Origin of the sequence: Novosphingobium kunmingense (assembly GCF_002813245.1) — a bacterium.
In the GTDB taxonomy this organism is placed as follows: domain Bacteria; phylum Pseudomonadota; class Alphaproteobacteria; order Sphingomonadales; family Sphingomonadaceae; genus Novosphingobium; species Novosphingobium kunmingense.
In genome coordinates, this window is record NZ_PHUF01000005.1 from 222,000 (window position 1) to 401,477 (window position 179,478).

A 179,478-nucleotide genomic window follows, 5' to 3' on the forward strand; every position below is an offset into this window, starting at 1 on the left:
CGGCGGCTCGATCCGCGACGACGAAGTCATCGCCGCTGCAGATGCCGCGGGCCTTGCCATGGTCTTCACCGGGATGCGTCATTTCCGCCACTGACGTCACGGTTCGTCGTGCCTGACTTTCGCTTCGCCGCGCCGGCGGGCAGGACAGGTCGCTATTCACTCGACGGTAAGGCCGCGACCTGCATTGGGGCCGTCAAGCGAATCACGCGAAATCGAAAGTCGTCGTACCATGGGCCTGTTCAAAGCCGATCTGTACCGTTCCTTTGCCATCGGCTTCGTGCTGGGGGCGGCGGCACTCGTCGCGGGCACCAGCGCCTTTGCAGACGAACCGCAGGGCGGCATCGTGGCCGCGGCCCAAGCCGCCCCGGTCGTGGTCGACCACACCCGCTGATCGCCGCTTCCGGCGCATTGCCCCGTGCGGGCCTGCGCTCTATATCCGCTGCATGGCGGGACACCATCACCATCACGAACACAGCGGCGACAGCCTGATCGAAGCCGCGCGGGCCGAACTGGTCGACGCCGGCGAACAATGGACCGACATGCGCGGCGAAGTCTTCCAGGCGCTGATGGATCAGTCACGCCCGGCATCGGCCTATGACATCGCCGAAGACGTGTCCAAGGCGCGCGGCAAGCGGGTCGCCGCAAATTCGGTCTACCGGATTCTCGACCTGTTCGTGAAGACCAACCTCGCGCGCCGGGTCGAAAGCGCCAACGCCTATGTCGCCAACCCGCACCCGGGATGCCGCCACGACTGCATCTTCCTGATCTGCGACAGCTGCGGCAAGGCCACCCACATCGACGACGACCGTCTGACCGGTGCGCTGGTCAACGCCGCGCGCGAGGCGGGATTTGCCGATATCCGCCCGGTGGTCGAACTGCGCGGCCTGTGCGCCGAGTGCTCGGAAGATAGTTGAGTGTCGCGCTCAGACCGGATGGCCCGACCGCACTAACCGAACTGCGTCAGGCTCAGCAGGTTGCCGTCGGGATCGGTGAACCAGGCCACCGCCGCGCCGCCCTGGGGCGAGCGCCAGATCCCGTCCGGACCCTGGCCGAAGCCTTCGTAGATCTTGAACTCGACGCCCTTGGCCTTGAGCGCGGCGACGGTGGCGGCGATGTCCGACACGTGCCAGCCGAGCACCGTATGGCCGTGCGAGCGGTATCCTTCCACGGTGGTCAGCCGCATGGGGGTGCGGTTGCCGAGGTCGAAGGTCACCGCGTGCTCGTCCTCACCGAGCACGCGCAGACCCAGCACATGGGCGTAGAACGGCTTCGAGCGCGTCCGATCGGCGGTGATCACGAAGCCGAGCGGCTGGGCGGTGGCGGGAAGCGACATGGACAATCTCCGAAAAGGGTTCGCGGGGCACACTTCCCCACGGTGCAATCGACACCCGTGTAGCAAGCGTGTAAGGCACTGGCCATGAGCCAATCTTCGGCAACGCCGCTTCTCGACACGGTCGATACCCCTACCGATCTGCGCCGCCTCAAGCCTGCCCAGCTGCGCCAGCTGGCCGATGAACTGCGCGCCGACATGCTCTCCGCGGTCGGCCAGACCGGTGGCCATCTCGGCTCGGGTCTGGGCGTGGTCGAACTGACCGTCGCGATCCACTACGTGTTCAACACGCCCGACGACCGGCTTATCTGGGACGTCGGCCACCAGGCCTATCCGCACAAGATCCTGACCGGACGGCGCAGCCGGATGACCACGCTGCGCCAGGGCGGGGGCCTGTCGGGCTTCACCAAGCGCAGCGAAAGCGAATACGACCCCTTCGGCGCGGCGCACAGCTCGACCTCGATCTCGGCGGCGCTGGGCTTTGCCGTTGCCAACAAGCTGTCCGACCGCCCGGGGCGCGGCATTGCCGTGATCGGCGACGGCGCGATGAGCGCGGGGATGGCCTACGAGGCGATGAACAACGCCGAGCAGGCCGGCAACCGCCTGGTCGTGATCCTCAACGACAACGACATGTCGATCGCGCCGCCGGTCGGCGGGCTGTCGGCCTACCTCGCCAAGCTGGTTTCCTCGCGCCCGTTTCTGTCGCTGCGCGAAATGGCGCGCCGGTTTTCGCGGCACCTCCCCGAACCGCTGCACAAGGCAGCGAGGAAGACCGACGAGTTCGCGCGCGGCATGGCCATGGGCGGCACCCTGTTCGAGGAACTGGGCTTCTACTATGTTGGCCCGATCGACGGTCACAACCTCGACCAGCTGATCCCGATCCTGGAAAACGTCCGCGATGCCGAGGTGGGGCCGTGTCTGGTCCATGTCGTCACGCAGAAGGGCAAGGGTTATGCCCCGGCCGAAGCGGCGGCCGACAAGTACCACGGCGTCCAGAAGTTCGACGTGATCACCGGCCAGCAGGTCAAGGCCGCGCCCGGCGCGCCGGCCTACCAGAACGTTTTCGGCGAGACCCTGGCCAAGCTGGCCGACAGCGATCCCACGATCTGCGCGATCACCGCCGCGATGCCGAGCGGCACCGGGGTGGACAAGTTCGCCAAGGCGCACCCCGACCGGTCGTTCGACGTCGGCATCGCCGAACAGCATGCGGTGACCTTTGCCGCCGGTCTGGCCGCGCAGGGCATGCGCCCGTTCTGCGCGATCTATTCGACCTTCCTCCAGCGCGCCTACGACCAGGTGGTCCACGATGTCGCGATCCAGAACCTGCCGGTCCGCTTCGCGATCGATCGCGCGGGCCTGGTCGGTGCGGACGGAGCGACACACGCCGGGTCGTTCGACATCACCTATCTCGCCAGCCTGCCCAACATGGTGGTCATGGCTGCGGCGGACGAGGCGGAACTGGTCCACATGACCTACACCGCCGCGCTTCACGACAGCGGTCCGATCGCCTTCCGCTATCCGCGCGGCAACGGCACCGGCGTCGCCTTGCCGGACGTTCCGGAGCGACTGGAAATCGGCAAGGGCCGCGTGGTTCGCCACGGCAGCAAGGTCGCCATCCTCTCGCTCGGCACCCGCCTCGCCGAAGCGATGAAGGCGGCCGACCAGCTCGAGGCGAAGGGACTGTCGACGACGGTTGCCGACCTGCGCTTTGCCAAGCCGCTCGACACCGCCCTGATCCGCCAGTTGATGGCGACGCACGAGGTCGTCCTTACGGTCGAGGAAGGGAGCATCGGCGGGCTCGGCGCGCACGTCCTCACCATGGCGAGCGACGAGGGGCTGACCGATGCCGGCCTCAAGATCCGCACCCTGCGCCTGCCGGATAGCTTCCAGGACCACGATTCCCCCGACAAGCAATACGACGCCGCCGGCCTCAACGCCCCGCAGATCGTCGATGCGGTGCTGAAGGCCCTGCGCCACAACAGCGCGGGCGTGGAAGAGGCGCGGGCCTAGCTCAGCCGATCCACCGCCAGACCCCGGCCGGCAGGCCGATCAGCCAGCCGTGGGCCCAGGTGGCGGCGAGCCACAGCGCGGTGCCGGCGAGCCACGGCACGGCGCCGGCCTTCGCCAGCCCGCCGAGGCGCGGGGCGTAGCTGGTGCGGCTTTCCCAGCCCTGCCAGGCGGCGCCCATCAGCACGGCCTTCTTGCCGTCCTGCAGCCGCGAGCCGATCAGGGCGAGTGCGGCCATGGCAAGGCTCAGCACGATGACGCGCGGGGTGGGGCTGACCAGCACGTGGGCCGCGCTCCACAGCGCGAAGGACCACATCATCGGGTGGCGGGTAACATGGAACACGCCGTGCGGGCCGCGCCGTGCAAGGTCGTCCGCACCGGGTGCGGGAAGCGCCGGATTGCCGGCGAAGGACCCGGCCAGCAGAACCGAAGCGACCAACATGATCACGCTCGCAAGTATCCAGGGCGCGTCGCCTTGGCCGTTCCAAAGCGCGCCGCCCGGATCGGCGGCGCGGAAGGCCACGATCACCCAGGCGAAGGTCGCCAGCGCGACGAGCGAATAGAGTGCCTGAAAGCCGGTCGGTCCGGCCGCCTTGACCAGCGGTGCGCGCAGCGGATGCGACAGGGCGAAATGCGTGCCGACAAAGGCCAGGTTGGCCCCGATCAGCGCGGCCAGCGATTGGTCCACGGTCCGTCTCCCCATGTTAACGTCGTTAACAAGGCGAGACCTATCACATCCGGTCGCGCTGGCAAGACCTACCAGTCGTAGGCCTTGGGCAGCGATCCTTCCTGCGGCGTCAGATAGCGGTCGCGCAGGCGGCTCTGGTGGGTCTGCAGCGGCTGTTCGACCCCGTCGATGAACACCTTGACCACTCCGCTCGTCACCTCGAGCGGGTCGCCGCTCCAGATCACCACGTCACCGGCGCGGCCTGCGCGCAGCGATCCGATCCTGTCGCCCAGGCCCAGCGCCTCGGCCGGGCCCGAACTGATCGCGGCAAAGGCCTTGTCCCAGGTCAGACCGATCGCGCGCGGCACCCGCGTCAGCGCGACGAGGTTGCCGCCGTATTGCGCCAGCGTCGGCGAATTGCCGTCGAGCTTGCCGACCGCGACCCGGACCCCGGCGGCGGCCATGCGGCCCATGTTCGACTGCGTAGCGCCCAGGGTCTCGAACTGGTCAGGAAGATCGTTGAGCGGGTCGGCGAAAACGGGCACCCCGGCCGCGGCGAGGTCGGCGCTGGCCAGCCATCCCTCGGCCGCGCCGACGATGCCCAGCTTCAGGGCGGGGAAATCCGTCTTGAGCGACAGGATCGCCCGGATGTCGGCGGCTCGCTCGGCGTGGACCAGCAGCGTCTGGCGCCCGGTGACGACCGGCACCAGCGCGGCGGCATCGCGGCGGGTCAGCAGCACGTCGTCGCGCCGCGGTCCGGTGGGGGCGAGCGCGATCTCGCGCGCTTCGTCGAGCGCGTTGCGCAGCACCGAATAGGTCGAGCTGCGGCTGCCACCGGCAAGGCGGGCGCCGGCTTCGCCCATCTCGACATACTGGAAGGCGCGCGCCGCGGTGATCGGCCGCGGATCGCTGCCCAGATCGATGACCGCGCCCTGGCCGCCGAAGATCGCATCGGTGCCGAGCGGCGCGACGAAGGCGCGGGTCACGCCGTTGGCGCGGGCCACGGCGATCGGCTGGGCCGCCGGGTTGATCGCCGCCGAAATGTCGAGCGCGGCGTTGAACGGCGATTTCGCCGCGCCGCTGTCGTTGCTGGCATCGACCGCGCCGACGTCGACCAGGCCGAGATCGGTGATCGCCAGCACCAGTCCGGGGGTCACCCACTTGCCGCCCGCATCGACGACCTTGACGCCCGGCGGCACGGCGACGCCGGCCCCGGCGGCGACGACCTTGCCCGCGCGGACGACGACGGTTCCGCCGTCGATCGGCGCGGTGCCGTCACCGATGACCAGCCGCGCGTTGGTGATCGCCATATCCTGCGCCTGCGCGGCAGTGCCGGCGAGCAGTGCGGCGGCAAGGCTCAAGCCCAGACGGCGGATCATTTCACGTCTCCTTCACCGACCTGGCCCAGTTCGAAGTCGGCCACCGGACGGCGCTTGGAGTCCATCGCGTCGAACAGCAATGCGCCGTCGACCCAGACCTTCTCGGGGCGGCTGTAGCTCGACAGCGGATTGCCGTTCCACAGCACCATGTCGCCCATCTTGCCGGGCTCGAGGCTGCCGGTAAGCTTTTCGACGCCTATCGCCTTGGCCGGGTTCAGCGTGAACCAGCGCACCACTTCCTCGTCGGAAATCGCGATCCCGGCGCGCGCGGCCGAGCCTTGCGCCTTGGCCGCCTCCTGGTTGAGGCGCTGGATGCCGTTCTTGTCGTCCGAATGGATCACCACGCAGGCCCCGGCCTTGTAGAGGATGCCCGCGTTTTCCGGCACCGCGTCGTAGCTTTCCATCTTGAAGCCCCACCAGTCGGCCCAGATCGCGCTGCACACGTCGTTGGCCTTGAGCAGGTCGCCGATCTTGTAGGCCTCGACCGCGTGGTGGAAGGCGGCGACCTTGTAGCCGGCCTCCTTGGCCATATCGAGGACGAGCGCCATCTCGTCGGCGCGGTAGCAGTGGTTCTGGACGAGGATCTCGCCGTCGAGCACGCCGGCCAGCGTTTCCATCGCGATGTCGCGGGTCTCGAGCTTTCCGGCCTCACGCTTGGCGCGGTATTCCTTGGCCTTGATCCACATCGCGCGGTTGGCGGCCATGTTGCCCATCCGCGTCGAGGGGAGCTGGCCCTTGCCGCCATAGACCCGCTTGGGGTTCTCGCCGCAGGCCATCTTCATGCTGTAGGGCGCGCCGGGGAACTTCATCCCCTGCGGCGTGCGGGCATAGACGTTCTTCAGCGTCACCGAGCGTCCACCGACGAGATTGGCGGAACCGGGCAGGATCTGCAGGCTGGTCACCCCGCCGTTCGCCAGCGCACGGGCAAAACCGGGGTCCTGCGGCCAGACCGAATGCTCGGCCCAGACCTGCGGCGTGGCCGGCGCGGTCGCCTCGTTGCCGTCGGAATGCGAATCGACCGCCGGGCTGGGATAGACGCCCAGATGGCTGTGCGCGTCGATCACGCCGGGGGTGACGAACTTGCCGCGGCCGTCGATCCGCACCGCATCGGCCGGCACGTCGAGATCGGCCAGCGCGCCGCCGACGCCCGCGACCTTGCCATCGCGCAACAGCACGACGCCATTGTCGATCCGCTTGCCCGTGCCGTCAAACACGGTGGCGCCGGTGATCAGGGTCGTGTGACCGGGATAGGGCCGGTAGGTGCTGGGGAAGGGGTTCTTGTCGAAATCGCGCGCGGCGCTTGCTGCGGCGTTTTCGTCCTTGTCCTTCTTGTCCCTGGCGCCGGCGGGCGCAAGGGCGATAGCCAGGCTGAGCGCCACGAAGGCGCCCAGCCGGTCCGGCCGAACCGATGTCATGTCAGATGCTCCCCGTTATGCGTTCGTAGCGGTCAGTTGCGCGGCAAGGATCCGGTCGTCGCCTCGCCCTCGCCGCCGCCATAGACGCGGGCCTGTTCGTCCGGTGTCACGCGGTCGTCGAGCGTGTCGAGGTGCATCCAGCGCTTCACGAAGGGCGAGACCAACAGCACCACGACGCTGACCCCGATCGCGATCCAGCCGATCTTGGCGTAGATCTCGAGCACCAGTTCCTTGCTCATCTCGCCGCCTTCGCCGCCGGTCGCCTCGCCGATCTTGCCGGCCACGAAGTTGCCGACCGCGGTCATGTAGAACCAGGCACCCATGACGAAGCTGGCAAGGTGCAGCGGGGCCAGGCGCGCCATGGCCGACAGCCCGACCGGCGAAAGGCAGAGTTCGCCCGTGGTCTGCAGCAGATAGATCAGGAAGACGAAGATCACCGGGGTGAGCACCTCGGGGCCGACGCTGTTGGCGCCCCAGACGAAAACCAGGAACGACAGCCCGACCTGGGTCAGGGCAAGGCCGAACTTGGCCGGGGCCGACGGTTCGAGCCCCTTGCGGCCCAGCCATTGCCATAGCGCGGCGAACAGCGGCGCGAGCAGCACGATGTAGATCGGGTTGATCGACTGGAACAGGCTGGTCGGCACCCCGCCCTTGTCGACGTAGCGGTCGGTATAGAGGTTGAGGCTGCCGCCGGCCTGCTCGAACAGGCCCCAGAACAGCGGGTTCAGCGCGATCAGGAACAGCATGGCGAAAATACGCTCGCGCCCTTCCTTGGGCAGCTTGAAGGCCTCCAGCAGGGTGTAGCCGAGCATGGCCAGGCCCGAGACGATCAGCAGGTTCTGGATGACGCTCTGATACTGGATCAGGCCCCAGCACACCGCGACCGCGCCCACGCCGATGGCATAGAGCGAGAACTCGCGGCTCCTGGCCAGCGCTGCCGGCGGCTCGCCACGCCCCTTCAGGGCCGGCTTGCCGATCACGAAGATGATCAGGCCGATGATCATGCCGATGCCGGCCATGCCGAAGCCATAGGCCCAGCCGATCGTTTCGCCGAGGTAGCCCACCAGGATCGTGCCCAGCGCAGCGCCCACGTTCACGCCCATGTAGAAGATCGTATAAGCGGCGTCGCGGCGGGTGTCCTTCATGCCATAGAGCTGGCCGACGATCACCGAGATGTTCGCCTTGAGGAAGCCCGAGCCGACGATGATGAAGGCCAGCGCGGCCCAGAACACGTTGATCGCCGGGTTGTTCTGGCCCAGCGCGGGATTGCCCTCGACCGCCATCAGGCCGTGGCCGATCGCCAGCAGCACGCCGCCGAAGAACACCGCCTTGCGCTGCCCCAGGTAGCGGTCGGCGAGGATTCCGCCGAGCACCGGCGTGATGTAGACCAGGGCGCCGTAGGCGCCGTAGATCAGGTTGGCCTTGCCGTCGTCGAACAGCCAGTGCTTGGTCAGGTAGAGCACCAGCAGCGCACGCATGCCGTAATAGGAGAAGCGCTCCCACATTTCGGCGTAAAACAGCACGAACAGGCCGCGCGGATGGGCGGCGAACTCGTCGCTCTTGCGGGCTGCGATCATCCCGCCCACTGCCAGTACGGCAAAGAGGCAGACCGCGGCGATGGCTGCAATCCAGTCGCCTTCGGTCCAGGTGGCCATATCCTTCATCAATGCGATCCCTTGTCCCTGGGCTGCGGCCTGTCTGAGGCCTGCAATCATGGCGCGGGAGACTAGCCACGATTTTGCGGCTGTGAAGGGAAATTCGCCGCGAGTTTACGATTATTGCTATTCCTTGTGACAAGTGCATGACGCTTGCCTGCCGCGCTGTATTATGGCAGTCAGTCACCATGGCACCCAGCGGCAGACCCGTTTACCTCAAGCTGCGCGACATTATCGCCGCGGCAATCATCGACGGGACTTACCCTGAAGGCGCGATGCTGCCGTCGGTCCGCAGCTTTGCCGCCGACCAGGGCGCCAACCCGTTGACCGTGGCCAAGGCCTATCAGCAGTTCCAGCTCGACGGGCTGGTCGAAGTGCAGCGCGGGGTCGGCATGTACGTCGCGCGCGGAGCAGCCGAACGGCTGCGCAACAGCGAACGCGATCTCTTCCTGGCGGAGGAATGGCCGGCGCTGCGCCGGCGGATCGGCCGGCTGGGCCTTTCGGTGGACGATCTGCTAAAAGAAAACGTCTAGGAATCGATAGTTACGCATTGCGCACTTTGACACGGTCTGTCATTGTCCGTCGTGCAGTGCCGCTTTATCCGGGTCGGGGGTAGCGCCGCAAATACTGCAGACGCATTTTGCGTACGGGCATCATCTCCCGGGGAGGGCGTGCGATGATCAGATCCGAATTGCTGGCCGAGCTGGCCAGGGAAAACCCCGGCCTGAAGGCCGACGAAATCGAAAAGGTCGTGAACGTCTTCTTTGACGAGATCGCGGGCCGGCTGGCCAAGGGCGGCCGGGTGGAACTGCGCGGCTTCGGCTCGTTCTCGACGCGGGAGCGCGACGCCCGCAAGGGGCGCAATCCGCGCACCGGCGAAAGCGTCGACGTGCCGGGCAAGCACGTGCCCTATTTCAAGCCCGGCAAGGAAATGCGCGCGCGGCTCAACACCGATTGACGCGATCCTAGGGCACTCTGCCTAGGTCCGGCTAACCAACCGGTCAACGTGGTCGATTTAGTCTTCGGTTCCAGCGGCTTGCCTGCCGCGACTGGAGAATGAACCATGCATGCCCTAGCCGACCTCGCCGACCAGGCCGAGCACGACGAACGCCTGCCCGGCGAATCCCGTACCGGACCGCGCGTCTCCCTTCTGCTGCGGGCCGCCAAGCTTGTCAGTCCGACGGCCGAATTCCTCTGCATCCTGCGGGACGTGTCGACCAGGGGGCTCAAGGCGCGGCTGTTCCACCGCCTTCCCGACGAGCGCCCGCTCAAGCTCGAGCTAGGCAACGGCCAGCGTTTCAGCGTCGAACCGGTGTGGGAAAAGGACAGCCATGCCGGCTTCCGTTTCCTCCACGATAACGTCGCCGTGAGCGAACTGGTTCGCGAATCGACGCCGTTCCCGCGCCGTTCGCTGCGGCTCAAGCTCGACCGCGATGTCGTGGTTCACGACGGCGAGCGCCAACACGCCGCGCGTCTCTGCGACATCTCGCTGCTCGGCGTGCTGATCGAGACCGCCGCCACGCTGCCGCTGCGCAAGGAAGTCACGATCGACCACGGTCGCATCGCCCTAGGCGCCGCGCGGGTGCGCTGGCGGAGGGGCCGGCTGCATGGCCTGGTGCTGCAGCGAAGCCTGACGATCGAGCAGCTAGCCATGCTGATCGCCCACGTCCACCAGGTCGGCGACGATGGCGCCCTGGCCCCGCTGGCGCTCGACTGACGCACCCGCTCTGGACAAGGCGGGCCCCTTTCGTCACAGCCGACAGCCTTCGCTGCGGGCGTGGCGGAATGGTAGACGCCGGGGACTTAAAATCCCCTGAGCCTTGCTCGTGTGGGTTCGAGTCCCACCGCCCGCACCAGCTTGACCCCGAGCGTCGCGTTTAAGCGCGCCTGTTAACCGCTCATTAGCCAATTTCCTTCACTCCTGCCCATGACTGCAATCGGGGGCACACGGGTGAGCAATTCCTTTTCGAACAGCGGCGCCGCTGCGCCGCAGGTTGATGTGGCAATCATCGGCGCCGGCCCGGCCGGGCTCACGGCCGGCTATCTGCTGACCAAGGCGGGCCTGTCGGTCGCGATAATCGAGAAGGACGAGACCTACGTCGGCGGGATCAGCCGCACGGTCGAACACGAAGGTTACCGCTTCGACATCGGCGGGCACCGGTTCTTTTCCAAAAGCCAGCAGGTCGTCGATCTGTGGAACGAGATCCTGCCCGACGACTTCATCCAGCGCCCGCGGATGAGCCGCATCTATTACGAGGGCAAGTTCTATTCCTATCCGCTGCGGGCCTTCGAGGCGCTGTGGAATCTCGGGATCTGGCGCTCGACCCTGTGCATGGCGAGCTTCGCCAAGGCGCAGGTGTTTCCGAACAGGCAGGTGAAAAGCTTCGAGGACTGGACCGTCAACCAGTTCGGCTGGAAGCTCTATTCGATCTTCTTCAAGACCTATACCGAGAAGGTCTGGGGCATGCCCTGCGACGAGATGAGCGCCGACTGGGCGGCCCAGCGGATCAAGGGGCTGTCGCTGTGGGGCGCGGTGGTCGACGGGCTCAAGCGCTCGCTCGGCCTCAACAAGCGGCCCAACGACGGGCAGGAAGTGAAGACCCTGCTCGAAACCTTCCGCTATCCGCGCCAGGGCCCCGGCATGATGTGGGACGCGGCGCGCGACAAGATCCTGGCCTCCGGCAAGGGCGAAGTGCTGATGGGCCACGCATTGAAGCAGCTCGCGGGCGACGGCCAGGGCGGCTGGCGCATGACCGCGACCGGCCCCGATGGCGAAGCCGTGATCGCCGCACGCCACGTCATCAGCTCGGCGCCGATGCGCGAACTGGCGGCGCGCCTGCACCCGCTGCCCGACACCAGCCTCAACGCCCAGGAACTGCGCTACCGCGACTTCCTCACCGTGGCGCTCAAGATCCGGGCCGACGACCTGTTCCCCGACAACTGGATCTACATCCACGACAGCAAGGTGAAGGTCGGACGCATCCAGAACTTCCGTTCGTGGTCGCCGGAAATGGTGCCCGATGAAACGGTCGCCTGTGTGGGCCTCGAATACTTCTGCTTCGAAGGCGACGGGCTGTGGTCGATGGCGGACGACGATCTCGTCGCGCTCGCCACTCGCGAACTGGTCCAGCTCGGCCTCGTTTCGGCCAGCAACGTCATCGGCGGCGCGGTCGTGCGCCAGGAAAAGGCCTATCCGGTCTATGACGCGGACTATGCCAGCCACGTCGCGGCGATGCGCCACGAACTCGAGGCGCTGTACCCGACGCTGCACCTTGTCGGACGCAACGGCATGCACCGCTACAACAACCAGGACCATGCGATGATGACCGCCATGCTGACGGTCGAGAACATCAAGGCCGGTGAACGGGTCTACGACACCTGGTGCGTCAACGAGGATGCCGAATACCACGAGGCCGGCGACGAGGGTGCGACAAGTGTCCTGCCCGCCTCCCCGCGCCGCGAGGTCAGCGACGACCAGGCCGCCGCTCTGGCATCGGTGCGCGAGGTTCCCGAACGCATCGCTCCGGCCAAGCGGCGCGACGCGGCCTGACCCGGACGCCCGCCGTGCTGCGCCGTGCCGCCGATCTGGTCCTGCTGCGGTATCTCCTTGCCAGCGTGCTGGCACTGGGGGTGGACGTCGGCACGTTCGTGACCCTGCTTCATGGCGGCGTTTCGCCGACCCTCGCCGCGACGGCCGGCTATTCGCTGGGCATCGTCGCGCACTGGCTCCTGTCGAGCCGAGCCGTCTTTACCGAGGGCGTCGCCGAGCGCGGTCCCCGCCGCACCCGCCAGAAGGCGCTGTTCGTGCTCTCCGCGCTGGCCGGGCTGGGCGTCACGACGCTGATCGTCGGGGGCGCCAGCACGGCCGGCCTCGACCCACGGCTCGCCAAGATTTTCGCGATCGGCGTCAGTTTCACCCTGACCTGGCTGCTGCGCAAGGCGGTGATCTTCCGCGCCGTCGCCCCGGCATGATCGCCGGCGATCCGGCTGCCACCGGCCGGCCCGGCCTGCTGGGCTCGGTCTGGCCCTTCTGGGTGCTGTTCAGCGCGATCTACCTGATGCTGCGCTGGCCCTTCGTGGCGACCGGGCGGTTCATCGATCCCGACGACGAACTGCGCCTGGTCCAGATGCGCGACCTGCTGGCCGGACAATCGTGGTTCGATCTGCACCAGTACCGGATCGATCCACCGGGCGGCGTGGTAATGCACTGGTCGCGGCTCGTCGATGCGCCGCTGGCCGCCGTGCAACTGCTGCTGCGGCCGCTTCTCGGCCCGGCCCTGGCCGAACAGATCGCGACGGTTATCGTGCCGCTCGGTACCTTTGCCGTCATCCTCTTTCTCCTTTCCCGCCTCGCCGCGCGCCTCGTCGACCGGGATCTGGCCGGCTATTGCGCCGTGATCGCGGGCGTTTCCTTCCCGCTTGCCAGCCAGGTCCTGCCGACGCGGATCGACCATCACGGCTGGCAGATCGCCGCCGCTCTCGCCGCGCTGCTCGGTTTGGTCGATCGTGCGCCGCGGCGCGGCGGCGCTCTGGCAGGCCTTTCCATTGCCGTCGGCATGGCGATCAGCCTCGAACTGCTGCCGATCGCAGCGCTGTTCGGCGCCGTCCTGTTGCTGCAGGCCCTGCGCGGCGCCGAGGGGCGCGAGCGGATCGGGGCGTTCCTGCTCGCGGTCTGGGCCGGGTCGGTCACCGCCTTCGCCCTTACGCGCGGCACCGATCTGACCAACTATTGCGATGCCGTGTCGCCGGTCTATCTCGCCGCCATGACGATCGTCTGCGCGGCAGGCAGCAGCACCGCGGTTTTCCCGCGCCTGACGATGCCGGCCTATCTTTTGATCCTTGCGGCATCGGGCGGCCTTGCGCTGGCCGCGATCGCCGCAATCAACCCGCAGTGCCTTGCCGGGCCGTTCAGCAGCCTCGACCCGCTGCTCGGAACGCTGTGGTACGACCGCGTCGCCGAAGGCCGCCCGCTGTTCACCATGAATGGTGTGCTGGTCACCCAGTGGCTGGTCCCGCCGCTGATGGGTCTTGGCGCCGCGCTGGTCCTGTGGCGCCGCGCGAGCGGTGCCGACCGCGCGCTGTGGCTGGATTACGCGCTGGTTCTTGCCGGAACGGTCCTGCTAGGCGTGGTGGTGACCCGGTCGATGGCGCTCGCCGCCGCCTTCGCGGCGGTCCCGGTCGCCTGGCTGGTGCGCGACGCGGCGCAGAACCTGCCGAAGCGGCGCGGCATCGGTCAATGGGCCATGTCACTTGCCGTGCCGGTCCTGGCGATCATGCCGGCCCTTCCCGCCCAGTTCGCGCTGACCGGCGTGGAAGCGCTGTCCGCCGCTCCGGCCAAGGCCACGGCCGGCGCCCAGCCCAGGGCCGGGAACGCGCCGCTCCAGGCCCAGGACCTCGCCGCGATCGGCAACCTGCCGCGCGCCACGATCTTCGCCACCTTCGACATCGGGCCGACCCTGCTGCGCACCACGCACCACAGCGTCGTCGCCACCGGCCATCACCGCGGCGCTGTGCCGATGCGCGATGTAATGGTGGCCTTCATCGCCGATCCGGCGGCCGCGCGACACATCGTCGTCCGGCACAAGGCGCGCTACGTGATCCTGGCCCCGGACCTTCCGGAGATATCGAACTACCGCGAGTTCGCGCCCCGCGGTCTGGCCGTGCGGCTGGCGGACGGTGAGATACCCGACTGGCTGGTCCCGGTTCCGTCGGCGACCACCGCGCGGGTCAAGACCTTCGCGGTGCGCTACTAGGCGTCAGAACTTCTCGATCGTGGTTTCCAGCTTGCGGAAGCCGTGGACGAAGTTGGCTCGCACCCGTTCCACCTGGCCGGTGACGTGCACGCGCATCCGGCGCTTGTGCATTTCCTCCAGCAGGATCTTGAGCTGCAATTCGGCCAGCCGCGCGCCGACGCAGCGGTGGATGCCGTAGCCGAAGGACAAGTGCCGCCTCGCGTTCTCGCGCGTGAGGATCAGCTTGTCCGGGTTCTCGAACACCGTCTCGTCACGGTTGGCCGAGAGGTACCACATGATGAGCTTGTCGCCCTTCTTGATCTCGTTCCCGAACAGGTCGGCGTCGGCCGTGGCGGTGCGGCGCATGTGCGCCAGCGGCGTGACGTAACGGATGCATTCCTGCACCCCGTTGGGAATGACCGAGGGGTCCTTCTCGAACAGGTCGCGCTGGTCGGGGAACTTGTCGAGTGCGTGGACGATGCCAGACATCGTGTTGCGTGTGGTGTCGTTGCCGCCGACGATCAGCAGCACCAGGTTGCCCATGAACTCCTGCGGACTCATGTGGTTCATTGCGTCGGAATGGATCATCATCGAGATGAGGTCGCGGCTCGGGGCCGCGCTCGCCCGTTCCATCCACAGCCGCTGGAAGTAGTGCGCCATTTCGAGCAGGATCTCGTGGCGAACGTCGATCAGCTCGCGTGCCAGGCCCAGTTCGACGTCGCCCGCCCAGTCCGACCAGTAGGTCAGCAGGCGGCGATCCTCCCACGGGAAGCCGAACAGGATCGCCAGCATGCCGGTGGTCAGTTCGATCGAGACCTTGTCGACCCAGTCGAACTGCTCGCCAAAGGGCAGCGTGTCGAGCGTGGCGGCGGTGCGGGCGCGGACCTCCTCCTCGAGGAAGGCAATCTCGCCGGGGGTAAAGGCCGGGGCAACGGTGCGGCGCTGGCCGGTGTGCTCGGGCCGGTCCATCGCGATGAACATCGGCAGGCGCCGTTCCTCGAGCCGTTCGGGAGTGATGTCCTCGGGCGGATCGCCGATGGTGATCCCGCCGTAGAGGTAGGACGAGGAATAGAGTTCGGGCAGCGATTCCACGTGCTGGATCGTCTTGACCGTGGTCACGTTCCAGAATGCGCCATAGGGGCTTTCGTGGACCTTGTTGACCGGCGCCTTGGCCCGCATCTCGGCAAAGATCGGCTGCCAGCGATCCTCGAGATAGATGTCGCTGCGGCTGACGTCCCACTTTTCCGTGTGATGCGGCAGTTCCTGGCCGTGCTCCTTCAGCCAGGCGTCGAAGGCCTCCATCGCGCTGGGCGAACGGCGATAGGTGATCGGCGGAAGCGGGGCAGTCGCTTGGGTGGCCATGGGATGTCCTCTCGTGATCGTCGATCGCGCGATCCGTTTCTGTAAAGGACTTATCCCGCCGAACTTACCCGTGAGTCAATAGGCCCGCAGGACCAAGGCGATCAGCCCACCGGCTGCATCGCGCGGTCAGCCCGGCGGCCGAACCAGCGGCGCTTGCGAACGCCTGCTGGGCCGCTTTTCATCACCCATCTGCGGAAGAGTTTCGCGCCCAGGCGGACCAGCAGCGCGACGCAGAACACCTGCCATGCAATGCCCAGCGCGTGCGGCCACAGGGCCGGATCCTGCGCCGCGCGGGCGATCATCGTGAAGGGCGAGGAGAAGGGGATGACCACCCCGGCGATCTCGGCCGCGCTGCCCGGTTTCGACATGGCCCAACTGGCGAAGAAGAAGTTGAGCAGCTGGAGCATCGACACTGGCATCGACAGGGTCTGCACCTCGCGCACCGTGGTCGCGAGCGAACCGATTGCAAGGAACAGCGATCCCAGAAGCAGGTAGGCGAGCGAGAAATAGGCGACGGCCAGCGCGAAGAAGGCCGGCCAGCCGACCGCTGGAGCGGGCACGGAACCCAGCCCCTGGCCGGCGCCCGAAAAGATCGCCGCCAGCATCAGGCCCCAGACCGACAGCCCGACCCACGACACCGCCAGCATGGCGAACAGCTTGCCCAGGAACACGGCGTCCATGGGGATGGCCGCGGCCAGAACCTCGATGATCTTGTTGCCCTTTTCCTCGACCAGGTTGGACAGGACCATGCCCGCCAGCAGCATGGTCAGCAGGAACAGCACGACCTGGCCCATCTGCGCCGTGATCACCCGGCTGCGGTTGGTGTCAGCCTTGCTGCCGGTCAGCTTGCCCAGCGTGACCGTCGGATAGGTTTTCGGACCAAGGCCCGCGGCTTCGGCGGCGATCAGTTCGATCTCGCCCTTCCAGTGCTCGACCCGGTCGACCGGGCCGGTCAGCACCGGGGCCTGGGGCGATCCAGTTACGATCGCGCCGAGGTTGGCCCTGGAATCGCGCATCGCGGCGGCCGGATCGAACGCTTCGCCCGGCTCAAGGCGCTTGACCTCGACCAGGTCGGGCAGGCCATCCAGCCGCCCGGCCAGTTCGTGGCGGGCGCGGGTCATGGCGAGGATATCGAATTCGCTCATCGCAATGCCGAGCTTAGCCGGCTCCACGTTCTGCTGGACCCTGGCGCCGATTCCCCCGGCAAGGCCGCCGACCAGCAGCGGGAACAGCGGCCCGAGCAGGAAGAAGATGAAGCTGCGCGAAAACAGGATCGCCACGAAATCGCGCCGCGCCACGACATAGGCTGCGGCAAGGGTCGACAGGCGTCCGCCCTGGGTGCGGCTCATCGGGCGGTCTCCTCGGGCTTGTCCTCGTCGAGCGCGCGGGCCGCCGCCTCGCCGGCGATGGCGACGAAGGCGTCGTGCAGGCCGGCGCGTTCGATCGACAAGGACTGGATGCCGGCCTCGCCCTCGATCAGCGCGCGCAGCAGGGGCTCGATCCCGCTATCGGGCAGCGAGAACAGCCACAGCGATCCTTCGCGCCGGGCGTCGGCGGGAATCGCCGCGCGCCATGGCCCGTCCTGGCTGCGCGTTTCGAGACGGACCTGGGGACGGATGCGGTCGCGCGCCGCATCGACCTTGCCGGCAAAGGGCACCTTGCCCCCGGCGATGATCGCCACTTCGTCGCACAACCGTTCGGCATGGGCGATGACGTGGGTGGAAAAGATCACGGTGGTGCCTCTCGCGGCGAGTCCGCGGATCATCTTTTCGAGCTTGCCCTGGTTGAGCGCGTCCAGGCCCGAGAACGGCTCGTCGAACACGACCAGCCGCGGGTCGTGCACCAGCGTGCCGAGCAACTGGACCTGCTGGGCCATGCCCTTGGACAACTGGCGGATCTGGCGGTCGATCGCATAGCCCAGGCCATGTTCCTCGAGCAGCGCCTTGCCGCGCCGGCGCCCCTCGGCCAGCGGAAGGCCGCGCAACGAGCCGAGGAAGGCGATCGCCTCGTAAGCCTTCATCGCCGGGTAGAGGCCGCGCTCTTCGGGCAGGTAGCCGATGGCGTGGGCCACTTCGTGCGGGCGGTCGTGGCCGAGCACGCGGCGCAGCCCCTCGTCAGGATCGATGATGCCCAGAAGCATGCGCAGGGTGGTGGTCTTGCCCGCGCCGTTGGGGCCGAGGACGCCGTAGATCGAGCCCTCGGGCACCGACAGGTCGACCCCGCCGACCGCAGTGAAGCCGTCAAACCGCTTGACCAGGCCGCGCGCCTCGATCGCCAGCGGGCGCCCGAGTCCGTCCAGCGGGCTCTCGGCCTGCGCGTTGCCCGCGATCGGTCCTTCCCCTAGTTTCATCATCGTTCCGCCTTATGGAGGGGGCGTGAACAGGAGCAACAGGAACTTTGGTTAATTCGGTGCAAACCCAATCGCTCAAGCACGATCTCGCGCAGGAGGCGCGGCGGCTGGGTTTCGTCGCTTGCGGGGTGACCGCGGGGACCGAGGATCCCTCGCGTGCGGCGCGGCTCGAACAGTGGCTGGGCGAGGGGATGCACGGCGCGATGGAGTGGATGGAAACACGCGCCCACCACCGCCGCAGCCCCGAAGGCCTGTGGCCCAAGGCCAGAAGCGTCATCGCCCTGGGCATGAGCTACGCCCCGGCGCACGATCCGCTGGCGCTCGAAGCCGAGCCGTCCCGCGCGCGCATTTCGGTCTATGCACAGGGGCGCGACTACCACGACACGGTCAAGAAGGCGCTCAAGGCCCTGGCGCGCTGGCTGGTCGACGAGGCCAAAGCGCGCGGCCTCGGCACCGTCGGGGTCAAGGTCTTCGTCGATACCGCGCCGGTGATGGAAAAGCCGCTCGGCCAGGCGGCAGGCCTAGGCTGGCAGGGCAAGCACAGCAACCTTGTCAGCCGGCAGCACGGTTCGTGGCTGTTCCTCGGGGCAATCTATACTACGCTTGAGCTTTCGCCCGACGGGGCCGAGGACGACCGCTGCGGGTCGTGCACTGCGTGCCAGGCGGCCTGTCCGACCGATGCCTTTCCGCGCCCCTACGTGGTCGATGCGCGGCGCTGCATTTCCTACCTGACGATCGAGCTGAAGGAGGCCGTGCCGGTCGAATTTCGCAAGGCGCTGGGCAACCGGATCTACGGCTGCGACGATTGTCTGGCGGTCTGCCCGTGGAACAAGTTCGCCGATACGGCGCACCGGATGCAGGCCTTCCTGCCGCGCGCCGAACTGGTTGCACCGAGGTTGGCGGACCTGCTCGCGCTCGACGACGCGGGCTTTCGCGCGCTGTTTTCCGGCTCGCCGATCAAGCGGATCGGGCGCGCCCGGTTTGTGCGCAATTGCCTCTATGCGGCCGGCAACAGCGGCGACGCGGCGCTGCGCGCGCCGGTGGCTGCGCTGACTGCCGATCCGGACCCGGTCGTTGCCGATGCCGCGCGCTGGGCGCTGGCGGAGCTTTCCGTCTAGCGCCCGAGCAGGTTGCGGGCCTGGCTCGCGATCTGCGCCAGCATGGCGGGTGCCACGGGCGCCGCCTGCTGGGCGCGGGCCACCACGGTGCGGAACTGCCGGACCGCCTGGGCCTGCGCTTCGGTCCACTTGGCGACGGCCCCGGCGGGGTCGCCCTTGCGGCCCATGGCGCGGCGCAGGAAATCCAGGCGCATCTGCTGGAAATCGCGCGCGAGGCCATTGACCAGCAAGCGCTCCCACGGATCGGAGGGGCTCATCCGCGCGGCCGTCACCTGTGCCCAGTCGAGACCGAGCTCGGCACCGAGCCGGGTGAAGGCCTGGGTGATCGCGCGCGCCGGAACTCCGCAATCCTTGGCCAGCTTCGCAAGGCCGATCGTCCCGTCGAGGTCGAACAGCTTGGCGACCATCGCGGCGACCTTTTCGGGCGCGCCGGCGGCGGCCAGATCCGCACGCATACGCGCCGACTGGCTCTTCGCCTCGCTCGCCAGCAGGGCATCGGTATCGTGGGTCAGGGTTTTCACCCCGGCTGCGAAATCGTGGACCAGCTTCGAGGGTGCGGTCGATCCACCGCCAGCGCGCAACAGGTCGGCCATGTGATCGGTCATCGCGGCGGCGGCGCGATCGAACAGCAGGATGCGCGCGGCTTCGGGCATCGGTGTCGTCTCGATCGCCTCCCACACCGACGCCATGCCGAGCAGGTCCTCGACCGCGACGAAAGCGGCGGTTACCTGGGCCAGCGTGGCCCCTTCCTCGTCGACCAGCTCGAACGGGTGGATCAGGCCGAGACGGTTGACCAGCCTGTTGGCCAGCCGCGTCGCTATGATCTCGCGGCGCAGGCGGTGGTGCAGGATGTCGGTCTTGAACCTGGTGCGCATCGGCACCGGGAACTTGGCGATCACCTCGTCCGACAAGCCGGGGTCGTCGACGACCGCCGAATCTTCCAGCGCGTCCTGCAGGGCCAGCTTGGCGCAGGACAGCAGCACGGCCAGTTCGGGCCGGGTCAGGCCGCGCCCGTCCATCGCGCGGCGCAGGAGCACATCGCTTTCGGCGAGGCCCTCGGTCTTGCGGTCGAGCTGGCCGGCCGCTTCCAGCGCCTCGACCAGCCGCAGGTGCGATCCCGTCGAAGCTGCGCCGCCCGCCTGGGCGATCGACAGGGCAAGCGCCTGGAGCCGGTTGTCCTCGAGCACGATGTCCGAGACCTCGTCGGTCATGCTTTCGAGGAGTCGCACGCGGGCCGGCTCGCTCAGCCGCCCGGCGCGCTTGGCACTGGCCAGCGCGATCTTGATGTTGACCTCGTTGTCCGAACAATCGACCCCGGCCGAATTGTCGATGAAGTCGGTGTTGATGCGCCCGCCGTTCAGCGCGAACTCGATGCGGCCGGCCTGGGTGCAGCCAAGGTTGGCGCCTTCGCCGATGACCTTGCAGCGCAGGTCCTGGCCGTCGATGCGCAGCGCGTCGTTGGCCGGATCGCCGACCTGGACGTTGTTTTCGCTCGCCGCCTTCACATAGGTGCCGATCCCGCCGAACCAGATCAGGTCGATCTCGGCCTTGAGGATCGCAGTGATCAGGCCATCGGGGTCGATGCTGGCCTGGTCAAGGCCGAGCATGGCCTTGACCTCGGCCGACAAGGGAATCTCCTTCAGCGTGCGGGCAAAGACGCCGCCGCCCCTGGAGATGAGCCTGGCGTTGTAATCCTCCCAGCTCGACCGCGGCAGCGCGAACATCCGCGCACGCTCCTTCCAGCTCCGGGCCGGGTCGGGATCGGGGTCGAGGAAGATGTGGCGGTGATCGAAGGCGGCGACCAGCTTGATTGCCTTCGACAGCAGCATGCCGTTGCCGAACACGTCGCCGCTCATGTCTCCGCAGCCGGCCACGCGCACGGGCTCTGCCTGCACGTCGACGCCCATTTCCAGGAAATGCCGCTGGACCGACAGCCACGCACCCTTGGCGGTGATGCCCATCGCCTTGTGGTCGTACCCCTTCGAACCGCCGCTGGCGAAAGCATCGTCGAGCCAGAAGTCGTGGTCTTCGGCGATCGCGTTGGCGGTATCGGAATAGGTCGCCGTGCCCTTGTCGGCGGCGACCACGAAATAGGGATCCTCGCCGTCGCGGATTACAACGGCCTTGGGATGGACCACCTTGGTACCGACGATGTTGTCGGTGATCGACAAGAGGGTGCGGATGAAGACCTTGTAGCTTTCCTTGCCCTCGGTCAGCCATGCGTCGCGGTCGGTGCGGGGATCGGGAAGCTGCTTGGGATAGAACCCGCCCTTGGCGCCCGACGGCACGATCACCGCGTTCTTGACCCGCTGCGCCTTCATCAGGCCGAGGATTTCGGTGCGGAAGTCGTCGCGCCGGTCGGACCAGCGCAGCCCGCCGCGCGCAACCGGGCCGGAGCGCAGGTGGATGCCCTCGACCCGCCGCGAATAGACGAAGATCTCGCGCCAGGGCAGCGGCTTGGGCAGCCCGGGAACGAGCGCCGAATCGAGCTTGAAGGCCAGCGCCTCGGCTCCTGCGGGGGCATAGGCGTTGGTCCGCAGCACAGCTTCGACCACGCTGCGGAACTGGCGGAGCAGGCGGTCGTCGTTGATCGCGGAAACCTGCGACAGGCCGGTGCGGATCTGGCCCTGCGCGTGGCTCTCGCCCTTGGCGCGGTCGCCGCGAAAGGCGGGGTCATGGCGGCAGGCGAACAGCTCGACCAGCGCGCGGGTAACGATGGGCGCATGGTTCAGCGCATCGACCGCGGTTTGAATCGAGAAATTGTTCCCGGCCTGGCGCAGGTAGCGGTACCAGGCGCGCAGCCAGTTCGCCTCGTGCGCGTGGAGCGACACGGCGGTGATCAGGCGGTTGAAGGGATCGTCTTCGGCAAGGCCGTTGAGTACGTCCGACACCGCCGCTTCGATCGCGTCAGAGCGCTTGAGCAGGTGGCCTGCGTCCATACCGGCGGGAAGGGCCAGGAGGAAATCGTGGATCGTGCCCAGGCGCCCATCGTCAAGGTCGGTCGGCACGTCCTCGATCACCCGGAAGCCGAAGTTCTCCAGCGCCGGGACCACGTCCGACAGCGCGAGCGAGCCGTGCCGCTGGTAAAGCTTGAGTCGCGCCATGCCGGACCCGTCGCCGGCCATGACGTGAAGCCGCGTGGCGCGGCGCGGGCCGGGTTCGCCATCGGCGGCAACGCGGCGGAGGCGCGCGATATCGAGCGCGGCTTCGGCGGCGCCGTATTCGCTGCGGTAGGCGAGCGGGAAGGCCTCCGCGTGGCGCATTGCAATGGCGGCGGCGCGGCTCGGCTCCTCGCTGGCGGCGATTTCGCTTTCGACCGCCTCGGTCCAGCCGCGCAGCATGCCTTGCAGTTCGGCATCGAGCCCGGCCTCGACGGGAATTTTCGCCACTTCGGGCAGGTCGAGGACCGAGCGCAGCAGCGCCAGATTGCCCTCGATCTCGGTACTCCAGTCGAGCACGGGCGCATCGCAGGCCTCGACCAGGCGGGCCTGGACGCGCAGGCGCGTCGCGGTCGACATGGCGTCGCGTGGCAACCATACGAAGGTGAACAGGTGCCGCATCAGCGGTGCGGGCACGATCACCAGCTTGGGACGCGGCCGGTCGGTCAGGCTCATCGCCGCGGCGGCGACGCGTTCGACCTCGGCATCGCTGAAGCTGATCATCAGGTCGTGAGGCAGCCGCGTCATGGCATGGACCAGCGCCTTGTCGGCGTGGCCCTGCGCCGAAAAGCCGAGGCGCTTCGACAGGCTGGCAAGCTGCTTGCGCAGGCGCGGCACCTCCTGCGGCGGGGCCGCCAGCGCGGCGCTGGTCCAGATCCCGGCGTGGACCGACAGGGCGGCTACCTTGCCGTCCTCGATCACCGGCAGGATGAACAGGTCGAGCGGAGTGCGGCGGTGGACCGTGCTGATCCGGTTGGACTTCACCACCAGCGGCTGGTGGGTGGATCTCTTGGCCTTGTCGAACCAGGCGAAGGCGCGATCATAGGACAGGTCGCCAAGGAGGGTCTTCGCGCTCTTGCGGCAAATCCCCAGCGCGCCGGTCTGGCTGCCGTCGCGGCGACGAGTGATGTGGCCAAGCTGGGTCAACGCGCCACCGGCGAACCAGCGCAGCAGTTCGGCTCCCTCGGCATCTTGGCAGTTCGCGGCGTCGAGGGTCATCGCTGCCTGCAGCCTGGGCCAGTCGTTCACCGCGGCGCGGACGTCGGCCAGCGTGGCCGAAAGGCTCTGTTCCAGTTTGCGGCGCAGTCGCGCGTCGCCGCGCTGCACTTCCATGTAGACCATCGATTCGGCGTGGGCGTCCGGTGTGCCGGGCTCGGCGATGGCGCTCAGCTTGCCGGCCGCGCTGCGGGTGACGGTAACGACCGGATGGAGCAGGCGATCGATCGCCAGGCCCTCGGCCGCGATCGTCGCGGCGATCGAATCAACCAGGAACGGCATGTCGGCGTTGATGACCGCGACCCGCATGAAGCGTTCGCTGGCAGTGCCTGAAACCGATTCGATGACGATGATCGGCTCGGTGCCGCTGCGGGTCCTGGCGGCGGCCAGCACGAAGGCGGCGGCATGGTCCAGCCCGCCCCTGGCAAACGGCGGGTCGCCCGGCAGCATGGCTGAGGTAAGGCGCGCGGCCATCGCCTGTTCGAGGCTGGCCTTCGCGCCGCTGCGGGCGGTTTTCAACGTCATGGCATGGCTCCTCAGGCGGCCGCGACCGCTCCACTCCTGCGTGTTACATTATTGCTGTCTCATGCAGCACTATTTCGTCTCTTTAGAACCATGCCGATGCCGCCGCAACCCGGTTTGCCCGCGAATCGTGCCGATTTCAGGCCAGTGCCTTCATCGTCAGGTCGAGCGAGTGGCGCCGTGCCGCCGGATCGAAGGTCGAGCCCGACACGATCAGCTCGTCGGCGCCGGTCCGCTCGACCACGCGGGCCACGGCATCGGCGACTGTGGCAGGTGATCCGATCGCGCTGACTTGCCGCATGTGTTCGAGCATGGCGAGCGCGGTTGGCGGCAAGGTCTGGCGGTAACCCTGCACCGGCGGTTTCAGCCTGCCGGGATTGCCCGTGCGCAGCGCAACGAAGCTCTGGTCCATCGAGGTGCAGAGGAGGGCCGCCTCCTCGTCGCTGTCGGCGGCGATGACGTTCATCGCGACCATGACATGGGGGTGTTCCAGCGCAGGGGTCGGGCGGAACTGGCGGCGATAGACCTCGAGCGCCTGGTCGAGCAGGTCGGGCGCGAAATGCGAGGCAAAGGCGAAGGGCAGCCCCAGTGCGGCGGCCAGTTGCGCGCCGAACAGGCTCGAGCCGAGCATCCACATCTCGACCCTGGCGCCGAGGCCGGGCGTCGCCCTTATCCCGATGTCGGGTTCGCCGGTCAGCAGCGCGCGCAGTTCGAGGACGTCCTGTGGGAATTGCTCCGAAACCCGCGCCAGATCGCGGCGCAGGGCTTGCGAAATGCGCATGTCCGCCCCTGGTGCGCGGCCGAGGCCCAGGTCGACGCGGCCCGGGAACAGCGCGTCGAGGGTGCCGAACTGTTCGGCGATCACGAAAGGGTTGTGGTTGGGCAGCATGATCCCGCCCGAGCCGATGCGGATCCTGGCCGTTGCGTTGCCGATATGGGCGAGGACGACCGAGGTCGCGCCCCCGGCGATGCCTTCCATCGCGTGGTGTTCGGCCACCCAGAAGCGCTTGTAGCCCGCCGCTTCGGCGGCTTTGGCGAGAAGCGCCGCTTCGGCAAGGGCTTCGGCGGGGCCCGATCCTTCGCGGACGGGGACGAGGTCTAGGACGGAAAGGGGGATCATCGCCCTTCGGATGTAGGGCCGGGATCCAGTTGATCAAGGTAGCCCTTTGCAACCTTTGCCTGGTCGCTGCCGGGCGCGGTGGCGATGACCGAGCGCCAGGACTTGCGCGCCGCATCATCGCGCGCGGCCAGCACGGCGATAACCCCGGCTTCCAGCCCGATATCGGGATCCTGCGGCGCGATGGCCGATGCCTTTTCGATGAAGGCCTGCGCTTCGCCCAGCTTGCCTGCGCGGCGCGACAGGGTGGCAGACAGCAGCCAGGCAAGGCCGTTGCCCGGTGCGTCTGCGCGCGCTTCGGCCAGCACGGCTGCCGCTTCGGCATCGCGCTTCATGGCTACGAGGGCGCGGGCGCGGTCGATCCCGACTTCGGCAGCCAGAACCTTGTCGGCGGCGCTGCGGGCATCGGCCTGTGCGGCGGCCAGCATGCCCAGAGCGCGGTCGGCACCGCCAGCGGCCATGGCGGCGTTGGCGGCCATTGTGCCGAGCCGCGCCTTGTCCGCCGAATCGCTGGACGACACATCGGCGCGGGCGCCCAGGAACGCCGCTTCTGCCCCGGCGAAATCGCCCTGCTCGCTCAGCGCCAGGCCCAGGCAATGGCCGGCGGGTACGCGGGCCGAACCCACGGCACCGTCGCGCCAGGCGATGGCGCTGGTGACGGCCGCGGCGGCATCGGTCTGGGTCAGGTCAAGGCATTCGCGCAGGCGCTGCACCACCGGATTTGCCGTGACCGGAGCCGGCGGCCCGCTGACCGCAGCCTTCTTGCGCGGAAGATCGAGCGGTGCCTGCATCTGGGTGCCGGTCGGCCCAATCTGGGCGAGAAGGGGAAGCAGGGCGGCAAGGGTCAGGGACATCGGGGTCTTTCCGTTCAGGCCAGCGCGGCAAGCGTGCGCAGCAGCAGGGCGATGTCGCCGTCACGCGACAAGCGGTGGTCGCCGTCCTTGATCAGGATCACCTGCACATCGTCTGAACGCAGCTGCGCCGACAGCCGCAGCGACAGTTCCCACGGCACGTCGGGATCGGCCTGGCCGTGGATCAGCCGCACCGGGCAGGTCAACGCGATCGCGCTTTCGAGCAAGCGCTGCGCCTGCCCGTCGGTCCAGAACAGCGGATGGGTCGGTGTCGGCTCGGGGCCATAGGGGTTGTCCTCGAACACCGTGCGGCCGGCGGCCAGGTCGGCCTTCTGTCCAGGTGTGGTGCCCCATTCGGTGAAGTCCGGCGCGGCGGCGATGCCGACCAGTCCGGCCAGCCGATCGCCCAGAGCCAGCCCCAGCAGCAGCATCAGCCACCCGCCCATCGACGATCCGACAAGCACCACCGGACCAGCACAGTGCGCATCGATCAAGGCCAGCACCTCCTCGCGCCAGCGGCTCAGCGTGCCATCGGCGAAGTCGCCGTCCGAAAGGCCGCAACCCGAATAGTCGAGCAGCAGGCATTCGCGGCCCTCGGCCATCGCCCAGTCGAACACCGCGGTCGCCTTGCCGCCTGCCATGTCGGACATGTAGCCGGGCAGGAACACGATGGCCGGCCCGCTGCCGGGGGTGTGACGATAGGCAATGCGGCGGCCATCGGGCAGGGCGTGGAAGCGTGGATCGGTCATGCGCGGCCTTGTGGCAGGACCGGCGCGGGGAGGGAACCGGCAAGCGATGCGTCCTCGCCGCCACTGTCATTGCCCTGTCCGAAAGCGGCGCTAGTCTCGTATCTCGAACAGGGAGAGTAGCGTGCCGCCAGAATGTCCACCCCTTGCCGCCAGTCTGGCGACCCGCCGCAGCGCCCTCAAGCTTGCCGGACTGGGCCTGATCGGCCTTGGCGCGCCGCTCGGTGCTGTCGTGCCGGTGTCCGGCTTCACCCACGGGGTGGCGAGCGGCGAGCCGGCAGGCGACCGGGTCCTGCTGTGGACGCGCTATGCGGCTGCCGGCAATGCGGAGCTGCGTTGGGAAGTATCGGACAGCCTCGATTTCTCGCGCATCGCCGCTGGCGGCACGGTCATCGCTTCGCCCGCATCGGATGGCTGCACCAAGGTCACGGCGACCGGCCTGAGGCCGGACAGCTGGTACTACTACCGCTTCGTCGGCCCTGACGGCGCGGTGTCCGATGTGGGGCGGACGCGGACCCTGCCGGTGGATGCCGCAAGTCGCTTTCGCGTCGCCGTGTTTTCCTGTGCCAACTTCGGCTTCGGCTTTTTCAATGCCTATGCCCACGCGGCCGAGGCGGGGGATTTCGACCTGGTCGTGCACACCGGCGATTACCTCTACGAATACCCGCGCGGCGAGTACCCGAGCGCCAGGGACGTCCTTCCCGGCCGCGAGGCTCCGCCCGAAGAGATGGTCACGCTGGCGCAGTACCGCGCGCGCTTTGCCCAGTACCGCAGCGATCCGGATCTGCAGCGCATTCACCAGCTCTACCCGATGGTGGCGATGTGGGACGATCACGAAACCGCCAACGATACCTGGGCCGGCGGAGCCCAAAATCATCAAGCGAATGAAGGCGACTGGCAAACCCGCAAGCGCATATCCGAACAGGTCTACCGTGAATGGATGCCGGTGTCCGACGCGCCCTATGCCGCTTACGAGATCGGCGACCTCGCCTCGCTCTACCGGCTCGAAAGCCGCCACCTGGCGCGCAGCCAGCCGCTCGATCTGCTGGGCGTGGCCAAGGCTGCCACCGCGGCAGAAGCGGACGCGAGGCTTGCCGGCTTTCGTGATGGAGCCTGGGCAGATCCCGCCCGCACGCTTCTTGGAACGGCGCAGGAAAGCTGGCTGGCCACTTCGCTGAGGGCCTCCACACGGGCGCGCAAGCCGTGGCAGGTGCTGGGCCAGCAGATCGTGATGGGATCGCTGGTCCTGCCCGATTCGGTGACGGCGAGCCTGCCCGCCAAGGCGCCGGACTGGCTGCGCGACCGGTTGATCGCCTACCAGCGCGCCGGGCGGGACGGACTGCCCTTCAACATGGACGCGTGGGACGGCTACCCCGCCGCGCGCGACCGGCTCTACCGCGCCGCGCTGGACGCCGATGCCAACCTGATCGTCCTGTCGGGCGACAGCCACAACGCCTGGGCCTTCGACCTCGACCGCAAGGGCGCCCGCGTCGGCGTGGAAATGGCCGGGCACAGCGTGACCAGCCCCGGCGCGGAAGGCAGCCTGGCCTGGATCAAGCCCGATGCCCTTGCCCGCGACGTGGTGGCACGCAATCCGCAGCTGAAATGGTGCGACACCGCGCGGCGCGGCTACCTGGCGGTGGACCTGACCCCGCACAGCGCAACCGGCGAATGGCGCTTCCTCTCCTCCGTACGCCAGCGCGGAACGGCGTTGGCAGACGTGCAGAGGATGGTCGTTCTGGCCGGGCAGCGCCGCTTTTCGGCGTAGTTGAGCCTGAACCAGTCCCGTGCTAGAGGCGCAGGCGATGATGCAGCGGAACGCCTTTGCACCGACTACCACCACCCCGGTCTTCCCGGGGCGGGGCGTGGTCGCTTAAGCCGTCCGCGCACCGCCGCCCGGGTTCGGGCGGCTGGCGTCACCTCCCGAACTCGCTGAAAACCGGCGCCGCCCCTTCCGGTGCGCCGTGCCTTGTGCCAAAGCGCGCCAAACTTGCGTGAGAGTGTCTGCATGTCCGAAGTCCTCAAGATCAGCTTGCCCGATGGTTCCGTCCGCGAGATGCCGGCGGGATCGACTCCGGCCGATGTCGCGGCCGCGATCGGCCCGGGCCTCGCCAAGGCGGCGATCGCCGCGCGGATCGACGGCGATCTGGTCGACCTCAGCCGGCCCTTCACCAAGGACGCGGCCCTGGCTCTGGTGACCAACCGCGACGAGGCCGACGCTCTCGAACTGGCGCGGCATGACTTTGCCCACGTGCTGGCCGAAGCAGTCCAGGCGCTGTGGCCCGGCACGCAGATCACCTTCGGCCCCGCGACGGACGACGGGTTCTATTACGACGTGATGGCTCCCGCGAGCCGCGCCCCCTTTGGCATGGAGGACCTGCCGGCGATCGAGGACCGGATGCGCGCGATCATCAAGGCCGACAAGCCGCTGACGCGCGAGGTGTGGAGCCGCCAGCAGCTGATCGACAAGTGGCGGGCCGATGGCGAGACCTTCAAGGCCGAATGGGCCGCTGAACTGCCCGAGGGCGAAGAGCTCACCGTCTATCGCAGCGGCACCGACTGGCTCGACATGTGCCGCGGGCCGCACCTGCCCTCGACCGGCAAGCTCGATCCCCAGGCGTTTAAGCTGATGCGCGTGGCCGGCGCCTACTGGCGCGGCGACCAGAACAACGCGCAGCTGACGCGCATCTACGGCACCGGCTGGCTCAACAAGAAGCAGCTCGACGCGCACCTGATGCGGCTGGAAGAAGCCGCCAAGCGCGACCACCGCAAGCTGGGCCAGGAAATGGACCTGTTCCATTTGCAGGCCGAAGCGCACGGATCGGTGTTCTGGCACCCCCAGGGCTATGTCATCTACCGCGAGCTGGAAGATTACATCCGCCGCGCGGTGCAGGGCGCGGGCTGCAAGGAAGTGAAGACGCCGCAGGTGATGGACGCCCGCCAGTGGGAACAGTCAGGTCACTGGGGCAAGTACCGCGCCAATATGTTCGTCATCCCCGACGAGGTTCCGAACACCGAGGATGACGGTCCCGTCATCTCGGGCGATGCCGACTGGATGGCGCTGAAGCCGATGAACTGCCCGGCCCACGTCCTCATCTTCCGCCAGGGGATCAAGTCGTACCGCGACCTGCCGCTGCGCATCGTCGAGAACGGCTGCTGCCACCGCAACGAACCGCACGGCGCGCTGCACGGGCTTATGCGCGTGCGCCAGTTCACGCAGGACGATGGGCACATCTTCTGCCGCGAGGACCAGATCGTCGAGGAAGTGCGCTCGTTCTGCGAGCTGGCCGACCGGGTCTATCGCGACTTCGGCTTCACCTATGCGGTCAAGCTGGCGCTGCGCCCCGAACAGCGCTTCGGCAGCGATGCCGACTGGGACAAGGCCGAACAGGAACTGCGCCAGGCGGTGATCGACGCAGGGCTCGCGACCGAGAAATACGGCTGGGAAGAACTGCCCGGCGAAGGCGCGTTCTATGCGCCCAAGCTGGAATGGCACCTGACCGACGCGATTGGGCGCACCTGGCAGGTCGGCACGATCCAGTCCGACCGCGTGCTGCCCGAACGGCTTGACGCCAGCTACGTCGGCGAGGACGGCGAAAAGCACCGCCCGGTCATGCTGCACCGCGCGATCTTCGGCTCCTACGAACGCTTCATCGGCATCCTTATCGAACACTACGCCGGCAAGCTGCCGGTGTGGCTGGCTCCGACCCAGGCGGTGATTGCGACGATCGTGTCCGACGCCGACGGCTATGCCGCCGAAGTGACCGCGCAGCTTGCCGCGGCCGGAATCCGCGTCGAAACCGACACCCGCAACGAGAAGATCAACTACAAGGTCCGCGACCATTCCCTGAAGAAGGTCCCGCATCTGCTGGTCGTGGGCAAGCGCGAGGCCGAGGAAGGCACCGTGGCCCTTCGGACACTAGGCGCCGAGCACCAGAAGGTTATGCCGCTGTCCGAGGCGATCGCCATGCTAAAGGCTGACGCGACACCGCCGGACCTGCGCCCGGTCTAGCGCAGGAGGACGTTGGCGGAGGGGGGACGAATGGTTACGCTGATCAAGGCATCGTTGCTGCTCAATGTCGCGGTCCTGATTCCGGTCTGCGCCAGCATCGCCCTTCACGCCGGCTGGACAGACGCGGCCTATGGGCCGCCGGGCCCGGCGCGCGGAATCCTGCTGTCGATCTATCTGGCCATCATGGCGGTTTCGGCCGGGCTGCTGTTCCGGCCGGTGCCGGCAATGGTCGCGGCGCTTCTGGCCGTGCAGGTCCTCTACAAGATCACGACCCCGGTCACGGTCGGAACGCTCGGCAATCCGGTCGTGCTCAGCAACCTTGCGATCGCGGCATTCCACATCGTCACCTTGCGGGCGATTGCCCTGAAGACTTGGTTCTGATCGTGCCGAACTGGCCAGCGGCCATGCTGGCCGGCCTGACCCCGGGGCAGATCGCGGTCATGATCGCGGCGACGCTGGCTGCGGCCTTCGTGCGCGGGCTGGCGGGCTTTGGCATGGCGATCCTGCTGGTGCCGGTGCTCGGCCTGGCGATCCCGCCGCGCGAGGCGGTGGTGGTGGCCAACTGGCTGGGGCTGCTGATCGGCCTGGTGGGCGTGAAGCGGATCGCCGGGCAGAGCGAGCGCAGCGCCTTCATCATTTCCGCGCTGGCCGTGATGGCAACGCCGCTCGGCGTCTGGTTGCTGGCGGTTACCGATCCGGCGCTGGCCCGCCTGCTGATCGCGCTGATCGCGCTGGGTTCCTTCGTGCTGGTGCTGTTACCCAAGCGCCCGGCGCACCATCTCCCCGGCGTGCTGGAGACGGGCGGGACCGGGCTCGTTTCGGGTGTGCTGACGGGCTTTGCCGGGATGCCCGGGCCGCCGGTCGTGCCCTATTACCTGCGCCGCGCGATCCCGCCGCAACTGGCGCGAGCCTCGATGATGACGATCTTCCTCGCGACCTCGATCGCCGGGGTGGTGGCGGCACTGGCGCTCGGCGTCGCGACATGGCGCGAGCCTCTGCTGGCCGCGCTGCTGTTTCCGGCCGTGCTGCTGGGCAACTGGCTCGGTACACACGCATTCGGCAGGGTCGGCGAGGCGGCCTGGCGGATCTTTACCGGAACGGTGCTGGGGCTTGCGGCAATGGCGGCGCTGTGGCGCCTGCTGCAGGCCTAGGCGAACGAGGCGGCGAAGGCCTTGTCGGCGAGGCAGACAGTGCTGGCCGCCGCAGCCGGCGCCAGGTAGCTCGCGCCGATCATTGCCAGTGCGCAGGTATAGACCATAACGCGGCGCGCCGCGTCGGGGGAAAGCCGGATCGCCTGGTGGGCGACGAGGGTCAGGGCCTGGGTCATGGCAGGGGTTCTGCGCCCGCGTCCCTTACCAAGCCGTAAACAAAATGGCCCGCCACGCGAAAGGGGCGCGTGACGGGCCAAACTTCCTCCCCAGGAAGTGCGTGTGCGGATGTTTCGCCGCGATCTGGTTCGCCCGCAGCCGGTCAGGCCGCGAACTGGTTCATCGTGTTGGCTGCGCCGCCCGCCTTGAGGGCCGCTTCGCCGGCAAAGTATTCCTTGTGATCGTCGCCGATGTCCGACCCGCTCATGTTCTGGTGCTTCACGCAGGCGATGCCCTGACGGATTTCCTCGCGCTGGACGTTCTTGACGTAGCCCAGCATCCCGGCGTCGCCGAAGTATTCCCTGGCGAGGTTGTCGGTGCTGAGCGCCGCGGTGTGATAGGTCGGCAGCGTGATCAGGTGGTGGAAGATGCCTGCCTCGCGAGCCGCGTCCTTCTGGAAGGTGCGGATGCGCTCGTCGGCTTCGGCGGCAAGCGCCGAACCGTCGTAGTCCACGCTCATCAAGCGTGCCCGGTCATAGGCCGAGACATCCTCTCCCAAGGCCTGCCAGGCGTCGAACACCTGCTGGCGGAAATTGAGAGTCCAGTTGAAGCTGGGGCTGTTGTTGTAGACCAGCTTGGCGTTGGGGATGACCTCGCGGATGCGCGAAACCATGCCGCCGATCTGGCCGATGTGCGGCTTTTCGGTTTCGATCCACAGCAGGTCGGCGCCGTTCTGCAGGCTGGTGATGCAGTCGAGCACGCAGCGGTCCTCGCCCGTCCCGGCGCGGAACTGGAACAGGTTCGAAGGCAGGCGCTTGGGCTTCAGGAGCTTGCCGTCGCGGCTGATAAGCACGTCGCCGTGGCCCAGGTTACCGCCATCGACTTCTTCGCAGTCGAGGAAGCTGTTGTACTGGTCGCCGATGTCGCCGGCTTCGCGGGTGAAGGCGATCTGCTTGGTCAGGCCGGCACCAAGCGAGTCGGTGCGGGCAACGATCACCCCGTCGGGAACGCCCAGTTCCATGAAGGCATAGCGAACCGCGCGGATCTTCGCGAGGAAGTCCTCGTGCGGCACGGTGACCTTGCCGTCCTGGTGGCCGCACTGCTTTTCGTCCGAGACCTGGTTTTCGATCTGGATGCAGCAGGCCCCGGCCTCGATCATCTTCTTCGACAGAAGATAAGTCGCCTCGGCGTTGCCGAAGCCGGCGTCGATGTCGGCCACGATCGGAACGATATGGGTATCGTGGTTGTCGATCGCGGTCTGGACTGCCTTGGCCTTGACCTCGTCGCCGGCGGCGCGCGCCGCATCGAGATCGCGGAACAGCATGCCCAGTTCGCGGGCGTCGGCCTGGCGCAGGAAGGTGTAGAGTTCCTCGATCAGCATCGGCACGCTGGTCTTTTCATGCATCGACTGATCGGGCAGCGGACCGAATTCGCTGCGCAGCGCGGCGACCATCCAGCCCGACAGGTACAGGTAACGGCCCTTGGTGGTGCCGAAGTGCTTCTTGATCGAAATCATCTTCTGTTGGCCGATGAAGCCGTGCCAGCAGCCGAGCGACTGGGTGTAGGCGGCCGGATCGGCGTCATAGGCGGCCATGTCGCGGCGCATGATGCCGGCGGTGTAGCGCGCGATGTCGAGCCCGGTCTTGAAGCGGTTCTGCAGCTGCATGCGCGCGACGCTCTCGGCGTCGATTCCGCTCCAGGTCTGGGCGAAAGGCGCGATCTGCGTGTCCGCGTCGGCGATGGTCTGCTGGTAGGTCATGGTGTTCGTCCCTTTTGGACCACCCTGCGGGCGGCGTGTGAGAAGCGCATGACGCGAAGCATGCGGTCCTTGAAGGGTCGTCGGAGTGCGCTTGTAAATGTTTACAACTATTCCTTGTAATGTTGTACGGCCATGACAAGATGCTGGGATGAGCGAATCCCGTCCCCTATATCTAGGCCCGCGCTTGCGCCGCTTGCGCCGCGAACTCGGACTGACCCAGCAAGCGATGGCCGCCGATCTCGGCGTTTCGCCAAGCTATATCGCGCTGCTCGAACGCAACCAGCGCCCGATGACTGCCGACCTGCTGCTGCGCCTTGCGCGCGGCTATCGGCTCGACGTCAGCGATTTCGCCGGCGACGACGCACAGGACTATGCCCGCCGCGTCGGCCAAGTTCTGCGCGATCCGCTGTTCGCCGACATCGAACTGCCGGCATTGGAAGTGGCCGACCTTGCCACCAGTTTCCCCGCCATCAGCGAAGCCCTGCTGCGGCTTCACGGCGCCTACACCCGCGAACAGCGCGAACTGGCGCAGCAGCGCGAAGCGCCGGGCGGGCTCGAATCCGATCCGGTGACCGAGGCGCGCCGCTTCGTGGCCGACAACCGCAATTACTTCCACGCGATCGATACGAAGGCGGAGGAGGTCGCCGCCGCCGTGGCCAAGGCGGGATCGACCGCCGAATGGCTGCGCGCCGGACTGGGCTTGCGCCTGCGCTACCTACCGCCCGATGTGATGATGGATGCGCTGCGCAGGCATGACCGGCACAACAGCCAACTGCTGATCGACGATACGCTCGATGGCGCCAGCCGGGCCTTTCAGGTGGCGAGCCACATCGCCTACGTTTCGCTCAAGCGCGAGATCGCGTCCACTCTCGCCAAGGCGCAGTTCGCGAGCGCGACTGCCGAAGGCCTCGTCCGACGCTCGCTCGCCGCCTATGGCGCGGCGGCAATCCTCATGCCCTACGACCGGTTCGCCCGCGCGGTCGAGGCGCGGGCCTATGACATCGAAGCGCTGAGCCGCCAGTTCTCGTGCAGCTTCGAACAGGTTGCGCACCGCCTGACCACGCTCAACAAGCCGGGTCTTCAGCGCATCCCGTTCTTCTTCATCCGGGTCGATCCCGCCGGAAACGTATCGAAGCGGCTTGACGGAGCGGGCTTTCCCTTCGCCGCGCACGGCGGCGGTTGTCCGCTCTGGTCGGTCCATTCGGTGTTCCGCACCCCCGGTGAAATCGTCACCCAGTTCCTCGAGCTTCCGGACGGCCAGCGTTTCTTTTCCATCGCCCGCACGGTCAAGTCGGGCGGAGGCAGCTGGGACCGGCCGGCGGTGACCCGTGCCATTGCGCTGGCCTGTTCCGCCGAACACGCGCCGCAGCTGGTCTATGCGCAGGGCACCGATCCGAAAGCGCTGGCTACGCCGATCGGGGTGACCTGCCGCCTGTGCAACCGCCCGGCCTGTGCGGCGCGCGCCGTGCCGCCGGTGGGGCGCGAGATCCTGCCCGACGACACCCGCCGCACCGTCGCGCCCTTCGCCTTCGACGAGGGGTAGAGCGAGCCGGCGTTTCGTGGCATCGCCGTGGCCATGCCCGGAATCGACAGCTCGCTTACCTTCCACCCGCTCGGCATGGCCGTGCTGACCATTTCCGATACGCGCACGACCGAAACCGACACCTCGGGCGCGCTGCTGTGCGAGCGGCTGACCGGCGCGGGACACGTGCTCCACGCTCGCGCCATCGTCCGCGACGATATCGCCGCCATCCAGGCGCAGCTTCGCGAATGGATCGCGAATCCGGCGATCGAGATCGTCCTGACCACCGGCGGCACCGGATTTTCCCCGCGCGACAACACGCCCGAAGCGGTCAAGCCGCTGCTGCGACGCGAGATGGACGGCTTTGCCATCGCCTTCCAGACCAAGAGCCTGCAGACCGTTGGCGTGGCCGCCATGCAGTCGCGCGCCTTTGCAGGCCAAGCGGGGGACAGCTTCATATTCTGCGTGCCCGGATCGACCGGGGCCTGCCGCGATGCGTGGGACGGGCTGCTCGAACTGGAACTCGACAGCCGGCACAAGCCCTGCTCGATCGCAGGGGCCCTGCCGCGCCTGCGCGACGTCTGCGCGTGATTTCCTTCGACGAGGCGCAGGCCCTGCTGGCTGGCGCAGTCCGGCCGCTCGGGACTGAGGTGTTGCCGCTTGGGGCAGTCGCGGGTCGCGTACTGGCCCGGCCGGTTCGCGCCGCGCTTGCCAGCCCGCGCCGCGATGTTTCGGCGATGGACGGCTATGCGCTGCGCAGCGTCGATGCCGCGGTGGGCGCGCGCCTGGCGCTGGTCGGGCAGAGCGCCGCGGGCGGAATGCCGCCACCGCCGGTCGGCCCCGGACAGACAGTGCGCGTGTTTACCGGCGCCGCCGTGCCCGAGGGCGCCGACCTGGTCGTCATCCAGGAGAACTGCGAGACCGAGGACGGCGCCGTGATCATCGCGCGGTTGTTTGGTACAGGCACCCACATCCGCCTCCAGGGTAGCGACTTCGCGGCGGGCGCCGAACTGCTCCCGGCGGGGCGACGGCTCGATCCGCTGGCCATGGTCACCCTTGCCGCATCGGACAGCGCCGAGGCGACGGTCTTTTGCCGTCCGCGCGTGGCGCTGATCGCAACGGGCGACGAGCTTGCCGCCCCGGGCACGGCGCGCGCCAATCCGCAGGCCATTCCCGAATCGGTCAGCTTCGGGGTTGCCGCGATGATTGCCGAACAGGGCGGCGACCTGGTCTATCGCCGCAGCGGCAGCGACGATCTGGCGACGCTGACGGCCCTTGCCGGCGAAGCGCTCGACGCCGCCGACGTGGTCGTGATCACCGGCGGCGCTTCGGTCGGCGACCGCGACTTCGCCAAGCCGATGTTCGCTGCCCACGGGCTCGAGCCGCTGTTCGCCAAGGTGGCGATCAAGCCGGGCAAACCGGTTTGGCTGGGACAGGCGCGGGGCCGGTGGGTGCTGGGCCTGCCCGGCAATCCGACCTCCGCTATGGTCACCGCGCGGCTGTTCCTGACGGCGCTGCTCGCTGCGCTGCAGGGTCGCGATCCTGCTGCGCTGCTTGACTGGACCGAACTGCCGCTCGCCGCGTCGATGCCGCCGGCCGGCGACCGCGAGACCTTTGCCCGAATGATCTGGACTGCGACCGGGCTCCAGCCGATCGGCAACCAGGATTCGGGTGTCCAGGGCCGGCTGTCGGCGACCACCTGGCTCGCCCGAAGGTTGAAAGATGCGCCGGCCGCGTCTGTCGGCGAACGTGTCTCCGCGCTGCGCTTCGGCTGAGGCTTCCCGCAAATACGAATGCGCCGGCCTGCATGGGCGCAATTGCTGTTGCCGCCGCGCCGATCCTGCGCCTAGGCTGTACGCCAGGGGATGCAGGAACAGGCCTTGTGCAACGCGGTCCCGGCCCACGCGCCGGCGGCCTGCCCCATGGGTGGAGATGCAGCAGTGGCCCTTTCCGACGCCCCGACCCCGACCCCGACCGAACTCGACCAGGCGATCCTTGAATCGCTGCGATACCGCGTCGGCAAGAATGAAGCCGCGGCCAAGCCGCACGACTGGTTCAACGCCGCGGTCAAGGCGCTGCGCGACAAGGTCGTCGACGCCTGGATGGATTCGACCACGCGAACCTACGCAAGTGGTGGCAAGCGGGTCTATTACCTGAGCCTCGAATTCCTGATCGGGCGCCTCTTGCGCGACGCGCTGTCGAACCTGGGCCTTACCGCAGAGATGGAGGCCGCGCTCAAGTCGCACGGGCTCGACCTGACCGAGATCGAGGAACTGGAACCCGATGCGGCGCTGGGTAACGGCGGGCTCGGGCGGCTGGCAGCCTGCTTCATGGAAAGCCTCGCCACGCTTGATATCCCGGCCTACGGCTATGGGATCCGCTATGTGAACGGGATGTTCCGCCAGCGGATCAAGGACGGCTGGCAGATCGAACTGCCCGAAACCTGGCTGGCCCACGGCAACCCGTGGGAGTTCGAGCGCCGCGAAAGCAACTATTTCATCGGCTTCGGCGGCGAGGTCGTGGCCGAAGGCGATCGCGCGGTCTGGCACCCGGCCGAACAGGTCGAGGCAACGGCAGTCGATACCCCGGTCGTCGGCTGGCGCGGCAAGCGGGTCAACACGCTGCGGCTGTGGACGGCGAGCGCGCTCGACCCGATCCGCCTCGATGCGTTCAACGCGGGCGACCACATGGGTGCCCTCTCCGCCCAGGTGCGCGCCGATTCGCTGGTGCGCGTGCTCTATCCTGCCGACAGCAACGAGGCCGGGCAGGAGCTGCGCCTGCGGCAGGAGTACTTCTTCACCTCCGCCTCGATCCAGGACATCGTGCGCCGTCACGTCCAGTACCAGGAGGACGTGCGCACCCTGCCCGAAGAAGCCGCGATCCAGCTCAACGACACCCACCCGGCGGTGGCCGTAGCCGAACTTATGCGGCTCTTGATCGACGATCACGGGATCGAGTTCGACGAGGCGCTGGCGATCACGCGCGGGACGATTGCCTATACCAACCATACCCTGCTGCCCGAGGCGCTGGAAACCTGGCCGCTGCCGCTGTTCGAACGGCTGCTGCCGCGCCACATGCAGATCATCTATGCGATCAACAGCCGCGTGCTGAAGGAAGCGCACAAGGCGGGCCTCGAAGAATCTGCCGTCGCGGCGATCAGCCTGATCGCCGAAGGGGGCGAACGCCGGGTGCGGATGGCGAACCTCGCTTTCACCGGGGCGCACAGCGTCAACGGGGTGGCGGCGCTGCACACCGACCTGATGAAGTCGACCGTCTTTGCCGACCTGCACCGGCTTTACCCAGACCGGATCAACAACAAGACCAACGGGGTGACGCCGCGGCGCTGGCTGCAGCAGTGCAATCCCGGTCTGACCAGCCTCTTGTGCGAGGCGATCGGTCCCGGCTTCCTCGACGATACGACTCAGCTCGAAAAGCTCGACGCGTTGGCCGACGATGCGGCGCTACAGGAGCGCGCGCACCTGGTTAAGCGGCAGAACAAGGTCGCACTGGCCGCGCATATCACCGACCTCACCGGCGTGCGGCTGGATCCCGATGCGCTGTTCGACGTCCAGATCAAGCGCATCCACGAATACAAGCGTCAGCTGCTCAATCTGGTCGAGACTGTGGCGCTCTACGACCAGATCCGCAGCCATCCCGAACGCGACTGGGTGCCGCGGGTCAAGATCTTCGGCGGCAAGGCGGCGGCGAGCTACCACAACGCCAAGCTGGTCATCAAGTTGGCCGGCGACATCGCCCGCCGGGTCAATGCCGATCCGTCGGTCGGCGGGCTGCTCAAGGTGGTGTTCGTGCCCAACTACAATGTCAGCCTGGCCGAACGGATCATCCCCGCTGCCGACCTGTCGGAGCAGATCAGCACGGCCGGCATGGAGGCCAGCGGCACGGGCAACATGAAGTTCGCGCTGAACGGCGCGCTGACCATCGGCACACTCGACGGCGCGAACATCGAGATCAAGGACCGGGTCGGCAATGCCAACATCCAGATCTTCGGGCTGACCGCCGACGAGGTCGCCGAAAAGCGCAGCGGCGGCTACACCCCGCGCGAGGTAATCGAAGGCAACCGCGAGTTGAGCCAAGCGGTCAACTCGATCGCCTCGGGCGTGTTTTCGCCCGACGATCCGGGCCGCTACGCCGACCTGATGGGCGGGCTCTACGACCACGACTGGTTCATGGTCGCCGCCGATTTCGAAAGCTACAGCGAGGCGCAGCGCGCGATCGACCGGCGCTGGCTCGATCAGGCCGGCTGGCGCGCCTCGGCGCTGCGCAACGTGGCCCATGTCGGGTGGTTCTCGTCCGACCGGACGATCGGCGAATACGCCCGCGACATCTGGGGCGTCATGTGAAGCCGCCGGCCGCCGCGATAGGGGCCCTGCTCGAAGGGCGGCACGCCGATCCCTTCGCGCTGCTGGGCCTTCACGCGGGGCCGGAAGGAACCTTTGCCCGGGCCGTTCTGCCCGGCGCGGAGGAGGTGGCGGCCTATTCGCTGAAGGGCGCGGCGTTGGGCAAGCTGGCCCGCGTCGACGATCGCGGGCTGTTCGAAGGCAGGGTCAGGGGGCGGCCCCGCCCGGTCAAGTACCGCTGCCGCGCCAGAGGAAGCGAGTGGTGGGTGACCGACCCCTACAGCTTCGGTCCCGTGCTCGGCCCGACCGACGATTTCCTGATCGCCGAAGGCACCCACCAGCGCTTGTTCGACAAGCTCGGCGCGCACTGCATCCATCACGAGGGCGCCGACGGCGTCCATTTCGCGGTATGGGCGCCGAATGCCCGCAACGTCAGCCTGGTCGGCGATTTCAACGATTGGGACGGCGCGCGAATGCCGATGCGCCGGCGCAGCGACATCGGGGTATGGGAAATCTTCGTTCCCGAAATCGCTGAAGGGCGGGCCTACAAGTACCGGATCGTCGGCCCGGACGGCACGGTCCAGCCGCTCAAGGCCGATCCCTTCGCCTTCGCCTCGGAATTGCGGCCCAGGACCGCCTCGGTCACCACGCGCAGCGGCAAGCCCGACTGGGGCGACCAGGCGCACCGCGATCACTGGGCAAGGGTCGATCCGCGACGCGAGGCGATCGCGATCTACGAGGTCCATCCCGGATCGTGGCAAAGGAACGAGAACGGCTGGTTCCTGACCTGGGACGAAATGGCCGCGCGGCTGATCCCCTATGTGGTCGAGATGGGCTTCACCCACATCGAGTTCCTGCCGGTAAGCGAACACCCCTACGATCCGTCGTGGGGCTATCAGACGACGGGTCTATATGCGCCCAGCGCGCGGTTCGGGGATGCCGCCGGCTTCGCCCGCTTCGTCGACGGCGCGCACCGGGCCGGGATCGGGGTGCTGATCGACTGGGTGCCTGCCCATTTCCCGGTCGACGAACACGGCCTCGCCCGGTTCGACGGCACCGCGCTTTACGAGCACGAGGATCCGCGGCTGGGATTTCATCCCGACTGGAACACCGCGATCTACAATTTCGGCCGGCGCGAGGTGAAGAGCTTCCTGGTCAACAACGCGCTGTTCTGGGCCGAACGCTATCACGTCGACGGATTCCGCGTCGATGCCGTCGCCTCGATGCTGTACCGCGACTATTCGCGCGCCTCCGGCGAATGGATTCCCAACGCCGACGGTGGGCGCGAGAACTGGGAGGCGGTCGAATTCCTGCGCGCCGCCAACAAGGCGCTCTACGCGCTGCACCCCGGAATCCTGACCATCGCCGAGGAAAGCACTGCCTGGCCGGGGGTGTCGCTTCCCGCCTACGACGAAGGCCCGCGCACCGCGCTCGGGTTCGGCTTCAAGTGGAACATGGGCTTCATGCACGACACGCTGCAATACATGCAGCGCGATCCGGTGCACCGCCGGTTCCACCACAACGAGATCACCTTTGGCCTGACCTATGCCTTCTCGGAAAACTTCGTCCTGCCGCTGAGCCATGACGAGGTGGTCCACGGCAAGGGCAGCCTGCTGAACAAGATGAGCGGCGACGACTGGCAGAAGTTCGCCAATCTGCGCGCCTACTACGCCTTGATGTGGGGCTATCCGGGCAAGAAGCTGCTGTTCATGGGGCAGGAGTTCGCCCAGCGCCGCGAATGGAGCGAGGAGCGCGCGCTCGACTGGGAGCTGTGCGAGGCGCCCGCCCACGCCGGGGTGCGCGCGCTGCTGCGCGATCTCAATCGTGCCTACCGCGCCCATCCCGCGCTTCACGCCCGCGACTGCGAAGGCGACGGCTTCGAATGGCTGGTGGTCGACGATGCCGCCGCCTCGGTCTTCGCCTGGCTGCGCAAGGCGCCGGGCGCGCCGCCGGTTGCGGTGATCAGCAACCTGACGCCGCTGGTGCACGGCTCCTACCGCGTGCCCCTGCCGCGCGACGGACGCTGGCGCGAGGTTATCAACTCCGATGCCGCGACCTATGGCGGCAGCGGGCAGGGCAACGGCGGGCTGGTCCTGGCGGATAACGGCGCGGCCACCGTCATCCTGCCGCCGCTCGCCACGCTGATACTGGTCTACGACGAATAAGGATTCGCGCAGGAAGAATGGGAAGGATGCCATGACCAAGCAGAGGTTGAATGCCCCACTGGCGCGCGATGCCATGGCCTATGTCCTGGCGGGCGGGCGCGGCAGCCGGCTGATGGAACTGACCGACCGGCGCGCCAAGCCGGCGGTCTATTTCGGCGGGATGAGCCGGATCATCGACTTTGCGCTGTCGAACGCTATCAATTCGGGCATCCGCCGCATCGGCGTTGCCACCCAGTACAAGGCGCACTCGCTGATCCGCCACATGCAGCGCGCCTGGAACTTCCTGCGCCCCGAACGCAACGAAAGCTTCGACATTCTCCCCGCCAGCCAGCGCATCGACGAACTGCACTGGTACGAAGGCACGGCGGATGCGGTGTTCCAGAACATCGACATCATCGAAAGCCACGCGCCCAAATACATGGTCATCCTGGCGGGCGATCACATCTACAAGATGGACTACGAACTGATGCTCCAGCAGCACGTCAATTCAGGCGCCGACGTGACCGTGGGCTGCCTGGTGGTGCCGCGCAAGGACGCCAGCGGCTTCGGGATCATGGCGGTCGACGATCAGGGCGTGATCACCGCTTTCGTCGAAAAGCCCAAGGATCCGCCCGCCATGCCCGGCAATCCAGACATGGCATTGGCCAGCATGGGAATCTACGTGTTCGACACCGAGTTCCTGTTCGAACAGTTGCGCCGCGACGCCGACGATCCCGACAGCAAGCGCGACTTCGGCGGCGACATCATCCCCTACATCGTCAAGCACGGGAAGGCGGTGGCGCACAAGTTCACCGACAGCTGCATCCGCGCGGCCGAGGAGATCGAGGAGTACTGGCGCGACGTCGGCACCCTCGACGCCTATTTCGAAGCCAACCTCGATCTGACCGACGTGGTGCCCAAGCTCAACATGTACGATCGCGACTGGCGCATCTGGACCGACCAGGTTGTCTCGAGCCCCGCCAAGTTCGTCCACGACGAGGAAGGCCGCCGCGGCCAGGCCATCGCCAGCCTGATCAGCCAGGACTGCATCGTCTCGGGCGCGACCGCGCACCGCAGCCTGCTGTTCACCGGGGTCAAGATGGGCAGTTTCTCGAGCGTGAGCGAAGGGGTGATCCTGCCCTATTGCAACATCGGGCGGGGCGCGCGCCTGTCGCGCGTCATCGTCGATTCGGGCGTGCGCATCCCCGAAGGCCTGGTGGTCGGAGAAGATCCCGAAGTCGATGCGCGCCGCTTCCGCCGCAGCGAGGGCGGGGTCTGCCTGATCACCAAGTCGATGATCGATCGACTGGGATGACCCTGCGCGTCCTTTCCGTAGCCTCGGAAGCCGTGCCTCTGGTCAAGACCGGGGGGCTGGCCGACGTCGTCGGCGCGCTGCCGGCGGCGCTCGCCCCGCACGGTGCCGAGCTGACGACGATCCTGCCCGGTTATCCCGGGGTGCTGAAGGGGCTGAAGCGCGCCAGGACGCTGCACCACTGGCCCGACCTGCTGGGCGAGGAGGCGCGGCTGGTGGCGGGCAGGATCGGCGGTCATGCGCTGCTGGTGCTCGACGCAGCGCACCTGTTCCAGCGCGACGGGGCCCTCTATACCGACGCGGCGGGGCGCGACTGGGAAGACAACTGGCGCCGCTTTGCCGCTTTCGGGCGGGCTGCCGCCGATGTCGCGGCAGGCGCCGGGCAGGGCAAGGCCGGCGCCTTCGACCTGATCCATGCGCACGACTGGCAGGGCGGCATGGCGCTGGCCTACAACCGCTTCGCGCCGGCCGGGCCGGCCCCGCTTCCCTCGGTCATGACGATCCACAACATGGCGTTCCAGGGCTATTTCGACGCGCGCATCTTTCGCAGCCTGGGCCTGCCCAAGGCGGCCTGGGCGATGGACGGGGTCGAAAGCTATGGCGGGGTGGGCTTCCTCAAGGCCGGGCTGCAATCGGCCGATGCGATCACCACGGTCAGCCCCAGCTACGCCGCCGAGATCCGCCTGCCCGAATTCGGCATGGGGCTGGAAGGTCTGATCGCCAGTCGCGGTTCGGCCGTTAGCGGCATACTCAACGGGATCGACACCGCCGAATGGAACCCCGCGACCGACCCTCATCTGGCAAGCCTCTGCACCGCCAGGACGCTGTCTGGGCGCAAGGCCAACAAGCGCGCGCTCGAAGCCGAATTCGGCCTGTCCCGCGACGAGGGACCGCTGTTTGTCGTCATCAGTCGCCTGACCTGGCAGAAGGGGATGGACGTGCTGCCCGAGGTGATCGACCACCTCGTCGGGCTGGGCGGACGGCTTGCGCTGCTGGGCGCAGGCGACGCGGCGATCGAGCACGAATTGCACAGCGCTGCCGAGCGGCACCCTGGCCGCATCGGCATCCGCATCGGTTATGACGAGGCGCTTGCCCACCGCATGCAGGGCGGCGGCGATGCGATCCTGGTGCCCAGCCGCTTCGAACCCTGTGGCCTGACGCAGCTATACGGCCTCGCCTACGGCTGCGTACCGATCGTGGCGCGCACTGGCGGCTTGGCCGACACGGTAATCGACGCCAACGTTGCTGCCCTGGCGAAGGGCGTGGCGACCGGCGTGCAGTTCGTCGGGGTCAACTATCATGCCCTGGCCGAGGCGATCTCGCGCACCTTCGCGCTCTACGCCGATCGCGCGCAGTGGAAGCGCATCCAGGCGAACGGCATGGCGGCCGACTTCTCGTGGACAGCCAGCGGCAAGGCCTATGCCGCGCTCTACCGCCGCCTTACCGGAACCAAGGCATGACCATCCTGACCCATCCGACTACGCCCTATCTGGACCAGAAGCCCGGCACGTCGGGCCTACGCAAGAAGGTGCGCCACTTCCAGCAGCCCAACTACGCCGAAAACTTCATCCAGGCGGTGTTCGATGTGGTCGCGGCGCCGGCCGGTTCGACCCTGGTGGTGGGCGGCGACGGGCGCTTCCACAACCGCACGGTCATCCAGCAGGCGATCCGCATGGCCGCTGCCAACGGCTATGGCCGGGTGCTGGTCGGGCAGGGCGGGATCCTGTCCACGCCGGCGGCCAGCGCGGTCATCCGCAAGTACGGCGCCAACGGCGGGCTGATCCTTTCGGCCAGCCACAACCCCGGCGGTCCGGACGAAGACTTCGGGATCAAATACAACGGCGCCAATGGCGGCCCCGCGCCCGAAAACGTGACCGAAGCGGTATTCGCGCGGACGAAAGCGATCGACCGCTGGCTTGCGGTCGATGCGGCAGACCTCGATCTCGATGCGCCGGGAGACAGCGTGGTCGGCGCGATGACCGTCTCGGTGATCGATCCCGTGGCCGACTGGGCTGACCTGATGGAAAGCCTGTTCGACTTCGCGCTGATCCGCCGGGCGGTGGCGGACGGCCTCACCATGGCCTTCGACGCGATGCACGCGGTGACCGGCCCCTATGCCCACGAAGTGCTCGAACGGCGGCTGGGCTTTGCCGCCGGCACCGTGCGCAACGGCGTGCCGCTGGAGGATTTTGGCGGGCACCATCCAGATCCCAACCTGGTCCATGCGCGCGTGCTCCATGATCTGATGATGGACCCCGAAATGGCCCCGGCCTTCGGTGCCGCGTCCGATGGCGACGGCGACCGCAACCTGATCATCGGCAAGGGGATCTTCGTCACTCCGTCGGATTCGCTCGCCATGCTGGCCGCCAACGCGCACCTCGCGCCTGGCTATGCGAATGGCCTTGCCGGCGTCGCCCGCTCGATGCCGACCAGCGCCGCGGTCGACCGCGTGGCGCAAGGCCTTGGCATCGCCTGCTTCGAAACGCCGACCGGGTGGAAGTTCTTCGGAAACCTGCTCGATGCCGGCAAGGCCACGCTTTGCGGCGAGGAAAGCGCCGGCACCGGCAGCGATCACGTGCGCGAGAAGGACGGGCTCTGGGCCGTGCTGCTGTGGCTTAACGTGATCGCCGCGCGCGGGGCTTCGGTGGCCGAGATCGCGCGCGGGCACTGGGCGCGGTACGGGCGCAACTATTACGCGCGCCACGATTACGAAGCGATCGAAAGCGCCCGCGCCGACGCGCTGATGGCCGAACTGGCGGCCGCCTTGCCGGCTCTCCCCGGCCGAGCTTTCGGCCCGCTGAGCGTCGCTGCGGCCGACAGCTTTTCGTACGACGATCCGGTCGACGGGTCGACCAGCACCAACCAGGGCCTGCGCGTGCAGTTCGAGGGCGGTTCGCGCGTGGTCTTTCGCCTGTCGGGCACCGGCACCGAAGGGGCGACCCTGCGCGTCTATCTCGAACGCTACGAGCCGCCTTCGGGCAACCTCGCGGCGGAAACCCCGGACATGCTGGCCGATCTCGTCGCCGCGGCCGAAGCGATTGCCGGGATCGCGCGCCATACCGGCCGAACCGCGCCCGACGTGATCACCTGATGCAGCAGCCGGGCGCCGTCGCCGGCGCGGACAATACCACGTTCACCGTCCGCGCGCCGCGGGCCTCGGCACTGTGGCTCTGCCTGTTCGACGGCGAGGTCGAATGCCGCCACGCCATGGTCCGGAACGGCGATGCCTGGACGCTGACCCTGCCCGGCAATCGCAGCGGCGCGCGCTATGGCTACCGCGCCGACGGTCCGTGGCGACCGGGGGCGAACCTGTGGTTCGATGCGTCGAAGCTGCTTGTCGACCCTTACGCCGTCGAACTCGATCGCCGCTTCGTCCAGGCGCCCGATCTGGCGCAGCACGGTGCCGATACCGCCGCCTTCGTGCCCCGAGCCATCGTGCCGGGCGCGCTGGCCGATGTGCCGCTGCACCCGCCGCAGTTTGCGCGCGGTGGGCTGATCTACGAAGTCAACGTCCGCGCCTTTACCCTGCTCCACCCCGATGTGCCGCCGGCGCTGCGCGGTACAGTGGCCGCGCTGGCCCATCCGGCGGTGATCGCGCACTTCAGGAAGCTTTCGGTCGGCGCGCTCGAACTGATGCCGATCGTCGCTTGGATCGACGAACGCCACCTGCCGCCGCTCGGCCTGACCAACGCCTGGGGTTACAACCCGGTGGCTATGATGGCGCTCGATCCCGGGCTGTGCCCCGGCGGCGTTGGCGAACTGCGGGATACGGTGGCTGCACTTCACGCCGCGGGGATCGGCGTTCTGCTCGACCTGGTGCTCAACCACAGCGGCGAAAGCGACGCTTTGGGCGGAGTCCTGTCGCTGCGCGGTCTCGACGCCGATGCCTATGCCCGCGACGGCGAGGGGCGGCTGATCAACGATACGGGCTGCGGCAACACTCTGGATTTCGCGGCTGACCGGGTGCGCGACCTGGCGCGCGGTACGCTGCGCCATTTCGTGCGGCACTGCGGGGTCGACGGCTTCCGCTTCGACCTTGCCCCGGTGCTCGCGCGCGGGCCGGGGTTCGATCCCGCCGCACCGTTCTTTGCCGAGATCGATTCCGATCCCTGGCTGGCGGACCGCGTGCTGATCGCCGAACCGTGGGACATCGGCCCGGGCGGATACCAGCTTGGCCGCTTTCCCGACACCTGGCTCGAATGGAATGACCGCTTCCGCGACGACGTGCGCCGCTTCTGGCGCGGCGACGGTGGGCTGGGCGACCTTGCGACGCGGCTGGCGGGGTCGTCGGACCTGTTCGGCAGCGACTGCCGTAGCGTCAATTTCCTTGCCGCGCACGACGGGTTCACCCTGGCCGACCTCGTCACCTTCGAGAACCGCCACAACCTTGCCAATGGCGAACAGGGCCGCGACGGCCACGGCGAAAACTTCAGCTGGAACAACGGGGTCGAGGGGCCGAGCGAGGATCCCGCCGTCTTCGCCGCGCGCCGCGCCGACCTGCGCGCGCTGCTCGCCACGCTGTTCGCCTCGACCGGCACGATCATGCTGACCGCCGGCGACGAGTTCGGTCGCAGCCAGCAGGGCAACAACAACGCCTATTGCCAGGACAACCCGATCGGCTGGATCGACTGGCAAGCGCGCGACATCGAACTGGAGGATTTCGTTGCTGCCCTGTCGGCGCGGCGCAGCGCGCATCTGGCCGGCATGTCGACCTTTCCCGAAGGCGGCGCGTGGCTGCGCCCTGATGGCGCACCGATGCGTGTGGCGGACTGGGAAGATCCGTCGGGCGACGGGTTCGACTGGCATCCGCCGGCCGGTTCGGCCGCGCCTGCCCGCCGGGTGCGGCGCGGCATCAGGCACGCCGGATTTCTCTAGAGCAGTTCGAGCGCCTTGAGCACCGCCGCCTGGTCGTAATAGGGCCGCTCGCACACGATCCTGTCACCGCCCTTGGCGAACTCGAAGCTGGCCGCCATGCGGATGCGGAAGGTGCGGCCGGTCGGTTCGATGGTCCGGCCCATCAGCGTCAGCGGACCAAGGTGCGTGCCGGTCAGCCAGAATTCTACCAGCACCGTGTCGGTATTCTCGTCGGCAGCGATGGCAATGATCGTGTTGCCCTGGTCGGGGAACGGGATGCGCGACAGGGTGAAATACTTGCGCACTTCCGCTTCGCCATCGAACACCGCGCCAGGGCCAAGCAGTTCATATCGCGGATGTTCGAAGGTCGCGATGACCCCGTCCCAGTCGCGCGTCACCTCCAGCGCCATATGGCGCCGCACGGTGTCGATGCGGCGTTGCCGAAGGTCGTCCATAGCGCATGATACCGGGGCGGGCATGCCGCTGGCAAGCCTGCCAGTGACCGGCCTTTCGCTGGGACTACTTGGCCTGCGGAGCCGCTTCGGCCGCGTTGACCGGCAAGCCGCCCAACTGCGTCACCATCTTGGTATAGGCGTCGAGGTAGGCAAGCACGATGATCTGGCCGATCTCGGTGTTCTGGTAGCCGCCGGCTCCGGCCGCGCCGAAGGCGCCGCCGCCGAACAGGCCGCCGCCGGCGCCCCAGCCAAGATCCGACTTGCGGTAATAGCCCTCGGTCAGGGCGACTTCCTCGGTCGTGCGGGCGTTGACCGTCGACAGCGTCACGTTGGCCTCGCCCTTCTTGACGCTGATGCCGCCGAGGACTGCGCCGGCGCCGCGTCCGAACAGGCCGCCGCCGATCCCGCCGAGGATCCCGCCGATCGCGTTGCCGCCCGAATTCCTGTTGGTCGAAACGATGTCCGGTTCGATGAAGTAGTCGGCCGCCTTGACCTGGCCCTTGCCCAGGTTCGATCCGGCCTGCAGCTCGCCGTTGTCGGCCATGGCGCGCTCCATCGCGCGGCTCTGCATCGAACGCCCGCGATTGACCAGGCTGAAGCAGCCCGATTGCTGGACAAAGATCTTGAGGATCGCCTCGGGGCTGCCGAGGTTCAGTTCGCGCCACCACTGGTTGTCGGGTTCGACGATGGCAACCGTGCCGAGGTTGCGGGTGCAGCGCGGAATCTCGCGCGTGCCTTTGGCCTGGGCCTGACGACCGGACGAGCCCTTTTCGGCAGCAAGCGCCGGAGCGGCGACGGTGGAAATAAGTGCCAGCGCGGCGGCGCCGGAGACAAGCTTGCGCATTCGAGTTTCCCCTGTTCGAACCCGCGGCGTCCGGCGAGGACTACCGCTGACCTGCGCGACCCATTTCCGGTTGACCCGAGCCCTTGCTACGCCCGCGAACAGTGGCGACTTTGGCCAACGTCCTGATCGGCTTCACACCGGCTTGTTGTCGATCAGACGCGTAGCACCGATCCGCGCCGCGACAAAGAGGCGCAGCGGCTTGTCGCGGGATTCCAGCGGGATCGCGAGATCCTCGGCATGGCGAAACTCGGCGTAGTCGACCGACGCGAACCCGCCCGCCAGGAGATCGGCCTTGAGCGCGTCCTCGACAGCCATGTGCGCTTCTCCTGCGCGCAGCTTCGCGATCGCGGCGTCCATCGCCCGCGGCAGGCAAGCGGCCTCGGCGCGCTGTTCGACCGAAAGGTAGGCGTTGCGCGACGACAGGGCGAGACCGTCACGCTCGCGCACGGTCGGCACGGCATGGATCGCTGCTGCCGCGGGCGACGTCAGATCGAGGTCGAGCGCCATGCGGCGGATCACCGCAAGCTGTTGCCAGTCCTTTTCGCCGAACAGCGCCAGATCGGGCTGGACCTGGTTGAACAGCTTGAGCACGACTGTCGCCACGCCGTCGAAGTGGCCCGGCCGCGCCGCGCCGCACAGCCCCTCGCTGATGCCGCTGACCGAAACCGAGCTGGCGTAGCCGTCCGGATACATCGCCTCGGCGCCCGGCGCCCACAGCAGGCTGACCCCTTCGGCGCGCAGCAGTTCGCTGTCCTGTTCGAGCTGGCGGGGATAGCGGGCCAGGTCCTCGTTCGGGCCGAACTGGCGCGGGTTGACGAAGATCGAGACAACCACGTGACGAGCCTTCGCACGGGCCTCGCGCACCAGTGCAAGGTGGCCTTCGTGCAGCGCGCCCATGGTCGGCACCAGCGCGACCGGACCGTCCTGCCGCATAACGGCGAGTGCACGGCGTAGTGGATCAAGCGTCGTCACCGTTTGCACGGCCGAATCCCCTCCTGTAGAAAGCCCGCAAGCCTTCTGGCTCGCCGCTCCTATGCCGCATCGCGGGTCGGAGCAAGCCGTTTAATCGATCAGTTAAGAGACGCCCTTGTCCGCATTATCCGCCCCCCATCGCATCGTCTTCGCCAACGAAAAGGGCGGCACCGGCAAGTCGACCACGGCAGTCCACGTGGCCATCGCGTTGGCCTACCAGGGCGCCAAGGTCGCCGCGATCGACCTCGATCCGCGCCAGCGTACGCTGCACCGCTACCTTGAAAACCGCGCCGAAACCGCCGCGCGGCGCGCGATCGACCTGCCCTCGGCGCGCTTCGAGGTGTTCGGCGGCGACACCACCGAGGACCTCGACGAGCTGGCGCAGAGCGTGGGTGAGGGGATGGATTTCCTGATCTACGACACTCCCGGCCGGGACGATCCCTTTGCCCGTCACGCGGCGACCGGAGCCGACACGCTGGTCACCCCGCTTAACGACAGCTTCGTCGATTTCGACCTGATCGGCCAGGTCGATGCCGAAACCTTCAAGGTCCGCCGCCTGTCGTTTTATGCCGAACTGATCTGGGAAGCGCGCAAGAAGCGGGCCCTCGCTACGATCCAGGAAAAGCGCCGCGAGATGGACTGGGTGGTGGTGCGCAACCGCACCCAGCATGTCGAGGCGCGCAACATGCGCCGGCTCGACCAGGCGCTGACCGAACTGTCGAAGCGGGTCGGTTTCCGTATCGCCAGCGGCCTGTCCGAACGCGTCATCTACCGCGAGCTGTTTCCGTCGGGCCTGACCTTGCTCGACAAGGGTCATCTGGGCGAACTGGGGACGAGCCACCTCGTCGCGCGGCAGGAATTGCGCGCGCTGATCCACTCGCTCGGCCTGCCGATGCCGACGAGGGAGCAACCCGTTCCGGCCCTTGCGGCACAGGGCTGACCGCGCCCGATGGGCAAGCTTCTCACCATCCTGCTGATCGGCACCCTGGCGATCAGGATGCTGACAGGGCGCTGGCCGTGGGACCTGTGGCGCCAATCCGAGCGCGCCCAGGACGAGGCGCAGGCCCGAGCTCTGCTCGGCGTCGGCCGCAATGCCGGGCACGACGAGATCGTCGAGGCGCACCGCCGCCTGTTGGCCCGCGTCCATCCCGATCGCGGCGGCACCAGCGAACAGGTCCATGCCGCGACCCGCGCGCGCGACGTGTTGCTCGCTGGTGTCGACCGAGCGAAATGAAGGCGCACCGCTTCGATCCGACGATCCTTCGCGAATACGACATCCGGGGGCAGGTCGGCTCGCAACTGGGGGCAAACGATGCGCATGCGCTGGGACGCGGATTTGCCACGGTCGTGCGCGGGGCGGGCGGGAGCGCCGTGGCCGTGGGACGCGACGGGCGGCTGAGCTCGCCCATGCTGGAGGCCGCGCTGGTCGACGGATTGACTGCGGGCGGAGTAAACGTGGTGCGCATCGGGCTGGGGCCGACCCCGATGCTCTATTACACCGAAGCGACGCTAGATGAGGTGCAGGGCGGCATTCAGGTAACTGGCAGCCACAATCCCGCCGATCACAACGGCTTCAAGATAGTCCATGACGGAGCCCCGTTCTGCGGGGCCGAACTGCGGCGCCTGGGCGACCGGGCGAAGGCGGGCGACTGGTCGAGCGGCGCGGGCCGGGTGCGCGAACTTGCCATCGAGCAAGCCTATGTCGAGCGGCTGCTCCGGGCGCTCGACGGGCTCGACCAGGCGAAGCTGGGCGCGCTGCGGATCGGCTGGGACGCGGGCAGCGGCGCCGCCGGCCCCGCGCTCGAGCGTCTCGTTGCCCGGCTTCCCGGTCAGCATCACACGCTGTTCACCCATGTCGACGGCACCTTTCCGCATCACCATCCCGACCCGACGGTCGAGGCCAACCTTGCCGATCTGAAGGCGCTGGTCGTGACGAAGTCGCTCGACTTCGGAGTGGCTCTGGACGGCGATGGCGACCGCATCGTCGTGGTCGACGCGAAGGGCAGGGTCCTGCTGGGCGACCAGTTGCTGATGATTCTTGCGCAAGACCTTCTCCAAAGGGCCCCCGGATCGCCGATCATCGCCGATGTGAAGGCCTCGCAAAGTCTGTTCGACGCCATCGCAAGGTTTGGTGGACGCGCGGTTATGGGAAAGACCGGACACAGCCTGATCAAATCCGAAATGAAGCGGATCGGCGCGCCGCTCGGCGGGGAAATGACCGGCCACCTGATGTTCGCCGACGACTGGTACGGATTCGACGACGCGCTCTACGCCGCGCTGCGGTTGATCGCGGCCTCGCAGCGGCTTGGCCTTTCGCTCACCGCGCTGCGCGATGCCATGCCCGAACCGTTCAACACGCCTGAACTGCGCGTGCCTGTGGACGAGGCGAGCAAGTTCGCGGTCGTTGAAGAGGTCGCCCGGCGGCTGGCGCGGGACGAGGCCGATGTCGTGACTATCGACGGCGTGCGCGTCTCGACTCCCGACGGCTGGTGGCTGCTGCGCGCATCGAACACGCAAGACGTGTTGGTGCTGCGCGCCGAAAGCGATACCCGCGATGGGCTGGAGCGGCTGCTGGCCGAGGCCGACGCCCGGCTCGCCGAAGCGGGCATCGCGCGCCGCTAGATCAGGAAGGGGAGCGGTGCCGCCGCGGCCAGCACGGCGGCGACCAGCGTCAGCGCCCCGGGCCACACCGCGCGCCATCCGGCGACGCCCACGGCGGTTCCGGCCTTGAACAGAGTGTTGAGCAGCACGGGCGGCACCAGCACCAGTCCGGCGACTCGCGCGGAGAGGGTGTCTTGGGGCAGGTTGCCGAGCGTGATGATCGCCGAATCGACATCGACCACGCCAGACAGCGCCAGCACCGTCGCCAACCCGGCCTGCCCGAAACGGTCAAGGACCCAGCGCGCGGCCACGGTCAGCGCCATGGTCAGCGCCATCAGCACAAGTGCCGGCTTGAGGTCGAACGGATTCCTGGGCAGCGGGGCCGCGTCTGCTTCCTTGGCCCGCACCGATCCCCTGCCGCGCATGATCAGCACGAACCCGGCGAGGCTGATCGCCATGCCCGGCAGGGCCAGCGTCGCAAAGGTCGGCAGCGCGCGGGGCGCCAGCGCCGCGGCCAGCACCATGACGCGCAGGAACATGACCGCCGAGGCCAGCGCTATCCCGGCGTTGACGATGACCCTGTCGCCCGCAGCGTCGCGCAACTTGCCCGCCAGCGATACCGTGACCGCCGTGGACGACACCATCGATCCCGCCGCCGCCGTCGCCAGCAGCCCCCGCGTCGAGCCCAGCCAGCGCGCCCCGACGTAGCCGGCAAAGGAAAATCCCGAGACCAGTACCACGACCAGCCACAACTGGCGCGGCCGCCACGCGTCCAGGGGCCCCATCGGGGTGTCGGGCAGCAGCGGCAGGATGACCATCGCGAGCAGGGCGAAGCGCCCGATCGCCGCAATCTCGGCTTCGTCGATATGGCGCAGCACGTGGTGCAACTGGCGCCGCATGGCAAGAAGCAGGACGGTCAGACCGGTGATCGCGCTGGCCATGGCGTAGGACCCGGTCCCGGCAAGATAGCCCGCCGCCAGCGTGATCAGCCCGGCAAGACTGGCCGTTCCGCTGATCCGGTCGCGGCCAGCGGTGGCGCGCCAGTAACCGGCCACGACCAGCGTAGCGGTCGCGCCGAGCAGAATGAACGACAGCGCCGGCGCGATCGCCTGCAAGAGGCCCGCCATGCCGCCGGAAAGGCCGATCAGGCCATAGGTGCGAAAGCCGGCAAAGCGGCTACCCGCTGGATCGCCGCGTTGCGCCCAGCCGCGCTGCAGGCCGATCAACAGGCCCAGCGCCAGCGCCAGCAGGACGGCTTCGAATTGCGACCAGGACAGAGCGGCGGGGTTCATCCCGCCCGTGATGGCACCGGAAAGCCTTGCCGCAAAGGGGCGATCAACTTGGTTCGGCTGGGGCTGCGGACGTCGCGATCAGATAATCGTCGCTCGACCCGCTTGCCGACAGGCGGGCCGCAACGTCTTCGATCTCGAGAGTGCAGATGACGTATTCGCCCGAGCCGAAGTGGATCGACGTGCCGTAGAGGCCCTGGGCCAGGAAAGCGACCTGGTCCGGGTTGACCGCGGCCGTATGGCTTTCACCCTGGGTTTCGAACATGACGAGGCGCATGGCAACAGCCCTCCGTGACCGGGCCTATCCCGGCGCTGGCTGCAACCCGAACGGCGCGTTATGCGTTATCCGTGCTTATGGCCTGTTTACCATGAACCGCGCCATTGTGGCCACCCCTCGGCGCTCGGGATCGTGCCGATGACCGGGCCAGTTGCAACTATTGCCATCGATCAATGGTTTGCGCAGCGCGGCTGGCGCATCCGCCGCCACCAGCAGGAGATGCTGGCCGTCGCCGCCTCGGGGCGCCACGCGCTGCTGGTCGCCGATACCGGGGCGGGCAAGACGCTGGCGGGCTTCCTGCCGACCCTGGTCGACTTCAGCTCCGATGCCCCGGACACCGTGCTCCCGCCGGAAGGTCTGCACACGCTTTACGTATCGCCGCTGAAGGCGCTGGCGCATGATGTGCAGCGCAACCTTCTGACCCCGGTCGAGAACCTTGGCCTGCCGATCCGGATAGAGACGCGCAGCGGGGATACGCCATCCGACCGCAAGGCGCGCCAGCGCGCCCGACCGCCGCATATCCTGCTGACGACGCCCGAGTCCCTGGCGCTGCTGTTGTCCTATCCCGAGGCCGATACGCTGTTCGCGACGCTGAGGCGCATCGTCATCGACGAGGTCCACGCCTTCGCCACCGGCAAGCGCGGCGATCTCCTCGCGCTGGCGCTGTCGCGGCTCCAGGCAATTGCGCCCGGCCTGCAACGCGTCGCACTGTCGGCGACGGTGGCCGATCCCGACGACTTTCGCGCCTGGCTGGCCCCTTGGGGCGATATCGACAGCGTCGCCCTGGTCGAGGGCGAGGCCGGCGCCCGACCCGAACTCGAAGTGCTGCTGCCCGAAGACGCACGCGTGCCGTGGGGCGGCCATGCCGCGACCTGGGCCGTTCCGCAGCTCTACGAGGCGATCCGCGCCAACCGCACAACGCTCGTGTTCTGCAACACGCGCTTTCTGGCCGAACTGATCTTCCAGCAACTGTGGGAGGTGAACGACGACAACCTGCCGATCGGGATCCACCACGGCTCGCTGTCGAAAGAGGCGCGGCGCAAGGTCGAGGGCGCCATGGCGCGCGGCGAACTGCGCGCGCTGGTCGCTACGGCCAGCCTCGACCTCGGTGTCGACTGGGGCGATGTCGACCTGGTGGTGCAGATGGGCGCGCCCAAGGGTTCGTCGCGGCTGCTGCAGCGGATCGGACGCGCCAACCACCGGCTCGACCTGCCCAGCCGCGCGCTGCTGGTACCCGGCAACCGCTTCGAATACCTCGAGGCGATCGCTGCCCAACAGGCGGTCGACGAAGGCCAGCGCGACGGCGAGGAGTTCCGCCCTGGCGGGCTGGACGTGCTGGCCCAGCATGTGATGGCCCGTGCCTGCGCCGGTCCATTCGACGGGGCGGCCTTGCTGGCCGAGGTGCGCTCGGCGTTGCCCTACGCTGCGGTGGACGCGGACACCTGGCAACGGGTGCTGCATTTCGTCGCCACGGGAGGCTACGCGCTCAAGGCCTACGACCGGTTCCAGCGCATCACCCAGGACCGCGACGGGCTGTGGCGGCTGACCCATCCCGAACACGCGGCGCGATTCCGCCTCAACGCCGGGATCATCATGGATGCCGAAATGATCGAAGTGCGCTTTCGCAACGGTCGCTCGCTCGGCCGGGTCGAGGAGAACTTCGCCTCGAGCCTCGCGCCCGGTGACACGATCCGCTTTGCCGGGCTCGATCTCGAGGTCGAGGCGCTGCGCGAGACCGAAATGCTGGTCCGCGCGGCGAAGAAGCCGGGGCAGATCCCCAGCTATGGCGGCCAGCGCATGCCGCTCACCACGCATCTGTCGCAGCGTGTGCAGGCGCTCCTGGCCGATCGCGGCGGCTGGGCGCGCTTTCCGGACGACGTGCGCGAATGGCTGGAAGTGCAGGACTACCGGTCCGAGCTTCCCGCGCCGGGATCGCTTCTGGTCGAAAGCTTCCCCTACGAGAAGCGCCATTATGCGGTCATCTATTCGTTTGAAGGCTGGCCTGCCAACCAGTCGCTCGGCATGCTGGTGACGCGGCGGATGGAGGAGCAGGGCCTGGGGCCCCTTGGCTTCGTTGCCAACGACTATGCGCTCGCGGTCTGGGGGCTGCGGCCGATTACCGACCCGGCCCGGCTGCTGTCGCCCGAAATCCTGGCGGACGAGTTCGTCGCCTGGGTGGAGGGCAGCTATCTGCTGCGGCGCGCCTTCAAGGAAGTGGCGGTGATCGCCGGGCTGGTCGAACGCCAGCAACCGGGCAAGCGCAAGACCGGCAAGCAGGTCACTTTCTCGACCGACCTCATTTACGATGTGCTGCGCAAGTACGAACCCGACCACGTCCTGCTGCGCGCGGCCTGGGCCGATGCTCGGGCGCGAATGACCGATGTCGACCGGCTTGCCGGCGTGCTGGACCGCGCGCAGACCAACCTCAACCACGTCGTCCTTGAGAGGGTCAGTCCGCTCGCCGTCCCGGTCCTGGTGATGATCGGGCGCGAAGCGATGCCGCAGGGATCGGCCGACGACGAGCTGCTGATCGAGGCTGAAGGGCTGGCCGGCGCGGCGATGCGAGTCGAACCGCCAAGCGGGGATGACGATGAAGCCGCCGACGAGGCGCAACACCGCTGACCGCTCGGTGGAGGAATCGGGGATGCAAAAAAAAGGGGCGGATCGCTCCGCCCCTTCTTGGGTATTTCGAGTGGACCGGAGCCCGGAGTACGGTTTGGCCTCAGTTGGCCGCGCCGGCGCCCGGAGCCTTGGTAAACTCGGAATACTGTTCGTTGCCGACGAAGCCGAAGGCCGTCACGCCCGAACCCTTGATCACCTTCAGCACGCGGGCCGTGGTGTCGTAAGGGGCCTGGGGATCCGGCTGGAACTGCAGTTCCGGTTCCGGCTTGATGGCGAGGGTCGCTTGCAGCGCGCTGAGCAGCTGGCCTTCGTCCATCGGGGTGCCGTTCCACTGGATCGAGCTGTCCGGCATCACGACAACCTTGTTCTTGTCACGCTTGATGACCGTTTCCGGCGGCGGGGCCGACGGGTTGGGCAGGTCGATGTTGACCGCGTGCGTTGCCACCGGGATGGTGATGATGAACATGATGAGGAGCACGAGCATGACGTCGATGAGCGGCGTCGTGTTCATTTCCATCATCGGCGAGCCATCATCCTTGCCGCCTGACATTGCCATTGGGGGTTACTCCTAAATGGGGACCGCGTTCCGTCCGGCGTCAGCCGTTCGGATCGACCGGGTTCGAGATGAACCCGACGGTCGGATAGCCCGAGATCTGCACGTTGTAGATCGCGCCGGCAATGCACCGCCAGGGGGCGTTCACGTCGCCGCGGACGTGGACCTGGGGCACCAGTTCCGGGTTGGCAACGAGCGCTTCGGGGCCGCCCGCGCGCTTGACGATGCTGTCAAGCCGCTTGAACGCCATGTCGCGCAGTTCGTTCGAATCCACGGGCGTGATGTTGTTGAAATAGATGCGGCATTCACCGCCCAGCGACGCACCTTCGTAACCCGGGTCACCGGCCGAACGGCCCGCATCGTCGGTCGTGCTGACCGTGAGCAGGAGGTTTTCGACCTTGTCCTTGGATTCCTGCGATTCGATGATCGGAATCTTGAGCTTCTGGATCGTCTGGATCGCGACCGGAACCGCGATGAGGAAGATGATCAGGAGCACCAGCATCACGTCCACGAGGGGCGTGGTGTTGATTTCCGACATCGGCTTTTCATCGCCGCCGGCGCCGCCTACTGACATCGCCATAAGTGTTATCCTATTCTTGCGTTATCCGGAGAGACCAGACGCGCTGAGCGACCGCATCCCCGGTTGGGTTGGCGGGCGGCGCGGACCCGTTCGGGACCGGCGCCACCCTGCCAGCCTGGCAGCTTACGGCTTGGGCGTGGCGACCGGAGCGGCGGCAGCCTTCTGGGCCGACGCCGGGGTGGTGACCACCGCCGGACGAACCGCACCGCGCGAGTTGATGTAGGCCAGCACGTCGGTCGAGAAGCCCGAGAGCAGTTCCGCGATGCGCTTGTTGCGAGCCTGCAGGTAGTTGTAGGCAAGCACGGCCGGAACGGCCACGAGCAGACCCAGCGCGGTCATGATCAGAGCTTCACCGACCGGACCGGCGACCTTGTCGATCGAGGCCGAACCGGCGATGCCGATGGCGATCAGCGCGCGGTAGATGCCGACGACGGTACCGAACAGACCGATGAACGGTGAGGTCGCACCGACGGTGGCGAGGAACGGAAGGCCGCTGGCGAGGCGAGCGTTGATGCTCGCTTCCGAACGGGCCAGCGAACCGTGCAGCCAGTCATGGGCTTCGAGGGCGTCGGCCATCTTGCCGTGGGCTTCCTCGGCGGCGACGCCATCGTCGACGACCTGGCGCCAGGCGCTGTTCTTTTCGAGCTTCGCGGCGCCTTCCTTCAGCGAGTTGGCGCGCCAGAAGCCGCTGCGCAGTTCACGATGCTGGCGCAGGATCTTCTGCTGTTCGAACCACTTGGTGAACAGGATGAAGAACGAACCGAACGACATGATGCCGAGGATGATGACGGTCGCGTAGGCGATGAAACCGCCCTGCTCCAGCGCTTCGGCGAAACCGAACTTGTTCTGCGGTGCCGCGTTGCCTGCAGCGGCGAGAAGTTCAAAAACCATGCGATAGTCCTCTCAAGAGAAATAGATGAAAAATCAAAACCAAGGGGCAGTGGCCGGTCCGCCGTGCGGGCGGCCGCAGTGAAAATCAGTCCTTCGGGATCTGCCAGCGCACCGAGCTGGACCAGGCGCCCGCGACCGGGTTGCCATCGCCGTCGGTAGCCGCGTTGAAACGGCCGCGACGGGTGATCAGCGAGCAGGTGGTCGAATCGAGTTCGCTCGATCCGCTCGACCCGGTGACGTCGCACGAGGTCACGCGGCCATCGGCGCCGACAGTGACGCGGAAGCGGGTCACGCCTTCTTCCTCGCGGCGCAGCGGGCCCGAGGGATAGTCGTTGGCATTGGCCCACGATCCCGGATTGCCCTTTGGCGAAGCGCTCTTGGGCTGCATGCGAGGCGGCGGCGGCGGAGCCACGACCGGTGCGGGCGGCGCGATGATCGGCACGACCGGCGCCACCGGCGGCGGCGTCGTCACCGTGGTGATCGGCGGCGGCGATACGTTCACGTTGATCTTCACCGGCGGCGCCACGATCGGCGGCGGCGCAGCGGCCTTCTTGGGCGGTGGCGGAGGCTCCTTCTTCGGCTCCTCCTTCTTGATGTCGACAGTCGTCACCTTTTTCATGATCTGCTTCACGCCCTCATAGGCGAGCCCGGTTACCAGCGCATAGCCGACAACCAGGTGGATCAAGGCAACGACGACGAAGGCGACAGTGCGATTGCCGCTTTGTTCTCGGTCAGCGTAGGCCATTCAGACGGATCACTCCTAACAGTCCCACCGGGACAAACCCGGATACGACGTTCCCGGCCGCGCTAACGACCCGAAACGCCCAAAAATCAACGTCCACCCTGATGAGCAACCCGGTACGCAGCCCTCTTCCCGACAGCCGTCTGACCCAGATCGCAGGCCTTTTCTTTTGTTTGGCCCGATTTTTTGCATTCTGTAACGTCGCGGCCGCATGTGCGCAACGCTTTATCCATTAACGCGCAATTCACCTCTTGTCGTGTGAAAACGGGCGCAAACGCGTGAGTTTTCCGCCCTTTGGCTGGCAAAGCGCGCACTGTAACGATACGAGAGCACCCATGATCCACTCGTTCAAGCTGGCCGCCCTGCCGATCCTCGCCATTTGCGCTGCGGCGCCGTCCCTTGCCGTAGGGGCTGATTCGCCGGCGCCGGCGGCGCTCGCGCCCACCTATGCCGACCTCGCCGACCTGGCTGACGGCACCCCGCTGGTCGTGCGCGCTCAGGTCCGCAAGGCGGTCGCGGTCGAGCCCGAACGGGCCCGCAACGTGAAGCCTGGTTACATCCGCACCTTCGTCGAGGCGCGGACCGAGGCGCTGATCGGCGGGAACCGCGCGCTGGGCGAACAGCTGCTGTACCTGGTTGACGTCAAGGCCGACTCCAAGGGCAAGCTGCCCAGCCTCAAGAAGAAGTCGGTAATCCTGTTCGCGCGGCCCGTCGCCGGACGTCCGGCCGAACTGCAGCTCGTCTCGCCCGATGCGCAGCTCGCCTGGGATGCGGCGACCGAAGCGCGCATCAAGACGATCCTGGGCGAATTCTATGCTGCGGGCGCGCCGCCCCGGATCACCGGTGTGCGCGAGGCGCTGCACGTTTCGGGCAATCTCGCCGGCGAGAGCGAAAGCCAGATCTTTCTCGCCAGCGCCAGCGGCGAGCCGGCCGCGATCACCGTCGCGCGCCAGGCCGGGCGCGCCCCCGCAATGAACGCCTCGTTCTCGGAACTGGTTGGCGCCGGCCAAGGTCTTCCGGCGCGCGACACCCTTGCCTGGTATCGTCTTGCCTGCTTTCTGCCGCCGGCCCTGCCGGCAGGTGCCAATATCGCCGAATCGGCCGACGATCGCAGCGCCGCAGCGCGTGATTACCGTGCGGTGATCGACGCCCTGGGCTCCTGCCCGCGCACCCGCCGCTGAATCGGCTGCAACGGCAAGATAGTTACGGCAACTTTCTTCGGACGATTGCTTTCTTTCTTGCCGCCCCCTTGCGCCGACCCTAAGGGCGCGCGCTGAAAGGGGACTTCGATGTCTGACGCGCCTCAACCGCTGCGCATTGCCCTGGCCGGGCTGGGAACCGTTGGAGCTGGCGTGATCCGGCTTATCGAGGCCAATTCGGCCCTGATCGCGCGGCGCGCCGGCCGGCCGATCGCGGTGACCGTGGTGGGCGCGCGCGATCGCGGGAAGGACCGCGGAGTTGATCTGACGCGCTATGCCTGGGAAGACGACATGGTCATCATGGGCGAGCGCGCCGATGTTGACGTGGTGGTCGAGATGGTTGGTGGTTCGGATGGCCCGGCACTGGCCTGCGCGCGAACCACGATAGAGGCGGGCAAGGCACTGGTCACCGCGAACAAGGCGATGATCGCGCACCATGGGCTGGAACTTGCCGCCAAGGCAGAGGCGGCGAGGGTCGCGCTCAAGTTCGAGGCTGCCGTGGCGGGCGGAATCCCGGTCATCAAGGGGCTGCGCGAGGGCGCTGCCGCGAACGAGATCGAGCGCGTCTACGGTATCCTCAACGGTACCTGCAATTACATCCTGTCGACGATGGAGGACAGCGGGCGCGATTTTGCCGACGTCCTCGCCGAGGCCCAGGCCAAGGGCTATGCCGAGGCCGATCCGGCCTTCGACATCGAGGGCACCGATGCCGCGCACAAGCTGTCGATCCTTGCTGCTATCGCCTTCGGCTCGTCGCTCGATTTCGCTGGCGTCGAAACATCGGGCATCACCCGGCTGCGTGCTGCCGACATCGCCCAGGCCGACGCGCTGGGCTATGTCATTCGCCTGATCGGCATGGCCGACGTGATGGACGGCGCCGAGGGCAAGTGCCTGTTCCAGCGCGTCCAGCCGCATCTTGTGCCGTTCGATCACCCGCTGGCCCACGTCGACGGCGCTACCAACGCGGTCGTGGCCGAAGGCAATTTCTCGGGCCGCCTGCTGTTCCAGGGTGCCGGCGCGGGCGACGGCCCGACCGCGAGCGCCGTGGTCGCCGACCTGATCGACATCGCCCGCGGCGAGATCGGGGCGCCGTTCTCGGTTCCCGTGGCCGAACTCGAAGTGATGACCACGGCCGACGCCGGCCAGCGAACGGGGCGCGCCTATGTGCGTCTTATGGCGGCCGACCGACCGGGCGTGCTGGCCGAAATCACCGCTGCTTTCCGCGATGCAGGCGTGTCGATCGAAAGCCTGATCCAGAAGGGCCGGTCCGACGATGGCGCCGTCATGGTCGCGATGGTTACGCACGAAGGGCCAGAAAGCGCCGTCAGCGAGGCGGTGAGACTGCTGGCCGGATCGGAAAGCCTCACCGAATCGCCGCTGGTCCTCCACATCCTTGGCGACTGAGTTCAGCGGTCTGCCAGTTCGCCCTTGCCGATCCGGTCGGCATCCGAACCGGCCGGCGCTTCCGGAATGGCCTTGAGGTCGATCGCATAGACCGCGGGCGGAGTGTATCCGCCGACGATGCAGCCCGGCTGCCCCTTGCAGGACCCGCGGTCGAGCTGCGGCGGGGCCGGGATGCCGGTGCGCAGCGCGGCGCGCGATCCCGGATTGCTCTCGATTGTCGAGGGCACGCGATAGCGACGGCTGTCGGTCGCTGCGCAGACAACGATCTCGCCTTCCGATCCGCCATCGCACCGCGGCCGCGGTGGGACGGCAGTGAGCACGCTGTTCGCCTCGGCCATGATTTCGGCAACCCTCGCGTCGACCGCGTTGCTGCTCTCCTGCGCCGCAGCGGGCGGCGAGAGCAGCAACATGGCCCCGATCGAAGCGGCCAGCACTGGCCATGCTGCTTGTCTGTCCCCGCACCGCACGGTTGCGGAAAAAAGTGGCACGGCGGTGAACCCCTGCTGAATACCGCGATCTGTCGCAACCCATGGACAAGGGCCTGCCTGCTGGCTAAGCGCCGCGCGACATACGTATTCGCAATACGCCCGGCGCTATCAGAAAGGCCCGTTTCCGCATGACATCTGCCAAGACTCCGCGCAGCGACGTCCTCGACCGCGTGCTGGTGCTCGAAATGGTCCGCGTGACCGAGGCGGCAGCCATCGGCGCCTCTCGCCTGATCGGCCGCGGCGACGAAAAGGCGGCAGACGCGGCGGCAGTCGAATGCATGCGCGCGGCACTCAACGAACTGGCGATGGACGGCACGGTCGTCATCGGTGAAGGCGAGCGTGACGAGGCACCGATGCTCTACATCGGGGAAAAGGTCGGCAGCGCGCAGGGCACCGGTCCCAGGATCGACATCGCGCTCGACCCGCTCGAAGGGACCACGATCACCGCCAAGGCCGGCCCCAATGCGCTGGCAGTTCTTGCGGTGGCCGAAGAAGGCAACCTGCTCAACGCGCCCGACGTCTACATGGACAAGCTTGCAGTCGGCCCCGGCTATCCCGATGGCATCATCGACCTGGCCAAGAGCCCGACCGAGAACGTCAAGGCGGTTGCCGCGGCCAAGGGCGTCAAGCCCGACGAAATCATCGTCTGCGTGCTCGATCGTCCGCGCCATGCCGCGCTGATCGAGGAGCTGCGCGGCCTCGGCTGCGGCGTGGTGCTGATCGGCGACGGCGACGTGGCAGGGGTCATTGCGGTCACCAATCCCGAGACAACCATCGACCTCTACATGGGCCAGGGCGGCGCGCCGGAGGGCGTGCTGGCGGCTGCGGCGCTGCGCTGCGTGGGCGGGCAGTTCAACGGTCGCCTGGTGTTCCGCACCGACGACGAGCGCGCCCGCGCTCGCAAGTGGGGGATCGAAGATCTCAACAAGATCTACACCCGAGACGAACTCGCCAAGGGCGACTGCATTTTCGCCGCTACAGGGGTGACCGACGGGTCGCTGCTCAAGGGTGTAAAGCGCATGCCGGGCGGGCTGATCACCACTCAGTCGGTCGTGATGCGCGCCAGCTCGGGCACCGTGCGCTGGGTCTCGAGCGAACACCGCAAAAAGGGGTGATCGATCAAAGCTCGTCGCGCGCCATGCAGCACACCGGCCCGAACCGGTGCGCACGCCGTTGCAGATCGAGGGGCAGGTATTGGCAACGGACCACCAAACCGTCCGACCCTATCGAGCGCAGGTAACCCAGCGGATCGTCCAAGGCGAGGTCGGGTGACAAAGTGACGCTGACCACGTGCTGCGGCCGATACGTTTTCATCAATGCAAAATAGCTCAGGTCGTCAATCATGACGTTGCGTGAACGGGGGCTGTTTTCGATTTTGCAGCGCCTTGCGGCGGCCTCGACCAATGGGCGTACGTCGGCGTAATGATAGGCCGAGACCGAGACGGCCTGACCCGGAACATAGCCGCCGGCACGTGCCGCACGCAGGAGTGAACTGCCATAGGACGCGGCGATCAGTGCCGGCGCGGTAATTGCCACTGCCGAAAGAAGGACGACAAGGCGGTTTGTGATCCGACCCAAAAGTCCCGGATCCTGGGGCGGTGCTTGTGCCAAGGCAAGGAGGCCGGCCAGCAGCAGGATCGGTAGCACGAACGTGGCTTCGTAGACGTTGCGCCCGATCTGGGTGGCTGCCCAGGCCATTGCGCAGGCCATCAGCGCGGCAGAAATCATGGCCTGAGGATCGAAGCTCCGGAACTTTTGCATTCGTCCGATGCCCAGCGCCACATGCACCGCGGATAGCACGACCAAAACCCCCCAACAGAAGACGACCAGGCTGGTCCAGACGTACTGAGTCTGAAAACTGATCTGTTCCGGCTCGAGCCATTTCGTCTGGGGATAGCGAGCAGGACCCGCCAAGATGGCATAAGCGACCAGATTCACGTTGTCGGCTAGCGCCGCAACACTGCCAGCGAAATCGCCATCGCGTAACGCCTTGAAGCCAACGTTCTGCTTGGCGAAGAAGGCGGCTGTCTTCGGGTCGTCGGGGCAGGCAAAACGGCCGAGCCAGTAGGAAGCCGCAGATTTCGAAGCGGCAATCGTGGCTATCGTGCCGACCACGGGCGCAGTCCAAGACCCGGACCGTAAACCTACAGATACCAGACACAGCAGAAACACTGGCAAAAGGACGAGAGCCTTGATGTGGTAGCTCATGGCTATTGCCGCCAGAACGACCACTCCACTGCTCGCGAGAAGGCTTGTCACCGGTTGCGCCCGGAGCGGCGCGGCCGGCACCCTTTGCCTGACGGCGATGATCAGAGCTCCCGTCAGGCACAACAGGATCGGCTGCTCTGGTCGGCTCCACACTAGCAGCAGCGGCAGCATGCCAAGGGCCGGAAGGGCGAAGGCGACGAGGCGAAGCTGCCGCTGGCGCTGTTCGTCACTCGCGAGGTGCCTGGTCAAGGCGGCCAGCATGGCGATCCAGACCAAAGCGTAGAGGACACCGGACAGGCGGACGTAGAGAGGTTCGGGAAAGGCCGTGTTGAAGAATGCCGAATAGGCCCGTACCGGCATCATGAAGGCAGGGGGTACGGCCAGCGTGTTCGGCCCGCACACATCGACATAGAGTTTATCGACCCCATCGAGTGCGGCGCGGGCTTGCAGCCGCCATCCGACTTCGTCTGTATAAAGCGGGACCAGCAGGCCGATCAGGACGCAAAACACAAGGCTCGCGAGCACGATCCGCGGCCAGTACCGCGCAATGATCAGCATTATCGCCCCGGCCTCATTGTACGCTGCTGCATTGGGCCCCCATTCTAGCGCAGCGCGACAATAGCCGCGCTGTTGTCGAGAACGCCAGCATGCTTTTGCCAGCGGCGCGGTTGCAATCCGCTGGCTCGCGGCTAGAGGCGGTCCGGTGATTCAGCGGGGAAGGGCGACGCACATGAAGATTCTGGCTGGCAACTCGAACCTGCCGCTGGCGCGCGCTATCGCCGGCTATCTGGAGATGCCGCTGACCCAGGCTGACGTGCGCCGCTTTGCCGACGAAGAGGTCTTCGTCGAGATCCATGAGAATGTCCGCGGCGAGGACGTGTTCGTGGTCCAGTCGACCAGCTTTCCCGCCAACGACAACCTGATGGAACTGCTGATCTGCATCGATGCGCTTCGCCGCGCCTCGGCCAAGCGGATCACCGCGGTGCTGCCCTACTTCGGCTACGCCCGGCAGGACCGCAAGCCCGGACCGCGCACGCCGATTTCGGCCAAGCTGGTCGCGAACCTGATCACGACGGCCGGGGCCGACCGGGTGCTGGCGGTCGACCTCCACGCCGGGCAGATCCAGGGCTTTTTCGATATCCCGACCGACAACCTCTATGCCGCCCCGGTCATGGCCGCCGACATTCTCGCTCGATCGAGCGGGCAGGGCCTGATGGTCGTCTCACCCGACGTGGGCGGCGTGGTGCGCGCCCGCGCGCTGGCCAAGCGGCTCAACAACGCGCCGCTGGCGATTGTCGACAAGCGCCGAGACAAGCCTGGCTCGTCCGAGGTGATGAACATCATCGGCGACGTGTCGGGCCAGCACTGCATCCTAATCGACGACATAATCGATTCGGGCGGCACCCTGGTCAATGCGGCGCAGGCGCTGATCGACGACGGCGCAGCCAGCGTCACCGCCTACCTCTCCCACGGCGTCCTGTCGGGCAAGGCGGTCGAACGCGTGACCACTTCGGCGCTCAAGGAACTGGTCATCACCGACACGATCCAGGCGACCGAGGAAGCGCTCGCCTCGCCGCGAATTCGTGTCTTGTCGATCGCTCCGCTGATCGGCGAGGCGATCCATCGCATCGCCGAGGAAAGCTCGGTCTCCAGCCTCTTCGACTAGCCCATGGCGACAGCGAAGCTCGACGCCGAAATCGCGCTGGCCGAGCGCCTCGCCGATGCGGCGCGCGCGGCGATCCGCCCCTTCTTCCGCAGCCGGTTCGGGCATGAACGCAAGGCCGACCGCTCGCCCGTGACCGAGGCCGACCGCGCCGCCGAAGAAGCCATGCGCCGGTTGATCAAGGCCGAGTTTCCGCGCGACGGCATCCACGGCGAGGAATTCGGCGTCGAGGAGGGCACTTCGGGCCGGACCTGGGTGCTCGACCCGATCGACGGGACTACCGCGTTCATGGCCGGACGCCCGATCTTCGGCACGCTGATATCGCTGGTCCAGGATGGCTGGCCGGTGCTCGGCGTGATCGACCAGGCGATCCTGGGCGAGCGTTGGCTCGGCGCGGCCGGCCGGGCGACAACCTTTAACGGCGCACTTGTGCGCACCCGCGCCTGCCGCACCCTGGCCGATGCGACCATTGCTACCACTGGCCCGCACTACTTCGATGATCACGACGGCGCCCACTTCATGGGACTGGCCGCGAGGACCGATCACAAGCGCATGGTCATGGGCGGGGATTGCTACAACTACGCCATGCTGGCGATGGGGCAGATCGACATCGTCTGCGAAGCGAACCTCAAGCTTCATGATTACGCCGCGCTGATCCCGGTGGTCGAAGGCGCAGGCGGCACCATGGCCGACTGGAACGGCGATCCGCTCCACGCCGGCAGCGACGGCCGGGTTCTCGCGCTAGGCGATCCTGCGCGACTTGACGACGTGATCGAAGCGCTCGCCTGCAACCACTGACGGGATCAAGCTGCCAGCGCTCGCTTGACAAAGTCCGCTGCGCGCTCGCCGATCATGATCGACGGGGCATTGGTATTGCCCGAAACCAGTCGCGGCATGACGCTCGCATCGGCGACCCACAGCCCGTCGGTCCCTCGCGCCTTCAACTTGGGATCGACGACCGACGCGTCGTCCCCGCCCATGCGGCAGGTGCCTACCGGGTGATAGACCGTGTCGGCTCGCGCCCGGATCAGGCGGTCAAGCGCGGCATCGTCAGCCAGGTCGACCCGCTGGCGGGCGGCCCCGGCATAGGCGGCAAGCGGGCCGGTCTCGACGATGCGGTACATCAGCCGGACGCCCTCGCGCAGCGTGGCGATGTCGCGGGGATCGTCGAGGAAGTTGGGATCGATCGCCGGGGCGGCCGCCGGATCAACGCTGTTCAAGCGAACCGTGCCGCGGCTTTCGGGGCGCAGCACGCAGGCGTGGATCGAAAAGCCATGGCCTTTGACCTTCTCGCGCCCATGATCCTCCAGCACGGCGGGAACGAAGTGGTACTGGATGTCGGGCGCGGGAAGGTCGGAACGCGAACGCCAGAACCCGCCGGCTTCGGCAAAGGGCGTCGTCATCACGCCAGTGCGCTTCAGCCGATGCTCGATCACGGCCTTTGCCATGCGCAAGGTGCCGGGAAGGCTGCTGCCGAAGAAATCGCGCGAGGCGGTTTCCCATCCGCCGACATAGTCGATGTGGTCCTGCAGGTCGTTGCCCACTGCATCGCGGTCGCTGACGACGGTGATGCCGTGCTCGGCCAGATGCAGTGCCGGTCCGATGCCCGACAGCATCAGCACCTGCGGGCTGCCGAAAGCACCGGCTGACAGCACGACCCCGGCACTGGCCCCGATCACCTCGCGGCCCTTGGCTGTGCGGATCGCAACGCCGGTCGCGCGGCCTTCGGTGATCACGATCCGCTCGACCAGGGCGTCGGTGCGGATCGACAGGTTTGCGCGCGGGCGCAGATAGGCGCGGGCCGCGGACCAGCGTTCGCCTGCTTTCTGCGTCACCTGATAGAGTCCGAATCCGTCCTGGCGCGCGCCGTTGAAGTCCTCGTTCCCGGGCAACTGGAGCTGGGTCGCGCTGGCGACGAAGGCGCGGCTGCCGGGGTTGGGCCAGCGCTGGTCCATGACGTTCAGCGGGCCGTCATCGCCGTGCCAGGCATCGCCGCCGCGCTCGTTGCCCTCGGACCGCTTGAAGTAGGGCAAGACGTCGTCATGGCTCCATCCGGTGCAGCCCAGCGCCGCCCATTGGTCGTAGTCGAAGTGGTTGCCGCGGATATAGACCATGGCGTTGATCGCGCTCGAGCCGCCCAGTCCGCGTCCACGCGGCTGGTAGCCGGTGCGACCGTCGAGTCCCTTCTGCGGCACGGTTTCGAAGCGCCAGTTCGACGCCTCGGGGATGAAGGGCATGAAACCGGGCGTCTTGATGCGGACCGTGTCGTTGGTGCCGCCAGCCTCGATCAGACAGACCCGCCGCGTGCCGTCCTGGCTCAGCCTTCCGGCCGCTGCACTGCCTGCGCTGCCGCCGCCGATAACGATGATGTCGAACTGGTCCATCTGTTGCCCTCTCCGTCCTTTCCGCACGGCTTAAGTGCTCGCTTAAGAGGGTGCAACGCTAACTGTCGACGCCGGGCCCCTGCATGGCCTGCCAGCGGGCGCGGATCGTATCGGAGGTATCGCGGCTGTTGTCATGGGTCCAGCCGGGCTCGCGGACAAGATAGCCCAGCTTGGCCCGCCACGGCGCTCGGCGGACGTCGCTCGCCATGGCGATCCACTCGTGAAACGCGGTGTGGAACAGGTTGAAGCTGCCCAGCTGGCGGATGATGCCGTAATGGATCCGCACGCCGTCGATCTCGGGCTGGAACGAGCCGAACAGCCTGTCCCAGACGATGAAGACCCCGGCGTAGTTGCGGTCGAGGTAGACGGGGTTGACCGCGTGATGGACCCGGTGGTGCGACGGCGTGTTCATCACCGCTTCGAACCAGCGCGGCATGCGGCGTACCGCCTCGGTATGGATCCAGAACTGGTAGACCAGGTTGACCGCGCCGACCGTGGCGATCATCCCCGGATGGAACCCGATCAGCACCGGCCAGATCCGGAACAGGAACGACAGCGCGGGAAAGCCGGTCCAGGTCTGCCGCAACGCGGTCGACAGGTTGTAGTGCTGGCTTGAATGATGATTGACGTGGCTCGCCCAGAACCAGCGCACCCGGTGCCCGGTGCGGTGCGCCCAGTAGTAGTTGAAATCGTCGAGCACGAAGCAGGCGATCCATGCCCACCAGGCCCAGCCGATATCGACGAGACGGAACTGGTAGAGCGTAAAGGCCGCAGCCGTGATCAGGCCGGCTGCCAAGGCGCCAGCCACCGTGCTGCCAAGGCCCATGGCGAGCGAAGACAGCGTGTCGCGCGCTTCGTAGGACGCGGGCGCGCGGCGCCTGGCCCAGGCCACCTCGATCAGGATCAGCAGGATGAAGAAGGGCACGGCATAGTCGACCGGGGTCAGCTGCGGCATCGGCTCAGCTCCCAAGCCGGCGCAAGCTGCTGGCCCACAGCTGCGCCTCGGTGCCAAGGTCGAGCGTGACGTCGCCGAAGCGTCGGTCGTCGGTGCCGACCGTCAGGAACGTCCGGTCGAGCCGCGCGAAGGCATGCGAATCGAGCAGGCGTGCGGCGAACTGCGATCCGTGGCGGCGCAGCAGCAGCACACGGCCCCGCGCATCACGGGCCAGGGCGCCGATCCCGGCCCGGTCGATCGCGATGGCCTCGGCCTCGAAATCGCACAGGGCGGCGCGGGCCAGCTCGCGCACCTCGTCCGCGTCCCTGAGGCGCACGTCGCCGCCCAGCCCTTGCCGTGCCACCCACCACGCGACGCCCAGGATCGCCGCAAGCGACAGCGCGAGCTTCAGACCTTCGAAGGCAAGCGCCTGGTCAGAGGGCATTGGCGGACAACATGTCCATCATCGCCCGCACCGGCGTCAGGTCATAGCCGGCCTGGGCGGCGGCGGCGCTCAACGCGTGGGGGCTCTTGCCGCGGCTGCTTTCGGCCAGCGCCCAGAGCAGCGTCGAACGCGTGCCCGACCGGCAATAGGCCAGGACCGGCTTGTCGGTGGACGCGAGAGCCGCGGCCATGGCCTTGACCTGGCCTTCGGAAAATCCGGCATGGGTCACCGGAATGGCGACATAGTCGATCCCCGCCGCGCGGGCCGCGGCCTCGATCGCGTCACCGGGGGTCTGGTCGGCACTTTCGTCCTCGGGACGGTTGTTGATGATCAGGCCCACCCCTTGCGCCGCGGCGTCGCGAACATCGTCAGGTGTGATCTGCGGGCTGGCGGAAATGCGATCGGTCAGGGCACGAAACATGGCAGGGTCATCCCGGATGCAAGGCGGGGGCACGATGCTCGTCTCCGCTGCTGACGGCTCTGTGCCAAGACGGGCCGCACGACGCAAGCGCAAGGCCGCTCATCGTGCCTGCCTTGCAGAAATGTCACACCGCACCCGAAAACAGGAATCGATTCGCCAATCAGCGGTTTATTCGCTATCAGTGACCATGCGGAGGAGAGGGCCTGGTGCCCGCTTGCTGCTTGGCCGGGGCGATTCGTCCGCGTTCCGGCCCTTGTTTCGTGGGGCGATGCGAAGGTTTGTTCGGTTCTATGGGTTTTGATCGAGGACGTCGCGGCCGTGGTCGCGACAAGCGGGACGGTTTCGGCGAAGACAGCTTTGATCCGTTTGCCGGCGGTGGTGGAGACCGCTTCGGCGGCGGCGACCGTTTTGGTGGCGGCGACCGCTTTGGCGGCGGTGGACGCGGCGGTTTCGGCGGCGGTGATCGCGGCGGTTTCGGCGGCGGCGATCGGGGCGGCTTCGGCGGTCCGCGCGGCGGTGGTGGTGGTGGTGGCGGCTTCGGCGGCCCGCGCGGCGGCGGCATGCCGGCCCAGGTCGTTGGCGAAGGCACCGGCACCGTCAAGTTCTTCAACGCGGGCAAGGGCTTCGGCTTCATCCAGCGCGATGGCGGCGGTGAAGACGTGTTCGTCCACATCAGCGCGGTCGAACGTGCTGGCCTCGAAGGCCTTGCCGAAGGGCAGCAGCTCAAGTTCCAGCTCGTCGATCGCGGTGGCAAGGTTTCGGCCAGCGACCTCGAAGTGGTCGGCGATGTGATCGCAGTCGAAAAGCGCCCCGAAGCGCCGCAGCGCCAGCTGACCGGTGAACGGGCCACCGGCACGGTCAAGTTCTTCAACTCGATGAAGGGCTTTGGCTTCATCACGCGCGACGATGGACAGGCCGATGCCTTCGTCCATATCAGCGCGGTCGAACGCTCGGGCATGCAGGCGCTCAACGAGGGCGACCGGCTCGAGTTCGACATCGAAGTCGATCGACGAGGCAAGTACTCGGCGGTCAACCTGGCGCCGCGTCAGGATTGATCCCGATCGCAGCCGCCCTTGGGGTTGTCCCGGGGCCTGCCAAGTTCTAAACGCGTGCAGATGGCGGTCCTTTCGGGGCCGCCATTTGTCGTTTCGATTATCCCGATTTCATGAGAAGCGAAGGAAAAGCCATGTCGATTACCCCGCTGATGCCAGTCTATCCCCGCTGCGGCTTTCGCCCGGTGCGCGGTGAGCACTGCCACCTGATCGGGGAAGACGGTCGACGCTATCTCGACTTCGCGGCCGGCATCGCGGTCAACCTGCTTGGCCATTCGCATCCCGGCCTGATCGGCGCGATCCAGCGCCAGGCCGAAACCCTGATGCACGTCTCCAATCTCTACGGCAGCCCACAGGGTGAAAAGCTGGCCCAGCGGCTCGTCGATCTGACCTTTGCCGACACGGTGTTCTTCACCAACTCGGGCGCTGAGGCGGTCGAATGCGCCATCAAGACGGTGCGCGCCTATCACCAGCACGGCGGCGACGAGGGTCGGTTCGAGATCATCACTTTCAAGAACGCCTTCCACGGCCGGACGATGGCCACGATCAGCGCATCGAACCAGGACAAGATGCACAAGGGCTTCATGCCCCTGCTGGCCGGCTTCAAGTACGTCGATTTCGATGATCTCGAAGGCGCCAAGGCGGCGATCGGGCCCAGCACCGCCGGCTTCCTTGTCGAGCCAGTCCAGGGCGAGGGCGGCATCCGTCCCGCTTCGGACGCGTTCATGAAAGGCCTGCGCGCGCTGGCCGACGAACACGGCCTGCTGCTCGCCCTCGACGAGGTGCAGTGCGGAGTCGCCCGTTCGGGCACCTTCTACGCCTATGAACAGTATGGCATCGAACCCGATGTCCTGGCCACGGCCAAGGGCCTTGGCGGCGGCTTCCCGATCGGCGCCTGCCTCGCCACCGAAAAGGCCGCGCGCGGCATGGTGATCGGCACCCACGGCTCGACCTATGGCGGCAACCCGCTGGCCATGGCGGCGGGCGAGGCCGTGCTCGACGCGGTGGCCAACGACGAGTTCCTGGCCCATGTGCGCGTCACGAGCGAGCGCCTGCGCAGCCGCCTCGAACAGTTCATCGGAAACTACCCCGATCTGTTCGAACTGGTTCGCGGCAAGGGCCTGATGCTGGGCGTCAAGATGAAGATGGAAACGCGCGGGTTCGTGGCGCACCTGCGCGACAACCACCAGTTGCTGACCGTGGCGGCGGGTGACAACACGCTGCGCCTGGTGCCGCCGCTGGTTATCGGGGATGCCGAGATCGACGAGTTCTTCGAAAAGTTGTCTGCCGGCGCCGCGAGCTACGACGTTCCCGAGACGGTCCAGTGACCCGGCACTTCCTCGACCTGTCCGATGCGGGCGGCAACGCGATAGCCGCCATGCTGAACGACGCCCAGGACCGCAAGGCCGCGCGCCGCGCCTGGCCCAAGGGGCAGCCCGATGCGGATGCCCCGCTCGCGGGCCACGTCCTCGCCATGGTGTTCGAGAAGAACTCGACCCGCACCCGCGTCTCGTTCGACATGGCGATGCGCCAGCTCGGCGGCTCGGCGATCATACTCGAAGCGGGATCGACCCAGCTCGGCCGCGGCGAGACGATCGCCGACACCGCGCGCGTGCTGAGCCGCATGGTCGATGCGATCATGCTGCGCACGGACGATCACGCCAAGATCGAGGAGCTGGCCGCCCATGCGACCGTCCCGGTAATCAACGGCCTGACCGACGCCTCGCATCCCTGCCAGATCATGGCCGATCTCCTCACCCTGATCGAAGGCGGCAAGGCGCTCCCCGGCCTCGAAGTTGCCTGGCTTGGCGATGGCAACAACGTCCTCAACTCGATCGTCGAGGCGGCCGGGCTGATGAAGTTCAACGTCCGCATCGGCGTGCCCGAAGGCTATGACAGCGATCCCGGCTTCATCGCCGCCGCGCGAGCGAACGGCGCGACGATCACGGTCACGCGCGACCCGCGCGAAGCGGCCGCCGGCGCCGACGTGGTCGTGACCGACACCTGGGTTTCGATGGGGCAGGAGCACGTCCACAACAAGCTGGCGGCGATGGCTCCGTTCCAGGTCAACCCTGCGCTGATGGCGGCGGCAAGTCCCGGTGCCCGGTTCCTGCATTGCCTGCCCGCGCACCGCGGCGAGGAAGTGACCGACGCGGTGATCGACGGGCCGCAGTCCGATGTCTGGGACGAAGCGGAAAACCGCATCCACGCGCAGAAGTCGGTCCTGCTCTGGGCGCTCGGCAAGCTGTGAGCGCGCCCGAGCATATTCCTGCCGGCGAGACCGGATATGACCGGGTGCTCAGCTTCACGATCCCTGCGCGCAACGGCCGGGGCCGCGTCGTGCGCCTGGGACCGGTGCTCGAAACGATCCTTACCGCCCACACCTACCCCACCTCGATCAAGCATCTGCTCGCCGAAGCGCTGGTTGTCACCGCACTGATCGGAGCGCTGCTCAAGGATGACGAGGGGCAGCTGACCATGCAGGCGCAGACCGAGGCGGGGGTCGTCGACCTGCTGGTCTGCGATTACCGCGGCGGCGAACTGCGCGGCTATGTGCGTTTCGACGAAGACCGGCTGGACATGGTCGGGGCCAACCCATCGCTCTACGCGCTGTTCGGCAAGGGCTATCTGGCGATCACCTTCGACATGGCCACGACCGGCCAGCGGTACCAGGGCATCGTGCCGCTCGAAGGCGGGTCGCTTGCCGAAGCCTGCCAGAACTATTTTGCACAAAGCGAGCAGGTGCCAACGCTGATCCGCGTCGGCGTGCGATCGGACGGGCAGGGTTGCGTCGCCGGCGGCTTCCTCGTCCAGCACTTGCCCGACGGCGAGGAGGGCCGCGAGCGTCTTCACGTCCGGCTCGACCACCCCGAGTGGGAGCACCTCGCGGCGCTTGCCGGTTCGATCCGCCACGACGAACTGGTCGACGCCGATCTCTCGCTCGAAGCGCTGGTCTGGCGGATCTTCCACGAAGAGGACGAAATCCGGGTCGAGGCGGGTCATCCGCTTGGCCGCGGGTGTCGCTGCAGCGTCGAGCACTACGCAGCGGTGATCGGCAAGTTTCCCGAAGAAGACCGCGTCGACATGCGCAACGAAGCGGGGTTGATCGTGGTTGACTGTGCATTCTGTTCGCGGCTGTTCGAAATCGAGGCTTGAAGCACTCGATTCGTCGACATAATAACACGCTTTATCGCGTGTAGGCGCCGTGATACAATGGCGCCGAAGGAAATCGTGCGCACTTCACTGGCGCCCAGATTGATAGATCGATGATGCTGCGTTCGTTTATTTCCCTCCGCCGGTTCGCGGTCTTGGCCGCCGCTGTGCTCGTGTCCCTCGTTCCGGCTCATGCCGGAAGCGAGCGGCTCGGTATGCTCGACACGCTTCAGCCGGGAGCCTGGGAACTGCGTCTGCGCGAAATCGGCTCCCAGCCGCAGCGGATCTGCGTACCCAACGGCCGCACCCTGATCCAGCTTCGTCACCAGGCCGACGCCTGTTCCCGCCTGGTCATAGGCGAGAGCGCGTCGGAAGTGACTGTGCAATACACCTGCCGCGGCCGCGGTTACGGACGCACCCGAATCCGGCGCGAAACCGCGCAACTCGTCCAGATCGACAGCCAGGGGATTGCCGACGGGCTTCCGTTCGAGTTTTCCGCCGAAGCCCGCCGGGTCGGGGCTTGCGGCACCTGATCCCATTGCCTTCGGATCGGGCAGAGGCTAGCCGAAGGCATGACCGAAATGGCTGAAGAACCCCCACGGCAAGCCGTCGTCCTGCTGTCCGGCGGCCTCGATTCGATGGTGACTGCGGCCCTGGCGCGCGAGGCTGGATTTGCCGTCAACGCGTTGACGATCGACTACAACCAGCGGCACCGCATCGAACTGGATGCCGCGCGCCGCGTGGCTGCGGAAATCGGCGTCGCACGCCACGTGATCCTGCCGCTCGACCTGCGCCAGTTCGGCGGTTCTGCACTGACCGACGAGATCGCCGTGCCGAAGGATGGCGTTGGCCCCGACATTCCGGTGACCTACGTGCCGGCGCGCAATCTCGTGTTCCTGTCGCTGACGCTCGCCTGGGCCGAGGCGCTCGGCGCGCGCGACGTGTTCATCGGGGTCAACGCGCTCGACTATTCGGGCTATCCCGACTGCCGGCCGGAATTCATCGCCGGCTTTGCCGATCTGGCCCGGCTCGCCACCAAGGCCGGCGCCGAAGGCGATGCCTTTACGGTCCATGCTCCTCTGCAGTTCATGGGCAAGGCCGACATCGCACGCGAGTGTGCGCGTCTGGGACTCGATCCGGCGCTGAGCTGGTCGTGCTACGACCCCCAGCCGGGCTGCCTCGCCTGCGGCCAGTGCGACAGCTGCCGGCTGCGCCAGGAGGGCTTTGAAAAAGCTGGGATTGCCGACGAGACCCGCTACTCTGCACCCAGGTAACGGGAGAGTGACGGCGTGAATGACGGAAATATGAGCGAAACGGCTCAGCGCAAGGCCAGCGGATATTCGTGGTACGTGCTGTTCGTCCTTGTCGTCGTCTACATCATGAACTTCATCGACCGCCAGATCCTCAGCATCCTGGCGGTCGATATCAAGGCGGATCTGGGCCTCAGCGACAGCGACCTGGGCTTCCTTGGCGGTGCGGCATTTGCGGTGTTCTATGCCTTGTTCGGTGTTCCCTTGGGACGCCTCGCGGACAATTGGAACCGGGTGCGGCTGCTGTCGATCGGCCTTGCCATATGGTCGACGATGACCGCGCTATCGGGCTTTGCCCGCAACAGCATCCAGTTGTCGCTGGCCCGGATGGGTGTCGGCGTGGGCGAGGCGACGGCCAGCCCGACCGCCTATTCGCTGATCTCCGATTACTTTCCCCGGCACCAGCGCGCCACCGCACTCGCGATCTATTCGTCGGGGCTCTATATCGGCGGCGGCGTGTCGCTGCTGATCGGCGCGAAGATCGGCCAGATGTGGAACGCGGCCTATCCGGGTGGCGGGCCGCTCGACCTTGTCGGCTGGCAGGCGGCCTTTCTTGCGGTCGGCGTGCCGGGGCTGATTCTTGCGCTTTGGGTGGCGTCGCTCAAGGAGCCGGTTCGCGGCGCGATGGACGGAGCGCCCAGCACGGGATCAAGCACGCCGTTCCGCGATTTCTTCGGCGACCTGATGAGCATCGTTCCGCCTTTCACGGTAATCGGCGCGGCGCGTCGCGGCCCTGCGGCGTTGGCGGTCAACCTGGGGTTTGCGGCGCTGACCGCGCTGCTCGCCTGGTTCATGGTGCGCGTCACCGGGAACCTCCTGCAATGGCCTGCCATCGGGGTCGGCTACTACGCGGTGTTTTCGTGGGCCAGTTCCCTGAGGGCGCGTGACCCGGCGACGTTCCGCCTGATCTGGGGTACGCCCGCCTTCATCTGCACGACGCTAGGCTACAGCCTGGTTTCGCTGGTTGCCTGGGCGCTTGGCTTCTGGGCCGCGCCCTATGCAGAAAACGTGCTGCAGCTCGAGCGGCAGGAACTGGCCTTCTGGCTGGGCGCCAATGGCGCTGTCAGCGGATTTCTTGGCGTCATAATCGGCGGACGCCTGGCCGATCACCTGCGGGCGCGCAATCCGGCGGGGCGCATCCTCGTCGTCATGTTTGGCGTCCTTGCCCCGATCGTGCCGGTGTGGCTGGCCTATACCACGAGCGATTCCTTCGTGTTCTACTCGATGAGCTTCCTTGCAGGAATGTTCGGTGCGGCCGCCCTGGGCGCCGCTGCCGCGACTACGCAGGACCTTGTGCTGCCGCGGATGCGTGGGACAGCGACTGCTGCGTTCTTCCTCGGTACCACGCTCGTCGGCCTGGCCTGGGGACCGTATCTCGTCGGGCTGATCTCGGATCTCATGGGCACGGTTGTCGACGGAAAGCCGGTCGGCGACCTTCGAACCGGCATCCTCGCGCTCATCGGCGTCGCGCCCTTTGCCATGGCGCTGCTGGCCTACGCCTATCGCGCCGTCCCCACGGCCGAGGCCACGGTCGAGGAGCGCGCCGGAGAGCGCGCCTGAGCGGCAATCAGTTGCGGGTAAGGACGCCGCAGGCGATCCGCCCGCCGCTGTTGCCGGTGGGGTCGGTCTTGTAGTCGTCCGCATCGGCATGGATGACGATGGCGGTCCCGTCGGCATCGAACAAGGCGGCCTCGATCTCGGCCCGGGTGCCGCGTAGCTTCGCGCTCATCGTGCCGGTTCCGGTCGCATTGATGACCAGATTGGGCAGGTCGCCAAGGTGGCTCCCGGCCGGATTGTCGGTTCCATGCTGGTGCCCGCCGGGGTTGAGATGCCCGCCGGCGGTCGTGAAGGCAGGACCCACGCACGAGCCGACCATGTGCAGATGCGCGCCGTGCGTGCCTTGTGGCAGGCCGAAGGCGGCAACCGACAGTGTCAGACTGTCACCGCCCGCCGTCAGGAGCGCGCGACCAGCGGGCGCCCCGTTCGAGAGCTTCAGATCCGCGCCGCCGACCGAGGCTGTGGGAATGTCTCCAAGCGTCGTGCAGGCCGAGGCGAGGACGACGAGCGATGCGGCGAACAGGTTTCTCATGAACACTCCCGAAGCAGGCAATAAGGCTCAAACGAAAAAGGGGCCGGATTGCTCCGACCCCTCGTTCGTTTTTCGCCGAAGCGAGATTACATGCCCGAACCCGGACCGTAGGTGATTTCCACACGACGGTTCTGGAGTTCGCGAACGCCATCGGCGGTCGGGACACGGTTGTTGCTTTCGCCGAAGCCCTGGCTGGTGATGGCACCATCCGGGATACCGCGACCGGTGAGGTAAGCGCGGACCGAGGCGTTGCGGCGCTCCGACAGACCCTGGTTGTAGGTCGTCGAACCCGAACGGTCGGTGTAGCCCGCCAGCATGATCGGCACGTTGGCGCAGTTGGCGTAAGCCGTGACGGCGCTGTCGAGGATCGAAGCCGCTTCCGGCGTGATGTCCGACTTATCCCAGTCGAAGAACACGATGTACGGACCCTTGTTGCAGACCACCGGCGGCGGAGGCGGCGGGGGCGGCGGGGGCGGAGGCGGCGGAGGCGGCGGCGGCGGGGGCGGCGGCGGCGGAGCAACCGGCGCGCCGAAGTTGTAGCCCAGCGTCAGCATCAGCGAGTGCGAACGGAAGCGGGTCGAAACGTTGCCGCCGGTCGCCGTCACGACGTTGATGTCGTCCTGGTTGAAGAAGCGATACTTCAGACCGATGTCAGCGTTGTCGCTGATCGGAGCGCGGATGCCGGCCAGAGCCTGCCAGGCGAAGCCCGTGTCCGAATCGTTGATGTTCGGATAGGTCGGGGTTGCCATCTGGATCTTGGCACGGCTGACGCCGACGCCACCGCCGATGAAGCCCTGCAGGCTGTCGTCAGCGCCGAAGTCCAGAAGGCCGTTCAGCATGAAGCTGAGAGCGCTGGCGCCACCGTCGATCTGCGCACCTTCATAGATGCCGCGCGGGGTGTCGACGCTGTCTTCGTTGGCGCGACGATAGCTGGCTTCGGTTTCGAGGCGGAAACCACCGAAGTCGTAGCCGACGATACCGCCAAAATCGTAGCCAACCTTGGTGTCGAGGGTACCCGCACCAGGCGCGATCAGATCGGTGATATCTTCAACGATCATCCCACCGGCGTCAGCCTCGATATACCAGGAGTCGTCACGGGCGAGTGCCGGTGACGCAAGGGCAGTGGAGGCAAGCGCCATCCCAATGACCAGTTTGCGCATTATGGAATTCCCCTTTGTTCAGGATTAGAGCCACCGAGTACAATTCGTCTATCTTGATAGAGTTCCCGAGGCAAGCGCTCAAAACCTTCGACCTGTTGCATAATTGTCGCGGTCTTTTTCAAGGACCTACGGCTAGTGTCTTCAGATCGATTGAGAACAGCGTTTGCCCGGTCTCCCTGTGCTGGACGAACCGTGCGCTAAAACCTTAGTTTGACGAAAAGATCCCGACCCGCTGCAATTCTGTGATCACGCGCGCGATTGCCTGGCGCGCCTCACTATCCACGGTCGTGCCGCCGATGGCCTCGTCCGGCCTCTCGGCGGCAATCCAGCCGTTGCGAAAGACCAGTTCGCGCAAGCTGCCGCGATCAAATGCGCGCATCCCTTCGCGCGGTACGAAGTAGAGCCATTGCCCGCCCTGGCGCGCGGCGATCAGGCCGGCCCTTTCGGACCAATCCCCACTGGGCGCCGGGGCGATGATCCAGGCCTGTCCATCTGAGGGACCGTCGGGCGGCGCTGCCTGGACGGCTTCGACGGCCAGGTGAAGCAGTGCGTCGATCCGCGCCAGGGCTTCGTTCACGAAGCTTTCCTTCTGGGCCTGACCGGCGAAAAGCAGCGGCAGTTCGTGCCGCGCAGTGCGGCTGTCGAAGGGAATGTCGGTCATCGGTTCCAATCCATCTGGTCAGGTGAGGGGGAGGGCGAGCGGGAGCGAGGGCGCTCGATCGCCGCGCTGGACGATCCGGATCGTGCCTTGCGGCGCCTGGGCGAGCAGCGAGCCGGCAAGCTCGGCGCCCAGGAGCAGTTCGGGCCGGTCGGTTTCCCAGCGTGCGAACACTTGGGGCCCTTCGGCGAAGACTACGTCATAGCGCTCGGCCTGTTCGCGCGGTGGGGTGTCGATCCCATCGGCCCAGGCCCACGCCCCGCGCGCGCGCCGGACCCAGGTTATCAGGCGATCGCCATTGCCCAGCTTGTTGCAGCGGGCGTGGACCGGACTTGGCGGGCGCCATCCGATCCCGCGCAACTGCACCGCTGCGAGGACCGGAGCCGGGTCGGCAAGGCCGATCGCCGCCAGTCGCCCGGCAGGTGACAGCGCAAGTCGCGCGGCATCGACCGGCGTGCCTGCGCCGTCGAGGAGGATGAAGCGGTCGCCCTCGGCATGGCTGCCCACCGCATGTTCGGTTCCGCCGCGGCCGCGCAACAGGCCGGACAGGCGCCAACTCCCGTCCTGCAGCTTCGCTGCCGAGCCGAACTGGATTATCTCTTCGCCCAGAACCGCGCGGTTGGCGCCCGTCGCCAGCTGCTGCATCGTCGCATCGGGCAGGGTCCCGTCATCGCCCACCAGAGTGACGTCGACGAAGCCCTTTCGGTCGAACAGCAGCGGCGATGCAGGCGGCAGCGCCGTCACCGCCGTACCGATGATGGCGCGTCTGCGGCCGCTGGGTCCAAGCGGATGCAACGAACCGTCGGCCTGTTCGGCAAACAGCGCCGCCCCGGTCCAGCCGCTCTCGGACGAGGTAGCCATCGCCATGACCAACGGCACCGGGGTTGCGGCATGGCCGTCCCACGGCAGCTCGCAGGCGGCAAGCGCGGTCGGACCGAGGGGCCGATCGGGCGCGGTGACGGCACGGCCGGGATCGGCCGATGTGCTTCCCGCGCTGTCCGGTGCCAGCCGGACGAGCGTGAGGTCGACACCGTGGCTGCGCCATTCCCATTCACGCACGCGCCACAGGCCGGGATGGCCGGGCAGCGATACCGTCGCGCCGGGACGGACCGCTGGGTCGATCTGCGTCACTCGCCACGATATGGTCTGGCGCGCCCAGTGCGTGCGCTTTGCCGCGCCGTCGATCAGCCGGCGCGCGACAAGTGCCGACAGCGCGGCGGGCAGTTCGATCGAACGCGGTTGCCCCGGCGCGGGACGCCCGCCCGCGCGCTGCGCGCCGGGCTGGTAGTCGCGGTCGACGTCGTAGTACCGCAGCATCGCAACCGGCTGTTCGGCCTCTGGCGCGCGCTTGCGGGCAAAGCCGGCATTGCCGCCGAAATCGTCCCGTTCGGTAGATGTAGCCGCTTCGGGCAGTGCAATGGCCGTGGGCTGGCGGCGATCGGGACGAATCGTCAGCTGCTCGTCACAGGCGTCGCAATCGACCGGGTAGAGCGGATCGAGCGCGGCGAGACTGTCAATCAGCGCGCCGTCCATCGACAGGCCATCGACCCCGCCGAGCGGAACGGCAGCGTCGACGTTTTCGATCACCGGATCGACCAGCGCAGACAGTGTCAGCTCCCCGTCATCGGCCAGAACCTCGAAGGTAAGGGCCGGCAGGCGGTTGCCGAAGTCGGCCAGTTGCAGATCCTCGAACACGGCATAGGCAAGGCCGGTATAGGCCGGGCACCGGCCTGCCGCCTCCGCCGAAGCGAGCAGGGGATCGGGGGCCTGGTCCGCCGTGCCCGGGTGAAGGCGGAACGATCCGGCGACCTTCATGTCCCCCGCCGCGCCGCGCAGCAGCTTGCCATCGGCCCAGATGCGGCCCACGCCCATGATCGGGCGACTGGACAGGGCGACGGCAAAGGAGGCCGAATAGATGTATTGGGTCACCGACGGTTGCCCCTTGCCCCCGCCCTGGGTGTTGCGGTGCTCGACAAGGTCGGTCGCCCATATAATCTGTCCGGCTGCGCGCATCCGCCCGAAGTGGCGCGGGATCGGTATTCCGTAGCTCGAAGTGGTGACCGCCAGTTCGGCCAGCCGCGGTCCTTCGCGGCCACGGCCTCCACCAAGGATCAGCGCGTCGACCTGGCGGCCGGCAAGTGCGCCGATCGCGCCACCGACGGGGCCGCCGAGCAGGGTCCCGATCGCGGTGAAGACAAGTGTTGCCATGAAGGGTCCTCAGGCTTGACGCGGAGCGCGCCAATGATGGGTGATCGGGCCGGCGGGCAAGGCGGGGCTGCGCACCACGCGGCGCAGGCCGGCATGGGCGTGGACCCACCCGCCGTCGATGGCAGCGATCGCAAGGTGGAACTGGCCCGGCCCGGCCTTCAGCATGACCACGTCGCCCGGCAGGATGGGTGCGTCCGCCGCGGCGAAGCCGAGGCTCGCGGGCGCTGGAACCCATCCGTCGAGCGAGACCTGCCGCAACTGGTATCCGCCGGGCAGATCGGCCCGCACGCCGCAGGCGGCGAGCGCGGCAGCAAGCACGCCCACGCAATCGAGCCCGCTTGCCGGATCGCGCCCGTTGAGGCGGAACGGCGTGCCGACCAATGCTTCGGCCGCCGTGGCCAGTTCCGTCGCGTCAGGACTCATTGCGCGGGGACGGGATATCGGGTGACGAGATCATTGCCGGGCAGGAAGGGTTCGCCTTGAAAGTTGACTGCGTTGGCAAAGCGGCCTGCGCAGGTTTCGAGCGTGCGATCGCACCCTTCGCGCAGCAGCACGGCAGTGCCGCGCGCTATGGCGTGATCGACCGGCGCGTCGAGCACCAGGCCGCCAGCGCCGGCTGCGACGATGCGCGCCCGGGTCCCAGCCAGCGGCCCGTCGAGCCAGCGCAGGCTGCCACCGGCATGGTCGGCGCCAACGACCTGTCCTGCCAGTTGCACGGCATTGGCAGTCGTATCGAAAGCCTCGACCCGCGCCGCGCGCGAGAAGCGCGCCGGCGACAGGCTGCAGCCCGGGCCACAGAATTCTGCGCGGCAGGAAGGGCTGGTGCGCGGCACGGGATCGCGCCACAATTCCGCCTTGCGCGACTGGAGCGAGGCGGTGAAGGCGCCCGCCTCTTCGGCCACGGTGCCAATCGTGCCGCGATAGAGGACCAGCCGTTCGCGGGTTTCCCAATCGACCACTCCGATCTGCACCGCTGCCCCGTCATAACGGCCGAGCGCCAGGTCGCTCGCATCGATCGAATCGTGGCTCAGCGCACCCTGCACCTCGGCGCTGTCGGGTTCGAAGTCGGCCGAACGGCGGATGGCCGAGGGCACCATGCCGGGGGCCGAGCGGTGCAGCATTCCATCGAACCAGAGGTCCGCGTCGTGGGTGGTAAAGCCCAGCGTTACCCCGTCGCGCCGGGCGACGCGCCAGAATGTGGCGACGCATTCCAGCGGCTGGCTGAACCAGGTGCGGCTCATGCCGCGTCCTCGCGGATCTCGATCACCGGCACGCTGGGCGCTTCGCCCGCGGCGAAGACCGCACCGGACACTTCCAGCCGGTCTTCGGCGAAACGCACCGGGACGTCGAAGATGAATCCGGCGCGGACGGTAACGCCCTCGGCCGGTGCCGTGGAGAAGCGGACAACGCCGCCGGGATCGAGCGTCCAGCCCGTCGTTACGGCGGTTCCATCAAGGCTGACCGCGAGGCTGTCCGCCTTGGGGCGTGTAATGCGGCGCAGTTGTTCGGCGCCGTTATCGCCATAGCGTTTGACCAGGGCGAAACGCGCCGTGAGCCCGTCGCCGCTGCCAAGGACCTGGTCGACCGAAGTGGGCAGGCCGGTCATGCCGTTGGAACTGTGGTCCGACGGATCGCGCAGCCGGAACCCGCGCGCCGCGCCGCGCCGGGCGCGGAAGAAGGCAAGAAGAACGCCAAGGTCGTTTTCGGAACGGATTCCGGGCCCCACATCGAAGCGCAGTCGCGCGTTCGACCACAGGCTGTTTCGCCTTTCGAAGCCCGACGCCGTAACCGCCACGCTGGTCGAGAATTCGGGCATCACGGTCGCATCGCGGCCCAGCGCGAGCGGATAGGGAACGTCGTCGAAAGGCAGCATGTCGTCCTCGTGCACTGGAGAGGGCAGGCGGGTGAATCCGTCGCGGCAGACCTGGGGCAGGGCCCAGACCACGCATTCGTGATGGCCGCGCGCGGTCGCGTCCTCGATCCCGGCGTCGATCCGTCGCCACAGCGCGTCGGCATCCGAGGCATCGAGCACGAAGCCGGCGAGGTAATCTTGCTCGGCTGCCGGATAACCGAGGCGCTCGGTCACCGCGTCATAGGCGGCGCGGCGGCTGGCTTCGGCGCCGCCTGTCAGCCAGTCGTAGTCCTCGATCTGCAGGCGGTCGAAGGCAGGGGAAGCCCAGCCCAGCGGCAGGTTGGCGCGGGCCACCTCGGGCCGGTCGGGGTCGAGCACGCCAGGGAGGAAGGTCAGCAGCACGACTTCGGCCGGCTGCGGCGCTGCGGCGGCGCGCACCGCATCGCGCAGCGCCAGGGTCGATGCGGCAAGTAGGCCGCCCGCCTGGTCGAGCAGGTCCTTCTGCGGCGCGGTCAGCGAATCGCCGACATCGGCAATCTTGACCGGGTTGCCGCCTAGCGCGACCTTTGCCGCCGGATCGTAGAGGCAAGGCTTGCCGCCTGTCGTGATCCACCACCACGGTTCGCCGATCTGGAAGCGGACGGGAACGCCGGCTTCCTCCATCAGCGTGACGAAAGAGGAGGCCACATCGCGCAGCCAGGTCATTGCCGGCTTCGACGCGGGCGAAAGCAGCGCCGATGGCGGATCCCACCCGGTCCGCGCCGGGGTTCCATCGAAGGCGCGCTGCTGCCAGGCATCGGGGCAATGCTGGGCAAGCAGTTCGTAGGACAGCGAGGCTACAGGCGAAAATCCCGCTGCCCCGGCCGCGGCGAAGAAGGCCCGGTGCCAAGCCCTGGCCGGCGCGCACAGCGGATCGCCGCTTCCGGGAACAAGGAAAGCCCCATCCTGCGCGGCGAGCCGCATGAAGTGGCTCATCCCGACATAGTGGACCAGCGAGCCGCGATAGCCCAGGTGCAGGGCGTTGCGGACCAGGCGTTCGGGCACCTGATCGGTCGCATCGTCATAGCCGGTGGCGATGGCCAGCCCGTGCGGGGGAACGATCGCGTCGCCGATCGGCAGCATCGCCCCGCGCCCGGAACAGGCGATCCCGGTCAGCTCGGCCCAGCCCTGGGCCGGCGCAGCCAACACCTCGGTGTTGCCCGCGACATAACCCGGCGGGACCAGCGACAGGAACAGGCGGTCGATGTCGGCCGGATGGACCGGGTCGCCCTCTTCCGGCAGGACGTATCCGCCGGAAAGCTGCGAGAAGGCGATGGTGACCGCAGCGTCGGTCGGCGATCCCTGGGCATAGTTCCACAACCGCACGTACCAGGTGCGCGGGGTGCCGGCGGCATCGCGACCCTCAATCGTCAGGGTCGGCCCGTTCGGGGCATCGAGTGCGACGATCCCGCCCGAGCGCCAGCGAAAGCGCAGCGTTGTGCGCGAATAGTCGCGGTCGGTCGCGTAGGCGAGGAGCGGGTGGTCGTGCCGGTCGACGCTGTCCCAGATCACCCCGGCAAGATCGCCTTTGCGAAGGAAGGTCGCGTCGACGCGCAGCGCATCGGGCGCTGGCGCGGTCAGCGCGGCCATCATCGGGCGGGGGAAATTGACGGTCCAGAAGCGCGGGTCGAAGCGCTGGATCCAGTCGCTGTCCTGCCCTTCGCGTTTGCGGCAAAGCCAGAAGGCCATGGGGTTGATTCCTTCAGTAATCGGTCAGGGCGCGGCGCACCGCGCTGGCGACCTGGCGGCCCGATCGCTGCAACGCCTGCGGAGCGGAAGTGCCGTGCGGGGCGGCAATGGTGATCGAAACCTTCACGTCGCGGGCGGGGCCGGACAGGCCAGTCTCGATCCGCCCGGCGCTGGTCGGCACGAAAAATTCGGGGCCCCGCTCGCCAACGAGGTAACCGCGGTGCGGTGACACCGGGCCGCCGGTGGCGCGGCCAGGCAAGCCGAGGATCGAACCGAGCAGGCCGCCAAGGTTGAGCGCGCCGCCCAACAAGCCTCCGCCGGATCCGCGGCCAAGCGAGCCAAGCAGCCCGTTCAGAGCCTGCGCCGCGATCGCGTCGATGGCGTTGAAGGCGATCCGCTTGAGATCGTCGAAACCCAGGCTGCCCTTGCGGATCGCGCCGAGCAGTCCGCGTTCGAGCACCGTCCCGGCCTTGGCGAAGCCATCGACCAGCGTGCCGTCGAAGCTGCCGCGCATCGCCTGGATGTCGCTTTGGAAGCCCTGGGTGTTGGCGCGCACATCGATCAGCAGGCTGTCGACGGCATCGCCAGAGGGGCCGGTATCAGGCATGGTCGTGCTCCATCAGGCGGGTCAGGTCGGCGCGGCTGAGCGGTGCCGGCGCGTCAGCCGGCGGGGCGAGGGCGGCAGCCAGTTCAGCCGGGGTCGCCTGCCAGAATTCGGCCGGGCGCCAGCCGAGCAGCTGCGCGGCGTGGCCGCTCAACCGCAGCGCCCCGGTGCCGAAGGGTTGCGCGCTCATGCAGGGACGGGATCGGCGGCGCCCTGCAGGATCTGCCCGAGCAGGATGCGTAGCGGCTTGCTGGCTCCGGCGAGCCCCGTTGCAAGGACCGCCTCGCCCACGGCGTCGCGCGGCAGGTCGCCGCGCTCGGCCAGGCAGTGCCAGAACAGCGCGGCAATCTCGACAAGGCGCAGTTGCCCCGCTCCGGCTCGCTCGACCAGCGCAAACAGCGGGCCGAGGTCTTCCTCGGCGGCAACCAGCGCGGAAAAGCTCGGGCGGAGCAGGCGCGGCTGGCCGGCGACCACCAGCACGGCCTCGCCGCGGTGGGGATTGGCGGAAGGCGGCGCGATCATAGGTTCGACACCAGACCCGAGCTTTCGAGCTGCATCGTGTAATTGCGCTCGCCGTTGAAATCGCCGGCGTAGTCGAGCTTCTGGACCAGGAACCGACCGCGCAGTTTGTCGCCGTCCTCGAAGCTCAGTTCATAATCGTCGATCGTTCCGGCAAGCGCGTTGGCGCGGACCCGCGCTTCGGCGGATGAGCCGAGGAAGATGCCGGCCGCGCTGACCGACACCGAACGAACCCCGGCGCCGGACAGCAGTTCGCGCCAGCCGCCCGAATCCTTGCTGGTGACGACGACGGCATCGCCGTTGATCGACATCTGCGTGGTGCGCAGACCGGCGACGGTCTGGTAGACGGCGGGAATCGCGCCGTTGGTGATCTTGAGAAGGAAGGCGCTGCCTTTCTGGGCGGGCATGAGGATCTCCTTGGAAAACGGGGATGATCGGGGCGGGCGGTCAGTAGGCCATCAGGCGGAAACGGTATTCGATCAGCACGGCACGGGTGTTCGCGGCGCGCTGTTCGGCGCGGGCGCGCAAGAACGCGGTGGAGACCAGGCGGTATTCGGCCTGAACCGCAGGAAAGGCGGCGACCCGCGCCTCGATCGCGCTGATCAGGGCGGCGGCCGCACCGGGGCTGTCGCCGCGACAGTGCAGTTCGAGCGCGACGCGCACCTCGCGGCCGACGCGGTCCTTGACCGACCAGTCCGCGCAGGCGCTGGCGCCGATCGCCAGCCACGGGAGAGCGGTGCGACCGGGCGCTTCCTCGACGACGGCGTTGAGCTGGGCGGACAGCACCGGATCGGACTTGAGCCAGTCGATCAGCGAACTGCGCAGGGCGAGTTCCATGGCGCTCATCCTTTCGTGAACAGGGGCCAGAGCAGGTTCGCGCGGCGCCAGCGGCGCGGCGCTTCCTGCCGGGCGAGGCTGCGACTGGCACCTTCGGCTTCGGCGATCCGGCGGGCCCGGCCGATGAGGCGGGCGAAGACTGCCGCGGCGTTCGACGCGGCGATCATGCCAGCCGCATCCGGCGCCAGGGCCGCCACAGCGCGGCAACGGCAGCGGGCGGGGTGGCTGCGCCCGCGCCGGCGTCCTCGCGCTGGCGATACTGGTGCGCGGCCAGGCGCAGCACCCCGTGGCGCAAGGCATCGGGCAGGGTCGACCAGCTTGCCGCAAGGCCGGCGGAGAAGCGCACGGCGATCCGGCCGGCCGATCCCGGCGCCATGACCCGCACCCGGCCCGCGCCATCGGCGTCGATGTCTATGGCATAGGCCGCCGCGGGCAGGGCAAAGCGTGATCCTTCGGCCGGGATGCCCTGAACCTCGGTGATCGCTTGGACTGGCGCGGCGGACAGCCGGGTCCAGTCGGCGCTGGCGCCGAGCACCTCCTCGCAGACCTGTTGCAGCGGCATCAGCCCGGTGAACTGGTCGCACAGGTCCAGCGCGGCACGCAGCAGGGCGGCAAGTTGCGCGTCGTCGCTGCCCTGGGCGATGCCGAGCCAGTCCTTGAGCTCGGCGAGAGCCGCCGGGTCGAGCGTGGCCGGCGTGACGATTGCCCGCTTCATGGCGGTCTCCATGTTGTGACGAAGGGGAAAGGGGTGCCCGCGCCGCCGGGAAACGGCGCGGGCGCTAAGGACCGGGTCCGGCCTGGGAGTAAGGGGTGACCGGACCCGGGAAGGCGCGTTACGCCGAGATCTTGAGCAGCTTGATCGCGTCGCTATCCAGCACCTGCCCGCCGACGCGCTTCGTTGCGTAAAAATTGACGAAGGGCTTGTTGGTGTAGGGATCGCGCAGGATCGTGGTCGCGCGGCGCTCGGCGATGAGGTAGCCGTTGGCGAAGTTGCCGAAGGCGATCGGCAAGGTGTTGGCGGCGACATCGGGCATGTCCTCTGCCTCGATCACCGGATAGCCCAGCAGGCGCGCCGGCTGCCCTTCCATCAGCCCCGCCTGCCACAGGAAGGTTCCGTCGGCGGCCTTGAACTTGCGCACGGTCGACAGCGTCTTCGAATTCATCACGAAGACGGCGCCCTGGCGGTGCGCGGCGCGCAGCGAGTGGACGAGGTCGATCAGCTTGAGCTCGGGCGCGGTGTCGAAGCCGCTGGCGTTGCCGCTGGCCAGGAACTGCAGCGTGCCGAAGGGGCGGGCCGCGTCGGCAGTCGCGGCGTTCGGCGCGCCAAGGAACCCGCGCGGCTGGTTGCTGCCTGTGCCGTTGACGAAAGCGGCGCCTTCGGCCTTGGCAAACTCGGTGGCGATTTCGCTCGCCAGCCATTCCTCGACGTCGAAGGCGGCATCGTCGAGCATGGCCTGGCTGGCAGCGGGGTTGGCGTAGAGCTCGCCCATCGGCGGAGCGATCTCGTTGAACCTGGCGGTAGCGGTCTCGGGCCGCGCGCCGGTTTCGCTGACCCAGCCCGAGGCCGCGCCGCCCGAGGTGACGAGCTTGCGATAACCCGCGCTGCCGATCTGGACGACCTGCGCAATCGCGCGGATCGGACTGATCGTCTTGAGCTGGGCGGCGATCAGCGCGTCGATTTCGCGCGGGACGGCATAGCCGCCGTCGACAGGGGTCGCGCCGCTGAACGACTTCAGTTCGGTTTCGCGGCCCTGGCGCAGGTACCCCTCCACGAAGCCCTTCAGCTCAGGGCTCGCGGCATCGCCGCCTGCAAGCGCCGGGCGGGCGGCGGCGCGGCCGACCTTGTCGAGCCGTGATTTCACGTCTTCGACGTCCGAGCGCAGCGCGCCCAGCGCGGCGTCGGCCGCGTCCTGGCGGGCAACGATATCGAACGAGGCGTCGATGGGATCGACAAAGGGAGTAGTGTCCATGGATAGGCCTTTCATGGGTTGAGGGTCTCCCCCGGCAGGGGAAGCGGGGAAGGTCAGGCGAACAGGTGGACCCGCGCGCCGTGCTGCATCGGGTGGGTGACGAGGCTGACCTCGAACAGGTCGACCTCGGCCAGGTCGCGGCCGAGGGCCGAACGGGTGAACGAGCGCGCGCGGTAGCCGAAGGACAGTCCGGTCACCGCGCCGCGTCTCAGGGCCATGGCGGCCCCGCCTTGCGGGTTGTCGATCGCGGCGATCACGCGCAGTCCGCGCGCGTCTTCCCCGACCCGTTCGATCCAGCCGATTCGCTGGTCGGGGCGGTGCTGCCAGCACAGCGGCAGGGGATCGGTGCGCTGCGCCAGGGTGCGGGCGAAAGCGCCGGGGAGGATCACGTCGCGCCCGGCATCGCGGGTGCCGAACAGCGCGGCATAGCCGGCCAGCCTCACTTCAGCAGCTCCATCGTGCCGGTCCGCCAGGCGAGACCGACCAGTAGCAGCGCCAGCGCGCCGCGGGCTAGCCAGGCAACCGCCGCCTTCCACGCCGAAGCCTTGGCATCGCGCCAGGCCTGGAGCAGCTGGCGCAGCTCCCTCAAGTCGCCGAGCGCGTCGGGATCGTCGAGCCCCATGCGCGCCAGGGTCCGCTGCGCGCCCAGCTCGCTCGCTTCCTCGACGATGGCGCGCAGGGTGACGAGATCGCCGCTGTCGTTGGCCGCCTGGGCAAGCAGGCGCGCCACCATGTCGTCTCTGTTCATGAAATGTTCCCTTCATCGCGGGATGGCAGGCCAAGGAGCGCGCGCTTCTCGTCCACCGAGAGGAAGTCCGCCGCGCCGATTTGCGCCCACAGTTTCTCGCGGTCCTCGGCCAGCGCCGGCACCCGGTCGAGATCGACGGCGAGGCGCGCGCCCGGAAACCACGGCTCCAGTCCCTCGGCCACGGCGGCGAGGATCTTGCCGGCCAGCGGCAGCAGGGTCAGCCGCCACAGCGCGCGGTTGGCCTCGCGGTAATTGGCATAGGTCGCATCGCCCGGAAGACCGAGCAGCATCGGCGGCACCCCGAAGGCAAGCGCCACGTCGCGCGCCGCCGCCGCCTTGAGTTCGGCAAAGTCCATGTCGGCCGGGGTCAGGCTGAGCGGCTGCCACTTGAGCCCGCCTTCGAGCAGCATCGGCCGCCCGGCATTGACCGCGCCGGCATAGGCGGCGTTGAGCTCGTCCTTGAGCCGATCGAACTGGTCAGGGGCGAGCGGGGTCGCGTCACCCGGATCGTAGACCAGCGCGCCCGACGGCCGCGCCGCGTTCTCGAGCAGGGTGCGGTTCCATTCCGCTGCCGCGTTGTGGGTGGCGATGGCGCGGTCGGCGGCGGCAAGGCAGCCCGCGCCGTAGTGGTCGTCGCCGGGGTGGAAGCCGCGAATGTGGATGAGGTTGAGGCTGGCGTCCTGGTCGCTGAGCGGGATGGTCAGCGCGGTTTCGCCCACCCGGTAGGCATAGGCGGTCGGCCAGCCGTCGCTCCCGGCGATCACCGTGACCCGTTCGGGCCGCAGCGCGAACAGTTCGACCGGCGTGCCGCCCGCGTTCTTCATCACCTGGACATAAGCGTTGCCGTGCAGCAGCAACTGGCTCGCCAGCGTTTCCAAGAGCGATTGCCCGGCGCTGGTTGCCGTGATCAGCCGTTCGAGCGCCGGCGCGGTGGGGGCGAGCGGCGCGCCGCCGATACCTTCCGCCACCAGCCGCACCGCGCGCTGGGCAACGGGGTTGTCGAGATAGGCCCGCCGTACCGCGCCCGTGTATTCGAACGGCGCGCGGGCAGCGGCGTCGGCAAAGGTCCAGGGCGAGACGAAGCTGCGCGCCAGCGGCACGCGGGCATCGCCGCCGCCCTTGAACGCGGCGGCAATGGTCGTGAGGAAGGACATCGGGAGCCTTTCGAAACGGACGGGAACGGTCAGGGGGCGATCCGGCGCACGCGCGGCGGGGTGCGGTTGGTGAGGAGTAGTTCGGTCAGCGCCCAGACCGCTGCGTCAGCGCGGTCGGGGGAGCGGCCGGGGCCTTCGTAGCCTCCACCGGCGATCAGGCCGCACAGCTCGTCCTCCAGTCGCGGAAGCTGGCCGACGTGGCGCACGCGGCCCGCTTCGTAGAGCGCGGCAACCGGCTCGGCGCGGGCTATCTTGCCCCTGGCGGCGTGGACCAGCCGCAGCGGCAGGACCACGTCGGCCGCGCGCAGCACGCTGGCGACCATGGCGCCGCCCTGGTTGGCCTCGGCAACGACGCGGTCGGCCTGCCAGGCCTGCGCCGCCCGGGCGACGGCGCGGGCCCATCTTTCGGGGCTGGCCCGTTCGACCGAACAATCGGCCAGGACGCGGGCCAGACCATCCGCGCCAAGCGCGCAGACCACGATCCCGCAGGCGTCGCCGCCTGCCGAGGCCGGCGGATCGACGCCGACGACGGTGCGCGCCGGCGCGGCCGTGGCGGTGCCTTCGCGGCAGGCTTCGAGGAGCGCGCGGGTCCACAGCGCGCCGTCGATATCGGCGATCAGTTCGCCGTCCAGCTCCTGCCGGCCCAGCGCCGACTTGCCGTATTGCCGCCGGATGTCGCGCACGAAGCGGGCCGGAAGGTTGTCGCGGTTGTCCTCGGTCGCGCCGCGGGTGACGGCCGTTTCCCTGGCCTCGAGCAGGCGCTGCAGCAGCGGCACGGCGCGCGGCGTGGTGGTGGCCACGACGCGCGGGGCTTCGCCCAGCCTGAGGCCCATCTGCAGGTTGTCCCAGGCGCGCACCGCGCGGCCCGAGGCGTTGTCCCACTTGGCCAGCTCGTCGCACCAGGCGTGGCTGTGCTGGGGTCCGCGCAGCGCCTCGGGTTCCTGCGCCGAATAGAGCAGGGCCTGCGCGCCGTTGGCCCAGACCAGCCGCTTGAGCGAAGGTTCGAAGACCGGGCCGCGCTCGGCCGGGCAGACCGCGATGAGACCGCTTTCGCCTTCGACCATCACGCTGCGCACCTCGCCCAGCGAGGCGCCAACCAGCGCGATGCGCGCGTCGGGATCGCATTCGGCCAGGTGGCGGACCCATTCCGCCCCGGCGCGCGTCTTGCCGAAGCCGCGCCCGGCCATGACCAGCCAGGTGTTCCAGTCAGGATCGGGCGGCAGCTGTTCGTCGCGTGCCCACAGGTCCCAGTGATAGCGGATCTCGGCGCGTTCGGCCTCGCTGAGCGCGCGCAGCGCGGCGAGCCGGGGCGCGGTGTCCAGATCGCGAAGATAGCGCAGCCGCTCATTGATCGCCATCGATCACCGTTGCGGCGGCATGTGCCGCGGTGCCATCGGCCAGCGCGGCCAGATGGCGCTGGCGCATCGCGTCGAGCTTGGCGTTGATCGACTGGACGATCGCCTCGGCGTCCTGGTTGTGGCGCACCGCGCGGAACCGGGCAGCGCTTTCGCGGTGAGCCGACAACAGGCGGAACGCGGTGGCGTTGTCGAAGGCGCGGACCCCGCGCTTCGCGCCGGTGGCGGGCTTGACCTCGCCCGAACGCAGGCGGCTGAGCAGTTCCATCTCGAGGTAGTCGTAGCCTTCGCACAGCGCCTGCTGCCAGGCGCGGTTGAATTCGGGGTGGAGGCGCCGTGCCTCATAGGCCTGGGCGCTGTGGACGCCGGCCTTGCGCGCGGCGGCGCTGACGTTGGAGGTGATGGCCAGCTCCGCGAGGAAGACCGGCGACCACTGCTTGAACGTGCGCTTCTTCGCCGGCGCGGCGGTGCGCGCGCGGGTCTTCGATCGGTCCGCCATGAAGGCTCCAGTGATGAGGTGGCACGCGCGTCGGCCGGAAGCGACAGGGTCGAATCGGGCGGCGGCGATGTTCCCTGTATGTACCTAAACGACTGCGTATTGTCAAGATAAATAACCAAATGGGTTAAATGCCTTCGGCGCTTGTCGCCAGCGGGCCGCCCCACTAAGCAGGGCGCCACTTGCACGGGTCAGGGAGTTTTCATGCTGCGCCGCCTCTACGACTGGACCATGGCCAAGGCCACGCACCCGCACGCCGAAGGCTGGCTGGCGCTGTTCGCCTTCGTCGAGGCGAGCTTCTTTCCCATTCCGCCGCACCCGGTCCTGGGCGTGATGTGCCTCGCCCAGCCGAAGAAGGCGGTGCGCTTTGCGATGATCGCCACCCTGGCTTCGGTTGCGGGCGGGCTGCTCGGCTACGCGATCGGCTGGGGGCTTTACGACACCCTCGGTGCCCAGATCCTTGCGGTTCTCGGCCTTACCGAGAGTTTCCCCAAGGCGGCGTGCTATCTCAACGAATACGGCTTCTGGATCTTCGTTGCCAAGGGCGCCACACCTATTCCGTTCAAGCTCCTGACCATAACCGCCGGGTTCATCGGCATGGATCTGGTGCGCTTCCTGCTCGGCTCGCTGGTCTCGCGCTCGATCTCGTTCCTCATCGTCGGCATCCTGTTCCGCCTGTTCGGCGCGCCGATCAAGGCGTTCATCGACAAGTACCTGGGCCTCGCCACCGCGGGCTTCGTCGCGCTGGTCCTGGCCGGCTTTGCAGCGATCACGCTGCTGGGCGGGGATTCCGCGAAGGCCGGGCACAAGTGCGATGCGGTGACCTCTGTCCATGGGATGCCGCGGTGACCGGCCTCAAGCTTTACCATTGCCGCGACGCGCGCTCGTTCCGGGCGCTCTGGGCGCTCGAGGAGCTGGGCCTCGACTACGATCTCGAGGTCATGCCGTTCCCGCCGCGCGCGCGGGTCGAAGGCTACAAGGACATCAACCCGCTCGGCACGGTGCCGGCGCTGGTCGCGGACTGCCACCTGATGACCGAAAGCGCGGCGATTCCGCATTTCCTCGCCACGCGCTACGGGCCGAGCGACCTGGCCGTGGCACCCGGCGAGGACGCCTATCCGGACTACCTCAACTTCCTCCACATGGGCGAAGCGACGCTGACCTTCCCGCAGACGATTCACCTGCGCTACACCGCGTTCCAGCCGGGGCGCGCGGCCGAGGCGGCAGAGGATTATGCCGAATGGTTCGGCTCGCGCCTGCGCAACGCGGAGCAGCTGATGGGCGCCGAATTCGCCTGCGCCGGGCGGTTCACCATGGCCGACATCTCGGTCGGCTATGCGGTAATGCTGGCGCTGGCGATCGGGCTCGAGGCGCAGGTCACGCCTGGAATGCGCGCCTATTTCGAACGGCTCAGCCAGCGCGGGGGGTTCCGCCGCGCCAAGGAGCGCCAGGGCCAGGGCCGGATCGCTACCTGAGCTGGACCGCCGCGCCCTTGCCCAGGGCGAGGCGCGCCGCCGCCAGGATCTGCTGGGCGACCGGATCGAGCTTCCTGAGGTCGAGCGAGGCCTGCGCCTCGCGCTGGGCGCCGGCCGCATCGCCTGCCGCGAGCAAGGCCGCCGCCAGGTCGCGCCGCACCGGATACCAGAAGGCGGGCGGATCGGTGAAGTCCGAGAACTCCTTGGTCTCCTCGAGCAGCGCCCCCTTGCGAAAGGCGGTCGCGGCATCGGCAAAGCGGCCCTCGGCCATGGCGATCCGCCCGTCGAGAACGGCGCGGGTGATGCCGAGCATGGCCTCGGCGGCAACGGTGGCGTCCTTGGGCCAGTCCTTGCGCGGACCCTTGGCGATACTTTCGGGGATGGCATCGCGTTCGGCCCGGGCCGCGGCGAGATCGCCCTGCCAGACCAGGGCCTCGCCCCGGGCATAGCGCCGCGCCGCCTTGAGGTAGTCGAGCTTGGGTTCCGGCACTGCGAGCGCGCCCGCCGGATCGAAGCGGGCCAGCGCGAAATAGCCCGAGGCGGCGAGCAGTTGCGACCATGGCGGCGCCTTGTCGCGCGCGGCCGAACGTTCGACCAGCGGCCGCGCCAGATCGAGCGCAGTGCGCGAATCGCCAGCCATCAGCGCACCGCCGAGACCGTAGATCACGTTGTGCGCGTGGTAGGGCAGGTTCCACACCCCGTCGGGTTCTGCGATGCCCAGTGCCCTGGCGTTGGCCTTGCCGATCTCGACCGCGCGGCGGTTGGTGTCGGCCGCATCCTGGTAGCGCCCGACCCAGTACCAGGTGTGGCTGGGCATGTGGACCAGGTGGCTGGCGCGCGGGGCCAGCGCGGGCAGGCTGTCGGCATAGGCTTCGGCCAGCGCCGGCTTGCCGATCACCTCGGTCGCGTGGATGTAGAAATGGATCGCCGGGGTGTGCTTGGGGCTGCGCGCCAGCACCCGTTCCAGCAGGACGATGGCCTGGTCCATCATGCCCCGGTCATAGCCGTCGTCCTGGGCGAAGGAGCCGACCATCAGCGCGTCGGCGGCCAGCCAGGCGATCTCGTTGTCGCCCGGAAACCGCTCCGCCACGCCTTTCATTGCCGCGGCATAGGCGCGGTCGGCGCGTGCCGTATCCCCCGGCCGGTAGCGCAGCACCAGGGCATCGGTCAGCGCGCGGTCGCGGGCGCTGGCGCTGCGGGTGCCGGCCTGAGCCTGCCTGGCGAGGGCGAGCAGCGGCACGCGCTCCTTGGCATCCTTGCCATAGTTGATCGTCGGCCCGTCGATCAGCGCCTCGCCCCATTTGCACATGACGCAGGCTGGATCGAGCTGAACCGCGTGCTTGGCGGCGCGCACCGCGGCGGTGTGGGCGAAAGCGGCGTGGAGTTCGAGCGCGTTGGAAAAGAACGCTTGCGCCTCGGCACTCGCGCCCGAAATGGCGAAGCCGCCGTCGCCGTAGCCCGGCATCAGTTGCGGGGTCCTGGGCGCGGTCTGGTCGGTGTGGTTGTGCTTTTCGTCGCGCGCCTCGGCCGCGGGGGCGGCGGGCACGGCGGGCGCGGCGGGGACTGCCGGGGCAACGGTATGATCGTGGGTGTCCTGCGCCAGGGCGGGCAGGGGGCTGGCAGCCAGCAGGGCGGCAATAACCTCGATCAGTCGGCGTTGCATCGGCGTGTCTCCCCTTGGCGGGAGAGTTGCAGAAAGCGTCGCGGCTGTCACCACCCACCGCTTTAGCGCGGCAGGCCTTGCTCCGCTTCGGCGATGGCGCGTTCGGCGATCGGGCGTATCACCGCATAGCCGGCAACGTTGGGATGGACCCCGTCGGGGGCATGGCGCGCCGGAAGCTCGCCGTCGGGCCCGGCCAGCGCGGCGTGGTAATCGGCGAATACCGCCTTTTCGGCGCTGGCGTAATCCCGCAGCCAGGCGTTCAGCTCAGCGATCCAGGGCGCGGGCTTGAGGGCCGGGTTCCAGCCGAAGCCGTTGCTTGGCGGGATCGAGCCGATGACCACGGCGATGCCGTTGGCGCGTGCCAGGGTGACCATGGCACGCACCGCGTTCCGGTAGGCTTCGGGCGTGGTCGGTCCGGTGTTGCCTGCAATGTCGTTGGTGCCGGCCATTATGTGCACGACGCGCGGATGCAGGGCGACCACGTCCTGCCAGAACCGCACCAGCATCTGCGGGCTGGTCTGCCCCGAAATGCCGCGCGATATCACGCCGCCCGAAAAGAACGCCGGGTCGGCCCCGGCCCAGTTCTCGGTAATCGAATCGCCGATGAACACCACGCGCGGCGGGCTGGCCGGATCGATCGCAGCGTTGTCGGCGCGGTAGCGGCATTGCCACGCCCAGTCGCTGCGCAGCACCCGCTCGTCGAGCGCGCGCAGCCCGGCCAGGCTCGCCGGGCAACTGTCCTCCGTCATCCCGCCCGCGGGGTAGGGACTGGGCGGATCAGCCATGGCCGGGGCTGCCAGCGCCAGGGCAACCGGCAGGGCGGCCACCCGCCGCCACCTAGCCAAGGATCCCCACGGCCTTCCCGGCGCGGGTGAACATTCCGATGATCGTCTGGACCTGATCGGCCGAATGCTCGGCGCAGAGCGAGCAGCGCAGCAGGGTCATGTTGGCAGGGGTGGCGGGCGGACGGGCGAGGTTCACGTAGAGCCCTTCGTGGAGCAGCGCTTCCCACATCGCCGCGCCGCGCTCGAGGTCGGGCATGATCACCGCGATGATCGCCGACTGCGGCTCCGCGGTGCCGAGCGTGAAGCCCGCATCGGTCAACCCCTTGTGCAGCACCTTGGAGTTTTCCCAGAGGTGCGCGCGCTTGTTGCCGGCGTGCATCAGCTTGCGGATCGAGGTGCTGGCCGTCGCCACCACGCTCGGCGGAAGCGAGGCGGTGAACACATAGGGGCGGCAGACCAGCCGCATGATCTCGAACTTGGGGTGGTTCGACACGCAGAACCCGCCGACCGTGCCGACCGACTTCGAGAAGGTGCCGATCACGAAGTCGACATCGTCCAGGCAGCCCTGGTCCTCGGCCACGCCGCGCCCGTTGGGGCCGATGAAGCCCATCGAGTGCGCCTCGTCGACCAGCACCATCGCGCCGTTGTCCTTGGCGACCTTAATCATCTCCTTCAGCGGGGCGATGTCGCCGAGCATGGAATAGACGCCTTCCAGCACGACCAGCTTGCCCGCGCCTTCGGGAATGCGCTTGAGGCGCTTTTCCATCGCCTCGATGTCGTTGTGCTTGAACGGAACGACTTCGGCGTCGCCCATCTTGCAGCCATCCCAGATGGAGGCGTGGCTGTCGATGTCGAGGACGATGTAGTCGCCCTTGGCGGCGATCGTGCTGATGATGCCGAGGTTCGCCTGGTACCCGGTGGAGAACACCATGGCGTGGTCCATGGCGTAGAAGTCCTTCAGCGCCTCTTCCACCTCGCGGTGCCCCGCATAGGTGCCGTTGAGGACGCGGCTGCCGGTGGTGCCGCTGCCGTAATCGTCGAGCGCCTGCTTGCCCGCCGCGATCACGTCGGGGTCGAAGGTCATGCCCATGTAGTTGTAGGTGCCCAGCAGGATCGTCTCGCGCCCGTTGCACATGGCCACGGTGGGAGAGACGACGCTTTCCATCACCAGGTTGAACGGATCGGTGACGCCCGTGGCCAGCAGCGCGCGGCGCTGTTCGATCAGCGGATCGAATTTGGAAAACAGGTCGGTCCCGTGCCCTTCCAGGGTGCTGGGACGGTCGGCTTCGTCGATGCCTTCGCTCATCGGTGCGTTATCCCTGCAGCTTGACCACGGCGTCGATCAGCTGGCCATAGGTCTCGATCTCGGCCTGCTGGTTCATGGTGATGATGATATCGAACTCGTCCTCGATCGCGGCGACGAAATCCATCACGGTCAGGCTGTCGAATTCCAGATCGCCGGCAAAGGTGGTGGCATCGCTGATTTCAACGCCCTTCTTGTTGAAGGGTTCGATCAGCGCGGCAATCTTCGCGGCAGTTTCGGCGCGGTCCATTGGGGTACTCCGGGGATGAAACGGTTTTGCGGCCCTTTGGCCGATGATTGGGGCGGAATATAGGCGAAAGTTGGCGGCAGGGCGCAAGGGCATTTGTCGCCCTAGCCGGAACGTCGGTCGTCCGCCATTCTTACGAAGATGCAGCCTATCAGGATACGACAACCTTGCTGACATTGAACGATTGGTTGGATGAACCACCTGACTACACAGACGGATGGCAGAGCTTTGACACGAACGCGGCCCCGCTGGGCACGGGACACGGCGTCTACGCTACCGAGCCAATCAGGTCCGACGTACGCGGTCGTGCAGTTGCAGGTCGTTGGCGTAGATTGTTTCGATCAGGCGTCTTGAGTTAGCGGATATGGAAAGTGGCAAATGGTCGGAGGCGTTAAGCATTGGCAAATCATTAGCTCCAAGCCAGCGGTGCAAATCCGGTGAGCCTTGCGCCACATCTTCGAACGCGAACAATCGATCGACGAGCAAGATCCCCGAGCTGTCCGTGACGTATTCGCTCTGGGCCCGCAAAACATCGTAGGATCTCAGCTGATGTTGGTGACGGGCGATGGCTTCGATAAAGGCATCGAAGGTCGATATTCTGCGCAAACCCAACGGATCGTACCGGCTGCACGCCATCAAGCTGGTGCCGCCGGCGCGAATGAAACGATATGCGGAGACTATTCGAGCGGTTGGAGAGCGGATGATCGAGAAGCTTGGAAGCCGGGCTAGCGGTTCGCCCCCCACTCTTCGTAGATAGGCGAGCGACACATGCGGCAGGTTTTGACCATACAGTACCTTGCCCACAGATGTGCCGCCGGTTCGAGGCACATGGACGAAGACCACGCCTGCCGCCTTGACCCTGGAAAGCTGTGTACGGTGATAAAGCTTGAACCACGCTTTGCCAACAATCGAAGGCAGGTGAGGACCTCCGCCCGCTTTATTCAGCACATGCCGGATCGAGTCCTTGCAAACCAATGCAGGCTCCGGAAGAAACCGCCAATCGATCGGGAATGCCTTGTAGTTCATGGTCCTTACCCGAGACCTGGCTAGGCCAGGTAAAACTTGTCCAGATCGATCGAGACGTTGGTCCACTCGTCGCCTGGGTATGCCGAAAGACTAAACGCCCGGCCATCGTTCAGGGGAATTTCTGCAGGGCCGAACGACTTAACTCCAGCTGCAATGTGAGGCATGAATGCGCCGTACTTGACTGGCGCAGAGTCGCTGTCGGAAAAGCCTAGCAGACGTCGTGGTCCATCGACGACGATCACTTCGCTGTAGTTGACACCCTCTATGCAGCCCTCTGCTCGAGGCACCGACCTCGCGATCTTCCCACCGGTGTCGGCATGAAGATCAAAAAGGTTCATGTATTGGTCGGCGATAGTCGCTGTCGTTCCGTAACCGAATTCAACGTTGATCCAGGGTGAAATATGAACGACCGGGAACAGCACCTCCTGAGGCTTTACATATTGTCCTTCTCCAATGGCGGGGTTAGGTGAAGCTGTGAGGGCAAGAACCGGGTTGGCGACATAGTAGGTGTCTCCAACGGAGCCTTGGAACCGGATGCCGACGTTTAGGAAAGTTGCGTTCGTTGGAACTACGAAACTGTATTCAAGCCACTGATACTCGGTTGAGGCAGGCGCGCTGCTGTCGGTAACGATTGTTCCGGTATTGTAGAAGAGGCACCAGGTCCCTGCCCCGCCTTTCACCTTTTGATACACGTACGCTCCGAAAGTGAGCCTCTGTCCGCGGTACAGGGTCGGATCGAGCGACATGAAGAGCGGCTGATCAATTGGAGTTACGCTGCTGCTGCTAACATTGCACCCAAGGGCGTAACGGCATCCTGCCAGCAGATTTGCCGAATTGTCTTCACGCCATACTGCTAGGTTGATGTCCTTGCGCCACCCGTCAGCAGCATCGCCCGTACCTACCGAAGAAGCACCTCCGATGTTGACGGGAATGATTGTACCGGTCGTGCTAACGGTGGGAGCATACCCTAGTGGGCACCTGACCTCTAGCTGCGTCGACGACTTGGTGAGTATGCGCATCGGGAAGCTAGAGAGGGCAGCCTCAGAACAGTTCTGGATGCGAATAAGATCTCCGACTTTCCACTCGCTCAAGTCGCCCGATGAGACCGAAATCGTCACAAGGTTAGGGCCGGTCGAGTTTGCCGACATACTAGCCGCGGCCAATGTGCCTGTGCCTTGAACGTTTATGCGAGTCGAATCACCAAATCCCGAAAAGATCTCCCACTGCGAATGGTAGCGAGGTTATAAGGCGCAGGCATTGGCATCTTCCTTAATCGTCGCAGCACTAGCAGCGTTTAGCTGAATTGTCGTCTGAGCGCCATTACAAACGGAGTAGCTTAAGCTACATACCGCCTAATTTTTTATCGAAGTGGGCGCTGCTGTACGCTCGCCCACTTCGATTTCGCGGAGTCAGCGTGCGACTTTGCCGTTTGATAGTCAATATCAGCCCCCCCCGCGCGAAATTTACGTTTGAGCCAAAAGAGCCATACACCAATAGCGGACAGCCGCGCAGGCGTAACTCCGTCGGCGTGGCCTCAAGCCGCCGCCTTCTCCACCAGCCCCCTGACCGCCGCCATGAACGGGCCGATCGACACCGGCTTGGCGAGATAGCCCTCCGCCCCCGCGTCGCGGATGCGCTCCTCGTCGCCCTTGCCGGCATAGGCGGTGACGGCGAGGACCGGGATCGAGCGCAGGGTCGCGTCGGCCTTGGCCGCCTCGATCAGGTCGAGGCCGCTGATGTTGGGCAACTGGATGTCCATGATGATAAGGTTGGGCACGAACTGGCGCGCACGGTCCAGCGCCTCCAGTCCGTCGGCGCAGGGTTCCACCGCATAGCCCTGGCTTTTCAGGACGTCGCAGAACAACTTGCGGTTGAGGTCGTTGTCCTCGACAACAAGGATACGCTTTGCCATGGGCAGTGCCCTAGCCGATTGCCCGAGGTTCTGACTAGTGCTGCGCGATCCCCCGTCCCCCGCCGCCGATCCCGCCGCCCTGGCGCTTGCCGCGCTGGGCTGGGTGCTGGCGGACGCCCCCCGCGCCGAGCGACTGCTGGCGCTGACCGGGATGACGCCCGATATGCTGCGCGGCGGGCTGACCGACCCTGCCGTGCTGGGCGCGGTGCTCGATTTCCTCGGCAGTCACGAACCCGATCTGGTCGCCGCGGCGCAGGATCTGCGAGTCGAACCGGCGGACCTGATGGCCGCCCGCGAAAGGTTGTAACGAACATGGCCCGTCCGCTGATCATCAGCGATTGCGACGAAGTGCTGCTGCACATGATCGTCCCCTTCGGCGAGTGGCTGGACGCGACGCAGCCCGTTTCGTTCAAGCTGATCGGCAACGACTTTTCCAGGGCGATCCGCGACAAGGTGAGCGGCGAGCCGGTGCCGCCCGAGGATATCTGGCGTTACCTCGGCCTGTTCTTCGACAACGAGATGCACCGCCAGACCCCGATCGCCGGCGCGGTCGAGGCGATCAACACCTTGAAGACCCATGCCGACGTCGTGATCCTGACCAACCTTGCCGACAAGCACAACGAGGCCCGCCGCCGGCAGCTGCTGAGCCACGGGATCGACGCACGCGTCTTTACCAACCAGGGGCCCAAGGGTCCGGCGCTGCAGGCGATCCTCGACGAATACCGGCCCAGCACAGCCGTGTTCATCGACGACCTGGCGCAGCATCACGGATCGGCCGCGGAAATGGTCCCGCACATCGACCGCCTGCACCTGTGCGGCGAACCGACCCTGGCCCCCCACATCACCTGCGGGTTCGAGGCAGGACACGCCCACGCCCGGATCGACACCTGGGAGCACGCCTTGCCCTGGCTGCTCTCGCGCCTGTAGAAAGACACCATGAGCATCGACGCACGCCTCGCCGAACTCGGCATCACCCTTCCCGAAGCCGCCGCGCCGGTCGCGGCCTATGTCCCCGTGGTCATCGCGGGCGACATGGCCTTCGTTTCGGGGCAGATTTCCTTCGTCGATGGCCAGCTGGTCAAGGGCAAGCTCGGCGCCGACGTTTCGGTCGAACAGGGCATCCTGGCGGCGCAGGGTTGCGGGCTGATGATCCTGGCGCAGCTGAAGGCGGCACTGGGTTCGCTCGACCGGGTGGAGCGTGTGGTCAAGCTGGGCGCCTTCGTCAATTCGACCGACAACTTCACCGACCAGCCCAAGGTCGCCAACGGCGCATCGGAACTGATGGTCGCGGTGTTCGGCGAAGCGGGCAAGCACGCCCGCGCCGCGGTCAGCGCGAACAGCCTGCCGCTGGGCGTGGCAGTGGAAGTGGACGCCGTTGTCGCTCTTCGCGCTGCTCGATAACTGGCGCGCGCCGCCGCCAGCGCCGGCGCGGGTCGGCTGGCTGGCGGGGGTGACCTATGCCCACCGCGGGCTGCACGGCGCCGGCGTTCCCGAAAACTCGCCCAGCGCTTTTGCCGCTGCGATTGCGCGCGGCATGGGCATCGAATGCGACGTGCAGCGCTCCTACGAAGGGCAGGCGGTGGTTTTCCACGACGCCACGCTCGACCGGCTGACGGCGGAAAGCGGCCCGGTCGCCGCCCGCTCGAGCGCGGAGCTTGGCCAGATCGTGCTGTCGGGCGGGACCGACACGATCCCGACCCTGCGCAAGGTGCTCGACCAGGTCGCCGGCCAGGTGCCGCTGCTGATCGAGATCAAGAGCAAGGGCAACACCCGCTCGCGCGTTGCCGCGCTGTGCCTGGCGGTGCGCCGCGTGATCGAAGGCTATGGCGGTGCCCACGCGATCATGAGCTTCGATCCGCGCGTGGTGCGCTGGTTCGCCGATCGCTCGCCCCACACGGTGCGCGGGCTGGTGGTGACCGAGGAGAACGACAAGGCGCTGCCCGGGATGATCCGCCGCCGGCTGGCGCTGTGGTACGCCCGGCCCGATTTCCTCGCCTATGACGTGCGCGACCTGCCGAGCCGCTTCGCCGCGGCGCAGAAGGCGCGCGGCCTGCCGCTGCTGACCTGGACGGTGCGCGACGCCGACCTTGCCGAACGCGCCGCCACCTGCGCCGACGCCGCGATTGCCGAAGGCGCCGGCGTGGCGTGATCGAGGCGCGGGTCTCCTCAGCGGTCGGTGATTTCGATGCCGGGCAATGGGATGCGCTGGCGGCCGGCAACCCCTTCGTCAGCCACGCCTTCCTGACCGCACTGGAGGATTCGGGCTCGGTTGGTCCCGGCACCGGCTGGTCGCCCGCGCCGATCACCATCGCGGGCGAGGGCGGCACGCTGCTGGCCGCGCTGCCCGCTTACCTGAAGGACCACAGCCAGGGCGAGTACGTGTTCGATCACGCCTGGGCCGATGCCTGGCACCGCGCGGGCGGGGCCTATTATCCCAAGCTGCAGATCGCCGCACCGTTCACTCCTGCCACCGGCCCACGGCTGCTGGTGGCCGATCCGGACCTGGCCCTGCCGCTGCTGCGCGCGGCCGAGGCGCTGTGCGAGCAGAACGGGCTGTCATCGGCCCACGCGACCTTCATCGAACTCGGCCAGGTAGCCGCCTTCGAAGCCGCCGGCTGGCTGCTGCGCAGCGACATCCAGTTCCATTGGCTCAACCGGGGCTATGCCACTTTCGACGACTTCCTCGCCGCGCTGTCATCGCGCAAGCGCAAGGACCTCAGGAAGGAACGCGCCGCCGCGCAGGACGGGGTCGAGATTCGCCATCTGACCGGCACCGCGATCCGGCCCGAGCACTGGGACGCCTTCTGGCAATTCTACCAGGACACCGGCGCGCGCAAGTGGGGTCGCCCCTACCTGACCCGAGCGGCCTTCGACCTGTTCGGCGAGCGCATGGGCGAAAGCGTGCTGCTGATCCTGGCCTATGCCGATGGCCGGCCGATCGCCGGCGCGCTCAACTTCATCGGGCCCGATGCGCTTTACGGGCGCTATTGGGGGGCTTTGGTCGACAAGCCGTTCCTGCACTTCGAACTGTGTTATTATCAGGCGATCGACGCGGCGCTGGAACGCGGGCTGGCGCGGGTGGAGGCGGGCGCCCAGGGCGGGCACAAGCTGGCACGGGGCTATCAGCCGGTGCAGACCTGGTCGGCGCACCATATCGTCCATCCCGGCTTTCGCGAGGCGGTGGCCGATTTTCTCGAACGGGAACGGATGGGGGTGGCATCGGACCAGATCCATCTGGCCGGGCGCACCCCGTTCAGGAAGGACGGGTAAGGGTCAGGCTGCGCGGCGGCTGGTCGCGGCGATCCATTCGCGAGCGCGGCGCTGGGCCTCGGCGATTTCGCGGGCGTTCATCTCGTCCGAGATGTCGGCGCGGCACATCTGGGCTTCGCCGTGACCGTTGACCGCAGCCAGGTTGAACCACTTGTGCGCTTCGATCAGATCGCAATCGACGCCGTGGCTGCCCGTCGAATAGGCGACCCCCAGGTCGTAGTAGGCGTTGATGTCGCCGCCAGCGGCAGCGGCCAGGCACGTGGCGACCAGCATGTCTTCGGCGTGGCTATCGGCGGCCGACATGGCCGCGGCATCGGTGTGTATCCAGACAGTGTTCATGTCATCTACCCCCTGCCGGCGGTCCCCCCGGTTCGATCCCGGCCGCCGTCGAGGTCCAACCTTCCCGATCGTGGTCAACAAATGGTTAACGGGGCGTCGACTTTTTGAAGTGGCCTTGAAGCGCGTCGTGCCAGCACCGTGTTACGCGGCGATGAAAGACCACCTATTCATTCATCCTTTTATAATGTGGGATAAACTAGTGGCTCACCGTATTGGCGCTTGTGCGCGATTCTGCGCGGCACTATAGGCGCGCACGAACGGGTGGGGCGATTAGCGGGAATACTCGCGATCGCAGGGCCTCAGGCCGTCCGATCTATTTTGGAGAGTATATGGCGACGGTCCTCGGTGATGAGATTGACGTCCTGGCCAAAGCGAAACGGGCGATTTCCGGTGACTATGTTCCCCGCGAAGACGAACCCTACATGTCCGAGGCTCAGCTCGACTACTACGCCCGGTTGCTCCTTGAATGGAAGAAGCTGATTCTTTCGGCGGCTCAGGATACCTTGCAGTCGCTGCAGGACGGCCCGATCCGGGAGGCTGACCTCAACGATCGCGCTTCCAGCGAAACCGACTGGGGGATCGAACTGCGCACACGCGACCGCCAGCGCAAGCTGATCTCCAAGATCGACGCCGCGCTGCGCCGGATCGAGGAAGGCGAATACGGCTATTGCGAAGTGACCGGCGAGCCCATCGGCCTCGGCCGCCTTTCGGCGCGTCCGATCGCTACCATGACCGTCGAGGCTCAGGAAGCGCACGAGCGTCGCGAAAAAATCTCGCGCGACGATTGACCGACACGCCGTTAACGGCATGTTTGCCAATGCTATTTACAGGGTCATGCGGGTCACGGTTGTTGCGTGACCTTTCGTGACCTTTCAACACGCGCGGAGCACGGCAGTGGAATCAGGCGAAGACGGACAGAGGCAGCTCTCGCGCGACAGCCTGTTCGTGCTGGCCGAAATGCGGATCGACGGTGTGCCCGGCGAGGTCCGCGTCCGCGTCCGCAACCTGTCGGCCGGCGGACTGATGGCCGAGGGCGTGGACAAGATCCAGCGCGGCCAGCAGGTCTGGATCAATGTCCGCAACGTTGGCTGGGTCGAAGGATCGATCGCCTGGGTCCAGGATGACCGCTGCGGCGTGGCGTTCAAGGACGAGATCGACCCGATGGTCGCTCGCGCGCCGGTCGCGGCCGCGCACAGCACGCCGTCTTACATCAAGGCGCCGATGAAGCACTATCCGGCAGGACAGCTCCGCAAGATCTGATCGCGCCGCCGCGCAATGCGGCCTGTGCGCTTCGACCATAATCGTCTAGGTCGTTGGGGCATGATGCGCTCCCACCCCTTCATCCTTGCCATCGCAGCGGCCGGCCTGGCGCTGCTGGGCGGATGCGGCAAGGGCAGCGACGACACCGTATCGGTGGTGGTGATCGGGCAGACCGGCGCCGCTTTCAACACCGGCGCGCGCCTGCCCCAGGCCGCGCAGATCGTCCGGTCGGCCACGGCAGAGGGTCTGGTCGGCTTCGACGAGCAGGGCCGCGCGATACCGGCCCTGGCGGATCGCTGGATCGTTACGGACGACGGGATGTCCTATATCTTCCGCCTGCGTGACGGGACCTGGCCGGACGGCAGCGACATCACCGGGGAAACGGCCCGTACGGCGCTGCTCGAGGCCATGGGGCGGGCCAAGGCCGGGCCGCTTGCCGGCGATCTGGCCAGCGTGGCCGAGGTGCGGGCAATGGCCGGCCGGGTGGTCGAGATTCGCCTGCACCAGCAGATGCCCGACATGCTGCAGGTGCTGGCCCAGCCCGAGCTGGGCCTGCTGCGCGGCGCGCGCGGCGCGGGGCCGATGCGGCTGACCCGCAACAAGGACGTTGCGATCCTGCGCGCAATCCCGCCCGAAGACCGCGGCTTGCCCGCGGTGGCCGGCTGGGCGGCGCGCATTCGCCCGGTGGAGCTGCGCACCATGCCCGCCGGCACGGCGATCGACCGCTTCAACGCGGACGAGGCCTCGATCGTGCTGGGCGGCCGGTTCTCGGACTTTCCATTGCTCGACGCCAAGGGCGTGCCGCGCGGCGCGGTGCGGCTCGATCCGGTCAATGGCCTGTTCGGCCTTGCCGTGCTGCACGACGACGGCTTCCTCTCGAAGCCCGAGAACCGCGAGGCGCTGGCCATGGCGGTCGACCGCGAGGCGCTGATCGGCGCGCTCAATGTCGGCGGCTGGACGGCGACGACGCGGATAGTGAACCCGGGCCTTGCGGGCGATACCGGCGCGATCGGCGAACGCTGGATGGGCCGCACGATCGAGGACCGCCGCGCCATGGCCGCCGCGCGGGTCGCGAAGTGGAAGGGCGCTGGCAGCGGCCCGGTCGTCCTGCGCGTGGCGATGCCGGCTGGTCCGGGGGCCGACGTGCTGTTCCGCCGCCTGTCGGCCGACTTTGCCGCAATCGGCCTTGCCACCCGCCGGGTCGGCGAAACCGCGCCGGCGGACCTCCGGCTGGTCGACGTCGTGGCGCGCTATGCCGGGGCCTCGTGGTTCCTGAACCAGCTTGGTTGCGCGCGCCGGGTGGGATTGTGCAGTCTGTCGGCCGACAGCCTCGTCGCCGCCGCGCTCGAGGAACCCGATGCGGCCTTGCGCGCCGATCTCTATGCCGATGCCGAGGCGCAGCTGACCATCGCCAACGGCTTCATACCCTTCGGCGTGCCGATCCGCTGGTCGCTGGTCGCCGGCAAGGCCACCGGCTTTGCCGCCAACCCCTGGAACGTCCATCCCTTGATGCCGATGGCCCCGCGCCCCAGATAGAAGGCGCCGGCGCTTCGTCCGGCCTCGGCTTGAAAGGCCATGCGATGGACGTTTCCGGACCAGGCGGCAATCTGCGCCGCATGACAGCGACCCTGCCGGTGGGCAGCGATCCGCAATCCGTGCGCAAGCGGATCGAACTGCTCGAGCGGATGCTGGAAGGGCTGATCGAAGTCCCGGGTCTGCGCCGCAAGGTCGGCCTCGATGCAATCGTCGGACTGATCCCGGGGGTCGGCGACGTGGTCACCGCCGCCATGGGACTCTACCTGGTGTGGGAGGCGCGCAACCTTGGCCTGTCGCGCTGGCAGGTGTGGCGGATGCTGGGCAATGTCGGGGTCGATACCGTCGTCGGCGCGGTGCCGCTGGCCGGCGACCTGTTCGATTTCCTGTACCGCTCGAACACCCGCAACCTCAAGATCATCCGCAGCCACCTCGACCGGCACCATCCCCAGACCCGCCTGATCGATCAGTGATGCTTGTCGTCCGGCGCGCCGGGCGGACTGTTGCCGCAAGGACGCGACTCCCTGGATTCCCTGTGTTTACGGGAAATTAACCTTTCAACTTCACAAGTCGTATGGTTAATAGCGGGCAATGACCCTTACCAAAGGGTTGTAGTCCGGGGGCAAAGGGGGGTTACCCATGCGCGTGTTGTTGATCGAGGACGAGCCGACCACGGCCCGTGCAATCGAACTGATGCTGACGACCGAAGGGTTCAATGTCTACACGACGGACCTGGGCGAAGAAGGCCTGGATCTGGGCAAGCTGTATGATTACGACATCATCCTGCTCGACCTGAACCTGCCCGACATGCACGGCTACGATGTGCTCAAGAAGCTGCGCGTCGCCAAGGTGCAGACGCCGGTCCTGATCCTTTCGGGCATTTCGGAAATGGATTCCAAGGTCCGCAGCTTCGGCTTCGGCGCCGACGATTACGTCACCAAGCCGTTCCACCGCGAGGAACTGGTCGCCCGCATTCACGCCGTTGTGCGCCGTTCGAAGGGCCACTCGCAGTCGGTCATCCGCACCGGCAAGCTGGCGGTCAACCTCGATGCCAAGACGGTCGAGGTCGATGGCGCCCGCGTGCACCTGACCGGCAAGGAATACGCGATGCTGGAACTGCTCTCGCTGCGCAAGGGCACCACGCTGACCAAGGAAATGTTCCTCAACCACCTCTACGGCGGGATGGACGAACCCGAACTCAAGATCATCGACGTGTTCATCTGCAAGCTGCGCAAGAAGCTCGCGCATGCCTGCGGCGGCGAGAACTACATCGAGACCGTCTGGGGCCGCGGCTACGTGCTGCGCGATCCGGAGGACAAGGCCGAAGCGGCCTGACACCACGCTGACAGAACCACCGAAGGCCGTCCGGAGCGCTCGCGTTCCGGGCGGTTTTGCTATCTGCGTTGCGCCTGCCCTTTCGGGCACGGCAGGAACGCGCTCGCCGCTCGAAGTGCTTTAACCTGCACGGACAAAGAGCACAGGAGACGATCTCATGGCGGCGAACCTGAAGGCGGGAGCAACGGTGTCGTGGAACAGCCACGGCGGAACGGCGCACGGCAAGGTAGTGAAGAAGCTGACCCGGCCGATCACCATCAAGGGCCACAAGGTCGCCGCATCGAAGGACAATCCGGAGTATCTTGTCGAAACCGAGGATGGAAAGCGGGCGGCGCACAAGGCCGCCGCGCTGCACAAGGGTTGAGGCATGGCGGCCGATTGACGCGGCAACTACCGCGTGCCAGCCCTGAAGGGCATGGCTGCGCCTGATTCCATGACGAACACGACGCGGCCGGCCGATTGGCTGGGCATCGGTCTTGCCGCGCTGACGGGTGTGATCCACCTGGTCCTGGCCGGTCGATATGACCTGTTCCGCGACGAACTCTATTTCATCGTCTGCGGTCAGCACCCCGCGTTCGGCTATGCCGATCAGCCGCCCCTGGTTCCGCTCATCGCGGCGGCGCTTTATGACATCGGCGGTACGGCGTTCTGGGTGCGCTTGCCCAGCGTCATCGCCGCTGCCGCGCTGGCCTTCGTGACAGTCAGGCTGGCGCGGGGGCTTGGCGGCGGCCTCCTGGCTGCGACTCTGGCCGGTCTCTCCGTCGCAGTGGCGCCGGTGCTGATGGGGCTGACCGCGATCCTCAGCACCTCCAGCTTCGATCCGCTCGCCTTCACGCTGATTGCCGCGCTGCTGCTGCGCGGGATCGGCGGCGATGATCGCGCGCTGCTGTGGGCCGGGGTGACGGCGGGGATCATCCTCCAAGTCAAGTATTCGCTGCTGCTCTGGGCCGTGGGCCTGGCCGTCGGCATCCTGCTGTTCGAGCGCGACCTCCTGCGCCGCAAGGCCTTGTGGCTCGGCGTGGGGATCGCCGCCGTCATCGCCGCGCCGTCGTTCGCCTGGCAGGCGCTGCACGGTTTCCCCTTCCTCGATCTGTCGGCCGCCGCCAGGGACAAGAACGCGGAGGTCGCCTTTGGCGCCTTCATTGCCAACCAGGCCTTCATCATGAATCCCGTGCTTGCCCCGGTCTGGATCGTCGGGATGGTAGCGCCGTTCGTCGACGCAGGGCTGCGCCGCCTGCGCTTCCTGGTCGCCGCCTATGCGGTGACCTTCGTGCTTGTCAGGCTGGGCGGGGGGAAGGACTATTACCTCGCCGCGCTCTACCCCGCGTTCTTCGCCAGCGGCGCGGTTTGGCTGGCCGCGCGGGCCCGGGCGCGCTGGCAAGCCTGGCTGCTGGCCGGCTGGATCGCCGCGGCGATTGCCCTTTCCGCCGTGATCGCTCCGCTCGCGCTGCCGATCCTGTCGCCCGACCGGCTCGAGGCCTACATGCTGCGCACCGGCCTTGCCCCGCAAGCCCAGGAGAAGAGCTTTGCCGGCACCGTGCTGCCGCAGGTCTTTGCAGACCAGCTGGGCTGGCACGCCTTCACCGAGCAGGTCGGCCAGACCTGGCGCTTCGTCACGCCCGCCGACCGCGCCCGCACTGCGATCCTGACCGACAACTACGGCGAGGCAGCCGCGCTCGACCTCTATGGCAAGCGCTTCGGCCTCCCGCGGGCACTGTCGGGGCACAACCATTACCACTTTCTGGGCCTGCGCGGTCAGAACCCGCAGAACCTGATCGTGATCACCGACGAGCCCGCGCGGCTGGCAAAGGTCTGCACCCATGCCGACGTGGTCGGCACGACCTGGGCCCGCTTCGCCATGGCGCACGAGAACGACAAGGCGATCGTCTGGTGCCAGGGCCTGCGCCAGCCGCTCGCCACATTGTGGCCGCAGATCCGGCAACTCGAGTAAGTGCCGGAGTTTCGCGCGCTAGCCGACGCGATGGAAGTAGGTGGTTTCGAGTTTGGGCAATTCGCCCGATGCCCAGATGATCGTCTCGGTCATGCTGCGGCGGTCCTTCGAAACGGTGTAGACCCGGGTGGATACTGGCGCGCCCTTCTTGCCGAGTGTCATGACCAGGGTATCGGCCGCTGGCTGGCGCAGCGCCACGCTATCGATAAAGCTCATGTTGCCGGTTATCCCAACCGGCGTGCCATCGGTTGCCGCGGTCGACGCGGCATGCTGGCGCGCGCCGTCCGGCTGGGCGATGTCGACCTCGGTCGTCCATCGTCCGTCGTCGGACCTGGTGAACGCGATAGTAACGCCAAGAGGCCGTTCGGACGCCGGGATGCGCTCGAGGTCGAGCGCCCAGCGACCGGCAAGTGGCGATGCCGGGGCGACGGCGGCCTTTGCTGGCAACGGTTCGGGCGGAGATTGCGGAGGATCGGCCGCGAGGGCCAGGCCAACGGCCAAGATCGGTAGTGCGATGAGCATCGTTGCTGTTCCTTTCGTCGTTTGACGCCCCGTCGGGAGCTGCGGCGAAGGGTCGCTGTTGACCGCGTTACCGGACAGTTCGATTTTTTTGTCCCAGATTTCTTGTGCGTCGAGCAGCCGCGCCAACTCTCGGCTGCTGCCGACGCCGGTCTTGCGCCGCGCGTCGCGCAGGCGTTCGTTGATCGAAGCTTCCGAGCGTTCGAGGCGCACCGCGATCGATTTGACAGTGTGACCGGCCGCCAGCAAGCGCAGCACCTCGACCTCCTTCGCTGACAGCGTGGCGAGGTCGCTGGGCATTTGGTCCGAAGCCGGCATGGTCTTTGCTCACCACAGGTGCCGACAGGCGTCCATCACAATTTTCTTGGCTAGCCGGCGCGCGAAGCCGCAGGTCTTGCCCGGCCCCCCGCGCTTGACCCGTCACGGGCCGGCTGCCAAACGCCCGCGTCATGACAGCCTACAAGTCGGGCGACCCGACCACGATCAACCGCCTTTACGGCCGCGCCAAAGGCAAGCCGCTGCGCGCCGGGCAGCAGGCCCTGGTCGATCATCTTTTGCCGCAGATCGCCGTGCCCGAAGAGGGCGAGGTGACCGCCGAGCGGCTGTTCGGCGAGCCCTGCGCGCTCCATTTCGAAATCGGCTTCGGCGGGGGAGAGCATATGGCCGCGCGGGCCGACATGCTGCCCGACCACGGCTTCATCGGCGCCGAGCCGTTCCTCAACGGGGTGGCCCAGGCGCTGACCCACGTGTCGGGCGACAACGGCGCGCACCCGCCGCTGGGCAACGTGCGCGTGCACCATGGCGATGCGCTCGAGGTACTGCGCCGCATTCCCGACGGCTCGCTCTCGTTCCTCTACCTGTTGCACCCCGACCCCTGGCCCAAGGCACGCCACGCCAAGCGGCGGATGATGAACGACGGCCCTGTCGACCTCTTTGCGGCAAAGCTCAAGTCTGGTGGAGAGTTCCGCTTCGGCACCGATCACGCCGTCTACCTGCGCCATGCGCTGATGGTGATGCGCCGCCACGCCGACCAGTTCGAATGGCTGTGCGACCGGCCCGAGCAATTCCAGAACCGACCGGGCGGCTGGCCCGAGACGCGATACGAACACAAGGCGCGGACTGTCTACGGGCACGAGGTCTGGTATTTTCGCTGGAGGCGTATTTAGGGATACCTCTGGCGTAGAATTACCGTGTTATTACAGAAGGTTAGCTACGCTACAGTTTTCGTCCCTTGGCGGCAGTTTCCGCCCCGGTGATTACCCGGTGATTGCTGGGTGATTGCTGGACGCCGGGTCTGGAGGCGAAAAAATGGCGAGTGGAAAGATAACCAAACGGACAATTGATGCGTTGATTGCTTCGCGATCAGAAGGCTTTTTGTGGGATGATGGAATCAAGGGATTTGGTGCCAAGATCACCAAGTCCGGAGCCGTCTCCTACATTCTGCAATTCCGCATGGGCGGGCGGGAGGCCAGAACGCGAAGATGCACGATCGGAAGCCATGGCTCGCCATGGACGCCGTCGACGGCCAGGGAAGAGGCGCTGCGCCTTTCCCTGCTCATTGCCCAGGGTGTGGATCCTGTCGAAGTCGAAAAGCAGCGCCGCCGGGAGTCAGTCGATCTCGCCTTTGACAATTACGCTGACCGTTTCGAAAGGTCATGCGTTGGCCGTGGGTGGAAGTTGCTCGTCGGACGGTCCCTGCGCATCCACACAAAGCCCGTGCTCAAATCAAAACCTCTCACCAAGATTACACGGGCGGACATTGTGGCAGTGTTCGATCGGATGCCTGACCGGCAGGTCGCCAATCGGCGTAACGTGTTTGCCGTCCTCCGCCGTCTGTTCCGATGGGCGGTCAGTCGCGGCGACATTGACCGCAGCCCGATGGAGGGCATGGAGACGCCACCTGCGGTCAAGGCCCGCGACCGCTGGCTTTCGGACTCCGAACTCGGGCGCGTGTGGAACCAGGCTTACAAGACGCATCATTGCTTCGGCCCGATCGTCCGCCTGCTGATCGTGACCGGCCAGAGGCGCGAAGAAGTGGCATCGCTCTCATGGGAGGAACTCGACCAAACTGAACTGATGTGGACGCTTCCCGGCAATCGGGCAAAAAACGGCGAACCCAATCGCATCCCCCTGAACGCTCTGGCCGTCGCTGTGCTGGACGGAGTCGCGGGAGGAGAAAAGTGGCCCCGCCGCGGAAAGGTATTTCCCACGTCAACAGGTGGAGGGTTCACCGGCTACCATAAGGGGAAGGAGAAGCTGGACCGTCTGGTTTCAGAGGACGGGGGCGATCCGATAGCGCCTTGGCGGCTTCATGATCTTCGGCGAACCCTCGCGACCGGCTTCCAGCGATTGGGCGTTCGCTTCGAGGTTACCGAAGCCGTGCTGAACCATGTTGGCGGATCGCGCACAGGGGTCGCCGGAATTTATCAGCGACACGACTGGAAGGCGGAGAAGCGCGAGGCGCTCGATCATTGGAATGATCATGTCGTCGCCATCCTTGCTCGCGGCAAGGGTGCGACTGCGGAAGGGTGTTCGCCAAATGCCCCGTCTGTTTCTTGCGGTCACCATCAGAGGATTGAGTTTTCGGCGTGATCTCTGGCTCGGCCGTCTTTGAACGCAGCTAACAGACTGAATTCTATAGCTGCGTCCAGCGGTTGAAGCCGCTGACGTTCGTCCCAGCAGCCAAACGTCGGGCATTCACGCCACCTTGAACTGCCAAGTTTTGGGGATGGGCCTACCCTCACCTCGGAATAGCCCGCGGATGCAATCGGAACTCTAACTCCCGACGATTGCGGGAGAAAATCCGTGGAGTTTTTCGGTCCGGTTGACGCACGAGTTCGGCGTCTCGATTTCTCTGGGTTCGCCCAGGAATTCCTGCGTCGCAATCGCGACTACCAGCGACAATATGCTGCTCTTGGGGGACTGACCGAACTCGACCCGCTTGCTCCGAACTGCCAGGAGATGGCCCGAAGCTGGGGCCTGACCTTTCCCGATTTGCCCAAACCTCGCCGCCGAAGCCAATCCGGCGATCTGGCAGTCGGACATCGCCCCTGCGGTCATCGTGCTTGCCCCCACACCGCAAAGTCTGACCGGGATCGATTTTGAAAGGACCTTGTCCAGTCGTGCGGTCGTGTTCGACTTATCGGACGGAACCGACCGGCACATGGTTCTGAGCCACCACAGCCGCCTACACCGTGTGAAGATTGTGGCGCCGGACCATCCCGGCGGACATCATGTCGCGATCATTCCCGACAGCTGTTGGCCGATGCGGATGGCAGCGGCGCTGCGGCTCTTCGGCACGGAAACGTGCCTGCCGCATGACTGCCTGCATCCGACCGCGGCGCAGCGCAGCCGTTTGAACTGGATGCTCCAGGCCCTCGACTTTCTTCATGCGACCGAACGGCAGAAGCCGAACTTGCGACAATTAGCGGAAACCATCCTGTACCCCCGTCACGATCTGGGACGCGCTATCGAATGGAAGAACTCGTCGCAAAGGCGGCAGACGCAGCGACTTGTGAACGGTGCACGCCACCTGATGCTGGAGGGATACCGCGAACTCCTCAAGGGCCGGATTTCACGGCCAGCCGGCAGAAGCAACGCGGGCGAGGATCGGTCAGCAACCGAGCGAACAAGCGATTGAGTTGGGCAACTTGTCGCAGTATAAGCAGAATGAAGCATGAACCGAGCGTTGCTATCGCAACAATCTTTAGACTTGGCGGTCTCGTACGGACTCGATCTTCTAGTTATTCTTTCGCTGAAATTCTATTGGGAGGGTTACGTCAACAGCCTGGACGCGCGGGTTGAAGCCGCGTGGTCCGGGCACTGCTGGACGGTTGGCACCGGGTGGATTGGGAAACGCCAGGTCAACCGAATGGTCGGCTCATGTGTATTGAAGTCGTGGAAGGGTTCGTGGGCGAGCTGCAAGATGCCAACTTGGAAAAAGATCTGGCGCTGGCGCTTACAAAGGCAACGCAGCAATTGGGATTCGATCACTTTGCGCTGACCCTTGAATCGCCGTCGAGCCTTGAAACTGCACCGGCGGTTCTGCTGCATGACTATCCGGACGAATGGGCCAGGGTCTATGTCAGCTTCGACCTTGCCGGACGCGATCCGGTACGCCGCGCCTGTGACAAATCGATGGTCGGTTTTTCGTGGCAGAAGCTCGAGCGACTGATCCCGTTGACCAGGGGAGATCGCCAAATGCTTGCAGTGGGCCGCGAATGCGGCATCGGCGACGGCTACACGGTTCCCCGCTTCCTTCCTGGTACGACGCGGGGAACCTGCACCTTTGCCGTGGCGCCGGGACAGGAACTGCCGAAGCCCGGCCTGTTTGCGGCAGAAATTGTAGGCGGGCTTGCGCTGGTCAGTGCACTCGAGATTTGCGGCGATGCCGGTCGGCCTGCAAAGGCCGTGCTTAGCGACCGACAACGGGATTGCTTGCTGTGGTCTGCGCGCGGAAAGACGGCTGCGGAGACTGCCATCATCCTCGGGATCAGCGCGGAAACCGTTGTGCAGCATCTCAAGATGGCGCGCGAGCGGTATGACGTCCATTGTCGGCAATCGTTGATCCTGAGCGCGCTGTACCACGGGCTCATCGGTTTCGGCGACATCTTTGGGTGGCGCGCAAGGACCCGGTCGATCGCCGCCTTGTTGGACAGCTAGCTCGCCCAAGCCGGCCTGCGCAGGAGCGCGAAATTCTGCGCTGGCATCCCCTTTTCTTGGTATATCGCTCGCGCCTCTGCGCTGGTCGAACGGTCCCGTTATCAACGAGACGGGATGCTCGCCATGTTTTCGACTTTGCAACCGACAGGATTGTCGCGCCAGGATCTTGCGCTGCGCGCCATGTTCGAAGCGCGCAAGCGCGTGTTCGTCGACCTCCTGAAATGGCAGGTGCCAGTCCTTGAAGGACGCTACGAGATCGACCAGTTCGATAACGTCGATGCCGAATACCTCATCTTGACCGACCAGGCAGGTGGCCATCGTGCGTCGGCGCGACTTCTGCGCACCGAAGGTCCACACATCCTGGCTGATCTGTTCGGCCAGCTTTGTGATGAGTCGATCCCGTCAGGACCGACTTGCCGGGAAATCACCCGCTTCTGTCTCGAACCCGGTCTGAACGCGCGCGAGCGGCGCGAAGTGCGCAACCAACTGGTTACCGCGCTTGCAGACCATGCCCTGCGTAGCGGCATTACCGATTACACCGGGGTCGCCAGCCCGGGTTGGTTCGGACAGATTGAACGGTTTGGATGGGACTGCCGGGCGCTCGGCGAAGCACGGGAGGTCGGCAATCATCGACTGGTGGCTTTGCACATCCGGATCGATGCGCAGACTCCGAGCAGCTTGGCGGCGTCGGGTATCTACAGTCCGGCGAGCCCCGGACTGGTAATGGCAGGAGCTCTTCAATGACTGCCGCATCGATCCGTGACTGGGAGAAGCGGTTGCTCGACACGGGCTACGCGATCATCCCGGACCTCCTGCCGACCAGCGAACTCGCCGCGCTCGAAGCGGATCTCGAATCTGACTTCACGCTAACTCCATTTGGTGACGGCGATTTCTACGGGCATCGCACCAAGCGGTTCGGAAGCCTGCTGCGGCGCTCGCCGCGGGCCGCAAGTCTGGTTCTCGAGCCGACCGTTCTTGGGCTCGCGCGCGGAATCCTGGCCTCCGCTTGCGAGCGGATCCAGCTCAATGTCGCGCAGGCCATCGAGATACACCCTGGTGAGATCGAGCAATTTCCCCATTGCGATCACGACATGTGGGCGGGGATCAAGGGCAGCCATGAGTATCTGGTCAACGTGATGTGGCCACTGACGCCATTCACGGCCGAAAATGGAGCGACGCGAATCTACCCGGGCAGTCACCACCAGCACATCGAATCGCTCAATGACCTCGGCGATCCCATCGCCGCCGAATGCGGCCCGGGATCCGCGATCTGTTTTTTGGGGTCGACGGTCCACGGTGCGGGCCCGAACCGGTCGAACTTCGTTCGGCGAGGGATCGTGATCGGCTATAGCCTGGGATGGCTTAAGCCCTATGAAAACCCGTGGCTGGCCTATCCCCCATCGATCGCCAGCCACTTCGCCCCCGAGCTTGCGGACCTTGCCGGCTATGCACAGCACCGCCCCAATCTCGGAAACTACGAAGGGCAATGCCCGTCGATCCTGCTTCGCGGCGAGGTCCCCTCGCACCCGCGCGCGACCGACTGCCTTCGTCCGGACCAGGAACTCGCTGTCGCGGCTTTCGCATCCGAGCGCCGTGACCGGAAATGAGTCCGGCTCATGTGCTTGAGCCGACCTATCAGGGCCTCAAGAGCCGGCTCAAGGCGGGCTCTTGGCCCATGGGAATGCGTCTTGAGGCCACAAAACTGGCCGATGAACTGGGCGTAAGCGTGACCCCGGTGCGCGACAGTCTCAACCGCCTGGTCGGCGAGCGGCTGGTCGAACTGTGGCCCGGAGAGGGTTACAGAGTCGCGCGGATCGGGGAGCGCCAGCTTCGCGACCTCTTCGGATTCAACCGGGACCTGCTGAGCAGGGCCGTGATCGTCATGGTCGCCAGCGACGTGGAGATGGACTGGAGCGACGAACCGTCGCCTTATCCAGAGCGGGTCGCGCGACTCTTTGCTGGGGTTGCGGCAGCTTCGGGCAGCACGGCCGTTGTCGAGGTGGTGGAAGCGCTCAATGATCGGCTTCATCCGGTACGCTGCCTCGATCCCGAACTTATCGCGGGCTGCGAAATCGAGATCGAGACGTTTGGTCGCGTGATCGTCGAAGACGTCGATCCTCTTGCGCGTGACAGCTGGCTGGCTTCGTACCACGACCGGCGCTGCGAGTTGGCATCGGAGTATGTCTTCCGGCTCGAGTTAGGTCCAAAACCGGGCTAACTGCCTGCATTTGCAGGTACGGCAAACACCCGTGGTCTTGCAACAGAAGGACCGCGCTGGCACAAAGTCGGTGCGTAGTCCTGTTGCTGGCGATTGACTGCGCCGATATCTTGCCAGGCATCAAACGCGCCGGTCTTCACCTAGCCCGGCGGCCGTATCGGCTAAGGATGCCCTGCATCCGAACGACGGCACAGCGCTGGAAGCCAAGCTACCCTGCCAAGGCGGGGGCGGCTTGGTTGCGCCACGCTGGGTGCCTCTATGTTCATTTTGCTCGAGGCGGCGCCGCCGTTTGTCGCGCCGGATTCGCTTCAGACTTGCGGACCACCGGCGAGATCGGGCTTTGGTGATCGCTTTGCCATGCTCGAACCGATCTACCGTCGGGAGCGGGCGGGCTTGCTCCGCTACCTGGCCCGCCAGGCGGGAGCCGATGTGGCCCCCGATCTTCTTCACGAGGTGTTCCTGCGCGCTGCTGCCAGTCCGCAGCTTTTCGAGCTGATCAATCCGCTCGGGTTTCTTTACCGCATCGCGCGCAACCTGCTGATCGATCGCGCGCGGCGCACCCGCTGCCGAATCGAACTGCTGCCGATTCTCGATGCGCATGATGCGCTGAGCCATGCCGAGCAGGAACACCGGATCGAGGCCGACGACCTCCAGATCGTGGTCGACCGGGCACTCGCGAACCTGCCATTGAAGACCCGGCGGGTGTTCGTCATGAGCCGGTTCGGCGGTATGTCCTACCGGGAAATCCAGGCGGCGCTAGGCATCTCACTGGCGACAGTCGAATACCACATGATGCGCGCCCTCACCCAGCTTCGCCGAGCGACCCAATCCGCCGACCTCGTGGATGCTACCGTGTCGCGGCCCTGTTCCAACCGTCGCCGGAAAAATAATTTCAGTTGAAACTAAGGTGTGGGCTGCGGGCTGCGTCATTCCCTGTATCGGCCAGGCCCGAAGAGGCGGCCGACATGACCAAGGGAGCAGTTCATGTCGTTAAAGAGCAAAGCAATTCCGACCCTTCTCGCCGGCGTCGCGCTGGCGCTCGTCCCGCAGGTCTGCGCGGCGCAGGCTGCGGCAAGCGAGGCTGAAGACACGCCGAGCAAGGACGATCCCGGCGATAGCGCCAAGGGTCAGACGATAGTTGTGACCGGATCGCGCATTCGCGGTGCTGTCGCCGCCAGCGACATGACGACGCTACCCCGCGACGCGATTGTCAGCGCGGGACAGGTCGATCTCGGGGAAGCCACCCGAGCGCTGCCGCAGAACTTCGGTGGAGGGCAGAACCCCGGCGTCGGCACTGGTGCCGGCTTCGTCAACGCCAACGTCAATTCGGCGTCGAACGTCAACCTGCGAGGTCTCGGGGCAGATGCCACGCTGACGCTCCTCAACAGTCACCGGCTGCCCTACGATTCTGCGTTTGGCGGGGTCGACATCTCGGCGATCCCGCTGGCCGCGGTCGACCGGATCGAGGTGATGCCCGACGGCGCTTCGGCCATTTACGGTTCTGACGCGGTTGCGGGCGTGGTCAATGTGATCCTGCGTCGCGATTTTGAGGGGATCGAGGCCTCCGCGCAGCTTGGTGCCAGCACCGATGGCGGGAACTTCCGCCAGCAGGCCGACCTGGTGACCGGCGCGCGCTGGTCCGGCGGTGGGATGATGTTGGCCTACGACTATGCCCACAATTCGCAGATCACCGCGCGGCAGCGCAGCTATTCCGGCTCGCTCGATCCGGTCAGGTATCTCTACCCTTCCCAGCGCCATCACGCTGCGACGCTAAGCGCGCACCAGGACCTGGGCGGCGGTCTCACCGCAAGCATCGACGTGCTCTACGCCAGGCGCACCTCCGAGATCGTCGGGGGCACCGCGAGCGCGCGATTCCGGTTCTCGCCCGAGGTCGAGACGTTCACCGTCGCGCCCTCGTTCGAGCTCAAGCTGGGATCGGACTGGAGCGCGAAGCTTGTCGGGGTGCTGGGCCGCGACCGCACGCAACTGTCGACGTTGTTCACCCCAACGCCTGGCACCGCGACGCTCACCACCGGTTGTTATTGCAACCGTGCGAGTTCGGTCGAACTGGGGCTCGAAGGCCCACTGTTCGCGCTCGCTGGAGGTGACGCCCGGGTCGCCTTCGGAGGTGGCTACCGCAGCAACGGGATGGCCTTTACCCGGGTCGTCGCCGGAACGCCGAGCGCCGCTTTCGACGTCTCGCGCCGCAACTATTTCGCCTACGGCGAGGTGTTCTTGCCCTTCATTGCGCCAGCCAACGGCGTGCGGGCGATCGACCGGCTCAGCCTGTCCGCCTCGCTGCGCTACGAAGACTACCCGGGTATGGCCAGGCTCGCGACCCCGCGGCTCGGGCTGGTCTATGCCCCGGTCCCGGATCTGACCCTGCGCGGCACCTGGTCGCGTTCGTTCAAGGCACCCTCGCTGTTCCAGCAATACCTCGGCTACGAGGTGTTCCTTCTCCCGGCCAGTCGTTATGGGGCCGGGCCCGCCGGGACCACGCTGGTCTATGCCAGCGGCGGAAATCCCGATCTCAAGCCTGAACATGCGCGCAGCTGGACGGCCGGGTTTGACTTCCATCCCCAAGGCGTCCCTGGGCTGACGGTCAGCGCGACGTGGTTCGACGTGCGGTATCGTGACCGGGTCCTCCGCCCGATCGCAGGCTCTCCCGCCACGGCGTTCCGCGATCCCGGCTATGCTTCTCTGATCGACTATAGCCCGAGCGCGCAAGCCCTGGACTCGCTGATTGCAGGCGCGCTCTACGGTCTCGAGAACTTCTCGGGCCAGGCCTACGATTCCACCCAGGTCGCGGCCTACCTCGACAACCGCAACATCAACGTCGCAGTACAGGCAATCCGCGGCGTGGATGCCCGTCTTGCCTGGCGCAAGGACCTCGGCGGAGATCGCCGCGTCAGCCTTGATGTAAGCGGTGCCTGGCTCGACACCAGCCAGCAGGTGACACCGGACTTGCCTGTGGTCCAGCTGGCGGGGACGGTGTTCAATCCGCCCGAATTCCGCCTGCGCGCAAGCGCTAGTCTGCAATCGCACCGGTCCCAGGTGTCGCTGGCAGTCAATTATACCGGCACGCTCGAGGATCGCCGCTTCGCCACGGTCACGCGGCTGCCAGGGAGCGCGACGGTCGACCTGTCAGCTCGGTACACACTGATCGAGGGCGAGGATGACAGGCCTCGACTGTCGCTGTCGTTGTCGGTCTCCAACCTGTTCAACGACAAGCCCGAACCCATCGGTGTGACCGGACCAACCGACACACCCTACGATTCGACCAATTACTCGCCGATCGGCCGGTTCATCGCGGTCGGCGTGCGGGGGTACTGGTAATGAGCTTTGTGCTTGCAGTCGCGCTCGCCCAGGCGAGCTTGCCTTTCGATATGCTCCCGCTCGGGGCTTCCCCTACCGAACAGATCGATCCCTGCCCATATTTCGACCAGGCCAAGGGACCCGGTACAACACGACCTGTCACCTCCAGCGATCTCGTTGAGCTCGCAGATATTGGCCGTTGGGATCCGTCCGACCCGATCAGTCCATTCGGTATTTCGCCCGATGGCAAACAGATCGCCTTTGTTCTCCGGAGGGCAAATCCGGCCGCCAACGGCTATTGTCAACGCCTCATGGTCATGCCTCTCGACGCGGCGAAAGCCCCGGTCGAACGCGACCGCGGCGGCAGCCTGATCCGCGAAAGCTACCCGTTGCGCAACTTCACGGCGATCGCCGCAGGGTGGCCACAGGTCATAAAACCGCGCTGGTCACCTGATGGCAAGACAATCGCCTATATCAAACGCACCGGAGGCACCGCGCAGGTCTGGCTTGTCGATGCGGCAGGACAAGAACCGCCTCGCCAAGCCACCCTTATGCCCGATGATGTCGAGGACTTGGCCTGGGCGAAAGATGGCGCCGCCCTCATTGTCGCGACACGACCTGCATTGCGCGAAGAAGTCGATGAGATCGCACGAGAAGCGCACCAGGGTTATCTGTTCGACGAGCGGTTCGCCCCCGATATGGGCGATCAACCGCTTCCGACACGGCCCCATCCGCTCGAATTAACGCGATGGAACATCGGCGACGGGACGAAGCGCACGGCCGCACCCGATGAAGTTGCGCTCATTACGCCGACACGTCCGGGGGCGGTGCCATCAGAAGCAAGGATGTTCACTGTGGGCCCCAAGGGCGTTGCGGCCTGGACCCAAGCGGTCGACCCGAGCAAAGTCCTTAGCCCGGTGGAACTCGTATTGGCCGATGGGACGGGCCGCCGGATTTCCTGCGATGAGCGCCTGTGCACGCGCGTCGCGCAGCTTTGGTGGGCAGACGATGGCCATACGCTGTTTGGGGTCGTTCGTGGCGGCTGGGCAAGAAGCCGGACCAGCGTCATCGCCTGGCGGCTCGGCCAGAAGGCGCCGCGGGTAGTGCTCGAAACCGATGACATGCTGATCGGTTGCGACAAATCGGGGCGCGAATTGATCTGCGCGCGCGAAGGCTCAACCACGCCGCGCCGCATGGTTGCGATCAATCCCGTGTCCGGCAAAGAGCGCCTGATCTACAACCCCAATCCGCAGTTTGGGACGCGGTTACGCCTTGGCACGGTGCAGCGGTTTCATTTCCGCAATGCCTACGGGGTCGAGTGCTTCGCGGACCTTGTCCTGCCGCCCGGTCACCGCAAGGGCGAACGGCATCCCCTGGTCGTGGTGCAGTACAACAGCGTCGGCTTCTTGCGCGGCGGAACCGGCGATGTGTTTCCGATCCAGGTACTTGCCGGGCGCGGTTTCGCGGTATTGAGTTTCAGCCGCCCTGACTTCCTGCCCGCTGCCAAGCAGGGAGCGGCCGAAATCGACGTTATGCGCGAGGAACGCAAAGACTGGATCGATCGTCGCAGCACCCAAAGCGCGCTTGAGATGGCGGTGCAGAAGGCGATCGACACGGGAACCGTCGATCCCCAGCGGATGGGCATCAGCGGATTCAGTGACGGGTCATCGACCGTGCAATGGGCGTTGATCAACAGCCGGCTTTTCAAGGTTGCCGCGATGGGTACGTGCTGCGAGGGACCGGATTCGTATCCGTTATCCGCGGGTCCAAGCTTTCAGAACCAAGGGCGCGAGATAGGGTATCGATTCTTCGAGCCCGACGCGGACGCGTTCTGGAAGCCGATGTCGATGGTCGCAAACGTTGATAAGATCGAAGCCCCGATCCTGGTCCAGAGCAGCGACAGCGAATACGAAGGGGGGCTCGACGTCGAGGCGGCATTTCGCCTGCGACACAAACCCTTCGAACTCTATGTCCTCCCGGGCGAGGGCCACGTCAAATGGCAACCCGCGCACCGCCTGGCAATGTACGACCGCGCGGTCGAATGGTTCGAATTCTGGCTGATGGGCCGGATGACCTGCGCCCCGGCTAAGGCGGCGCAGTTCGATCGCTGGCGCAAGATGAGAGGCGCGCCGGCCAATCCGGTTTGTGGTCCATCACCCTTGCCCGATCCATGACGTTACCCAGGCCTCGGCTTCGCAAAGGTCAAGCAGCCGATAGGCGACCGCATCGGCGGACAGGGTGTCGGTCGCCATCGCCGCCTCGACCGCCGCACGGTCGAGAAGGGCATTGCGGGCAAGATGTCCGTCGAGAATCGTGGTCCGGATTTGCACCCGGTTCCCGGCGAACAGATGGCGCAGGAAACTGTCCGGCCCAGCCTTGGAAGTCCGGCGAAGCACGGCTTGCGGAAGCACATCGGCGAAAGCCGCTCGCGCCAGAGCACGGTTGATTCCTCCACTGCACCACAGCCAGGTCGGGAGACTCAGACAGAGTTCGACCAGCGGTTGGCTCATCAGCGGTGAAAAACGAGGAACCCTGACGACATCGAGCCCATGGATATGGTTCTGTGCGCGCATGATCAGGGCCAGATGATCATGCTTTCCGCCGTGGATGCCCACGTCGACATCGAACCATGGCGTGAGTGCCTGTGGCAGATGCATGTTCTCAGACACATTCGCCAGCATTCCCCAATCGGCTGGCCAACGGTTTGGCCGGGTCGTTCGCCGCATGCGCCGCCAGACTGCCTTGAGCATGGCCGACAAATCGGCGCCCGTGACTGCGCACATGTCATGGAGAGTCGGCCAAGCTGCCAGCATGCCCTCGGCTTGCAGTCGATCGACTACGGGGGCCGCGGAATGCAGAAAGCAAAACAGGCTATCGCCGCCGTTCCCGTCGAATATGGCATTAGCTCCGAGCTCGCATCGGGCCTTGTCCAGTTCGGCGTCGATCGCCAGCGCAAGGGTTCTGCGGCTGGGGCTCGGCAGGCCGGCCGACGCGGACTGCGTCAAATCGATTGAGGCGGGTTCGTAGATGGCAGCATCCATCGCCACACCGAGATGATTGGCGAGAGCTTCTACAAAGACGCGTTCATCACCGCTCGGGTCGGCGGTAGCGATCGTAGCGCAACCGAACCTGTGACCACCTGCGGCAAGGGCGGCGCAGATCAGAGAGGAATCTACGCCGCCCGATGCGGCGACGACGACCGGCCCGGCGAGATCAGCCCATGCGCCGACGATTTCCTGCGAACAAGATCGCAGCGCCCTTGCCGCCTCACGAAAGTCCGGTGCGGGCCCGGCGGGCATGAAGTCTTGCGGGCGCCAGACAGCTTGAGGCGACTTGGCCGGGTAGTCGATGTGATAGAGCGTGCCTGGCGTCAGTTCATCCACGCCGGCGAGACAAGTTGCTGCCTTCCGCAGTTCGGGCCAGCAAAGGTGCGTGCCAAGCGCAGCCCAGTCGACCGCGAGCTGAGCTTGCCCGGCTTGCGCGAAGAGCCCGGCCGCTGAAGCAATCAGGATGTGCGTGCGGCCGACAGTCCGGTAGACCGGCAGAAGACCGGAGGGATCGGCGAAGACTTCGAGTCCGCCGTTGTCGTGCCCCGGTAGAATCGCCAGATAGGCGCCCCAGCATTCCCGGTTCAGCCAGTTCGCGATTTTAGCGGGTGATCCGCGTGCCGGGAGAGCGTCACCACGCGCATCGACGAGGCCGGACCGACTGCGCTGGAACAGCGGTCCGATGATCCGCGCACCCCATTCCAGCTCAATCGAACGAGTACCTGCCCCAAGCCAAAGTCTGGGTTTGGCGGAACAGGCTTCGGCGGGGCGGACCGCCATTTCCACCCCGTCCCGGCCTGCCCAGCCGATAGGGACTGCAAGAAGAAACGGTTGCGGGATCACAGGACGAGAATCGGCGTATAACGGCGTACTTCCTCAAGCTCGTCGTTGAGCACCTCGCCGCGGTTCTGCGCCCAGCAATGGGCCGCGAAGGGAGCTAGTTTCACGCCCAGGACAACATGGACGCGGCACCCGTGCCGGGCAAGGCAGAGGGCAAGCGCGATCGAACGCGGCAAACAGCGGTCTGCGGCTGTGCGCAACAATCGCGCGTGCTGGAACGCGCGTATATCGCGTTGCGCCTGTTTCGATTGAACAATGTCTTTGGCCGTTCGACACCCGATGGTATCTCGCGCCTCGCTCAGAACCTGCGCAAAGGAGCGCGTTGCCAAGCGGCGTTCGATGCGGTGCTGCATCCAAATCGACCTGGCGACATCGCCAAGCCGGAATGACCCATCATCTATCGCCGCGCTTCGGGTTTGCGGCCGCTCCCAGTCATCTGGCAGGGGAAACGATACAGGTTGATGTGGCCGGTCGAGCCATTCGGGAGAGGCATTGGCAAGGAACTGCGCATTCTGCGCCTCGTCCAGCCGGAAGTAGCGATCGGCAGCGATGTCCAGACCGACCGCAACACCGTCAATCACGCACCAAGCGGTATCAGGTCGGTCGGATAGCATCATCGCGATACGAGGTGACGCGCGCCGAAGCGCGCGTCACCAATCGGTGTCAGTCTTCGACGATGCCGGCGAGGTAATCCCGCTTTCCGGCGTCGGGATCGATGCCGAACACGGCCTGGCCCTTGGTTTCGGCCGAAGCCTGTCCGAGGTCGATGACGTCGTCATCACGGAAATCGCGGGTCTGCATGGTCGTTCTCCTTCAGTTCCAATTTGCGACTCAATCAGCCGCAGTCAAAACATGATGGATCGACGATCAACGGGATATTTTATAATCCGTATATTTACGAATTCATCGATCAGAGACTAAATGACCGGATGTTGAAGACACATATTGGGATGTGTACCGAAGATTTTAGCACGCGGCCTGGACATGAACATCGGCACCCGGTCAGGCAACCATTGCTGATCACGCGCCCGCCTTCAACAAGCTCCGGGAGGAGTGCAAGCAGGACAATCCGGATTCGGCAGATTTTGCGACGAGTCGGTTTTGGCTGCCGATCGCTCGGTGATCGAGTCTGATCGTCATCGTTCGCAAGCGCCCTGCTTGCGAACGTCATGTCGCCCTTGGGTGAGAAATATCAATGCTTAAGTTGATAATTTACTGCAAAATATCAATCTATAGATTTATAAACCTGATCGTGATATAAGCCTGCAAACTGATTTTCGGATGAAGATCGTAAGGGTCTGAGCTTATGAAACCCGAAGTACGCCAAAGGGCGCGCGAGCGCCTCGACGCCAAACTGGCAGCGATCAAGCCGCTCGACCAGTTCGCCGTGCCACCCAAGGGCTGGATCCGGGCGATCCGCGATGCCATCGGCATGAGCGGGGCGCAACTCGCCCAGCGGCTTGGCATGACCGCCCAGGGCCTGGTCAGCGTTGAACGCTCCGAGGCGCAGGGGCGGATCCAGCTCAACACGCTGCGGCGCGCGGCCGAAGCGATGGACTGCGTGCTCGTCTATGCGCTGGTTCCGGAAACCAGCCTCACCGAGATGGTCGAGCGCCGCGCGCGCGATCTGGCCCTCAAGGCGCTGAGCCGTGTTTCGCATTCGATGGCGCTTGAGGACCAGCAGGTCGACCGTGATTTCGAGAAGCGCGTCCAGACCTATATCGACACGGCGCTGCGCGATCGCGATCTGTGGGAGAGGGCATGACCGATCTGTTCGCGCAGCCCGATGATGCGACCCCGCTCGATGCCGAGGAGCGTGAGGGTCTGCTGCAGACCTGGATCACGACCCGGGCGGACCTCAACGAGGCCGAACAGGCCAACATCGACGCTGCGGTCGCGTGGGTAGCGCGGCGCCGCAAGGCCGACCTGCTGACCGACGGCTTCGTATTCGAACTGCACCGGCGGATGTTTGGCGACGTCTGGGCGTGGGCCGGTTCGACCCGTCGCACCGGCAAGAACATCGGAATCGATCCTCGTCAGATCCACGTCCAGCTTGGCGGCCTGTTGCGCGATTGCCGCTTCTGGATCGACAACGGCTCGTTCAGTCCCGACGTGATTGCGCTGCGCCTCCATCACGGGCTGGTCGCGATCCATCCGTTCCCGAACGGCAATGGTCGCCACGCCAGATTGCTGGCCGATCTGCTGATAACTGAACTAGGAGGCCAGCCGTTCAGCTGGGGCGGCGGTACTTTGCGTGACGTCGGCAGCCTGCGCGGTGAATATGTCGCCGCCTTGCGGGAGGCCGACAATCACGACTTCGCACACTTGCTGGCCTTCGCGAGAAGCTGATGGCCGCAAGGCACTCCCAACGCGCAACGTGCCTCGGCTGTCCAGCGCATGCACTCTGGGCAATTCCAGTTTCGTCCTGCTAGGCTCTATCTATGCGTACCGCACTCGATCATCTGCCAGCCAACAAACAGCGGGAACTCGAACGCGTGGTCCAGATTGTGTTCGAAGAATTCGAGGATGCCTTCGCGCTGGCCAAGCACGAATGGAAGAAGGCGGGCCGCATCCTCAAGATCGTGCTCTACGGCTCCTACGCGCGCGGCGGCTGGGTCGACGAACCGCATACCGCCAAAGGCTACCAGTCGGACTACGACATGCTGATCGTCGTCAACGACAAGCGGCTGACCGACCGGGTCAAATACTGGTCGAAGGTCGATGACCGGCTGATGCGCGAATACGGCATCACCGGCACGCTCAAGACCCCCGTCAACTTCATCGTCCACACCCTGCAGGAGGTGAACGATGGGCTCGCCCACGGCCGCTACTTCTTCATGGACGTCGCGCAGGACGGGATCGCGCTTTATCAGAGCGATGATACCGAGTTCCATCAGCCCAAGCCAAAGACGCCACTGCAGGCGCTGGCCATGGCGAAAGAATACTTTGAAGAGTGGATGCCTTCAGCCAGCGGGATGATGGAAACTGCGAAGTTCAGCCAGCAACAAGCACGGTTCAAAGATGCTGCGTTCTTACTGCACCAATCCACCGAACGCCTCTACCATTGCGTCTTGCTGGTAGTGACCTTCTACACCCCCCACGTCCACAACCTCGGCTTTCTGCGCACCCAGGCCGAGCGGCTCGATCGGCGCCTGACCTACGTCTGGCCGCTGGACAACCGCAAGCACCGCGCGATGTTCGAGAAGCTCAAGGAAGCCTACGTCAAGGCGCGCTATTCCAAGCACTATCGGATCAGCGAGGAAGAGCTGAAATGGCTCGGCGAGCGGGTCGAAGAACTCGGCCAGATCGTCCACGAGATTTGCTCGGAGCGGATTGCGGCGCTCACCAAAGCCGCTGAAAAACGTAGCTGACGGTGGACCGCCATGTGGAATAACGACAATGCCATCTACGACGACGGCGAATGGATCACCTGGACGGAAATCAATTCGCATCTCGCCCAGCAGGAACTGAAAGCCCGGTATCCCAATGCCGACCTTGAGCTCATCCCGGTATTCGAAAGCCTGCTCTCTACGGCGGAGCACTATCATTTGCTCACTGGGCGACACCTGCAGGTCTATGGCGACATCGGTGAATTATACGGTGCGATAACATACGGAATCACGTTGCATCGAAATTACGCGCAGGGATCTGATGGAAAGCTAGGCAACGATTTCGTCGAGGTGAAGACGATCACTCCATTCAAAAGCAATGACATTGTTAGCCTCAACCTAAAGCGCAACTTCAGCAAGGTGCTTCTCGTCAAGATCGGTCGAGATTTCGAAGTCAGCGGCAAACTCATCGACCGCAAAGTGCTTCCCAAGGTCAAGGGCGACAGGTTGATGCTATCGTGGGGTCAGCTCCAATAGGTACTTTCAACCGGGTCTATCTAGTGGTCTGTTCACTGCGGATTGCCAAGCTGGACCGTAGGCAACCTAGCTGGGCGAAGCTGTCCGTCGGGTCTTCGTGAAGCCGCGGTCGGTCGCGATGAACCGCTCGATCATCGGCGGGATCAGCCGTTCAGGCGTCGGCGCGCCCTTGGCATCCCCGCCATTGAGCACGGTGGCATAGGTGAGAAGTTCCCGATGCAACCGGGCAGATACTTCGACTGTAAGCCGCACCGGCTTCTCGTCGGCGAGATCGGCCAGCTTCAACCGCGTCATTGCCCACCTCCGAGGACCAGATCACGTGTCACCAGCACCCGGACGGGGAAGCCGGGCCGGACGGTCAGCGTCGGTCGGACGTTGAGCTCGCGGCTCACGACCTGCTCGCCCGCACGATTGACGCTGTCCTGCGTCCCGCGACGGACTGCGCGGGTCAGATCGCCGTCGCTGCCAGCCCCCAGTTCCGAGCCGACCCCGAGCAAGGTCGAGACCAGCGCCGCCTTGAGTACGCCGCCCCAGTGGTAATTGGTACCATCCTGCAGACCGGCGAACCCGCGCGCATCGGACGTGGGCTGACGTTCGAGCACGATCGAACGACCATCTGTGAGGATCAACCGGTTCCAGGCAAGCAGGATACGGCTCTGCCCCGAAGAAATGTCGGCATCGTAATCGCCAATCAGCCGCGAGCCTTGCGGTATCAGCAGAATTCGCCCGGTCGGGCTGTCATAGACGTTCTGGGTGACCTGCGCGGTCACCAGCCCAGGCAGGTCGGAGCGGATACCCGTGATGAGCGCCGCGGGAATGATCGATCCCGCCTGCAAGATCGAAGGCGATGCCAGACCGATCAGCCGCTCGGCTGAGACGGTGCGCCGGTCGCTAGCCCGTTCCAGAAACGCCCGCTTGCGTGCGGCGTCGGGCTCCGGCCTGGCCGCAGTCGTTGCAGTTGTAGCTTCGACGGGAGGTGGAAGTGCGGCAAAGCCCGTACTCCCACTTGCCGGCGAACCACCACCGAAGAACAGGCGACTGCCCCGCGCGGCTTCTCTTTCCCGTTCTGCGCGTTGCCGGGCGGCATCGGCGGCTACAAGTCTGGGATCGACTGGAGCAACAGGCGGCTGCGCTCCAATTGGCGGAAGGGCGGCCACGTCACCACGACGCTGGGCGTCGAGGATCGGCTTGCCGAGATCTCCGGGGAGCGGGGGTCCGAGTTTGGGCACCTGACCATAATCCTTGGGCGCACCCGTGAGGTTGTCGGCCACCGCAACACCATCGGTGTTGTACAGTTCCTCCGCGCCCTTCCGGCCTGCGGGCTGAAGTGCATAGATCAGCGCACCGCTGATCAGTGCAACACCGCAGGCCGAGGCGATGCCGATGGCTTTGCGCGACAGGCGCATCACGCGCGGCGGATCACCGCGCAGCTTGACCGCGTTTTCAGGGTCGATGGTTGGCGCTTCGGTACGTTCGTCCTGATCCTCGCTGGTCATGCCCGCCCCCGCCGATTGGAGGTGATCCGCACCGTCTGTTGGCCCTTGCGTCCGCCAAGCCGCAGCTCGGCACGGGCGAACAGCCGGTCGACGATCATGTAGCGACCGGAGACCCGGTAATTGACCAACTCGGCTTCGCCTTTGGTGCCGATCACAAACAACGGTGGCAGTTCGCCTTGCGCGATGGTCTCGGGGAACTCGATGAACACGCGGACCCCGTCATCGAACGCGCGTAGCGGCCGCCAGCCGGGGCGATCGCCGTCGATTGCATAGTGGAAGTTGAGCGTCGAGAGGTCGATGCCCGTTGCTACCGGTGCGGCGCGATCCGCTGCGGCGCGGACTTGGCGCAGCGCGATCAGCTCGTCTTGCGGATAGGTCCAGGAAACCGAGGCCATATAGACCGTCGGATTGGCGTGCAGCTCGACATGATAGGTGCGCCGATCGGTGTTGATCACCAGATTGGTCGCGATGTCGGGGCGGATGGGCTTCACAAGGATGTGGACCCGCGCCAGCGGTCCGCTGCCGCTGACCGTATCGCCGATCATCCAGCGCACCGTGTCGCCGGACGCTACCGGACCCGAGCCGACCAGCTGCTCGCCTTGCTGCAGCGCGATGTCGGTCACTTGGCCGGGCTTGGCATAGACCTGGTAGAGCGCGCCCTCGGTGTAAGGAAAGACTTGGATTGCGTTGATGAACCCGGTGCGCTCGGGCTGGACCCGCGCGGCCTCCATTGCCGCTCCCACCCTGTCCTGGAGAGTGGGGCGACTCTGGGACGGGCGGGAGCGGCCCGCAGCGTGGGGAGGCTTGCGCTGCGGAAAGAGTTTGAGCTGGCCGGGAAGCGGCAGCGGCACGGGGATCGCCACGATTGCCGGATCGGAATTGAGCGCCTGCAATACCTCGTTGGGTGCCGCAGGCGATGCAGGTTGGTCCTTGGCCTGCGTGGGGGAGGCAAGCGCCGTACTCGCGGCGAGCAAAGCGACGACGACGCGGCCGTTTGCCGCTGAAAATTTGCTGATCATGATCCGAGCTCCTTCGACCAGTTGATGGCGTTGACGAAGATGCCGAGCGGGTTCTTGCGCAGGGCATCGGGTGTGCGGGGGGTCTGGACGACGATGGTCAGGATCGCGGTCCAGCGGCTCGTTTCGGCAAGGCTGCCGTCGCGGTAGCGGCGCTCGACCCACGCGACGCGGAAGCTGGTCGGCGAGGCGCGGATCACGCTGGTGACGTCGACACCGACCTGTTCCCGCCCGATCAGAGCGAACGGATCGTTGGTCCGCGCGTAATCGTTGAGCGCAAGCGCGCCTTTGTCGGTGGCGAAGTCGTAGGCGCGCAGCCAGTTCTGCCGAAGCACGATTGGATCGTCGGGCACGGCGCGAACCTGCTCGATGAACCGCGCCAGATGGAATGCGACCTGCGGGTCCGAAGGCGTGTAACCGCTATCGGCGGGGGCGACTGCCTGTGCCTCGCCGAGCTTGTCGACCTGGACCACCCAGGGGATGATCGATCCGCGCGCGCCTTGCCAAATGATCCCGCCAGTCAGGCAAGTCGAAAGACCCAGCGCGCTAAAGAAGGCGAGCCGCCAGCTCCTGGCCTGGACGCGGGCTGAGCCGATCCGATCATCCCAGACCTGCGCGGCGCGCTGGTAGGGCGTTTCGGGTTCGGGGGTCTTGCCGTAGCGGATCGAGGGTCGTCGGAACATGGCAATCAGTCCTTTTCGGAAGTGTCGATGGAAGCCCCGCCGCCGTGGCTGTCGCCAGACTTGAGCGTGTGGGCGGCAAGTGTTGCGGTGTGGGCGATGGTCTGCCGATCCTTCATCGCCTTGGCCCATGCGGGCTGCCCCTGGTCGGCATCGGCAGGTGGCTTGGCCGGCGTATTGGGTCCGGGGGTGCCAGAAGACGTGATACTGCCGCCGGTGTTGGTGATCGCGGCGCGGCTGCCCTCGCGGAACGATTGCTTCATGCCGTCGCCTGCCTTGCGCAGCGGCGAGGTCGCAGCACCGACAGCGGCATCGCCAACTGCGGCCATGCCGGAGCCGACTGCGGACGAACCTGATTTGCCTGCCGAGCCGAGCGCATAGGCCATGGTCGCACCGCCTGCGGCTCGCGAGGTTCCGTGCGCGACGTTGGATGCGGCACTGGCGACCGCGCCGCCTGCCATCCGCGCTCCGGCAACCGCGCCGGCAGCAGCACCGCCAGCAAGCAGCGCGGTTCCCGCGGCGGCACCTGCTCCCAGCTGCGGCCCGCCCGAGACGATGCCATTGGCAATACCGGGGCCGAAGATGCCGAGCCCGAGCAGCGCCAGGCTGGCGAGCACGATCGACAGCGCGTCTTCGATGGTCGGCTCACCCGAGATGGCGCTGGTGAACTCGGTAAAGATGGTCGAGCCGATGCCGACGATTACCGCAAGCACCAGGACCTTGATGCCGGAGGAAACGACATTGCCGAGCACCCGTTCGGCCATGAACGCGGTCTTGCCGAACAGCCCGAACGGGATCAGCACGAACCCGCAGAGCGTGGTCAGCTTGAACTCGATCAGGGTGATGAACAGCTGGATCGCAAGAATGAAGAAGGCGATGATCACGATCGCCCAGGCCAGCAGCAGGATGATGATCTGGAGGAAGTTCTCGAAGAAGCTGACGAAGCCCATCAGGTCCGAGATCGCCTCGATCAGCGGCTGCGCCGCATCGAGGCCGACCTGTGCGACCCGGCCCGGTTGCAGCAGTTCGGCGGCGGTGAACCCGGTGCCGCTGGCCTTGAGGCCGAGACCGGCGAAGCTCTCGAAGACGATCCGCGCGAGGTTGTTCCAGTTGCCGATGATGTAGGCGAACACGCCAACGAACAGCGTTTTTTTGACGAGCCGCGCCAGCACGTCGTCCGCCTCGCCCCAAGACCAAAACAGCGCGGCCAGCGTCACGTCGATCACGATCAGGGTTGTCGCGATGAACGCGACCTCGCCCGAAAGCAGGCCAAATCCGCTGTCGATGTAGCGCGAGAAGATGTCGAGGAAGCGGTCGACGACGCCGGTGCCACCCATGTCAGAGGCCCTTTTCTGGTTGGGGTTCGGATGACGGCGCCGGAGTCGGCGCCGCACTCGGATCGACGGCGGCTTCGCTCACGTCGCTCTCGACCCCAAGGAACCGCCGCCGCTTCTCGGCCCAGGCCGCGCGGCAGTCGGGCGAAGACAGCGCAATCTCGCCCATCGCCGCGCAGGCGCGCAGTTGGCCGGGAAGCGGATCGCCGTCCGGCTCGAACACCGTAATCACTTCCGGCAGCGGCTCGGGGCGCTCTTCGCGCAGCTGGAGCACGGACATGGTCAGCGCGATGGCGACGAACGCCCCGGCTCCGATCCGCGCGAAGAGCTTGGTGTCCATCGCCTCAGTTCCGGAACATCTGGGCGGTGGTCGGGACATAGCCGCGTCCTGGCGCTAGGAAGCGGCGGAGCTGCTCACGGGCCTGCGCCTTGGCAGCAGCGGCGTTAGCGGCATCGAGCGACTGCGCGCGGCCGAGGCTGGCGACGGTCGCGGTCAGGTCGGCGAGCTGCTGCGCCTGAAGCGCGAGCAGCTGGTTTCCAGCCTGGGCGGCCTGCAGCGCACCGGTCGCCGACTGGCTCGCGGTAACGAGGCTCTGCACCGCCGTGCGAGCGCCTTCGATGTTGCTGACCGCACCTGCCTGTACCTTGAGCGCATCTTCGAACGCGGCGACGCTATTGCGCCAGCGTTCCTCGGCACCCTGGACCATGGCGCGCTGGCTGCCGGTCAGGTCGACGTCCTTGTACTGCCGCCCGAACTCGCGTTCAATCGCCTGTACATCGAACGAGATGCGCTGGGCCTGCGCCAGCAACTGTTGGGTCTGGCGAATCTGCGCCTGGAGCGGTTCGAGCATGGTCAGCGGCAACGACTGGAGGTTGCGTGCCTCGTTGATCAGCGAAGTCGCCTGGTTCTGCAGCTGACGGATCTGGTTGTTGATCTGCTCGAGCGTGCGCGCCGCCGTCAGGATGTTCTGCGAGTAGTTCGAGGGATCGTAAACGATCCCGCCGAACTGGGCATAGGCAGGTGCTGGAACCAGCGCGGTGACGGTGATCGACAGCACAGCCGCGCCAGCGGCGAGCAGATCACGGATACGGGGGGACTTCATGGGCATTACTCCTTGGGTTGGCCCAATTGGGCGGGGGGAATGGGATCGGGGGACGGGAGCATGTCGGCGGCCCAGGCGAGGCCGCGGTGGCGCAGCCAGGCAGCGGCGAAGCCCGCCGTTCCGTGTGCTTCGGTCAGTTCGGCAATCGCCAGTTGGTCGGTCTTCGACGATGTGGCGGTATAGGCGAGCGCCACTTCGCCGAGGCCCAGCTCGAACAGCCGGTTGCCGCGCGCCGACTGGCAGTAATAGTCGCGCTTGGGCGTCGCCCGCGCGACGATCTCGATCTGCCGGTCGTTAAGCCCGAAGCGGCGGTAGATCGACAGAATCTGCGGCTCGACCGCACGCTCATTGGGCAGGAAGATGCGGGTCGGGCAGCTTTCGATGATGGCGGGCGCGATCGCGCTGGTCTCGATGTCGGCGAGGCTCTGGGTCGCAAACACCACGCTCGCGTTCTTCTTGCGCAGCGTCTTGAGCCATTCGCGCAGCTGCGCGGCGAAAGCCGGGCTGTCGAGCACCAGCCAGCCCTCGTCGATGATGATCATCGTCGGCGAGCCGTCGAGCCGGCCCTCAATGCGGTGGAACAGGTAGGACAGCACCGCAGGCGCGGCCGCTGAGCCGGTGAGGCCTTCGGTCTCGAATGCCTGAAAGCTTGCTTCGCCGAGATGCTCGACTTCGGCATCAAGCAGCCGCCCGAACGGCCCGCCGATGCAGTAGGGGGCCAGCGCCTGCTTCAAAGCCTGCGACTGGAGCAGCACGGCCAAGCCGGTAAACGTTCGCTCGGCGATGGGTGCGGTCGCAAGCGAAGTCAGCGCCGACCAGAGATGCTCCTTGGTAACCGGATCGACCGTCACGCCTTCGGACGTGAGGATCGCCTGGAGCCATTCCGCCGCCCAGTTGCGCTCGGCCGACTCGTCGATCCGCGCGAGCGGTTGCAGCAGGACTGCACCAGCACTGTCCTCGGCAAGACTGGTGCCGAGATCCTGCCAGTCGCCGCCGCAGGCAATTGCGGCGGCACGGATCGAGCCGCCGAAATCGAAGGCGAAGACCTGAGCGCGTTCGTAGCGCCGGAACTGCAATGCCATCAGCGCCAGCAGCACCGACTTGCCCGCACCGGTCGGGCCGACGATCAGCGTATGGCCGACATCGCCGACATGGAGTGAAAACCGGAACGGTGTCGAACCTTCGGTCCGCGCATAGAAGAGCGGAGGGGCGCGGAAATGTTCGTCTCCTTCCGGCCCGGCCCACACGGCTGAGAGAGGGATCATGTGGGCCAGGTTGAGCGTGGAAATCGGCGGTGTGCGGACATTGGCGTAGACATGGCCGGGGAGCGAGCCGAGCCAGGCTTCGACCGCGTTCATGCCTTCGACGATCACGGTGAAGTCGCGGCCCTGAATGACCTTCTCGACCAGCCGCAGCTTTTCGGCCGCGAGCGAAGGATCCTCGTCCCAGACGGTGACCGTGGCAGTGACATAGGCCTGGCCGACATGATCGGCTCCGAGCTCCTGCAACGCGGCATCGGCGTCGGCGGCCTTGTTCGAGGCATCGCTGTCGAGCAGCGTTGATGCCTCGTTTGTCATCACCTCCTTGAGGATCGCTGCGACCGACTTGCGTTTGGCGAACCATTGCCGCCGGATCTTTGCCGTCAGCTTGGTCGCATCAGTCTTGTCCAACATCACCGCACGGGTCGACCAGCGATAGGCGAAAGCGAGCCGGTTGAGTTCGTCGAGCAGGCCCGGGAATGTCGCGCTTGGGAATCCTACGACGGTCAGCGTGCGCAGATGCGCACGGCCAAGACGCGGTTCGAGCCCCCCGGTGAGCGACTCATCGGCCAGCAACGCGTCGAGATGCATCGGGGTTTCCGGAACACGGACCCGATGGCTGCGAGTTGAGATGCAGCTGTGAAGGTAGGTCAGCGTCTCGCTGTCATCGAGCCAGGCGACCTCAGGCACGAAGCCCTCGATCAGGCGCAACAGCCGTTCGGTGCGGTCGATGAAGAGGTCGAGCAGTTCCTTGGGGTTGATGCCTTTCTCGGCCTTGCCCTCGTAGAGCCAACTTTCGGCGCGCGCCGCGTCCTCGGCGGGCGGCATCCACAGCAGCGTCAGGAAGTAGCCGCTCTCAAAATGCGAGCCTTCTTCGGCAAATTGCGCCGCGCGTTCGCGCTCGACCAGTGCAGAAGCGGGATCAGGAAAATCGCTATCGGGATAATCCGGCGCCGGGCGGCGCACCGCCTCGACGAAGATCGCCCAGCCCGAACCCAGCCGCCGCAGCGCGCTGTTGAGCCGCGCAGTCGTCGCGATCAGTTCGGCAGGGGTGGCGCTGTCGAGATCGGGACCGCGAAAGCGGGCCGAGCGCTGGAAGCTGCCATCCTTGTTGAGCACCACGCCGGGGGAGACCAGCGCCGCCCAGGGCAGGAAGTCCGCGAGCCGGTCGGCCTTGTTCCTGTATTCGCGAAGCGAGAGCATGGCCTCAGACCCTCAGATAGGTTGGAAAGCGCAGATGGCGCCTTGCGACATCGACGAATTGGGGATCGCGCCGCGCCGCCCAGACCGAGACCATGTGGCCCAGCGCGAAAATCACGACGCCGGCGATCCACAGGCGCAGTCCAAGTCCAATCGCAGCGGCCAGCGTCGCATTGGCGATCGCCAGCCCGCGGGGCGCGCCGCCAAGCAGGATATGCTCGGTCAGCGCGCGGTGAACGGGCACCACATATCCGGCGACAGCTTCGGGCGGCGCGGTCTCCATCAGACCAGCGCTCCGCCGCCGAACGAGAAGAACGACAGGAAGAAGGACGAGGCGGCAAACGCGATCGACAGGCCGAACACGATCTGAACCATCCGACGCGCGCCGCCTGAGGTATCGCCGAACGCGAGCGCAAGGCCGGTCGCAATGATGATCATGACCGCGACGATCTTGGCGACCGGGCCCTGGATGGATTCGAGGATCGACTGCAGCGGCGCTTCCCACGGCATCGACGAACCAGCCGCATGGGCGGGGGTGGCTACGGAAAGGGCAACGAAGCCGCCGAGCATGGCAGCGGACAGGCGGGCGCGGGCGCGCGAAATGCTCTGGATCACGAAAAGACTCCTTTGGCTTGGGGGGTGATGGGAAGAATCTGGTAGTCGCCTCGGCCATCGAGCCCGGTGACCTGTGCGAGCTCTGCGAGCCGCCGACCGGTGCCGTCACGGACCAGTACGGCGATGACATTGATGGTTTCGGCGATGAGCGCGCGCGGCACGGTGACCACGCTTTCCTGGATGAGCTGTTCCATGCGCCGCAGCGTGCCGAGCGCAGATCCGGCATGGATCGTGCCGACCCCGCCGGGATGACCGGTGCCCCAGGCCTTCAGCAGGTCGAGCGCTTCCGCGCCGCGCACCTCGCCAATAGGAATGCGGTCAGGCCGTAGCCGCAGGGCAGAGCGGACCAGGTCTGAGAGAGTCGCAACGCCGTCCTTGGTGCGCAATGATACGAGGTTGGGCGCAGCGCATTGCAGCTCGCGGGTGTCCTCGATCAGGACCACGCGGTCGTCGGTTTTGGCGACCTCAGCGAGCAGCGCATTGGTGAGTGTGGTCTTGCCGGTCGATGTGCCGCCAGCGACCAGGATGTTCTTGCGGCTAGCAACGGCGGCAATCAGCGCCTCGGCCTGCCACCCGGACATGATTTCAGCCGCGACATAGTCCGCAAGCGTGAATACCGCGACGGCAGGCTTGCGGATCGCGAAGCTCGGCGCGGCCACGACCGGCGGCAACAGCCCCTCGAACCGCTCCCCCGTATCGGGAAGCTCCGCCGAGACCCGCGGCGCCTTGGCATGGACCTCGGCCCCGACATGGTGCGCGACCAGGCGGATTATCCGCTCGCCATCGGCAGCGGACATTCCGCTCCCCGTATCGGCGATCCCGGCTCCCAGCCGGTCGATCCACAGCCGCCCGTCGGGATTGAGCATGACCTCGATCACCGAAGCGTCTTCAAGCCACGCAGTGATCTCCGGCCCGAGCGCCGTGCGCAGCATGCGCGCGCCGCGCGACGATACTGGCGATTGGATTGGGATGACGCTCATGACTTGCCTCCTGTGAGCGGGGCAACCGACCATCGGCTGGGCCCGCGAGGCAGATCAAAAGGACATCAGAATGCCGGAAGGCAACACCTTGATTGGTTCGGCGTATTGCGGCGCAAAGCGAGAAAGGAATGGCGGTTAGCCGGCCAACCGCTCTTTGCCATCCAATCGCCGGCTAAGCGCCTGAACAAAGCTGTCGTACCGATCTTTGCCCTTGGCTTGGGCGGCTGCACTAGCCGCATCCGGCAGCGGTGGGTTGGCCGTAAGCCAGGAACGCACGAATAGCGCCAAAGCTTCATTGCCAACCTCAACACTGCGATCAAGCAACTCAAGCTGGCGCACGACACGGTCAATCCTACGACTAAGGGCGGCTTCCATCCGCTCCGACCCGTCGGGCGACAGGAACGATACCAGTGCGGCTTCCACGACTTCTGCCTGGGAGACCCGACGACGTATCGCCATTTCGGCCAGTTGGCTTGCAACCTCCGGCGATAAACGGAATGTGTGCTTCGATTTCACAGCTTGATCCCATCGCCGGGATCCAGTGCGGCCTGACGAGAGTTCGCGACCATCCTGGCACGAAGCCGCTCCGACCGCGCTGTATCGTCGTCAATTTCATCGCCATTGTCGAAGTCGAACTCGTTGACCTGAAGGTTCGACGGAGGAACGATCTCGACGTGCAGCGGCAGTTCCGGTTCTCGCCGAACTCCGCCATTAGCTTCACCCTCGCCGCCCGATGCGCTGAGCATCGTTGATCGAGCAGGCTGCACAACCGGTAATGGGCTCCAATCGTCAGGTGGCCGCTCGCCCGCCCGATCAGTTTTGGGCGTCAGCAGTTTCCGGATCCGGCCCTGCAACCGGGGATCGGCATAGTAGCGCGCCTTCTTCGCCCGCACCGGCGGCGCACCGGACAGCATCACGATCTCGTCGGTCTCCGGTAGCTGCAATATCTCGCCCTGGGTCAGCAGCGGCCTTGAGGTTTCTGAGCGGGAAATCATGAGATGCCCCAACCACGGTGACAGCCGATGCCCGGCATAGTTCTTCATCGAACGCTGCTCGGTCGCAGTACCTAATGACTCCGAAACGCGTTTGGCAGTGCGCTCGTCATTGGTGGCGAAGGCCACACGGACATGGCAATTGTCTAGGATCGAGTTGTTCGCGCCGTAGGCCCGCTCGATCTGGTTCAGCGACTGGGCGATGAGGAAGGCCTTGATCCCATAGCCCGCCATGAACGCCAGCGCGCTCTCGAAGAAGTCGAGCCGACCCAGTGCAGGGAACTCATCAAGCATGAGCAGCAACCGGTGCCGGTCGTTGCCTGCTTCCAGTTCTTCGGTTAGCCGCCGGCCGATCTGATTGAGGATCAGGCGGATCAGCGGCTTGGTCCGGCTGATGTCGGACGGAGGCACGACCAGGTAAAGTGTTACCGGCCGTTTGCAATCGACCAGATCAGCGATCCGCCATTCGGAGCGGCGCGTGACCTCGGCGATCACCGGGTCGCGGTAGAGTCCGAGGAAGGACATGGCAGTCGAGAGAACCCCGGATCGTTCGTTCTCTGACTTGTTAAGCAACTCGCGAGCGGCGCTGGCGATGACCGGGTGCGGACCCGCTTCGCCCAAGTGCGGCGTCGTCATCATTGCCTTCAGGGTGGTTTCGATTGTGCGGCCCGGGTCTGAGAGGAAGGCGGCAACGCCGGCGAGTGTCTTGTCAGCTTCGGCATAAAGGACGTGGAGGATTGCTCCGACCAGCAAGGCGTGACTGGTTTTCTCCCAGTGATTGCGTTTTTCCAGACTGCCTTCCGGATCGACGAGGACATCTGCGACATTCTGGACATCGCGCACTTCCCAGATTCCGCGGCGCACCGCGAGCAGGGGATTGTAGGCGGCAGATTTGAGATTGGTCGGGTCAAACAGCAGAACGCGGCTGAAGCCTGAGCGGAAGCCAGCGGTCAGCTCCCAGTTTTCGCCCTTGATATCATGGACAATCACCGAACCCGGCCAGGTGAGCAGGGTCGGAATGACGAGGCCGACGCCCTTGCCCGAACGGGTCGGCGCGAAGCACAGCACATGTTCGGGGCCGTCGTGGCGCAGGTAGTTGTTGTGGAATTTGCCAAGCACCACACCCTTTTCGGCGAAGAGCCCCGCCTTGGAAATGTCACTGCGGGTTGCCCAATGAGCCGAACCAAAGGTGTTGGAACCCCGGGTCTCCCGGCCGCGCCAGACCGACATGGCAATGGCCACTACGATTGCAACGAACCCGCCCGACGTGGCGATCATCCCAGCTTTGTCGAAAATTTTCGGTGCATAAGCATCGTAGGAGAACCACCACCAGAACAGGTCATAGGGCCGATAGATGCGGTGGCCGAACAGAGAGAACCACGGTGCACCGAGTTCGCTTTGGAAGCCGAGCGCCGAGGCCGTCCACTGCGTTGCGGCCCAGACACTAGCGAGGATGATGAAAGCTACGGCCAGCACTTGGCCCCAAAGGATTTTCGCAGCGGACATGGCTATGCTCCTTCCGGTTTTGGAAGGCATGTCTGCGAGTCACAATTGGTGCAGCAAGCCTCAACAAGCTGCAGGCGCAGCCTGGCGAATGATCGGAAGGGATGGCGGAAACAGCACGGCAGGATCCCATGTTGGCTCACCGCCAGTGAATCATGACATACTGACAGGGGATTTCAGTAAAGGCCGTGCCAGACCCCGCAGGTTATCGCAACGTACGCGGCATCGTGGAGCCATTCGACAGCGGTGTCGAAATTGACGGCCATGGACCGGCGCTCGTTGTCTACTCGCGATCCGACTAGATGGTTTCGATCGGCAGGAGGAATTGCCCGTCGGCGTCGGCATGAAGACTGGCCCGGATACTGATTGGGCCGAGGTTCCTCATCGCGCTTAAGGTTTCCTCGCGAGCTATGCGTTTGCTGAGCCAGCGGCGACGCCAGGCGGCGGCGATATCAACACTCGACGCGGCGAAATGCCCCCCCCCCCCGAGGCCAAGGAGGGCCGTCCGCGACCCAGGGCTGAGTTCGCAGCCGTAAAAGATGCGCGGGGTCGCATGGTGCAAAATGGTATCGCTTTTCAGACCCAGTGCATCGAGCCCCTCACGGATCTGGCGGAGGCGCGGGCTGGTGCCTTCTCCGAAGCGGTTGTTGACGCGGCGTGCGTCATGTCGCGCGAAGGCCATGCTGCGCAAGGCGTGTGCGGTCTCGGCGCCGAGGTGAAGTGTGCCGAAGCCACCTGTCAGGCTCTTGCCAATCGTGCCCCATTTCAGATCGAAAGGCAGCCCGGGATGCTCTTTGGCTCGGAGCGTCAGGCGATTATATTGGCTGGAACCCACGCCGTAGAGGCTCGTGGTCGTGACGATCCGCAGGTTCGCCGATTTGACGATCGGACGGCCGGCCATTTGGGAGGCAATGACGCTGATCTGGCCGCCATAGCGACGTTCATAGGCATCGCGAACTTCCTGCGACGCCAGCAAAAGCGCGACCAGCTTTCCGGACAGCAATTCGTTATACGGTTGGACCGCACCGCAAATACTCACGTCAGCCACTTCGCTTGAAAGCCCCGCTTTGCGAAACTCGGTCAGGACAATGTCGAGGGCGCGGCGCCCATCTCGCGAAGCGAACAGCAATGGCAGCGCGGTGGCGGGCGACCGCCGGAGCCGCGCTGTGCGAAAGACTTGCTTGGCAAACAGCAGCTTCGCCATGCCCTCGGCGCGCTTGCGAACGAAGAGAAGGTCTTCCGAGGCGGCTTGCCAATCCGTCTCGGCATTGGCGGTTTTAAACGTGCCGCGATGGGGGCGCATATCGTCGCCTTCTTCGCGGTAGGTCTCGAAATGGGCGCGAAGCTCAACCTCGCGGGCGAAGGCGGCGCCTGCGGCGCGTTGCTCAAGCCGCATCACGACAGCTTCGGTCGGATTGAGGATTTCCGTGGGGGTGACCAAATCATCCCAGCGAATGTCAGCGATTGACGCCTCAATGCGCTGCCAGATCGCCTTGCAAAAGACCTTGGGGCACCATTCACCCGATACAATGCGTTCCTCGGCTGATTCACGCAGCCAGCCAATCCAGTTATCGCGGGTCGCGAGGCGCATCACCGGGCTCGCGAGCATGCCGATACCCATGATGGGGCGGTTGGGTCGCGCGGCATTGCGGATGAGCACCATCATCTGCCGTCCGGGGATCGAGCGATACTCGTGCGCCCACGTGTGGCGGAAGTAACGCCAGACATCGATCAGCGGAAGGCCGGTGTCGGTGCAGCGAAGGCCAGCCTCGCAAACTTCAATGACCGGATCCACGACGCCTGCCAGAGCTGCGTCGCGCTCGGTAACTGGCAGCGCGTTGATGCGCGCGAGATCGGCGGCAAGTTGGCTGCCATCATCGATCAGATCGACGATGGAGGACGGGCGCCCATTTACCCGGACACGGCGGCGCTCGCATCGTTCGAAGAATTTGCGCACTGACGGCTCGGCAAGTTGGCGACGCCGCGCGGCTTGAAGCGCCTGGCGGACGCGCGACTTGATGTCATCGACTGATTCGGTGTCAGCACGGACTAGCCCGGGCGGGGCAAAAGAGATGTTGCCGCCCTTGGTGGTAACTTGCCAACCCTGCTCGAACAGGTCGGCGACCAACAGGCAGATTGCCCGCAACTTAAGGCTATCGCCATCATCAACGTAACGACGGGCGAGCGAGCGCAATTCTTCGGCAAATCCAGGAACTGGTTGGCTCTCGAACCCGATAAACTCTTGCAATCTCTTGTGTTCGTCTGGCGCCAGAAAAGGCGAAAACGCGCGCGATCGATCGGCATCAACTGGATTTACGTTCGCGGACACCCTGCCTCCAGATCGATTAGGTCGCTTTGCGCCCCTCGACCCCTATCGCAAAACTGGCGCGCTTCCGCTAGCCGCCATCGCTCGAATCATCGGGCTCGGGATCGATTTCGTCGCCGGCCGCGAGATGCGAGGCCATCATGCCCAGTGCTTGCTCGAGCCGGCGGGACCACTTGAAAATCTGGCGTTGCTGATCCGCAGCGCTGCGTTCATCGTCGTTGAGCAAGACATCGCCAAAACTGAACAGCATTAGTTCGAGCGCAGCGCGGGTCTCGGCAGATGAATTTGTGCCGGCATAGATGTCCTCATAAAAGGCATGGGCGGAATTGATGTGAAGTGTTCGCGCGCCTTCCTGCAGGTCGACGCGGAAGAAGGGTGCGCCGGGCAGATGCTCGAAACGGAGGCGATACGGTGATAGCCGCAATTCGAGCGCCAGTTGGCGATCGCCGTGATCGGGTAGTGCCAGCCCTGCGCTGCCGCTCATTGCACGCTCGGAAAGAAGGCGCTCACCGGTCCTGGGCGTAAAGGCAGCGATCCGCCGGGCGAGCTTGGCTTCCTTGACCTTGATTCGCAGTTGCTCGATTGCTTTCGGAAGCCCAGCTTCGCGCAACTTGTCCCAAACAAACTGCGATATGGTGACCTGCTGCTTGGATGTGGTGACGCCGAAGGGCTCATCGAGCGTGGCGGCGAATTCAACCTCGACCTTGATGTAGCGATCGTTGTTGATGAAGTTGGTCCAGGGCGTGCGCGTCTGGACGTCGATCAGTCGCCCATTCCGGCTAAACAAGATGCCGTGATAATCCTTGAGGATTGCGAACCGCGGATTGGCGTTGAGCCCAACCGCGTCGCGGCCCTTGTCGACGGAGCCGAAGCTGGGCGGAAGCCAGGCATAGCGCAGCGTCATGGCGCCCTTGTAAGTGCCGGTTTCGGGATCGCGAACCTCGATCCGTACCGGATCGAGGGGACGTGCGCGATCGTCGTCGAGGTCGTAAAGGTGAAATTCGGGGGTCAGGAACAGTGGGTCGATCGGCTCGACATATTCATTGTCGACGAATAGCGCGGCCTCGCCGCGCAGCTTATGATAAGTAACCCCGAACTGGCGGCACAGGTTTTCACGCAATCCCTGCGTGGTCGCCCATTCGAGCCGGTCGAGCTTCTCGATGAGAATGACCGTACCCGAGATCCAGCCGTGCGGATGGGCCGCTGCGATCTGTTCGGCTACGAAGGCCGGCAGCGTTGCTTCAATGGGCTCCGGGACGATGATATCGCCGATACGGTCGGTATAGGCACCGGCAGACAAGGCATCGAGATCGAGCGAGACGGCGTGAACCGCGCCATCGGCGACTTTCGACAGGACCGTGAAGCGGCGGCCAAGGCTAACGGAAGCGCAGGGAAGGCCATAGCCGTAGCGGCCAAGTCCGCTCCGGTCGTTTTCGCGGTGTGTGCCGCCCCACATCACGGCCATGCGGATCATCGCCGGCTCCATTCCGTGACCGTTATCGATTACAGCGAGTTGGAGGGGCTTTTTGAGCGAGGTTGTGCCGTCATAGCCGAAGGCGACATCAATGCGATCGGCGAAGGCCTGGAGCGCATTGTCGATTAGTTCAGCGATGGCATCGCCGTTGCTGCGATAGCCCAAGTCGCGGATGCCCCGAACGAAGGCTTCGGGCACGACTAGCCCAAACTTCGCCCGTTCGCCGCGATCCTCGGCATAGGCGCGTTGCGCGGCGAGGACCGACCCGATCCCCGCCCCGCGTAGTGTGTCTGGTCCCGAGGCCATGTGACTAGGCGGCGGCCAGGGCCGCCGAGAGCGCGGCCACTTCCCGGTAGAGCTTGAAGCGATCGAGCCCGACCGCCTGCGCCGCCGTGTCGACGCGGACGCCGTCGAGGCAGATCAGGCGCAGCGCCGAGGCGACGTTCAGCGGGGCGCGGCGGAGTGCCCAGTCTCCGTCGATGCGATCTTCGACCTGCTTCATCGCTACTGCGGCGGCCGGGCTCTGGAACTGGTCGAAGTCGATATAGGGCGTGTTATCGGTGCCGATGACGGTGGCGCGCTGCAGGTGGTCGCCCTCGGCGATCCAGCCGATATCCTCGGCGGCAACGCGCTCGGGCGGCGCGCCGTCACGCGCCTTACGGGTGCGGCGGCCGGGGGGCGCGTAATCGGCACGCACGACGCGGATCGCAACAAAGATGGCGCGGCGGAACAGTGCCAGGCCGCTGAGGCGCTCAAGGGCACCCGCGCCGATACGGAAGAGTTCGACGAAAGCCTGCTGGAAGATGTCGTCGTGCAGATCCTCGGGCAGATCGCTGCAGAGCTTGCCGGAGATGACGCCGCAATAACGCCTGGCCTGGAGGCCGAGGCGCTGGTGATTATAGGGCTGTTCAGTGACAGCGGCTTCGATAAGTGTGTTCAATGAGACACCGCGCATGACGGAGTCCTCCTTTCGCTGCTAGGGCCTTCAAAAAATCAGCTTGAAGGCCGTTGCAGCGTCCCGGGGACATGACGGCTCATGGCCGCACCTACACTGGTCTCGAACTGATACTTACACATACGCCACGATGTCGGCCCGATGTGCGCGGGCCTTAACAAAATGGGCGGGAGTGCAGGTGCACCCCCGCCCGAACATTCATTCTGCTGCCTCCAATTCCGCGATGTCGCCATCGATCTGCTGCTCGGCCTCGGCGGTCTCCTCGTCGAGAGGGGCCAACTTCTGCTGTAGTGAGCGATACGCGTCGGTGAGAAATTCACTCCACTTGCGCTCACGCTGGGTGAGGTAGAAGTTGGCGGTCTCTTCGTTCTCGACCGCGAGTTCGGCGCGCGCGAGCGCGATCAGCAGCACGTCGAGCGCTTGCTTGGCCTGCCCGCCCGCCGGGAGATTGAGAAGCGGGCTGTAGAGCGTCTGGAAAAACGGATGCTCGCGATTGATGATGACGCCGATCTGCGAACCGTTGAGCCATTCGGGCTTGAAGAACGGACCGCGCGGCTCGTCGTAGAAGTCGATGACGTATGGCCGCTTGCTGGCCTCGGCCTCGAGCGCAACGCGCGCGGCATCGACCGATGACGCATCGACCTTGGCGCGCTCGGCGACCTTCACTTCGAACTTTTCGCGAACCTCGGCCTTCACACGCTCGGTGACACGCGGCTTGTGGCCGGTCATCGTGTCGGCGGCGGCAGCCGCACTCTCGGCGGCGGTCGGCTCGGGCGACCGCTGGGCTTTGGCCTGGCGCAGCTTTTCGCGAGCGGCCTTGCGGATGTTGCGCTGTTCGGATTGCTCGCGGCCAAGTTGCTCATCGATTTTCTCGGATGCGAACAACCGCCAGAGATCCTCAATGGGCCGCACCGTCTGCTTGTCGTTGGTGATGCCGAACACTTCGTCGAGATCGGGATCGAACTTGACCTCGACGCCCCAGTGATAGGCATAGGACTGGAGCAGTGGCCAGTTGCCGAGCCCCTTGGCCTGATCCTTCACCGACTTCGGAAAGACGTCGACTGTCTCGATCTCGCGGCCAGCGCGGACAAAGGACATGCCGCGACGGGTCTTGCGGATTTCGAACCGGCGATTGGCGTCGCTCGCCGCCTTCTGCCCCTTCGGTGCGGCTTCGGCGAAGCCATATGGGAAGCGCGAAACTCGGACATAAATCGCGCCTGCGGCCTCCAGGCCGGGATCAGCTCGATCGATCTCCGAGAGATCCTCTATCTTGGTTAGGGCCATCTGCCCGGTATCGGGGTCGCGCGCATATTTGACCGCGATGCTGTAGTCGGCGCTCTGCTTGGCGCCGCCCTTGGTTTCGTCGAGAAAATAGCGGGCGTGGTCGGTCAGAAACAGCGGATCGACCGCAGCAACCCGGGTCTTGTCGATATGCAGTTCGACCTTGTCGAGAAGGTAACGATAGGTGACGCCGAAATCATCGAGCAAGTGCTCTTTCATCAGTGCGGGCGTGCGGTATGTCAGGCGGTCCGGATCGACCCACACGACGACAGTGCCGTGCTCGAAGGCTAGGCCAGCTTTGTCGAGGTAGGTCTGTACGAAATCAGGCAGGGCGGCATCAACCGGCTCCTCGATCGAATGAAGGCCGTGAGTTTTAACCTTGCGGGCATCGAGTGTCGCCTTGGTGATGGTCGGCGAATCCGCGGTCTTGGTATAGACCTCGACCAGACGGGTCTGGTTGATCGATGCGTTGGGCAAACCAAACCCGAACTTCCCAATGAACCCAGGATCGTCGAAGTGGGTGCCCGATCCCCAAGAGAGCGCATAGCGAGCCATCTTGGGCAACATACCTGAGCCATTGTCGATGAACGCCATCGCGAAGATGGTGTCGGCACGCTGGTGCGCCTTCAACTGCTTGGGTCGCTCGAAACAGATGTCGATACGCGTCGCTTTGGCCTCGATCGCGTTGTCGACGATCTCCCTGGCAGCTGCGGCGGTGTTGCGATAACCGCTGCGACGTTGGGATTCGAGCGCCTGAGCGGCGTTGAAGAGTGGAAACTGATAATCGTCGGGCAGCCGTGCAAGATACTTCTGCTGGCGCTCAACCTCGGTGAGCAAGCGATCGCTTGCGGTGTCGTCGATAGACATGATGTCCTCCGTTGTTCACGGCGCATGGCCGCTGGTGGCATCCCTACTATGGCCAAGCACTATGCCTGATGTGCGCCGAACCGCAATTAATTTGTCATCGCAATCTGGACCAAAGCTAAGGGTTTGCGAGATGTCCTAGAAAATCGCATCGCAGACCGGCTCTTGAGTCTCGGTGATCGGGTGCGGTGCGAAATCGAATTGTCGTTGAAAAGCCGCGTAATCTTCATGAGACGACAATGTCTCTGCTCGACAGCGCGTGATCGCGCGCGGATCATAACACTGGGGGGAAGCATCTCTATGATGGTCGACTGGGTATGTTGAGTTTAGGCGAGATCGATGCCCTTGAGCGCGGGCTCAAGGCGTCCATTGTTGCGCTGAATAAGAAACGGACAGCCGCTGTTACGTTGATTGAAGCAGTTGACCACGTAATGTTGTGGCCTGAGCCCTTTGATGACATGGCGCCGATAGTTTCGACGCATAGCCTTGATAATCTCATTTCACGCGCACCGCTGCTGATTTGCGCCGTTGCTGCAGAAATCGGCTTCCGCTTCGAAGGGGTTGGGACGGTGTTCTGGGCGAAGTTCAGCGACGCGCTTGGGCTTAGCGTAACCATGGCGCATCGCCAGCGCATTGCCGAAATCTTCGAGACGCAGGCCAAGCGCTACGATTTGTCGCGGCCGAGCGATAGTGCGTTCAGCAGCCATTTCTCGATCATTGCCTGGCCGATCGCTAATGCACTGCTACCGGTCGATCTCGTCGGCGCAGTCAGCCGGCTTATGGCGCGCGCGCCGGTCGCTGCGCTGCCCGGACCGGGACGGACGAGCAATTTTCCGAGCTTGCGTGCTTGGGCGAGCGCCGCCGAGGGAGCCCGGCTCACCGACTGGCTGCGCTTCGAGGGGCCGAGCGGGCGCGTCCTGAGCGCGCTTCTCACGGAGAATCGCGGGACTTTGCTGTCGTCAGCGACATACACCCGTTTGCGCGACGCTGTCGCTACCGATCCTGAAGCCTTTTTTGCAGCGCGAGCAGCTCGCCTGCGCGGGCGAACCGCAAAGCCGCCAACTGCCACCCAACAGACATTGGGACGCCTCGCACTGCTCGCTGACGCCAGTGGCGTGCATCTTTTCGTGAGTTGGCCCACACTGTCTCCGGCGCTGTATGACGAGGCGCGCGGCATTGCCCGTTCCGCTGGGTGGAAGCCGCGCCTGTGGAACGCGGGCAGCTTTCTTCACCCGGACACGGCGCTGGGAACCGGTCCATTTGCAATCACGCTTGGCTCCGCACCGGGCGAAGAGGATGCCGCCTATCCTGACGCTGCGAGCGTCTTTGGCGCGGGCACGGACATCGCAGCGATGCTTGCCAGCAGGACCATCGACTGGACGGCGACACTCCTGTTCGATGTCAACGCCGACCGCAGTCAGGCGGAACAGCGTTTTGGTGTCTTGAACGATGTGTCAGGCTATGCTTGGCTTGGACGAAGGCTCGACACGGCGCCACTCGTCGGGCTCAAGCAACTCGGCGCAGCCGGCGGCTATCGCTTCTACGAGGCCAATCTCGCCGAAGGGGCCGACCGGGCGATCCTGATCAAAGAAGACCTGCTCGCCAACCAGCGTCGGGCATTGCTTGCCCGCCATCCAATCGATGCGATTAGTGCTCCGCAGGGCGTCGTCCGACCCGATCGACCATTTCTGATCTACAGCGACAGCACAGACACCGAGTGCGACGCAATGCCGCAGCGTCTACCCGCCAATGGTCGCATCACTGCGGTTTCCGGGCTCGCCGGCCGGCCCGGGCTTCGCGCCGAAGCTGCACCGAGTGCTGAGGACGGCGTTGCCGACATCATTGTGTTTGAACGCGACAGCGCCTTCGAAGCGCTGGTCGAACGCCGCTTGCAGTTGCGGGTCGAAAGCGCGGTACCACTCGTCGGTGTGAGCGTGACGGCCGATCTTGAGATCGACGGACGCCTGATCGCGCGTGGACGCGAGCGGCTCGCCACGTTGCCGACGACAATTGCCTCCAGTTCGAAACTCCTGGCGCCGCTCTATGACGATGTCGTTCGCGCCAAACTCCTCGAAACCGGCAAGGGAATGCTCCGTGTGGCGCTTGGACGTTCGCGTGCGCTCGCGATTCCGCTCGAACGGCCTCCGGCCTCGGTCGAATGGACCGAAGACGGGCCGCAATTGGTCGGCGCAGACCTCAATGCCACGTTGGTTGAGGCAAGCGCGCAGGCACCGCATCGGTTCGTGGCTTCCGACACCATCGCCCCGCCAAGTCGCGGGGCCAAAGCATATGGGTTGTTGCTGTCGGATGGCCGTATTGCCGACCCGTTGCAGATTCTCAGTTCCAACATATTCGATTATGGCGATTTCACCGCACAATTTGGCTCCGACGTCGGTTCGCGGCGGATGTTCGACCATGGCAAGGGCGTCGGTGATATCGCGCGTGCCCGTATTGCCTGGGCGCGGGCGCGATGCACGTCGCTGCCGGCGATCGGCGCCAAGGGGCGCATCGTTCGCCACTTTGAAGACCCATTGGTCATCGATCTATGCGGTCGCGCCTGGTCCCGTGCCGAGCAGGACAGCAAGGACAGCCCGACCGATCCGCATGCTTCGCTGTGGGACATCGCCGTCTCGCGCCGCATGGTCACTGTTCCGGCCCAAGCAGGCCCGGATGAGGCCGCGCTGTTCGCGCGGGCGTTTGTGCAGCAGGCTCGTTCGCTTGACCCCGACTGGCCCATCGCCAGCACGGTGCCCGCAGACGGCGCGATGGACGACGCACTGAACGCGGCATTTTCGGAAGTGATCGTCGAACTGCATGCCGCAGGGGCGCTTCTCGACGTCGAGGATGATTTTGATTTTGGTGCGCCGCCCGATGATTGGGAGAGCGCAGCCAAGGAGGCGTTGCGTGCGATTCGTCGCCCCGCGCTGGTCCGACAATTGGCACCGACCGAAGGCGGTCGGCTACTCGCCAAGCGCAGCTATGCCGACCTCAGCATCGCCGAACTGGCAGAGGATCTCGCAGCCTGGACCCGCAATTACGCCTTGCCGCGCGGCCAACTCTCGCCCGAAACGGCCGCGGGTGCGCTGCAGCTCTGGTTGTCGCCCGCTGCTTGCGACGACGTCGATGCCGCCGTCCATATTCTCGCCAATGATCCTTTCGTGTCGCGCGCAACGCGCTACGCTGCGCTCCGATTGGGTCCTAGCGTCGCGGGGGTGCCGGCATGAGCGACTTCCACCGGGTGCTGCTTGGTATCCACGCTGCGGCGCGGCGCCTCGACCGCGATCAGGCGCTGCTCGGCGCGCTGGGTGTCGGCGCATTTGCCTATACCCACCAAATTGACAGCGTGCATCGCATGGTGACCGGAACCGCTTGTCGTTGGCTTCTCGCCGACGAGGTCGGCCTCGGGAAGACCATTCAGGCGATAATGGTCATGCGCGCGCTCGCCGCGCAAAGCCCGCGCCCGCTGACGGCGGCGCTCGTCGTGCCTGATGATCTGGTGTCGCAATGGGAAGAGGAGTTGCTGTGCCGCGGCCACGTCCTCGCACTTGAGAGCGGGGACGAAGGAGGCGTCCATGGCAATCTGGTGATGCGGCTGGTTCGGCCGAGCCGATTGCTCGTCGGTGGCCGCATTGTCGCCGATCGCATCGACCTACTGCTGGTAGACGAATTCACCAAGTTGCAGGTCCAGGTCCGCGAAGACCTGATCCTTGCGGCGCGGACCATCCCCAATGTCATCGCTCTGACTGCGACTCCAGCGCTTCACCAAGCGCGCACGCGTCGCGAACTCATGGCCCTGCTAGAGCCAGAGGCCGATCGCATTGCCCGCGCCGAAGACCGCGACATCCTCCAGATCCTGGCCGAGCGCGAGGCGCACGCACGCGACGAATGGGGCGGCGAGCTTCAAGACGCCGGCAGGCGCCGCGCGGTCGAAGAGGCGTTCGGTCTATACCGGCGGCTCATCCGCACGGCGCGCACTGACTATCCCGATGCCCTCCCCAAGCGAAATTACCAGCCGATCAAGCTTGCTCCGACCGACGGCGATGTCGATCGCGCGCGCGCGACGCGATCCTATCTCGACGCTGCACGTAGTTCGAATTTGGATATCCGCCGCGAAGCGCTGCTCCAGGTCGCAGGACGCAGTCCGCAATCGCTACGCGAACGCCTTAGCACGCTGCGGCGCACGACTCCCGACCTCCAGGTAGCGTGGCGGCAGATCGACACGTGCCTGCGTGACGAGCCGGGCGATGCCAAGCTTGACGCCCTGATTGATCATCTGCGAATTTTCCACGCCAAGAATCCGGGTGGTCGCGCCGTTGTCGTTGCTGAGGACAATCCCACTACCGATTATCTGCGCGACGCGATTGAGAAACTGACCGACATGCAGGTAGCGCGGAAGCGCCGAACGGTCGGTGCCGCCGAAGAACTCGAAGTGCAAGTCGCGCTGCTCAAGGAAGCGCTCGACGATTTCATCAGCGGCGAAGCCAAGATCCTCGTCGCCGCCGACGCCGCACGCGAAGGCCACAACTTACAGTTCGCCGACGAGATCATCTTTTTTGCGCTGCCCTGGTCTCCGCCCGATATCCAGCAATGGATCGGTCGCATCGACCGGCTCGGCATCAAGGGGCTACCGGCCAATCGCCGGATCGCCATCACCCCGATCGTCGTTGAAAATTCGATCGAGAGTAGCATCCTTACCGTCCTCGAGGGAACAGGCGTCTTCCTGCGCAGCGAGGTGTTCGACGAATCCGAGTGGAAGGCGATCAGCGACGCGATCGCCAGCGCAGCCAACGGCGTAACCGGCGCGACGTGGGGCGACGCTGCCAAGCAGGCGCGGACGCTCGGCGAAGCCTATGACGCGTGGCTTGAAGCCACCACCTTGCCGCCGACGCCGCGCACCGCGTTGGCGACGCGTTGCGAGAACAGGTTCCGCAGTCGGCAATACGCAGGACCGCTCGAACCGGTCGAAGGCTTTGACTGGAACTGGTATCTCATGCGCGAGCGCGCCGCCGAAATGATGATCAAGCTCGCGCGGGAAGATTATCTTGACGTTCGCAACGGGCAGGATGGCGACCAGCGCTTCAAGACGATGTGGTACAAGTCCAAACCCGACGTCAACGATCTGATCATCCCCGACATCGATATCCGCAGCAGTTGGTATCGTCAGGCATTCATCGTTCGCCGCGCCGCGATCGAGTGCCCGCCGCGTACTAATGTCGTCCAAAATGACGATACCAAGCGTCGCCTCAACTTCTTCGACCACGGCTGCGGCATGCATGACGGCGCAGTCGCCGCCTTCGAAAAGCAGGCACCTTCAGTGGACCTCAGCACTGAATTTATCGTCGAATATCCTGAAGATCATCCGATGCTGCGTTGGGTCAATCGCCGACTGCTGATCGCGGTTAGCGAAGTGGACCTGCGGGACGCGCTGGCCTTTGATCCCAATGCGATGTTGGGATCTGGCGATGCTCCGGCCTCGAAAGCCGAACAGGATGCACGCGCCGCCATGGCGCGGATCGCGCTCGCGCAATTCCAGGCCGATCGTCGCTGGATGATCGACCTGAGTCCGCCCGAGTTGCTGTTTGCGACCATGGTCGAAGATGGCGATGAATTAGCGGTGGCCGAGGCCGAGGCCGCAGCGTTCGACGGCATTGGTGCGCGCCAACTCGCGCGTCGCCGCACGATGTTGTCCGAGGCCCACCAGCGTGCGGCGCGGACCGCAGCGATGCGACGCTTGACGGCCGTAGGGGGTGAATATCTCGCCCGCGCGCAGCTTTCGATCCGTCGCGCAGTACCGGCTCGGTTGTTTGCCGCCCAAGTGGATGCCGACAATCTCATTGCAGCTGCCCGGGCCGAGATCAAGGTGACGACAGCGCTCGATTCCAAGCTTGAGTTCAATCGGGCAATCGTCCGCGGCGCGGAACTGATGCTGGCATTGTCCGAGCAGTCATGGCAGGCTAGGCTGGCCAGGCTGGAAGGGCTCGAGGCGGCGCTTGGCGAGGTTGCCAAACTGAAACCGCCACGGTTCTTCTGGCTTATTCCGAAAGCCTCTGGCGGGGACACCCCATGAGCGCGGCAATGACGGCATAGGCGTTGGTGTCGAGCCTCCAGGACCAGGGCTTGAGTTGCTCGCCCGTGATCAATGCCGCGCGCTCTGCCTGGCGCGGTGGTGGCGTCAGGAAGTCAAGAACCCCGCTCGCCTGATCGTAGCGCAGCACCGGGTCGCCCTGCGTCAGCGTCTGGCCAACGACAATCCATCGCCAGATGTCGCGCGACGGCGGTTGCCACAGCGTCGTCTGCTTGCCGGCAACGTGAATTACGACGTTCTTGAGTGTATATCCCGTCCGAATTGCAGCCGGATAGAAACCTTCCGCTTCAACCCGGCCCCAGCGTCCCGATGGTGCGGGGTCCGCGCGCCCGAAAAACTCTGAGCGACCACTGACAACTGCAACGGCGTTCGGCTCGTCGAGCGAATAGCGTTCCCCGCTTGCTGCTAGCGCCTGCGAGAATGCGAATAACGTGCGGGCATCGCTGCCGGGCGCATCGGCACCGCCGAGTTCAACCAGCGCGTTGCGCCATTCAGGGCGGCCGAGTTCATCGTCTAGCGCGATCGTGACGCCATCGTCCGGCGGAGTTTCAGCGGCAAACTGGCGGACCGTACCTGTCCCCATACCGCTTGAACCTAACAAGGTGACGCGGTCGCCGGCCCAATCGATTAGTCTGGGCGGCGTTCCGGCATAGCCGCGGCCCGCACTGGTCGCATATTCTTCAAGGTCGCCACTCAGCAACATCAGATCGATCGCCGCGTCGGTCTTCTCGCGGATCACGGCCTCGTCCAGATCGAACGGACGATACGCTTCCTTCAGGCCACTGGTGATCCGGCCGCGACTGACAAACCCCGCCTCGAAGATGGCGCTGCGGATGTGCTCGACGATCGAGGGAAGCAATGGCGAGTCTGTGTCGTCCGCCGTGTATCCAATCGCCGCGCTCCAGGCGTCCATCATCGTCATTCGTCGGCACCCGTCGCGATCGCAGCCGCAAGTGCGACATCGAGGGTCTCCTTGGCCGCCCGATCATGCGCGACGATGACGAGATGTGACCGCGCACGCGTCAGCGCGACATAGAGATCGCTGACGGTGAACAGACTGCCCAGGCCGGAAAAATCGCACAGGATCACTACGTCCGCCTCGAGCCCCTTGAAACTGCGCGCAGTGCTGAACAAAATCCCCTTGCCGTCGCGCCACTGCGACGCGTCGTCGATGAGCGGTACACGGTTGATCGCGCTGACGGTGGCCAATGGTCCCTTCGCTTTGCTTGCCGGGCCGAGGATCGCGATCTGACGCGGTTCGAGCCGATGGTCTTTGAGCAGCGATCGCACTTCTTGCTGCAGAAGGCCGCTGATCGCGATCGGCGTCTGGGGTACGATCAGCTTGGGCGGTCTTCCGAGCGGCGCCAGTTCGAACGGCTCGCTGGCGACGTCGGTCGCGGCATTGGCGCAGGCGACGATCCGCCGCGTATTGCGGCAATTGATATCGAGCGCGAGGCGGAACGCGCCATCGAGCGGCGGATCGACGGGATCGCGGCGCAGGCTCTGCGCCTTGTCGAGGAAAGCCCAGACTGCGCTCTTGCGGTTGCACAGATATTCGAGCGCGTCCCACCAGGACGGGGAGAAGTCCTGCGCTTCGTCAACGACCATCGCGTCGAATGGCGGCTCGCCACCATACAGGTCGAGGGCGGCTTCGGCGAGCAGGTCGGGCGCCTTTTCATCCCACCAGCGCGCGGAGTCCTGCTGGTTGACGGTGAAGTCGACTTCCGCCGTTTTGCATAGGTCCGATGCCAGCCGGTGGAAGTTCTGCACCGTGATTTTGCCGCCATTCTCGGCAAGATCAGCGGCCATTTCCTCACGTATCCATTTGGCCAGTTCGGCGTTGAAGCAGGTGAACAGGACTGCATTGTGCGTCGTGGCCAACGAGCGCGCGCGCTGCATTGCGAGCAGCGTCTTGCCCGAACCAGCAACCCCCTCGATGATCGCCCGAGGATTGGCGTCGAAGCCTCGAAGCACCTGCAGTTGTTGACGTGTCAGCCGGGCGAGCGTCTCGCCAGCGGCATCGACACTAACGCGCAGCGGCTCATAGACGCGAAACTCGGGCGCAAGCGCGCGTCGCACCGCATCGAATTGCTCGACCGATAGTTCGCGCTTGCCGCCACCGCCAGCCTTGTAGGCGCGCAAAATTGCCGCCTCTACCTGTGCGAGATCGTCCATCGTCATAATCGCATCGGCCGGCAGGTCGGCCGGCGGATTATCCTTGAACAGGCAATGCGGGAAGGCGACCGCCACCGAGATGATTGTCTGATCGGCAACCGCCTTGCCGCAGACAAGTTCGATGCGCTTCTTCAACGCCCACAAACTGCGCCGTGCCTGGCGAACTGGGTCCTTGATTTCTTTGAGGCCGGCCTTGACGTGGCGATACCAAGTCCGCCCTTTGAGCGTGATCTCGCCGCCCTTCACTTCGATGATGAGCAGCCCAAATTGGCGGTGCAGTACCAGGAAGTCCGCCTCGCCCTCGCGGGACGGCGCGTCGATGTCGTCGCGCGCGGGGAAGACCCAGGGCAGTGAATGCATCACCAGAAACCCTTCCCCCAATTGCAGTTGCATCGCTCGCGCAAAGTCGGCTTCGGAGCCGAACTCCATCGTTTCTGGATCAATCGAGGGAATGAACTGCGCCATCAATGGACCGCCTTGATGAATTGGGCGACGGCAATCAGCGCGCTGGAAGGCTGCACCAATTGGCTCGAACATTCCATGTGATGCGACGCCGCCCGGTAACGGACGCGCGTCTGGTCCTTGTCGAGCGCCTGGAGCATGCCGACCGTCCAACTCGCACGCGTTGCGCCAAATGCCTCGCCATCGGTGCGCCGGATCAAATAGATGTCAGTCTTAGTTGGCTCGCCAGCAAAAGGCCGAAACAGGCATATCGTGCCCTTGGCGACGTCCGATTTACCCGACAATGTATTGGCGTCCAGTCTGAACAGGAAATCGCCGGCCTCAGCCTCGCTGACAGTATAGCAGGGTGCTTGCGCGTCGGCCGTAGTCTCGCCAGCCACGATCTGCGCGGCGGTCAACTCCGGAACCCCATTGGGATCAGGCTTAAGGCCGGCGTTTAAATCCACATTCGGGACTGACAACGCCTCGCTCGATGCAATCGGAAGCGCGCGCAGGACGAGTAGGATATCGATCGCCACCGCGTCCTTGTCTTCAATCAGTGCGCTCGCCCGTGGCGAGCAGGGCCGATTTTCGACAAATGGATGTGCGAGGCAGATGACCTTTCCCTGTGCGTCGATAAGGCAGCCATCGAGCCGCTGGGTCGCGGCACCGCTCTCCTCCAGGTCGGCTGCCAGCCGATCGAGCGCATAATCCTCCCGATCAGGTTGAATTGCCAACTGCGCGCCCTTGAAGCAGGCGCGCAGCAGGTCAGCGCCGATCCGCCGGTCAAACAGCGCGTGATCGTAACGGTTCTTGTACGAGCGCAGGCACTGGTAGCAGCTGTCGTCGCAGTCGCAGCCGTCGAGCAACGCCAGCGCCGTATCGACGAGTTTGTGCGGATCGCGCGCGGCTGCCTTCACAAAGCCGGCGCCGCCGGCCGCCTGGTCATAGAGATACAGATCGATGAACTGATGATCGGCGCTTCTCGGAGCGAAGCGGAAATCTCCGTCGATATCGTTCGGCTCGAGATCTTCCATCGCGCAGGCCGCCCGGCGCAATGCCTCGACCGCCGAGCGTGCCGCGATTGTGGTTGCGGCGCGATCGGGGTCGAGCGACCAGTCGCGCGGCAAGCCCAGCCGTAACACTACGACGTCAGTGTCGAATTCGTTGCCCAGCACGATTTTGGTGAAGGTTCCGTCGCATTCCTCTTGCTCCTTCGGTCGGTTGGGCCGGGGCCTTGGATGGGTCTGGCCGGAACGCAACCGGCGCATCGCCGGATCGAAGTCACCCGGTTCGATGCGCCCGCACTTGCCGCAATAGTTGAAGGCATAGTTGGTCGCGTCGAGCGAACCGCGGTTGGTGACGACCAGCGTCTTGGTGTCGCCCCAGCCCTCCCAGCGCGTGCCGATCGGCCAGCTTTCGCCGCCAATGCGCGCGTCGTCGGGAAATTGCAGCGAATCGAGCGTGGCGCGGGTCGGGCGCGTGCGCGTGCCCGCGTCGAAATCTGGCGGCAGCGCTGTGATCGTCGGCGGATGCGAGAAGCCGGTGGGCCGGACCCAGCGACGCGCGGGGCCCAGGGTCGCGCGGCCATTGCATGCCGGGCAGTCGCGGGTTTGTTCGGGATAGCCGTCCTTCAGATCCTTGAGGTCCGCATAGTTGCAGAGTTGGCACTGATAATAGAGCCGCCGTGCCTTGTAGGCACCGATCCGCTCCTCATCACGCTCGGAATAGAGACCAAGCGAGAGGTAGCGTTTGCCATCCACCCAGACTTCGTGTCCGGGCGCATATTGGCTCAGTGCCGCGTTGAGCCCCTGCTGCGGAGAATAGCGGCGCTTGGGGTTCCAAGGGTCGGTCGTCTCCTCGAAGACACTGAACGTCGCGACGTCAGTCGGAAAGGCATATTTGGGAAGCAGGCCGGCGTCGAACAGCCGGTCGAGCAGTTTGCCGTTGTCGGCAACTGCATGGTCGTCGTCGGCGCTATCCTCCATCTCCTCGTCTTCGATATCGTCGTCATCGAGATCGTCCGCCTTGGCGGGCGGCGCTGGCGGTGGTGCGCTTTCGCTGGGCACGATCAGATGCGTCGCGAGGACGGACGGCATGGAATCGAGCAGGTCGTCCGCATTGAGCGCCGGGCAGGATTCGGTGAACAGTCGCTCGAGGTCGAAGTGAAGATCTTCGCGATTGTCCGTGATCCACTGCGTCAGACCTTTGAGCGAGAAGACATCGTCGGCGCCGCTCAGGAAGTCGGCCACACTGCCGAGCGATGAGAAGACGTCCGCGGAGCCGCCCACGGTATCGATCCGGTCCTGCTGGAACCGGCCAATCAGGTAGGCGAACGCCTGGCGCCGCGCGATCACCGGATTATCGAGATTGAGGATCGGATCTGGCGCGGGACCGGCGACGATGGGTGCTGGATCGCGAAAGAAGCTCTGGTCGTGGCTATCTGCCCCGCAGAACATCACCACTGTCGACAGGCCGGCGCCGCGGCGGCCGGCGCGCCCCGCACGCTGCTGATAATTGGCGCGTCCCGGCGGCACGTTGCGAAGCGCGACAGCCGTCAGGCCGCCGATATCAATGCCAACTTCCATCGTCGTCGTGCAACTTAGGATGTCGATCGGCGAGCCGATCTGGCCGTCCTGCTCGATCGGCACGTCCTGGAAGCGCAATTCATAGGCTTCGTTGCGCGACATCGCATTGGCCAGACCGCTGTCGTTGAGCGCCGCCGAATGCTCCTCGGCGATAAGTTGGTGCGGCGCATAGGCATCGTCGGGATCGCTGAGCCGCTCCCACAGACGCCGGTAGAAGCTCTTGCGGCTACGAAACACCGCGTCCTGCGCGGGATCGATCATCTTAGCAGTACCGCCGCAATAGCCGCAGTGATCTCCAAGTAGCGCGTTGCGCGGAGACACGCTGGTGCACCGCTCGCACCGGAGCCACTCGGATGTCTCGCCGGGATCAAGCGCGACCTTGCTTGCCAGCAGAAAATAATCGCCCGGCTCGCCATCGGAGAATACGGACCGCAGCGCGGGCTCGCAGACGCTGGCATAGTCACCCTTGATCCAAGCCTTGAGCCCGCGATCGCCCAGTTGCTTGGCAATGACCTGACTGAACCGGCCGTTCCATCGCCGGATCCCCGAGGAGCCCTTGGCGCCCTCGATGTTCTGGAAGCTGCTTTGCAACTTGATCGCGTGTTTGCGCATTGCCTGCCACAACCACAGTTCGACGAGGGCGGTGCGCGCAGCGTCGTCATCGAGACCCGATATGGCGGGCGGGACGAGTGCTTCCTTGAGTTGCTTTTCCTCGGTCTTGGTGATTTTGGGACGCAGCATCGCCAGAGCGAGCGGAAACAGCCCGGTATGGTCGTCCTGCAGTACCGCGTAGATGCTCTGGAAAACCGAAAGCGGTGTCCGATCGGAGGTCTGCGCGGTCAGCGAGCGGAAATCCTCCGCCTCGGCATCCGGGTTTGCGACGAGATTGTTCGCACGCCTGCCGGCATGATCCATTGCACCTTCATCGTCGCCCGACGGCCGCAGCCGTACCCCGAACTTTGCCGCGCCCAGTGAAATCGCCAGCGGCGCGTCGTTCAGCGATGGCATGAACACCGGCGAGCGCAGTGCCTGCATGCCCGTCAGCAGCAAAGGGCGAAGGCTGTCCCGGAACGAGAAGGTCTTCATTTCCCCAGCGAGACGCGACGCGGTCTGCCGGCCATCGGAAAAGACCAAGGCCTTGCGGCCCTGTAGCGGCGCGGTGCTTTCGGGGCGAGGCGGCTGCTCAAGCACTTGGACCGAAATCAATTCCTTAAACGGCTGCTCGCCTTTCGTCTGCAGGTCGGAAATTCCTCCTGGCGAGGTATCGGCACACGATGCTTCGCAACGCGGACATTTTTCAAACAATTTGGTGCCCATCAACGGCGGTAGCCAAACCTCCCGGCTCAAGCCGCCGCCACCGCCGATCCGCCCGGACTTGAGATCGAGGAAGGCCGGACGGATCATATTGGGCTTTTGCGGTAGCGGATCCTCGAGACAGACGTGAATTGGCTCGATGACGCCGGTATCGCCGGCATAGGCACGACCATTGTCCTGCCAAAGGTGCTCGACCCCGGTCGGCGCACCGACGTTGGCGCGTGCGACCGACAGTCCGCAGTCGCGGCAACTGTGCAGTTCATAGACCTGAGCGCCGCAATCGCAGTTCTGGCGGGCCTCGGCGTAGAGTGCGCCGGTTGGCCCCCCGCGTTCGTCTTCGGCGATCCTGCTGCAGTCCGGATTCGCGCAGGCCCACAGGCCGGGAAGCCCGCGGAAAAGCATATGGACGCGCGCCGGAAGCAGTGGTGGTGCGCCTGGATTTGGTCGGGCGAGCGAGGCGAGTTCGAGCAGTGCATCGACCCCCGCCGCGCCGGATTCGGGATCGGCGTTGGGGAAAAGAGCGGCCGGAAGCGCGGTTAGCGCCCAGGCTGCGCCGGGTGAGACGACCGGGTCGTTTTGCGACTGCGCACCGGAGGTGACGTTGCGCAGCCGGCCAAGCACCGGCAAGTCGCCCAGCAATTCGGCGAGCGCGGCCGGCAGGTCGTCTTCCTTCCAGTCGCAGGCTTCCGCCGTCGCGGTCCCGAGTTCATAGCGCCGGGCAAACGATACCCCGCCTTCCGAACACCGCACATCATTGACGACCAGGAAGACTTGCTCGGTCTCAGCGATCCCGCCTGCAGCCAGCAGCACCTCTTCCTCGATCGCCTCCCCGCGACCGTCGAGACCATGGACGGTGGCGACGATATCCTGGCTCGCGCCATCGGTGCGTTTGAGCATGACCGGCGCGCCGATCTGCGTTTGAGCAAATTTTGCGAGCGGTATCAGGACTGCGGAACGGTCGCGTGGCGACGAGGATTGCAGCATGTTGAGCGGCACTGCGGCCAGCGTACTGGCCAAGTCGGAAGGACCTTCCGCCGACGGCTCAAACGCACGCTTATCGCCGGTCAGCGTGGTGATCGCGTCGGGCTCTAGGCCCGTAAGCCGCGCGACAAACTTGGCTGCTGCGCTGCTATTCGAGAAAGAGGCACTGGTAGCGATGAAGGTCACGCGCGAAACGGGAAGGCCGAGCCTGTCGAGGAGCCGACGGATCAGATAGGCGACTTCGGTGCCGTTCGCACCCCGGTACAGATGCGCCTCATCGAGGATCAGGAAGAAGTTCTCTTGCGGGTTCGCCTCAAAATAGGCGCGGGTATCGGCGAAGATGTCGCGTTCGATAGGGCGCAACAGCATATACTCGAGCATTGAATAGTTGGTGATGAGTAGGTCTGGACACGCTGCCTGGATCTCGTGGCGGGTGAGCAATTCGGGATCTTCGATTCGCTCGATCGCACGCAGGGGATCACCATTCGGGTCCACCCAATGCGCGCCGGGCTTCCCGTACCAATTACGCAGGCCATCAAAGGCACCAAGGAAGCTGTCCGGCTTGCCGGGCCAGCGACCCTTCTCCCGCAAGATATGTAAGAGCGCCTGATCTTTGACGTTACCGGCCCGCGCGCCGTCTTCGATTTTGAGATAATATTCGAGCGTCTTCAGTCGTTTCTGATCGCGGTCACCGTCGCGAATGCCCGGATAGAGCGTGCGACCAGTATAACGGCCGAACTTGGCGGGTCGGTTAGCTGCAGAGGTGAACCATTTGCGCACCGCGCTCGCGCCAAACAGTGTGCGCAACCGGCCTAGCTGGTCGTTGACCAGCGCATTCATCGGATAAAGCAGCAGTGCCCGTACCGCGCGCGTCGAGAAATGCTCTGGTCTGTGCGTGGCTTCATCCGCTAGACGCGCAAGCACAGGCAGGAGAAAACTTTCCGTTTTGCCCGACCCTGTGCCAGTCGTGACGACTATGCCCGTTCCGCCCGCATCGGCCTTCGCGGCGAGTTCGAGTGCTCGCGCCTGATGTTCATAGGGCGGATCGAACAGGAGTTGCTCGGCCTCCCGCGACGCCATACTGCTCAGGAAGGTGCGCACCGAGGGATCGATCGCTAGCGTCGCAAACTTGCGGTCGCCGACGTACGCAGGCGTGCTCTCGATAAACGGTGTTTGGGCAACGCCGCCTTGGGTCAGGAGATTGCGCCTAAGTTTTACGACCTTGGGATTTGAAAGATGGTAGGTCGCTTCGATATAGGAGGCGAGCGCTTCCCGCATATGTTCAATTTCGGTGCGCACGCTACCCCCTAAAAAACGAATACGTTGATTGATATCGGCGCCAACAGAGCCACCATTGCCCCGGAGCAACGATAGTCAGTTCTTCACTTCGTTCAACCGCCGGAACTTGGGCGCGGGTCGCACTGCGAAGTTTTTCGGGCGCGAAAGTATTGATTGTCGACTCGTGGGTGCAGTCTTGCCGTTTCAGCTCGTTCCAAATTACGAAGGAGGTGATCCGAATTCCTGTCGGTCATCGGGTACGATCAGGGCTTGCGGATACTGGGGAAGATCGCGGCGGCACCCGCCAATGCACCGAGGGCAATTACCGCGGCGACCGCACCCGCGTTCAACTTGCCTGCAGCGTTGATGGCGATCATGCTGGGTCCGGCAGTCGCGATGCCGATCAGGCTCGCCCGAACGACTGCCCAGAAGATTGATCCGCGGAAGATGAGCGGCAGGGTGATGTCCTGTTGATAGTCGGTCGAACTTTCGGCCAGGCCTTCGGTCAGGAAGAGCCGGATCCCGCTGACGCGCCGAATAACGTTTGGCTCGGCCTCGAACAGAAAGCGCTTCACGTCGTACCGAGAGTCAATGATGCTCCGCTTGGCGGAGCCGAACTGAACCCAGTTGTCATTGGCCTCGGCACCCAGCGACGGCTTGGGAGATGTGCTTACGATGGTTGTGAAAACAAACCCAGCGCTTGGCTTGATCTGAACCGCCTTGGCCGGCTCGTAAAGCCTCAGGCAGTAAACCTCGCATTCGTAGCGCTTTCCGGCCTTCAGATCGAAGGCGCCCTGATCGACCTTGAGAGGCTGCGGCCAAGTGCCGAACCAACTACGGGCGCGAACTTCGCTGATACGGACCACGGTGAAAAACGCCGACCTGGCTGTGTTGAAGGTGGTGTGAACGGCGAGGCGATCGGCGGTGGCTTCGAACGTGTCGAGCGATAGCGATTTGTGGCCCTGCCACGCCTGCGTGCCGCTGAAAGCAAAGATCTCGCCGGCAGTGGGCGAGGTGCCGGGAGGCGCAGGCAGCCGCTGCTGGTCGGTGGGACACGCACTTGCCCGTATGTCCACATCTGTGAGGCCTGTCACAAAAGCGTCGGCTGCGACCGTAAAGATGTACGAGGTTCCCACCTTTTCGGCGCGAATGATCGTCACAAAGCGAACAGGGACCAAGGCAAAAGGCATTGGCGCGCTCGCATCCGCGACAAAGCAGACGAGTGCGGCTTCTCCGGCCAGTTGTTCGCGGGGCACACATCCTTGAATGTCGCCGGCAAGAAGCGGGGCACCATAGCGCAGTTGCAGTTGTGCGCCTCGGGGCAGTGCCAGGATTCGGATGATGTCGTCGGAATAGCGTGGTCGGATGTCGGAGGAGATAAGAACGATCATCGGGCGTTGGTCACGGGTCGCTTTCGGACAGGCCAGTTTAGCGGCTCAGCGAACGAAATTTGGCTGACCGGGCTTTGCCTCCCAGGACAGATGGAGCCAGCCGCCGGGAATGTAGTGTGACCGGTTTTGAGCATCGAAAATGCGGTGGCCGCCGCTGTCGCTGACGTTAAGCTTGAGGGGGTTATCGATTCGGACGGTCGATCCATCGGCAAAGCGATACTCGCGCCAAGCTTCGCTCGAGATGTCGGTAAACTCGAGGTCGCTCCCATTATTGAATTCTGGGGCAATTGCGGCAGCCTGGTTCATGATGTCGATCCGATCTCACTCTGTTCCATATCTATACCGTGAGTGCGGCTGCGATGCAGCCATTTCTTTCAAGTCGAACAAACCAGCGCAATTCTCCAGGTCCGGTACCAGCGGGATCGGCGTGTCGAACAGGTCGGCAAGCATCGACGTCATAGGACTCAGCGCCCGCCTTCCACGCCGCCAACTGCGCGCAGCACGACGCCCAAAGGCGTCCAACGTCACCAGACGCTTGATGCCGCGCTCGCGGAAACGGATGAACGGGAAGACTGAAGGCTAGATCCCGATCCCGCGCGAGCGCCCGATGGTCCAGTCGATTCCGCCACCCGACTTGATCGTTCCGGTGACATGCTGGCCGAGATGCTTGTCGATTTGGGGGCGCCAGGGAACCAGTTCAAATCCCATCCCATCGTCGATCATTGCAAATCTGCCAGACGCCAGTTGCAGGCGCTGGCGATACGTGCCCGACACGGCATCGCCCTCGGTACTGGGTCGGTGCGGCAGTCCCGTTCGCGCGGCGATTGCCGCACCCACTTCTGCCAGCTCTAGGGAACGTAGCTTCGTCAGGACATTCCGATCCATGACGATCCGTCCGCTGCGGCGATTGGCGAAACCCTCCGTCACTAGATGCTCGGCGCGATCGAGCTTTGCCTGATCGATACAGGCGCCAAAGCCGCCGCCGGATTGAACAGGGTCGGATGACAAAAGCTGCCGGTCGAGCCAGGTGCTGCCCCGTGCGGTGATCTGCTCGGCGATCGCCAGGTCCGACTGGACCCAAAGTGAGTGGCCCTGCCGTCCCCGCCGGTCGGTCCATGTCCTGAGTTCGACGATCGCGCCAGGCGCAGCATCGCCGGTCTGATCAAGGTCGGTGAAGCGGAGATGATGCACCCGGCCATCGGCGCCATCGACGACGGCATAGGCTTCGCCGTTCAACTCGTCGTGGAGCCCACGTTCGACCAATCTGCCGATGACGGGATCATCGGCCGCGCCGGCGTGCATCGCGAACCGCGCAGTATCAGACGCGGCATCGATGCCGGTCATGGCTCGGTGCATGGTCTTGATGATGTCGCCGCGAACGCCGAGCTGGCGCAATGTGGGCTCGAGATCGGGTTTGAGTGTCCAGCAGGCCGGCGCGATATTGATTGCCAGTCCCAGACGCTCAAGCTGGGCTGCGCGGCCTATCAGGTGACGATCCATCGACGTTTGGACGCGCTGCGGATCGGGCCGGAGATCGATCACGCCGCCCAACTCGTCGGCCTTGCGCTGCAGCCGTCGGTCCAGACTGGTCCAGCGGTCGGCATCGACCTCACGTGCCAAGGCACGATCCATCTCGCGCTCGGAGCGCGGGCCAAGTTCGATGGTCACCCGCTCTTCGGCGCGGCCGCGCATGCCCTCGCGGATATAGTCCTTGTCGATGACAAGATCGCGGCCGTCGTCGGCCTTGCCGCGCATCAGGATGTGGATGTGAGGATTGTCCGTGTTCCAGTGGTCGACCGCAACCCAGTCGAGGCGGGTGCCAAGATCCTTCTCCATGTCGGTGAGCAACTCGCGGGTGAAGACCCGGACATCGGCCAGTTCACCCGCATCCTCGGGTGAGACGATGAAACGGAAGTGATGCCGGTCATCGCCGCAGCGCTTGGCGAAGGCAACGCCATCGGTCGTACCGTCTCCATTGCCAAACAGTTCGGCATCTTTCCCGTCCCGGGTCACCCCTTCGCGCTTCAAATATGTGATGTGCCGCGAAAGTGGTGCTGCCGAAAAGCGTGTACCGACATGCCGGACCACTCGCGCCTTGACCATCACGCGGCGTTGGCCTTGGCGCGACCGCATAGAAAGGGAGGCGCTCCGACCGCGGGCATTGCGTCCAGTGCCGCGACTGCCTCGTCCAGTGATGCCGATACGGCCCGCCTTGTTCGAAAGCGCACGAACCTGTGCGACCAGTGTCTTGGGCTTCGCTGAACGGCTGCCGCGATCCCGGACTCGTCCCGGCTTGATCTCGAAGTCGTCGTCGCTCACGAAGTTTTGGGGTGCCGGGAGGGCGACGGCGCTGGAAATGGCAGAATTGCGCCATTTCTATCGAAAGTTGCCAGCCGAGGTACTGAACGGCTGGCGCTGAAAGTCCAGCAATTCCAACTATTTCCACCCCACCCGACGGCGCCGCTTTTATCTTGCCATCCTCCTGAACCTGCCCCTCCTGCTGCTGCCGTCCCGCACTTCCTCGCGCCACTCCACGCCATGACGCGCCAGAGAAGCAAAGGGACGATCACTGCGGACGCCTCCCCGAAACGGGCGCGAAGAGGCCGTTCAGCGGGGCAGGCGAAGCGGGCATGGAAGTCGGTGGCGCGGCGGCGGCGAAGCCACCGAAAGCGTCCGCCGCTGCATCTCCGCGCACCGCGAAAAGCTGGCCATGTGTCCAGGATTGGCGAACCGGCTGCACTGGCGATGCGCTGGCAACGACCGTTGCCGCGCTTCCGCCAAGCAGCATCGGTGCGATCTTGGCGACATAGGCGCGGGTCTCGGCGGGGAGCGGGCGACCGCGATCCCGCCAATCCTCGTAGCGACCCGGTCCCGCATTGTAGGCAGCAAGGTAGCCAGGGGCACCGTAGCTGTCGTACAGTTCGCGAAGGTAGGATGTGCCCGCCATGATGTTGTCACGCGCGTTGAACGGATCGGCACCCAGTCCGAACCGGGCGCGCTGGCGCGACCAGGTACCGGGCATCAGCTGCATCAAGCCCATCGCTCCCGCCGACGAAACCGCGCCGATCCGGCCCGCACTTTCGGTGCGCATCACGGCGTAGATCCAGTTCTCTGGGATACCGAAGCGCAGCGACGCCTCGGCGACGTGCGAAGCAATGTCGATGGCGCGCGGCTGCGCATGTTCGGCAGCGGCCTGCCCGAAGGCGGGCGCGTTGCCGAACAGGGCAACTGCGAGGAACGCGGCAAGGCCCGAGCGATTCCAGCGCATTGGCTCAGTCCGCCTTGTCGTGCCGGGACGGGCGCGACCAGACCAGTACGTGGCCGGTGCCGTCGTCGCGGAACAGGTTGGCCCGCAGTGGCTGGACGAATGCGGGGTCGTCGATCTGGAATGCGACATATTCACCAGCTTTCTCGCCGGTGCGCTTCCAACCCGCACCGATCTCGCGCGCCTCGTCGCCGTCGCCGGCAATCACTCGGTAATCGGGCGCGTTCTCGTTGTCGGATGGTTCGGTGGGGAGCAGCACCACACCAATGTCGAGCGTCAGCGTCGTGAGGTGTCCGGAAAAGCCATCCTCCGCGGTCACAAAATATCCAATCTTCATCGTTCAGTCTCCTTCGGTTGTTGAACTAGTGGGTTGGTTCGAACGGGGATCGGCGAACCATTGATGGTCGCCATTCCCCGCCTCGTCGGTCCAGACCGGCGTCGCGCGGCCGATGACATCGGCCAGGCGCAGCACGCCGAAATAGCGGCCGTCGAAGCTGTCGGGCGCAGCCGGGTTCATCACGAACAACTCGCCGGTGCGCAGCACTCGGCAGCCCGCCCAGACGGGCAGCGGGCGGCCCAGTCGGTCGCGGGCAAGCGCCGCGCCGATGTACGCGCCGTCGATCGTTATGCCATCGGCAATGCGGCAGACGCGCTGGCCGCTGACAGCGGCGATGCGCTTGAGCAGCGGGACGCCGGTCGGGAGGTAGTTCCGCGCGGCGAGCAACTGGCGGAGTGCAGGCGGCGGCAGAATCGCAATGCGCTCGCCGACGTGCAGGCTCGCCCTGCCGCGGATGGCGTAGAGCCCGGTCGGGACCGAGGCGGTCGCATTCCACACGGCGTAACGCGAGACCGGAATGGTCAGCGTCGCGAGGGTGGCGGCGACAACGACGCTAGCGAGAACGAACAAATGCCGCGTCATGGCAGCAGCGCCTTGCGCAGAAGCCAGGCGCGATGACGCGCAGGCGAATAGCCGCGCGGACGCTCGCGCCCCGCCAGGCGGTTGTGGATGTGCTGCCAATGATCGGGCGCGACCTCGCAGGGATCAATGTCCGACGCCTCGATCGCATCGATCAGGCGGAAGACTTGCGCGACCTTGGGCCAACCCCGGACGGAGAGCAGGAGCTCGCCGCCGGGATCGACCTGCGCGATCGGGATGCAGGGCTCGCCCACGCCGACAGCGCGGACGATCTCGAGCGTAGAGCGGACGGTGCCGTAGTCGTTGGATGCCCAGCGCACCAAGCCGAACACCTGGCCTGCCGCATAGCTCTCGATGCGCTGCCTGCGATCGATAATCCGCTCTGCAACCGGCCTGCCAAATTTGAGCCAGTCTTCGCGCTCGCCTTCGCGCCAGATGAGCGTGACATGGGTCAGGTGCGGGCTATCGCACACCCCCGTTTCGGCAGCCCTGCGCGGTGGTGGAGCGCGGTCTGTCCACAAGCGATCTGACGTTAGCAAGAATCCGAAGGATTCTTTGTTAGCTAAGTTAAGGGCGAATTTCGGCGCAGATTTCTGCGGGTTTGAAGGCCATTGCGGTTCCCGATAGTCCGAACTTTCGGTTCCAGATCGTCCGAGTCCGGCGGTTCCTGATAGTCCGTGTTGCATCACGACATATCCACAGGGCGCAGGCCGACGCGCCGCATGGCCGCGTCGAACGGATCGGCAGGGATCGCAACAAAGCTCAGCCGCTCACGGCCCAGCGCGTGCTCGATGGTGAGTTGGTATCCGGGCAGCGCCTGACGACGCACGATGTCGCGCAGCTCGAACGCGAAGCGTTTAGGCGGCGAGAGCGCGCCGGACTTCATGTGCAGGTGCTGGAAGTCGAAGCTCCAGCCACCCTTCTGCTTGCCGCCGTGCTTGCGCACGAGGCGGTAGAGCCAGCGCTCCAGCCCGCCGGTCAGCGCGAAATAGTCGGAGTCGATGGTCAGCACGAGCGCCTGGTCGATCACGCCTTCGTAGAACCAGTCGGGAATAATCATCTCGATCCCGAGCGCGCGGCCCGAGCCGTCGAGGCGCTCCTTCCATTCATTGATCCACGAGAAGCGGTGCCGCCGCCGCGCATCGCGCTGGCGGATCGAGGTTGCGATCGTGGTCGATTGCAAACGGTCGAGAGCGGCCTTCAACCGCTCATAGCTCGCCTTGCCGGTGCCGCGCCGGGTGAAGGCGAGGATTTCGTGAGGGGTGGCCGCAATCAGCCGCGAGGTCGGACGACCCATGTCGCGCGCTTCGACGATCTGGCTCGCGACCCAGATGAGGACGTCAGCGTCCCAGATGGTCGCCATGCCGTGCTCGGCGGTCGCCTCGACCAGGATCGAGATATCACCCATCCGGAAGTCGATCGGGCGCACACGCTTGGACTTGGCGAGGTTGAAGAACGGCCAGGCCATCAGATCCTGCGCGTCGCGGGCGGCGATGTCGCCGCCGACGCTGACGAGCAGGTCAAGCTGCGAGGGGTTTGCAGGAAAGGTCGACAGGCGGCGCATGGGCTGGCCTTCAGCGCCGCACCGGCGGGGTATAACCGTCGAGCCGCTTGGCAGGGTGGACCACGCCATTGCCCGGATCGCTGGTCGAACGGCGCAGGCCCTGTTCGGCCCAGGCATCGAGATCGGCGATCGCGTAGACAATCCGTCCACCAAGTTTGCTGTAGACCGGCCCGGTACCGAAGCAGCGATGCTTCTCGAGCGTGCGGGCAGACAGGCCCACATGCACAGCGGCATCGGGTGTCCGCAAATAGCGGGCGGTCACTGGGGTCGGTCTGGCGTCCATGGCAAAGCTCCGGCGAAGGGTGGCAACGGCAGCGGGCTGTCGCTGGGGTTCGGGAGCTTTGGCGTTGGTGCGGTTGTTCGGGGGAGCGACAAAATGCGTGTCGGCATTTTGTCGCCCCTGGCGCGCCGTTTGAAGCGCTATTCTGGTCTGGTCAGGCAAGCAGGACGCCGAGGGTGTACATGCCGAAGCCCCGCCCGGCAGGTGCCGGGCGGGGCTGGCTTGGCGATCAGTCGCCGTTGGTGCGGCGCGCGCGCGACCAAATCAGGTTGTAGCTTTTGCCGTCTTCGTCGTCGAAGAGGTTGGCGAAGATCGGGGCGGTGAAGCTCGGATCGTCGAGCTTGACCGAGAGATAGTCGCGGCCTTCGTTCGAGGTCTTGGTCCAGGCGGCCCCGATTTCCGCGCGGCCGACGAAGACCCGGTGCGACGGTGCGTTTTCGTTGTCGCTGGCTTCGGGGACGATGCGAACGTTCTTCTGCTGCACCGACATGGTGACGATCTCGCCCTTGTATTCGTTGCCGGTCTTGGTGAAAGTTCCGATGTTGGCCATGATGCATTCCTTCAAGTTGGTCGAACCCGCGCCCATCGCGACCTCGATGGCTGGTTGAAGGCAGGGGCTTGCGCCCGCTGCACCGGGACGGCCGGAACGCAGTGGAGGACGGCGGCCAGCCGACTTTCTTGTCTCGCGAGGAATGGGCGGTACGACCAGGGGAAGAAAGTCGGTGCAGACGCCGTTGCAGGAAGGGTCCAAGCGGCGAAGCCATCCCCTGCCAACCAGAGCCATTGAAGAGGCCGTAACGGGCTCGGGTCGGACTTGAACCTGGAGTCATGGCCCTGCCCGGACGAGCCAGACATAGCGACATCAAGGTGATCTCATACCGTCGCGATTCTGCGGAAAGTAACCGCTTCCCGCAGTCTCAGTGACTTCGCTGCACGCGCCTCGGGTCAGATCGCGATCCCGCGTTCGGTCCGTCACCGATCAAATCCAGAGAGGCCGCACGCCCTCGGCCTGTCGACGCCGCAACCGCCACAAACTCCCACCTCAAGCGAAAACGGCACGCCATCCCTGGCCCAGCCGCTTGCCCCGTAACGGCCGAATTTACCGTGCCCGGCCACCCGGCAACTGCCGGGCGGGGCTTGGCGGGAGCCCGAGCTAGCGGGTCGCGCGGCTCCATTGCGTCCAGGAAGCGGTCGCAATCACGACCGCGCCGATCAGCGAGATGACCAGTTGCCATGTGCCTTGCGGCATGGTGGCAGCCGCGATGCCGTGGACGGCATGATAGCCGGCGACCGCTGCCGGCGCGGCGAAGGCAAGGCCGATTGCTGCTCGCGTCAGGTCGGACCTGGCAAACGCCAGTGCAAGCCGTGCAGCGGCGAGCAGCGCGATCGCGGCAAGGGAGGCCGCAGCGAGCGCGGCAACGATGCCATTGTCGCTGCGATAGGTTGCCGAACCTGCGAGGAAAGCCATGACTAGCGGGAGCGCAAAGATCGAGAGGCGGAAAAGCAGCGCGCAACACAGGAACACTGCGACGATTATCAGGGCAAGGCCGATCAACATGGCGTCCTCCTTGAAGCCAAGGGCAAGGGACGCGCTCTCCACCACCACCGCAGCGCAATGTGCAGGAAATCCTTAGCAGAAATGCGCCATGACTGGAATACCCAAGGGGCATCCAGCCAGTCGGCGCAACGCGATTTGGCGCGGTCAGGGATTGAACGGATCATATTCGCGAACGATGCTGTGGGCATCGCCATCGAACTCGGAGGTGGGAACGGCACCATAGCCGTTTCCAGCACGGAACAGGGTGACGCAGACCATCAGGGTGCGGGCGAGGCTCCAGGCGTGACGCTGTGCGATGGTGAGTGACATGTTCGAGCTCCTGTCTCGGAGCAGGAACCATCCCCGCTCGACAGGCCCCGGACAGACGGCACAAAGCCGCAATCACCACGAAGGCGCAGCCGCAGTGGCCGCACGCGCAGCGTAGCGGACCCTTCACGGGTTGATTGAGGAAGGCTTTGAGGCGGCCAACGGAATGGCCTCAAAGGGCGGGGTGGTTGCCAGAACAAAGCATGGCTCGATTTGGCTCACTTGCTGCTTGATCTTCTTTGAGCACCAATAACCAAGAAGCCGCTACTTTCGCATTTAGCCAAATATAGACAGGTATCGCTGACATAGCCGACCTTCGTTCGTCCATTCCGGCGTCATGTCCGCCGCCCTTCATTCATCGTTGTTGCACAGTCCGAGTCCACAGCGAGAAGCTTTGCCTTCGCTTAAAAAATACCCAGACAACCGGCGCTGCACTGTTAATCCAGTGAGAAATACGCACTTTAAATCAACATGGATTTGTCAGATATTTTGGTTCTCGCCAGGTTCGGCACCGCCATAGTGGTGAAGGAGACCAAGATGACGGCCTATGACCCCAATCTGATGAAAGCAGCGGCGCAGATGAGTGAGGTGAGCGAGCTTAGCAAGCACGTTAGCACGCGTCTTGTGAAGCCAGAGGTCGAATGGGCCATTGCGCTTGCCGCAATAGATGCGGCCAAATCCGCCCTTGCGAGGTGCTGAGACCGCTGACACGGCAGACGGTTCCAGACCTTGATCGATCCGTGGGAACTGCCGTTCATTCGTGCGCCGTCAATGGCTGTAGTTACCCATTGGTCACTGGCGACATCGAAGCGGCTGGAATCGGCACTTGGCCAAACTTCAGGAGCCAACGGTTGGCGAAAACGTCTCCAAGATGCGGCACTCCGCCACGGTCCCGCCTTCGCAACTGGCAACAGCATCTGCCAGCTCGCGCCTGAGTGCGGTGAGATCGGCGATCTTGCGGTCGACTTCAGCCAAATGTTCGATGACCATTGCATCGATAGTGCCGCAATCGCGCTCGCGTTGGTCCGACAAGCCAAGCAGCGCGCGCACCTGTTCTAGTGTGAACCCTAGATCACGGGTGCGCTTGACGAACCGCAATCGCGTAATGTCGGCCTCTCCATAGGTCCGATAGTTGCCATCCGTCCGCGCAGGCGGAGCGATCAAGCCCGCGCGCTCATAGTAGCGGATTGTCTCGATATTGACGCCGGTTGCGGTCGCCAACTTGCCGATGGTGAACTGCGTTTTCATGCTTGACCCTGTAGCAGCTACAGGGTGCAGAGGGCTAGTCACACCGCTTGTTCGAGAGTGATATTATGGCTTGCAGTAGTTGCCCTTCGGAATCGGAAGGAACGTATCGGGACCCCCGCTGGCTCCGTATCCTGTGGATCGCGCTTGCCATTAATGCGGGGATGTTCGCGGTGGAGATTACTGCCGGGCTGGTCGGCGGCTCCAGAGCCTTGCAAGCTGACGCGCTCGATTTTCTAGGCGACGCCGCCAACTACGCGATCAGCCTTGGCGTCGCGGGCATGGTGCTGGCGTGGCGGGCACGCGCCGCGCTCGTAAAGGGCGCGACGATCATCGCCTTCGGGATTTACGTGCTGGTCTCGACGCTGTTGGCGATGCGTGGCGGGGGCGTGCCTCAAGCTCCTGTCATGGGCGCGGTCGGCGTTGCCGCTCTGCTCGCCAACGTCGGCGTTGCGGCCTTGCTTTACCGTTACCGAGACGGCGACGCGAACATGCGCTCGGTTTGGATTTGCTCGCGCAATGACGCCATCGGCAATATTGCAGTGCTGGCTGCCGCTGCTGGGGTGTTCGGCACTGGGCAGGCATGGCCTGATCTTGTCGTGGCAGCCATTATGGCCGGTCTGGCGCTTTGGGGCGGTGGTCAGGTCTTGCGGCAGGCACTCGGCGAACTGCGCTCCGGCAATGTCACCGGATCGCGCTCTGCACCTTCGAGCGGCCAATCGGCATGAAATACGCAATTGCGATGGTTGCAGCCACCTGCGCGTTCCCGGCGGTGGCACAGGAAGCCGATACCGAGGAAGGCAGCGACGAGATTGTCGTCGAAGCAACCCGTTCGGGGAAGCGCGTGCAGGATGAGGCTATCCGGGTCGAGGTGATCGATCAGGATGAGGTCGAAGAAAAGCTGATGATGACGCCGGGCAATATCGCGATGCTCGTCGCGGAAACCGGCGGGCTGCGAGTGCAGGTGACATCGCCCGCGCTCGGTTCATCGAATGTCCGCGTGCGCGGTCTCGAAGGCCGCTACACGCAACTGCTCGCCGATGGCTTGCCGCTCTATGGCAGCACTGGCGGGATCGGCATGCTCCAGATTGCCCCGACTGACTTGGGCCAGGTCGAAGTGATCAAGGGTGCAGCGTCTGCGTTCTACGGCCCATCTGCGCTTGGCGGGGTGATCAACCTCGTTTCGCGCAAACCGGGGGATGCTCCGCAAGCCGAACTGTTGCTCAACGCCACCAGCCGTAGCGGGCAAGACGCGACCGCCTATGCCGCCATGCCGCTCGGCGGTGGGTTCTCCGCCTCGCTGACGGGCGGATTGCATCGCCAAACCAGCAACGATCTCGACGGCGACGGCTGGATCGATATGCCGGGCTATCATCGCGCTACGCTGCGCCCGAGGCTCTATTGGGAAGGCGACAGTGGGGCCAAGGCTTTCCTCACAGTTGGTGGAATGACCGAGGATCGGCGTGGCGGCACTTTACCGGGTCGCACCGTGCCCGATGGAACGGCATTCCCGCAGGATCAGGATAGCCGCCGCCTTGATGCGGGGCTGGTGGCGGAACTTCCGGTTGAAGGGTTGGGCAAGGTCCACCTGCGCGCATCGGGCGTGACGCAGGACCATCGCCACCGCTTCGGCAGCGTAATCGAGAACGACCGGCACGATACATTGTTCGGCGAAGTGTCGGTCAGCGGCGGTTCGGACAGAACGACTTGGCTGGCGGGAGCAGCGATCCAGCGCGACGCCTTCCGGTCCGAGACCTTTGCGGCCTTCGACTACACCTATTCCGATCCCGGCCTGTTCGCGCAGGTCGAGCATGACGTGAGCGGCGATCTGACCCTTGCGGGCAGTGCACGGGTCGATTTCCACAGCGACTATGGCACCCGTTTCAGCCCGCGCCTGTCGCTGCTCTACAAGCCCGACCGCTGGACCGTTCGCCTCTCGGCTGGTCGCGGATTCTTCGCGCCGACGCCGTTTGTCGATGAGATCGAAGCGGCTGGCCTTTCCCGGCTCGAACCCTTGCGCGGATTGAAGGCGGAGGTGGCGGACACTGCCTCGCTCGACATCGGCTACAAGATTGGCAGAACCGAACTCAATGCGTCGCTGTTCGGCTCCACCGCCGCCAACGCCCTGCGACTGGAGACGCTGCCGAGCGGGGATAGGGTGCGGCTGGTCAATGTGAGCGGCGCGACCCGAACCTACGGCGTGGAACTGCTGCTGCGCCAGCGCTGGGACAATTTCTCGATCACCGGCAGTTACGTCTACGTCGATGCTACCGAGCCAGCCGATACCGGAGCCGAACGGCAGACCGTCGCCCGCACCCCGCGCCATACCGGCGGCGTGGTCGCGATGTGGGAGCAGGAGGGCAAGGGGCGTCTGGGCTTCGAGGCTTACTACACCGGCGGGCAGCGACTCGACGAAAACCCCTACCGCACCTGCAGTCGGCCCTACGTCGAACTTGGGATGCTGGGCGAGATCGTCGTGGGCAAGGTCCGTCTATTCGTGAATGCCGAAAACCTGCTCGACATCCGCCAGACTAATTACGACCGGCTGCTCTTGCCGTCCCGCGCTGCCGATGGCCGGTGGACGGTGGATGCGTGGGGACCGACCGATGGGTTCACGGTGAATGGCGGGATTCGGATTTCGATTGGTGGCAGCTAGGATCAGCCTGAAACTGCCCTGCTCGCCTGCAAATCGGATGCGCTACCTTGTCGGCGACGCGGTCGCGCGCAGTTGGGCGCGCACGGATCACCGATTGGCCTGCGGCGATTCCGAGGCGCGTCCCAGACCGCTGCCGAGCCGCACCACCGCTTCGAACAAATCGCAGACATACTCTTCCTCGACCAGCAGCGACAGCGTGTCGCGCACGATCAAGACCTCACCGCCGCCTGCATCGCTGACGAGCTGAAGCAGGATTGCTTCGTGTTCCGAGACGTGATTGCAGGCCAGGCGGCAAAACTCGAGATTCTCAAGTCCTCCGCGGTTGAGTCCCGCCATCATGCGCAGGAATGGCTGGAGACCCGCAATCATGTTCTGCCTGGCAAAAGCCGCCCCGATGACAAGGCCGGGGCATTGCCTGCGCCCGACTGCCTGGACCCAGCTGCGCATCGCCCAGACGAGCAACCGGCTGGCGGGATCGAGCTCGGCAACCGGACGGTCGACAATTGCATACATTCTGCGGGTCTCCAGCAGGCCGGTATCAGAGATCGAAACGCACGGTCGCGATCACCGTGCGCGGTGCGCCGGGGAGGTTGAGCAGCGGAGAGGTGCCGTGACCGGATATGAAGTAGCGCTTGTCGAAGAGGTTGTAGGCATTGAGCTGGAGACGCGCCGGACCCAGCCTGACCCAGGCCAGTGCATCGACGGTCACGTAGGCCGGTAGCGTCACGGTGTTGCCGGGGTTGGCAAAGCGGTCACCGACATAGTTGCCGCCGAGACCGAACCCGAAGCGGCCGGCAAAGTCCCTGCTCACGAACAAGTTGGCGCTGTGCCGGGGCGTAATCGTGGCGCGCTTGCCTTCGACCGGTTGTCCGCTCTCGACCGCGAGCGAACGGATGATCCGCGCGTCGAGGTAGGAATAGCCCGCGATCGCCCGCCACCCCGTGGCGAGGTCGAGGTTAGCCGACAGCTCGATGCCGCGCGTGCGCTGGGTGCCGATCGGGATCAGCACGGTCGAGCCGGGCGCGGCCGACTTGATCCCGGTCCGCTCGAGTTCGAACAGCGACACCGTCGCGTTGAGCCGCCCGCCGAGCAGGGTGTACTTGGCGCCGACCTCCTTGTTGGTCGTCTCTTCCGGTTCGATCCCGGCATTGTTCGCGGCAAGCGCGAAGCCTTCGCCCGAGGGCTGGAACGAGCGGCTCCACGATGCATAGTAGCTCTGCGCGTCGTCGGGCTGGAAGACCAGACCGACACGCGGGCTCCATTCCGCATCCTTGCGATAGAGGTTGGGCAAGGCAAGCCGCTGGATCGTGCGCTGCTCGAACCAGTCGCGGCGCAGGCCGACCAGCGCCTTGAATCCCGAGCCGAAATCGACGAGATCCTGGACGTAGATTCCCTCGTTGCGGAACCGTCCCTCGTTGTAGGTCGCGGGTGTGCCGCCAAGGTCGATCGGCACGATCGGCAGGACCGGGTTGAACAGATCGACCGTTGTGAAGCCGTTGGACGAATAGAGCTGCTGGAGCTTGGTCTGGCGGGCGATCTCGAAACCGTAGAGCACCGTGTGGCGCGTCCCCGCGAATTCGAAGATGTGAGTGAGCTCGAGCTGGTTGGACCAACCGTGCTCGTCGCGGAAAAAGTTCGAGCGGTTGAGCGAAACCAGCGGGCGCGGCCGCGTTGCCGTCACCGGCAGCACCGCCCCTGACAGCGTGTTGCGCCGGTCGAGGTCGTAGTCGTAGCGGCGGAACCCGTCGCGCAGGCTCAGGCTGTCCGAGAAGCGGTGCGTTAGGCTGATCGTCTGCGAGGTAACCTGCGAACGGCTGACATCGGCGTCGCGGGCATTTGCCGCGCCGTAGTAGGTTTCCGGGGCCACATCGACCGGGCGGCCCTGATAGGCCGGGATGCCGAAGTCGGTAATCCGCGCGTCGCGCAGGTAATCCGCCTGGAGCAGCAGTTCGGTATCCGGCCCCGGTCGCAGCAGCAGCGACGGAGCGATCGCTTCGCGGTCGAGGAACTGGAACTGCCGGAAGCTGCCGCTGCGCTCGAGCGCGCCGGTAACGCGAAACGCAACAACACCGTCGGTGGCAACCCGGCCGAGATCGAACTCGCCGCGCTTGATGTCCCAGCTTCCCGCCGACAGGGTGAACGAGGCGACATTTTCGCTGGGCTTGCGCGTCACGCGGTTGATCAGGCCGCCGGACGATCCGCGCCCGTAAAGCACCGCCGCCGGGCCTTTGACGACCTCGATCCGTTCGACGT

At 65.8% G+C, this 179,478-nt stretch carries 170 protein-coding genes and 1 tRNA gene (1 of these 171 cut by a window edge); 75 read left to right on the plus strand and 96 right to left on the minus strand.

Features of this window, described 5'->3' with window-relative positions:
• The 3 genes from purH to B0I00_RS13815 form a co-directional block, all read left to right on the plus strand.
• Positions 1–94, plus strand: partial view of a bifunctional phosphoribosylaminoimidazolecarboxamide formyltransferase/IMP cyclohydrolase gene (gene purH / locus B0I00_RS13810; protein WP_100867988.1) — the final stretch only. Its footprint begins 1,496 nt before the window's first position; the window shows 94 of its 1,590 coding nt (coding positions 1,497–1,590); its start codon lies off the left edge, out of view; it ends in the stop codon at positions 92–94.
• Between the two features lie 135 nt (positions 95–229).
• Positions 230–391 carry a hypothetical protein gene (locus B0I00_RS17080; RefSeq protein WP_157812577.1) on the plus strand — a complete coding sequence of 54 codons (162 nt, stop codon included), beginning with the start codon at positions 230–232 and terminating at the stop codon, positions 389–391.
• 52 nt (positions 392–443) lie between these two features.
• Positions 444–914 carry a Fur family transcriptional regulator gene (locus tag B0I00_RS13815; protein ID WP_100867989.1) on the plus strand — a complete coding sequence of 157 codons (471 nt, stop codon included), beginning with the start codon at positions 444–446 and terminating at the stop codon, positions 912–914.
• A 32-nt stretch (positions 915–946) separates the two neighbouring features.
• Here B0I00_RS13815 and B0I00_RS13820 read toward each other — a convergent pair whose 3' ends face one another.
• A complete protein-coding gene (locus tag B0I00_RS13820; protein ID WP_100867990.1) occupies positions 947–1,333 on the minus strand; it encodes a VOC family protein in 387 nt (128 codons plus the stop codon).
• Positions 1,334–1,417: 84 nt separating this feature from the next.
• On the opposite strand from B0I00_RS13820, the gene dxs reads away from it, so the two are divergent.
• Positions 1,418–3,340 carry a 1-deoxy-D-xylulose-5-phosphate synthase gene (gene dxs / locus B0I00_RS13825; RefSeq protein ID WP_100867991.1) on the plus strand — a complete coding sequence of 641 codons (1,923 nt, stop codon included), beginning with the start codon at positions 1,418–1,420 and terminating at the stop codon, positions 3,338–3,340.
• A gap of 1 nt (position 3,341) precedes the next feature.
• Here dxs and B0I00_RS13830 read toward each other — a convergent pair whose 3' ends face one another.
• From B0I00_RS13830 to B0I00_RS13845, 4 genes are all read right to left on the minus strand, one after another.
• Entirely contained in the window at positions 3,342–4,025 is a 684-nt protein-coding gene (locus B0I00_RS13830) for an NnrU family protein (RefSeq protein ID WP_232730252.1), read from the minus strand.
• A 68-nt stretch (positions 4,026–4,093) separates the two neighbouring features.
• Positions 4,094–5,383: an amidohydrolase family protein gene (locus B0I00_RS13835; RefSeq protein ID WP_198519256.1), complete on the minus strand. Its 1,290-nt coding sequence runs from the start codon at positions 5,381–5,383 to the stop codon at positions 4,094–4,096.
• Positions 5,380–6,798 carry an amidohydrolase gene (locus tag B0I00_RS13840; protein WP_100867993.1) on the minus strand — a complete coding sequence of 473 codons (1,419 nt, stop codon included), beginning with the start codon at positions 6,796–6,798 and terminating at the stop codon, positions 5,380–5,382. Before B0I00_RS13840 ends, B0I00_RS13835 begins: the two co-directional genes overlap by 4 nt.
• A 32-nt stretch (positions 6,799–6,830) precedes the next feature.
• The gene (locus tag B0I00_RS13845; protein WP_100867994.1) at positions 6,831–8,462 is read right to left on the minus strand and encodes a peptide MFS transporter; all 1,632 of its coding nucleotides are present in this window, start codon (positions 8,460–8,462) and stop codon (positions 6,831–6,833) included.
• 179 nt (positions 8,463–8,641) lie between these two features.
• Here B0I00_RS13845 and B0I00_RS13850 point away from each other — a divergent pair, with 179 nt between their 5' ends.
• The 7 genes from B0I00_RS13850 (at position 8,642) to B0I00_RS13880 (ending at position 14,206) form a co-directional block, all read left to right on the plus strand.
• Complete coding sequence (locus B0I00_RS13850; protein WP_100867995.1) at positions 8,642–8,986, plus strand: GntR family transcriptional regulator; 345 nt, start codon at positions 8,642–8,644, stop codon at positions 8,984–8,986.
• Positions 8,987–9,129: 143 nt separating this feature from the next.
• A complete protein-coding gene (locus tag B0I00_RS13855) occupies positions 9,130–9,411 on the plus strand; it encodes an integration host factor subunit beta (RefSeq protein ID WP_100867996.1) in 282 nt (93 codons plus the stop codon).
• A gap of 105 nt (positions 9,412–9,516) precedes the next feature.
• Positions 9,517–10,170 carry a PilZ domain-containing protein gene (locus B0I00_RS13860; protein WP_100867997.1) on the plus strand — a complete coding sequence of 218 codons (654 nt, stop codon included), beginning with the start codon at positions 9,517–9,519 and terminating at the stop codon, positions 10,168–10,170.
• 54 nt (positions 10,171–10,224) lie between these two features.
• Positions 10,225–10,309: transfer RNA gene (locus tag B0I00_RS13865), tRNA-Leu, on the plus strand.
• 95 nt (positions 10,310–10,404) lie between these two features.
• Positions 10,405–12,003 carry an NAD(P)/FAD-dependent oxidoreductase gene (locus B0I00_RS13870; RefSeq protein WP_232730253.1) on the plus strand — a complete coding sequence of 533 codons (1,599 nt, stop codon included), beginning with the start codon at positions 10,405–10,407 and terminating at the stop codon, positions 12,001–12,003.
• Between the two features lie 14 nt (positions 12,004–12,017).
• On the plus strand, positions 12,018–12,425 hold the full coding sequence (locus B0I00_RS13875; protein ID WP_232730254.1) for a GtrA family protein: 408 nt from the start codon (positions 12,018–12,020) through the stop codon (positions 12,423–12,425).
• The gene (locus B0I00_RS13880; protein WP_100867999.1) at positions 12,422–14,206 is read left to right on the plus strand and encodes a hypothetical protein; all 1,785 of its coding nucleotides are present in this window, start codon (positions 12,422–12,424) and stop codon (positions 14,204–14,206) included. The genes B0I00_RS13875 and B0I00_RS13880 overlap by 4 nt, the downstream gene beginning before the upstream one ends.
• 3 nt (positions 14,207–14,209) lie before the next feature.
• On the opposite strand, the gene B0I00_RS13885 is transcribed toward B0I00_RS13880, so the two are convergent.
• From B0I00_RS13885 to B0I00_RS13895, 3 genes are all read right to left on the minus strand, one after another.
• A complete protein-coding gene (locus tag B0I00_RS13885; protein ID WP_100868000.1) occupies positions 14,210–15,547 on the minus strand; it encodes a cytochrome P450 in 1,338 nt (445 codons plus the stop codon).
• Positions 15,548–15,648: 101 nt separating this feature from the next.
• A complete protein-coding gene (locus B0I00_RS13890; RefSeq protein WP_100868001.1) occupies positions 15,649–16,896 on the minus strand; it encodes an ABC transporter permease in 1,248 nt (415 codons plus the stop codon).
• Positions 16,893–17,897: an ABC transporter ATP-binding protein gene (locus B0I00_RS13895; RefSeq protein ID WP_100868166.1), complete on the minus strand. Its 1,005-nt coding sequence runs from the start codon at positions 17,895–17,897 to the stop codon at positions 16,893–16,895. The genes B0I00_RS13890 and B0I00_RS13895 overlap by 4 nt, the downstream gene beginning before the upstream one ends.
• A gap of 59 nt (positions 17,898–17,956) precedes the next feature.
• Here B0I00_RS13895 and queG point away from each other — a divergent pair, with 59 nt between their 5' ends.
• The gene (queG, locus tag B0I00_RS13900; RefSeq protein WP_232730255.1) at positions 17,957–19,015 is read left to right on the plus strand and encodes a tRNA epoxyqueuosine(34) reductase QueG; all 1,059 of its coding nucleotides are present in this window, start codon (positions 17,957–17,959) and stop codon (positions 19,013–19,015) included.
• Here queG and B0I00_RS13905 read toward each other — a convergent pair.
• From B0I00_RS13905 to B0I00_RS13920, 4 genes are all read right to left on the minus strand, one after another.
• Positions 19,012–23,694 carry an NAD-glutamate dehydrogenase domain-containing protein gene (locus tag B0I00_RS13905; RefSeq protein WP_100868003.1) on the minus strand — a complete coding sequence of 1,561 codons (4,683 nt, stop codon included), beginning with the start codon at positions 23,692–23,694 and terminating at the stop codon, positions 19,012–19,014. The genes queG and B0I00_RS13905 overlap by 4 nt on opposite strands.
• A gap of 136 nt (positions 23,695–23,830) precedes the next feature.
• Positions 23,831–24,811, minus strand: coding sequence for an LLM class flavin-dependent oxidoreductase (locus B0I00_RS13910; RefSeq protein ID WP_100868004.1), 981 nt, complete (start codon positions 24,809–24,811; stop codon positions 23,831–23,833).
• A complete protein-coding gene (locus B0I00_RS13915; protein WP_100868005.1) occupies positions 24,808–25,662 on the minus strand; it encodes a tetratricopeptide repeat protein in 855 nt (284 codons plus the stop codon). Before B0I00_RS13915 ends, B0I00_RS13910 begins: the two co-directional genes overlap by 4 nt.
• Before the next feature lie 14 nt (positions 25,663–25,676).
• Positions 25,677–26,408, minus strand: coding sequence for an alpha/beta fold hydrolase (locus B0I00_RS13920; protein WP_100868006.1), 732 nt, complete (start codon positions 26,406–26,408; stop codon positions 25,677–25,679).
• A gap of 121 nt (positions 26,409–26,529) precedes the next feature.
• Between B0I00_RS13920 and B0I00_RS13925 the strand changes: the two genes are divergently transcribed.
• From B0I00_RS13925 to B0I00_RS13940, 4 genes are all read left to right on the plus strand, one after another.
• Positions 26,530–28,173 carry an alkaline phosphatase D family protein gene (locus B0I00_RS13925; RefSeq protein WP_232730256.1) on the plus strand — a complete coding sequence of 548 codons (1,644 nt, stop codon included), beginning with the start codon at positions 26,530–26,532 and terminating at the stop codon, positions 28,171–28,173.
• Between the two features lie 240 nt (positions 28,174–28,413).
• Positions 28,414–30,417, plus strand: a complete 2,004-nt coding sequence (gene thrS / locus B0I00_RS13930) for a threonine--tRNA ligase (RefSeq protein WP_100868007.1) — start codon at positions 28,414–28,416, stop codon at positions 30,415–30,417.
• 30 nt (positions 30,418–30,447) lie between these two features.
• Positions 30,448–30,798: a hypothetical protein gene (locus B0I00_RS13935; protein ID WP_100868008.1), complete on the plus strand. Its 351-nt coding sequence runs from the start codon at positions 30,448–30,450 to the stop codon at positions 30,796–30,798.
• Between the two features lie 2 nt (positions 30,799–30,800).
• A complete protein-coding gene (locus B0I00_RS13940) occupies positions 30,801–31,568 on the plus strand; it encodes a sulfite exporter TauE/SafE family protein (protein ID WP_232730257.1) in 768 nt (255 codons plus the stop codon).
• Here B0I00_RS13940 and B0I00_RS13945 read toward each other — a convergent pair.
• Both B0I00_RS13945 and B0I00_RS13950 read right to left on the minus strand, forming a co-directional pair.
• Positions 31,565–31,744 (minus strand): hypothetical protein, encoded by a 180-nt coding sequence (locus tag B0I00_RS13945; protein WP_100868009.1) that lies wholly within the window; start codon positions 31,742–31,744, stop codon positions 31,565–31,567. The two genes, B0I00_RS13940 and B0I00_RS13945, sit on opposite strands and share 4 nt — an antisense overlap.
• Positions 31,745–31,887: 143 nt before the next feature.
• Positions 31,888–33,483, minus strand: a complete 1,596-nt coding sequence (locus B0I00_RS13950) for an isocitrate lyase (RefSeq protein ID WP_100868010.1) — start codon at positions 33,481–33,483, stop codon at positions 31,888–31,890.
• Between the two features lie 148 nt (positions 33,484–33,631).
• Here B0I00_RS13950 and B0I00_RS13955 point away from each other — a divergent pair, with 148 nt between their 5' ends.
• The 9 genes from B0I00_RS13955 (at position 33,632) to glgX (ending at position 47,694) form a co-directional block, all read left to right on the plus strand.
• On the plus strand, positions 33,632–35,026 hold the full coding sequence (locus B0I00_RS13955; RefSeq protein ID WP_100868011.1) for a helix-turn-helix domain-containing protein: 1,395 nt from the start codon (positions 33,632–33,634) through the stop codon (positions 35,024–35,026).
• 33 nt (positions 35,027–35,059) lie between these two features.
• Positions 35,060–35,596 (plus strand): molybdopterin-binding protein, encoded by a 537-nt coding sequence (locus B0I00_RS13960; RefSeq protein WP_100868012.1) that lies wholly within the window; start codon positions 35,060–35,062, stop codon positions 35,594–35,596.
• Positions 35,593–36,780: a molybdopterin molybdotransferase MoeA gene (locus B0I00_RS13965; RefSeq protein ID WP_198519257.1), complete on the plus strand. Its 1,188-nt coding sequence runs from the start codon at positions 35,593–35,595 to the stop codon at positions 36,778–36,780. The genes B0I00_RS13960 and B0I00_RS13965 overlap by 4 nt, the downstream gene beginning before the upstream one ends.
• Before the next feature lie 165 nt (positions 36,781–36,945).
• Complete coding sequence (locus B0I00_RS13970) at positions 36,946–39,366, plus strand: glycogen/starch/alpha-glucan phosphorylase (RefSeq protein ID WP_232730258.1); 2,421 nt, start codon at positions 36,946–36,948, stop codon at positions 39,364–39,366.
• On the plus strand, positions 39,363–41,528 hold the full coding sequence (gene glgB / locus B0I00_RS13975; RefSeq protein ID WP_100868014.1) for a 1,4-alpha-glucan branching protein GlgB: 2,166 nt from the start codon (positions 39,363–39,365) through the stop codon (positions 41,526–41,528). The genes B0I00_RS13970 and glgB overlap by 4 nt, the downstream gene beginning before the upstream one ends.
• Positions 41,529–41,559: 31 nt before the next feature.
• Complete coding sequence (gene glgC, locus B0I00_RS13980; RefSeq protein WP_100868015.1) at positions 41,560–42,822, plus strand: glucose-1-phosphate adenylyltransferase; 1,263 nt, start codon at positions 41,560–41,562, stop codon at positions 42,820–42,822.
• Positions 42,819–44,279, plus strand: a complete 1,461-nt coding sequence (glgA, locus tag B0I00_RS13985; RefSeq protein WP_100868016.1) for a glycogen synthase GlgA — start codon at positions 42,819–42,821, stop codon at positions 44,277–44,279. Before glgC ends, glgA begins: the two co-directional genes overlap by 4 nt.
• The gene (locus B0I00_RS13990) at positions 44,276–45,910 is read left to right on the plus strand and encodes an alpha-D-glucose phosphate-specific phosphoglucomutase (RefSeq protein WP_100868017.1); all 1,635 of its coding nucleotides are present in this window, start codon (positions 44,276–44,278) and stop codon (positions 45,908–45,910) included. The genes glgA and B0I00_RS13990 overlap by 4 nt, the downstream gene beginning before the upstream one ends.
• The gene (gene glgX, locus B0I00_RS13995) at positions 45,910–47,694 is read left to right on the plus strand and encodes a glycogen debranching protein GlgX (RefSeq protein ID WP_100868018.1); all 1,785 of its coding nucleotides are present in this window, start codon (positions 45,910–45,912) and stop codon (positions 47,692–47,694) included. Before B0I00_RS13990 ends, glgX begins: the two co-directional genes overlap by 1 nt.
• On the opposite strand, the gene B0I00_RS14000 is transcribed toward glgX, so the two are convergent.
• The 3 genes from B0I00_RS14000 to panC all read right to left on the minus strand — a co-directional run bounded on the left by B0I00_RS14000 (position 47,691) and on the right by panC (position 49,953).
• The gene (locus B0I00_RS14000; protein ID WP_100868019.1) at positions 47,691–48,128 is read right to left on the minus strand and encodes an ester cyclase; all 438 of its coding nucleotides are present in this window, start codon (positions 48,126–48,128) and stop codon (positions 47,691–47,693) included. The genes glgX and B0I00_RS14000 overlap by 4 nt on opposite strands.
• Positions 48,129–48,192: 64 nt before the next feature.
• The gene (locus tag B0I00_RS14005) at positions 48,193–48,972 is read right to left on the minus strand and encodes a CsgG/HfaB family protein (RefSeq protein WP_100868020.1); all 780 of its coding nucleotides are present in this window, start codon (positions 48,970–48,972) and stop codon (positions 48,193–48,195) included.
• A gap of 132 nt (positions 48,973–49,104) precedes the next feature.
• Positions 49,105–49,953: a pantoate--beta-alanine ligase gene (panC, locus tag B0I00_RS14010; protein ID WP_100868021.1), complete on the minus strand. Its 849-nt coding sequence runs from the start codon at positions 49,951–49,953 to the stop codon at positions 49,105–49,107.
• Between the two features lie 106 nt (positions 49,954–50,059).
• On the opposite strand from panC, the gene B0I00_RS14015 reads away from it, so the two are divergent.
• From B0I00_RS14015 to pgmG, 3 genes are read left to right on the plus strand one after another with little or no spacing between them, the layout of a single operon-like run.
• Positions 50,060–50,884: a division plane positioning ATPase MipZ gene (locus B0I00_RS14015; RefSeq protein ID WP_100868022.1), complete on the plus strand. Its 825-nt coding sequence runs from the start codon at positions 50,060–50,062 to the stop codon at positions 50,882–50,884.
• A 9-nt stretch (positions 50,885–50,893) separates the two neighbouring features.
• Positions 50,894–51,178, plus strand: a complete 285-nt coding sequence (locus tag B0I00_RS14020; protein WP_100868023.1) for a J domain-containing protein — start codon at positions 50,894–50,896, stop codon at positions 51,176–51,178.
• Entirely contained in the window at positions 51,175–52,566 is a 1,392-nt protein-coding gene (gene pgmG, locus B0I00_RS14025; RefSeq protein WP_100868024.1) for a phosphoglucomutase/phosphomannomutase PgmG, read from the plus strand. The genes B0I00_RS14020 and pgmG overlap by 4 nt, the downstream gene beginning before the upstream one ends.
• On the opposite strand, the gene B0I00_RS14030 is transcribed toward pgmG, so the two are convergent.
• The gene (locus B0I00_RS14030; protein ID WP_100868025.1) at positions 52,563–53,837 is read right to left on the minus strand and encodes an MgtC/SapB family protein; all 1,275 of its coding nucleotides are present in this window, start codon (positions 53,835–53,837) and stop codon (positions 52,563–52,565) included. The genes pgmG and B0I00_RS14030 overlap by 4 nt on opposite strands.
• 43 nt (positions 53,838–53,880) lie before the next feature.
• A complete protein-coding gene (locus tag B0I00_RS14035; protein WP_100868026.1) occupies positions 53,881–54,111 on the minus strand; it encodes a hypothetical protein in 231 nt (76 codons plus the stop codon).
• A 138-nt stretch (positions 54,112–54,249) separates the two neighbouring features.
• Here B0I00_RS14035 and B0I00_RS14040 point away from each other — a divergent pair, with 138 nt between their 5' ends.
• A complete protein-coding gene (locus B0I00_RS14040; protein ID WP_100868027.1) occupies positions 54,250–56,733 on the plus strand; it encodes a ligase-associated DNA damage response DEXH box helicase in 2,484 nt (827 codons plus the stop codon).
• Positions 56,734–56,833: 100 nt separating this feature from the next.
• Here the strand turns inward: B0I00_RS14040 and B0I00_RS14045 are convergent, their stop codons facing one another.
• The 4 genes from B0I00_RS14045 to B0I00_RS14060 form a co-directional block, all read right to left on the minus strand.
• A complete protein-coding gene (locus tag B0I00_RS14045; RefSeq protein WP_100868028.1) occupies positions 56,834–57,289 on the minus strand; it encodes an ExbD/TolR family protein in 456 nt (151 codons plus the stop codon).
• Between the two features lie 40 nt (positions 57,290–57,329).
• A complete protein-coding gene (locus tag B0I00_RS14050) occupies positions 57,330–57,866 on the minus strand; it encodes an ExbD/TolR family protein (RefSeq protein ID WP_198519258.1) in 537 nt (178 codons plus the stop codon).
• A gap of 123 nt (positions 57,867–57,989) precedes the next feature.
• Entirely contained in the window at positions 57,990–58,757 is a 768-nt protein-coding gene (locus tag B0I00_RS14055; RefSeq protein WP_100868029.1) for a MotA/TolQ/ExbB proton channel family protein, read from the minus strand.
• A gap of 85 nt (positions 58,758–58,842) precedes the next feature.
• Positions 58,843–59,502, minus strand: coding sequence for an energy transducer TonB (locus B0I00_RS14060; protein WP_100868030.1), 660 nt, complete (start codon positions 59,500–59,502; stop codon positions 58,843–58,845).
• 332 nt (positions 59,503–59,834) lie between these two features.
• Between B0I00_RS14060 and B0I00_RS14065 the strand changes: the two genes are divergently transcribed.
• Both B0I00_RS14065 and B0I00_RS14070 read left to right on the plus strand, forming a co-directional pair.
• On the plus strand, positions 59,835–60,680 hold the full coding sequence (locus B0I00_RS14065) for a hypothetical protein (protein ID WP_232730259.1): 846 nt from the start codon (positions 59,835–59,837) through the stop codon (positions 60,678–60,680).
• Positions 60,681–60,788: 108 nt separating this feature from the next.
• The gene (locus B0I00_RS14070; RefSeq protein ID WP_100868031.1) at positions 60,789–62,102 is read left to right on the plus strand and encodes a homoserine dehydrogenase; all 1,314 of its coding nucleotides are present in this window, start codon (positions 60,789–60,791) and stop codon (positions 62,100–62,102) included.
• A gap of 2 nt (positions 62,103–62,104) precedes the next feature.
• Here the strand turns inward: B0I00_RS14070 and B0I00_RS14075 are convergent, their stop codons facing one another.
• Positions 62,105–62,536 carry a hypothetical protein gene (locus B0I00_RS14075; protein WP_100868032.1) on the minus strand — a complete coding sequence of 144 codons (432 nt, stop codon included), beginning with the start codon at positions 62,534–62,536 and terminating at the stop codon, positions 62,105–62,107.
• Between the two features lie 182 nt (positions 62,537–62,718).
• Between B0I00_RS14075 and glpX the strand changes: the two genes are divergently transcribed.
• Complete coding sequence (gene glpX, locus B0I00_RS14080) at positions 62,719–63,705, plus strand: class II fructose-bisphosphatase (RefSeq protein WP_100868033.1); 987 nt, start codon at positions 62,719–62,721, stop codon at positions 63,703–63,705.
• Positions 63,706–63,709: 4 nt separating this feature from the next.
• Here the strand turns inward: glpX and B0I00_RS14085 are convergent, their stop codons facing one another.
• Positions 63,710–65,356, minus strand: a complete 1,647-nt coding sequence (locus B0I00_RS14085) for a hypothetical protein (protein ID WP_100868034.1) — start codon at positions 65,354–65,356, stop codon at positions 63,710–63,712.
• A gap of 172 nt (positions 65,357–65,528) precedes the next feature.
• Here B0I00_RS14085 and B0I00_RS14090 point away from each other — a divergent pair, with 172 nt between their 5' ends.
• On the plus strand, positions 65,529–66,464 hold the full coding sequence (locus tag B0I00_RS14090; RefSeq protein WP_100868035.1) for a ribose-phosphate pyrophosphokinase: 936 nt from the start codon (positions 65,529–65,531) through the stop codon (positions 66,462–66,464).
• Positions 66,465–66,467: 3 nt separating this feature from the next.
• Complete coding sequence (gene hisN, locus B0I00_RS14095; RefSeq protein WP_100868036.1) at positions 66,468–67,259, plus strand: histidinol-phosphatase; 792 nt, start codon at positions 66,468–66,470, stop codon at positions 67,257–67,259.
• A gap of 5 nt (positions 67,260–67,264) precedes the next feature.
• On the opposite strand, the gene B0I00_RS14100 is transcribed toward hisN, so the two are convergent.
• Genes B0I00_RS14100 through B0I00_RS14115 form a run of 4 tightly spaced genes read right to left on the minus strand, consistent with a single transcriptional unit; the run spans position 67,265 to position 70,645 of the window.
• On the minus strand, positions 67,265–68,845 hold the full coding sequence (locus B0I00_RS14100) for a GMC family oxidoreductase (RefSeq protein WP_100868037.1): 1,581 nt from the start codon (positions 68,843–68,845) through the stop codon (positions 67,265–67,267).
• A gap of 58 nt (positions 68,846–68,903) precedes the next feature.
• Positions 68,904–69,800, minus strand: a complete 897-nt coding sequence (locus tag B0I00_RS14105) for a sterol desaturase family protein (protein ID WP_100868038.1) — start codon at positions 69,798–69,800, stop codon at positions 68,904–68,906.
• A 4-nt stretch (positions 69,801–69,804) separates the two neighbouring features.
• Positions 69,805–70,224, minus strand: coding sequence for a hypothetical protein (locus tag B0I00_RS14110; RefSeq protein WP_100868039.1), 420 nt, complete (start codon positions 70,222–70,224; stop codon positions 69,805–69,807).
• Positions 70,214–70,645, minus strand: coding sequence for a TIGR01244 family sulfur transferase (locus tag B0I00_RS14115; RefSeq protein ID WP_100868040.1), 432 nt, complete (start codon positions 70,643–70,645; stop codon positions 70,214–70,216). The genes B0I00_RS14110 and B0I00_RS14115 overlap by 11 nt, the downstream gene beginning before the upstream one ends.
• Positions 70,646–70,935: 290 nt before the next feature.
• On the opposite strand from B0I00_RS14115, the gene B0I00_RS17375 reads away from it, so the two are divergent.
• The 7 genes from B0I00_RS17375 (at position 70,936) to B0I00_RS14150 (ending at position 77,720) form a co-directional block, all read left to right on the plus strand.
• Complete coding sequence (locus tag B0I00_RS17375; RefSeq protein WP_100868041.1) at positions 70,936–71,700, plus strand: cold-shock protein; 765 nt, start codon at positions 70,936–70,938, stop codon at positions 71,698–71,700.
• A 131-nt stretch (positions 71,701–71,831) separates the two neighbouring features.
• On the plus strand, positions 71,832–73,025 hold the full coding sequence (locus tag B0I00_RS14125; protein ID WP_100868042.1) for an aspartate aminotransferase family protein: 1,194 nt from the start codon (positions 71,832–71,834) through the stop codon (positions 73,023–73,025).
• On the plus strand, positions 73,022–73,948 hold the full coding sequence (argF, locus tag B0I00_RS14130) for an ornithine carbamoyltransferase (RefSeq protein ID WP_100868043.1): 927 nt from the start codon (positions 73,022–73,024) through the stop codon (positions 73,946–73,948). The genes B0I00_RS14125 and argF overlap by 4 nt, the downstream gene beginning before the upstream one ends.
• Positions 73,945–74,853, plus strand: coding sequence for an Hsp33 family molecular chaperone HslO (gene hslO / locus B0I00_RS14135; RefSeq protein ID WP_232730260.1), 909 nt, complete (start codon positions 73,945–73,947; stop codon positions 74,851–74,853). The genes argF and hslO overlap by 4 nt, the downstream gene beginning before the upstream one ends.
• Positions 74,854–75,017: 164 nt before the next feature.
• Entirely contained in the window at positions 75,018–75,383 is a 366-nt protein-coding gene (locus B0I00_RS14140; RefSeq protein ID WP_232730261.1) for a DUF3617 domain-containing protein, read from the plus strand.
• Between the two features lie 48 nt (positions 75,384–75,431).
• A complete protein-coding gene (gene queC / locus B0I00_RS14145; protein ID WP_232730262.1) occupies positions 75,432–76,124 on the plus strand; it encodes a 7-cyano-7-deazaguanine synthase QueC in 693 nt (230 codons plus the stop codon).
• Between the two features lie 30 nt (positions 76,125–76,154).
• The gene (locus B0I00_RS14150) at positions 76,155–77,720 is read left to right on the plus strand and encodes a spinster family MFS transporter (protein WP_100868045.1); all 1,566 of its coding nucleotides are present in this window, start codon (positions 76,155–76,157) and stop codon (positions 77,718–77,720) included.
• 7 nt (positions 77,721–77,727) lie between these two features.
• Here B0I00_RS14150 and B0I00_RS14155 read toward each other — a convergent pair whose 3' ends face one another.
• The 20 genes from B0I00_RS14155 to B0I00_RS14245 form a co-directional block, all read right to left on the minus strand.
• Positions 77,728–78,249 (minus strand): superoxide dismutase family protein, encoded by a 522-nt coding sequence (locus tag B0I00_RS14155; protein ID WP_100868046.1) that lies wholly within the window; start codon positions 78,247–78,249, stop codon positions 77,728–77,730.
• An 86-nt stretch (positions 78,250–78,335) separates the two neighbouring features.
• Positions 78,336–79,409: an OmpA family protein gene (locus tag B0I00_RS14160; protein ID WP_100868047.1), complete on the minus strand. Its 1,074-nt coding sequence runs from the start codon at positions 79,407–79,409 to the stop codon at positions 78,336–78,338.
• A gap of 205 nt (positions 79,410–79,614) precedes the next feature.
• Positions 79,615–80,070: a DUF2793 domain-containing protein gene (locus tag B0I00_RS14165; RefSeq protein ID WP_100868048.1), complete on the minus strand. Its 456-nt coding sequence runs from the start codon at positions 80,068–80,070 to the stop codon at positions 79,615–79,617.
• 18 nt (positions 80,071–80,088) lie between these two features.
• A complete protein-coding gene (locus tag B0I00_RS14170) occupies positions 80,089–82,275 on the minus strand; it encodes a phage tail protein (RefSeq protein WP_100868049.1) in 2,187 nt (728 codons plus the stop codon).
• 9 nt (positions 82,276–82,284) lie between these two features.
• Positions 82,285–82,698 (minus strand): hypothetical protein, encoded by a 414-nt coding sequence (locus B0I00_RS14175; protein WP_100868050.1) that lies wholly within the window; start codon positions 82,696–82,698, stop codon positions 82,285–82,287.
• On the minus strand, positions 82,695–83,516 hold the full coding sequence (locus tag B0I00_RS14180; RefSeq protein WP_100868051.1) for a DUF2163 domain-containing protein: 822 nt from the start codon (positions 83,514–83,516) through the stop codon (positions 82,695–82,697). The genes B0I00_RS14175 and B0I00_RS14180 overlap by 4 nt, the downstream gene beginning before the upstream one ends.
• Positions 83,513–85,855: a DUF2460 domain-containing protein gene (locus tag B0I00_RS14185; protein ID WP_100868052.1), complete on the minus strand. Its 2,343-nt coding sequence runs from the start codon at positions 85,853–85,855 to the stop codon at positions 83,513–83,515. The genes B0I00_RS14180 and B0I00_RS14185 overlap by 4 nt, the downstream gene beginning before the upstream one ends.
• A gap of 13 nt (positions 85,856–85,868) precedes the next feature.
• Entirely contained in the window at positions 85,869–86,462 is a 594-nt protein-coding gene (locus B0I00_RS14190) for a tail tape measure protein (protein WP_100868053.1), read from the minus strand.
• A complete protein-coding gene (locus tag B0I00_RS14195; protein WP_100868054.1) occupies positions 86,455–86,649 on the minus strand; it encodes a phage tail assembly chaperone in 195 nt (64 codons plus the stop codon). Before B0I00_RS14195 ends, B0I00_RS14190 begins: the two co-directional genes overlap by 8 nt.
• Positions 86,646–86,981, minus strand: coding sequence for a gene transfer agent family protein (locus B0I00_RS14200; RefSeq protein WP_100868055.1), 336 nt, complete (start codon positions 86,979–86,981; stop codon positions 86,646–86,648). The genes B0I00_RS14195 and B0I00_RS14200 overlap by 4 nt, the downstream gene beginning before the upstream one ends.
• On the minus strand, positions 86,978–87,385 hold the full coding sequence (locus B0I00_RS14205) for a phage major tail protein, TP901-1 family (protein WP_100868056.1): 408 nt from the start codon (positions 87,383–87,385) through the stop codon (positions 86,978–86,980). The genes B0I00_RS14200 and B0I00_RS14205 overlap by 4 nt, the downstream gene beginning before the upstream one ends.
• A 40-nt stretch (positions 87,386–87,425) precedes the next feature.
• On the minus strand, positions 87,426–87,815 hold the full coding sequence (locus B0I00_RS14210; RefSeq protein WP_100868174.1) for a DUF3168 domain-containing protein: 390 nt from the start codon (positions 87,813–87,815) through the stop codon (positions 87,426–87,428).
• Between the two features lie 5 nt (positions 87,816–87,820).
• On the minus strand, positions 87,821–87,982 hold the full coding sequence (locus B0I00_RS14215; protein ID WP_157812578.1) for a hypothetical protein: 162 nt from the start codon (positions 87,980–87,982) through the stop codon (positions 87,821–87,823).
• Entirely contained in the window at positions 87,979–88,530 is a 552-nt protein-coding gene (locus B0I00_RS14220) for a head-tail connector protein (RefSeq protein WP_100868175.1), read from the minus strand. Before B0I00_RS14220 ends, B0I00_RS14215 begins: the two co-directional genes overlap by 4 nt.
• 118 nt (positions 88,531–88,648) lie before the next feature.
• Positions 88,649–89,785, minus strand: coding sequence for a phage major capsid protein (locus B0I00_RS14225; RefSeq protein ID WP_100868058.1), 1,137 nt, complete (start codon positions 89,783–89,785; stop codon positions 88,649–88,651).
• Positions 89,786–89,838: 53 nt separating this feature from the next.
• Positions 89,839–90,228, minus strand: a complete 390-nt coding sequence (locus B0I00_RS17305) for an HK97 family phage prohead protease (RefSeq protein ID WP_232730263.1) — start codon at positions 90,226–90,228, stop codon at positions 89,839–89,841.
• Entirely contained in the window at positions 90,225–90,533 is a 309-nt protein-coding gene (locus B0I00_RS17310) for a DUF6127 family protein (protein ID WP_232730264.1), read from the minus strand. The genes B0I00_RS17305 and B0I00_RS17310 overlap by 4 nt, the downstream gene beginning before the upstream one ends.
• Positions 90,530–91,687 carry a phage portal protein gene (locus B0I00_RS14235; RefSeq protein WP_100868060.1) on the minus strand — a complete coding sequence of 386 codons (1,158 nt, stop codon included), beginning with the start codon at positions 91,685–91,687 and terminating at the stop codon, positions 90,530–90,532. The genes B0I00_RS17310 and B0I00_RS14235 overlap by 4 nt, the downstream gene beginning before the upstream one ends.
• 29 nt (positions 91,688–91,716) lie before the next feature.
• Positions 91,717–93,045, minus strand: a complete 1,329-nt coding sequence (locus B0I00_RS14240) for a DNA-packaging protein (protein WP_100868061.1) — start codon at positions 93,043–93,045, stop codon at positions 91,717–91,719.
• Positions 93,032–93,541, minus strand: coding sequence for a hypothetical protein (locus tag B0I00_RS14245; RefSeq protein ID WP_100868062.1), 510 nt, complete (start codon positions 93,539–93,541; stop codon positions 93,032–93,034). Before B0I00_RS14245 ends, B0I00_RS14240 begins: the two co-directional genes overlap by 14 nt.
• Positions 93,542–93,742: 201 nt before the next feature.
• Between B0I00_RS14245 and B0I00_RS14250 the strand changes: the two genes are divergently transcribed.
• Entirely contained in the window at positions 93,743–94,387 is a 645-nt protein-coding gene (locus B0I00_RS14250; protein ID WP_100868063.1) for a YqaA family protein, read from the plus strand.
• Positions 94,384–95,013 carry a glutathione S-transferase family protein gene (locus B0I00_RS14255; protein WP_100868064.1) on the plus strand — a complete coding sequence of 210 codons (630 nt, stop codon included), beginning with the start codon at positions 94,384–94,386 and terminating at the stop codon, positions 95,011–95,013. Before B0I00_RS14250 ends, B0I00_RS14255 begins: the two co-directional genes overlap by 4 nt.
• On the opposite strand, the gene B0I00_RS14260 is transcribed toward B0I00_RS14255, so the two are convergent.
• The 7 genes from B0I00_RS14260 to B0I00_RS14295 form a co-directional block, all read right to left on the minus strand.
• Positions 95,006–96,676 carry a hypothetical protein gene (locus B0I00_RS14260; protein ID WP_100868065.1) on the minus strand — a complete coding sequence of 557 codons (1,671 nt, stop codon included), beginning with the start codon at positions 96,674–96,676 and terminating at the stop codon, positions 95,006–95,008. The two genes, B0I00_RS14255 and B0I00_RS14260, sit on opposite strands and share 8 nt — an antisense overlap.
• Positions 96,677–96,738: 62 nt before the next feature.
• Positions 96,739–97,503: a GDSL-type esterase/lipase family protein gene (locus B0I00_RS14265; RefSeq protein WP_232730265.1), complete on the minus strand. Its 765-nt coding sequence runs from the start codon at positions 97,501–97,503 to the stop codon at positions 96,739–96,741.
• A gap of 10 nt (positions 97,504–97,513) precedes the next feature.
• Positions 97,514–98,767 (minus strand): serine palmitoyltransferase, encoded by a 1,254-nt coding sequence (gene spt, locus B0I00_RS14270; RefSeq protein ID WP_100868066.1) that lies wholly within the window; start codon positions 98,765–98,767, stop codon positions 97,514–97,516.
• Positions 98,768–98,774: 7 nt separating this feature from the next.
• Complete coding sequence (locus tag B0I00_RS14275; protein ID WP_100868067.1) at positions 98,775–99,014, minus strand: acyl carrier protein; 240 nt, start codon at positions 99,012–99,014, stop codon at positions 98,775–98,777.
• Positions 99,015–99,296: 282 nt separating this feature from the next.
• Positions 99,297–100,037: a hypothetical protein gene (locus tag B0I00_RS17085; RefSeq protein WP_157812579.1), complete on the minus strand. Its 741-nt coding sequence runs from the start codon at positions 100,035–100,037 to the stop codon at positions 99,297–99,299.
• Positions 100,038–100,057: 20 nt separating this feature from the next.
• On the minus strand, positions 100,058–101,128 hold the full coding sequence (locus B0I00_RS14285; protein ID WP_198519260.1) for a hypothetical protein: 1,071 nt from the start codon (positions 101,126–101,128) through the stop codon (positions 100,058–100,060).
• A gap of 443 nt (positions 101,129–101,571) precedes the next feature.
• Positions 101,572–101,949, minus strand: a complete 378-nt coding sequence (locus B0I00_RS14295; RefSeq protein ID WP_100868071.1) for a response regulator — start codon at positions 101,947–101,949, stop codon at positions 101,572–101,574.
• A 37-nt stretch (positions 101,950–101,986) separates the two neighbouring features.
• Here B0I00_RS14295 and B0I00_RS14300 point away from each other — a divergent pair, with 37 nt between their 5' ends.
• The 5 genes from B0I00_RS14300 to B0I00_RS14320 are packed head-to-tail and all read left to right on the plus strand — an operon-like array spanning position 101,987 to position 105,219.
• The gene (locus B0I00_RS14300; RefSeq protein ID WP_232730266.1) at positions 101,987–102,256 is read left to right on the plus strand and encodes a DUF3572 family protein; all 270 of its coding nucleotides are present in this window, start codon (positions 101,987–101,989) and stop codon (positions 102,254–102,256) included.
• Positions 102,257–102,261: 5 nt separating this feature from the next.
• Positions 102,262–102,876 carry an HAD family hydrolase gene (locus B0I00_RS14305; protein ID WP_100868072.1) on the plus strand — a complete coding sequence of 205 codons (615 nt, stop codon included), beginning with the start codon at positions 102,262–102,264 and terminating at the stop codon, positions 102,874–102,876.
• Between the two features lie 9 nt (positions 102,877–102,885).
• Positions 102,886–103,350: a RidA family protein gene (locus B0I00_RS14310; RefSeq protein WP_100868073.1), complete on the plus strand. Its 465-nt coding sequence runs from the start codon at positions 102,886–102,888 to the stop codon at positions 103,348–103,350.
• Positions 103,325–104,098, plus strand: coding sequence for a glycerophosphodiester phosphodiesterase family protein (locus B0I00_RS14315; protein WP_100868074.1), 774 nt, complete (start codon positions 103,325–103,327; stop codon positions 104,096–104,098). The genes B0I00_RS14310 and B0I00_RS14315 overlap by 26 nt, the downstream gene beginning before the upstream one ends.
• A complete protein-coding gene (locus B0I00_RS14320; RefSeq protein WP_100868075.1) occupies positions 104,095–105,219 on the plus strand; it encodes a GNAT family N-acetyltransferase in 1,125 nt (374 codons plus the stop codon). Before B0I00_RS14315 ends, B0I00_RS14320 begins: the two co-directional genes overlap by 4 nt.
• Before the next feature lie 3 nt (positions 105,220–105,222).
• Here the strand turns inward: B0I00_RS14320 and B0I00_RS14325 are convergent, their stop codons facing one another.
• Complete coding sequence (locus B0I00_RS14325; protein WP_100868076.1) at positions 105,223–105,558, minus strand: SEL1-like repeat protein; 336 nt, start codon at positions 105,556–105,558, stop codon at positions 105,223–105,225.
• A 329-nt stretch (positions 105,559–105,887) separates the two neighbouring features.
• Between B0I00_RS14325 and dksA the strand changes: the two genes are divergently transcribed.
• The 7 genes from dksA to B0I00_RS14360 all read left to right on the plus strand — a co-directional run bounded on the left by dksA (position 105,888) and on the right by B0I00_RS14360 (position 111,637).
• A complete protein-coding gene (gene dksA / locus B0I00_RS14330; RefSeq protein WP_100868077.1) occupies positions 105,888–106,346 on the plus strand; it encodes an RNA polymerase-binding protein DksA in 459 nt (152 codons plus the stop codon).
• A 106-nt stretch (positions 106,347–106,452) separates the two neighbouring features.
• The gene (locus B0I00_RS14335) at positions 106,453–106,818 is read left to right on the plus strand and encodes a PilZ domain-containing protein (protein ID WP_232730267.1); all 366 of its coding nucleotides are present in this window, start codon (positions 106,453–106,455) and stop codon (positions 106,816–106,818) included.
• A gap of 60 nt (positions 106,819–106,878) precedes the next feature.
• On the plus strand, positions 106,879–108,354 hold the full coding sequence (locus B0I00_RS14340; protein ID WP_100868078.1) for an ABC transporter substrate-binding protein: 1,476 nt from the start codon (positions 106,879–106,881) through the stop codon (positions 108,352–108,354).
• A gap of 80 nt (positions 108,355–108,434) precedes the next feature.
• Positions 108,435–108,824, plus strand: a complete 390-nt coding sequence (locus B0I00_RS14345; protein ID WP_100868179.1) for a DUF4112 domain-containing protein — start codon at positions 108,435–108,437, stop codon at positions 108,822–108,824.
• A gap of 166 nt (positions 108,825–108,990) precedes the next feature.
• Positions 108,991–109,686 (plus strand): response regulator transcription factor CtrA, encoded by a 696-nt coding sequence (gene ctrA, locus B0I00_RS14350; protein WP_100868079.1) that lies wholly within the window; start codon positions 108,991–108,993, stop codon positions 109,684–109,686.
• 157 nt (positions 109,687–109,843) lie between these two features.
• Positions 109,844–110,050 (plus strand): hypervirulence associated TUDOR domain-containing protein, encoded by a 207-nt coding sequence (locus B0I00_RS14355; RefSeq protein WP_100868080.1) that lies wholly within the window; start codon positions 109,844–109,846, stop codon positions 110,048–110,050.
• Between the two features lie 51 nt (positions 110,051–110,101).
• Complete coding sequence (locus B0I00_RS14360) at positions 110,102–111,637, plus strand: ArnT family glycosyltransferase (RefSeq protein WP_100868081.1); 1,536 nt, start codon at positions 110,102–110,104, stop codon at positions 111,635–111,637.
• A gap of 18 nt (positions 111,638–111,655) precedes the next feature.
• Here B0I00_RS14360 and B0I00_RS14365 read toward each other — a convergent pair whose 3' ends face one another.
• The gene (locus tag B0I00_RS14365; protein WP_100868082.1) at positions 111,656–112,456 is read right to left on the minus strand and encodes a helix-turn-helix domain-containing protein; all 801 of its coding nucleotides are present in this window, start codon (positions 112,454–112,456) and stop codon (positions 111,656–111,658) included.
• A gap of 149 nt (positions 112,457–112,605) precedes the next feature.
• Here B0I00_RS14365 and trmB point away from each other — a divergent pair, with 149 nt between their 5' ends.
• From trmB to B0I00_RS14420, 11 genes are all read left to right on the plus strand, one after another.
• Positions 112,606–113,322, plus strand: a complete 717-nt coding sequence (gene trmB / locus B0I00_RS14370) for a tRNA (guanine(46)-N(7))-methyltransferase TrmB (RefSeq protein WP_100868083.1) — start codon at positions 112,606–112,608, stop codon at positions 113,320–113,322.
• Positions 113,323–113,434: 112 nt separating this feature from the next.
• The gene (locus B0I00_RS14375; protein WP_232730268.1) at positions 113,435–114,748 is read left to right on the plus strand and encodes a tyrosine-type recombinase/integrase; all 1,314 of its coding nucleotides are present in this window, start codon (positions 113,435–113,437) and stop codon (positions 114,746–114,748) included.
• Between the two features lie 213 nt (positions 114,749–114,961).
• A complete protein-coding gene (locus B0I00_RS17315) occupies positions 114,962–115,261 on the plus strand; it encodes a transcriptional regulator domain-containing protein (protein WP_232730269.1) in 300 nt (99 codons plus the stop codon).
• Between the two features lie 25 nt (positions 115,262–115,286).
• Positions 115,287–115,796 (plus strand): DNA -binding domain-containing protein, encoded by a 510-nt coding sequence (locus B0I00_RS14385; RefSeq protein ID WP_100868085.1) that lies wholly within the window; start codon positions 115,287–115,289, stop codon positions 115,794–115,796.
• A gap of 242 nt (positions 115,797–116,038) precedes the next feature.
• Positions 116,039–116,818: a LuxR family transcriptional regulator gene (locus B0I00_RS14390; protein ID WP_100868086.1), complete on the plus strand. Its 780-nt coding sequence runs from the start codon at positions 116,039–116,041 to the stop codon at positions 116,816–116,818.
• Positions 116,819–116,932: 114 nt separating this feature from the next.
• Complete coding sequence (locus B0I00_RS14395) at positions 116,933–117,562, plus strand: acyl-homoserine-lactone synthase (protein ID WP_332870777.1); 630 nt, start codon at positions 116,933–116,935, stop codon at positions 117,560–117,562.
• Positions 117,559–118,425: a phytanoyl-CoA dioxygenase family protein gene (locus B0I00_RS14400; protein ID WP_100868087.1), complete on the plus strand. Its 867-nt coding sequence runs from the start codon at positions 117,559–117,561 to the stop codon at positions 118,423–118,425. The genes B0I00_RS14395 and B0I00_RS14400 overlap by 4 nt, the downstream gene beginning before the upstream one ends.
• 68 nt (positions 118,426–118,493) lie before the next feature.
• The gene (locus B0I00_RS14405; protein WP_232730270.1) at positions 118,494–119,036 is read left to right on the plus strand and encodes a GntR family transcriptional regulator; all 543 of its coding nucleotides are present in this window, start codon (positions 118,494–118,496) and stop codon (positions 119,034–119,036) included.
• A gap of 258 nt (positions 119,037–119,294) precedes the next feature.
• Entirely contained in the window at positions 119,295–119,936 is a 642-nt protein-coding gene (locus B0I00_RS14410; RefSeq protein WP_198519261.1) for an RNA polymerase sigma factor, read from the plus strand.
• A gap of 84 nt (positions 119,937–120,020) precedes the next feature.
• The gene (locus B0I00_RS14415) at positions 120,021–122,372 is read left to right on the plus strand and encodes a TonB-dependent receptor plug domain-containing protein (protein WP_100868089.1); all 2,352 of its coding nucleotides are present in this window, start codon (positions 120,021–120,023) and stop codon (positions 122,370–122,372) included.
• A complete protein-coding gene (locus B0I00_RS14420) occupies positions 122,372–124,525 on the plus strand; it encodes an Atxe2 family lasso peptide isopeptidase (protein WP_100868090.1) in 2,154 nt (717 codons plus the stop codon). Before B0I00_RS14415 ends, B0I00_RS14420 begins: the two co-directional genes overlap by 1 nt.
• Here B0I00_RS14420 and B0I00_RS14425 read toward each other — a convergent pair.
• Genes B0I00_RS14425 through B0I00_RS17090 form a run of 3 tightly spaced genes read right to left on the minus strand, consistent with a single transcriptional unit; the run spans position 124,505 to position 127,039 of the window.
• Positions 124,505–126,178: an asparagine synthase-related protein gene (locus B0I00_RS14425; protein WP_157812583.1), complete on the minus strand. Its 1,674-nt coding sequence runs from the start codon at positions 126,176–126,178 to the stop codon at positions 124,505–124,507. The two genes, B0I00_RS14420 and B0I00_RS14425, sit on opposite strands and share 21 nt — an antisense overlap.
• 59 nt (positions 126,179–126,237) lie before the next feature.
• A complete protein-coding gene (locus B0I00_RS14430) occupies positions 126,238–126,855 on the minus strand; it encodes a lasso peptide biosynthesis B2 protein (protein WP_100868092.1) in 618 nt (205 codons plus the stop codon).
• Positions 126,856–126,901: 46 nt separating this feature from the next.
• Positions 126,902–127,039, minus strand: a complete 138-nt coding sequence (locus B0I00_RS17090) for a benenodin family lasso peptide (RefSeq protein ID WP_157812585.1) — start codon at positions 127,037–127,039, stop codon at positions 126,902–126,904.
• Between the two features lie 505 nt (positions 127,040–127,544).
• On the opposite strand from B0I00_RS17090, the gene B0I00_RS14435 reads away from it, so the two are divergent.
• The 4 genes from B0I00_RS14435 (at position 127,545) to B0I00_RS14450 (ending at position 130,104) form a co-directional block, all read left to right on the plus strand.
• Entirely contained in the window at positions 127,545–128,003 is a 459-nt protein-coding gene (locus tag B0I00_RS14435) for a mobile mystery protein A (RefSeq protein WP_100868093.1), read from the plus strand.
• Positions 128,000–128,587, plus strand: coding sequence for a mobile mystery protein B (locus B0I00_RS14440; protein WP_100868094.1), 588 nt, complete (start codon positions 128,000–128,002; stop codon positions 128,585–128,587). The genes B0I00_RS14435 and B0I00_RS14440 overlap by 4 nt, the downstream gene beginning before the upstream one ends.
• 92 nt (positions 128,588–128,679) lie before the next feature.
• Entirely contained in the window at positions 128,680–129,609 is a 930-nt protein-coding gene (locus B0I00_RS14445) for a HEPN domain-containing protein (RefSeq protein WP_100868095.1), read from the plus strand.
• 12 nt (positions 129,610–129,621) lie between these two features.
• Complete coding sequence (locus B0I00_RS14450; protein WP_100868096.1) at positions 129,622–130,104, plus strand: hypothetical protein; 483 nt, start codon at positions 129,622–129,624, stop codon at positions 130,102–130,104.
• 66 nt (positions 130,105–130,170) lie between these two features.
• Here B0I00_RS14450 and B0I00_RS14455 read toward each other — a convergent pair whose 3' ends face one another.
• From B0I00_RS14455 to B0I00_RS14535, 17 genes are all read right to left on the minus strand, one after another.
• Positions 130,171–130,398, minus strand: coding sequence for a DUF2274 domain-containing protein (locus tag B0I00_RS14455; protein WP_100868097.1), 228 nt, complete (start codon positions 130,396–130,398; stop codon positions 130,171–130,173).
• The gene (locus B0I00_RS14460; protein WP_100868098.1) at positions 130,395–131,600 is read right to left on the minus strand and encodes a TrbI/VirB10 family protein; all 1,206 of its coding nucleotides are present in this window, start codon (positions 131,598–131,600) and stop codon (positions 130,395–130,397) included. Before B0I00_RS14460 ends, B0I00_RS14455 begins: the two co-directional genes overlap by 4 nt.
• Positions 131,597–132,619: a P-type conjugative transfer protein TrbG gene (gene trbG / locus B0I00_RS14465; protein ID WP_100868099.1), complete on the minus strand. Its 1,023-nt coding sequence runs from the start codon at positions 132,617–132,619 to the stop codon at positions 131,597–131,599. Before trbG ends, B0I00_RS14460 begins: the two co-directional genes overlap by 4 nt.
• Entirely contained in the window at positions 132,616–133,299 is a 684-nt protein-coding gene (gene trbF, locus B0I00_RS14470) for a conjugal transfer protein TrbF (protein WP_100868100.1), read from the minus strand. The genes trbG and trbF overlap by 4 nt, the downstream gene beginning before the upstream one ends.
• Positions 133,300–133,304: 5 nt before the next feature.
• Complete coding sequence (gene trbL, locus B0I00_RS14475) at positions 133,305–134,633, minus strand: P-type conjugative transfer protein TrbL (protein WP_100868101.1); 1,329 nt, start codon at positions 134,631–134,633, stop codon at positions 133,305–133,307.
• Between the two features lies 1 nt (position 134,634).
• Complete coding sequence (gene trbK-alt / locus B0I00_RS14480) at positions 134,635–134,970, minus strand: putative entry exclusion protein TrbK-alt (protein ID WP_100868102.1); 336 nt, start codon at positions 134,968–134,970, stop codon at positions 134,635–134,637.
• A 4-nt stretch (positions 134,971–134,974) separates the two neighbouring features.
• Positions 134,975–135,733, minus strand: a complete 759-nt coding sequence (trbJ, locus tag B0I00_RS14485) for a P-type conjugative transfer protein TrbJ (RefSeq protein WP_100868182.1) — start codon at positions 135,731–135,733, stop codon at positions 134,975–134,977.
• Positions 135,734–135,738: 5 nt separating this feature from the next.
• On the minus strand, positions 135,739–138,195 hold the full coding sequence (trbE, locus tag B0I00_RS14490) for a conjugal transfer protein TrbE (protein ID WP_100868103.1): 2,457 nt from the start codon (positions 138,193–138,195) through the stop codon (positions 135,739–135,741).
• A 4-nt stretch (positions 138,196–138,199) separates the two neighbouring features.
• Complete coding sequence (locus B0I00_RS14495) at positions 138,200–138,475, minus strand: VirB3 family type IV secretion system protein (protein WP_100868104.1); 276 nt, start codon at positions 138,473–138,475, stop codon at positions 138,200–138,202.
• Complete coding sequence (locus B0I00_RS14500; protein ID WP_408635253.1) at positions 138,475–138,795, minus strand: TrbC/VirB2 family protein; 321 nt, start codon at positions 138,793–138,795, stop codon at positions 138,475–138,477. The genes B0I00_RS14495 and B0I00_RS14500 overlap by 1 nt, the downstream gene beginning before the upstream one ends.
• An 8-nt stretch (positions 138,796–138,803) precedes the next feature.
• A complete protein-coding gene (trbB, locus tag B0I00_RS14505) occupies positions 138,804–139,787 on the minus strand; it encodes a P-type conjugative transfer ATPase TrbB (RefSeq protein WP_100868106.1) in 984 nt (327 codons plus the stop codon).
• A gap of 135 nt (positions 139,788–139,922) precedes the next feature.
• Positions 139,923–140,303: a ribbon-helix-helix protein, CopG family gene (locus tag B0I00_RS14510; RefSeq protein WP_100868107.1), complete on the minus strand. Its 381-nt coding sequence runs from the start codon at positions 140,301–140,303 to the stop codon at positions 139,923–139,925.
• Positions 140,300–142,285 carry a conjugal transfer protein TraG gene (locus B0I00_RS14515; protein WP_100868108.1) on the minus strand — a complete coding sequence of 662 codons (1,986 nt, stop codon included), beginning with the start codon at positions 142,283–142,285 and terminating at the stop codon, positions 140,300–140,302. The genes B0I00_RS14510 and B0I00_RS14515 overlap by 4 nt, the downstream gene beginning before the upstream one ends.
• A gap of 295 nt (positions 142,286–142,580) precedes the next feature.
• The gene (locus B0I00_RS14520; protein ID WP_100868109.1) at positions 142,581–144,611 is read right to left on the minus strand and encodes a Druantia anti-phage system protein DruA; all 2,031 of its coding nucleotides are present in this window, start codon (positions 144,609–144,611) and stop codon (positions 142,581–142,583) included.
• 67 nt (positions 144,612–144,678) lie between these two features.
• Positions 144,679–146,388: an ATP-binding protein gene (locus B0I00_RS14525; RefSeq protein ID WP_100868110.1), complete on the minus strand. Its 1,710-nt coding sequence runs from the start codon at positions 146,386–146,388 to the stop codon at positions 144,679–144,681.
• Positions 146,389–146,392: 4 nt separating this feature from the next.
• Positions 146,393–147,037: a hypothetical protein gene (locus tag B0I00_RS14530; RefSeq protein ID WP_100868111.1), complete on the minus strand. Its 645-nt coding sequence runs from the start codon at positions 147,035–147,037 to the stop codon at positions 146,393–146,395.
• Positions 147,038–147,235: 198 nt separating this feature from the next.
• Positions 147,236–149,185: an ATP-binding protein gene (locus B0I00_RS14535; protein ID WP_100868112.1), complete on the minus strand. Its 1,950-nt coding sequence runs from the start codon at positions 149,183–149,185 to the stop codon at positions 147,236–147,238.
• Between the two features lie 455 nt (positions 149,186–149,640).
• Here B0I00_RS14535 and B0I00_RS14540 point away from each other — a divergent pair, with 455 nt between their 5' ends.
• Together B0I00_RS14540 and B0I00_RS14545 are read left to right on the plus strand one after the other, a co-directional pair.
• Positions 149,641–152,406, plus strand: coding sequence for a hypothetical protein (locus B0I00_RS14540; protein ID WP_100868113.1), 2,766 nt, complete (start codon positions 149,641–149,643; stop codon positions 152,404–152,406).
• Positions 152,403–155,249: a helicase-related protein gene (locus B0I00_RS14545; RefSeq protein ID WP_100868114.1), complete on the plus strand. Its 2,847-nt coding sequence runs from the start codon at positions 152,403–152,405 to the stop codon at positions 155,247–155,249. Before B0I00_RS14540 ends, B0I00_RS14545 begins: the two co-directional genes overlap by 4 nt.
• Here the strand turns inward: B0I00_RS14545 and B0I00_RS14550 are convergent.
• The 15 genes from B0I00_RS14550 to B0I00_RS17210 form a co-directional block, all read right to left on the minus strand.
• Positions 155,215–156,189: a hypothetical protein gene (locus B0I00_RS14550; RefSeq protein WP_157812587.1), complete on the minus strand. Its 975-nt coding sequence runs from the start codon at positions 156,187–156,189 to the stop codon at positions 155,215–155,217. The genes B0I00_RS14545 and B0I00_RS14550 overlap by 35 nt on opposite strands.
• Positions 156,186–157,907, minus strand: a complete 1,722-nt coding sequence (locus B0I00_RS14555) for a nuclease-related domain-containing DEAD/DEAH box helicase (protein ID WP_198519262.1) — start codon at positions 157,905–157,907, stop codon at positions 156,186–156,188. The genes B0I00_RS14550 and B0I00_RS14555 overlap by 4 nt, the downstream gene beginning before the upstream one ends.
• Positions 157,907–164,065, minus strand: a complete 6,159-nt coding sequence (locus B0I00_RS14560) for a DEAD/DEAH box helicase (protein WP_157812588.1) — start codon at positions 164,063–164,065, stop codon at positions 157,907–157,909. Before B0I00_RS14560 ends, B0I00_RS14555 begins: the two co-directional genes overlap by 1 nt.
• 242 nt (positions 164,066–164,307) lie before the next feature.
• On the minus strand, positions 164,308–165,435 hold the full coding sequence (locus B0I00_RS14565; RefSeq protein ID WP_100868118.1) for a hypothetical protein: 1,128 nt from the start codon (positions 165,433–165,435) through the stop codon (positions 164,308–164,310).
• 45 nt (positions 165,436–165,480) lie between these two features.
• Positions 165,481–165,741 (minus strand): hypothetical protein, encoded by a 261-nt coding sequence (locus B0I00_RS14570; protein ID WP_100868119.1) that lies wholly within the window; start codon positions 165,739–165,741, stop codon positions 165,481–165,483.
• Positions 165,742–166,014: 273 nt separating this feature from the next.
• Complete coding sequence (locus B0I00_RS14575) at positions 166,015–167,538, minus strand: relaxase/mobilization nuclease domain-containing protein (RefSeq protein ID WP_408635251.1); 1,524 nt, start codon at positions 167,536–167,538, stop codon at positions 166,015–166,017.
• Positions 167,539–168,001: 463 nt separating this feature from the next.
• Positions 168,002–168,703, minus strand: coding sequence for a lytic transglycosylase domain-containing protein (locus tag B0I00_RS14580; protein WP_100868121.1), 702 nt, complete (start codon positions 168,701–168,703; stop codon positions 168,002–168,004).
• 4 nt (positions 168,704–168,707) lie between these two features.
• Positions 168,708–169,037 carry a DUF736 domain-containing protein gene (locus tag B0I00_RS14585; RefSeq protein ID WP_100868122.1) on the minus strand — a complete coding sequence of 110 codons (330 nt, stop codon included), beginning with the start codon at positions 169,035–169,037 and terminating at the stop codon, positions 168,708–168,710.
• A 3-nt stretch (positions 169,038–169,040) separates the two neighbouring features.
• Complete coding sequence (locus B0I00_RS14590; RefSeq protein ID WP_100868123.1) at positions 169,041–169,619, minus strand: S26 family signal peptidase; 579 nt, start codon at positions 169,617–169,619, stop codon at positions 169,041–169,043.
• Complete coding sequence (locus B0I00_RS14595) at positions 169,616–170,137, minus strand: DUF2840 domain-containing protein (RefSeq protein WP_232730271.1); 522 nt, start codon at positions 170,135–170,137, stop codon at positions 169,616–169,618. Before B0I00_RS14595 ends, B0I00_RS14590 begins: the two co-directional genes overlap by 4 nt.
• A gap of 164 nt (positions 170,138–170,301) precedes the next feature.
• Entirely contained in the window at positions 170,302–171,180 is an 879-nt protein-coding gene (locus B0I00_RS14600) for a replication initiator protein A (RefSeq protein ID WP_100868125.1), read from the minus strand.
• A gap of 10 nt (positions 171,181–171,190) precedes the next feature.
• On the minus strand, positions 171,191–171,463 hold the full coding sequence (locus B0I00_RS14605; protein ID WP_100868126.1) for a helix-turn-helix transcriptional regulator: 273 nt from the start codon (positions 171,461–171,463) through the stop codon (positions 171,191–171,193).
• A gap of 226 nt (positions 171,464–171,689) precedes the next feature.
• On the minus strand, positions 171,690–172,010 hold the full coding sequence (locus tag B0I00_RS14610) for a DUF736 domain-containing protein (RefSeq protein ID WP_100868183.1): 321 nt from the start codon (positions 172,008–172,010) through the stop codon (positions 171,690–171,692).
• Between the two features lie 603 nt (positions 172,011–172,613).
• Positions 172,614–173,018: a hypothetical protein gene (locus tag B0I00_RS14615; RefSeq protein ID WP_157812589.1), complete on the minus strand. Its 405-nt coding sequence runs from the start codon at positions 173,016–173,018 to the stop codon at positions 172,614–172,616.
• 144 nt (positions 173,019–173,162) lie between these two features.
• Positions 173,163–173,327: a hypothetical protein gene (locus tag B0I00_RS17210; protein ID WP_198519263.1), complete on the minus strand. Its 165-nt coding sequence runs from the start codon at positions 173,325–173,327 to the stop codon at positions 173,163–173,165.
• A gap of 468 nt (positions 173,328–173,795) precedes the next feature.
• Here B0I00_RS17210 and B0I00_RS14620 point away from each other — a divergent pair, with 468 nt between their 5' ends.
• Positions 173,796–174,023, plus strand: coding sequence for a hypothetical protein (locus B0I00_RS14620; RefSeq protein WP_100868128.1), 228 nt, complete (start codon positions 173,796–173,798; stop codon positions 174,021–174,023).
• Between the two features lie 138 nt (positions 174,024–174,161).
• Here B0I00_RS14620 and B0I00_RS14625 read toward each other — a convergent pair whose 3' ends face one another.
• Complete coding sequence (locus B0I00_RS14625; protein WP_100868129.1) at positions 174,162–174,572, minus strand: MerR family transcriptional regulator; 411 nt, start codon at positions 174,570–174,572, stop codon at positions 174,162–174,164.
• A gap of 65 nt (positions 174,573–174,637) precedes the next feature.
• On the opposite strand from B0I00_RS14625, the gene B0I00_RS14630 reads away from it, so the two are divergent.
• Positions 174,638–175,297 (plus strand): cation transporter, encoded by a 660-nt coding sequence (locus B0I00_RS14630; protein WP_100868130.1) that lies wholly within the window; start codon positions 174,638–174,640, stop codon positions 175,295–175,297.
• Complete coding sequence (locus tag B0I00_RS14635) at positions 175,294–177,225, plus strand: TonB-dependent receptor plug domain-containing protein (RefSeq protein WP_100868131.1); 1,932 nt, start codon at positions 175,294–175,296, stop codon at positions 177,223–177,225. The genes B0I00_RS14630 and B0I00_RS14635 overlap by 4 nt, the downstream gene beginning before the upstream one ends.
• An 87-nt stretch (positions 177,226–177,312) precedes the next feature.
• Here the strand turns inward: B0I00_RS14635 and B0I00_RS14640 are convergent, their stop codons facing one another.
• Positions 177,313–177,738, minus strand: coding sequence for a hypothetical protein (locus tag B0I00_RS14640; protein ID WP_100868132.1), 426 nt, complete (start codon positions 177,736–177,738; stop codon positions 177,313–177,315).
• Between the two features lie 25 nt (positions 177,739–177,763).
• Positions 177,764–179,478: TonB-dependent receptor (locus B0I00_RS14645; RefSeq protein WP_100868133.1), on the minus strand; the 1,715-nt coding region annotated here is incomplete at its 5' end.

Coding starts and splice junctions, on each gene's coding strand:
- B0I00_RS17080 (WP_157812577.1), top strand. CDS start 230: ATGGGCCTGTTCAAAGCCGATCTGTACCGTTCCTTTGCCATCGGCTTC.
- B0I00_RS13815 (WP_100867989.1), top strand. CDS start 444: ATGGCGGGACACCATCACCATCACGAACACAGCGGCGACAGCCTGATC.
- B0I00_RS13820 (WP_100867990.1), bottom strand. CDS start 1,333: ATGTCGCTTCCCGCCACCGCCCAGCCGCTCGGCTTCGTGATCACCGCC.
- dxs (WP_100867991.1), top strand. CDS start 1,418: ATGAGCCAATCTTCGGCAACGCCGCTTCTCGACACGGTCGATACCCCT.
- B0I00_RS13835 (WP_198519256.1), bottom strand. CDS start 5,383: ATGATCCGCCGTCTGGGCTTGAGCCTTGCCGCCGCACTGCTCGCCGGC.
- B0I00_RS13840 (WP_100867993.1), bottom strand. CDS start 6,798: ATGACATCGGTTCGGCCGGACCGGCTGGGCGCCTTCGTGGCGCTCAGC.
- B0I00_RS13845 (WP_100867994.1), bottom strand. CDS start 8,462: ATGAAGGATATGGCCACCTGGACCGAAGGCGACTGGATTGCAGCCATC.
- B0I00_RS13850 (WP_100867995.1), top strand. CDS start 8,642: ATGGCACCCAGCGGCAGACCCGTTTACCTCAAGCTGCGCGACATTATC.
- B0I00_RS13855 (WP_100867996.1), top strand. CDS start 9,130: ATGATCAGATCCGAATTGCTGGCCGAGCTGGCCAGGGAAAACCCCGGC.
- B0I00_RS13860 (WP_100867997.1), top strand. CDS start 9,517: ATGCATGCCCTAGCCGACCTCGCCGACCAGGCCGAGCACGACGAACGC.
- B0I00_RS13880 (WP_100867999.1), top strand. CDS start 12,422: ATGATCGCCGGCGATCCGGCTGCCACCGGCCGGCCCGGCCTGCTGGGC.
- B0I00_RS13885 (WP_100868000.1), bottom strand. CDS start 15,547: ATGGCCACCCAAGCGACTGCCCCGCTTCCGCCGATCACCTATCGCCGT.
- B0I00_RS13890 (WP_100868001.1), bottom strand. CDS start 16,896: ATGAGCCGCACCCAGGGCGGACGCCTGTCGACCCTTGCCGCAGCCTAT.
- B0I00_RS13895 (WP_100868166.1), bottom strand. CDS start 17,897: ATGAAACTAGGGGAAGGACCGATCGCGGGCAACGCGCAGGCCGAGAGC.
- B0I00_RS13905 (WP_100868003.1), bottom strand. CDS start 23,694: ATGACGTTGAAAACCGCCCGCAGCGGCGCGAAGGCCAGCCTCGAACAG.
- B0I00_RS13910 (WP_100868004.1), bottom strand. CDS start 24,811: ATGATCCCCCTTTCCGTCCTAGACCTCGTCCCCGTCCGCGAAGGATCG.
- B0I00_RS13915 (WP_100868005.1), bottom strand. CDS start 25,662: ATGTCCCTGACCCTTGCCGCCCTGCTTCCCCTTCTCGCCCAGATTGGG.
- B0I00_RS13920 (WP_100868006.1), bottom strand. CDS start 26,408: ATGACCGATCCACGCTTCCACGCCCTGCCCGATGGCCGCCGCATTGCC.
- thrS (WP_100868007.1), top strand. CDS start 28,414: ATGTCCGAAGTCCTCAAGATCAGCTTGCCCGATGGTTCCGTCCGCGAG.
- B0I00_RS13935 (WP_100868008.1), top strand. CDS start 30,448: ATGGTTACGCTGATCAAGGCATCGTTGCTGCTCAATGTCGCGGTCCTG.
- B0I00_RS13945 (WP_100868009.1), bottom strand. CDS start 31,744: ATGACCCAGGCCCTGACCCTCGTCGCCCACCAGGCGATCCGGCTTTCC.
- B0I00_RS13950 (WP_100868010.1), bottom strand. CDS start 33,483: ATGACCTACCAGCAGACCATCGCCGACGCGGACACGCAGATCGCGCCT.
- B0I00_RS13955 (WP_100868011.1), top strand. CDS start 33,632: ATGAGCGAATCCCGTCCCCTATATCTAGGCCCGCGCTTGCGCCGCTTG.
- B0I00_RS13960 (WP_100868012.1), top strand. CDS start 35,060: ATGCCCGGAATCGACAGCTCGCTTACCTTCCACCCGCTCGGCATGGCC.
- glgC (WP_100868015.1), top strand. CDS start 41,560: ATGACCAAGCAGAGGTTGAATGCCCCACTGGCGCGCGATGCCATGGCC.
- glgA (WP_100868016.1), top strand. CDS start 42,819: ATGACCCTGCGCGTCCTTTCCGTAGCCTCGGAAGCCGTGCCTCTGGTC.
- B0I00_RS13990 (WP_100868017.1), top strand. CDS start 44,276: ATGACCATCCTGACCCATCCGACTACGCCCTATCTGGACCAGAAGCCC.
- glgX (WP_100868018.1), top strand. CDS start 45,910: ATGCAGCAGCCGGGCGCCGTCGCCGGCGCGGACAATACCACGTTCACC.
- B0I00_RS14000 (WP_100868019.1), bottom strand. CDS start 48,128: ATGGACGACCTTCGGCAACGCCGCATCGACACCGTGCGGCGCCATATG.
- B0I00_RS14005 (WP_100868020.1), bottom strand. CDS start 48,972: ATGCGCAAGCTTGTCTCCGGCGCCGCCGCGCTGGCACTTATTTCCACC.
- B0I00_RS14020 (WP_100868023.1), top strand. CDS start 50,894: ATGGGCAAGCTTCTCACCATCCTGCTGATCGGCACCCTGGCGATCAGG.
- pgmG (WP_100868024.1), top strand. CDS start 51,175: ATGAAGGCGCACCGCTTCGATCCGACGATCCTTCGCGAATACGACATC.
- B0I00_RS14030 (WP_100868025.1), bottom strand. CDS start 53,837: ATGAACCCCGCCGCTCTGTCCTGGTCGCAATTCGAAGCCGTCCTGCTG.
- B0I00_RS14035 (WP_100868026.1), bottom strand. CDS start 54,111: ATGCGCCTCGTCATGTTCGAAACCCAGGGTGAAAGCCATACGGCCGCG.
- B0I00_RS14040 (WP_100868027.1), top strand. CDS start 54,250: ATGACCGGGCCAGTTGCAACTATTGCCATCGATCAATGGTTTGCGCAG.
- B0I00_RS14045 (WP_100868028.1), bottom strand. CDS start 57,289: ATGGCAATGTCAGGCGGCAAGGATGATGGCTCGCCGATGATGGAAATG.
- B0I00_RS14050 (WP_198519258.1), bottom strand. CDS start 57,866: ATGGCGATGTCAGTAGGCGGCGCCGGCGGCGATGAAAAGCCGATGTCG.
- B0I00_RS14055 (WP_100868029.1), bottom strand. CDS start 58,757: ATGGTTTTTGAACTTCTCGCCGCTGCAGGCAACGCGGCACCGCAGAAC.
- B0I00_RS14060 (WP_100868030.1), bottom strand. CDS start 59,502: ATGGCCTACGCTGACCGAGAACAAAGCGGCAATCGCACTGTCGCCTTC.
- B0I00_RS14065 (WP_232730259.1), top strand. CDS start 59,835: ATGATCCACTCGTTCAAGCTGGCCGCCCTGCCGATCCTCGCCATTTGC.
- B0I00_RS14070 (WP_100868031.1), top strand. CDS start 60,789: ATGTCTGACGCGCCTCAACCGCTGCGCATTGCCCTGGCCGGGCTGGGA.
- glpX (WP_100868033.1), top strand. CDS start 62,719: ATGACATCTGCCAAGACTCCGCGCAGCGACGTCCTCGACCGCGTGCTG.
- B0I00_RS14085 (WP_100868034.1), bottom strand. CDS start 65,356: ATGCTGATCATTGCGCGGTACTGGCCGCGGATCGTGCTCGCGAGCCTT.
- B0I00_RS14090 (WP_100868035.1), top strand. CDS start 65,529: ATGAAGATTCTGGCTGGCAACTCGAACCTGCCGCTGGCGCGCGCTATC.
- hisN (WP_100868036.1), top strand. CDS start 66,468: ATGGCGACAGCGAAGCTCGACGCCGAAATCGCGCTGGCCGAGCGCCTC.
- B0I00_RS14100 (WP_100868037.1), bottom strand. CDS start 68,845: ATGGACCAGTTCGACATCATCGTTATCGGCGGCGGCAGCGCAGGCAGT.
- B0I00_RS14105 (WP_100868038.1), bottom strand. CDS start 69,800: ATGCCGCAGCTGACCCCGGTCGACTATGCCGTGCCCTTCTTCATCCTG.
- B0I00_RS14110 (WP_100868039.1), bottom strand. CDS start 70,224: ATGCCCTCTGACCAGGCGCTTGCCTTCGAAGGTCTGAAGCTCGCGCTG.
- B0I00_RS14115 (WP_100868040.1), bottom strand. CDS start 70,645: ATGTTTCGTGCCCTGACCGATCGCATTTCCGCCAGCCCGCAGATCACA.
- B0I00_RS17375 (WP_100868041.1), top strand. CDS start 70,936: ATGGGTTTTGATCGAGGACGTCGCGGCCGTGGTCGCGACAAGCGGGAC.
- B0I00_RS14125 (WP_100868042.1), top strand. CDS start 71,832: ATGTCGATTACCCCGCTGATGCCAGTCTATCCCCGCTGCGGCTTTCGC.
- queC (WP_232730262.1), top strand. CDS start 75,432: ATGGCTGAAGAACCCCCACGGCAAGCCGTCGTCCTGCTGTCCGGCGGC.
- B0I00_RS14150 (WP_100868045.1), top strand. CDS start 76,155: ATGAGCGAAACGGCTCAGCGCAAGGCCAGCGGATATTCGTGGTACGTG.
- B0I00_RS14155 (WP_100868046.1), bottom strand. CDS start 78,249: ATGAGAAACCTGTTCGCCGCATCGCTCGTCGTCCTCGCCTCGGCCTGC.
- B0I00_RS14160 (WP_100868047.1), bottom strand. CDS start 79,409: ATGCGCAAACTGGTCATTGGGATGGCGCTTGCCTCCACTGCCCTTGCG.
- B0I00_RS14165 (WP_100868048.1), bottom strand. CDS start 80,070: ATGACCGACATTCCCTTCGACAGCCGCACTGCGCGGCACGAACTGCCG.
- B0I00_RS14170 (WP_100868049.1), bottom strand. CDS start 82,275: ATGGCAACACTTGTCTTCACCGCGATCGGGACCCTGCTCGGCGGCCCC.
- B0I00_RS14175 (WP_100868050.1), bottom strand. CDS start 82,698: ATGAGTCCTGACGCGACGGAACTGGCCACGGCGGCCGAAGCATTGGTC.
- B0I00_RS14180 (WP_100868051.1), bottom strand. CDS start 83,516: ATGAGCCGCACCTGGTTCAGCCAGCCGCTGGAATGCGTCGCCACATTC.
- B0I00_RS14185 (WP_100868052.1), bottom strand. CDS start 85,855: ATGGCCTTCTGGCTTTGCCGCAAACGCGAAGGGCAGGACAGCGACTGG.
- B0I00_RS14190 (WP_100868053.1), bottom strand. CDS start 86,462: ATGCCTGATACCGGCCCCTCTGGCGATGCCGTCGACAGCCTGCTGATC.
- B0I00_RS14195 (WP_100868054.1), bottom strand. CDS start 86,649: ATGAGCGCGCAACCCTTCGGCACCGGGGCGCTGCGGTTGAGCGGCCAC.
- B0I00_RS14200 (WP_100868055.1), bottom strand. CDS start 86,981: ATGATCGCGCCGCCTTCCGCCAATCCCCACCGCGGCGAGGCCGTGCTG.
- B0I00_RS14205 (WP_100868056.1), bottom strand. CDS start 87,385: ATGCCCGCCCAGAAAGGCAGCGCCTTCCTTCTCAAGATCACCAACGGC.
- B0I00_RS14210 (WP_100868174.1), bottom strand. CDS start 87,815: ATGGAACTCGCCCTGCGCAGTTCGCTGATCGACTGGCTCAAGTCCGAT.
- B0I00_RS14215 (WP_157812578.1), bottom strand. CDS start 87,982: ATGATCGCCGCGTCGAACGCCGCGGCAGTCTTCGCCCGCCTCATCGGC.
- B0I00_RS14220 (WP_100868175.1), bottom strand. CDS start 88,530: ATGAAGCGGGCAATCGTCACGCCGGCCACGCTCGACCCGGCGGCTCTC.
- B0I00_RS14225 (WP_100868058.1), bottom strand. CDS start 89,785: ATGGACACTACTCCCTTTGTCGATCCCATCGACGCCTCGTTCGATATC.
- B0I00_RS17310 (WP_232730264.1), bottom strand. CDS start 90,533: ATGAACAGAGACGACATGGTGGCGCGCCTGCTTGCCCAGGCGGCCAAC.
- B0I00_RS14235 (WP_100868060.1), bottom strand. CDS start 91,687: ATGTCCTTCCTCACGACCATTGCCGCCGCGTTCAAGGGCGGCGGCGAT.
- B0I00_RS14240 (WP_100868061.1), bottom strand. CDS start 93,045: ATGGCGATCAATGAGCGGCTGCGCTATCTTCGCGATCTGGACACCGCG.
- B0I00_RS14245 (WP_100868062.1), bottom strand. CDS start 93,541: ATGGCGGACCGATCGAAGACCCGCGCGCGCACCGCCGCGCCGGCGAAG.
- B0I00_RS14250 (WP_100868063.1), top strand. CDS start 93,743: ATGCTGCGCCGCCTCTACGACTGGACCATGGCCAAGGCCACGCACCCG.
- B0I00_RS14260 (WP_100868065.1), bottom strand. CDS start 96,676: ATGCAACGCCGACTGATCGAGGTTATTGCCGCCCTGCTGGCTGCCAGC.
- spt (WP_100868066.1), bottom strand. CDS start 98,767: ATGAGCGAAGGCATCGACGAAGCCGACCGTCCCAGCACCCTGGAAGGG.
- B0I00_RS14275 (WP_100868067.1), bottom strand. CDS start 99,014: ATGGACCGCGCCGAAACTGCCGCGAAGATTGCCGCGCTGATCGAACCC.
- B0I00_RS17085 (WP_157812579.1), bottom strand. CDS start 100,037: ATGAACTACAAGGCATTCCCGATCGATTGGCGGTTTCTTCCGGAGCCT.
- B0I00_RS14295 (WP_100868071.1), bottom strand. CDS start 101,949: ATGGCAAAGCGTATCCTTGTTGTCGAGGACAACGACCTCAACCGCAAG.
- B0I00_RS14305 (WP_100868072.1), top strand. CDS start 102,262: ATGGCCCGTCCGCTGATCATCAGCGATTGCGACGAAGTGCTGCTGCAC.
- B0I00_RS14310 (WP_100868073.1), top strand. CDS start 102,886: ATGAGCATCGACGCACGCCTCGCCGAACTCGGCATCACCCTTCCCGAA.
- B0I00_RS14325 (WP_100868076.1), bottom strand. CDS start 105,558: ATGAACACTGTCTGGATACACACCGATGCCGCGGCCATGTCGGCCGCC.
- dksA (WP_100868077.1), top strand. CDS start 105,888: ATGGCGACGGTCCTCGGTGATGAGATTGACGTCCTGGCCAAAGCGAAA.
- B0I00_RS14340 (WP_100868078.1), top strand. CDS start 106,879: ATGATGCGCTCCCACCCCTTCATCCTTGCCATCGCAGCGGCCGGCCTG.
- B0I00_RS14345 (WP_100868179.1), top strand. CDS start 108,435: ATGACAGCGACCCTGCCGGTGGGCAGCGATCCGCAATCCGTGCGCAAG.
- ctrA (WP_100868079.1), top strand. CDS start 108,991: ATGCGCGTGTTGTTGATCGAGGACGAGCCGACCACGGCCCGTGCAATC.
- B0I00_RS14355 (WP_100868080.1), top strand. CDS start 109,844: ATGGCGGCGAACCTGAAGGCGGGAGCAACGGTGTCGTGGAACAGCCAC.
- B0I00_RS14360 (WP_100868081.1), top strand. CDS start 110,102: ATGGCTGCGCCTGATTCCATGACGAACACGACGCGGCCGGCCGATTGG.
- B0I00_RS14365 (WP_100868082.1), bottom strand. CDS start 112,456: ATGCCCAGCGACCTCGCCACGCTGTCAGCGAAGGAGGTCGAGGTGCTG.
- trmB (WP_100868083.1), top strand. CDS start 112,606: ATGACAGCCTACAAGTCGGGCGACCCGACCACGATCAACCGCCTTTAC.
- B0I00_RS14390 (WP_100868086.1), top strand. CDS start 116,039: ATGTGTATTGAAGTCGTGGAAGGGTTCGTGGGCGAGCTGCAAGATGCC.
- B0I00_RS14395 (WP_332870777.1), top strand. CDS start 116,933: ATGCTCGCCATGTTTTCGACTTTGCAACCGACAGGATTGTCGCGCCAG.
- B0I00_RS14400 (WP_100868087.1), top strand. CDS start 117,559: ATGACTGCCGCATCGATCCGTGACTGGGAGAAGCGGTTGCTCGACACG.
- B0I00_RS14405 (WP_232730270.1), top strand. CDS start 118,494: ATGGGAATGCGTCTTGAGGCCACAAAACTGGCCGATGAACTGGGCGTA.
- B0I00_RS14410 (WP_198519261.1), top strand. CDS start 119,295: ATGTTCATTTTGCTCGAGGCGGCGCCGCCGTTTGTCGCGCCGGATTCG.
- B0I00_RS14415 (WP_100868089.1), top strand. CDS start 120,021: ATGTCGTTAAAGAGCAAAGCAATTCCGACCCTTCTCGCCGGCGTCGCG.
- B0I00_RS14420 (WP_100868090.1), top strand. CDS start 122,372: ATGAGCTTTGTGCTTGCAGTCGCGCTCGCCCAGGCGAGCTTGCCTTTC.
- B0I00_RS14425 (WP_157812583.1), bottom strand. CDS start 126,178: ATGGCGGTCCGCCCCGCCGAAGCCTGTTCCGCCAAACCCAGACTTTGG.
- B0I00_RS14430 (WP_100868092.1), bottom strand. CDS start 126,855: ATGATGCTATCCGACCGACCTGATACCGCTTGGTGCGTGATTGACGGT.
- B0I00_RS17090 (WP_157812585.1), bottom strand. CDS start 127,039: ATGCAGACCCGCGATTTCCGTGATGACGACGTCATCGACCTCGGACAG.
- B0I00_RS14435 (WP_100868093.1), top strand. CDS start 127,545: ATGAAACCCGAAGTACGCCAAAGGGCGCGCGAGCGCCTCGACGCCAAA.
- B0I00_RS14440 (WP_100868094.1), top strand. CDS start 128,000: ATGACCGATCTGTTCGCGCAGCCCGATGATGCGACCCCGCTCGATGCC.
- B0I00_RS14445 (WP_100868095.1), top strand. CDS start 128,680: ATGCGTACCGCACTCGATCATCTGCCAGCCAACAAACAGCGGGAACTC.
- B0I00_RS14450 (WP_100868096.1), top strand. CDS start 129,622: ATGTGGAATAACGACAATGCCATCTACGACGACGGCGAATGGATCACC.
- B0I00_RS14455 (WP_100868097.1), bottom strand. CDS start 130,398: ATGACGCGGTTGAAGCTGGCCGATCTCGCCGACGAGAAGCCGGTGCGG.
- B0I00_RS14460 (WP_100868098.1), bottom strand. CDS start 131,600: ATGACCAGCGAGGATCAGGACGAACGTACCGAAGCGCCAACCATCGAC.
- trbG (WP_100868099.1), bottom strand. CDS start 132,619: ATGATCAGCAAATTTTCAGCGGCAAACGGCCGCGTCGTCGTCGCTTTG.
- trbF (WP_100868100.1), bottom strand. CDS start 133,299: ATGTTCCGACGACCCTCGATCCGCTACGGCAAGACCCCCGAACCCGAA.
- trbL (WP_100868101.1), bottom strand. CDS start 134,633: ATGGGTGGCACCGGCGTCGTCGACCGCTTCCTCGACATCTTCTCGCGC.
- trbK-alt (WP_100868102.1), bottom strand. CDS start 134,970: ATGGACACCAAGCTCTTCGCGCGGATCGGAGCCGGGGCGTTCGTCGCC.
- trbJ (WP_100868182.1), bottom strand. CDS start 135,733: ATGAAGTCCCCCCGTATCCGTGATCTGCTCGCCGCTGGCGCGGCTGTG.
- trbE (WP_100868103.1), bottom strand. CDS start 138,195: ATGCTCTCGCTTCGCGAATACAGGAACAAGGCCGACCGGCTCGCGGAC.
- B0I00_RS14495 (WP_100868104.1), bottom strand. CDS start 138,475: ATGGAGACCGCGCCGCCCGAAGCTGTCGCCGGATATGTGGTGCCCGTT.
- trbB (WP_100868106.1), bottom strand. CDS start 139,787: ATGAGCGTCATCCCAATCCAATCGCCAGTATCGTCGCGCGGCGCGCGC.
- B0I00_RS14515 (WP_100868108.1), bottom strand. CDS start 142,285: ATGTCCGCTGCGAAAATCCTTTGGGGCCAAGTGCTGGCCGTAGCTTTC.
- B0I00_RS14525 (WP_100868110.1), bottom strand. CDS start 146,388: ATGGCCTCGGGACCAGACACACTACGCGGGGCGGGGATCGGGTCGGTC.
- B0I00_RS14530 (WP_100868111.1), bottom strand. CDS start 147,037: ATGCGCGGTGTCTCATTGAACACACTTATCGAAGCCGCTGTCACTGAA.
- B0I00_RS14535 (WP_100868112.1), bottom strand. CDS start 149,185: ATGTCTATCGACGACACCGCAAGCGATCGCTTGCTCACCGAGGTTGAG.
- B0I00_RS14540 (WP_100868113.1), top strand. CDS start 149,641: ATGGCGCCGATAGTTTCGACGCATAGCCTTGATAATCTCATTTCACGC.
- B0I00_RS14545 (WP_100868114.1), top strand. CDS start 152,403: ATGAGCGACTTCCACCGGGTGCTGCTTGGTATCCACGCTGCGGCGCGG.
- B0I00_RS14550 (WP_157812587.1), bottom strand. CDS start 156,189: ATGACGATGATGGACGCCTGGAGCGCGGCGATTGGATACACGGCGGAC.
- B0I00_RS14555 (WP_198519262.1), bottom strand. CDS start 157,907: ATGGCGCAGTTCATTCCCTCGATTGATCCAGAAACGATGGAGTTCGGC.
- B0I00_RS14565 (WP_100868118.1), bottom strand. CDS start 165,435: ATGATCGTTCTTATCTCCTCCGACATCCGACCACGCTATTCCGACGAC.
- B0I00_RS14570 (WP_100868119.1), bottom strand. CDS start 165,741: ATGAACCAGGCTGCCGCAATTGCCCCAGAATTCAATAATGGGAGCGAC.
- B0I00_RS14575 (WP_408635251.1), bottom strand. CDS start 167,538: ATGGTCAAGGCGCGAGTGGTCCGGCATGTCGGTACACGCTTTTCGGCA.
- B0I00_RS14580 (WP_100868121.1), bottom strand. CDS start 168,703: ATGCGCTGGAATCGCTCGGGCCTTGCCGCGTTCCTCGCAGTTGCCCTG.
- B0I00_RS14585 (WP_100868122.1), bottom strand. CDS start 169,037: ATGAAGATTGGATATTTTGTGACCGCGGAGGATGGCTTTTCCGGACAC.
- B0I00_RS14590 (WP_100868123.1), bottom strand. CDS start 169,619: ATGACGCGGCATTTGTTCGTTCTCGCTAGCGTCGTTGTCGCCGCCACC.
- B0I00_RS14600 (WP_100868125.1), bottom strand. CDS start 171,180: ATGCGCCGCCTGTCGACCTTTCCTGCAAACCCCTCGCAGCTTGACCTG.
- B0I00_RS14605 (WP_100868126.1), bottom strand. CDS start 171,463: ATGGACGCCAGACCGACCCCAGTGACCGCCCGCTATTTGCGGACACCC.
- B0I00_RS14610 (WP_100868183.1), bottom strand. CDS start 172,010: ATGGCCAACATCGGAACTTTCACCAAGACCGGCAACGAATACAAGGGC.
- B0I00_RS14615 (WP_157812589.1), bottom strand. CDS start 173,018: ATGTTGATCGGCCTTGCCCTGATAATCGTCGCAGTGTTCCTGTGTTGC.
- B0I00_RS17210 (WP_198519263.1), bottom strand. CDS start 173,327: ATGTCACTCACCATCGCACAGCGTCACGCCTGGAGCCTCGCCCGCACC.
- B0I00_RS14620 (WP_100868128.1), top strand. CDS start 173,796: ATGGATTTGTCAGATATTTTGGTTCTCGCCAGGTTCGGCACCGCCATA.
- B0I00_RS14625 (WP_100868129.1), bottom strand. CDS start 174,572: ATGAAAACGCAGTTCACCATCGGCAAGTTGGCGACCGCAACCGGCGTC.
- B0I00_RS14630 (WP_100868130.1), top strand. CDS start 174,638: ATGGCTTGCAGTAGTTGCCCTTCGGAATCGGAAGGAACGTATCGGGAC.
- B0I00_RS14635 (WP_100868131.1), top strand. CDS start 175,294: ATGAAATACGCAATTGCGATGGTTGCAGCCACCTGCGCGTTCCCGGCG.
- B0I00_RS14640 (WP_100868132.1), bottom strand. CDS start 177,738: ATGTATGCAATTGTCGACCGTCCGGTTGCCGAGCTCGATCCCGCCAGC.